The organism is Sinorhizobium sp. RAC02, from assembly GCF_001713395.1.
Lineage (GTDB): Bacteria > Pseudomonadota > Alphaproteobacteria > Rhizobiales > Rhizobiaceae > Shinella.
The window spans coordinates 1,190,576-1,413,836 of the sequence record NZ_CP016450.1 but is presented as its reverse complement, the minus strand read 5'-3'; the positions used below and the strand labels follow the sequence as shown (position 1 = coordinate 1,413,836).

Here is a 223,261-nt window from a genome sequence, read left to right as displayed (position 1 = left end):
TCTCGCCGTGGAGGCGTGCAGTCAGACGGTCAGCGACTGGTCCGGCGGCACGCGCATCGGCGAGACGCTGAAGGAGTTCAACCGGCTCTGGTCGCGCCGCGTGCTGGGGCAGGGCGCCGTCGTGCTGCTGATCACCGATGGGTTGGAGCGCGAGGATACGGACCTGCTCGAGACGGAGATGGACCGGCTGCACCGCTCCTGCCGGCGACTGGTCTGGCTCAATCCGCTGCTGCGTTTCGAGGGGTTTGAAGCGCGGGCGCGTGGGGTGAGGGCCATGCTGCCGCATGTCGACGAACTACGGCCCGTACACAATCTGGAGGCCATGGCGGATCTGGTGGCGGCGCTTTCCGGCGAAGCGCCGCGCGGTGCCGGTGATCCCAGGCGTTTTCTGCCGGCGGCGTGAGGAGGACGGAATGGATACAAGTGACGCACTCGACCCGTTGACCATCGCGGAACGCTGGATGGACGATGGCCGCACGGTGGCGCTTGCCACCGTCGTCGAGACCTGGGGCTCGGCGCCGCGTCCGGTCGGCAGCCATCTGGTCATCGACGGCGAGGGAAATTTTCACGGTTCCGTTTCGGGCGGTTGCGTCGAGGGGGCGGTGATCGGCGAAGCGATGGAGGTGATCGGCGACGGCGAACCACGCCTGCTGGAATTCGGCGTTGCCGACGAGACGGCCTGGCGTGTCGGCCTGTCCTGTGGTGGGCGCATCCGGGTCTATGTGGAGCGGGTCGGCTGATGGATCCCTACCTGCTGCGCAAGCTGAACACGGAGCGCGCCGCCCGCCGCGCCGTCATCCACCTCACGGATCTCGGCGATGGCCGCGACCGGGTGGTCTGCGAGGGCGATCCGGTCGCCGGACCGTTCGGCACGGCAATCGAGAGCGCATTCCGCTCCGGAAAATCCGCCATTGTGGCGGCAGAGGATCGCAATTTCTTCCTGAACGTCCACCTGCCGCCGACCCGTATCGTGGTCATCGGCGCGGTGCATATCAGCCAGGCGCTGGCGCAGATGGCCGGGATAGCGGGCTTCGACATCACGATCATCGATCCGCGCACGGCCTTTGCCACCGAAGAGCGCTTCGCCGGCATCGACCTTGTCGCGGACTGGCCGGAGGATGTGCTGGGCGCGCGGCCGCTTGATGCCTATACCGCGCTCGTGGCTGTTACCCACGATCCGAAGATCGACGATTTTCCGCTGTCGCAGGCGCTCTCCACCGGCTGTTTCTATATCGGCGCACTCGGCAGCCGGAAGACCCATGCCAAGCGTGTCGAACGCCTGACGGCACTCGGGCACAGCGACGCGGAGATCGCGACAATATCCGCGCCGATCGGCCTCGATATCGGTGCTGCGAGCCCCGCCGAAATCGCCGTCGCTATCCTGGCGGATATCGTGGAGCACCTGCGCCGCCGACCCTTGCGGGGACCCGCCTCGTGATTTTTGGCGAAATCCCGGTTGCCGAGGCGATCGGCGCACGATTGGCCCATGGCGTACGGGTCGAGGGCCTGTCGCTGCACAAGGGGCATGTGGTAACGGCGGACGATCAGGCAGCTCTTGCCGCGGCAGGCGTCGCCGCCGTAATCGCGGTGCGCCTGGAGGAGGGCGATATCGGTGAGGACGAGGCGGCCGCTTTGATCGCCGCGGCGATCGTGCCCGATCATCTCAGCTTTACCCCGCCCGCGACCGGCCGCATCAATCTCCATGCCAAGGCGAACGGTCTCTTCGTCGTCGACCGGGTGGTGATCGATCGCTTCAACCGGGTCGATCCGGCCATCACCATCGCCACCCTGCCGGATCATGCAAGCGTTGCTGCGGGCGACATGGTGGCGACGATCAAGATCATTCCCCTGGCCGTGCCGGACGCCCTTGCCCGCAGGGCGGCGGCTTTGCTGTCAGCGAGCCGGACGCTGGAGGTCAAGCCCTTCGTCGCGCACCGGGTCGGGTTGGTTGCGACGGAGCTGCCGACGCTCAAGACGTCCGTCATGGACAAGACGCGCCGTCTTCTTGAACAGCGCCTGCACCCTTCCGGCAGTCGGCTGACGGGGGAAAGGCGCGTGCCGCACCAGCCAGCGGCGCTTGCCGAGGCGGTCCGCCAAGCGGCCGGCGAGAACGAGCTTGTTGTCGTCTTCGGCGCCTCTGCCGTCACGGATGCGAACGATGTCATTCCAGCTGCCATCCGTGCCGCGGGCGGCGCAGTCGTGCATGTCGGCATGCCGGTCGATCCGGGCAACCTGCTGGTCCTGGGCCATGTCGGGACGGTGCCGGTGCTCGGCGCGCCCGGCTGTGCCCGCAGCCCGAAGGAGAACGGCTTCGACTGGGTTCTGGCCCGCATTTTCGCCGGTGAAAAGCCGGGATCCGAGGAGATTACAGGCATGGGCGTCGGTGGCCTTCTTGCGGAAATTCCAAGCCGTCCGCAACCGCGCGAGCTGCGTGCACCTGAGCGGGCGCTTTCCGTCACGGCGCTGGTTCTGGCTGCCGGGCGCGCCAGCCGCATGAACGGCGGCCACAAGCTGCTGGCCACCTTCGACGGCAAGGCGCTGGTACGACGCTCGGTGGAGGCTGCGCTGGCGGCAAAGCCGGCGCAGGTGCTCGTCGTGACCGGGCACCGGGCGGACGAGGTGGAGGCAGAGCTGGCCGGGCTCACCGTGGATGTCCTGCGCAACCCGGATCACGCGCAGGGCATGTCGACCTCGCTAAGGGCTGGCGTTTCCGCCGTGTCGCCGGGCTGTGAGGGCGTGGTGGTGATGCTGGCCGACATGCCGCATGTCACCGGGGCGGATGTGCGCCGGTTGCTCGACGCCTTCGCGGCCGCGGGTGGACACGCCATCGTGCGGGCCGTTTCCGGCGGCAAGCGCGGCAACCCCGTCGTGCTGCCGCGCACGACATTTTCCGCCATCCTTCAGCTTGAAGGCGATGTCGGGGCACGGCATATCGTGGAGAGCGCGGGGCTCGACGTGGTGGACGTGGAGATCGGTGAGGCGGCGCATGTCGACGTCGATACGCCGGAGGCTGTGGTGGCCGCGGGTGGCATTCTGAAAGGGTAGGGCATGGACCGGGATGCGATCGAAGAAATGTTTCAGGCGCTTGGGCCGGTGACGATCAAGCGCATGTTCGGCGGCAAGGGCATCTATCACCAGGGCCGGATTCTCGCGCTGGAAGTCTCCGACGAAATCTTGCTCAAGGCCGACGAGACCAGTGCGCCGGATTTCGAGGCGGCCGGTTGCCGGCAATGGTTCTATGAGGGCAAGCAGGGCAAGCCTGTGAAAATGCCCTACTGGTCCATCCCCGACGAGGCCTTCGACGATCCGGACGAGATGGCCCAATGGGTGCGCCGGGCCTATCAAGCAGCCCTTCGCGCGAAGTAGCGATACAGTCGGATAATTGCCGCAATTAAACTTGACTTGGTTTATCATGTTGTCCATTACCGGGCAGTTCGCGTGCGAAATCGCGCGGCCTGATGTCCGGTGAGGTTCCCATGAAAGATGATCGTTTCCACGCGTCGACGCTTCTGGCTGGCACGGCCATGGCGCTTGTGCTTCTGGCGACGGCTGTGCCGGTGAAGGCGCAGGAGGCACCGGCAACCCTGCTCCAGCAGATCAACGTGGAAGGCGACAGCAACGGCGACGGCGTTGTCGACGTGCCGGCCGCGGTCTCCAAGGCGGGCCGGGTGAAAATCCAGGAACAATTTGCCGGTGACGTCAAGCAGGTCTTGCGCTCGACACCGGGCACGTTCACGCGCGAACCGGCCGACCAGCCCGGCATCATGGTCAATATCCGTGGTTTGCAGGGCATGGGCCGCGTCAACAGCATGATCGATGGCGTACCGCAGACCTTCCGTAACCTGTCCGGTCACGCCGGCACGTTCGACAACATGCTGTATGTCGAGCAGAACATGCTGGTGGGTGTGGAGGTGTCGCGTGGCGCGGTGTCAGGCGCCGAGGGCATGGGCACGCTGGCAGGGGCCGCGAACTTTCGCACGCTCGACGTCGATGACGTGCTGTTGCCCGGCAAGGATGTCGGCGTGATGTCCACCGTGCGCGTCGGCACGAACGGCTTCGACTATTCGCGCCTGCTGACCGGGGCGGCCCGCACGGACATGGGCGAGGGCGAAATCAGCGTCGTCGGCGCGCTCAGCGACACGAAGAAAAGCCCCTACGAAAATGGCGACGGCATCGTCTATCCGAGCGCCGGCGACGAGCATCCGAAGTCGGGCCTCTTCAAGGTCAACATCCTGCCGGACTCCGATCACAAGCTGTCTCTCGGCGGCATCTGGTACGGCAGCGAGTTCCTGCCGGGTAGCTCCGGTTACAACTGGATAATCGAGAACCAGACCTATACGGCAAAATATTCCTACAAGCCGGGCAGCGACCTGATCGACCTCTCGGCCAACGCCTACCTCAACATCACCGATCTTGAGTTCGATGGTTCCAGCATCGATGGTGCGGCGTTCGATGGCCGCAAGGGCACCAACACGACGACCGGTTTCGATATCACCAACCGCATGCACTTCGATCTCGGCGACGAGACCGAACTGAAGCTCTCCTATGGCGCGGCCTATAGCCACGACGAGTACGAAGGCAACGCCAAGCGCGGCGCCAATGCCGATGGAACGCTGGTGAAGGCCGGCGCCTTCAGCGAGGCGACGCTGACACGCGGCATTTTCGACCTGACCGGTGGCCTGCGCTACGATTACTGGTCGGTAAAGGGCATCAGCGGCTACGATGCGCCGGGCTCCAACGGCTGCGATCCCGATGGCGATCCGTGCCCCGGGGACGCCGTCTCGCGGCATGGCGGCGACCTCAACCCGAAGATCACCCTGTCGGCACGGCCGTTCGATTGGCTGCAGCCCTATGTCACCTATGCCCACACCTCGCGCCCGCCGACGGCGGCCGAAATGTTCTATCCGGGCGGCCACAGCTTTGACGGCTCGCCGGACCCGGTCAACAACAACCCGAACCTGGTGCCGGAACAGAGCCGCGGTTGGGAACTGGGCGTCAATCTCAAGGGCGACGATCTGCTGACGGCCGGCGATACCGCCTGGCTCAAGGTCGGCTACTTCCACAACCGCATCAGCGACTACATCACCTACCGCACCGATACCAGCGGCACGCTGTGCCCCAACTGGGAGCCCGGTGACGGCAGCGTTGCGTGCTGGGTCAATCTCGACGGCACCACTGTCATGAAGGGTCTCGAAATCGAAGGCGGCTACGATGCCGGGCGCTACTATGCCGGCTTCTCGCTGACGATTGCCGATACGGACCAGCCGCAGGGCTCTTCATCTGGCACGACGAGCGACACCGGCCAGCTGCCGGACGATTTCGCCACCGTCGACGTCGGCATGCGCTTCCTCGACGAGGCGCTGACGGTTGGTGGGCGCGTGCGGTATGTCGGGGAAAGCAAGCAGGCGTTCCTCGGGAAACCCGATGCCTACAAGGTCGATGCCTACACGCTCTTCGACGTGCACGCCTCCTGGGAGATCAACGAGAACGCCAAGGTCTTCTTCAACGTCGAGAACGTGTTCGACAAGGCCTATATGAAGGCAAATTCAGGGCTTTCCGACAACCTCGCCGGCATCAACAACGGCCGGGGCCGGACCTTCATCCTCGGCGCCACCGCGCGGTTCTGAGACAAGCACCGCAGAGGTCTTAGCGCAGCGCGCTTAACGCACGCGGAGCGCCTTGACGGCGTCCGCGGCAAAGCGCGAGAGGGGGGTGGGCAGCGCATCGAGCGGGAACCAGCCGAATTCCGGCAGCTTTTCCGGCTCCATGACGCGAGCCTCTCCGGCAAAATCTTCCGTCACATAGATGAGCGACAGCCAGTGCTGGCGCTCGTCCTCGATGATCTGTTCGGAAATGCAGAGAAGGTCGATCGCGCCGACGGTCAGCCCCGATTCTTCCTGCGCCTCGCGGCGGGCGGAATCGATTGCGCGCTCCATATGGTCGACCTTGCCGCCGACAATGCTCCAGCAGCCGGCTTCCGGCGCATTGCGGCGCCGGTAGAGCAAAAGCTTGCCCTCACGCAAAATGGCCAGGCCGCAACCGAGGCCTGGCACATCGATGCCGGGAATAGGCATTTTTAGAAATCAGGCCTTGCCGGCGACCAGCATGAAGGCTGGGACTTCGTCGCCGAAGCCGAGCGGCGTCGGGCCGTCATCGTCGTCGCGGCGATAGCGGTTGCGGCGATCACGGCTGTCGTCATTGGCCGGACGCGGTGCGGCATGGTTTGCGGCCCGCGGATTGCGAGCGGGATTCTGCGGCCGCCCTTCCGCCTTGCGTTCAGCTTTCACGACTTCCACCTTTTCTTCGGTCTCAACGGTCTCGATGCGGGTTTCCGTAACGCGGGCTTCGCCCTTGTTGCGTCCACGGGAACGATCACGGTCGCGGTCACGACCACCGCGATCGCGCCCGTTGCGGGGCCGTTCGCGCTCCTCGCTCTCCACCGCCTGCGGCAGGTCCTCGAGGCCGCCGCTCAGCCAATCGATCTTCTTGTCGATCAGCTTTTCGATGGCATCGACGAACTTTCCGTCGCGCTTGGAGACGAGGGTGAAGGCGGCGCCCGAACGGCCGGCACGGCCGGTGCGGCCAATGCGGTGGACATAGTCCTCGGCGTGGATCGGGACGTCGAAATTGAAGACATGGCTGACGTCCGGGATATCGAGCCCGCGGGCAGCGACGTCGGATGCCACGAGAAGCGTGAGCTTGTTTTCCTTGAAATTGGCCAGCATGGTCGTGCGCGAGCGCTGGTCCATGTCGCCGTGCAGCGCGCCCACGGAGAAGCCGTGGCGGTCGAGCGAGCGGAAGAGATCCGCGACATCGACCTTGCGGTTGCAGAAGATGATGGCGTTCTTCAAGTCTTCCTGCGCGCGGATGAGGTCGCGCAGCGTGGCGCGCTTCTCATAATCCTTGCCGTGGGTGGCGACGAGGCGCTGCGTCACGGTCGTGGCCGTGGAGGAGCGGGCCGATACTTCGACGCGTTCCGGATTCTGCAGGAACTTGTCCGCGAGCTTCTGGATTTCCGGCGGCATGGTGGCCGAGAAGAACAGCGTCTGGCGGGTGAACGGGATGAGCTTGGCGATGCGCTCGATATCCGGGATGAAGCCCATGTCGAGCATGCGGTCGGCTTCGTCGATGACGAGGATTTCGACGCCCGTCATCAGGAGCTTGCCACGCTCGCAATGGTCGAGCAGGCGGCCGGGGGTGCAGATCAGGACGTCTGCGCCACGCTCCAGCTTGCGGTCCTGTTCGTCGAAGGAAACGCCGCCGATAAGCAGCGCGACGTTCAGCTTGTGATTCTTGCCGTATTTTTCGAAGTTCTCGGCAACCTGGGCGGCGAGTTCGCGGGTCGGCTCGAGAATCAGCGTGCGCGGCATGCGTGCCCGGGCACGGCCCTTTTCCAGGAGCGTCAGCATCGGCAGCACGAAGGACGCAGTCTTGCCGGTGCCCGTCTGGGCGATTCCGAGGATGTCGCGCCGCGAAAGTGCTGGCGGAATGGCGCCAGCCTGGATCGGTGTCGGGATCGTGTAGCCCGAATCTGTAACGGCGGACAGGACTTTCGGGCTCAGGCCAAGATCAGCAAAAGTGGTCAAAGGGAAAACAGTTTCCGTTCCGGTTCTTGCGAACGCAATGGGTTTCAGCGGGCATCGTGCCGCGAGGATGCAGCGCAGATATGCCGAAAGTGCCGGAAAGTCAAGGAATTCAGCGAATTTGGTAAATCCGCCAGCAATTTGAAGTTCATGGCGGACAAATTTGTCATACGAAGGCGTCCCGCCTTGCGTTACGTCAATCCATATAGGTCGTCAGCTTCATGCCGGCGGTGAGGAAACGCATGGGGTCGATCGCCTTGCCGCCGCGGCGGACTTCATAGTGCAGGTGCGGCCCCGTGGAACGGCCCGTGGTGCCGGAAAGCCCGACCGGGTCGGCGGCTTCCACATGGTCGCCAACCTTGACGAGCACGCGCGAGAGGTGGGCGTAGCGGGTCGTCAGGCCGTTTCCATGGTCGATTTCGACCATGTTGCCGTAGCCGCCGTTGCGGCCGGCGACGGTGACCTTGCCGGCGCCGGTGGACCTGATCTCCGTACCGGTGCTGGCGCGGAAGTCTATGCCGGCATGCAGCGCGAGACGGCCGAAAAACGGATCGGTACGGTTGCCAAAGCGGCTGGTGATGTTGCTGCCCGGCGAAGGGTTGCCGAAGGGCAGCATTTTCGCCGTGCGGCGCGCGCTGTCGAGGCGCTCCAGCGCGCTGTCGAGATCGTTGATCGAGTCCTCGAAGGGGTCGGTAAACGTCGCCGGTTCGACGAAGGGGCCGCCAATGCCCGACTCCGCGTCGACTTCCGCCGGGGGAGCCTCGGCAACGTCGAAGCCGGTACGGCGCAGGATGGTCTGGATGGCGTCCGCCGTCTCGGAGGCGCCGGCCGTGAGGGACTGGATGCGGCCCATCTGCTCGTGCTCGAGGTCTTTCAGCGAAAGCGTCACTCGGGAGAACAGCCGATCGGAACGGTCGGCAACCGATTCGCCGGTTGATGCATAGGCGAGTTGGGCCGTCTTCGGCGTCGCATCGCCAGACAGGCCCATGATGGCATGGATTGCACCGGCAGCATCGGCGCGGCGCCCGTCGGTCACCGGTTTTGTATCCGGAAGGGGAACGCTGTCGGTCGCCTGTACGCCGCTGCCTTCGGCACGGTTCAGCAGCGCATCGAGCTTGCCATGGCGCTCCGAGAGGGCGAGCTGCTGCTGCATGAGTTTTTCGACCTTCTCCTCCACGACCTGCTGGTCGAGAAGCTGGCGGCTGGTGACGCGGTCGACCTGGGCGCGCAGCGACGAGATGCGGTCTTCATAGTCGTGCTGCATGCGGGCCTGCCGCGCCATGGTAGCGCCGATCAGGTCGTCGCGCAGCACGAGATAGGAGGTGGCGGCGAGATAACCGACCGTGAACATGCCGGCAAAACAGAAGGTGACGGCCGCCATCCAGGGGCGGATCGTCATGTGACGGATTTTGTCGCCGCTCGCCAGGATAACGACATGCTGCTCAGCGCGTTTTCCGAAGACGCGGTTTTCTGGACGCTCCGCCACTCGTTTGCTCCCCGACCGATTCAGCTGGTCTCGTGCGGGAATTACACATTGTTAGGGTTAATAAAGGCTTTCCCGGCGGGTATTTAGGTCAAAATATTAGCTCTGACTGACGGAAACGAGCGAGCGGTAGAAGGACGGCGTGAGGCCTGCCTCGGCCCGCGCGACATCGTTGAACGGCGGCTTCAGCGGCCCACGAAAATTCGTGCGTACCAGATCCTTGAAGGTGGCGGATGGGTCCTTCTTCTCCCGGGCGCACAGGAAGCGGAACCACTTGGCGCCGACGGCGACATGACCCTTCTCGTCGTTGTAGATGATGTCGAGGATATCGGCACTGGCGTGGTCACCGGTCTCGCGCATCTTGGCCTGCAGCGGGGGCGTCACGTCCAGGCCGCGGGCTTCCAGGATGAGCGGCACGACGGCGAGGCGAGCCGTCAGGTCGTTGCGGGTGTCGTGTGCGGCCTGCCACAGGCCATCATGTGCCGGCAGGTCGCCATAGTCCGCGCCGAGCGCGCGCAGGCGATCGCGGATGAGGCGAAAATGTTTAGCCTCCTCGAAGGCAACCTGCATCCAGCCGTCGAAGAAGGAATGCGGTACGCGCTCTGTGGTGAAGCGGGCAACGATATCGAGCGCAAGGTCGACCGCGTTGAGTTCGATATGGGCAAGCGCATGGAGGAGGGCGATACGGCCCTTCTCGGTATGCAGCGAACGCTTTTTCATGTGCTTCGGCGGAATAAGCGGGGGCTTTTCCGGTCGGCCGGGACGGGTCGGCAGCGCCGGATCGCGCGGCGAGCGCATCGAAAGCGTGCGGGCAAACCAGCGCCGCGCCGTTTCCTGCGCCAGTTCCGTCTTCACGTCGAGATCGGCGGCGTTGATCGCCGCCGTGGCCCCGCCGCGAAGGCTTTCGATGTGCGGAATTTCAATCATTCCAGTGCCTTGTATTACTATGCTAAAGTTTCTTGGCGGCGTCGAGCACCGCGTCGACATGGCCGCCGACCTTTACCTTCGGCCAGATTTCCGCGATCTTGCCGGCGGAATCGACCAGCACCGTCGTGCGTTCGACGCCCATATAGGTGCGGCCATACATGCTCTTTTCCTTCCACACGCCATAGGCCTCCAGCGTCTGAAGGCTTTCGTCCGAAGCGAGCGCTACGCCGAGCTCGTGTTTCTTGACGAACTTGTCGTGCTTTTTCACCGGATCGGGCGAAAGGCCGATCAGCGCGACACCGGCGGCATCGAAATCCGCCTTCGCGGCGGTGAAATCCTTGGCTTCCACCGTGCAGGCTTGTGTATCGTCCTTGGGATAGAAGAAGAGAACGACGGGCTGGCCGCGGAACTGGGAAAGGGAAATGGTCTCCCCGCCGTCGCGCGGGAGGGTGAAATCCGGAGCGTTCGCGCCCGGGATCAATTCTGCCATGGGATTTCCTTTCTTTGGCCGGCTTTTTGAGTCAAGGACCCGGCATCCCGCATATATAGTGACAGGCAGAATCGTCCAGCGGCCAGCAGACGATGCGCACCGATTCCATGGAATAGGCTGCGCCAGGGGCAAAGGAAACCAGCGCGCGATGGGAGAAATCCGCGGCGAGAAAGTCGTGTTCCGCAAGCAGGACATCGTTCCACTGCACGAACTGCCGTCCGCGCAGGCGCATGAGCCTATCGTCCTGCACACCCGCCAGGCCAGCCGCACCGGGATCGCCTGCCGAATCATCGCGGCCACTGTTGCGCTCGCGCTGTTCCTCGGCGCCGCGCTGATCGGCCTGGTCGAGATGGGCATCTTCGATAGCACCTTGAACGCCCGGGCCGTCACCGCCCTCAACCAGGCGCTCGGCCCGCGCTACCGCGCCTCCGTCGACCATACGGTGCTGCGCCTTGCCGGCTTCGACGGCTTCGCGCTGAAGGCCGAGAACGCCCGCGTCATCGAGATCGAATCGGAACGGGAACTGGCGACGATCGAAGCGGTCGGCATCGTGCTCGATCCTCTGGCCCTCGCCACGGGGCGCATTGCCGTGTCGCGGCTCGATGTGGACGGCGCCATGTTCAATGCAGCACTCCTGCCCAAGAGCAAGCCGCTCGACCTCGCCGCGCTGCGCATCTCCGACGTGCCGGATTACCTCGAAACCACCTTCGAACGGCTGGATGGCATTCACCGGCTGATCGACGCCAACGGCATGCAGACCGTCAGGATCGCCGATCTCGGCGCGACGTTCCAGGGGCCGGGCGGCAAGCCGGTGACGCTTGCCATTGACAGCCTTCAGTTCACCCGCGACGGCGACAGCACCATGTCGATCGACGGCCATTTCTCCATGGATGGCGCCGAGGGCGAAATCGACCTGACCGCATCCGGCGCGCAGGATGTCGTCCAGACACTGGATGGCTCGATCCGCAATGTGGCGCTCGGAAAATTCCTGCTCGGCAACGACGTGAACGGCAATGTTCATGCCGGTGTCGATACGACGGCCGACATTTCCGTCAATGCCGTGCGCGAAACAACCGGTACGAAGCCGGTGCTCGGCCTCGATATCAGCCTAGCGGCAGGCACCGTCTACGGCGACGGCATTCCCGCGGAATTGCGCCCGTCGACCCTCAAGGCCGTCTACAATTTCGACAAGGGGTCGATCGAGCTTGCCTCGAAGGATGCCAGCGTCGGCCAGTCGCATTTCCCCTTCACCGGCGGCCTCATCGATCTCGACCGCGTCTCCGACCGGCCGGACAAGGGATTTGCCATCGACCTTGTCTTCAGCAACGCGATCAGCCGGCCGGTCGATTCCACCGAGGCCCCGATCCGCTTCGACGCGAAGGTCAACGGATACTACCTGCCGAAGACGAAAAACCTGCTGTTCGAGGAGATGACGGTCTCCAGCGAAAAGGGCAATGCGGCGGGATCACTGGCGATGCGCTTCGGCGACCGCGCACCGGAAGTCAGCTTCGTGATGATCGCGAGCGAACTCGACTCGGCCGCCGTCAAGCAGCTCTGGCCGTTCTGGATGGCCAAGATGGCGCGCAGCTGGGTGATCAAGAACATCTTTGGCGGCACCATCACCAACGGGCGGATCGAGTTCTACCTTGCCGAAGGGCGCGAACGCCTGCCCGGCGTGCCGATGCGTCTCGGCCCCGAAGAACTGAAGATCGACTTCGACATTGAGGGCGCCCGCATGAATGTCGCGGGCGAAATCCCGCCCTTGCGCGACACATCCGGAAAATTCCGCCTGCGCGGGCCGCGCACCGAAATCGAGATCACGGGCGGTGCTGCCTATTTCCCGTCCGGCCGCTCCGTCGCGCTGACCGGTGGCACATTCGTGCTGCCGGACAACTACACCAAACCGCTGATGGCCGACATGGACATCGACGTAGCCGGCAATGCCGATGCGATCGCGGAACTCGTGACCTACCGGCCGATCCGCGCTTTGCCGGCAACCGGCTTCAAGCCGGAGGATTTTTCGGGCCAGGTGAAGGCGAACGTCAAGGCGCATTTCGGCATCATCGCCGCGCACAAGCCGCCGCCGCCGCAATGGACGGCCGCATTGACTCTCGACGATGTCGACGTCGCCAAACCCGTCGCCGGCCGTGCCGTGACGGCGTTGCACGGGCTTCTCGCTATCGATCCGCAGAAGGCAGACCTCAAGGCCAAGGCCGATATCGACGGCGTGACCTTCGATCTCGAACTGATCGAACCTGTCAACAAGGCGGCCAACATCACACGCAGAACCATCCTCTCCGGCACGCTCGGCAACAAGGATCGCCGCAAACTGCTGCCGGGTTTCGAGGACGTGCTGGAAGGCCCGATCGACGTGCGCATGGAGCAGGATGGCGACGGGCCACGCGCGGTGGAGGTTGATGTCGGCGCGGCTGCGGTTTCCATTCCGTGGATCGGCTGGACCAAGGGGGCCGGCATCGGCGGCACGGTGAAGCTGACGGCGGAAACCACGGACGGCGTGACGCGGGTCTCCGATTTCCGCTTTGCCGGTGATGGTTTCAATGTCGCCGGCAATATGACGTTCCGTGGTTCAGCGCTGGATACGGCCAATTTCTCGACGGTCCGGCTGTCCGCCGACGACCGGTACCGCCTGAAGGTGACGCGTGGCAAATCCGGCTACACTGTCGTCGCGGATGGCGAGACGGCCGATGTGCGCGCCGTGCTGGGGCGGCTCAAGAACAGTGGGAACGGCAGTGCCGCCGGCGAAAAACAGGGCGTCAGCGTTACGGCCAACCTGTCGCGGGCCATCGGTTTCAACGGCGAGGCGCTTTCCAACGTCAATTTCCGCTACAGCAAGGCGGGCAACCGTATTTCCGCCGTGGATCTTTCAGCGGTGACCGCCGGCGGCGCACCGGTCGTCGTGCAACTGGCTAAAAACGGCGGCTCGGATGCCGTCCAGCTCACCAGTGGCGATGCTGGCGCGATCGCTCGTTTTGCCGATATCTACCGCCACATGCGTGGTGGCCTCTTGAACGTGCGCCTGCGCGCGACGCCCAATGACGGATGGCTCGGCTCTGTCGATATCCGGAATTTCGCCCTCGTCGGTGAAGAGCGCCTGCGCTCCCTCGTCTCGACGCCGGCCGGTGACGGCGGGCGCAGCCTCAACGAAGCGGTGCGGCGCGAGATCGACGTGAGCGCCGTGCAGTTTTCCCGCGGCTTTGCGCAGGTGCGCACTGGCGGCGGCTCTCTCAGCCTCGAAAACGGCGTGGTGCGCGGCGACATGGTGGGGGCGACCTTCCGCGGGACGGTCCGCGATGCCAGCGGCCGGACCGAGATGACCGGCACCTTCATGCCGGCCTACGGCCTCAACCGGCTGTTTGCCGAACTGCCGATCATCGGCATCCTTCTCGGCAACGGCAATGATCGCGGGCTGATCGGCATCACCTTCAAGCTGTCGGGTCCCTTCGACAAGCCGCACCTCACCATCAACCCGCTGTCGATCATCGCACCGGGCGTGTTCCGCAACATTTTCGAATTCCAATAAAAAGGCCGCCCGGAGGCGGCCTTGATCCATGGTCTGTTGCCCCGCTCAGGCCGGGCGGACGAGGATGTGTTTCTTCTTGCCGAGCGAGAGCTTGATGACGCCGTCGGCAGACACATCGGCCGTGCCGATGAGACGACGCTCGTCGGAAACGGCGACATCATTGATGCGCACCGCGCCACCCTGCACATGACGGCGGGCTTCGCCGTTGGAGGTGGCAAGGCCGGCCTTGACGACGAGGGAGAGCAGGCCGATGCCGGCTTCGAGTTCGCTTGCGGCGACATCGACCGACGGCAGGTTTTCGGCGATTGCGCCTTCCTCGAAGGTCTTGCGGGCGGTCTCTGCTGCCTGTTCGGCGTCGGCGCGTCCGTGCAGCATCGCCGTCACTTCGGTGGCGAGGATCTTCTTCACCTCGTTGATCTCCGCGCCGCCGAGCGCGGAAAGCCGGGCGATCTCATTCATCGGCAGCGTCGTGTAGAGTTTCAGGAAGCGCGAGACGTCCGCGTCTTCCGTGTTGCGCCAGTACTGCCAGAAGTCATAGGCCGACAGCATGTCCGGGTTGAGCCATACGGCGCCGGAGAGCGACTTGCCCATCTTGGCGCCCGACGCAGTCGTCAAAAGCGGCGAGGTCATCGCATAAAGCTGCGGTGTCCCCATGCGGTGGCCGAGGTCGATGCCGTTGATGATGTTGCCCCACTGGTCGGAGCCGCCCATCTGCAGGCGCACGTCGTGGCGCTTGTTGAGTTCGACGAAGTCGTAGGCCTGCAGGATCATGTAGTTGAATTCGAGGAAGGACAGCGACTGTTCGCGCTCGAGGCGCATCTTCACGCTGTCGAAGGCGAGCATGCGGTTGACCGAGAAGTGGCGGCCGACATCGCGCAGGAATTCGAGGTAGTTGATGCCGAGCAGCCAGTCGGCATTGTTGATCATCAAGGCGTCCTTGGGACCGTCGCCGTAGGTCAGGTAGTTGGAGAAGACCTTCTTGATGCTGGCAATGTTGCTGTCGATGGTTTCCGGCGTCATCAGCTGGCGCGCTTCGTCCTTGAAGGACGGGTCGCCGACCATGCCGGTGCCGCCGCCCATCAGCGAGACGGGACGGTGGCCGGTCTTCTGGAACCAGTGCAGCAGCATGATCTGGATGAGGCCGCCGGCATGCAGGCTCGGCGCCGTCGGGTCGAAGCCGATATAGGCCGTCACGGTTTCCTTGGCGAGAAGATCGTCGAGGCCGGTTTCATCGGAAATCTGGTGGATGAAGCCGCGCTCTTTGAGTGTGCGAAGGAAATCGGATTTGAATTCGGACATGGCCTGTCTCTCTTGCCGGGATGCTTTGGGCGGGATGTTTGCGGCCGGATGTAATTTTCCGGCGAACCGCCGGGCGTTTAACACTGTTTCACCGCATAATCACTTCAAAAGTGATTCTGGAGCGATGGGATGACGGCACTGCGGACAGCGATCGGTCTGATGAGCGGCACGAGCCTCGATGGCATCGACGTCGCATTGGTGCGCACGGACGGTGAAGCTGTGGTCGAGCGAGGTCCATCCATGGGGCGCTCCTACGATTCGGCCTTCCGGCGCCGCCTGCAAGGCGCGTTGGAAACCGCCAAGGCGATCGGCGAACGCGACGAGCGGCCGGGCGATCTCGCCGACATCGAACGGGAGTTGACGCAGCGCCATGCCGAGGCCGTCCGGGCTTTCCTTGCCGAAAATGACCTGACGCCATCCGATGTGGACGTCGTCGGTTTCCACGGCCAGACTGTCCTGCACCGTCCCGACGCGGCGCTGACGGTGCAACTTGGCGATGGCGGGCTTTTGGCGCGCGAGACGGGAATCGACGTCGTCTATGACATGCGGGCAAACGACATGGTGCATGGCGGGCAGGGGGCGCCGCTCATTCCCGTCTATCACGCCGCACTCGCCGCGAGCCTTTCGAGTTCGGCCGGCAAGGCCGTGGTCTTCGTCAATATCGGCGGGATTTCCAATCTCACCTTTATCGGCAGCGATGGCGCCATCGTCGCCTATGACAGCGGGCCGGGCAACACGTTGATCGACCAATGGGTCGAGGCCCATGCCGGCATTCCCTTCGACCAGGGCGGCATGATCGCCTCCGAAGGCCGCGTCGATCCGGACCTTGCCCATCGCTACCTGAGCCACGCCTTCTTCACCGCTCCCGTGCGCCGCTCGCTGGATCGCAATGATTTCCGCCCGCCGGAGGGCAGGGATGCGAGCCTCGAGGACGGCGCACGCACCCTGGCGCATGTCACGGCGGCGGCGATCCTGCGGTCGGCCCGCCACCTGCCGGAGCGGCCGAAACTCTACGTCGTCTGCGGCGGTGGCCGGTTGAACCGGATCATCATGGGTGACCTCGCGGCTCTTGCCGAAACGGAGAGGGCGGAGGTCGTCGCGGCAGAAGCCGTCGATCTCAACGGTGACAGTATGGAGGCCGAGGCCTGGGCCTATCTCGCCGTGCGGTCGCTGCGGGGGCTGCCGCTCACTTTCCCCGCAACGACGGGCGTCAAGATCCCTGTGACCGGCGGTGTCCTCCGGAAAACCAGCCTCCGCGATTAACGCTTTTTTCGCAGCCATTCTCTAGCATCAATCCGGATCGGCCCGGGGGCTTTTGCGCGGGCAGTCGGTCCTGTTTTGCGTAGGTGGCCAATGAGTGGCGCGGGCTTCCTGTTGACGGTGAACTTTCTCATCGCGCAGTGTTTCTGCATGTTTTTCCTGGTCGTCTCTACCCGGAGCCGCAATCGCGTTGCGGCCCGCTGGTTTGCAGGCGCCTTTGCCGTCGCCTCACTCGCCACCGTCTTCGAACTTCTCGTCGCCTATGTGCCGCCGCCGAAGCCCTGGGCGATCCTCGCCTTCGCCGCGATGCTCGGCGGCATGTTCATGCTGCGCGTCGGCATCGGCCATCTCTACGGCCTGAAAACCAACCATACGGTTCTGGCCGCCGTCTTCGGCGCCTTCGTGGTGCTCGATGTCGTGATCTACGACCTGCCGCGCGGCACGCTGGAACATGCGCTGCCCTACCAGACGCCTTTTGCGGTGGCGGTTGGCATGTGCGCCTGGGCGGCCTGGCGGGCGCGGGCGAAATCCTTCGTCGACCGGGCGCTCGTCGTGCTGCTGGCGGTGACCAGCGTGCATTTCATCGCCAAGGCCTTTGCCGCCGTATTGGCCGGTTCGGGCAGTACGGCAAAGGACTATCTCGCCAGCCAGTTCGCCCTTGTCTCGCAAAGCATGGGCGCAGTGCTGATCGTTGCGGTCGGCCTGATGCTGCTCTGCGTGCTCGTGCTGGAAATCGTCGCGGAGGAGAAGGTCAATGCGGAGATCGACGCGCTTTCGGGCGTCCTCAATCGCCGTGGCTTCGACAATCGGGTCGAAGCCCTGATGGCCGCGCACGGGCCGCATAGCATCGTGCTCTGCGACCTCGATCACTTCAAGTTGGTCAACGACACCCATGGCCACCAGGGTGGTGATGCCGCCATTCGCGCGTTTGGCGAAATGCTGCAGGCCGCCGCACCGCAAGGGGCGCTGGTTGCCCGTATCGGCGGCGAAGAGTTCGTGTTGTTTCTACCCCGCACCGGCAGGGATGCCGCCTTGCTCTTTGCCCATGCGCTGCGCGCGACGCGCGCCGTCTCGCCCATTCCGGGCCTGCCGCCCAGCGTGCGGGTCACGTCCAGCTTCGGCGTCGCTGAAATCGGCCAGACCGAGCCGCTGCGTTTTGCCATGCGCCGGGCCGACGATGCGCTCTATGCCGCCAAGAATGCCGGGCGTGACCGGGTGCATGAGGCGGAGCCGGCGGCGGTGGTGGTCGAGGCCTTCAAGCTGGTCAACTGAAAGCACGCAAAGAAAAAGCCCGATGGCGGGCCATCGGGCTTTATGCGTTCAAGTTCTCGGCCGGTGTTAGCGGATGCGCTTGGCGGCCGGTTCCGGCGTCAGTTCGCCAGCGAGGCGGCGGTCGAGATAGTCCTCGCATTCCGCCATCAGCGTTTCGGTCTGGCCGTTGAAGAAGTGGTTGGCGCCCGGCACCACGCGGTGGGTGATCAGGATGCCCTTCTGCGTCTTCAGCTTTTCCACCAGGCCGTTGACGTCCTTCTCCGGTGCCACCTTGTCGGCATCGCCGTTGATGATCAGGCCGGACGACGGGCAAGGGGCGAGGAAGGAGAAGTCGTAGATGTTCGGCTGCGGCGCAATCGACATGAAGCCTTCGATTTCCGGGCGGCGCATCAAGAGCTGCATGCCGATCCAGGCGCCGAAGGAATAACCGGCAACCCAGCAGCTCTTCGAATCGGGATGCAGGCTCTGCACCCAGTCCAGTGCGGAAGCCGCATCGGACAGTTCGCCGGCACCATGGTCGAATTCGCCCTGGCTACGGCCGATGCTGCGGAAGTTGAAGCGCAGCGTCGTGAAACCGCGCTTCTGGAACATGTAGAAGAGCTGGTAGACGATCTGGTTGTTCATCGTGCCGCCGAACTGCGGGTGCGGATGCAGCACGATGGCGATGGGGGCGTTCTTCTGCTTGGACGGCTGGTAACGGCCTTCGAGGCGACCGGCGGGTCCGTTGAAGATGATTTCGGGCATTCTTACTCCGGCAAGTTCGCGTTCCGGACCGGATTCTTGTCAACTGAAGTCTTGACGAAAGCAGTCAGCTTTTCTAGAACCTAGTTTAGAACAATTCGAAACTGTATAGGCGCATCGGGCGCCGTGAGCTTGGTGTCATAAGGCAAGCCAGACGGCAATTTCAAGAAAAATGCACGTCGCATGGAACTTGGCTACGCGGGCACGGAAAACGGATGACGAAGATCGAGCGCACATATCTGGACTGGAACGCCACGGCACCCCTGTTGCCGGCGGCGCGCGAGGCCTCTGTCGCGGCGCTCGACATGGTCGGCAACCCGTCGTCTGTTCATGGTGAAGGCCGGGCGCTGCGCATGCTGGTGGAAGCCGCGCGCCGCGACGTGGCCGCTCTCGTCAACGCAGCGCCTGCCCATGTGATCTTCACGAGCGGTGCGACGGAGGCCGCAAACCTCGTTCTGACGCCTCACTACCGCATGGGTCGTACGCCGCTTTCGATCGGCCATCTCTATGTGTCCGAGATTGAGCATCCTGCGATCCGCGAAGGCGGACGTTTTTCCCGCGAGGATGTCACAACCATTCCTGTCACCCGTGCCGGCATCGTCGATCTCGACGCATTGGGCGTGCTCCTCCAGGCCCACGACAAGGCCAGGGGCCTGCCGATGGTCGCCGTCATGCTCGCCAACAACGAGACGGGTATCGTGCAGCCGGTCAAGGCCGCGACGGAAATCGTGCGTCGTCACGGCGGCCTGCTGGTCGTCGATGCCGTTCAGGCGGTTGGCCGCATGCCGGTGGATGTAGAGGCGCTCGACGCGGATTTCCTGATCATCTCCTCGCACAAGCTGGGCGGCCCGAAGGGCGTTGGCGCGCTCGTCTCGCGTGGCGAGGTGTTGATGCCGGCGCCGCTGATCCGCGGTGGCGGGCAGGAGAAGGGGCATCGCTCCGGCACGGAGAACCCGGCAGCGCTCGCCGGCTTTGCCGCCGCCGCCCGTGCTGCCCTGACCGGTCTGGCAGAGCGCAATGCCCGGATCGCCGGTTTGCGGGATGCGTTGGAAGCCGGCATGCGAACGACAACGAACGATATCATCATCCACGGCGCGGATGGAGAGCGGGTCGCCAACACCTCCTTCTTCAGCCTGCCGGGCCTGAAATCGGAAACCGGGCAGATCGCCTTCGATCTCGAAGGTATCGCGCTGTCGGCGGGCTCGGCCTGCTCGTCCGGCAAGGTCGGACAGAGCCACGTGCTGACGGCGATGGGCTTCGATGCGGCCCCTGGCGGGCTTCGTGTCTCGCTCGGTCCGGGTTCGACCACGGCCGATGTGGAACGCTTTCTGGCAGCCTTTTCGCGTGTCGTCTCCAGGCGGCGCATGACGTGAAATGCGGCCTGAGCGGAATCTTGCGGAAACTCAAGTTTTCGCTTGCCAAAAGGTGGGAAAACCGCCCTTTGGCCCTTACATAACCGGCGGAACACCCGCCACACGTTGACAAACTGCCGGACCTTGGATCCGGCGAGATTGGAGAACGATATGCCTGCGGTGCAGGAAACGATCGATCAGGTCCGTCAGATTGACGTCGACCAGTACAAATACGGTTTCGAGACGACGATCGAAATGGAAAAGGCCCCGAAGGGCCTGTCCGAGGAGATCATCCGCTTCATTTCCGCCAAGAAGGACGAGCCGGAATGGATGCTCGAATGGCGCCTTGCTGCCTACCAGCGCTGGCTGACGCTCGAAGAGCCGACCTGGGCGCGCGTCGAATATCCGAAGATCGACTTCAATGACCTCTACTACTATGCCGCTCCGAAGAACCAGAGCGGCCCGAAGTCCATTGACGAAGTCGATCCCGAACTTCTGAAAATGTACGAGAAGCTCGGCATTCCGCTGCGCGAGCAGGAAATCCTGGCCGGCGTGCAGACCTCGAAGATCGCCGTCGACGCCGTGTTCGACTCGGTCTCGGTCGTCACGACCTTCAAGGAAGAGCTGAAGAAGGCCGGCGTGATCTTCATGTCGATCTCCGAAGCCATCCGCGAGCATCCCGATCTCGTGAAAAAGTATCTCGGCACCGTCGTCCCAACGACCGACAACTTTTATGCGACGCTGAACTCCGCCGTCTTCACGGACGGCTCGTTCGTCTTCGTGCCGAAGGGCGTTCGTTGCCCGATGGAACTGTCCACCTACTTCCGTATCAACGAGAAGAACACCGGCCAGTTCGAGCGCACGCTGATCATTTGCGAAGACGGCGCCTACGTCTCCTATCTCGAAGGCTGCACCGCGCCGCAGCGTGACGAAAACCAGCTGCATGCTGCCGTCGTCGAGCTGGTTGCGCTCGATGATGCCGAGATCAAGTACTCCACCGTCCAGAACTGGTATCCGGGCGACAAGGACGGCAAGGGCGGCATCTACAACTTCGTCACCAAGCGCGGCGATTGCCGGGGCAAGAACTCCAAGATTTCGTGGACGCAGGTCGAGACCGGCTCCGCGATCACCTGGAAGTATCCGTCCTGCATCCTGCGCGGCGACGGTTCGCGCGGCGAGTTCTACTCGATCGCGGTCTCGAACGGTCACCAGCAGATCGACAGTGGCACCAAGATGATCCATCTCGGCAAGAACACGTCGAGCCGCATCGTCTCGAAGGGCATTTCCGCCGGCTTCTCCAACAACACCTATCGCGGCCAGGTTTCGGCCCACCGCAAGGCGGAGAACGCCCGCAACTTCACGCAGTGCGACTCGCTCCTGATCGGCGACAAGTGCGGCGCGCATACCGTGCCCTACATCGAGGCGAAGAACGCGACGGCCCAGTTCGAGCACGAGGCGACCACCTCGAAGATCTCCGAGGACCAGCTGTTCTATTGCCTGCAGCGCGGCATCCCGACCGAGGCGGCGATCGCGCTAATCGTCAACGGCTTCGTCAAGGAAGTCATCCAGGAACTGCCGATGGAATTCGCCGTCGAGGCGCAGAAGCTGATCGGCATCTCGCTGGAAGGGAGCGTTGGCTGATGAGCCAGACTTCGGTCGTGAGCGCAGGCTTCGATGCAAAAGCCAATCCGGAGTTTATCCGGAAGGTGACTGCTGCAGCGGAAAGCTTCGCGACCGTTCGGGCGATGCCGGAAAAGTACGTCAGGAGATTCAAAATCCCCTTCTTCGGCAAGATGCCGAAGAAACTTGATTATTCGCTGGCGTCCCTTTCCGAAGTCGACATGATCTTTTCGCTGATGGGGCGGGAGGAGCTTAGGCTTTTCAAGACGTCGCCCATTTTGACCAATGGCCTCAACAATCCGATGACGGCGGCTGTCGCCTACTTGGGAGAGGTCATCAAGCGCAGTTCCACGCGCGGATTTGAATGGGCCGACCTTGGTGTCTGGTCGCGTGAATTCGTTCGAAAGAACTGCGGCGAGGCTGATGTGCCGCCGGCTCTGAATCTGATTTCCGACGACCGAAACAGCGTCATCGCCTTGATAGATTGCATCGATGCCAAGATCAGGGCGGGCTGGACGTCCATCGTTGCCGAAATCCACAAGGATCGGGATTTCGACGCTTTTCTCAACCGGTTCGCCGGCAGCCACCTTTTCGGTGCCGGTGCTTCCTTCGGAAAAGGACGGTAGGTGCATGAAACAGGGAATTTGTTGGCTGGCCCACGATAGGGACCATAGCTGACAAGAATACCCCGGCGGTTTTCCGCCGGGTGGCCGGACAAGCCGTTCGATGAAGTTTTCCCGTGATCCGTTATAATAGACGGGTACGGTTCTCATCGGGAGAGACGACATGGATCCGGTCAATCTGACGTATTATGCCGTGGTGTGCGGTGGACTAGCAGCGTATGCGCCAAATCTTCGGAATTTGGCGGTACGCACGGTGGTGGGGCTTGGCCTCGGCGGTTTCTCCGCCATGATGCTTCCGGTGGTTCACTTCTTCCTCGGCTTCTGAAACCAAGACGGGAGCGCTGGATGTGCTCCGAACGCAGGACCGAGAAACCATGCTTGAAATCAAGAATCTGCACGCTCGCATCGCCGAAGACGGCACCGAGATCATCCGCGGCCTGAACCTCACCGTGAAGGCCGGAGAAGTCGCCGCCATCATGGGCCCGAACGGCTCCGGCAAGTCGACGCTCTCCTACATCCTCGCCGGCCGCGAAGACTACGAAGTCACCGAAGGCGAAATCCTCTACAATGGCGAGAGCATTCTGGAACTCGATCCGGCCGAGCGTGCCTCCAAGGGCATCTTCCTGGCGTTCCAGTACCCCGTCGAAATCCCGGGTGTCGCCACGATGCAGTTCCTCAAGGTCGCGATGAACGAGCAGCGCAAGGCGCGCGGCGAAGCGGAACTGACGACGCCGGACTTCATGCGCCGCGTCAAGGAAGCCGCTGCCGAGCTGAAGATCGCGCCGGAAATGCTGCGCCGTCCGCTGAACGTCGGTTTCTCCGGCGGTGAGAAGAAGCGCGCCGAAATCCTGCAGATGTCACTGCTCGAGCCGAAGCTCTGCGTTCTCGACGAAACGGATTCCGGCCTCGATATCGATGCGCTCAAGATCGTCGCTGATGGCGTCAATGCGCTGCGTTCGCCGGATCGCGCCGTCGTCGTCATCACGCACTACCAGCGCCTGCTCGACTACATCGTGCCGGATACTGTCCACGTTCTCTACAAGGGCCAGGTCATCAAGTCCGGCGACAAGACGCTGGCGCATGAGCTGGAAGCAAATGGCTATGCCGACATCATCGATGCCGCTGCCTGAGGCATCGTGAAGGAGTAATCTCATGAACATGCAGACAGGCATGAAGCTCTCGGTCGCCGAGACCGCGCTCTGCGAAGCCTACGACCACGCGATCGGCGAACTGCCGGGCGATGGTGCCGTAATCGCGGCCCGCGACATTCTGATCAGCGACTTCAAGGACGCTGGTCTTCCGACGCGCCGCGTCGAGGCCTGGCACTATACGGACCTCAAGGCGCTGCTGCGCGCCGTGCCTGCGTTTGATCCGGCGGCGTCCGCCGCCAAGGTCGCGCCGCTGGTCGAAGGCTCGACGGTGCTTTCAGTCGTCAACGGCGTTGCGGATACCCGCGGTTCGGTGGATGGCGTGACGCTGCGCACCTTCGCGGAAGCGCTTGCTGACGGCACCGCCGCAGAAGGCCTCACCGCCCGCGACAGCGACGACACGATCGGCCGCATCAACGGTGCCTTCGTGCGCGACGGTTTCGTGCTGGATTTCCCTGATGGCACCGAGCTTGCAGCGCCGCTGGAAATCCAGACGACGCAGAACGCCGGCCAGACGCACACGCGTTTCCCGGCAACCTTTGGCGCAAACGTCAAGGCGACCGTGATCGAGCGCCATGTGGCGACCGGCGATAACGCCGCCTTCGTGACGACGGTCAGCGACATTTCGCTGGCGGACGGCGCCGAAATCACCTGGATCATCTTCCAGGGGCAGGGCGGTGCGGACACGCATCTCGGCCAGATCCGCATCACGCTCGGCACGGATGCAAAACTTCGCCTCTACGTGATCAATGCCGGCGGCAAGCTCGTGCGGCAGGAGATCCATGTCGTCGTTTCCGGCGAAGGGTCCGATCTCCAGCTGCGCGGCATCAACCTGCTCGGCGGCGAGACGCACAATGACGTGACCTTCACGGTCGGTCACAACGTGCCGCACACGACGTCGACGGAAGTCATCCGCAACGTGATCTTCGATCGCGCCCGCGGCGTCTTCCAGGGCCAGATCCGCGTCGCCCCCGATGCGCAGAAGACCGACGCGAAGATGTCGTGCAACACGCTCCTCTTGTCGGACGAGGCGGATTTCTCCGCCAAGCCGGAGCTGGAAATCTTTGCCGACGACGTACAGTGCGGCCACGGTGCGACCGTGATCGACATCGACCACGTCCAGCTCTTCTACCTGATGGCCCGCGGCATCCCGGAAAACAAGGCGCGCGCCATGCTGGTCAACGCCTTCGTCGCCGAGATCGTCGAGGAGCTGGAAGACGAGCCGCTGGTCGAGGCGCTGGAAGGCGTCATCGCCGCCTGGCTGGAAAAGCACGCGTAACAGGAGCAGTCCCCGCAAAAGTGTGCAGCGGTTTTGCGTCCGGGATTGCGTAAACAAGGAAGTCGAGATGGAACACGCACCCGCAAAGGCCTACGACGTCGAGGCGATCCGCAAGGATTTCCCGATCCTGTCGAAGACGGTCTATGGCAAGCCGCTGGTCTATCTCGACAATGGCGCTTCGGCGCAGAAGCCGCAGTCGGTGATCGACGCGATTTCACATGCCTATTCCAACGAATATGCAAACGTGCATCGTGGCCTGCACTTCCTGTCGAATGCTGCCACGGATGCCTATGAGGCGGCGCGCGAAAAGGTGCGCCGCTTCCTGAATGCCTCCTCTGTCGACGAGATCATCTTCACGAAATCCTCGACCGAGGCGATCAACACCGTTGCCTACGGCTACGGCATGCCGAAGATCGGCGAGGGCGACGAGATCGTACTGTCGATCATGGAGCACCACTCCAACATCGTGCCGTGGCATTTCATCCGCGAACGGCAGGGCGCCAAGCTGGTCTGGGCGCCGGTGGACGAGACGGGCGCGTTCCACATCGAAGAGTTCGAAAAGTGCCTGACGGAGCGCACCAGGCTCATCGCGATCACGCATATGTCGAATGCGCTGGGCACCATCGTTCCGGTCAAGGAAATCTGCCGTATCGCCCGCGAGCGCGGCATTCCGGTGCTGGTCGATGGCTCGCAGGGCGCCGTGCACATGCCGGTCGACGTGCGCGACATCGATTGCGACTGGTACGTGATGACCGGCCACAAACTTTACGGCCCATCGGGCATCGGCGTGCTCTATGGCAAGATGGATCGCCTCAAGGAGATGCGGCCCTTCCAGGGCGGCGGCGAGATGATCGTCGACGTCACCGAGGATATTGTCACCTACAACGAGCCGCCGCACCGCTTCGAGGCCGGCACGCCGCCGATCGTGCAGGCGATCGGGCTTGGCCATGCGCTCGACTATATGGAAAAGATCGGCCGCGCGGCGATTTCGGTCCATGAAGCGGATTTGCGTGACTATGCCCATGAGCGCCTGTCGGCGATCAATTCGCTGAAAATCTTCGGCACGGCGCCGGGCAAGGGCTCGATCTTCTCCTTCGAGCTGGAAGGCATCCATGCCCATGACGTCTCGATGGTCATCGACCGGGCAGGGGTCGCTGTGCGCGCCGGCACCCATTGTGCGCAGCCGCTCTTGAAACGCTTCGGCGTTACCTCCACATGCCGTGCATCGTTCGGCCTGTACAATACGCGCGCCGAGGTGGATGCTCTCGCCGACGCGCTTGATCATGCCCGCAAGTTTTTTGCCTGAGGAGGTGGACCCATGTCCCTCGACGCAACGGAAGACAAGATCGACGTCCGCGACGGCATCGTTCATTCGGCAATCCCGGCCGACGAACTGGCGCGTCTCAGCGACGACGTCATCTCCGCGCTCAAAACGGTCTACGACCCGGAAATCCCGGCCGACATTTTTGAACTCGGCCTGATCTACAAGATCGACATCGAAGACGACCGCATGGTCAAGATCGACATGACGCTGACCGCGCCCGGTTGCCCCGTGGCCGGCGAAATGCCGGGCTGGGTGGAAAATGCCGTCAGCGCGGTCGAAGGTGTGTCCGGCGTGGAGGTCAGGATGACCTTCGATCCGCCGTGGACGCCCGACCGCATGTCGGAAGAAGCGCAGGTTGCTGTTGGTTGGTACTAGCATGCTCCCGAAAAGTTGCAGGCTTTTCGGACAAGATCATGCGGCAGACAGTATTGATCGCTTAACCGTGCGGCACTAGATTCGGATTCGGAAACCGTCAGGCCTTGAACCTGACAGGTCGAAGGAGAAATGGCCCATGGCCTTTGCAGTTATGAAGCTCACCGATGCGGCGGCAGACCGCGTCAAGGCGATCGTCGACAATGCCGGCGCTGACGCCAAGGGCATTCGCGTCGGTATCAAGAAGGGCGGTTGCGCGGGCATGGAATATTCCATCGACCTCGTGACCGAACCGAACGCCAAGGACGACCTGATCGAGCGGAACAGCGCCCGTGTGTGGGTCGCACCGGAAGCCGTGCTCTATCTCCTCGGCACCGAGATGGATTTCGAGGTGACGACGCTGCGCTCCGGCTTCACCTTCCACAACCCGAACCAGACGTCCGCCTGCGGCTGCGGCGAATCGGTCGAACTGAAGCCGGCCGACCTCGCAGCGCTTGCCGCTGCCGGCCAACCGACGGTCCGCGCCTGAAATCAGCAGGTGCAAGCCCCCTTAATCCTTGCACCTTTCTTTCGCTGATGGTTTTGCCTAGTCTCGCGATCCCGGCCGGCATTTGCCAGCCGGCGTGATCGCCAGGGAGAGGGGCACCAGCGATGACCGGCTTTGCCGCGGCACTTTACCAGAACCTGCCGTTTCCCGCGCTCATTGTCGATGCTGAGGCGCATGTCGTCTCGCACAACGACGCGGCGGCGCGTGCCTTCGGCTGGAACCGGAATGGCCAGAAGCCCGCCGATGCCCCCATCATCGATGGGGCGGATGTCGCGGCCCTGCTGGCCCGTCATGCCGTAGCGGGGCGGGAAAATACGCACGCCTTCTCCTTCCGCCACGACAACGGCTCGCTCTTCGAGGCAACGGCCCATGTGATCGCCGTTTCCGACGAACCGGGTGGCGCGCGTTATGCGCTTCTTCTGCGCAGTCTGTTGAGTGGCGGCAGCCATGGCGAGCAGATCCTGCTCGGCCAGCGCATCGCCGCCGCGCTGGATACGATGAACGAGGGATTTGCGATCTTCGATCAGGAAGAGCGGCTGGTTATGTTCAACCGCTCCTATAAGGAGCGTTGCGGGCATGCCCGGGATGCCGTGCGCGTCGGTGCGACGCTGGAGAGCATCGCGCGCGCCAGCCTGCGCGTGGGCATGTTTCCCGGCGTTCAGGAAGGCACGCCGGAGGCAGAGGAGACGGTGCGCCAGCGCCTTGAAAGCCACAGGAACACCGATAGTGGCGGAAGCGTCTTCCAGTTCGGCAAGGACCGTTGGATCCGCGGCGAAAGCCATGTGGCTGAAACCGGCGATATCGTCGCGTTGCGCGTCGATGTTTCGGAGCTGAAACGCGCCGAGGCCGCCCTCGAGGAGAAGCGCCGCGACTATCTCTCGCTGCTGCAGATCCTGCCGGATATGATCCTGCGCTTCGACAGGAACCTCACCATCCGCTTTGCCAACGACAAATATGCCGCGCATGTCGGCTCGACCACCGACGAGCTTGTCGGTCGCTATCTGCCGGACGTTGCCTGCGCGCCGGAACAGACGGCCGACCTGATGAACATCGACAGCTATACGCGCGAGGCGCCCGTGCGCTCGCTCGAAGTCTGCACCGAGGGGCCGGATGGCAAAGAGGACTGGATGTTCTGGACGGCCGTCGCCATCTTCGATGAGAGCGGCGTCACCGAGGTCGTCAGCGTTGGGCGTGACATCACCGAGGCCAAGCACCAGCAGCATAAGGTGGAGGCGCAGACGAACGAACTGCGTCGCAAGAACGAGGCGCTCGACCAGTTCACCGCGACGGTTTCGCATGACCTGAAGGCGCCGCTACGCCATCTCTCGATGTTTGCCGAGATGATTTCCGAAGATCTGCACCGCGGCGAGTTTGCCGAACTGGCGCATTATTCGGACCATGTGCGCAAAAGTGCCGCGCGCATGCGCCGCATCATCGACAGCCTGCTCGAATTTTCCCAGATCGCCTACCGCATCACGTCGCCAAAGCCGGTCGCACTCGCCGATGTGGTTCGCGACGCGCTGGTGCTGCTTGAAACCCATGTGCAGGAAACCAGCGGGCGGGTCGATATCCGGTCGCTGCCGGAGGTCATGGGCGACCCGGAGCTTCTGAAGCGCCTGGCCCAGAACCTGATCGGCAATGCGCTGAAATACCACCACCCTGACAAGGCCCCCGTGGTGCGCGTCTATTCGCAACACAACGAAGCCGGTATTGCTTTCGTGGTCGAAGATGACGGCATTGGTATCGATCCGCAGCATGTCGAGCGGATTTTCGATGTTTTCCAGAGACTTCACCGGGACGAGTCGGTTTATCAGGGCACCGGCGTCGGCTTGGCGCTGGCGCGGCGGATCGTCGAGAGCCACAACGGCGTTATAGCGCTTGACACCACCTATGGTCCGGGCGCACGCTTCGTGGTGACGTTTCCGCAACCCGTAAAGTCAAGGGGGAACGAACGTGGCAGGCTCGGCTAGAAAGCTGATCGTCGTCGATGACGATCCCGTCGATGTACGCTTCGTCATGCGTGCCTTCAGCGATGCCGGCAGCCCGATCGAAATCACCCACGTTGCCGACGCGGAACAGGCGAGTGACCGGCTCGATATCGAAGCCTTCGACTATATCCTCCTCGACATCAACATGCCGGGAACGAGCGGCATGGACCTGCTCAAGCGGCTGCGCGCACGCACGCGCACGGCAGTCACGCCGGTGATCATGCTGTCCTCCTCGTCGAATTCCGTCGATGTGAACCGCGCCTATCAGAACGGCGCCAATGCCTATGCCGTCAAACCTTCGACGGTCAGCGGCTATCGCGATTTCGCCGAAGGTTTTACCCGTTTCTGGGTGGACGTCGCGGTCGCGCCCTGACTTCTCCCTGCCCGCAATGGAAAACCCCGGCCGATAGGATCGGCCGGGGTTCAAGTTTTTGCCCTTGGCGTAGCCGTTTTTATTCGGCTGCGTCCGCGTAGTCTTCCAGCGGCGGGCAGGAGCAGACGAGGTTGCGGTCGCCATAGACGTTGTCGACGCGGTTGACCGGCGACCAGTATTTGTCGACCCGGAAGGCGCCCGGCGGGTAGCAGGCCTGCTCCCGCGAATAGGGACGATCCCATTCGCCGACGAGGTCTTCCACTGTGTGCGGGGCGTTCTTCAGCGGGTTGTTGACCTTGTCCATCCGGCCTTCCTCGATGGCGCGGGCTTCCTCGCGGATCGCCAGCATCGCATCGCAGAAGCGGTCGATCTCGGCCTTGGTCTCCGATTCGGTCGGCTCGATCATCAGCGTGCCGGCGACCGGCCAGCTCATGGTCGGCGCGTGGAAGCCGCAGTCGATCAGGCGCTTGGCGACGTCGTCGACGGTCACGCCGGCGCTGTCGACGAGCGGACGCGTGTCGATGATGCATTCATGTGCCACGCGGCCCTTGGCGGACTTGTAGAGCACGTCATACGCGCCCTTCAGGCGGGCGGCGATGTAGTTGGCGTTGAGGATCGCCACCTTCGTCGCCTGTGTCAGGCCTTCGCCACCCATCATCAGGCAATAGCTCCAGGAGATCGGCAGGATGGAGGCCGAGCCGAAGGGAGCCGCCGAGACTGCACCGGCCTCGCCTGTCGTCGGGTTTGCCGGCAGGAAGGGTGCAAGATGCGCCTTGACGCCGATCGGTCCCATGCCGGGACCACCGCCGCCATGCGGGATGCAAAAGGTCTTGTGCAGGTTGAGGTGGCTGACGTCGCCGCCGATATCACCCGGACGGGCAAGCCCGACCATGGCGTTCATATTGGCACCGTCGATATAGACCTGGCCGCCATGCTTGTGCACGATCTCGCAGATTTCGCGCACGTTCTCTTCGAAGACGCCATGCGTGGACGGGTAGGTGATCATGCAGCAGGACAGGTTGTCCGCATGCTGTTCTGCCTTGGCACGGAAGTCGTCCATGTCGATGTCGCCGTTGTCGGACACCTTCACGACGACGACCTTCATGCCGACCATCTGTGCCGACGCCGGGTTGGTGCCGTGCGCGGAGGTCGGGATGAGGCAGACGTCGCGATGCGTATTGCCGTTGGCGAGATGATAGGCACGGATCGTCAGCAGACCGGCATATTCACCCTGCGCGCCGGAATTCGGCTGCATGGAGACGGCGTCGTAGCCGGTAATGTCGCAGAGTTTCTGCGACAGGTCCTCGATGAGGTGCCGGTAGCCCTGCGCCTGGTCGGCCGGCACGAAGGGGTGAATCTCCGCGAACTCCGGCCAGGTGATCGGCAGCATTTCCGCCGTGGCGTTGAGTTTCATCGTGCACGAGCCGAGCGGGATCATCGAGCGGTCGAGCGCGAGGTCGCGGTCGGAAAGCCGGCGGATGTAGCGTGTCATCTCGCTTTCCGCGCGGTTCATGTGGAAGATCGGATGCGTCAGGTATTCGCTGGTGCGCAGCAGGTCTTCCGGCAGGCGATAGCCCGGTTCAAATTCCGCAACCTCGAAATCACCACCGAAGGCCCGCCAGACGGCTTCCAGCGTGACGGGGCGCGAGCGCTCGTCGAGGCTGATGCCGATACGGTCGTCGCCGATCTTGCGAAGGTTTACTTCTTCCGCGACGGCCGTCTTCAGGATGATGCCCTGCAGCTTGCCGACATGCACGGTGATCGTGTCGAAGAACACTTCCGGCTCAACGGTGTAGCCAAGCTTTTCCAGGCCCATGGCGAGGCGCACGGTCTTCTGGTGCACGCTCTGCGAGATCGCCTTCAGGCCCTGCGGACCATGGAACACGGCATACATCGAAGCCATGACGGCGAGCAGGACCTGCGCGGTGCAGATGTTCGACGTCGCCTTTTCGCGGCGGATGTGCTGCTCGCGGGTCTGGAGCGACAGGCGGTAGGCGCGGTTGCCGCGGGCATCGATGGAGACGCCGACGAGGCGGCCGGGCATCGAGCGCTTGTAGGCGTCCTTGACGGCCATGTAGGCGGCATGCGGCCCACCATAACCGACCGGCACGCCAAAACGCTGGGTGCAGCCGATGGCGATATCCGCATCCATCTCGCCGGGCGACTTGAGGAGGGCGAGCGCCAGCGGATCGGCCGCCATGACGGCGATGGCGCCGGTCTGGTGCAGGCGGGCGATCAGGCCCGAAAAATCGCGCACATGACCATAGGTACCCGGATACTGGAAAATCGCGCCGAACACGTCGACGGGATCGAGATCGGTGAAGGGATCACCGACGATGATCTGCCAGCCGAGCGGCTCGGAACGGGTCTTCAGCAGTGCGATCGTCTGCGGGTGGCAGTTTTCGTCGACGAAGAAGGCATTCGCCTTAGACTTCGCCACGCGCTGCGCCATCGCCATGGCTTCGGCAGCCGCGGTCGCCTCGTCGAGCAGTGAGGCATTCGCGACGTCGAGACCGGTGAGGTCGCAGACCATGGTCTGGTAGTTGAGCAGCGCCTCGAGGCGGCCCTGGCTGATTTCCGGCTGGTAGGGCGTATAGGCCGTGTACCAGGCCGGGTTTTCCAGGATGTTGCGCTGGACGACCGGCGGCGTGATCGTGCCGTAGTAGCCCTGGCCGATCAGCGAGACGAGCTTCTTGTTGCGGTTGGCGGTCTCACGCATCTTGTCGAGCGCCTCGCGCTCGGTCATCGGCGCACCCCATTCGAGCGCCTTGGTCTGGCGGATCGATTTCGGAACGGTGTCGTCGATCAGCGCGTCGAGGCTCGGGTAACCGACTACCTTGAGCATCGCCTCCATTTCCTTCGGCGAAGGGCCGATATGGCGACGGTTGGCGAAGTCGTAGGGCTGGTAATCGGTAAAGGCAAAGTCCTTGGGGAGAGACATCAGCCGACAAGCTCCTTGTAGGCGGCTTCGTCCATCAGGCCATCGGCATCGGCCTTGTTGGCAAGCTTCAGCTTGAAGAACCAGCCGGCGCCCTGCGGGTCGCTGTTGACGAGGGAGGGATCGGCAACGATCGCTTCGTTCACCTCGACGATTTCGCCGTCGAGCGGGCAGTAGACGTCGGAGGCAGCCTTGACGGATTCGACGGTCGACGCATCGCCGCCCTTCGAGAAGGTGGCGCCAACCTCGGGCAGTTCGACGAAGACGAGGTCGCCGAGCTGCTCGGCCGCGTGCGCCGTGATGCCGACGGTCGCTACGTCGCCGTCGATCTGCAGCCACTCGTGTTCTTCGGTGAATTTCAGCATGTTTGTTCCTCTCTCGGAAAGTGATTGTTGTCCGGTTTGCCGCTCATCCGCCTGTCAGCCCTGTCTCCACGCAGGCCGGGAAGCGGACCGTGATTCAGCGCTTGAAGGTGTTCTTGACGAAGGGCAGGGTTGCCACGGAAATCGGCAGGAACTTGCCGCGCACACCGGCATAAAGCTGGGTGCCGGGCGTTGCTGCCGATTTGGTGACGTAGCCCATGGCGACAGGGCCATCGACATTCGGGCCGAAGCCGCCGGAAGTGACGGTTCCGACGACATCTTCGCCCTCGGCATCGGTCGCAAGCACCGCCCCGCCACGGATGGGCGCGCGGCCTTCGGCCTTCAGGCCGACGCGGCGGCGTTCGGCACCGTTCTCGAGCTGGTCGAGGATGATATCGGCACCGGGGAAACCGCCGGCGCGCTCGCCACCCTTGCGGCGCACCTTCTGGATCGCCCATTCGAGCGCGCCTTCGACGGGCGTCGTGCTGGTATCGATGTCGTTGCCGTAGAGGCAGAGGCCGGCTTCGAGGCGCAGCGAATCGCGCGCGCCCAGGCCAATCGGCAGCACGTCCGGATGGTCGAGCAGGCGGCGACAGACTGCTTCGGCAAGGTCCGCCGGAATGGAGATTTCGAAACCGTCTTCGCCGGTATAGCCGGAGCGCGAGACGATGCAGTCGGCGTCATGCAGGTCGCAGGCGCGCACATCCATGAAGCGCATGGAGGAGACGTCGGCCCAGAGTTCGGCAAGCACCGATTCCGCGTGTGGCCCCTGAAGGGCGACCAGCGCGCGGTCGTTGTGCAGTGTCAGTTCGCAGACGTCGCCGATCTTCGCCTGCATATGGGCGAAATCCGCGTCCTTGCAGGCGGCGTTGACGACGACATAAAAATGGTCGCCGCGATTGGCGATCATCAGGTCGTCGAGAATGCCGCCGTCGTCATTGGTGAACAGCGCATAGCGCTGGCGGCCTTCGCCAAGGCCAAGCACATCGACCGGCACCAGCGTCTCGAGCGCGCGCGCAGCGTCGGCATTGTCACCGGAGCGGGCGCGCACCGTCACCTGGCCCATGTGGGACACGTCGAACAGGCCGGCCGCGGCGCGGGTTTGAAGATGTTCCTTCATGACGCCGGCCGTATATTGCACCGGCATCTCATAGCCGGCGAACGGCACCATGCGGCCGCCGAGCGACAGGTTCAGCGCATGAAGCGGGGTTTTCTTGAGTTCAGACGATACGTCCAAAAGGCGCCCTCCAGTCTTTTGGCGCCCATCATCCGACCGGGCACCGGCTCACAATATCGGCGCTTGCGCGCCGTTCTCCTGAGCCCCCTCTGTCCCTTCGCCTGAGATTGTTATCCCTTCGGCGAGCGCTTCAAAAAAACGCTTCTCTCCAGAGTTCCGACGGCACCTTGCTGGTCCTTTTGCCTGAGAGTTTCCGGGGCGGTTGCTCCTTCGGCACCGGCCATGCCCTTTCGAGGCGGCCAGCTTCTCCCAGCGAGGTCGGCCTCAGATAACGACCTTGCCTGTGTTTTGGCAAGAGGCGGCGTCGCTGTGGAACAATTTTTTGTCGTGGAGGGAAAGAGACAAAAGAATGACCCCGAAACGGGGCCAAGAGTTTGGAGGACGGCTGGTTCTTGAGGGAGGATCAGACGGGTTCTTGCAGAGCGGGCGAACCGTTTTCGTCATAGACGCGTTGCGCCTCTGCGACGGTCACTTGCGGCGTGCCGCTCGTCGCGGTGATGAGGGCAAGAGCCAGCGCCGGCGGCTGAATGACATTGAGCATGGCGACGGTGCGCGCGTCGCCGCGGATCTTTGCATCTTCGCTCCAGACGTGGATACGCTCCTCGAAAAGCGTATTCGCGCGTGTCTGCGGTCTCATCCCCTGCGATGCATAGGCGGCTGTGGTTGGTGAGACTGTCACGATCTGGGTCATGGGCGTTCAACAAAGTTGGTTTGCGTCCGTGCAAGTTAACAGTTGCGCCTTTCCTGCGTGTAAAACGCGGTGGTTGCATTTTCATCGAATTTTAACAGTCTGTGCGAATTTCGGCCGGTCTTGCCTTTAACAAGCCAAATCCGTCATAAGAGGTAAGGAAATGCCGCCGGAATCGGTGGCCGAAGCAATCCCAGCAAAAGTGTGAAGCGGTTTTGCGTCCGGGATTGCGCTAGAACAGTCAGCATGCCGCCGATGGCGCGGGAGGACCGATGAAGCCGATTTTCGTGCAATTGCAATGCGCTCCGGGCAAGACCTATGAGGTGGCCGATGCGCTTTACGCTACGGAACTCATCTCGGAGCTTTATTCCACCAGCGGTGATTACGACCTGCTCCTGAAGATCTATGTCGACAGCGAGGAGGATATCGGCAAGTTCATCAACGATCACGTCGCCTCCATTCCCGGCATCATGCGATCGCTGACCACGCTGACGTTCCGCGCCTTCTAGCTGTTCCCCTTCGCCCGTTCTTGCGTTAAAGCACGCGCAACGAAAGAAGGCGAAGATGGCAGGCATTGAACACAGGCAGGTGGAGAACGACGAGGCGGGCATGCGCCTGGACCGGTGGTTCAAGACCCATTATCCGGGCCTCGGCTTCGGCCCGCTCCAGAAATTGCTGCGTTCCGGGCAGGTGCGCGTCGATGGTGGCCGCGTCAAGAGCGATACCCGCGTGCAGCCGGGGCAGATGATCCGCGTCCCCCCGATGGAGGTCGACGCCAAGGCTGCGAAGGCCGGGCCGATCGCCGGCCGCGATCTCAAACATTCCTCGGATCATGAACTTCTCTCCCGTATGCTGTTGCATGAGGACGACAAGGTCATCGTGCTGAACAAGCCCCCCGGCATCGCCGTGCAGGGCGGATCGGGCATCAACCGGCATATCGACCAGATGCTCGAAGCCTGGACCAGCCCGAAGGGCGAGAAGCCGCGCCTTGTGCACCGGCTCGACCGCGACACGTCCGGCGTGCTCGTCATCGCCCGCACGCGTGGCGCGGCGCAGAAGCTGACGGCCGCCTTCCGCGAGCGCGATACCAAGAAGACCTACTGGTCGCTGGTGATGGGCGTGCCGAAGAAGCGCGAGGACAAGATTTCGACCTGGCTCGTCAAGGAGCAGACGCCGGACGGCGACCGCATGCGCATTGCCAAACATGGCGAGGACGGCGCCGACCACGCAGTATCCTTTTACCGGATTATCGAGCAGGCGGCGCAGAACTTCGCCTGGCTGGAGATGGAACCCTATACCGGCCGCACGCACCAGCTTCGCGTGCACGCCGCCCATATCGGCCATCCGATTATCGGCGATCCGAAATATTTCGAGGCAGAGTTCAACTGGGCCTTCCCGGGCGGCGTGCAGAACAAGCTGCATCTCCACGCCCGCCGCATCGACGTCCCGCACCCCTCCGGCGGGCGGCTGCGCGTGACGGCGCCGATGCCGGCGCACATGGTGCAGACCTGGAACCTCTTCGGCTTCGACATGACCTCGGCGGACGAGGAAGACTGATGCGACTGGTACTCTTCGATTGCGACGGCACGCTGGTCGACAGCGTCGGGCTGATCCATGAGGTCATGGCCCGCACCTTCGTCGATTTCGGCCATGCCCGGCCGGACGTTTCCGAGACCAAGGCGATCATCGGCCTGACGCTCGACATCGCGATTGCCCGCATGCAGGGCAAGCCGCATGTCGACGACGAGGCGTTGGCTATGACCGCGCACTACAAGGCGACCTACATGGGCGTGCGCGGGGAGCCGGGCTTCCAGGAGCCGCTTTTCCCAGGCATCGCGGAGATGATGGCCAGGCTGGAGCGGGAGGACGACCTGATCCTCGGCGCGGTCACCGGCAAGTCCCGCCGCGGCCTCGATCTGATCCGCGCGACCCATGGCTTCGACAAGACCTTCTTCGTCTCGCGTACCGCGGACGATTGCCCGTCCAAGCCGCATCCGGCCATGGTGACGGAATGCTGCAGCGAAGCGGGCATCGACGCGGCCAGGACGGTTGTTATCGGCGATGCGATCTACGATATGCAGATGGCGAAGGCGGCCGGTGCTGCGGCGATCGGCGTTTCCTGGGGCTATGCCAGCGTGCCCGAACTGGTCGAGGCGGGGGCGGATCACATCCTGCGCACGCCCGCCGACCTTCTCGAATGGTTGGAGATTTCCGATGCGTGACATTCTGAGCGACCTTTCCGACGCGATGAGCGATCCCGATCCGGTGCGCCGCGCACAGATCCAGATGAAACGCCCGCTACCGAAGCGTTTCTACAAGGAGGTTTCGACCGACGCCTCCGAGGAGGGTTTCCGCATCCTGCTCGACGGCCGCCCGGTGCGCACGCCCGGCAAGAAGCTGCTGGCCGTGCCGACGCAGGCCATTGCCGATCGCCTGCGCGCCGAATGGGACGGGCAGGGCGAGGAGATCGACCCCGCAAAAATGCCGGTGACACGTCTCGTCAACACCGCCATCGATGGCGTCGCCGATAATTTTGACGCCGTGTTCGACGAGATCGTGCGTTTTTCCGGCACGGACCTTCTCTGCTACCGCGCGGATTCGCCGACCGGTCTGGTCGATCGCCAGCGCGATGGCTGGGACCCGGTTATCCGCTGGGCCGCGGACGCCAAGGGCGCACGTTTCATTCTCATCGAAGGCGTCATCCATCAGGAGCAGCCGGTGCCGGCAGTCGCGGCATTTTCCGCAGCACTTGCCGCGTATCGTCACCCGCTCGCGCTCGCCTGCCTGCACACGGTGACCACGCTCACCGGTTCGGCGCTGCTGGCGCTGGCGCTCGCCGAAGGCGAGATCGATGCCGACAAGGCCTGGGCGCTCGCCCATCTCGACGAAGACTGGCAGATCGAGCATTGGGGCACCGACGAGGAAGCCTTCCGTCGCCGCGAGCTTCGGCGCGAGGAAATGGACATTGCTGCGTCCGTGTTCGCCGAGATTTCGCGCTGATCAGCATTCGTTAAGACTTTCGCACCATTTTGACACGCCACCGACCATTGACATCGCATACCGGTATTCGTCTCATGCAGTTCCTTCTCCGCACGCTTCTCTCCGCCTGCCTCCTCGTTTCCGCACCGCTTGCCGCCGCCGCAGAAGGATTTCCCGTGCGGGATATCCGCAAGGTCGTGGTGAGCGGCGATGAAAGCGTCCCGTCAAGCGTGCTGAAACGGACCGGCGAACACCTGAAGCGCGCGGCCGGGGCCACCCGTCGCGCGATGCAGATTGACCGCGCTGCCCTGGATGTGCGGGTCTCAGCACTCAAGCAGACGGCTGATGGCCAGAGTTCGGCCAATGTCACGGTCACCCTGTCTGACCTGAAGGGCGGCACCTCGTCGCGCCAGGCCATGACGGTCAACAGCTATATGCCCGGCCGCAAGGGCCGCGAAACAGCACTTGGTGACGCAATCGCCAAGCGGGTGGCGCTCGCCTACCACCTGGCACCGGTTTCGGCCGGAAAGACCTCCATTGGCAAACGCCCCGGCAAGGGACGAAAGCATGCCGGTGGCCAGCGCAAGCCGGCGGCACGCCAGACCGTCCAGGACCATTCGCGCAGGGACACGCGCCCAGTTGTCATCCCGACCGAAGCGGCGCTGACGGTGCGCTCGCGCGCGCTGCCGGACGGCTCCAAGAAGAAGATCGCGCCCTGCGTCGTCACCCAGACGATCAGTTGCGAGTGAATTCTAAGACCTTCGATCTAGAAAACGCCCCTTCAAGCTCCCGATCCCGCATGCTAAGCCATTGGTGAAACGGGAGGAACCGAAGGCATGAAGGAAATTCTCCACGAGCTCGAAGTCCGGCGCGAGCGCGCCCGCATGGGCGGCGGCCAGGTGCGCATCGATGCACAGCACAAGCGCGGCAAGCTGACGGCGCGCGAACGCATCGATGTCTTTCTGGACGAGGGCTCGTTCGAGGAATTCGACATGTTCGTCGAGCATCGCTCGACGGATTTCGGCATGGAGAAATCGAAGATCGCCGGCGACGGTGTCGTCACCGGCTGGGGCACGGTCAACGGCCGCACCGTCTTCGTCTTCGCCAAGGATTTCACGGTCTTCGGCGGCTCGCTTTCCGAAACCCATGCCCAGAAGATCATGAAGGTCCAGGACATGGCGCTGAAGAACCGCGCGCCGATCATCGGCCTTTACGATGCGGGCGGCGCGCGCATCCAGGAGGGTGTCGCAGCGCTTGGTGGCTATGCCGAAGTCTTCCAGCGCAATGTGCTCGCCTCCGGTGTCATCCCACAGATTTCGGTCATCATGGGGCCATGTGCCGGCGGCGATGTCTATTCGCCGGCCATGACGGATTTCATCTTCATGGTGCGTGACACGTCCTACATGTTCGTGACCGGGCCGGACGTGGTGAAAACGGTGACGAACGAGACCGTCACTGCGGAAGAACTTGGCGGTGCCTCCGTGCACACGACGAAATCCTCGATCGCCGATGGCGCCTATGACAATGACGTCGATGCGCTGTTGCAGGTCCGGCGCCTCGTCGATTTCCTGCCGCAGTCGAACACATCTCCCGTGCCGGAGATCGAGTGCTTCCAGTCGGTCGAGGATGTCGATGAGTCGCTGGATACCCTGATCCCGGCCAATGCCAACAAGCCCTATGACATCAAGGAACTGATCCTCAAGACCGTTGACGAGGGTGATTTCTTCGAGATCCAGGAGAGTTTTGCCAAAAACATCGTCTGCGGCTTCGGCCGTATCGAAGGCTCGACGGTCGGCTTTGTCGCCAACCAGCCGATGGTGCTGGCCGGCGTGCTCGATTCGGACGCCAGCCGCAAGGCCGCGCGTTTCGTGCGCTTCTGCGACTGCTTCAGCATTCCCGTCGTGACCTTCGTCGATGTCCCGGGCTTCCTGCCGGGCACCGCGCAGGAATATGGCGGCCTCATCAAGCATGGCGCCAAGTTGCTCTTTGCCTTTGCCGAGGCGACCGTCCCCAAGGTGACGCTGATCACGCGAAAAGCCTATGGGGGCGCCTATGACGTGATGGCGTCAAAACACCTGCGTGGCGATATCAACTATGCCTGGCCGACGGCGCAGATTGCCGTGATGGGTGCCAGGGGGGCAGTCGAGATCATCTTCCGCAAGGATATCAACGATCCGGAGAAGATCGCGGGACACACGAAGATGTACGAGGATCGTTTCCTCTCGCCCTTCGTCGCGGCGGAGCGCGGTTACATCGATGAGGTGATCATGCCGCATTCGACCCGCAAGCGCATCGCGCGGGCGCTGCGCATGCTGCGCAACAAGGATCTGGAAAATCCGTGGAAGAAACACGATAACATTCCCCTGTGAGTGAACCGGCAGGGAGTTAGAGCATGTTCGACCGACTATCCGCTTACCGTCCGCAGGCGCTCGCAGCGCTTCGAATCATGACGGCGCTGCTGCTCATCGAGCACGGCACGCAGAAATTCTTCAATTTTCCGCCCGCAGAACAGCCCTTTGGCGATCTCATGAACCTGATCGGCCTGGCGGGCGTGCTGGAGATTGTCGGCGGCCTGCTGATTCTGGTGGGTCTTTTCACGCGGCCTGTGGCCTTCGTGCTCTGCGGCTTCACGGCGGTTGCCTATTTCATGGCGCATGCGCCGCAGAGCTTTTTCCCGATCAACAACCGCGGCGACGCCGCGGTGCTGTTCTGCTTCATCTTTCTCTACATTACCGCGGCAGGGCCGGGGGCTTTCGCCCTCGACAACCGTCGTTAAGAGAGGAACGCAATTTGGCTGCGCACGTTTGCTGGACTTGCTTTAAGCCGCAAACTTCAGGCCGAGGATACCGGTGACGATGAGCGCGATGCAGCCCATGCGGATCGCCGTTACCGGCTCGGCGAAGAGGAAGATGCCGAGCATCACCGTGCCGACGGTACCGATACCGGTCCAGATCGCATAGGCAGTGCCGATCGGCAGCGTCTTCACGGCAAGGCCGAGCAGCACGATCGAGATGACCATCGAGCCGGCAGTGAGCGCCGTAGGAAGTGGTTTGGTGAAGCCGTCGGTGTATTTGAGGCCGATCGCCCAGCCGATTTCAAAGATGCCGGCGAGAGCGAGAAGAATCCAGGGCATGATGCCTACTCCGTTTCAAAGGAGCGAGGCCGTCCCCGCGATCGTGACCGGACGAAGAATCCGGCGGTAGTCGTCTACCGGGCGAACTATTGCCGATCCGGACGGGAAGGGCAAGGGCAGGGGTGACATGTCAGCCATGCACCCCCGCCATATCTCTTCCTCAGCCGAGACGTTCGGCGTGCCATTTCAGGTGATCGTCCATGAAGGTCGAGATGAAATAGTAGGAGTGGTCATAGCGCTCGTGCATGCGCAGCGTCAGCCCGATATCCGTGCCCTTGATCGCCTCCTCGAAGAGCCAAGGTCGCAGGCCGTTGTCCAGGAAGCCGTCGGCCTTGCCCTGGTCGATCAGGAATTCCGGGAAACGCGCGCCGTCCGCAACAAGCGCGCACGCATCATATTGACGCCAGGCTGCCTTGTCGGCGCCCAGATATTTTTCGAAGGCGGGCATCGACCAGTCCGCGGTCGAGGGCTCGACGATCGGCGCGAAGGCCGAGCAGCTCTTGAAGCGTTCCGGGTTCTTCAGCGCGATCGTCATGGCGCCATGACCACCCATCGAGTGACCGAAAATGCCCTGGCGGCTCATGTCCATGCGGAAATGCTGGCTGGCGAAGTTGGGCAGCTCTTCCGTCACGTAGCTGTACATCTGGAAGTTTTCCGCCCAGGGCCGCTCGGTGGCGTCGAGATAAAAGCCGGCGCCCTTGCCCATCTGCCAGTTGGTGATTTCATCCGGCACGTCGTTGCCGCGCGGGCTGGTATCCGGGCAGACGATGATGAGGCCGAGTTCGGCGGCCATGCGGCGGTATTCACCCTTTTCCATCACATTGGCATGGCTGCAGGTGAGGCCGGACAGATACCAGAGCACCGGGCGCGGCTCCTTGATCGCCTGCGGCGGCACGAAGACGGCGAAGGTCATCTCGCCCTTGCAGGCCTCGGAATCGTGGGCGAAGACACCCTGCATGCCGCCGAAGGCGGTGTTCTGGGAAAGCACTTTCATTAAAAACTCCGAATGTGGTTCAGGTAGCGAGCGACACCGCCGCGTTGACGGCGGCGGCGACCAGCACCGTGTTGAAGAAGAAGGAAACCACGGCGTGCAGCAGGTTGACCTTGCGCATCGCCGTGGAGGTGATCGCGACGTCCGAGGTTTGCGCCGTCATGCCGATCACGAAGGCGAAATAGAGGAAATCATAGGCGCCGGGCGCGGCATCGCCCGGAAAATCGAGACTGCGGCCGGCGTCGGAACTGGTTTCGGTGCTGCCGGGCCGCCAGTAGAGATGGGCATAGTGCATGGCCGCCATGGTGTGGATGGTGAGCCAGCCGAGGGCAACGGACGCGAAGGCAAGAGTGAATTCCGCAAGTGACGCGGCCGGCCGGTTCAACACCACGAAGAGCGAGCCTGTCGAGATGGCGACGGCGGCGAAGGTCACGCCGAAGATGATGGCCACTGGCTCGTCGCTATCCGTCGCATAGTGCTCGAGATGGACGGCCGTGAGGTAGGGCACGCGCCAGGCGGTCAGCAGCAGATAGCAGAGGAAGAAGGCGACGGCAGCGATCTCAATGGCGAAATCCGGCTTCAGCCAGAGCGCAACCGCGAGGCCGAGCGCCGCCGCGCCGATGCCGGCATAGAAGGGGACGTGGCGGCCGAAAATCCTCTGCCCCGGATCTTTGCTCATGCAGCAGGCCCCGTGCGGGCATTTTTCGCGCGGCGGCAGAGGCGATCGAGCGTTTCGAGGAAGGCCGAGCGGTCGCGTGGCGAAAAGGCGGCGTTGTAGCCCTTGCTTTCGCCGGTCTCGCGCAGATGCGCACCAAGATCACGCATGGCGCTCGCCATGCCGATATTGGTCTTGTCGAAGAGCCGGCCGGTCGGGCCGGTCACGTGCGCGCCCTTCTCGACGCAGCGCACCGCAAGCGGCACGTCGGCCGTTATCACGATGTCATCGTCGCCGACATGCTCGGCGATCCAGTTGTCCGCGGCGTCGAAGGCGCCGGACACGATGATGTTCTTCACCATCGGGTCCCGCGACGGGCGCAGGCCGGAATTGGCGACGAAGGTCACTTCCATCTCGTGCCGTTCGGCAACCTTCAGGATTTCGGCCTTTACCGGGCAGGCATCGGCGTCGACATAGATCATGGTGCTGTTCTTTTGCATGGCTCAAGAATGGCCGGCAGGACGCTGCATGTCGATATGCGGAATATCGTCCTCGACATATTCCTCCGATGTCGGCGTGAAGCCAAGGGACCGGTAGAAGCGCTCCAGGTGGCTTTGCGCGGATAGCGCAATCGGCTCGCCGGGAAAATGCATTTCGCAGACGCGGATCGCTTCGCGCATGACGGCATCACCAAGGCGTTTGCCGCGATGGTTGGGTGCGACAAGCACCCGGCCGATGCGTGGCGGCGCGTCCACAGGCCGCCATAGTCGCGCATACGCGGCCGTCTCACCGCCGATCAACAGGCGAAGATGAAGCGCTTCCGGATCCTTGCCGTCCAGTTCCGGATAGACGCAGGCCTGCTCGACGATGAAGACGTCCACGCGCAGCTTCAGCAGCGCATAGAGTTCGACGGCGGAGAATGCATGCAGCCTCCGCACGTCGACGCTGTAGTGGTCCGTAGACGTCAATAGACCACCACGCCGCGGATCGATTCGCCCGAATGCATCAGCTCGAAGCCCTTGTTGATGTCCTCGAGCGGCATGGTGTGGGTGATCATCGGATCGATCTGGATCTTGCCCTCCATGTACCAGTCGACGATCTTCGGCACGTCCGTGCGGCCGCGCGCGCCACCGAAGGCCGTGCCCATCCAGTTGCGGCCGGTGACGAGCTGGAACGGACGGGTGGAGATTTCCTGGCCGGCACCGGCAACGCCGATGATGACCGACTTGCCCCAGCCGCGATGCGAGGCTTCCAGCGCCTGGCGCATCACCTTGGTGTTGCCCGTGCAGTCGAAGGTGTAGTCCGCGCCGCCGATCAGGTCGCCGTTGCGCTTCGTCATGTTGACGAGGTAGGGCACGATATCGTCGCCGACCTCCTTCGCGTTGACGAAGTGCGTCATGCCGAATTTCCTGCCCCATTCCTCGCGGTCGGGGTTGATGTCGACGCCGATGATCATGTCCGCACCGGCAAGCCTCAGGCCCTGCAGCACGTTGAGGCCGATGCCGCCGAGGCCGAAGACGATGGCCGTCGAGCCGATCTCGACCTTCGCCGTGTTGATGACGGCGCCGATGCCGGTGGTGACGCCGCAGCCGATGTAGCAGATCTTGTCGAAGGGGGCGTCGGGGTTGACCTTGGCGAGCGCGATTTCCGGCAGGACCGTGAAGTTCGAGAAGGTCGAGCAGCCCATATAGTGGTGGATCTTGTCCTTGCCGATCGAGAAGCGCGAGGTGCCGTCCGGCATCAGGCCCTGGCCCTGGGTGGCGCGGATCGAGGTGCAGAGGTTCGTCTTGCGTGACAGACAAGAATAACATTCGCGGCATTCCGGCGTGTAGAGCGGAATGACATGGTCGCCCCTCTTCACCGACGTCACGCCAGGGCCGACGTCAACGACGATGCCGGCGCCCTCATGGCCGAGGATGGCAGGAAACAGGCCTTCCGGATCGGCACCCGACAGCGTGAAGTCGTCGGTATGGCAGATGCCGGTCGCCTTGACTTCAACCAGCACTTCGCCGGCGCGCGGCCCCTCGAGCTGTACGGTCATGATCTCAAGCGGTTTTCCGGCCTGAACGGCAACGGCGGCGCGTACGTCCATCTTCTATCTCCCTATGCGGATTCTCTGTTCGGGCGGACCATTGCAGAGCCGGTCCGGCGCCTCAAGTGCGGTAATGGCAAAAATGTCAGTCGTGATCTGATTTGATCAATTTGGCGATCTCGGCTTCGAGCGCTGTGATCGCCTTGCCCGTCTGGTCGTGGAGCTGGTGGATTTCACGAAGCTGGCGCAGCAGCGGGTGCAGGTGCTCATCCCCGGTCGGGTCTGCCGGAGCCTCGCCGATGCCGGCGATCAGCCAGGAGGGGGAGACGGAGAGCACGCCGGCGAGCATGAACATCGCCTTGGTGTCGGGCTCGGCGTGGTCGCGTTCCCAGCCACTGACCGTTTCTTCCGGCAGGCCGAGGCGGGAGGCGAGATCTGCCAGAGACAGGCCCAGCGCATCGCGCGCCCGCCAGATGCGGCCACCGAGCGTATCGCCGTCGACGCGGCCGGAAGGAAAGGGGATCGTGTTGTTCTCGCCGGGAAAGGTCATCGCGGCCTCCATTGTCTTCGCCGAGAGTTTACAGGCAATCCACGATCGCCTTCTACCTCAAATGCGCCGCTTCGCGACGCCTGCGTGCCGGTCGTCCGGGGGCAGGATTTCCGGCATTGCAGGACGGCACAAAAGGGCTATGCAGGGGCGATCTAGGGAGTCGCATCATGAGCACCACGACGGACCAACAGGACGGAAGTATCATGCGGGGCGTCGTGCTGATGTCCGTCGCCATGCTGCTTCTGCCCGGCATGGACGCGATCGCCAAATATATGGCGACATTTGCCGACATGTCGCCCGGCCAGGTGACGTTCTATCGCTTCTTCTTCCAGGTCGTCTGCACGATCCCGCTGATCTTCACCGCCGCCGGTGCCGCAACCTTGCGGCCGAAGCAGCCGTGGCTGAACCTGCTGCGTGGCGCCATCCACGGTGCGGCAAGCCTGCTGTTCTTCGCGGCGGTCAAATACATGCCGCTCGCCGATGTGTTCGCGATCTACTTCGTCGAGCCCTTCATTCTGACGGCCATGTCCGCCACGTTCCTCGGCGACAGGGTCGGCTGGCGGCGCTGGCTTGCCATCATCGTCGGCTTCGGCGGTGCGCTCATCGTCATCCAGCCGAGCTTCGTGCTTTTCGGCTGGACGGCGCTGCTGCCGGTCGCCTGCGCCTTCCTCTATTCGATCTACCTCTTCATGAACCGCGCGATCGGTGATGCCGATTCGCCGCTGACCATGCAGACGATCGCCGGCTTCGGCGGCACGATCTTCATGGGCGCAGCACTTTTCGCGGGCCATTCGGCCGGCATTGGCGATTTTGCACCGTCGCTGCCGACATCGGTCTTTGCCCTCGTCCTGCTCGTCATCCTCGGCGCGCTGTCCGGCTATGCGCATATGCTGGTCGTGCGCGCCTTCCGCATGGCGCCGCTCTCGCTGCTGGCACCGTTCCAGTATTTCGAGATCATCTCGGCGACCGTGCTCGGCTATGCCATCTTCGGCGACTTTCCCACGCCGTCCAAATGGCTCGGCATAGCCATCATCGTCGCCTCCGGTCTCTTCATCATCTGGCGCGAACACAAGAACCGGAAGGCCTCGGCCGACATCGCGTTCGACTAAAGTGCTTGAGGCAACGGGCAAATTGCGGTTGCGACGCCGTTGTACGGGCAGGGTGTTTGTGGCTACAACTCCCGTCTGAGACTGCCGGGAGGAAAGCATGTTCAAGAAAATCCTGATTGCCAATCGCGGCGAGATCGCCTGCCGCGTCATCAAGACGGCACGCAGGATGGGCATTGCCACCGTCGCCGTCTATTCCGACGCCGACCGTGACGCCCTTCATGTCGAGATGGCGGACGAGGCCGTGCATATCGGCCCGGCGCCGGCGGCTGAAAGCTACCTCATCGCGGAAAGGATCATCGCCGCCTGCAAGGAGACCGGCGCCGAGGCCGTGCATCCCGGCTACGGCTTCCTCTCGGAGCGCGCCAGCTTCTGCGAGGCGCTGGAGGCCGATGGCATCATCTTCATCGGCCCGAAGCCGAAGGCGATCCGTGCCATGGGCGACAAGATCGAATCGAAGAAATTCGCCAATACGGCCAATGTCTCGACCGTTCCGGGTTTTCTGGGCGTGATCGAGGATGCGGTCCATGCCGAGCGCATCGCCGGCGAGATCGGCTATCCGGTGATGATCAAGGCCTCGGCCGGCGGCGGCGGCAAGGGCATGCGCATCGCCTGGAGTGAGGCCGAGGTGCGCGACGGCTTCGACCGCGCCCGCTCGGAGGCGAAAAGCTCGTTTGGCGACGACCGCGTCTTCATCGAAAAATACATCGTCGATCCCCGCCACATCGAAATCCAGGTGCTGGCCGACGCACATGGCACGGCGCTCTATCTTGGCGAGCGCGAATGCTCCATCCAGCGGCGAAACCAGAAGGTCGTCGAAGAGGCCCCTTCGCCCTTTCTCGACGAGGCGACGCGGCGCGCGATGGGCGAGCAGTCGGTCGCCCTGGCAAAAGCCGTCGACTACCAGAGCGCCGGCACGGTCGAGTTCATCGTCGATCGCGACCGCAATTTCTATTTCCTCGAAATGAACACGCGCCTGCAGGTCGAGCATCCCGTCACGGAACTCGTGACCGGCATCGATCTTGTCGAACAGATGATCCGTGTTGCCGCCGGTGAAAAACTGTCGCTGGCGCAGGCGGATATCAAGCTCAACGGCTGGGCCGTCGAAAGCCGGCTCTATGCCGAGGATCCCTACCGCAACTTCCTTCCCTCCATTGGCCGCCTTACCCGTTACCGTCCGCCCGCCGAAGGAAAGAGCGGCGAAACGGTGGTGCGCAACGATACCGGCGTCTACGAAGGTGCCGAAATCTCGATGTATTACGACCCGATGGTGGCAAAGCTCTGCACCTGGGCGCCGACCCGCCTTGAGGCCATCGACGCGATGAGCGATGCGCTCGACGGCTTCGTGGTGGACGGCATCGAGCACAATGTACCGTTTCTCGCCGCCCTGATGCGCCATCCGCGCTGGCGCGAAGGGCGGCTTTCCACCGGCTTCATCGCGGAGGAATATCCGGATGGCTTTGCGCCGATGGCGCCGGATGCCGAGCAGGCCGCCATTCTCGCCCGCATTGCGCTCTCGGCCCACCTCGTCGATGTCGAACGCCGCGCCCATCATCTCGATCGGCTGCGCCCGGGCGCCGTGCAGCGCAAGGACTGGGTGGTCAAGATCGGTGACGCCTATCACACGCTCGCCACGGACGATGCCGTCGAAAGCGACTGGCGGCCCGGTGAGGCGGTCTGGCGTGGCACGATCGACGGCCGCGGCGTGACCGCACAGCTGCGGCCTTTCCCGAACGGCATGCGCATCGACTGGCAGGGCCTTTCCGTGCGCAGCCGCGTCTTCACGCCGCGGCTTGCCGAGCTCGACGCGCTGATGCCGGTAAAGCTGCCGCCGGATACGTCGAAAATGCTGCTTTGCCCGATGCCGGGCCTCGTCGTTTCCATCGCCGTCACCGAGGGGCAGGAGGTGAAGGCGGGCGAAACGCTGGCCGTCGTCGAGGCGATGAAGATGGAAAACGTGTTGCGCGCCGACCGCGACCTGACGGTCGGCTCCATCCATGCCAAGCCGGGCGAAAGCCTCGCCGTCGATGCCGTGATCATGGAATTCGCCTGATTTGCGATTCTTAACGTTTGTTAGGAACTTGCCGTTAGCCTAGGGCCTGCCTGCCATGACGACAGGGAGGATGGGCATGTCGACCTCGCTTTCGGTGCTTCTGCTTCTGGCGATCAATCTTGGCCTGATCTGGCTCTTGATCGCCGCGCCGATCGGGCGCCGTACACTCCGGCTCACACGCGTCCTCAGCGCGTCCCCGAGCCGCATTGCGGCGCTCGTCAGTCCACTTGGCGCAGAGGCGGACTGGCATCCCTCGATTCTCTCCAGCAATCGGCTGGCCGACAATCGCGTCAGGCAGACCTTTTCCTATCCCGACCGCCGGGGTGAGCCGATCACCCGCACGCTCGCGGTCAGCGAGACAACCGATACCGCAGGCCTCGCCTGTGAGACCCGGGTCGTCGAAGACAGCGCACTCGACGCGTCCTTCTGGAAAAACTACGTCGAGCGGCGTTTTTTGCGCCCGGTTTCAGGGGGCACGGCGCTGACCGTCGAGCAGACCGACAAATATCGCGGTATCGCCTTTCTGCTCTTCCGCTACATCCAGCTCCGTCGCGAGATGAAGGCGCTCGACCAATGGCTGGCGACGGGAAATGGCGAGGTGCGGGGCGTTCTGGAGCATCCGCTGATGCAGGTGGGGCTCGCGGTGTTCTCCACCTTGCTGCTCTGGCCGTTCTTCGGGCTAAGCCTGCGCGGTCTGTTGTTGTCCTCCATGCTGACCGTCGTGATCGTGTTGCACGAATTCGGTCACATGGCCGCCTACCGTGCCTTTGGGCACCAACGCGTGCGCATGATCTTCCTGCCGCTGCTCGGTGGTATTGCCGTTGGCGGAAGACCCTACAATTCGCGGTTTGAGGTGGCGGTCTGCGCCCTCATGGGGGCGGGCATGTCGGCTTTTCTCGTCCCGCCGATCATCGCGCTGCACGATACCGCCAGCCATATGGTCGGTGGCGCGCTTATGGTGTTCCTGCTGATTCTCGGTGCTTTCAACCTGCTGAACCTGCTGCCGATGCATCGTTTCGACGGGGGACAGGTCATGCGCCAGGTCTTCTCGACCCGTACAAGCCTTCTCGTCGCAAGTTTCCTCGTGACGCTGGTCATTCTCTGGGTCGGCTGGCGAATCGGGTTGCAGACCCAGATGCTGATCGCCGGGCTTGCCGTCTTCACCGTGCTCAGCCTCATCGGTGCCGGCGGCGTCAAGCCGCGCCGAGCGCTCGATCCGCTGACGGCGCCGCAGCGGCTGCTCGCCGGCTTCGGCCTTTACGCCGCCATCGTGCTGCACGGCTATGCGATCATCTATGCCTGCGACCGGCTTTTCGGCTGACAGTCCGCTTCGGAAATGGTGGATCCGAATACCCGCTCGAACGAATCGCGGATCCGGACATCCACGTCGCTCATCATGACGGGCAGACCAAGATCGACCAGGCTTGTGACGCCATAGCCGCGAATGCCGCAGGGCACGATGCCAGAAAAATGCTCGAGATCGGGATCGACATTCAACGAGAAGCCGTGAAAGCTCACCCAGCGACGCAGGCGGATGCCGATCGCGGCGATCTTGTCTTCGGCCGGCGAGCCATCGGGCAGCGGCGGGCGCTCCGGCCGGCGCACCCAGACGCCGACACGGTCCTCGCGCCGTTCGCCGCGGACATTCATGGAATCGAGCGTGTCGATCACCACAGCTTCAAGCGCCGCCACGAAGGCGCGCACGTCCTGCCGGCGCCGTTTCAGGTCCAGCATGACGTAGACGACCCGCTGGCCAGGGCCATGATAGGTGTATTCGCCGCCGCGGCCTGTGGAAAACACCGGGAAGCGGTCCGGCGCGACGAGATCCGCCGCGTTCGAGCTGGTTCCGGCTGTGTAGAGCGGCGGGTGTTCGACGAGCCAGACGAGTTCGTCGGCCTCGCCGCTGGCGATTGCCGCGGCCTCGGTTTCCATGGTTTCCACCGCCACATCGTAGGGGATGAGATCGCGCGCGATGCGCCAGCGCACCGGCGGCGAGCCGGGAATCGCGAGAAGGGATGTGGAGATGTCCTGACGCTGCATGGAAGGGCCGTCCTTTTCGTTCCGTTCTGCCAGATATAGGGGCGATCTTGCAAGGATTTCAGGGGTTTCCGAGGCTTTGCGAAGGACCTGTTGAAATTGTTCCGCTTTCCGTCATTTTTCTTGTCACACGGCCTTGTGCGCCCCAAATGCTTTTGCTACATGCACCTCCGTCGGCGCAAGTCGACGCCTACCACGATGCGGTCGTGGCGGAATTGGTAGACGCGCAGCGTTGAGGTCGCTGTGGGGCAACCCGTGGAAGTTCGAGTCTTCTCGACCGCACCAAAAAAACCCGGCTTTCGAGCCGGGTTTTTTGTTTTCTATCAGATGCTTGCGTGTGAGATGATCCGCACAGATACGGCATGATCCGCAGGCGCGCTTCCCGCACTGCGACGATAACGGCGAGGCGTGTGCGTGGCCCTGCCGTGGTCCTCAAAGGCGTGAAACACCGGCTGACAGACCCCGTCGCAGATCACCGGCCAGAGCATGGCTTGGCACACTTCAGTCCCGGGCTTTGTTGTACTTCTTGACGATGCGTTCGCGTTTCAGCCGCGAGAGGCGATCGATCCAGAAAATGCCGCCCAGCTGGTCGATTTCGTGCTGGAGGCAGATGGAGAGCAGGCCGTCGGCTTCTTCCGTGTGGCTGTTGCCGGAGAGGTCCTGGTAGGTGAGGCGGATGCGGGCAGGGCGCTCCACGTCGTCCGTCACGCCGGGCATGGAAACGCTCCCCTCCGCGTGTCGCTGGACGTCCGGCGAGAACCATTCGATTTCGGGGTTCACATAGACGTGTTGCGAATCTGGCCCGGCGAGTTCGATCAGTGTCAGCCGTTCAAGAACGCCGACATGGGCGGCGGTGATGCCGATACCGGGGGCGGCGCGCATCGTGGCGGCGAGATCGTCGGCAAGCGTTGCCAATCGTGTGTCGAACGTCTCGACCTTTTTACAGGGCAAACGCAGGCGGGGATCGGGATAGCGGAGAATGGGGAGGATCGCCATGCGGGCTCCGGGCGTCAACGAGATCAGCCCTTCCTAGCCTGTTTGCGGCAGCGGGAAAATGCCGGCCCTCTCCTTGGCACCTCAAAACATGCGATTTTCATGAAATTGCAACAGCTTGCGAAATTTTAATATCCACGGACCTTTTGCCGCTTTCGGCGATGGACCGTTCGCGCGCTTTGCTTTAGCACGGTGAAAGTGAGGGCTGGGCGCGCCGAGCCTTGCCGAGGAAACCCTGCATCTCAATCCCTGTCGACTCTCCGCCGACATGCCGGGCGGGACGAACCCGATACAAGGAGCGGCCCGATGGAAAACACCGGCGACGAAGACCGTATCCATCAGGGGCAACAGGGCCACAGTACCTTCGACGGCGAGGATATCTACGCCGAGGACGGCTCGATCCGCTCGGATTTCCTCATGTATGTCGGTGCGGCGATTGCCGACCGCGACCTCCTGTTCCTGCGCCGCCATGTGGCACGGCTGCATGAATCGGAAATGGGCGACCTTCTGGAGGCGATCCAGCAAGACCAGCGTCGCCAGCTTGTCTCGCTGCTCGGCACCGATTTCGACCTCGCGGCGCTGACAGAGGTCGACGAGGCGATCCGCCTCGACATCGTCGAGCACATGCCGAACGAGCAGATCGCCGCGGCACTCGGCGAGATGGATTCGGACGACGCCGTCTACATTCTGGAAGACCTCGACCAGGAGGACCAGGAGGAAATCCTCTCCAAGCTGCCGTTCACCGAACGGATTCGCCTGCGCCGCTCGCTGGACTATCCGGAAAGCACGGCCGGCCGCCGCATGCAGACCGAATTCGTCGCCGTGCCGCCGTTCTGGACGGTCGGCCAGACGATCGACTACCTGCGCGAGGATGCCGACCTTCCGGAGAGCTTTTCACAGATCTTCGTCATCGACCCGACGTTCCGCCTGCTCGGCGCCATCGATCTCGACCGCATCCTGCGCACCGCGCGGGGCACGAAGATCGAAGCCGTCATGCGCGAGACCAACCATCCGATCCCGGCTGAGATGGACCAGGAAGAGGCGGCGCAGCTCTTCGAGCAGTACGACCTTCTGTCCGCCGCCGTCGTGGATGAGAATGGCCGCCTTGTCGGCGTGCTCACCATCGACGACGTGGTCGACGTCATCCAGGAAGAGGCCGAGGAAGACTTGATGCGCCTGGGCGGCGTGGGCGACGAAGAGCTGTCGGACACCATCATCGCGACGTCCCGCTCGCGCGTGCCGTGGTTGCTCGTCAACCTGCTGACGGCCTTCCTGTCTGCCTCGGTCATCTCGCTGTTCGAGGCGACCATCGAGGAGATTGTCGCGCTTGCCATTCTGATGCCGACGGTCGCCGGCATGGGCGGCAATGCCGGCTCGCAGACGATGACCGTGACGGTGCGTGCGCTGGCGACGCGCGACCTCGATATCCACAATGCCTGGCGCGTCGTGCGACGTGAGGCGGGCGTCGGCCTTCTGCATGGTATTGCCTTCGGCCTGATGATCGGTGCCGTCGCCGCCCTCTGGTTCCACGACATCAATATCGGTGGGGTCATCGCCACCGCCATGTTGATCAACATGTGCGCGGCGGCTCTGGCCGGCATCACGATCCCGATTCTGCTCGATCGGGCAGGGGCGGACCCTGCCGTCTCCTCCGGCGTCTTCGTGACGGCGGTCACCGATATCGTGGGGTTTTTCGCGTTTCTTGGCCTGGCGACCTGGTGGTTCGCGGTCCGCTAAGAAATCTGGCAAAAATGCGCGGCGGTTTTGCGCTTCCATTTGTGCCCGCAGAGAGGAAAAATTGACTTATACGTAAAAGTCAATAAAATGCCTGCTCAGACGAGATCGGAGCAGGCGTGGACAAGTTTTATACCATAACCGAGCTGACGCGCGAATTCGGGGTTTCCACCCGCACGCTGCGCTTCTACGAGGACGAAGGGTTGATCCACCCCGAGCGTCGCGGTCGTACGCGGCTTTTCCGCCCTGCCGACCGCCGCCTCATCCTGGAAATCCTGCGTGGACGCCGAATTGGCTTCACCATCGCTGAAATCCGCGACATTATCAAAGTCTACAAGGATCCGCCGGGTGAGGTGGGGCAGCTTGAAATGCTCATGACGAAAGTCAGCGAGAAGCGGGAAGAGCTGCGCCAGAAGCGGCGCGACATCGAGGAAACCTTGACCGAACTCGACAATGTCGAGGAGGCTTGCCTCACACGCCTGGCTGAAATCGGCGTCGGTACCTGATATCCTGCCTTGCCGTAATTTCAGACAGCGACAGCGTCCTTTTTTTGCTGGAAAGCCTCAGATCCAGCGTGCCGTTCCGTTGCAGTAACGTTCGAAATCGATGCCGAAACGGGAGAGCAGATGCAGCTCTTCACGCCGGACGGCAACCATGCTTGTCGCACCGATCGCGATCATGGCCGTCAGGATGCACCAGGGATTGAGGACCGCCAGGCCAATACCGGCGGTCGCCAGCGTATAGCCGAGATAGATGGGATTGCGCGTCAGGCGGTAGGGGCCTGAAGTCACCAGATGGGTGGAACAGCGGTTGGGCAGGATTGTCGTGTGACAGTCGAGCAGCGTGCGCATCGCCCAGACATCCAGCACGATCGCCGCGACGATCAGGGCGCCACCGGCCGCTCGCGCGATCCAGATGTTGGTTTGCGCAACGGCGAGCGGAAAATACGCCTGAAGCAGGAAAGCCGCCGCTATGGCCGCGCCGTAGATGAATGGCGGCCACGGAAAGGCGAGTGGCTTCATGCGATAGGCATTCATGATCCTACTCCTTCAGGTCGGTTTTCGTTTCCGCGTCCGCAGTGCATTGCGACGAGATTTTCGAGATCCGCTCGTCTGTCGTTATGTCGATCGTGCCGCGGTTCAGATCGGCAAACAGGTTTTCGCCGATCAGGCGATCCAGCGTGCAGCCGCAGAAACTCTGGCAGAAAGCGGCGCTGCTGCCATTCTCACAGGCGCGCATGCAGCTCTTCGTGTAACCCACGACCGGGTCCGGCGCAGGTGCTGGAAACACCAGGGAAAAGCCGTAGACCAGCGCGATCAGTAAGGGCTGATGGATAAGGTAGATGGCAAGACTGTGGCGACCGGCCTTTTCCAGCAGGCTTTTCCACCAGACTTTCGTCGTGTTTCCGTAGCCGGCAAGCCGCTCCGGCAGCGAACTCGCGACGAAAAGGCGGGCAAGCGCAATACCCAGCAGGGCGGGCGCCAGCCATGGCAGCAGCGGCACATAGTCGTTCGAGCGCGGGATGTTGACGGAAAGGCCGACCCACCACAGGGCCGGATGGTCAAAGAGCGGAGCGCGCAGATAGAGCGGCGCGGCGACGGCCGCTACGGCGACAAGCAGCGTGACGGCGACCGGCAGGCGCAGGAAGAGAAGACCGACCAGGCTCGTCGCCGCGATCGCGTGGAGAATGCCGAAGAAGATGAAGGTTTCCGGGAAGGCGAACCAGGTGGCGATGGTGATGGCCGCCGCCGCAAGGCCGATCTTCGCGAAGCGGATGAGAAAGGGCCGAAGGCGAAAACCCCGTTGATGGCCGAGCACCAGGCTGAAGCCAACGAGGAAGAGGAAGCTGCCGGCGATCACCCGCGCAAAAATGCGCCAGCCGCCGGTCGTTGCCGTTTCCGGTTCGATATAGCCGAAGAAGCCGAGGTCCCAGGTGAAATGGTAGATCGCCATGGCCATCAGCGCGATGCCCCGCAACTGGTCGATCAGCGGAATGCGCGGCAGGCGGCGCGTCGGTGCGCCGTCTCCTGCCACATTGCCGTCAATCACCGTGGTGGTCATGGTTCCGGGTCGTCGCATTGTTTGGTCCATAGGAAAGTGTCACGCCAAGCTTGCGCCGGGCGGATGGCCGAAAGGTGGCCGATGGGGGATTGATCAGTCGAGCCGTTCCAGCACGGCAAGGCGCGCCTCGGAGTAGAACTGCCGGCGAACGAGCACGATGATAATGCCGATGGTCGTCACGATGAACAGATAGGGGCTGACGAACCAGCCGAGGTAACCGATCGACAGGAAGATGGCGCGCAGCCCCATGTTGAAGTGTTTTGCCGCCAGAATGTTCATGCGGATGACCTTGTCGGCGGCGAGGTCCGCACCGGCCGGGTCCTTGTGGATGTCGCCGCTCATCGGGATCGCGCCGAGCAGAATGGTGCAATAGTTGAACAACCGATAGGACCAGCCGAATTTGAAGAAGGCATAGCCGAAGATGATGGCAAGCCCACCGACCTTCAGCTCGAACCCGGCGCGGCTGCCGCGGAAGACGTAGGGCAGGTCGTTGAAAATCGCAAAGACCTGCTCCGTGGCACCGAGCAGCGCAAAACAGCTGCCGAGTGCGAGAAGCGACGTGGACGCGAAGAAAGCGGTACCGTTCTGCAGGCCGGCCATGATCTGCGTATCGATCATGCGCAGGTCGCGGTGCATGGCATTGCGGATCCACACCGCCCGTTGCGAACTCATCGCCCGAGTGAGGCTGATGCGGTCGAAAAACTTCGCCCGGTCGGTGATCCAAGAATAGCCGACCCACAGGGCGACGAAAATGAAGAGGGCGGCAAAATCCGGGGTGCTCATGGATGAGCGTTTTGCCATGGATTTGGTAATTTGCAAGCGGACCTCAAAAACCACACTCGCCGCATTCAGACCTTTGGCGAAAAAGGGGCGGCCCGTTTCCTGTGCTCCTTGCCCGCAAACGTATGATTTTGCGACAGGTCATGCGCTGGGCGCGTATCTCCTATGACGACACCGCCTTGGTTTCGCCATTTTTCGCGATTGCGGTTTCATGAAATCTTCATTAAACAGGCGCCATGCAGCGCTGAACACGGCTGCTGCAATGACATCTTCAATCGGGGTAATCATGGAAAGCACTGCTCAAAAGTCCTGCTGGGGCGTAACTGCCCGTGCAGTTCTCGGTTTCGGCGCCGTCCTGGTCGTCGCCTATCTCTTCGGCGGCATCTGAAAATACCGGACAACAGCCCCTATATAGACAGCGTGCTCTCGCGAGCGCGCTGTTTTTGTTTTGGCCCCATGTCGCGTAAGTAAAACCCGATGTCGGGAGATCGCCTTATCCGCACTGCATGATAACGTAGCTTCAGGGATCAAGGCGCCTGCCAAGGCAAGGGAGAAGTCCGGGTTATGTTTCTTTCCGTATTCGATGTTTTCAAGATTGGTATCGGCCCGTCGAGCTCCCATACGATGGGGCCGATGTCGGCGGCGAACCGGTTTCTCGACCTGATTCTCTCGGCCGACTGGCCGCGCCCTTCCGGCGCGCAGGTCGCGACCATCCGCATGAGCCTGCACGGCTCGCTAGCCTATACCGGCGTCGGCCACGGCTCCGACCGCGCGGTGATCCTCGGCCTGATGGGCGAACGGCCCGATTCGGTTGATCCCGACCGGATGGACGCGATTGTCGGCGAGGTCGAGCGCACCGGCCGAATCACCCCGCCCGGCCATCCCGGCTACGCTTTCCAGCCGAAGACCGACCTGATCTTCGACAAGAAGAACCCGTTGCCCGGCCACGCCAACGGCATGACCTTCTCTGCCTATGACCGCGATGACCGTCTCCTCTTGAAGCGCATCTACTATTCCGTCGGCGGCGGCTTCGTCGTCACCGACACCGAACTCGACCAGATGCGCGCCAGCAAGGCGCGCGCCGGCGACAAGAAGGTGCCGTTCCCCTTTGCCTCGGCCAAGCAGATGCTCGAGATGGCCGGACGCTCCGGCCTCACCATCGCGCAGATGAAGCGTGCCAACGAAGAAGCCACCATGTCACGCGAGGAACTGGATGCTGGCCTGGACCGCATCTGGGGCGCGATGAAGAGCTGTATCGACCGTGGCCTCAAGAACGAGGGCATCATGCCGGGCGGCCTGAAGGTGCGCCGCCGTGCCCGCTCCATCCATGACAAGCTGCAGGAGGAGTGGCGTTCCAACAAAGCCAATCCGCTGCTCGCCAACGACTGGCTCTCCGTCTATGCCATGGCCGTCAACGAGGAGAATGCCGCCGGCGGCCGCGTCGTGACGTCGCCGACCAACGGTGCTGCCGGCGTCGTACCCGCCACGATCCGCTACTACCTGCATTTTCATGAGGATGCCGATCAGGACGGCATTCGCGACTATCTGCTGACAGCCGCCGCCGTCGGCGGCATCATCAAGCACAATGCCTCGATATCGGGCGCCGAAGTCGGCTGTCAGGGGGAGGTGGGCTCCGCCTCCGCCATGGCTGCCGCCGGCCTCGCCGCCGTCATGGGCGGCACACCGGAACAGGTGGAAAACGCCGCAGAAATCGCGCTGGAGCACCATCTCGGCATGACCTGCGATCCGATCGCCGGCCTCGTGCAGGTGCCCTGTATCGAGCGCAATGCGCTCGGCGCCGTGAAGGCGGTGACGGCCGCCTCACTCTCCCTCAAGGGCGACGGCATTCATTTCGTGCCGCTCGACGCCTGCATCGAGACGATGCGCCAGACCGGTGTCGACATGAACGAGAAGTACAAGGAAACCTCCACCGGCGGCCTCGCCGTCAACGTGGTGGAGTGCTGAGGTTTTTAGCGCATTCCTTGTGGAGTGCGACGCGGCGGCCCCTTGACCCGGCCGCCGCAAGGGCGTTCAAAAGGCCATGGCCCTACATCTCATCAAACTTTGTGTCGGCGCGGAATCCATCGATGACCTGCGTGAATGGGTGTCCGAGCGTTCGCTGATCGCGATCGCCGCGGGCATGGAGCCGCATTCCAGCCACGTCACCCGCATGATCCCGAAGCGAGACCAGGAGCTGCTCGACGGCGGCTCGCTCTACTGGGTGATCAAGGGCCAGGTGCAGGCCCGCCAGCGGCTGCTCAATCTGAAGAGTTTTACGGACGTCGACGGCATTTCGCGCTGCGAGCTGGTGCTGGGGCCTGAAGTCATCGAAACCGAATTCCAGCCACGCCGCGCCTTCCAGGGCTGGCGCTACCTGCCGGACGAGGACGCGCCGCGGGATCTCAGGAACATGGGTGACGGCACGGCGGACCTCCCTCTGGAGCTCCGGCGTGAACTCGCCGAACTGGGGCTTCTCTGAAAAATCCCTATGCCGATGACCTGAATCGCGTTTCAGGTCTCTTCTTTCTCCCGTTCGCTGCATGCCGGCCTCGTTCAACAACACGAGGCTTCCATGCGCAAATCGCTTTTCACCACAGCCGTGCTCCTCGCCGGCCTCGCCACTGCTGCTCAGGCTGACGCGATCGGTGTCCGCGACATCCGGATTGCCGATCCGGACAACGGGCGCGCACTCTCCGCCGTCGTCTGGTATCCGACGCCGGACGTTGGAAAAACCGAAACCGTCGGCGAAAACCCCGCCTTCATCGGCATGGAAGCGGTCCGCGACGCCGCCCCGGATGGCAAGACGCATCCGCTCGTCGTGCTTTCCCATGGTTATAGTGGAAGCTGGCGCAATCTGAGCTGGCTGGCCGGCGACCTTGTTGCGCGCGGCTATATCGTCGCCGCAACCGATCATCCGGGCACCACGACCTTCGACCGTAGTGCCGCACAGGCCGCAAAGCTCTGGGAACGCCCACGCGACCTGAGCCGGTTGATCGATGCCTTGTTTGCAGACCAGGACCTCGCCCCGCACCTGGACAAGAACAGGGTCGCCGCAATTGGCCATTCACTCGGCGGCTGGACGGTTGCAGCATTGGCCGGCGCGCGATTCGATGCAGACCGGTTTGCGGCCGACTGCAAGGTGAACACAAGCCCGCGGGCATGTGTCCTGTCCCATGAACTCGGGCTGGACGGAACGGGTGAGGCGCGAAAGAAGCTTGAAGGGGACCTCGGCGATCCGCGTCTTCGTGCCTTCGTTTCGCTGGATCTCGGTCTCGCGCGCGGTTTCACGCCGGAAAGCTTTGCGGCACTGCGTGTCCCGGCGCTGATAGTCGCTGCCGGAACGGATATCGGCGACATGCCGGCCGATCTGGAATCCGGTTATCTCGCAAAAGGCTTGCCGATGACCACGACCGAGTATGTCGTCGTGCCGGATGCCATGCATTTCAGTTTCCTGCAGATCTGCAAACCGGGCGCTGCGGAACGCATCGAGGCGGAAACACCGGGCGACGGCATCGTCTGCAAGGATGGTGGCTCGCGCAGCCGGGCCGCAATCCACCGGGAGATTGCCGACCGCATCATCACCTTCCTCGGTGTCGTCATGCCGTAGACGCGCGGCGATAGTCGCTGGGGCTGAGACCGGTTACCCGCAGGAACTCCCTGTTGAAGTTCGATTTGGTCTGGAAGCCGGATTCGAACATCACCGTCGTGACCGGCATATCGGTCTCCGCCAGCAGGCGTTTCGCCTCCTCGACACGGTAGTGGTTGACGAGCTGCGAGACGTTGCGCCCGCGCAGGCGATTGACGGCGCCCGATATCCGGCGCGACGGAATTCCCGCCCGTCGCGCGATACGGTTCAGGGTGAGGTCCGGATCGCGAAACAGCCCCTTGTCCTGCATCAGGCGCTCTATCGCGGTGACGATCCTGCCGTCTTCCTCGCTCGGGATATCCGCGACGTCCGGGCCGATCGCAATGGCGTCCTCGGCCATGTCGGTGGGCGTGCTCCTGCCGATCACGGCCACGGCGTAGGCAAGCACGGGCAGCAGAAGCAGGTTGCCGGTCGTCACGATCACCTCCGCATGCGTGCCGTGATAAACGCCGAAATCGATGGCGATGAAGAGGTCGACGACGGCGGAGAGAATGAGAATGACACCCGCGGCGAGGGTAGCCTTCTGCGCGCCCCCTGCATCGCTGAGCCGCGCCCGTTCAAAGCCATCCGGCCCGTCGCCCACCAGGCGCAGCAGAGCGACGCCATAACCGACATAGAGAACAGCCAGCACCAGATCGACGGGCGATTGCCATACCCGCCAGGCCGCCGACAGCAGGAAGACGAGCGCAACCGGCAGAAAATGCAGCCACCATTTGCCGCCGGTTTGCGTCCGCCCAGCCGTGAAGCAGAGCCAGGCCACGGGTGGTAGGGCTGATGCGAGGACGGGCTGGAGAAAGCGCACGAACGCCCAGTCGATAGCCCATCGCGCACCGACACCCGCGGCAACGATCACGCAGGCACCGACGAAGCCGATGGTTGGCCGCAGCGCTGGCTCGCGCAGCAGCACCAGCCTCAAGAGCAGCACAGTCAGCAGCAGTGCGATAACGAAGGGAAGAGGAATGGCCGGCATCTGTCATGCACAGCAAATGTCGCAGCACTTTGCAAGCTGGGCTGACTTGCAGCAGCCCAGCGGAATGCGCCTTAACGCAGGCGCATCCGCACGGGGTAGCGGCGCTCGCTGACGCCGACATGCAGGTGGATCCCGGCGGTCGGCTGGCCCGAGCGCCAGGCGCGGGCGCCGTGGGCGAGCAGCATGCCGACGAGATCCTTCGTCCTGTTGCGCGAACGGCCAAGCCCGATATCCGCAATCCGCATCGCCGCTTCGTGCAGCGGGTGCAGCGTGCCCTTCAGCGACTTGCGCTTTTCGTCGCGCGTCGTGGGAGGGAAGTCGAACAGGTTCTCGTTCATCGCCATAATTTGCCTCGTACGCATTACCCAATCGAGGATGGCAGAGCCGCTTTCACGGCAATCCGCCTGCCTTGCTGCGCAGTCACCCGGTACGCAATACCTGTCCGGGACCGTTGCGGGCGCAAGGCGGTAGTTCAGCGGGCGCGCCAATACACAGCGCGTTCCCTTGTCGTTACTGCTGGCTAGCCCAGCAGGCGAAACCCTTGCGCTTCAAAGCCTTGCAGGCAGCAGCCGCGCCGTTCTGGTTATCGAAGCCACCGAAGCGGGCGCGGTAGAGCTGGCCGCTGCCGCTGTTGACGGCGACGGTGAAGGGCTGCGCGCTGGAGAGTGCCTTGCCGCCCTGGTTCTTTGCCTTGGCGAGAAGATCCGATGCCTGGCCCTGGTCCGGCGTGGCGCCGATCTGGATAACCCAGCCCGAGGGCACGGAGGCGGATGCAACCGTAGAGGAGGTGGTCAGTTCATCGACGGAGTCGTTTGCGTCGCCCTGTTCGATCAGATCGGCCGGCGGAACGGCGGCATCGCGCTGGATTTTCAGCGTTGCGGCAAGCGCGCGCTTGCCGACGACGCTGGAGCTGTCTTCAGCCGTCGCAGCATAGGCCGTTTCGATACGGGCTTCGTTGTAGCGATAGGTCGGCACCGGGCCGTTTTCCGGCAGGTCGAGCGTGCCGGAGACCGAGGCGGTCGTCGCCTTGCTGGCGACCTCGGCGGTCAGGGTCCGCGTGTCGTCGGCTTCTGCCGTCAGCGTCGGCGCATCCTTGGTCTGGGCGATCAGGTCGCCACCGCCACGGCGCGAGGCCTTGGGCATATAGGCGGCAATAAGCTTGCGCATCTGCTGGTCACGGGCCGCACCCGAACGACCGCCCAGGACCACGCCGACCACGCTGCGGCCATCGGCAACCGCCGAAGTCACGAGGTTGTAGCCGGAGGCGCGAGTGTAGCCGGTCTTGATGCCGTCGACGCCGCGCACGCTGCCAAGCAGGCGGTTGTGGCCATTGATGGTCTGCTTGCCGAAGCGGAAGCTGCGCACCGAGAAATACGAATAATATTGCGGGAAGTGCTGGCGCAACGCGATGCCCAGGCGGGCCTGGTCGCGCGCCGTCGTTACCTGCGCGGTGTTGGGAAGGCCGTTGGCATTGCGGTAGACCGTGCGCGTCATGCCGAGTGCACGGGCTTTCTGCGTCATGATACGGGCGAAACGCTCTTCCGAGCCGCCAAGGAATTCGGCAAGGGCCGTCGAGGCATCGTTCGCCGAGCGCGTGATCAGGCCAAGCATCGCCTGTTCGACGGTGATCGAGTTGCCCGTGCCGACGCCGAGCTTGGTCGGCGGCTCGCTGGCCGCATTCTTGGAGAAGGGGACGCGTGTATTGAGGCGGATCTTGCCGGCCTCGAGCGCCTCAAAGGTCAGATACAGCGTCATCATCTTGGTGAGCGACGCCGGGTAGCGCAACTGGTCCGCATCCTCGCTGTAGAGCACCTTGCCGGTCTTGGCATCGATGACGATACCGGCATATTTCGGCGCTGCCTGAGCGGGTGTCGCCACGGCAACGGTGGCGACCATCCCGATCATCACCAGACTTTTCGCCGCAGTGGCAATTGCCTGACAAGAGCGGGGGAGGAAATCGAGGAATACGGAACGGGACACTACGTTACTCTTCATTCTCGGATTGCAGATGGGCTCCGGGCGTGGCCTCCCAGAACGACCGTTCCTGGCACAGTAGCGAGATAGCGTTACCAATCGGTTTATGATGAATCATAGGTTTCTGAGATCGGTCGTGTTTTATCGGCTCTGGCGAAGGGAGGTCGGGCGGCCGTTCTGGATCAGGGAGCGGCCGAGATAGTCGCGAACGCGCGCCTCCATGGCCTGCCACTGCGGCAAAAGTCTGCTCGAAAAGCGGTAAAGCACGGAAAGATCGCTGCCGATGTGGATATCGCGCTGGCAATCCGCACTGGTCGATTGTGATTCCTCGGCCGGCATCATGCAGCGCACGACATAGGCGGAGCCGTCGGACTGCGTGCCGGTGAAGAAAATCTCGTCGCCATAGCCGGACGTCTCTTTAAGGCGCTGCAGGGTGAGGCCCGCAGGGCCGGGCTCCGGCCGGCCGTCGAACAGGTGGCTGTAGATCGGACCGAGCCGACCGGACATGTCCCTGGACATCGTGCTCTGCGAAAGGTTGAGGAAAATCAGGCTTTCCGGGCGGCTGGCATCGTTGAAGCGGCCGCGCTGCGCATTGGAATAACCGTTCATTTCCGGCCAGGTCAGGTAGAGGTCGAGCCGCTCGGCGCGGCCGGTCTGGCGCTGCTCCTCGAAGCGGATCGTATTGGCCGGCAACCGGATCTGGTCCTGGCCGATGACAACGTCGATGGCCTCGCCGCTTTCCGTATGGCCGGCAAGCGCGATGCGCTCGCCCAGCATGCGCCCGCCAAGGCTGATTGCCACCGTGAGGCCGGCGAGCACGGCGACCCCGATCGTCAGGCGCGTGAGCAGGCGGCTGGAGAGCAGGGGGGCGTGGTCGTCATTGCCGGTCGCGGCCGCTGTCATCTCGCATCTCTCCGGTGGCTCGGGTCGGAACCGTCTTTGCCGGAGCGTCTGCGAACAGGGTTAATTTTTGGTTGAGATCAAGAGTGTCAGGTTCCCTAAAAGGGGAGCGGCCGGTTCCGGGGACAGCGGAACCGGCCGCAGGGCCGTGGTCGGGACGGGGATTGGGGGACTGACCGGGCCCTTTTGCTCGCCCGGCAATGTTGCCGGGCAGTCTCGTCATGCGGCGTCTGGTGGACGCCGGGACTTACTTGACGCTACCGACGGCGTCGGCACGACCGTCTTGCAGCTTTACCCACTTGCCGGCATTCACCGAGGACTGGCGCTTCAGGTAGCGGTATTCGGTCTCCGACCAGAGCAGCACCTTGTTGCGCATGTTGTCGAGCACGAAGTCGCCGCGATCAGTGCGAACGGTCAGCACGGCGTGGCCTTCGCCATTGGGCTGGAGCACGACGGTGATCAGGAGGTTGGAGGGCGAAATGCCGGCCTCGATCAGGCGCTTGCGCTTGATCAGCACGTAGTCTTCACAATCCGCAGCGCCGTCCGGATAGGTCCACTGTTCCTCGACGCCGTAAATCTCCATGTCCGTCATCGGCATGAATTCGGTATTGGCGGCGTAATTGACGTTGAGAATCGTCTTCCAGTTTTCCTGCGTCAGCTTGAGCGGGCCGGCGTCCTTGCCGGTCGGGCCGCACTCGTCGGAATATTGCTTGCAGAATTCATAGTGCCCGATGGGCTGGTTGGTCGCGCCTGCCAGCGGAATATTGGCCGGAAGTGCGACGGCGGCCTGCGCCGCAACCAGAGAAAAGAGGAATGCGAATGTCCCTGTCTTGATTGTTTTTGTCATTGCGTTGTCCCCGTTTGATGAGGTGACAATGACAGCTATGTTTTGAGCTTGCGCGAAAAGCCGAAGTATAACTTAGTTCAAATCAAGGGTGCATAAGAATAAAACAAGAATAAAATTTGATTTTGATTTGATCTGTATTTGAGTGGAATTTGAGTAAAATTTGAAGGAATCGTTCGGCTGGCGATGATTGAGGTTCTGCTTCAAGTAACTGAATCAAAATGAAAATCTTGCGGAACGAACTGACATTGCCTGAGAAATCGCGCCCTTAGGCCTGGTCGGAGGCGCCGGACAAGGTCCACTGCTGGAGTGTCAAAGATGGAAATACGTCAGCCTGGTTGCTCAAAAGAGCGGCTGAAGGATTTAGAGGCGGCAAATTTTTTTTGAGATTGTTTTCCAGCCGGCCTGTTGTCTCGCCTTGAAACAACAAAGGGGCCCGAAGGCCCCCAATAGAACGGATCCGACTTGCGGCCGTGCCAAAATGCTACAGGAACGCCGTCAAGGCTTCCCGGGACTGCACAGAGGAGAACTCGATGGCGACGCCCTCCTGGAAGTGTCGCACGACGCGGCCCTTCATATTGCCGAGCTGGACCGGTGTTCCAAGGGCCGGGCGGACATCGATATCGACCGCTGCGCCGGAGAGCGAAAGGTCGATGATGCGGCAGGGGTAGCGCCGCCCGTCGTCGAGCGTCAGATCCGTCGGCGCCTGGCGCGGGCTCAGTCGGTCGTGCCGGCGGTCCTCGGGCAGGCCGAGTTCGTGTTTGTTGGCAATCCAGGTCAGCTGCGCGGCGAGTTTTTCGCGCTTGCGGTCCGTGGCGTTGAGGAAGATTGCGAAGCCGTTGTCGTTGAGGACGGCGACGGTACCTTCGATGCGGCCGAGATGGTCGACATAGGCGATGATGCGCTCGCCGATACGTGGGCGCGCAACGCAGACGAAGTTTGCGTCACCCGGTGACATGTCGAGAACGGTGCAGTCGTATTCGTCGTGATTGGGCAACATCAGCCGGCCACCCAGGTTCACCGAGACGCGCTGGAAGCTGCGTTGCTCGGGCTGTGGTTTCCGGGCGGCGGGTGATGCCTGCTGGAATGAATACATGTGCGCGCGGGCCTGATGATCCTATCTGTTTCCAACTCTTAAGCTTTCGGGGTTAACAGAAGGTTTGCCGCTCCGCTAAAAGCAACTATAAATATATGCATTAACAACCATTTAGTGTCTTTTGATTTTGTTGTGACGTTATGCGTGTTTAAACGTCATCGACGCGCCGTCCACCTTCAAATATCCTCAGGTGCAACACGCGGCTCATCGTCTGGCCCAGCCCCGCCGGGCGGATGGCCATGATCGAGGTGGGCATGGGAACAGCCGGCCGGCTGCCGGCGAAACCCGGCATGCGGTTTGTGTCGATTACCGAAAGCGCGCCGAGTGTCGCGTAGCGGAAGGCGGCAAGCGGCGGCGACTGGCCGGGCAGGGGGGCGAGGGCGCCGATGATGCGATCCGCCGTCCTGCCTTTCGTCGCGACCGGCAGCAGCACGATTTCCGCCTCGGTGGTTTCCAGCGTGCCATCGACGAGCGCGACCTGCATGACTGCCGGTGCACAGTGCGCCATGACGTTTTCCGCTATCCGCGCCACCCGGTTGCGCTGATCGGGCGCAAAGAGCTGGTCGAAGGCCGCGCCCTTCAATTCTTGCGCGAACTGCGCACAGATGCGTGTGCCGGCAAGCCGGAAGTGCGGATCGGCAAGACGGCTGTGTTCAAGAATGAAGACGTCGGGCAGGATCGGCGCGATGTCGGCGGGCTCTATGGCGCGGCGCAGCGGAACCGCACGATCACCGCGCTGGCGTGTCCAATAGTCGTAAAGTGCCGTGACGGCTTTCGTCTGCATGCTCACTTCCAATCGATTCTGTTCCGTTCCGACACGAAAAACAGCGTGTGCGGTGGCTTTCAGAAGGAAGGAGCGAGTTTCGTGCCAGCCCGCCGTTAAGGTTAACGAATGGTTTCGATTGCGTCCCTGGCCGCGTTGAGGGAACATCCGGTCATCCCTCCACGAGGGAATGGTTATTGCACATCGACTTCCGCCCCGGGGATTGGGGGCACCGGCCGTTCAGCGAAAGCTGCACGGCCTTTCTTTTATCTGTATAAGCGCGATTCGTATTTTATGTGTTTGGTGGACTGCTCATGAGTAACGATGGCGTTGAGGTGCAGGGTGGCGGGGCGGATATCCGCAGGCGGGAGCCGGCCTTCAACCTGCCGGGCAGTCTCGTCGCGGTCCTGGCGGTGCTCATCGCCATCCATGTGGTGCGAACCTATCTGCTTTCGACCTCGACGGACGAGCTCGTCCTGCTGCATTTCGCCTTCATCCCCGGCCGCTACGCCATTCCCTTCGCCGAGCAGGACATGGGCTGGCTGTGGAGCCCGGTGACCTATTCGCTGCTGCATGGCAGCTGGGAACATCTGATTTTCAACGCCTTCTGGATGGTCGCCTTCGGTGCGCCCGTCGTGCGCCGCATCGGTCTCTTGCGGTTCTTCCTGTTCTGGTGCCTGTCGGCCGCCGCGGCCGTCGCTTTTCATACGACACTGCATTGGGGCGCGATGATTCTGGTGGTCGGCGCGTCCGGCGTCGTCTCCGGCCTGATGGGGGCCGCTGCCCGCTTCGTCTTTTCGCCGAGCGGCCGCATCAGCCGGCAATTCGCCCATCTCAACCGGCGCCTGACGATCGGCGAGGCGCTGTCCAACCGCTCCGTCCTGGTGTTTTCCGGCATCTGGTTCCTGACGAATTTCCTGATCGGCTTCGGCCAGGTGTTCGGTTCGGCCGAGGGCGGCGCGATTGCCTGGGAGGCGCATATCGGCGGCTTCCTTTTCGGCTTCCTGTTCTTTCCGCTGTTCGACGTCGGTACGGCGGAGACCCGCCGGGATTAACGATAGTCCATTAGCGGTCTTGCAATCGCCTCCTTCGTGGCGCACCATATAAGTGTTCCGGTTCGCACATGCACATCGGAACGGATGCGGCATACCGCGGGAGGAAGCGGATGTCGCTGGTACAGGCAGGGCATCCCTGCGCGGGTGTCCCGCCTTCTGCGTCATGATGCACTCGGGAGGTACGCATGTATGTAAAGACGATACTGGACGAAAAAGGCCGCAACGTCGTAACCGGCGGCCCGCAGCTCACAGTCAAGCAGGCTGCCGTCTATCTGCATGAAAATCACATCGGCGCCATTGTCATCGTTGATCGCAACGACCGCATTGCGGGCATTGTGACCGAGCGCGACATCGTTGCCGCGGTTGCACGCAACGGGGCAGACAGCCTGGACAAGCCCATTTCCTCCATCATGTGGGGCAACGTCTATCGTTGTGGCGAAGACCAAACCGTCGACGACCTTATGGAAATGATGAGCAAGCTGCGCGCCCGCCATATCCCGGTGGAAAAGGAAGGCCGGCTCGTCGGCATCATCTCGATCGGCGACGTGGTGAAATCCCACATTCGCGCCATCAAGCACGAAGCAGACGCCATCAAGGCCTATATCGCCAGCTGATTGCTCTCAAAACGGTTTCGGGCGGAACGATTGTCATCGCTCCGCCCTATCGTGCGTCTAGGTCTTGATAACGCGTCAGCGCATCAGGACGACTTCCTGCATGCGCTTGATTTCGAAAATCCGCGCCTTGGCTTCCAGGTATCCGCGATCGATCGCTTCGCCCGCGCGGTGGAACTCCGAAAGACCGATATCCGACAGTTTCGGATGCAGCGAGAGATCCGGCGGATCGCCGGCAAGGCGCGCGCGGGAAATGCGGTCCTGGATGATGTTGAAGGACTGTACCATCACACTCGTCAGCCCCATGCGCGCCGCGCTGTCTTCCTGCCGATGATCGTCGATCTTCTGCTGGCTGGCACTGTGCTTGATCACGGCCGAGCGTCCATAGAGGTCGTAGTTGAGGTTGACCGCGACGACCAGCGGCTCCTCATGGGCGCGGCAGACGGATACCGGCACGGGATTGACCAAAGCGCCATCCACCAGGGTCCGGTTGTTGCACTTGATCGGCTCGAAAATGCCGGGCAGGGCGTAGGACGCGCGGATGGCGGTGATCAGCGAACCGCTGTTGATCCAGACCTCGTGACCGCTGTTCACTTCGGTCGCCACGGCGACGAAGGGACGGTCAAGCTCCTCGATCGACAGGTTCTCCAGGTGCTCCTGCATGCGCTTGGTCAGCCGCATGCCGCCGAACAGACCGGAGCCGCGAATGGTGAAATCAAGCAGGCTCGCGATGCGCCGCATGGTGAGCGACCGGGCGAAGGTTTCCAGTTCGTCGAGCTTGCCCGCAAGGTAACAGCCGCCGACCAGGGCGCCGATCGAAGTGCCGGCAATCATGCCGACATCGATGCCTTCCTCGTCCAGTGCCCGCAGCACGCCTATATGAGCCCAGCCTCGAGCGGCGCCACCGCCAAGTGCCAGCGCGATCTTGGATTTGCGCGGCTGAGCCGGCGCGGGAATATGAGACATGTCGTTCATGGAAGGGCCGCCTGGATCTGAGGCATCCGCCGTTACGAGACTACGATTGAAACTCCAGTTCAGCATGCCAGGCCTCCATTCCAAAGAGGAATTCGCGCCGAGGCAATCGGTTCCTGAACCTCGGGCCTATCTGCTACACAATAGATGACAGGATAGAGGCAGACTGTGACCCGGGGAACTTTTGCTGGAAAAATCCCTGTGTGGCGTCTGCCGCGTGCGTTCATTTGAGGCTGGAGGAGGGCGCTGGCCCGCGGGATCGTCGCCCCTTTCGGGGAGGCGGTGGAAACCGGTCGTGACGCACTACAGCGATGGGGTTCCATGTTCCGATCCACATGGCGGGGATACAGGCCGCCATGCGTGGCATTAGGCGATCAGACCGGTTGCCAATTTGTGAATCCGTGCCGGAACTGAACGGAATTCGCGCAGATGCTTAATTTTTACCGTAGATTGCGGCCGGGTCGAATTGCGGCTCGCCGCCGGTGATCGTCACCACTGCGCCATCCGGCCCGTTCGAGACCGTGCGGTAGAAACACGAGCGGCGGCCGGTGTGGCAGGTCGCGTCATGGCCGGCAACCGACACCTTGAGCCACACGGCATCCTGGTCGCAATCCGTCCGCAGTTCCACGACCGTCTGGAGATTGCCGGAGGTCTCGCCCTTCTTCCACAGCGACTTGCGCGAGCGGCTCCAATAGTGAGCGATGCCCGTTTCGATGGTCAGCGCCAAAGACTCGGCATTCATATGGGCGACCATCAGCAGTTCGCCATCCTTCGCATCCGTTACCACGGCTGTCACAAGGCCGTTTTCGTCGAAACGCGGCGTGAAGGCCGGGCCCGTTTCAAGCTCGGCCTTGTCATTGGAAGGGGTTTGGAAGGTGATTGGCATGGCGGTCGGCTTTGTCTTTTGTTCTTGCGCAATTCGAGCAAAAGCACTGCTCACTCTTGCTCGAATTGCGGGCGTGCGGAGCCGGCTTTCGCCTATCTCCGGATCATGGTCATGAAGCGAACCTGTTCGGTCGGCTCCGTCTTGAAGGCACCGGTAAAGGTGGTGGTGAGCGTCGTCGAGCCCTGCTTCTGGATGCCGCGCATCGCCATGCACATATGCTCGGCTTCGATCATCACGGCGACGCCACGCGGGTTCAGCGTCTCGTCGATCGATTTCGCGATCTGCGCCGTCATCGTTTCCTGCGTCTGCAGGCGGCGACCGTAGATTTCCACCACGCGGGCAATCTTCGAGAGGCCCAGCACCCGGCCATTCGGCAGGTAGGCGACATGCGCCTTGCCGATGATCGGCACCATATGGTGTTCGCAATGCGAGAAGAACGGAATGTCCTTCACCAGCACCATGTCGTCGTAGCCGGCAACCTCTTCGAAGGTGCGGCCAAGAACGTCCTCGGCGGCGAGGTCATAACCGGAAAACAGCTCGCGGTAGGACTTGGCGACGCGGGACGGCGTGTCGAGCAGGCCTTCGCGTTCCGGATCATCGCCCGCCCAGCGAAGCAGGACGCGAACGGCGTCTTCAGCCTCTTTCTGCGAGGGGCGGTCCGACTGATCGTCGAGACGCGGAAAATTGGTGACGATGGCGTCCATGGACCCATAAACCTTTCTGCAGGTTACCTGACGTGTTTATCGGACTCGCCATTGGCCATTCGCCTAACCCTGCAGGCTTGGGTTCCGTCGGCGGGCTCCGGGGCTTTCTGGTCTCGGCTTATCAGTGCGCTAGACCGTCCGGCACGGTTTCCCAAACAACAGGTGAATGCTTGCTTTCTGCTTATCGCAATTCCGGACGGAAAACCGCTTCGCACGTTTCCCGGAATTGCTCGCGTCTTGCAAAACGCTCACCCCAATACGAGTTATCATATAGTATCGAACGATGGGTGCGAAAGAGGCACGAGGCGACACGGCATGCTTTTTTCCCGACGAGACCGGAATAATCTCCTCGGATCATTGAAGATTCCGCAAAAAACGCGGAAAACAGGGTCATGATGGACGATATCTATAACAGCCGTATCCTGGAATTTGCCGGCAACATCCCGAAGATCGGCACGCTTGCCGATGCGGATGCCGAAGCCGGCGCCCACTCCAAGCTCTGCGGATCGCGGGTCAAGGTCTACTTGAAGCTCGACGGCGACCAGGTCAGCGATTTCGCCCATGAGGTCAAGGCCTGCGCGCTCGGCCAGGCGTCCTCCTCGGTCATGGCGCGCCATGTCATCGGCGCGACGACCGCGGAAATTCGCCAGGCGCGGGAAGACATGCTGGCCATGCTGAAGGCCGACGGCGAGGGGCCGGCCGGCCGCTTCGAGGATATGCGCTTCCTCAAGCCCGTCAAGGATTACAAGGCCCGTCACGCCTCCACCATGCTGACCTTCGACGCCGTGGTCGATGCCATCGGTCAGATCGAGGTGAAGCGGCTTGAAAAGGCAGGGTGAGGGGCGATGTGCGACGCCCCGGACTGCCGGCATTCCGGCGAGCGCCTGGCGTATAGCGGCCGCAACTGGCGCGGGCCGTTCCGCAAGACGCCGGGCCGGTTGCTCGGCATGGGATTCATTCGTCTTTACCAGCTCACGCTCTCCGGCTTCATCGGCAATGCCTGCCGTCACCTGCCGACCTGTTCGGAATATGGCTACGAGGCTGTCGCCCGCCACGGGCTCTGGCAGGGCGGCTTCATGGCGCTGTTTCGTGTCGCCCGGTGCGGTCCCGGCGGCACCCATGGTTTCGATCCCGTGCCGGAGACGCTGGAAAAACGGTTCCGCTGGTGGGCGCCCTGGCGTCTCTGGCGTGTCGCGGCGGCGAAGGCCTGAAACCATGACCGTGCCGATGGGGTGCCGCCACGCCTGCTGCGATTTCGACGCCCTTCTGTGCGGTGCCCGCGACGCCGTTTTGTTGCAACGCCGGGCGCATCCATGACAACCTATGTCGCCCTCCTGCACAGTATCGTACTCGGACCGGGCCGCCGCCTTGTCATGGCTGATCTCAAGGCCATGGCGGAAGGTTTGGGTTACCGCAACGCCCGCACGCTCGTTGCCACCGGAAACCTGATCTTCGAAGGAGACGACGCTCCCCTTGCCGCCATAGAGGATCGGCTGGAGAGCGCCTTTCGCGATCGTTTCGGCAAACATGTCGATATTATCCTGCGCACGGCGGCGGGCTGGCAGCGCCTTGCGGCCCAAAATCCCTTTCCGGATGGCAAGGGCGCCGACGTCGGCATCCGCGTCATGCGAAAACCGCTCGGCGCCGACGTCCTGCCGGCACTCGAAACGATCGCCGACCCGGCGATCAGGCTGGCTTTCGTCGATGGGGACCTGTGGATCGATTTCAGCAAGAAACCGAGCGAAACCAGGTTGCTCTCGCATCTGACGACGAAGAAACTCGGTATCGGCACGCTGCGCAACTCCAACACCGTCAACGGTCTCGCGAAAATGCTCGACTGAACCGTTCAGAGCCATCGCGGCACCTTTTGCCGATAGGCCTGGTAGGGCTCGCCGGGATCGCGCACTAGCACTTTTTCCTCGATTCGAACCTGAAGCCAGACGGCAAGGGTTATGGCGGCCACAAGCGCGAACTGGATCAAATCCGGCCGCGCAAGCAGGAATCCCGCAAACATCGCCACCTGGCCAACGAAGACCGGATTGCGTGACCGCCTGAAAGGACCGGTGTCGACGATCGCGCCGGAATGGCCTTCCACCGAGCCGATACGCCAGGAGGCGCCCATATAGTGCTGGGCGTAAATGCCGAACAGGGCGCCGGCGAGCGCCAGCAACAACCCGCCAACACGCATGGGGAAGGGCAGCGCAACGATTTCATGCACCGGTTCGAAACCGGCTGCGAGCACGGCTGCCGGATAGAGAAATCCGCCGGCGAAAACCACGCGAAAGAGCAGCGCCGATAGGCCCTGACGGTTCCCCAGGCCGAACAGCCAGACGGGCTGGCCCGCAGCCTGCGCGGAACGCACGGTCAGATAGAGGAAGGCGGCGAGGTAGCCTCCCATGATGGCGGCGGACAGGAGGGAAAGGGACGGCATGCTAGAATCTCCGGCTTGGCATTTTTCGACGCTACTTCCTCTAGGGGCTAGAGGATCAAGGCCATGCCTCGGCTTCGTGCCATTCTACCGGATGCCTTTTGAGCGGGGAAAACGATTCCGGAATTTGGCGGTGGCGGTTGCCTCTGCGGGGTTCGCATGTTCAAAAAAGACAGACCGGAATTGTCCACGGCGGGTAAGCATACGGATATGGCGCCTCCGAAATGGACCTTCATGGAAGGAATTCAGGCGTGACGAGGACATTCGGCAAATCGTCGGCGGAGCTTGTTCAGCGCGAGAGAGACCGCCTTGCGGCACTTGAAAATCTCGACCTTCTCGACACACCGCGCGACGAGGGGTTCGACCGCATCGTCCGACTGATCCAGCAAGTTTTCACGGTCGATATCGGCCTCGTTTCGCTGATCGATGCGCACCGCCAATGGTACAAGGCCTGCTCTGGCCTCTCCAACGACGAGATGCCGCGCGAGGACACGTTCTGCCGCTACGTGCTCGAAGACGAGCAGCCGATGATCGTGCAGGATGCGACGAAGGATCCGCGCTTCCTCGCCCACCCCGCGGTGACGGGCGACGCGCATATCCGCTTCTATGCCGGCGTGCCGCTGAAGATGAAGGCGGGGCATACGATCGGCACCGTCTGCGCAATCGACCGCACACCCCGCTCCTTCGGTCGCAGGGATATCGACATCCTGCAGGAACTGGCGGGGGCGGCGATGGACCGCATCGAACTGATGCAGACGGCGTCGACCGACAGCCTGACCGAGGCGCTGACGCGCCGCGCCTTCAAGCGCGAGGCCGAGCAACTCATTGCGTCCGCGCTTCGCCACAAACACGACCTTGCCTGCGTGGTGCTGGATATCGACCACTTCAAGCGGGTGAACGATACCTATGGCCACGCCGCCGGCGACGAGGTGCTGAAGGCGGTGGCCGCCACCTGCCGGGCCAACCTGCGCGCCAGCGACCTCTTCGGCCGGCTCGGCGGCGAGGAGTTTGCCATTGTGCTGCCCCATGCCGGCGCGGAAGACGCGGCGCGGGCGGCCGAGAAGCTGCGGGCGGAGATCGCGGCGATACCCGTCACCGGCGATTTCGGCACGCTGACTGTCACGGCCAGCTTCGGCAGCGCGGCGCTGTCGATCGTCGGCCGCGACATCGAGACCCTTCTCGCCCAGGCCGATGCCGCCATGTACCGGGCGAAGGAGAGCGGGCGCAACCGCTGCGTCTCCTGGACCGCCATGGCCGCCGCCCAGGGCATGGGCGCCCGGCGGCGGGTGCTGAAGGCCGGCGCCATCATCTTCAACGATCGCCGCTCGACGATCGATTGTACCGTGAAAAGCCTCGGGGTGGACGGTGCGGGCATCACGGTCAGCAATTCCGCGGGCATTCCGCCCGAATTCAGGCTGTCCATCAAGGCGGAAGGCTTCGAGACGACCTGCACGGTGCTGTCGCGCGACCGGCAAAATCTCGAAGTGGCGTTCCGCTAGCCCTTGCCGACAAGGCGGCGCAGGTCCTGAAGCTCCGCATCGGCAAGCGGCCGGACGGCGCCTTTTTCCAGTTCGCCGAGTGCAAGGGTGCCGATCGCGACGCGCACGAGGCGCAGGCATTCGATGCCCTGTGCTTCCAGCATGCGGCGGATCTGCCGGTTGCGGCCTTCGTCGAGCTCTATTTCGAGCCAGGCATTTTTTTCGCCCTCGCGCAGCACCCGCACCGCCTTCGCGCGCAGGAATTCGCCGTCGTGCGCGACGCCCTGCGTCAGCGCATCGAGGAGCGGCTGGTTGGCGAGGCGATCCATCTGGACGTGATAGGTCTTGGCAACATGCGTCTCGGGGTCGAGCAGCGCGTTGGCGAATTCCGTGTCGTTGGTGAAGAGCAGCAGGCCCTCGCTCGCCTTGTCGAGGCGGCCGACGGGGGAGAGGTGGGCGTGCGCGTGGTCCTTCAGGCATTCGTAGACCGTGGGACGGCCTTCCGGGTCGTGCCGCGTGGTGACGAGGCCGCGCGGCTTGTTCAGCATCAGGTAGACGCGCTCTTCCGCGACGACGGGGGTTCCGTCGACGGCGATCGCGGCGGTGGAGAGGTCGATCCACGTTTCCGGATCGCTGACGACGCGGCCGGAAAGCGTAACGCGGCCGGCGGCGATCAGCGCCTCGGCCTGCGTGCGGGAGCAGAAGCCGAGTTTGGAGAGCGCGCGGGGCAGGGTGACGCGCTTGCCGCTATCGGCAACGACCGGCGTGCGGCCAGCCCGCGGCCTGGAGCCGGGCATCTGCCTCTGCGGTTTGCGGATATCCTTCGCCATAGCCCTAAAACCCTGCCATCGTCGTCCTGTCACCGTTCTATCGGTTGACCCGCCAGCCCTTGCCATTCTAAAGCCGGTTCCGTCCAGAGGATTATAGCCGAAGCGAGGCCGCCGTTGACACAGGACGACATCACAACCGAACTCGTGACGCTGCGCGACTACTGGCGCTACGCGATTTCCCGCTTCAATGCGGCGGAACTCAGCTACGGCCACGGCACGACGACGGCAAGCGACGATGCGGCCTTCCTGCTGCTTGACACGCTCGACCTGCCGATCGACGCGCTCGATCCCTTCCTCGACGCCCGTCTGCTGCCGGCCGAGCGCAAGCGCATCGCCGAGCGCATCGAGACGCGGGTGACGACGCGCAAGCCGTCCGCCTATATTACCGGCCGCTCCTATATCCAGGGCGTGCGCTTCCATGTCGACGAGCGGGTGATCGTGCCGCGCTCGCATATCGGCGAAATCCTGTTTGCCGAATATCTCGGCGAAAACGGCTCGTCCTTCCTGCCCGATCCGATGGCGGTGGAAAGTGCCGTCGACATCTGCACCGGCTCGGGCTGCCTGGCTGTGCTGGCGGCGAAATTCTTCCCGAACGCCACGGTCGACGCGGTGGACCTGTCCGCCGATGCGCTGGAGGTGGCGGCGCTCAACGTCGCCGAGCACGATGTCGCGGGGCAGGTGAACCTTCTCGAAGGCGATCTCTTCGCGCCGCTCGCCGGCCGCACCTACGACCTCATCATCACCAATCCGCCCTATGTCGACCACGAGGCGCTCGACGGCTATCCGCCGGAATTCCGCGCCGAGCCGGAAATGGCCCATGACGGCGGCGTCGACGGGCTCGATCTCGTGCGCCGCATCCTGCACGACGCGCCCGCCTTCCTCAATCCGGACGGCGGCATGATCTGCGAGATCGGCTCGGGCCGGGAAATCCTGGAAGAGGAATTCCCGCATCTCGATTTCGTTTGGCTGGAAACCGCCGAATCGCAGGACGCGGTGTTCTGGATTTCGGCGGAAGCGCTCGGCGTCTCCTGATCCGCTGGATCATTGCCGGTGAAATCCGGTTCACCGGCATTGCACTAGCGTCCTGTTTTTGCCGCGTGTCTCCGACGCCAAAGCGATGCCGCTTCGACTGAAAGTGTTTTAGCGCCGGCCGCCGTGACGGCTGCGCCGGTGGCGGGGAATGACGACGACGGGGAACGGCCAGACGTCTGCGTCATCGTCGCTGTCCTCATCCGCGTCCTGCGCGTCGTCGATGTCGCCGGAGGCGGCGAACGCCGCCTGGATGCACCGGTTGAATTCGTCCAGAGCCTGCCCCATCCGTCGAAAGCTGGCTTTGTCGGTGACGCAGGGCGGCAGCGTGAGGTCGATGACGTCGGGGCCGCTTGCATCCTCAGGGTGCCAGCCGATGCAGCGCCGGGCGCGCCGGCACTGCGGCAGGCGGCAGGTGTGGAAGAAACCGGCCTGGCTCGCCGCGGCCTAGTAGACCGGCAGGCTGCTGCGGTCGATCGCAGGCTGCGGCGTCTTCCTCGTATCCGGCATCATCGGCACTCCCCAAAATCGCGCGCAGCCGAAAACGGCCCGCAGGTTGCCCATCGGGTTGGTGTGGCGTTTTCGTTTCGCAATTCCAAACACCTTGCTGGAATTGCCCTGGTCCGGAGAACCGCGCGAAAGCGTTGCCTCTGGAAGGGGTAAGTGGGTGGCTTCGCTTTCGCGCGGCCCAGGCGTTCTTCGGAGGCGGTCTAATCCTCCTTCAGGCATGGCAAGGCTTCGCTGCGCAGTGTCTTCGCATCGCCTTGTCCGAAAACCGCTTGGCACAGGTTTCGGGGGCATGCGTGGCAATGCTTGCATGGCGGACCCAAGCCGACCCCGCGACCCGGGGAAGGGGGAAGCCTCGCCCGCCGGGGACGTCACGCCCCGGCGCTCCACGCCTCTTTCGCCCCTGCCGTACGTTTCGGCCGGACACGAAAGCGCCTCCTCCCGCCCGCATCGACACGTTACGCGATCCGTCCGGCGGCGGAAGGAGGTTCAGGATACGCGATGGCCGGAGAGCGGGGAAAATCAGCCGTGAAATGTGCGGGAAATCAGCGCCTTCGCCGGCATTGTTTGCCCGTGGCGGGGCCGTACACCTCCCCCTTGAGGGGGGAGGTCGCCGCGCAGCGGCGGGTGGGGGTGACCCATCCGCACCGGCGTTTGTCGTCGAAAGGCCGCGTCACCCCACCCCGGAGCTTCGCTCCGACCCTCCCCCTCAAGGGGAGGGTGGGTGCCACGCTGTCGCCGCTTGCCCTCGCGCCGCGCCGAAAAACAGGTCGGTGGTGTCGGCAAGGGTGCCGCTCAATCCTGCTGCTCAATCGTGCACTGGCCGCAAGTGGGGATAGGTGACGAAGGCCGTCAACGCGCCGGCATCGGAGCGGATCGTCACCGCTTCGCCCTTCGGCATATAGACGATGTCGCCAGGGCCGGCCTCCAGCGTGCCCGCCTCCGTCGAGACCGAGAGCCGGCCCTCCAGAATGATCATCGTGTCGTCCACCGCCATGGTCTCCGTCAGGCTCTGGCCCGGCCCGTAGCGCCCGTAACCGATGGACACCGGCCCGCCATGCCGCTCGTCCACAACATTGCCGACGAGAATATCGGCATCCTGCCCCGGCGACTTTCCAGCGCCGCATCCGCGACCGTGAATTTCTGGACCTTCATGGTGTTCTCCCATTGTGTGTCTGGGAGGGAGGTAGTGCTGGCGTGGCGGGGTGCCAAAAGGGGGGGATGGAGGGATGGCACACGCGGGAGCCGTTGCCAGGAAATTCAAAGAGCTCTCTTTATAGTTATAATTCTGGCATGTTTGCAGAGCGGATTGGGCCATTATCGGCAGCTTGGTTATCCATCATTGGAGCAATGCTGACCGTGTATGAGAAAGGCAGCCAGGCGCCACTCCAAGCCCGCCGAAGAGACATCATTTCAGAACGCAAACCGCCTTCACTATAGCGAGCGACGAAATTTAGAATTTTGTAGTTTCCTTTTGCAAAACCGGGCGGGTCCGAAACTTGAGATGAGCCCGTAAGTTTCCGCGATAAGACTGTGCCCAGCTGTTCGCGTGTTTTGAACAACTCGTTAAATTCGTCAAAATCTGATACTAGGGTACGTTGTGCTGTTTCATCTAGCTGCTGCCAGGCGCCAGCATAATCCCCACGATCTACGGCTGCTAAAAATGTAGCGGCGACTCCATCAAAATCGGTTTTCGAGCTGAGACTAAAACTCGGGAAATTAGACTTGAGCCAAGACAAAAAGACTCGATGTTGTAAATCGTCCGGCCCCGACGGTGATGCGATCGTAAAATGATCAGAACCAGGGACTCGCAGGGGCTCGCCGAAATACCGAGTGGCTGATAGGGGTGGCACAACCTGTGTATTTGGAAAAAAAACGCGAGCAACAATCGGTAGATCTTCGTACAACTCCCTACCGACAATGCTGAATGGCGCGGCGTGGAGGAGGCTCTTGAAGTCCTTATCCAGATCGTTGAGCCAGACATTTCGTTGGGAGGCCACCAAAGACTCTAACTGCATATGATAATTTCGGCGAATAAGCCTGAATAGGTTCGCATAATGCGACCCGGTGGACGGACATGCCAACATAAACAAGCCGCATTTTGTTTGTCGCCCTGCCAACTCCAGGCTCTGTTTCACAAGGTATCTTCGAACAAGATTTCCGCCCATGCTGTGACAGATAAATATAATTTGCTTTCTCGTATCAACCTCATCAATTTTAAACATCTCCCGCATATAATCAACCGCGTCGCCAAGCGTGTATCCTGGGCGATTTATTTGGCTCTGGTACTCAAAAATATATACGCCAACCTGTTGAAGAAGCGATTCATTCAAAATTAACTCTGGCCAAAACGCTGTTTCAGATCTGAAAGCATTCTCATCGGAGTTGATTCCGTGCACAAATATTATAGCGGTATCTGAGGCGCTATTCCTGATCCACCGACTTTTCATTTCACACCTCTAAATGCGCGCAAGAAAACCAGTGCGTTTTCACGTATGGTTGCTATACTACTCTGCATTGTTTTCATGTAACTGAAAATGGGGAAGATAATGCGTCGGCGAAATTTCTTGAGGGGTGCAATTCCACTGGGTTTTTTCGCGTTGGCGCCACGTGTCGCAAACGCTTATACGCAGTGTATTCCAGACAATTCGGGTATGGAAATTTGCGAGTCAGGTATAAATTTGAGCAGAATCGCTGAGGCGTCGTCTGCACAATATTTAAATCAGTGGTGTTGGGCGGCCAGCATACAAATGGCGTTCGCCCATTATGGATATAAAATATCTCAAGATCGGATAGTCTCAGAAACCTACGGTGTTATTGCAAACATACCGGCAATCACTGGCTATGCAATTTCCAAAAATCTACAGCGTGATTGGGAAGATGATTCAGGAGATTCTTTCTTTGTCGAGATTGAGGGTCTTTATGATTTTGACGCAGGAATAACGGGAATTACCGACATTGACATAATCAATGCCCTTGATGACGAGCGACCGTTAATAATGGGAACGCAGAGTCATGCGGTTTTATTAGTTTCGATTGCATATTACAAAATGCCAACCGGCCCAATGATAGGAAACATCGGCGTTGCAGATCCCTGGCCTGGCGTTGGGATACGCGGTCCTTACTCACCTTTGGATTTTAGACCTATGCACCTGGGAGGAAATTTGCGCTATCTCTGCCTACCGCGAATTTCTTGATCAGAAGACCTATAGAGCTGAGCTTTATTTCGTCCTGTAAAAGCGCCGTTATTGCAAAGATCGGCTTGCCAGTTAATCCCTTCCAATCTAACCAAAATCCCCGTATACCGCCCTCCGCAACGCGCCGGCGCATCCGGCCACTTCCCCTCGCATACCACCCGCATTCGTTGGCGGGACTGGATAGGAGATTTTTAGATGTCTGCACCTGTTTCCCTGACTTTTCCCGATGGCTCCGTCCGCGAATACCCCGCGGGCTCGACGGGGCGTGATGTCGCCGAGGCGATTTCCAAGTCCTTGGCCAAGAAGGCGATTGCGATTGCGCTCGATGGCGAGCTGCGCGATCTCTCCGAGACCGTTTCCAACGGGCGGATCGAGATCGTCACGCGCGAGGACGACCGTGCGCTGGAGCTGATCCGGCATGATGCCGCGCATGTGATGGCCGAGGCCGTGCAGGAGCTTTGGCCCGGCACGCAGGTGACCATCGGCCCGGTCATCGACAACGGCTTCTATTACGACTTTGCCAAGAACGAGCCCTTCACGCCGGACGATCTGCCGAAGATCGAAAAGCGCATGAAGGAGATCATCCAGCGCAACAAGCCATTTACCCGGGAAATCTGGTCGCGCGACAAGGCGAAGGAAGTCTTTGCCGCCAAGGGCGAGGCCTACAAGGTCGAGCTGGTCGATGCGATCCCGGCGGGGCAGGACCTCAAGATCTATTACCAGGGCGACTGGTTCGACCTGTGTCGCGGTCCGCACATGGCCGCGACCGGCCAGATCGGCACGGCCTTCAAGCTGATGAAGGTGGCGGGCGCCTATTGGCGTGGCGACAGCAACAATCCGATGCTGACGCGCATCTACGGCACCGCCTGGCGCACGCAGGAGGAGCTTGACAGCTACCTGCACATCCTCGCCGAGGCGGAGAAGCGCGACCACCGTCGTCTCGGCCGCGAAATGGACCTGTTCCATTTCCAGGAGGAGGGTCCGGGCGTCGTCTTCTGGCACGGCAAGGGCTGGCGCATGTTCCAGACGCTCGTCGCCTATATGCGCCGTCGTCTTTCCGGCACCTATGAAGAGGTGAACGCGCCGCAGGTGCTCGACAAGTCGCTGTGGGAAACGTCTGGCCACTGGGGCTGGTATCGCGACAACATGTTCAAGGTGACCGTTGCCGGCGACGAGACCGACGACGAGCGCGTCTTCGCGCTGAAGCCGATGAACTGCCCGGGCCATGTGCAGATCTTCAAGCATGGCTTGAAGTCTTATCGCGAACTGCCTGTTCGGCTTGCGGAATTCGGCAATGTGCATCGTTACGAGCCTTCCGGCGCGCTGCACGGGCTGATGCGCGTGCGCGGCTTCACGCAGGACGATGCGCATGTCTTCTGCACCGACGAGCAGATGGCGGCGGAATGCCTGCGCATCAACGACCTCATCCTCTCGGTCTACAAGGATTTCGGCTTCGACGAGGTCGTCGTGAAGCTTTCGACCCGTCCGGAAAAGCGCGTCGGTTCCGATGCGCTTTGGGACCGGGCGGAAAGCGTCATGATGGATGTGCTGAAGCAGATCGAGGCGCAGTCCGGTGGGCGCATCAAGACCGGCATCCTGCCGGGTGAGGGTGCGTTCTACGGGCCGAAGTTCGAATATACGCTGAAGGACGCCATCGGCCGCGAATGGCAGTGCGGCACCACGCAGGTCGACTTCAACCTGCCGGAACGCTTCGGCGCCTTCTATATCGACCAGAACTCCGACAAGAAGCAGCCGGTGATGATCCACCGCGCCATCTGCGGCTCGATGGAACGGTTCCTCGGCATCCTCATCGAGAACTTCGCCGGGCACATGCCGCTGTGGATCGCGCCGATGCAGGTGGTGGTGGCAACCATCACCTCGGAGGCGGACGACTATGGCCGCGAGGTCGCCGAGCTGCTGCGCGAGGCCGGCCTGGTCGTCGAGACCGACTTCCGCAACGAGAAGATCAACTACAAGGTCCGCGAGCATTCGGTGACCAAGGTTCCGGTCATCGTCGTCTGCGGCAAGCGGGAGGCGGAGGAACGCTCCGTCAACATCCGCCGACTTGGTTCGCAGAACCAGACGGCGATGTCGCTCGACGAGGCGATCGCTTCGCTGACGCTGGAAGCCACGGCCCCGGACCTCAAGCGAAAGCTCGGCAAGGCCTGACGGTCTCGCCGCCTGTCTGAAAACTGTAATGATCCCGTGCTATCCGTGCGGGATTATTTTTTTGGGGAACACCGTGCGGTTCAAGGAACTCTCCTACGCCAACGAAAACGATCCGCGCCTCAAACGATGGTTCATCCGCTCCATGGAAGGTCTCGCCGGGCGTAACCGCTATGCCCGGATCTACGACACGTGGCGCCACTCCATCGTCGGCACGAGCGCGCGCGTCTTCGGCGACATGCTGGAACTGATCAATGTGCGCCTCAGCGTGCAGGGCTCCTGGCCGCCGCCGGACCTGCCGGAAGGGCCGGTCGTCATCGTCGCCAACCATCCCTTCGGCATCGGCGACGGCATTGCGGTGCTGGCGCTCGCCGAACAGCTCGGCCGGCCGTTCAAGGTGATGATCCACAACGATCTGCTGAAGGTGCCGGAAATGCAGCCCTATGCGCTGCCGGTGTCCTTCGAGGAAACCAAGGAGGCCCTGGCGCTCAACATGCGCACACGGGCGGAGGCGGTGCGGCTGCTCAAGGAGGGCACGACGGTGATCGTGTTCCCGGCGGGTGGCGTGGCGACGGCAAAGAAGGTTTTCGGCCGCGCGGAAGACCTGCCGTGGAAGATGTTTCCGGCCAAGCTGATCCAGTCGGCGCAGGCGAATGTCATTCCGGTGTTTTTCGAGGGGCAGAACGGCCGGCTGTTCCATCTGGCGAGCAAGGTGTCGATGACCCTTCGCCTGTCGCTGTTGATCCGAGAGTTCCGCCGGCTGTCCGGCTCGACCATCGCGGCGCGCATCGGCGGCATCATTCCCTGGGCGGAGCTGGATGCGGGCGACCGCAAGAACATCATGGCGCGGCTCTACGAGGCCGTGTTCGCCATGGCGCCGGCGCCAAAACCGTTTCTGCGCCGGGCGGGGTGAGGTTTCGCGCAATCTTCCTGAAGCGCCGGTCGGTGGTCAATTCCGGACGAGACGGATGAGATCGGACTGGCGGGCGACGCCGGTCTTCAGGAACACCGATTTCAGATATTGCCGCGCGGTTCCGACGGAGATGCCGAGGATCGCCGATGCGTCCTTCAGCGCCGCGCCGCCGCAGATCAGTGCCGCCAATTGCGATTCCCGCTCCGACAGGCCGAATTGCGCGGAAAATTCCTGCGCGTGAATCCGGCCGGATTTTTCAGGATCCGTGATGAGCAGGACGGCGGATGCCGTCGTTCGGAGCATATCCCCGCCGAGCTCCCTGCCGGGGAGGATTTTTACGGTCAGTGAAAGCCCGCGGTCCTGCGGCACCGACAAACGGTGCGGTGCCCCGGCGTAAGGCGCCTGGGACGAACCCGAAACGTCGGGATTGACGACATTCCTGATCGCCGCCTGGAGCTGGAGGTCGTGCACGTGGCTCGTTGCCCGTACATAGCCGTTGACGCTGGAAAGAGCCGCGGACGTGGAAAAGAGCCCGTCGGCTTCGCGGTTGATGAAGATGATCCGCCCGTCGCGATCGAGGAGAACGACAGCCTCGTCGATAAGATTGAGAATGCCGTAGCTCTGGGCCTCGCGTTCCCGGCTCGTTTCCAGCCGAAGCCGAATCTCATTGGCCTCGACAACGTGCCGGGCCAGGAGATTGATCGTCGTCAGATCCTGGTTGGAAAAATCGAGCCCTCGCTCGGCGGAACGGCAGATGAAGAGAATCGACGAGCCTTCCTCACCCAACAACCGGGTCGATGCCCCGAGGCCGCCATCGATGGGCCGCAGCACTTCTTGGTAGCTACGACTCATCGTCATGACTTGCAAGGGGATGATATCGGTCACGCGAAACGCCCCGTGGGCGGGCATGCTTTTGTATAGCGAGGCGGCAAATTCGCGCCGCCAGATCGTGCTCAAATAATCGAATTTAGGCGATGCGAGCCGGCTGCAAGCTACCGGGTCGTCGGGACCAGTTCTATCCTGGCGTGCTAAAATGACGTGCTCGGCTCCAACGGCATCACGCAGGACGTCGAGACCGCTTCGCGTATCTACCTCGCTCGCCCAAGCATAGATCGACTGGATTTTCTCCAGGACCAGTTCCGGTTTCATGCGAAAGTACTCACAGATGGGAATAGTGGGGTGGATTCCGTAGCGTTAATATCCCCGGATGAACAGGATTCCGCAAGACTTGTTTCAGCGATGACCGCTGTCGTGCAATCCGAGGAGAATATATCATGCCGGGCTACAGCACTGTTGAGGGTAACGATTTCGCCAATGTAATCGTAGGTCAATCTTGGGTCGTGACCAATTGGCAGACAGGTGCAGGTTACTACGACGACAACTACTGGTTCGACACGATCTACGGGTATGGCGGCAACGACAAACTATATGGACTGGGGGGCAATGACAGGCTCTACGGCGGCGACGGCGTGGATGAACTCTACGGCGGAAAAGGCCATGACCAGCTCAACGGCGGCGCTGGCAACGACATCCTGAATGGCGACGAGGGCGATGACATACTCAGCGGCGGCGGCGGCTATGACCAGCTCTTCGGCGGGGCGGGCTGGGATACGTTCTGGGGCGTGGACGGCCATAGCAGCGTCATGTGGGGCGGTGCCGGCGCGGACAAGATGTTTGGCGGCAGCGGCAGCGAGGAGATGTACGGGGGCGACGACGCCGACACCATGCGCGGCAGCTTCGGCATTGACACGATGTCGGGGGACAACGGCCATGACGATATGCAAGGCGGCGGCGACAACGACACGATGTCCGGTGGCCTGGGCAACGACCTGATCGCCGGGGATGCCGGAGCGGACACGATTTTCGGCAACGAGGGTAGGGACAACCTGTCGGGCGGGAGCGGCAACGACACCATCTGGGGTGATGGCGCATACTTCATCGCCGAGTCCAACTACTATCACAATGACATTATCGACGGCGGTACAGGTAACGACATCATTTACGGTGGCATTGGCCTGGACACCATCAAGGGCGGTACGGGCAGGGACACTGTCTATGGTGGCACCGGGGACGACGTCATCGATAGCAGTGATGGCGACGGTGGATTGGTTCTCATTCTGGGTGCCGACGATTCTTTCTATGGCGAGGATGGTAACGACACGATCTATGGCAGAAACGGCAACGATTTCCTCTATGGCGGCAACGGCAACGACTACTTGAGCGGCGGCCAGGGAAGCGACCGGCTTTCGGGCGATGCCGGCTTTGACACGATTTATGCCGGAACCGGTAACGATACGATGGATGGCGGCTCCGAAAACGACAACCTCTATGGCGAGGAGGGCGCGGATAGCATCCGTGGTGGCACCGGAAACGACAATGTCAACGGAGGTGCTGGAAACGATGCCCTGTGGGGCGATGCGGGCAATGATGGCGTCTACGGCAAGGAAGGCGACGACCAGATCTGGGGTGGCGATGGTAATGACGACATGTGGGGCGATGCCGGAAACGACATCCTCAGAGGCGGCATAGGCGATGACGTCCTGCACGGCAACGACGGTGACGACATCCTCTTCGGTGACCAGGGAACCAATACGATCTACGGCGAGAACGGCAATGATCGCTTTATTGCAAGTGACGCGATCGACCACATGAATGGCGGCGCCGATGTGGATACGCTTTCCTTCTCGGCCTATCTCTCCGTGGCGGTCTCCGTTGATCTCGCCGCAGGCAAAGGCCTTGCAGGCCAGGCATTGGGGGACACCTATGTCGGCATCGAGAACGTCGTCGGCGGCTGGGGTGGAGACAGGCTTGTCGGTAGCGCCGTCGCCAACAAGCTTCTCGGCGAGAAGGGCAACGACACCATTTTTGGCGGTGGCGGGAACGATAGGCTCGAGGGCGGCGACGGCCACGATGGCATTCGTGGCGATGCAGGCAACGACACACTGTACGGCGGGGCGGGCAATGATGCCCTCAGGGGCGGTGTGGGGCAGGACATCGTCTTTGGCGGCAGCGGGGCCGATGTCTTTTTTTATGTCAGCCTGGATGAAAGTGGTATTACTGCTGCAACGCGTGACATCGTTAGAGATTTCAGCCGTGCGGAAGGCGACCGCATCAATCTTTCCGGGATCGATGCCTCGGAAACGGCAAATGGAAATCAGGCATTTACGTTCCGTGGCACAAACGCCTTCACCGGAGCGGCGGGCGAACTGCGTTACACAGCCAGCGGAGGTGATGTCTACGTCTCTGGAGATACCGACGGGGACAAGGCGGCTGACTTCTCGATCCTGTTCGACAACATCACAAGCCTCGCTGCCTCGGACTTCCTTCTGTAAACCAAGCGTGGCGGCGGTGGGCTGTTGCGCGGCAACGGCACCACGGCTGCGCGAGGCTGCAACCCGGCGCGGGATTTCTCCGTCGGGTCAGTCGACCACGTCTTGCGCGGCCGCCTTCTCATCGTTGGCGTTTTCGTCGAGCAGCACTTCGACATCCGTGTTGACACCGGCTTTTACCGTGAAGTCGCGCTGGTAGATGCGGTTCTTGTTTCGCGCCACCGCGATGTAGCTGCCTTCGGCCAGAACAACCGTCGGGAAGGCGCCGACGCTTTCGCTGACGGTGTCGCCCGAGGAGGTGAGGATCGACCAGGCCGTGTCGGCAATCGCCTCGCCACCGGGATCGGAGACGAGTTTCAGCGTGAGTTTTGCGGCGCGGTGCTGGATGGTCGCGCGCGTGAGTTTACCGGCCTCGACCTGGATGTCGGCGCGGATCACGGCATTGACCGAGCCATAGTCCGAAACGACATGGTAGGTGCCGGCGTTGAGGCGCACGACGGAATTCGGCTTCACCTCGGCGACCACGAGATTGCGCTCGCCGTCCTCGCGCACTTCGGCGGCGAAGATGGAAAAGCTCAGCTCTTTCGGCGGGATGCGCACGTCCGAGCCCGAGACAGCGTTCAGCATGATGCCGCCGGCATCAAGCACCATGACCTGCTTGTCGACATCTCCGGATTCGGGAACGAGCAGCTTCTTGGTGGCGCCCGCGCGGCCGAAGGCGACGTTGACGAAATATTCGCCGGGCACGAGCTGGAAGGCGGCCGTGCCGCCCTCGGAGGTGGCCAGCAGCGGCAATTTGCCATCGGCCGCCGGGATCGGCGAGAAGACGCGCCAGGTCAGGCCATGCTGCATCGGGCTGCCATCCTTGGTCAGCAGCGCCTCGCAGGTGATGTCGCGCAGGTTTTTCGGTGTCGCTTCGCCCGTTACGATCGGATTGAACGAGGTCAGCTTGCTGCCTTTCAGCGGCGTGGTGACCTGGGAGAAACTATCGACCGCATCCTGCGCACGAGCCGGAACAAACGACGAGACGAGGCTCGCCATGGCAAGGCTCACGGCAATGGCGGGATGGATCGGCATGCGCATGGGGATGGTTGACTTCCTGACTGTAAGGCTCCACTTGAAGACCCGGCTAATGGCATTTTCAAGGCCGCGCCCGCGGCACGTTATTGGAACTCCCTCCCGATGAAAACCGAAATCAAGCTGATCGATTATCTTTCGACCCGCCGGTCGATCCCTGCCTTCCAGATGGGCGAGCCCGGCCCCTCGAAAGCGGAGGTCGAGGAGATGCTGACGCTCGCCTCGCGCGTGCCGGACCACGGCAAGCTCGCCCCCTGGCGCTTCATCGTCTATCGCGGCGAGGAACGCCGGCGCATCAGCGAGGAGCTGGCAAAGATCGCCATCGGTGACAGACCGGACCTGTCCGACGAAATGGTCAAGGTGGAGAATACGCGGTTGACCCGCGCGCCCGTCGTGGTCGCCGTCGTCAGCCGTGCAGCACCGCATTTCAAGATCCCGGAATGGGAGCAGCTGATGTCGGCCGGCGCCGTCTGCCTCAATCTTGTGATGGCCGCCAACGCGCATGGCTTCGCCTCGAACTGGCTGACGGAATGGTATGCCTTCGACGCACGCGCCTATGCGATCCTCGGCGTGAACGAAGGCGAAAAGGTCGCCGGCTTCATCCATATCGGCACGCCGACCGTACCGCCGACCGAACGGCCGCGGCCGGAGCTTGCCGAGATCGTCACATGGGTTGGCGATGACGCCTGACGCGTTGTTCTACGAGACAGCGCAAAACGCGCACGGCCTGAAGCACGATCCCTTCAAGGCGATCGTCGCACCGCGGCCGATCGGCTGGATCGGTACGAAGGCGGCGAATGGGGGGCTGAACCTGTCGCCCTATTCGTTCTTCAATGCGATCAGCGACAGGCCGAAGCTGGTGATGTTTTCCTCCAGCGGCCACAAGGACAGCGTGACGAACATCGAGGAAACCGGCGTCTTCACCTGCTCGCTGGCGAGCCGGCATCTCGCCGAACAGATGAACCTGAGTTCGGCCACCGTGCCGCGGGAGGTCGATGAATTCGACCTCTCCGGCTTGACGCCGGTGACCGGTCGCCTGGTCGATGCGCCCTATGTCGGCGAGGCCTATGCGGCACTGGAATGCCGGGCGACGCAGATTCTGCGGCCGGTCGATATCGAAGGCCGGGAAACGGACAACTGGGTGGTGTTCGGCCAGGTCGTCGGCATCCATATCAGCCCGGAAATCCTGCGCGACGGCATGATCGACATGGCTGTCGCCCGTCCGCTCGGCCGGATGGGCTATATGGATTATACCGATGGTGGGGCGGATGTCTTTGCCATGACGCGGCCGAAGGTGGGGTGAGGGGATCGTTCTTTCGGCCCACGTTGCGGCGTTCGTTCGTCTTCAATCTGTCGTGAGGAGCAGTGCCCGGTGGTCGGAGACCTCGGGTGTCTCCACGACCGTGAAAGCCGCGACGGGTACGGCGTCATTCACCAGCATGTAATCCGCATAGCGGCCCGGCTTGGTGTAGAGCGACGTTCGCGTGTCGATGAAGCCGCGGGTGGTGACGAGATCGGTGAGGCCGAGGCGCGAGAGTGCATCGAAGGTGCGACTGTCCGGCAGCAGGTTGAAATCGCCGCAAAGCACGAGGCCATCGCCCGGGCGATGAAGGCGATTGACGAGGGCAATCAGCGCTTCCGCCTGCGCATCGCGGCTCGGCGTGTCGTCCTTGCCGTCCACGGTCCGCAGGCCATGGAACTGCACGACGGTAAGCGGACGATCCGCTGCGTAGTCGTAGAGCCGGAAGGCATGCGCATTGCGCGAGCGTGGGTGAGCGCCGAAGCCATGCGGAGAAAAGCTCTGGTGGATGAAATCGAGCGCCTGGCCGATCACCGCGACGTCCTGCCGGATGAAGGTGGCGAGGCCGAACTCTTGCCAGCAGGGACGGTCGCCGTCGATCAGTTCACCGCGCATCGCCGGTGCGAAGAAGCCGTCATGGCCGGGCAGGGCGGTTGCGATTTCCTTGTAGAGGTTTGAGTGTTGCTGGAGTTCCACCGCGCCATCGCGGTAGGTCAGCCAGTCGGACCGCGCGGCGACGGCACGCGGCACCTCCTGCAGGCAATAGACATCGGCATCGACGGCGGCGAGATAGGCGAGGAGCGGCGCATGCAGCATGCCGCCCCAGACGTTCAGCGACAGGATTTTCATGCGCGTCGCCCCCCGATGGCTCAGCCCGCCTGCGACAGGTCGCCCATGCGGTTCCAGGCGTCGAGACCGGCAATCTTGTAGGCTTCGGCGAGCGTCGGGTAGTTGAAGGTGTTCTCGACGAAATATTCGACGGTGCCCTTCAGGTTCAACACGGCCTGGCCGATATGGACGAGTTCGGTGGCGCCTTCGCCGACGATGTGCACGCCGAGCAGGCGGCGCGTCTTGAGCGAGAAAATCATCTTCAGCAGGCCGGAATTCAGCCCCATGATGTGGCCGCGCGAGGTCTCGCGGAACCGCGCCATGCCGCATTCATAGGGAATGCCGCGCTCCTTGACCTCTTCCTCCGTGAGGCCGCAGGTCGAGATTTCCGGCACGGCATAGATGCCGTAGGGGAAATATTTCGGCGGCTCCTTGGCGATGGCGCCGACGGCGACGCGGGCGGCGATGCGGCCCTGTTCCATCGAGGTGGAGGCGAGGCTCGGGAAGCCGACGACATCGCCGGCGGCAAAGATGTGCGGCACTTCGGTCTGGAAGGTTTCCGGATTGACGCTGAGGCGGCCACGCGAATCGGCGGCGAGGCCGGCCGCCGCAAGGTTCAGGCTGTCCGTCGCGCCGACGCGGCCGGCGGCATAGAGCACCATGTCGCAGGTGACGTGGCGGCCGTTGTCGAGTGTGATCTCGCACTTGCCGTTTGCCAGCTTTTCGACCTTGTCGGCCTTCTGGCCGAGGATCAGCTTCATGTTGCGGTCGCGCAGTTCGTAGATGAAGTCTTCGACGATTTCCTTGTCGATGAAATCGAGGATCGTCGATTTCGGGTCGATGACCGTTACCTGCGTGTCGAGCGCCGAGAAGATCGTGGCATATTCGATGCCGATGACGCCGGCGCCGATGACGGCCATGGAACGCGGCAGATCCTGGATGTCGAGCAACTCGTCGCTGTCGAGAACGCTGACGCCATCGAAGGGGATGTTCGACGGGCGGTAGGGCTTCGTGCCGACGGCGAGCATGATGCTGGCCCCCTTCACATGGATGATCTCGCCGTCGTCCTTGACGATTTCCATCGTATCGGGCGTCACGAACTTCGCCTTGCCGCGAATGTGCTGCACGCGGTTGCGGGCGAATTGATGCTCCAGTACGTCCACTTCGTGGTCGAGCGTGATGAGCAGGCGGCGGCGCAGGTCGTCGGCGCTGATTTCCTGCTTCACACGGTAGGAGCGGCCATAGAAGCCGCGTTCGCGCCAGCCGGACAGGTTCAGTGCGGTTTCGCGCAGCGTCTTGGAGGGAATGGTGCCGGTGTGCACCGAGACGCCACCAACGCGCTTGCCCTGTTCGATAACGAGAACCTTGCGCCCGAGCTTGGCTGCCTGAATGGCGCCACGGCGGCCTGCGGGGCCGCTGCCCACGACGACGAGATCATATTCCTGCATGTGAGATGGCCCTGGTCCTGTGCGGGAAGAATCATATTGCGTCGCAGCAATTGTCTTCGCCGTGCAAATTTCGTCAACCGTATGTGGCAGCAAAGCATTTCAATCGGATGAAAGAACGCTCATCCAAATTTGGGGTATCACATAAGTCTCAATCCCTTGAGACTGGCATGCCCGTCTTTTCCGATGATGATGTGGTCGTGCACCGTGATACCAAGCGGGCGGGCGGTTTCCACGATCGTCTTCGTCATGTCGATGTCGGCCCGCGACGGGGTCGGGTCACCGGAGGGGTGATTGTGAACGAGGATGATCGCCGTCGACGACAGTTCCAGCGCCCGGCGCACCACTTCTCGCGGATAGACCGGCGTGTGGTCGACCGTGCCCAGCCCCTGCACCTCGTCGGCGATGAGCGTGTTGCGCTTGTCGAGGAAGAGGATGCGGAACTGTTCGCGCGGCTCGTGCGCCATCACGGCGTGGCAATATTGGATGACCGAGGACCAGGAGGCGAGCACCGTCTTGTTGCGGATCTCGCTCTTCAGCGTGCGCTGTGCGACGGCGGCGATCAGCTTCAGATCCATCGCCACCGCTTCACCGATGCCCTTCACCTCCTGCAGGAGGGCGGGCGTCGCGCCGAAGACACCGGATAGCGTGCCGAAACGGTCGAGCAGGGCCTTTGCCACCGGCTTGGTGTCGCGGCGCGGGATCAGCCGGAAGAGCAGCAATTCGAGGATTTCATAATCGGCAAGGGCGCCATCGCCAAAGCCGCTGAAACGCGCCCGGAGCCGCTCGCGGTGACCGTGATAGTGCTTTTCCTCGATGGGAACCGCTTTGGCGGTTGATGTGCGGGCAGGCTGTTCGAAGAAATGGCCCCGTTCATCGGTGTCGTGGAACAGATCCTCTGCAGGCGCGGACGCGTCCCCCGCGCTGGCGGGCGATGTCGTATGCTTTCGTCCGCGCGGTCCTGTCATGGGCGGCCTAAGCGGGGAGGCCGGGGCGGTCGAGACCGCCGGGCGACAGGGTGAAGATTTCGCAGCCGTCGGCCGTCACGCCAACCGTGTGCTCGTACTGCGCCGAAAGCGAACGGTCGCGGGTCACCGCGGTCCAGCCGTCGGAGAGGACCTTCACATGCGGGCGGCCGAGGTTGATCATCGGCTCGATGGTGAAGATCATGCCCTCCCGCATCTCCGGGCCTTCATTGGCGCGCCCGTAATGCAGGATGTTCGGCGCATCGTGGAAGAGCCGGCCGACGCCGTGGCCGCAGAAATCGCGCACGACGGAGCAGCGCTCGGCTTCCGCATGGGCCTGGATCGCCTCGCCGATCGCGCCGGTGCGCGCACCCGGCCGGACGGCGGCGATGCCGCGCATCAGGCATTCGTGGGTGACTTCCAGCAGGCGCTCGGCGGCGCGCTTGATCTCGCCGACCGGATACATGCGACTCGAATCGCCGTGCCAGCCATCCAGGATATAGGTGACGTCGATGTTGACGACGTCACCTTCGCGCAGCGGCTTGTCGTTGGGAATGCCGTGGCAGACGACGTGGTTGATTGAGGTGCAGCTGGATTTCGTGTAGCCGCGGTAGTTCAGCGTGGCGGGAAGTGCGCCGTGATCCATGCCGAATTCGAAGACGAAGCGGTCGATGACATCGGTGGCGACACCCGGCTTTACCAGCGGATAGAGCTCATCGAGGCAGCGCGCCGTCAGCTGGCAGGCCTTGCGCATGCCGGCAAAGGCGTCCGCGTCGTAAAGGCGGATCACGCCCGTATTCTTCAGCGGCGCGGAGGTCGCGTCGATATAGGTCACCATGGTCGAACTTTCGCTAGTCTTTGTGACTGTTCATAAAGCAGCCGCACCGGGTTCGTCCATGGCGATCGATGCCACAGGCTGGATTTGCTGGGATGTAACCGCACATTTGACCGCATAGGCCTCGACACCGCGCGCCCGCGCCCGCCGGAAGCCGGTCGCATAGGTCGGGTCGAGATCGGCGCAGATCTGGAAGCGTTCGCAGTCCTCGCGCTGGATGAGATAGAGCATGACGGCGCGAAAGCCGGCCTCGGCCATGTCGCCGAGCTCTTCGAGGTGCTTGGCGCCGCGCTCCGTCACCGTGTCGGGAAATTCGGCGAGGTCGGGGGTGCGTCGGAAATGCACGTTCTTGACCTCGACATAGGCCGCCGGCCGATCGGGACCGGAAAGCAGGATGTCGATGCGCGAATTGCGGCCGTATTTCCGTTCCCGTTCCAGCACGGGATAGGTACCGAGATCGGCGACGAGACCGGCAAGGATCGCCTCCTCGGCAAGCCGGTTCGGCAGGCCGGTATTGACACCGACGACCGTGTCGTCCGCCTCCACCAGCTCCAGCCGGTGGCGGTGTTTTCGCGTCGGGCTGTCGCTTGTCGACATCCAGATGCGCGAGCCTGGTGCCGTCAGGCCGCGCATGGAGCCGGTGTTGGGGCATGAGCCGGTGATCGCCGAACCATCGTCGAGAATGGCGTCGAACAGGAAGCGCTTGTAGCGCTGCACGAGGGTGCCGGAGACGAGCGGCGGATCAAATTTCATGTCGTCTCAGGCACGCACGCGCACATAGGAGCCGGGCGCTTCCTCAAGGGAATTCATGCTGCCGCCGGTCTTGCGCGCCGGCACCATGCGGTCGTCCTCGGACTTGATCCAGTCGTGCCAGTGCGGCCACCAGGAGCCGGGCGTCTCGTCCGCCTTCTTCACCCAGTCCTCGAACTCACCCTTTACAGGGCCGCCGGTCCAGAACTGGTACTTCATCTTGTCCGGCGGATTGACGACGCCGGCAATGTGGCCGGATCCCGCCATGACATAGGTCACCTTGCCGCCGAAGAACTGGCTGCCGACGAAGACTGATTTTGCCGGCGCGATATGGTCTTCCTTGGTGGCGAGATTGTAGATCGGGATCTTGACGTCCTTCAACGACAGCGTCTTGCCGGCGAGCACCATTTCGCCCTTGGTGAGGGTATTCTTCAAATAACAATTTCTCAGGTAAAACGAATGGTTGGCGGCAGGCATTCGTGTGGAATCTGAATTCCAGTAGAGCAGGTCGAAGGGCATCGGATCCTGACCCTTCAGGTAGTTGTTGACGAAGTAGGGCCAGATCAGTTCCGAGGCGCGCAGCATGTTGAAGGCGGTCGCCATCTTGGAACCGTCGAGGTAGCCCGTCGCCTTCATGCCGCGTTCCATGAGGTCGATCTGTTCCTCGTCGGCAAAGACCTTCAGGTCGCCGGCATGGGTGAAATCGACCTGGGTGGTGAACAGCGTCGCCGAGCGGATGCGCTTGTCGCCTTCCTGCCCGTGCAGGGCAAGCGTGGCCGCCAGCAACGTGCCGCCGACGCAATAGCCGATCGCATTCACTTCCTCTTCGCCGGTCGCTTGCTTGATCGTGTCGAGCGCGAAGCCGACACCCTCGCGGGCATAGGCTTCCCAGCCCTTGGTCGCATGGCGTTCGTCCGGGTTCACCCAGGAAATGACGAAGACCGTGTGGCCCTGGTCGACGGCCCATTTGATGAAAGATTTCGCCGGGTTGAGGTCGAGAATGTAGAATTTGTTGATCCATGGCGGGCAGATGAGGAGAGGGCGCTTCAGCACCGTTTCCGTTGTCGCGTCGTACTGGATCACCTGGCAGACATCGCTTTGCGCCAGAACCTTGCCGGGCGTGAGCGCCATGTTTTCGCCGATGGCGAATTTGGAGGTATCCGTCTGTCGCAGTTTTAGATCACCGCGGCCGGCGGCGATGTCCTCGGCCAGCATCTTCATGCCGCGCACGAGGTTGGCGCCGTTCGAGGCGACCGTCTCGCGGTAGAGCTGCGGATTGGTCGTGACGAAGTTGCTGGGGGAAATCGCGCTCGCGATCTGCTTGACGTAGAAGCCGGCCTTGTGGCGCGTGTGCTCGTCCAGGCCCTCTGCATCCGCGACGAGCTTTTCGGCCCAGTCGGATGTCACGAAATAGGCCTGCCGCAGGAAATCGAAGAACGGGTTCTTGATCCAGTCCTCGTCGGCGAAACGCTTGTCCTTGCTGTGCGGGTCGGATGTTGGCTCGACCTCCTGGCCGCCGATGCGGTTGAGGGTGCGCGACCAGATGTTGAAATAACTGCCGAGCAAGAGGGTCTGGGCTTCCAGCGTGCGGCGCGGATCCGCCAGCCAATATTCCGAAACCTTGGAGAGCGTCTTGACCATGTCGACCATCGGCTCGGAGACGGTGTCGACCTTCTCGCCGCTTTCGCGGGGGGCGAGCCAGGCGGAGGCGGCCTTGCCGAGCTGCTCGACCGTGCGGGCGAGGTTGACCGTCAGCGCCTCGGGGTCCTTGACGATATAAGGCTCGATCGTGGCGGGGTCGAACGCCTGTAAACCGGGCTTGTTTCCGGCCGCATCGCGTTCATTCGCTTTGCGTTCATCGGCCATCGTTCCCTCCCGATTTTATTGTTACTTTTGTATTTTTACATTCTGAACGAAACAGATTACAAGGGCCTGACAGCCTCTAGCGGCATTATCCGGAACCGGTCGTTTCGACAGGAGCATACGTCCCCATGGCGTTCGAAATCAGGCGCGTGAGCGCCGCCCTTCTCATGGCCGCCATGCCGGTCGTTTTCGCCTCCTGCGCTTCGACGACCGAGACGGCTTCGACGGTCAATACCGGCGCCAATCGCTCTGCCGTTTACCCGGACATTACCGCCATCGTCAGCGCCGAAACGCAGCAGATGAGCGACGAGGAGGCGGCCAGCTACAGTGCACGTCTGTCGTCGCTTGCCGCGCGCCGTCGCTCGGGGTCGATTTCGGAGGCCGAATACCGTCGCCAGCTCGCAGAATTGCAAGCATTGCGGGACGGTCACGGCCAGGCGACGCTTTCGCAGATCGAAGGCAACAATTAACACTTGCCTTTCTTGCCGTTTGGCAGCAAAGCGGATGACGGCCAATTGGCCGTCGGCCGGGCGGAGCGCCTTCATTTTGAACGCTTTTGTCCGTATCCGATCACTTGATTCGCGCGGAGTTTTGCGTCGTCCGGCAGGGCCGCCGGAGGGGCTTCGCGCCCAACGGGGTTAAAGATGGAAGAGTTTCACAAGGTCCGGCGTCTGCCGCCGTATGTTTTCGAACAGGTCAACCGTTTGAAAGCAAGCGCGCGAGCGGGTGGTGCCGATATCATCGACCTTGGCATGGGCAACCCCGATCTGCCGACGCCCAAGGCGATCGTGGACAAGCTGTGCGAAGTGGTCCAGGACCCGCGCACGCACCGCTACTCCTCCTCCAAAGGCATTCCTGGCCTGCGCCGCGCCCAGGCCGCCTATTACGCCCGCCGCTTCGGCGTGAAGCTGAACCCGGAGACCCAGGTCGTCGCGACGCTGGGCTCGAAGGAAGGCTTTGCCAATATGGCGCAGGCGATCACCGCGCCTGGCGACGTGATCCTCTGCCCGAACCCGACCTATCCGATCCACGCCTTCGGCTTCCTGATGGCCGGCGGCGTGATCCGCTCGATGTCGGTCGAGCCGGACGAGAGCTTCTTCCCGCCGCTCGAGCGCGCCGTGCGTCATTCGATCCCCAAGCCGCTCGCGCTGATCATCAACTATCCGTCGAACCCGACGGCGCATGTCGCGACGCTCGATTTCTACAAGGATGTCATCGCGTTTGCGAAGAAGCACGACATCATCGTGTTGTCCGACCTTGCCTATTCGGAAATCTACTTCGACGACACGCCGCCGCCGTCCGTGCTGGAAGTGCCGGGCGCCATCGACATCACCGTCGAATTCACCTCCATGTCGAAGACCTTCTCCATGCCCGGCTGGCGCATGGGCTTTGCCGTCGGCAACGAGCGCCTGATCGCGGCGCTGACGCGCGTGAAGTCCTACCTCGACTACGGCGCCTTCACGCCGATCCAGGTGGCGGCGACCCATGCGCTGAATGGCGACGGCTCCGACATCGCCGAAGTGCGCAACATCTACAAGCGCCGCCGCGACGTGATGGTCGATACCTTCGGCAAGGCCGGATTCGAGGTTCCGCCGCCGGCGGCGACGATGTTCGCCTGGGCGAAAATTCCGGAAAAGTTCCGTCATCTCGGTTCGCTGGAGTTTTCCAAGCTGCTCGTCGAGAAGGCGGATGTCGCCGTCGCACCCGGCATCGGTTTCGGTGAGATGGGGGACGATTACGTCCGTCTCGCGCTGGTCGAGAACGAACACCGCATCCGCCAGGCGGCGCGCAACATCAAGAAGTTCCTCTCCACGGCGGACGAGACGATGCACAACGTCATCTCGCTGAACGCCCATCGTTGATACACCACCCTCCGCGTGATCCGCGGAGGGCTCCCTTCCCAAACATAGGACACGACCATGGCAGATGCCCTGAAGATCGGCATTGCGGGCTTGGGTACCGTCGGTGCCTCGCTCGCGAAGATTCTCGTCGAACGCAGGGACATGCTTACGACAACGTGCGGCCGGCCAATCGAGATTGTTGCCATTACCGCACGCGCCAAGGGCCGCGACCGCGGCGTCGACCTATCGTCGGCTGAATGGTTCGATGATGCGGTTGCGCTGGCGCGTGACGCCAAGATCGACGTCTTCGTCGAACTGATGGGCGGGGCGGGCGATCCGGCCTATTCCGCGGTCAAGGCGGCATTGTCGCGCGGCGTGCATGTCGTGACCGCCAACAAGGCGCTGCTGGCCGCCCACGGCGTCGAGCTTGCCGTCATTGCGGAAAAGCACGGCTGCATTCTGAATTACGAAGCGGCCGTCGCGGGCGGCATCCCGGTCATCAAGGCGCTGCGTGAATCGCTCACCGGCAACACGATTTCCCGCGTCTACGGCATCATGAACGGCACCTGCAACTACATCCTGACCAAGATGGAGAAGGAGGGCCTGTCCTTCGAGGCGTGCCTGAAGGAAGCGCAGCGCCTCGGTTATGCCGAAGCGGATCCCGCCTTCGACATCGAGGGCAACGACACGGCGCACAAGCTGTCGATCCTGACGACGCTCGCCTTCGGCACGAAGATCTCGGCCGACGACATCTATCTCGAAGGCATCACCAACATCTCGATCGATGATATCCGCGCCGCCGCCGATCTCGGCTACCGCATCAAGCTGCTCGGCGTGGCGCAGAGGACCGATACCGGCGTCGAACAGCGCGTGCACCCGACCATGGTGCCGCTCGATTCCGTCATCGCGCAGGTCGACGGCGTGACCAATGCGGTCGCGATCGAATCGGACATTCTCGGCGAGTTGCTGATGGTCGGCCCGGGTGCGGGCGGCAACGCCACGGCCTCGGCGGTGCTCGGCGACATTGCCGATATCGCCAAGAGCCGCCCCGGTGCGCAGACCGTGCCGGTTCTCGGCCGGCCGGCGGCGTCGCTGGCACCCTACAAGCGTGCGCAGATCCGCAAGCATCACGGTGGTTATTTCATCCGCCTGTCGGTCGAGGACCGCACCGGCGTCTTCGCCAGCATCGCCAAGCATATGGCGGAAAACGGTATCTCGCTCGAATCGATCGTGCAGCGCGCGCAGGCAAGCGCTGAAACGACCGATCCGAAGACGATCATCCTCGTCACCCACGCGACGATGGAGGATTCCGTCCGCAAGGCCGTCGCTTCGATCAAGAGTGAGGGCTATCTCGTCGGCGAGCCGCAGGTGATCCGCATCGAGCGCCCGAAGACGGCCTGATTGCCGTCTTTCCACCGCGAACAAATCCGTGCCCGCCTCCGCCCTTGCGCCGGAGCGCGGGCACTGGTCTTTTAGGGCCTGTCAGGAGCCGCCATGAGCATGTTGGAAAACGCAGATCCCGTCAGCCGGGCCTTTCTCGGCGTCGAGCGCTCGGCGACCGGCCAGCGCTGGGTGGCGCGGCTCGACCAGGCAGGAGAAAACCGCGCGCTGGCGATGAGCCAGAGCCATGGCCTGCCGGATCTGATTTCGCGCGTGCTGGCGGGCCGCGGCGTGCCGTTCGACGGTGCGCTCGAATTCCTCGATCCGACCTTGCGGCGCCTGATGCCGGAACCCTACAGCCTGATGGACTGCGAAGCGGCGGTGGAGCGGCTGGCGCGTGCCGTCGAGCGCGGGGAACGGGTCGCGATCTTCGGCGACTACGATGTCGACGGCGCCTCGTCCTCGGCACTTCTCTATCGTTTCCTCGCACATTTCGGCGTCCAGGCCGAAATCTACATTCCGGACCGGATTTTCGAGGGCTATGGCCCGAACCCCAACGCCATCGCCCAGCTCATCGAGCGCGGCGCCCAGCTCATCGTCACGGTCGATTGCGGCTCGACCAGTCACGAATCGCTTGCCGTGGCGCGCGAGCGCGGCATCGACGTCGTCGTCCTCGACCATCACCAGGTCGGCGAGGACCTGCCGCCGGCGCTAGCGCTGGTCAATCCGAACCGTGAGGACGATCTTTCGGGGCAGGGGCATCTTTCCGCCGCCGGCGTCGTCTTCCTCGTGCTGGTGGCCCTGCAGCGGCTCCTGCGGTCGCGCGGCGATACACGGGCCGCAGGTTTCGATCTGCTCTCCATGCTCGATCTCGTGGCGCTCTCCACGGTCTGCGACGTGGTTCCGCTCAAGGGTCTCAACCGTGCCTATGTGGTGAAGGGACTGGTCGCGGCGCGCCATCTCGGCAATGCCGGGCTGACGGCGCTTCTGAAGCAGGCGGGCATCGGCGGGCCGGTGACGCCCTATCATCTCGGCTTCCTCGTCGGCCCGCGCATCAATGCCGGCGGGCGCATCGGTGACGCGGCGCTCGGCAGCCGTCTCCTGGCGATCGACGAGCCGGGCGAGGCCGAGCGCATCGCCAAGCAGCTCGACGATCTCAATCGCGAGCGCCAGGTCATGGAGGCCGCGATGCTGGCCGAGGCCGAGGCCGAAGCGCAGGCGGAATACGGCACGGGCGAAAGCGCCGCGGTGATTCTCACTGCCCGTGAAGGCTGGCATCCGGGCGTCGTCGGCCTGCTCGCCTCGCGCCTCAAGGATCGTTTCCGCCGCCCCGCCTTTGCCATCGCCTTCGACCCCTCCGGCAAGGGCACCGGCTCCGGTCGCTCGATCAGCGGCTTCGACATGGGCCGCATGGTGCGCGCCGCCGTCGACGAAGGCATTTTGGTGAAAGGCGGTGGCCACGCGATGGCCGCCGGCCTGACGGTGGAACGGGCCAATCTCGGCCGGCTGCGCAGCTTCTTCGAAGAACGCGCAGAGCGAACCGTGCGCGACCTTGTGGCCGTGGAGACGCTGAAGATCGATGGCGCGCTCAGCGCCAGCGGCGCGACTCTTGCCCTTGCCGATCAGCTCGAACAGGCCGGCCCCTATGGCTCCGGCCACCCGCAGCCGATTTTCGCGCTGCCGACGCACCGTGTCCGCGATGTGCGACCGGTCGGCGTCAATCACCTGCGCATCGGCCTGGAAGGCCCGGACGGCGGCCGCATGGATGCCATGGCTTTCCGCGCTGCCGAAGCCGATCTCGGCGTCTTCCTGATGAAGGAGCGCGGCCAGGCGGTGCATCTTGCAGGAACGCTTTCCGCCGACAGCTGGCAGGGCAGCCGGCGCATGCAGTTCCGCGTGCTCGACGCTGCAAAGGCGTTCTGATCCGTCATGCAAGGGGAGGGAACCGTGGCACGCCCTAGGGGAGTCGAACCCCTCTTTTCAGAATGAAAATCTGACGTCCTAACCGATAGACGAAGGGCGCGTGCGGTGGGCGTCTTCTAGTCGGGCCAGTGGATTCGTGCAAGCCCTAAATGCAGGAATTTTCTATTTTTTCCACGGCGCGCGCAAACACGGAATCGCGCGCGGCGAGGGTGGTAATCATCAGTTTTGTGAGGGAACCGTGGCACGCCCTAGGGGAGTCGAACCCCTCTTTTCAGAATGAAAATCTGACGTCCTAACCGATAGACGAAGGGCGCGTGCGGTGGGCGTTTTCTAATCAGGACCGGCCGGATGCGCAAGACGAAAAATCGCGTTCGACGCAACTTTTTCACAGCCAAAAGAACGACTTCAAGCAGGTGAAAACAGCAATGGCAGGGGAGGGAACCGTGGCACGCCCTAGGGGAGTCGAACCCCTCTTTTCAGAATGAAAATCTGACGTCCTAACCGATAGACGAAGGGCGCGTGCGGTGGGCGTCTTATAGAAGGAGGTTTTGCCTTCCGCAAGCGGGAAAAAGCCGTTGTGACAAAAAAATGAAAAGCCGCCCGGAGGGCGGCTTTGAATGGGTGTAAACCCAGATATTGCAGGCGCTTAGGCCGCAAAATCTATTTGCGCCGACGGCAGCGCCAGTTCCAGTCGCGTTCCGTGCCGATGTCGATATGCACGGATTCGGTATGGCAATAGGTGCCGACGCCGCCACGGCCGGGCATGGTGCGCAGATATTCCGCGAGTTCCCATTTGCTGACGCCGGCGATCTGGATATCCGCCGCCTCGCACCGGGTGTGCAGCGACTGCTTGGCCCGGTTGCGCTTCAGGTCGCGCAGGCCGGAGGTGACGATGATCGGCTTGTCGTAATGCTTTTCAATCGTCTTCAGCACCTGCAGCAGTTCCGGCTTGAAACAGCCGGTCTGTACCTTTTCGGTCTGCAGCCACAGGCCATTCGGCGCGAGGCGCGCAAGACCGGCAAGCGAGGCTACTTCCTTGAACTGCGGTGCGTCATCCTCGACCTCTTCGGATTCCGAGTGATCCGTCGAGAACAGGGCATGGGCGGTGGTAACGCCCGGAAGCGTGCCAAGCGAGGCCTTCTGCGTGGCGTTCGCGCTGTCGCGGCTGATCACGCGGCGCGGCTGCACGGCAAAACGTTCGCCGTCGAACTGCTCCTTGGCTTCACGCTTGTTGGCAAACAGGGAGGCAAGCGTCACGGTCTTGCGCGGCTGGTCCTTGGTCTGCGTCTCCGTTTCCGGCAGGGTGGCGACAGCGGCATCGTCCGCCGGGGCTACAAGCGCGAGGTCTGCCGCATTGCCGCTCGCAGCTTCCGCGACGAGCGCCGTGCGCGCCGTCTTCGGGATCGGCACGGTTTCCGGCAGCACGACTTCGGCCTTTTCATCACCGAGGGTGGCGACCGGCTGCTGTGTCGTCGAATCGACCGTCGGCATGTCTTCTACCGGCAATCGCCCGGATTGATCGGCAGTCTGCGCCGCACCCGAATTGGCATAGAGGCTATTGACGGCGCCACTCGTGCCGGACGTTTGCGTCGCATAGGCGTTGCTTGTGGGGGTCGCCTGGTTGCCATTGGAATAGATGCTGACCTTGCCGGCGTTCAGCGACGTCGGCTGCATGACGAGGCCCGCCATGTCGCTGCCGGCTTCGCCCGTTGTCTGCTGCCCTGTCGTTCCGGCATCGGCCGTGACGGATGCATCCTGCGCCGCCCCGCCAGCCGCACCAGCGGTAACGACCGGCGTGGTGGTCTCTTCCGTGCTGCCTTCGGCGACGGAATCTTCGCTTTCCTGCGCGGCCTTGTTATCGGCGCGCATATCCGTGGAAGCCGCGGAAACGCAGCCCGAAAGCGTGGCAACCGAAACGGCCAGCAGCAATCCATACCGCAGCGCCTTCAGGCCTGACCACTTTCCCTGCAAATCTTGCAAAGGCTTTCCCCCGCATTCGACGTTCGTGCCCTCGGTCTTGCCGCCGATCGGGCTATGTCTTCAAACAGTCGCAACCGCAATCGAGAAAAGCCGGGTGGGCCAGGCTGCGGTTGCCGCGATGTTAGCGTTTCGGCCGGGTGTGTAAAGGCCGAACGTGTGAAGCCGTAAAAACGCAGAACAGAAGGTATCCGGCTCGCAATCGGCCAAAGCACCCCTCTCACTGGCGATCGACCGGAACGGCAAGAAAGTCCCGGTCAAATACGGCGAAACAATGGTCTCGTCATACAATAGGACGCAAGCTTTGCCCGGAGCTTGCGTCCCGTTCGGGCTTACCAGGCGCCGGTATTGCCCATCGAGGCCCAAGGCTCGGCGGGGGCCAGATTGTCGCCCTTCTGCAGGATTTCGATGGAAATGCCGTCCGGCGAGCGCACGAAGGCCATGTGGCCGTCGCGGGGCGGGCGGTTGATCGTGACGCCGTTGTCCATCAGCTTCTGGCAGATCGCATAGATATCGTCGACCTCGTAGGCGAGGTGGCCGAAATTGCGTCCGCCCGCATAGTCCTCGGTGTCCCAGTTGTAGGTGAGTTCGAGGCAGGGGGCGGCGTTTACCCGCGCCGCATCGGCATCCTCGGGCGCGGCCAGGAAGATCAGGGTGAACCGGCCCTTTTCATTCTCATAGCGGCGCACTTCCACGAGACCGAACAGGGTGCAGTAGAAATGCAGGGACTGATCGACGTCTTTCACGCGGACCATCGTATGGAGATAACGCATTGGAATATCCTTAGAATGTGGAATCGCCCGGAAGATTAGGGTTTTGTCAGCCTGAGGCAAGCCTCGTGGCCTACCAATGCGACCGGCAAAACTTTCAAAGGGGCTTGCGCATTCGCATCGGGACAATGTTATTCTGGTTATCAAGAATCAGTTAACCGTAAACTCATGTGACGCGTAAACGAGAGGCTGGCAGGTCATGGTGGACAGAGTGTCGTCAAAGGAAATCACGGGCCGTGATGACCAGAGCAATGACGCTGTCGATCTGATCGAGATCACCGGCGTCATCAAGTGGTTCGACGTCGCCAAGGGGTTTGGCTTCATCGTGCCGGACAACGGCATGCAGGACGTTCTGGTGCATGTCACCTGCCTGCGGCGCGATGGCTACCAGACGGTTCTGGAAGGCACGCGCGTCGTGGCGCTGATCCAGAAGCGTGACCGCGGCTACCAGGCCTTCCGCATTCTTTCCATGGACCAGTCGACGGCCGTGCATCCCTCGCAGATGCCGCCGGTCAAGACGCATGTGCAGGTCACGCCGTCGAGCGGGCTGGAGCGCGTGCTGGTGAAATGGTTCAACCGCACCAAGGGATTCGGCTTCCTGACGCGGGGCGAGGGCACCGAGGACATCTTCATCCATATGGAGACGCTGCGCCGATTCGGTCTGACCGAGCTGCGGCCGGGGCAGGTGGTTCTGGTGCGCTTCGGTGACGGTGACAAGGGCCTGATGGCTGCCGAAATTCACCCCGACAATCCGGCTCCCGGCAACATGGCACACTGATGGCAGGTCCTGCGCGCGCTTCCGGTTTGGCGCGCCTGATGGGCGCTCTGCTGGCACTATTTTTGTGTCTGGTCCCCGCGGCGTTCGCGGCCGAGACCTTCGACAAGCAGCCACTGGCGATCATAACCAAGGATGGCAAGAGCCATGCCTTTACGGTGGAACTCGCCGTGACGCCGCGCCAGCGGGAGCAGGGGCTGATGAACCGCCGCGACATGGCCGCGGATCACGGCATGCTCTTCGCCTTCGGCGAGACGCGTCAGGTCTTCATGTGGATGAAGAACACCTATCTGCCGCTCGACATGCTGTTCCTCGCCAAGGACGGCAAGGTGCGCGCCATCAAGGAAAATGCCGAGCCGCTCTCCGAATCGATCATCGATTCGCAGGGGCCGATCGATTACGTGCTGGAACTCAACGGCGGCACCGTGAAGCGCCTTGGAATCCGCGCCGGCAACCGCGTGCAGAGCGAACTCATCGAATCCCAGCGCAAGGTGAAGTAGGGCATTTGCGACGCCTTTCCGCTTGGAAGCAGTTTCTCTTTAACAACCGTGAGAAAGCTGGCTTTTGCTGTTGCGGCTCAGGGCAGATGCGTGTATCTCCCCATCGCCGGGACGGACGGAGTGTAGCGCAGTCTGGTAGCGCATCTGGTTTGGGACCAGAGGGTCGGGAGTTCGAATCTCTCCACTCCGACCATCGGCGGGCGTTTCGATGCCAAATGCTCTTCCGGTCATTCCCCCTTTACGGAATCTGGGTTATGCATTCTCGGACGCGCGCCGGCACAACGGTGCGCCTTTATGCGAGAATTCTGGAGCCGCTTCGATGACCGCGAAGATCTATCGTCCCGCCAAGACCGCCATGCAGTCCGGCAAGGCCAAGACCAACCTTTGGGTTCTGGAGTTCGATGCCGAAAAGCCGCGGACGATCGACCCGATCATGGGCTATACCAGCTCCGGCGACATGTACCAGCAGGTCAAGCTGACCTTCGAAACCAGCGAAGAGGCGGTCGCCTACGCCACGCGCAACGGCATCGAATACCGCGTGATCGAGCCCAAGGAAGCGACCCGCAAGCGCGTTGCCTATCCGGACAATTTCCGCTTCAGCCGCACGCAACCCTGGACCCACTGAGGTTTTTCTGGCCTTGCCAGTTCCGGCCCCTTAGCTCAGCTGGATAGAGCATCTGCCTTCTAAGCAGAATGTCGCAGGTTCGAGCCCTGCAGGGGTCGCCAATCTTTTCAAATGCTTAGGGTATGTTTTCGCCGGGAAGATAGGGTGGGCGGTGTTCAACCCTCAAAATCACCGCATCAGCCGCCCCTTAACGTTGTGCTTGAACCTGCGACATTCTGCTTAGAAGGCAGATATTCTTCGTCGGTGATGAGCCTCTCGCGCAGGATCTGGCATCACTGAATGATGCATGTCCCGGGCCAATCGCGGCAGGAGCGGCCAGCGCAGCCCGAGAGAGCCAGTCCCACGATGGCGAGACAGATAACAGCAACAATCGCTTGAACCCTCAACGCGTCGTCTCCCTACGTCCGATCACCCGTTCTCTGATCAACGGATACTGTGGCGTTCGGTTCATGGGTTCAACGTGTCGCTGAAACTTGCCCACAGACTTTCGATCTTTGTCGGGGGAATCAACGTCACCAAAGCCTGGGGAGAGTGACATTCCAGCTTTCTTACGGCCGCAACGACGATCACATAAGATAGATTATGGAACTAAATGATTTGCCAGCGACGCTGAAAGTGCTGGAAATCGGGTTTCTTCCTTGACCCTGCACCACTCGCGGCCTTAAGCGAAACGGCAGACGGAACCAACAGCGAAAGCCTGCACCTATGAGCGAGTTGCGCATTCTCTCCGACGCCCATATCCCGGAACTGCCGAACCGCTACAACGGCAAGGTTCGCGAGAACTACGACTTGGCCGACGGCAGCCGTATCATCATCGCGACGGATCGGCTGAGTGCCTTCGATGTCATCCTGACCGCGATTCCCTTCAAGGGCCAGGTGCTGACGCAGACGGCGCGCTACTGGTTCGAGGAAACCGCCGATATCTGCCCGAACCATGTGCTGTCCTATCCGGACCCGAACGTCGTCATCGGCACGCGGCTCGATATCCTGCCGGTCGAGATCGTCGTCCGCGGCTATCTTGCCGGCACGACCAGCACGTCGATCCTGACGAAATACCGCAAGGGTGAGCGCCAGATGTACGGCATCACGCTGCCGGATGGCCTCAAGGACAACGAAATACTGCCCGAGCCGATCATCACGCCCACCAGCAAGGCGTTCGACGGCGGTCATGACGAGCCGCTCTCCGGCGAGGAAATCCTTGCCCAGGGCCTGCTGACGGCCGAGCAATGGGAAACCGTATCGCGTTATGCCCTGTCGCTTTTTGCGCGCGGACAGGCTCGGGCGGCCGAACGCGGGCTGATTCTCGTTGACACCAAATACGAATTCGGCACGGACAAGGACGGCCGCATCTTGCTCGCCGACGAGATCCACACGCCGGATTCCAGCCGCTACTGGATCGCTGACAGCTATGAGGACAGCTTTGCCAAGGGCGGCCGCCCGGCGAGCTTCGACAAGGATTTCGTGCGCGCCTGGGTTACCGAGCGCTGCGATCCCTACAAGGATCCGATCCCGGAAATCCCGCGCGATCTCGTCGAGCAGACGTCGAAGGTCTACATCCAGGCCTTTGAACAGATTACCGGAAAGACGTTTGTGCCGGACCTTTCCGGCGATACGGTCCTGGACCGCATCCGCAAGAACCTGGCGCCTTACTTCGCCTGATCGCCTTACAGCGTCATCTCGAAACTGAGACCATCATACGCCGGCTCCACATGGGCCGGCGTTTCCTTTTGCACGGTGTCGTAGTCGAGCGGTACGTGCATATGCGTCAGGATCGCGCGCGCCGGCTTCAACCGGTCGATCCATTCCAGTGCCTGGCTGAGCGACAGATGGCTCGAATGGAAGCGATATTGCAGGGCGTCGATGATCAGCATGTCGAGGCCCGCGAGGCGTGGAACCGTCTCGTCCGGGAAGTCGCTGATATCGCTACAATAGGCCACATTGCCGATGCGGAAGCCCAGCGAATGGATCGAGCCGTGCACCTGGAGGAGGGGTTGGAAGGTAATGGATCCCCCTGCCCCTTTGATCGTCACCGGCGCGTCCATCGGCTCGATCAGGTTCTCCGTCACGATCGGCGGATACATGCTGCCGGGCGGCGTCTTCAGGCAGTAGCCGAACCCTTCGCGGATACGCTCCATGGTCGCCACATCGGCCCAGATCGGGATCTGCTTGTGATTGTGCAGCACGAAACCGCGGATATCGTCGATACCGTGAATATGGTCGGCGTGAGGATGGGAAAACAGCACCGCGTCGATGTTCTGGACGCCCGCGGCGATCATCTGAACGCGGAAATCCGGGCCGGTATCGATGACGACCGTCGTCGTGCCGTCCGGTCCGAACTGCTCGATGAGAAAGGCGGCGCGGGTGCGGCGGTTCTTCGGATTGGCCGGGTCGCAGGCACCCCAGTCGCCGGTAATGCGCGGCACGCCGGGTGATGAGCCGCAGCCGAGAATGGTGAAGCGCCGGACGGTGGCCACGCCTACACCCGCGGCATCTTCGAGAAGATGCGGAAGGCGTTTTCCGTGGTGATGCGGGCGATCTCCTCGACGCTGACGCCGACCGTCTCGGCAAGCACCGCAGCCGTGTGCGCCACATAGGCCGGCTCGTTGCGCTTGCCGCGGAACGGTTTTGGCGCAAGGTAGGGCGCGTCGGTCTCGACCAGCATGCGCTCCAGCGGCACGGTTTTCGCAATCTCGCGCAGCTCTTCCGACTTCGGGAAGGTCAGGATGCCGGAGAAGGAGACATAGCCGCCGAGTTCGACGCCGATACACGCAAGCTCCGGACCGGAGGAGAAGCAATGCAGCAGGAAGGGGAAGGCTCCCTTCCCCGTTTCCTCGGTCAGGATCGCCGCCATGTCCTCATCCGCCGAGCGGCTGTGAATGACCAGCGGCAGGCCGGTTTCGCGCGCGGCCGCGATGTGGTTGGTGAGGCCGATCCGCTGGGCGTCGCGCGGCGCATTGTCGTAAAAATAGTCGAGGCCCGCCTCGCCGATCGCCACGACGCGCGGATGGTTCGATAGCGCGACCAGTTCCGAGACCGTAACATCCAGCTCCTCATCCGCATTGTGCGGATGCGTGCCGACCGAACAGAAGACCGACGGGTATTTTTCGGCAATCGCCAGGATCGTCGGAAACTTCTTCACCCGCGTCGAAATGGTGATCATCTGCTTCACCCCGGCCGCGTGCGCCCGCGCGACGATATCGTCGCGCTCCGCTTCGAAGTCGGGAAAATCCAGATGGCAGTGGGTGTCGATCAGCATTGCCGCGTCACGCCTCGGGTGCGACGTAGCGCGGGAAGACCGGCGTCGGCGCTTCCAGCGGCGTGCCGCTGACGAGACGACCAGCCTCGCCAAGTGCTGCAAAATCACGCTTGTCGACGGGCGACGCGACGAGGTCGAGCAGCTTGCGGCCGGATTTCGGCATGAAGGGCTGAAGCAGGATCGCGATCTGGCGCACGACTTCCGCCGTCACGTAGAGCACGGTGCCCATGCGGACCGGATCGGTCTTCTTCAGCGCCCAGGGCGCCTCGCCGGCGAAGTAGCGGTCGGCCTCCGACACGACGGCGATGATCGCCGCCAGCGCCTTGTGGATCTGCTGCTTGCCCATCTCCTCGCGCGTCAGCGCATGCAGCGCATCGACGGATTCGAGCATCGCGCTGTCGGCATCGGAAAGCGCGCCGCACTCCGGCACCTTGCCGTCGCAATTCTTGACGATCATCGACAGCGAGCGGCTGGCGAGGTTGCCGATGCCGTTGGCGAGGTCGGAGTTGATGCGGGTCGCGATCCCCTCCTCGCTGTAGCTGCCGTCCTGGCCGAAGGAGACTTCGCGCAGGAAGAAGTAGCGGATCGGGTCGAGGCCGAAATGATTCACCAGGTTGACCGGATCGACGACGTTGCCGAGCGATTTCGACATCTTCTCGCCCTTGTTGAGCAGGAAGCCATGGGCGAAGACGCGCTCCGGCAGCGGCACGCCGGCCGACATCAGGAAGGCCGGCCAGTAGACGGCGTGGAAGCGGATGATGTCCTTGCCGATGATGTGGATGTTTGCTGGCCAGTACTTTGCCCGCGGGCCTTCCGGATCGGTGAGGTAACCGGTCGCGGTGACGTAGTTGGTGAGCGCATCGACCCAGACATACATGACATGTGCAGGATCGTCCGGGACAGGAATGCCCCAGTCGAAGGTGGTGCGCGAGACCGACAGGTCCTTGAGACCGGACTTGACGAAGGAGATCACCTCGTTGCGGCGCTCGGCCGGGCCGATGAAGTCCGGATTGTCCTCGTAGTGCTTCAGCAGCTTGTCCTGATAGTCGGACAGGCGGAAGAAATAGCTCTCCTCTTCCACCCATTCGACGGGCGTGCCCTGCGGTCCGTAGCGCACGCCGTCGTCGCGCTTCTCGGTCTCGTTTTCCTGGTAGTAGGCCTCGTCGCGCACGGAGTACCAGCCGGCATAGCCACCCTTGTAGATGTCGCCATTGGCGACCATGCGGCGCCAGATTTCGGCGCAGGCCTCGTAGTGCCGATCCTCGGTCGTGCGGATGAAATCATCGTTCGACGCATTAAGAAGAACGGCCATATCCTTGAATTCTTTCGAATTTCGATCAGCCAGTTCGCGCGGAGAAATGCCTTCCTTGCGCGCCGTCTGCTGCATCTTCTGGCCGTGTTCGTCCGTGCCCGTCAAGAAGAAGACGTCGCGCCCGTCGAGCCGCTGGTAGCGCGCCATGGCATCCGTCGCGATCAGCTCGTAGGCATGGCCGATATGCGGCTTGCCGTTCGGGTAGGAAATGGCGGTCGTGATGTAGAAGCGGGATGTGTCGGTCATGGGGCGTATCTGTCTTCGGTTGTGCAATGCCGCAAGGTATTAGACCATGCGGGCGTGGAGGGAAACAGCAAGTTTCCGTCTCTTCCTATTCGCGCCTTATCTCGGCGCCCGGAACACGATCATTCTACCCCTAGATGGCGTTTTTTGGCAGCGCACACGGTGGGCCGAAATCAGGAATGCTCAGGAGGACGCTGCCGATCTTTGATCTTCTTCTGAGGACAAGCTCATAGCCATCGCTACCCTCGTAGACGTCAAACCTTCGCTCGCCACCAAACATCAGGCCGGAGCGACCGTTGCTAAACGAACACTCTCCCGACGCGCAGCGCAGGTACAACTCGCTCGATAGGCATCGGGAACTACCTACGTGCACCTTGAGCGAGAGGCCAAACGTATGCTGCTCCCGCGTGAAAATCTGGCATTCCTCACCGATTGTGTACATGGCGGCGCCGGCAATCGGTTCACCGTTTTCCAGCACGATGGCGGCCTCGACAGGAAACGAAGCGCCGCTTCTGCTGTCAGCGGCAGCGGCCGTGGCAGAAAGCGCCAATGCAAATACTGCGCAGCAGAACCACGTTGCTGGCATGAACATCCCCCGGAATCATCGGAAAGGGTCGCAGCCGACTGAGCCGGAACTGTGGCGTGGGTGGGGATTGCGCGCTACTACAGCGAAGCTCGGATATCGTCGAGCACGCTGATGATCGTCTGCTTGCGGTCGAGGTTGTAGGCCTGTGCGATGGTGATGCGTTCGCCAAGCTGCGAGGACAACTGCGCGAGACGGTCGGCGCGGGCGATGTCGCCGGAAAGCGCGGCGGTGCGGGCGCTGTCGGTCACGAAATCCGTGACGTGCTGGCAGAAGAACGAAAAGACCGTGTCGCTGTCCTTGGCCGATAGTACGTCCGCGAGCTTGTGCACGTCGCGGCGCGGTGGCTCCGCCGTGGCTTCGACGATGGTGCGGAAGGCCTCGACGATGTCGAAGCCCCCGTAGTTCACCAGCTTCAGCGCTTCGGAGACGCTGCCATGGGCTGCCGAGAGAACGTCTGCCGCACGCGGCCCGGACGGTGCTGCGCCGAGGCTGTCGAGGGCGGCGGCAAGATCGGCTTCCGACAGCGGCGACAGCGCCAGCGGCAGGCAGCGCGAGCGAATGGTCGGCAGCAGTTTTCCCGGAGCATGGGTCAGGACGAGGAAGAGCGAGCGCTTCGGCGGCTCTTCGAGGATTTTCAGGATGGCGTTGGCAGCATTACGGTTGAGGTCGTCGGCGGGATCGATGATGACGATGCGCCAGTTGCCCGTACCGGACGTCTGGGCCAGGAATTTTCCGGCTTTGCGCACCTCGTCGACGGTGATCGCCGATTTCACCTTGCCGGTCTTCTCGTCGACCGGCCGGGTGAGGTGCAGCAGATTGTGCGAGGCGCCGGCCACGAGCTGGCGGGTAATCGGTGAACCGGGAGACGGGTCGGCCATCGTTTCCGGCGCGTCGGCTGGTTCCGGATGGTGCAGCACGTGGTTGGCGAAGCGGAAGGCGAGCGTTGCCTTGCCGATGCCTTCCGGCCCTTCGATCAGGATGGCGTGGTGGCCCTTGCCGGACCTGTAGGAGCGCGCCAGGAAATGTTCCGCTGCGGCATGGCCGAAAAGCCTTGTCTGCTCGGCAGGATGCACCGCACCGTCGAGGATGCCGGGACGATCGTCGCTCACGAGACATGCTCCGGGTCGTGCCGGTCGTGCGCGTTGATCGGCAGCAGCGGCTCTGTGATGGCGAGCACCTGGATAGCGATCGCCTCCTGCGTCTGTGTCGCGTCGACCACACGGCAGCGCAGCGGTTCGCGTTCGGCAATATCGAGAAAGGCCTCGCGGCGCTTCTCGTGCGTTTCCAGCTCTTCCTTCTCGAAGCGGTCCGGCTGCTCGTCGGGTCCGGCGCTGCGCTTGCGGGCGCGCTCCAGGCCGATGGCGGCCGGCAGGTCGAAGATGATGGTGCAGTCCGGCACGACGCCGTTGACGGCCACGCGCTCCAGCGCCGCGATGAATGGTTGCTCCAGGTTGCCGGTGATGCCCTGGTAGACGCGGGACGAATCCATGAAGCGATCACAGAGCACGACGGTGCCCGCGGACAGCGCCGGGCGGATGACCTGCTCGACATGATCGTTGCGCGCGGCGGCAAAGAGGATCGCTTCCATGCGGATGCCATAGGGTTCGGCCGCGCCAGACAGGAGAACGTGTCGGACGGCTTCCGCGCCCTTCGAGCCGCCTGGCTCGCGCGTCATCAGCACGGGCAAGCCGCGCGCGCGCAATGCCTCGGCCAGAAGCCGGATCTGCGTCGACTTTCCGGCGCCCTCGCCGCCTTCGAACGTGACAAACAAACCGGGTGCGGCCGACAAATCCTGTTTCCGTTACCAATGGCCGCAAGAGCGGCGTTACCCGGCGGGGCCGGGGCGAGTCGGACCACTACTAACCGATGTTTCCGGCCGGCGAAACGCTTTTCGCCGTCGCCCGCCCCGTCAAATCCAGAAGAAGAACAACTCGATCAGCGCATCCAGCGCCCGGGAGCGCAGAGCGCCGACGCCGACCGAACCCGCTGTCTCCACCGGTACTTCGCGCAACAATTGTTTGTCGTTCCAGATCTTCAGGGTGCCGATCGCCTGGCCCGGCTCGACCGGCGCCCGCACCGGCCATGTATAGACCACGCGTGCGACGAGCTTTTGCGAATTGTCCTTCGGCAGGAAGACGTCCACCTGCTCGCCGGCCACTAGCGGCACGCTGGATGCATCGCCGCCATAGACGCTGGCATCGGCGATCGCCTCACCCTCCTTGAAGAGCGTACGACGCTCGAAGGAGGAGAGCGCCCATTCGATGATGCGACGGGTTTCCTCGATGCGGACCTTGTCGTTTTCCATGCCGCCCATGGCGAGCACTAGGTGCTTGCCGTCGCGGTTGACCGCCGCGACGATGGAATAGCCGCCCTCCTCCGAAAAGCCGGTCACGAAGCCCGTCACGCCGATATTGAGGGTCAGAAGCGGATTGCGGTTGCGCTGCTTGATCTTGTTCCACTCGAATTCCGGCTCGAGATAGTAGCGCATGTAGTCCGGATAGGTCGTCTGCAGGTGCCGGGCGAGCTGCACCATTTCGCGCATCGTCACCTTGTTTGCCGGGTCCGGCAGGCCGGTGGCATTGGCGAAGCCGGATTTCTGCAGCCCCAGCGCTCTCGCCTCCTGCGTCATCCTTTCGGCGAAGGCGGTCTCCGAACCGGCGATGCCCTCGCCGAGGATGATGCAGGCGTCGTTGGCGAACTGAATGATGACGCCGCGGACCAGGTCTTCGACGCGCACGTTCGATTTCAGGGCGGCGAACATGGTGGAGGTGCGCGATGGTGCACCGCCCGTGCGCCAGGCATGTTCGGTGACGGGAAATTGCGTATCGAGCGTGATTTCGCCGCCGGCCAGCGCCTTGAAGACCGTCGCCATGGTCATCAGCTTGGCAAGCGAGGCGGCGGGAACGGTCTCGTCCTCGGCGCGGGCAAACAGCACCGTGCCGGTTTCCGCCTCGATGAGGTAGACCTGCTTCGCCTTGACGTCGAAGCCCGCCTGCGGCGCGGCAGACTGCGCGTGCGCAATGCTGGAAAAGGACAGAAGGACAATGAGGGCGGCGAAAAGACGGCGATGCATGGCGACTCCGAATGTCGTCACACTCCCACAGCCGACCGCATTGCGCAAACGGCTTTGGGAACGCGGGCGATCAGCCCGCGTTGTCGGCAAATGCGGAAAGCGGCGTCAACTGGCCGTCCATCGTCAGGATGGCATCGAAGGCGCCGGCAGCGTCGCGCACGCGCTCGTCCGCATAGGCCGCCGCATAGCTTGGCTCAGCGGAAAGCTGGGGCACGAAATTCGGTCGTTCGATTGGCAGCGGGCCGATCTCCGGCAGCATGACGAACTGTTCCATCACCTGGAAGGCCTCGGCTGTCGGGGCCGTCTTGGCGAGCGCCGTCATCGTGCTCTTGTCGGGCACGGTCAGCACGTTTTCTTCCGTGCCGACGCCAGGCAGCGAACGGTTGTCGGCGGAAGCCACCATGACGCCCGTCGCGATCTGGCCGCCCGGGTCGACCGCCGGCACGCGCGATCCCTTCGGAATGTAGGAGGCCATGAGGTACGGCATGTCGTGCCCGTCCAGGCGGGCCTTGCCGACATATTGCACGCGCACCTTGGCCGTGCCGGTGCGCTTCATGTCGAGCAGATCGGCCGTCTTCGACGAAACGTCGATCACCCGGCCCTCATGGTAAGGGCCGCGGTCGTTGACGCGCACGATAACGGAGGTCCCGTTTTCCATGTTGGTGACCCGCGCATAGCTCGGCAACGGGAACGTCGGGTGCGCGGCGGAGAGATGGTACTTGTCGTAGACTTCGCCATTCGCCGTCTTGCGGCCGTGGAAGGCTGAACCGTACCACGACGCGAGACCTGTCTTGTTGTAACCGGGCTCTTCCTTCGGCTGGTACCACTTGCCGCGAACCTGATAGGCCTTGCCAACCTGGTAGCGGCCGCCACCCTTTGGCACGGCCTGGCCTTCTTCCACGACGCGCGGACTTGCCTTCACGCCATATTCGGATTCAGAAAAGAATTCCTTGCTGCGCACCTTCTTCTTCGGCGCGGGCGTCGTCGTCGCGCAGGCAGCAAGGCTCGCGCAGACCAGAGGAATAGCCAGCAATCTCAAGCTCTTGCCGAACCGGATCGCATTTTTCTCGAAAGTTTTATGTCCCACGCCGCTATTGTCCCCGACGGTGTGCCAGCCAACCTGTCTTGCCCCTGCAAGCCGGCCGTCAATGCCACTCAGTAAATAACAGTACGTTAATCATGCCAATAAGATGGCAAAATTGCGAATGGATGCAAAGCTGGGAAAGAGCTTGTTTGATTTATGGTTTCCATATGGTTAAGCGCCCGCCGTTGCCGGGCGAGCGCTCATTGGAAATTGGGATAGCGATTGCGGCGTCAGGACGACGGCACTTGCAGCACGTCGAAGATCTGCTCGGGATCACGCACGCCATGCCGATACAGCGTGATGATCGATCGCGCGAGCGAACGGGCCCGGGCCTCGTCGAAGGCAGGGCTCCTGGTTGCCGTCAATCGTGTGAAAACGCCCTGCAGAACATCCAGATCCTGCGGTTCGAACATGCCGATATGCGTGGGGTCTCGAAGCACGTCCATTGCGACCTCCCCTTTTCACATCCAGCCGGCGATATTGCTTTCGGGTGTGTGGGAATTTTAGGCCCGGAATGCGTCAGCAACAAGTCGGGAAAAGTTGTAGCGCCGCTTCCGGTTAACCGGCTGAGTTATGGGTCTTTTCGGGACACTGAAACGGTGATGAGCCCTCGCTGTCAGGGATTGTCGGCGAACCATTTGGTGATCGCCGGCATGTTTTCCTCGAACCCGCCCGGCAGGAAAACGTTGAGCAGGCCGACGCGCTCGTCCGTGCGATTCTCGAAATCGTGCATGACGGTGGCCGGAATACGCACGAAACTGCCGGAAGGCGCATCGAACCATTTATCGCCGGCCAGGAAGCTGGCGACACCGGCAATCACATAGAACAGTTCGACATTGTCGACATGGAAGTGGGCGCCCGGACCCGTCGTATTCGGCTCAAGCCACCATTCGGAAACGCTGTAGGCGCTGCCGGTTTCGCCGTGATCCGCCTTGAAAACCGCCGTCATAGCGCCGAGTGGATAGGTTCGCCCCTCGCCCGGCCGCAGGAAAAGCACATCTGCGGCCGTCTTCTCATCGCTCATAACACGCCTCCGCCAGCATGACCCCGCCGGAGGCGCGTCGAACATCAGCCGGCGTGAACGCCGGTCGTGTCCGTCGTTCTCAGAACGGGATGTCGTCATCCATATCGCGCGAGAGCGGCGAACCGCCCGAACGGCTGCCGCCACCGGCGCCGCCGCTGCTTCCGCCACCCGAAGACGGGCGCGAACCGTAGTCGTCGTAGCTCGGTGCGCCGCCGCCGAAATCGCTGCCGCCGCGGCGCTCGCCGCCGCCTTCACCGCGACCGTCGAGCATGGTCAGCGTCGAGTTGAAGCCCTGCAGCACGATTTCCGTCGAATAGCGGTCGTTACCGGTCTGGTCCTGCCACTTGCGGGTCTGCAGCGCGCCTTCGATGTAGAGCTTGGCGCCCTTCTTCACATATTGTTCGACGACCTTGCACAGGCCTTCGTTGAAGACGACGACATTGTGCCATTCCGTCTTTTCTTTGCGTTCGCCGCTGTTGCGGTCGCGCCAGGTCTCAGAGGTCGCGATCCGCAGGTTGGCGATCGGCCGGCCGTCCTGCGTCCGACGGATTTCCGGGTCCGCACCGACATTCCCGACCAAGATCACCTTGTTGACGCTTCCAGCCATACCCATACTTCCCGTTGTCGCGTCGGGCTCTGGCGCCCGACATCATTTCACACCATGAATGCGGCATCTTATCGGCTGCCGTGCGCCAGCGCCGCCCCGCGTGACTATAATCCACAGATCAATTGCAAAAATTCGTTCTTTTTTTGTTCTAATAATTCCCTACACTCTTGTCAACCGAATCGGAAACGGGCACGGATTCCTTCGACCGCGCATGGACACGCCCCAACCAGTTCCTACATAGGGGCAACCCCTAAATCGAATGCGCAAGAACTTCTGACGCTGGATATCATGAGCGAACTCAAGACAATTTCCATTCGCGGCGCCCGCGAACACAATCTCAAGGGCATCGATCTCGACCTGCCCCGCAACAAGCTGATCGTCATGACCGGGCTGTCAGGCTCCGGCAAATCGTCGCTTGCCTTCGACACGATCTATGCCGAGGGCCAGCGCCGCTACGTCGAGAGCCTCTCGGCCTATGCCCGCCAGTTCCTCGAAATGATGCAGAAGCCGGATGTCGACCAGATCGACGGGCTGTCGCCGGCCATCTCCATCGAGCAGAAGACGACCTCGAAGAACCCGCGCTCAACCGTCGGCACGGTCACCGAGATCTACGACTATATGCGCCTGCTCTTTGCGCGCGTCGGCGTGCCCTATTCGCCGGCGACGGGCCTGCCGATCGAGAGCCAGACGGTCAGCCAGATGGTCGATCGCGTCATCGATTTCGGCGAAGGTACGCGCCTCTACATCCTCGCGCCCATCGTGCGCGGCCGCAAGGGCGAGTACAAGAAGGAACTCGCCGAGTTGATGAAGAAGGGCTTTCAGCGCGTCAAGGTCGACGGCCAGTTCTACGAGATCGCCGATGTGCCTGCGCTCGACAAGAAGTACAAACACGACATCGACGTGGTGGTCGACCGCGTCGTCGTGCGGTCGGATCTCGCCTCGCGCCTGGCGGACAGCCTTGAAACCTGCCTCAAGCTCGCCGAGGGCCTGGCGATCGCGGAGTTCGCCGACAAGCCGCTGCCGGTCGAGGAAACCTCCGCCGGTGGCTCGGCCAACAAGTCGCTGAACGAGACGCATGAGCGCGTGCTGTTTTCCGAAAAATTCGCCTGCCCGGTCTCCGGCTTCACGATCTCGGAAATCGAGCCGCGGCTCTTTTCGTTCAACAACCCCTTCGGCGCCTGCCCGACCTGTGACGGCCTCGGCAGCCAGCAGAAAATCGACCCGGAACTCATCGTTCCGGAAACCGAACGCACATTGCGTGATGGCGCCATCGCGCCCTGGGCTAAATCGTCCTCGCCTTACTACAATCAAACGCTGGAGGCCCTCGGCGCCGCTTATGGCTTCAAGCTTTCCAATCGCTGGTCGGAACTGACGGAAGCGGCGCAGGGCGCGATCCTGAACGGCACCAAGGAAAAGATCGAGTTCAACTACAAGGACGGCGCACGCTCCTACAAGACGGTGAAAACCTTCGAAGGTATCGTGCCGAACCTCGAGCGCCGCTGGAAGGAAACGGACTCCGCCTGGTCGCGTGAAGAGATCGAGCGCTACATGTCTGCCGCGCCCTGCCCGGCCTGCAACGGCTTTCGCCTGAAGCCCGAGGCGCTGGCGGTAAAAATCAACAAACTGCATATCGGCGAAGTGACGGCCATGTCGATCCGCGTCGCGCGCGACTGGTTCGATGTGCTGCCGGAGAACCTCAACACCAAGCAGAACGAAATCGCCGTCCGCATTCTCAAGGAAATCCGCGAGCGCCTGCGCTTCCTGAACGATGTCGGCCTCGAATATCTCTCGCTGTCACGCAATTCCGGAACGCTGTCGGGTGGCGAAAGCCAGCGCATCCGTCTCGCCTCGCAGATCGGCTCGGGCCTCACCGGCGTGCTTTACGTGCTCGACGAGCCCTCCATCGGCCTGCACCAGCGCGACAATGCCCGCCTGCTCGACACGCTGCGGCATCTGCGCGACATCGGCAACACGGTGATCGTGGTCGAGCATGACGAAGACGCCATCCTGACGGCGGACTATGTCGTCGACATCGGCCCCGCCGCCGGCATTCACGGCGGTGAAGTCATCGCGCAGGGCTCGCCACAGCAGGTGATCGCCAATCCGGCCTCGCTGACCGGCAAATATCTGTCCGGCGAGCTTGCCGTCGCCGTGCCCGCGGAACGTCGCAAGCCGAAAAAGAAAAAGGAAATCAAGGTCGTCGGCGCGAAAGCCAACAACCTCAAGAATGTCACGGCCGCCATCCCGCTCGGCGTCTTCACGGCGGTCACCGGCGTGTCCGGCGGCGGCAAGTCGACCTTCCTGATTGAGACGCTCTACAAGTCGGCGGCGCGGCGCATCATGGGCGCGCGCGAAATTCCGGCCGAGCACGAGCGCATCGACGGCTTCGAATATATCGACAAGGTCATCGACATCGACCAGTCGCCGATCGGCCGCACGCCGCGCTCGAACCCCGCCACCTATACCGGCGCCTTCACGCCGATCCGCGACTGGTTTTCCGGCCTGCCCGAGGCGAAGGCGCGCGGCTACCAGCCGGGCCGCTTCTCGTTCAACGTCAAGGGCGGACGCTGCGAGGCCTGCCAGGGCGACGGTGTCATCAAGATCGAGATGCACTTCCTGCCCGACGTCTATGTCACCTGCGACGTCTGCCACGGCAAGCGCTACAACCGCGAAACGCTCGACGTCACCTTCAAGGGCAAGTCGATCGCCGACGTGCTGGACATGACGGTGGAGGAAGGCGTCGAGTTCTTCGCCGCCGTGCCCGCCGTGCGCGACAAGCTGGTGACGCTGAACCAGGTCGGCCTCGGCTACATCAAGGTCGGTCAGCAGGCAAATACGCTGTCAGGTGGCGAGGCGCAGCGCGTCAAACTCGCCAAGGAGCTTTCCAAGCGCTCGACCGGCCGCACGCTCTATATCCTCGACGAGCCGACCACCGGCCTGCACTTCCATGATGTGGCAAAGCTGCTCGAAGTGCTGCACGAACTCGTCAACCAGGGCAACTCCGTCGTGGTCATTGAGCACAATCTCGAGGTCATCAAGACGGCTGACTGGGTCATCGACTTCGGCCCCGAAGGCGGTGACGGCGGTGGCGAGGTGATCGCGGAGGGCACGCCGGAGGACATCGTGAAGGTGGAACGCTCCTATACCGGCCATTTCCTGAAGGAACTGCTGGAGCGCCGCCCGATGAAACGGGTGGCGGCGGAGTAGGTTTTGATGATCCTGATCGGCCAGTACGACTCGTCCTATGTGCGCCGCGTGGCGATTGCCATGCGGCTCTATGGCCTGCCGTTCGAGCACCGGCCCTGGTCGGTGTTCAGCGAAGGCGAGAAGGTGCAGGCGCTCAATCCGCTGATGCGGGTGCCGACGCTGGTGCTGGATGACGGTGACGTCGTGGCCGACAGCAATTCGATCCTCGACTACGTGGATGGCCTTGTTCCGGCAGACACGCGCCTGCTGCCGCAGGCCGAGCCGGAACGGCGGCAGGCGCTGAAGGTCATGACCTTTGCCACCGGCCTTGCCGACAAGGGCGTCAGCCTGTTCTACGAACTGCATCTGCATCAAACGCCGTCGGACTACTTCGTCGGACGCTGCCGTTCGCAGATCGGTACGGTGCTGACCGCGCTCGATGCGGAGCGCGCCGTGCGGCCCGGACAGTTCTGGTTCGGCCGGATCACCCATGCGGACATCGCGGTCGCCTGCGCCTGGCGGCATGTCAGCGAGGCCCATCCGGGCCTTATCGACCCAGCGGCCTATCCGGCACTGGCCGCGCACTGCACCGGCATGGAGGCCCTCCCAGTGTTCCAGGAGATTTCGCAACCTTTCATCGCGCCGGCGTGAACCGCGCCGCCATCCTGTCTGTCGAGGAGAGCAAGACATGAGCACATCCGGCACCATTCGCACCGGCATCGGCGGCTGGACCTTCGATCCGTGGGAAGGCACCTTCTATCCGGAAAAGCTGACGAAGAAGCGGCAGCTCGAATTCGCCAGCCGCGAACTGACGGCAATCGAGGTCAACGGCACCTATTACGGCTCGCAGAAGCCGGAGACCTTCGCCAAATGGGCCTCCGAAGTGCCGGACGGTTTTATTTTTTCACTGAAGGCCAGCCGTTTCACGACCAACCGCAAGGTTCTGGCCGATGGCGGCGAGTCGGTCGAAAAATTCCTGACGCAGGGTTTGACCGAACTCGGCGATCACCTCGGGCCGATCCTCTGGCAGTTCCCGCCGACCAAGAAGTTCGAGCCGGAAGATTTCGAAGGCTTTCTGAAACTCCTGCCGGAAAAGCTGGATGGCCTGACGCTGAAACATGCGCTGGAAGTGCGCAACGACACGTTCCTCGTGCCGGAATTCGCGGCCCTTGCCCGCAAGCACAAGGCCGCGATCGTCTACGCACAGCATGAGGACTATCCCGAGATCGCCGACGTGACGGCGGATTTCGTCTATGCGCGCCTGCAGAAGGGGTCCGACGACATCGCGACCTGCTATCCGCCAAAGGCGCTGGACGAATGGGCGGCACGGCTGAAGGACTGGGCGGGCGGCGGCGAACCATCGGACCTGCCGAAGATCGATCCGGAGACCAAACCGGCCCAGAAAGCGCGCGACGTTTTTGCGTTCTTCATCACCTCCGGAAAGGTGAATGCGCCGAACGGTGCGCGCGAGTTGCAGAAACGCACCCAGCCACGGGCCTGACTATCCGGCCTTGTGCGGCGACGGCGACGCGCGCAAGCGGTCGAGCAGGCGCGGGCCGAGCACCGTCAGGATGAGCCCGCAGACGACGAGGACCGCGCCGGCGAGACGTTGAGGCCCAAAACTCTCGCCGAGCGCCAGGGCCGAAAAACTCATGCCGAACACCGGCACGAGCAGAGAGAATGGGGCGACGGTGGCCACGCCGTGTTTTCGGATCATCAGGCCCCAGACGCCGAAGCCGAAGATCGTGGCGATGTAGGCGATATAGGCCACTGCGCCGACGCCCTGCCAAGTGAGCGCCTGGAGGGCGGCGATGTCCCTGTCCAGCCCTTCCGTTGCCAGCGAGATGATCGCCAGCGGGATCGGGGGCACGAGGCTCACCCAGACCATCAGCGCCAGCATGTCGACATTGCCGGCCTTGCGCGTCAGCATATTCGAGAAGGCCCAGGCAAGGCCGGCAGCAATCACCAGGGCAAGGCCGAGATAGGTAAAGCTTCCGTCCACCGTCGTGGCGATCACGGCCATGCCGGCAAAGGCGATGAGGATGCCGGTGATCTGCGCCGGGCGTGGGCGTGTGCCGTAGAACACGGCAGCGAGCGCGACGGTGAAGAAGGCTTGTGATTGCAGGAGCAGCGAGGCAAGGCCGGCAGACACACCGACATCCATGCCGATGAACAGCAGGCTGAATTTCACCACGCCCAGCACGAGGCCGATGCCGAGGATGATCCGCCAGGACACTGCCGGACGTGGCAGGAAGAACACCAGCGGCACGGCGGCAAAGAGGAAACGCAGCGCGGAAAACAGGATCGGTGGGAAATTTTCGATGCCGACCTTGATGACGACGAAGTTGAAGCCCCAGACGATGGCGACGAGCACGAGCAGCGCGATATCGATCAAAGTCATGGGACGGTCTTCCGCTTCGGGGCTGTGGGGCAAGAGCGTTTCGGATCGCGCTCGCGCCTTTGCTGAATTTGCTTAACGGGGAACGCCCTTCGCTCAAAGTCATTAGATTTGATCGAAGCTATTCAGAGCGTTGATACGCGCGCCTGCGGCGTGCAGGCCACTTCACTTCACTTGACGTCAATGCAATGCCTAGATTTGGCTTAGGCCACTCAGAGCATTGACGAGATCCTCCGCCGTCAACCCCTCACCGGCTGTTCGCCCTGCCTCACCATGACGCCAGACGGCGCTGGCGGCGGCTTCGAAGGCGGGCATGCCCTGGGTCAGGTGGGCGCCGACGATGCCGGCGAGCACGTCGCCGGAGCCGGCGGTCGCCAGCCAGGGCGGCGCGTTGTCGTTGACGAGGGCGCGGCCATCCGGCGCGGCAATCACCGTGTCAGCCCCCTTGAGGATGATGGCGGCGTTGCTGCGGGCGGCGGCCTTCTGAGCGCGCTCGATCTTCGAAAGGCTTCTGTCGGCGGCAAGATCAGGGAAAAGCCGGGCGAACTCGCCGTCATGCGGCGTCAAGACCAGCCGTGTGTTGGAGGCGGCGAAGAGCTGGAAGAGCGAAACGGGATCGTCGCGGAACGCGGTGATGCCATCGGCGTCGAGAACGAGGTGACGACCGCTTTCGGCGAGACGGCGGACATAGCGCCTTGCCTTTTCCGTATCCCCGAAGCCTGGGCCAAGCACGAAGGTTTTCAGCCGCTCGTCCGCCAGCAAGGCCGCAAGGTCATCCTCGCTATCAAGGGGCCTCAGCATGACGCTCGTCACCTGGGCCGCATTGGTGGAAAGCGCGTCGCTTGGCGACAACAGCGTAACGAGGCCGGCGCCGGCGCGCAGGCCGGCCATGGCGGAGAGCCGTGCAGCCCCCGTGGCTGTCGCCCCGCCGGAGAAGACAGCGAGATGGCCGCGCACATATTTGTGGGTTGCGCCCGTCTCGGTGGGAAAGGCTACCCGCCAGAGGGCGGGCGTGTTCACCCGGCTGTGGCCGGCATGCCGGGCGATGACGCGGCCGGGAATGCCGATATCGAAGACCTCGACCTCGCCGGCCAGCGTCCGGCCGGGCAGCAGCACATGGCCGGGCTTGCGGCACATGAAGGTGACGGTCGCCACCGCCTCGAAGGCCTGCCCCCGCACCTGGCCGGTGCGGCCGTCGATGCCGGAGGGCAGGTCCACGGCGAGGACGGGCAGGACGTTTTTGCGCACGGCCTCGATGGTGCGGACGACCGCGTCGGGCAGATCGCGCGACAGGCCCGCGCCGAACAGCGCATCGATGACGACGTCGCCAGCTAAGGGTGTGTAATCGGCAAGGGGAAGGACCGCAGCGTTGAAACGGATATAGGCTTCCGCCGCATCGCCTTTCAGCGCCGCCGGATCACCGAAAGCGTAAACGGCGATTGCGGCTCCGGCTTCCTGCAAGGCGCGCGCAGCGACATAGCCATCGCCGCCATTGTTGCCTGTCCCACACAGCACGGCAAAGCGCAAGGCGCCCGGAAAGCGGCGAAGGGCGGCGGCGGCAACCGCCTGCCCTGCCCGCTCCATCAGGCCGTAGCTCGAAAGGCCCGACGCGGCGGCGTCGCGGTCGATGCGGCCCATGTCGTCGGGCGTGAGGATCAGCGTATCGATTTCTCTGTGCATGTCCCACCATGCCCGCAAAGCCATGGGACAGACAAGCGCAATGGCGGCGGCGAAGGAATTCGCCTTCTTTTTATGCATTTGCATAATCGGAATGCTCATGTTTGCAGCTTTTGGCGCCACCCTTCGGCACGGCAATCTGGTGCGGCGGTCGGGGGGCGCAGAAAGTGACAATTTTTAGGCAGATTCCGCTGGCCCTTTTTTCGGGAAAGCCCCATCATCCCCGGCGTGAGGACGAACGTTATGGTGAAAGAGACGGGTTTTCCCTGATCTGGAACAGATAACGCCTAGACTTGGCATGTTATGTGCATTTGAAGTGAGCAGCGGGCGAAATCCTGCGCAAACGGGAGAAGCGGAGAGACATTTTCTCATGAAAAAGATCGAAGCGATCATCAAGCCCTTCAAGCTCGATGAGGTGAAGGAGGCTCTTCAGGAAGTTGGCCTGCAGGGTATCACGGTCACCGAGGCGAAGGGATTTGGACGCCAGAAGGGGCACACGGAACTTTACCGTGGTGCCGAATACGTTGTCGACTTTCTGCCCAAGGTGAAGGTCGAGGTCGTGCTGGCGGACGAGAACGCGGAGGCCGTCATCGAGGCGATCCGCAACGCGGCCCAGACCGGCCGCATCGGCGATGGCAAGATCTTTGTCTCCAACGTCGAAGAAGTCATCCGCATCCGCACCGGTGAAACCGGCGTCGACGCCATCTAATCCGCCCGGCCGTTCGGCCGAGGCTTCCACCTCGTCATCTCACACAGGGACTGCAAAACATGACGACTGCCAATGATATCCTCAAGCAAATCAAGGAAGATGATGTAAAGTTCGTCGATCTGCGCTTCACCGACCCGCGCGGCAAGATGCACCACGTCACGATGGACGTCGGCATCGTCGATGAAGACATGTTCGCGGATGGCGTCATGTTCGACGGTTCCTCGATCGGCGGCTGGAAGGCGATCAACGAGTCCGACATGGTGCTTATGCCCGATCCGGCGACGGTCCACGTCGATCCGTTCTTCGCGCAGTCGACACTCGTCATCATGTGCGACATCCTCGACCCGGTCTCGGGCGAATCCTATAACCGCGACCCGCGCGGCACCGCCAAGAAGGCCGAAGCCTACCTCAAGGCATCCGGCATCGGCGACACGGTCTATGCCGGCCCGGAGCCGGAATTCTTCGTCTTCGACGACGTGAAGTACAAGGCCGACCCGTACAACACGGGCTTCAAGCTCGATTCGTCCGAACTGCCGTCCAACGACGACACCGACTACGAGACCGGCAACCTCGGCCATCGTCCGCGCGTCAAGGGTGGCTACTTCCCGGTTCCGCCGGTCGACTCGTGCCAGGACATGCGCTCGGAAATGCTGACCGTGCTGACCGAGATGGGCGTCACCGTCGAAAAGCAGCACCACGAAGTGGCGGCTGCCCAGCATGAACTCGGCGTCAAGTTTGACACACTCGTGCGCAGCGCCGACAAGGTGCAGATCTACAAGTACGTCGTGCACCAGGTCGCCAATGCCTATGGCAAGACGGCAACCTTCATGCCAAAGCCGATCTTCGGCGACAACGGCTCGGGCATGCACGTCCACCTGTCGATCTGGAAGGACTCGAAGCCGACCTTCGCCGGCGACGAATATGCCGGCCTGTCGGAAAGCTGCCTCTACTTCATCGGCGGCATCATCAAGCACGCAAAGTCGATCAACGCCTTCACCAACCCGACGACGAACTCCTACAAGCGTCTCGTCCCGGGTTATGAAGCACCGGTTCTGCTGGCCTATTCGGCCCGCAACCGTTCGGCATCGTGCCGCATTCCGTTCGGCACGGGTCCGAAGTCCAAGCGCGTCGAAATCCGCTTCCCCGACCCGCTCGGCAACCCCTACCTCGGCTTCGCGTCCATGCTGATGGCTGGCCTCGACGGCATCAAGAACAAGATCCATCCGGGCAAGGCCATGGACAAGGATCTCTACGACCTGCCGCCGAAGGAACTCAAGAAGATCCCGACCGTCTGCGGCTCGTTGCGCGAAGCCCTCGAAAGCCTCGACAAGGATCGCAAGTTCCTAACCGCCGGCGGCGTGTTCGATGACGACCAGATCGATTCCTACATCGAGCTGAAGATGGTGGAAGTCATGCGTTATGAAATGACCCCGCACCCGGTCGAGTTCGACATGTACTACTCCGCCTGATCGGCGCTCCCGTCTTCGGACGGGAGGACCTTCAGACGAAAAACCCGGCCAATGGCCGGGTTTTTTGTTGTCGTTTTTCAGGATGTTATTGCTGGAGCCGCTGCTTCAGGAGGTTCAGGTATTCCTCGTTAGAATCATCCGCAGCACCGTCGGAAGTATTGCCGGCGGCCGGCTTGCAGGCGGGCTTGTAGTCCATCGCCATGCCGGTCTTCACGCAGACCCCGACCTGCCAGCCCGGCGGCAGCGCCGTCAGGTCCACGGTCTTCCACTTCGGGTGGCCGGTTGCCCTGAGCTTGTCGAGGCCGGTGAGGATGAGGCTGGAGAAATCGGAGACGGTCTTGCAACTGTCGCGGTGATAGGCGTTGCGCTTGACGTCGTAGTCATAGGTCATCATCACGGCCTTGACGGCGATGAGATCGACCGGCTGGTCCTGGAAGGAATAGGTACCGGCCTCGATGCGCGAGGGCGTGTAGGTGGCGAGAAGCGGCGCCTCGGTGATCGGCACGAGGTGGAACTTCGTCTTGTCGATCGTGTCGCCGGAAAACAGCGCGGCAGGGGCGCCCGCGACGTAGAAGAAGGCGTCGATCTCGCCGGACAGCAGTTTCGGCAGCGCCTCGTCGGGGTTGATGTCCATGCGTGCGCCGGCCTTCACCTGAAGGATGTCCATGATGAGCGTCGCGGTCAGAAAGGTGCCCGAATCCTTCTTGCCGACGGCGATCTTCTTGCCGGCAAGGTCCTTCATGCTGTTGATGTCCTTGCGCGCCAGGACGTGGATTTCCTCGTTATAGAGCGGGAACATGATGCGCACGCCCTTCACGGCCTTCTGCACCTCCGGATCGTTGGCCTCGAAGGTCTTCAGGTATTCCAGCACGTCACTCTGTACGATACCGAACTGCGTGTTGCGCCGGTTGCGTACGCCGACGAAATTCTCCAGCGAGCCGGCGCTTTCGACGACGTTGAGCTTCAGCCCGCACTCGGCGCCCAGCGTGGCAAGGTCGCGGCCGATCTTGATATAGGTGCCCTGCGGACCGCCGGTCATGATGTTGCGGTCGAATTCCTGCGCCAAAACCCCGCTCGCGGACAGCGCAAGGCCAAGTGCGGCCATAAGAACAGATCGCTTCATCGAAATCTCCTTCCCAGAGGCGGCGGTCGAACCGCCGAAAAACTAGCAATCGCTATCGAGGTCACGCATCAGGTTGCGCAGCGCCAGAACCGGTACGCGCCGCAACGCGCCACTGAGCGCCTTGGTCACACATTCCCCGGAGACCAGCGTTTGTTCGAGTTGGGCGCGTTGCGCACTGCTCAACCGGTCGAGGCCAGGCGTGTTGTCGATCGCCAGCGCCACCAGCACCGCGCTGCGCGGGTTGCGCGCCTGCCCGGGCTTTTGATTGTCGATCACCACCGGCTTGTTGCCGCCGCCCTCCGGTTCGCCCCGCACGGTGGCGGCGCGCGCAGCACTCTCAAGCGCGCCGATGCGCGCCGTCAGCGATGCGTTGCGCGCCTTGAGTTCAGCAATCTCCTTGTCCTTGCGGGCAATCTCGTCGCGGAGCGCCGGCAGATCCGTCGTGCGGATCGTGTCCTGGGCGCGCTGCGCATCCTCGAGTTCGCGTCGCAATGCATCCTCTGCCGCCTGGCGGTCCTTCTCGGCGCTTTGCGAGCCGGTCTGCTGATTGCGGGCAGCGGTCAGGGCTTTTTCCAGCCGGGCGATTTCGTCCGCCCGCAGCGAGAGCTGCCGGTCGCGATCGCGAACCGCTTCCTCGGCCCGCTTCTTCAGCGCCTCGGCGTCGGCCACGAGCTGCTTGGCCAGTTCCAGCTCGTTCCTGAGCTCCGGCACGACGGTCTCGGTCAGTCGGGCGTTTTCAGCCAGTGCAACGGCGTCGCCGGTTCCGGCATTCTTGCGCAGGGCGTCGAGCTGGCGCTGCAGCGCGCCGTTCTCCTCGCTCAGGGCCTGTGCTTTCTGGGTGTTTTCCTCGACCTGCGCGACGCGGGCATCGAGCTCCTTGGCGAGGTCGGCGATGCGCTGGTCGCGTGCTTCGATTTCGTTGGTAGGAACGGCGCCATCCATCATGCGAAACGCGCCATAGCCGCCCGCCGCCCCCAGCGCCAGGCTGACCACGGAGGCAAACAGGATGCCGCCAATACCACCGCCGCTTGCCGGCCGCCCGCTACCGCTCCTGCCCCATTGATCGTTCATGCCATCCAACCCGCCTGAGACGTTGCCCTTCGAGGTACGCCGAAACGCATGGGCGCGCAAGCACCGCAAACCTCTGCATGAAGAACGTATGAAGAGGCGGAACTATTGATGTTTTTGCGCAATTACCCAAATATGCAGGGAAAGGTAGGTACGCCATGAAGATGCGTGACGCAAAATTTGCAATCGGCGACGTGGTCCGCCACAAGGTTTTTCCCTTCCGTGGCGTGATCTTCGATGTCGATCCGGAATTCTCCAACACGGAAGAGTGGTGGAACGCCATTCCGGCCGAAATCCGGCCCTCGAAGGATCAGCCCTTCTACCATCTCTTCGCGGAAAACGACGATTCGGAGTATGTCGCCTATGTCTCCGAGCAGAATCTCGTGGCCGACGACAGCGACAAGCCGATCCGTCATCCGCAAGTTCGCGCCCTGATGGATGGCGAAGAAGGGCATTATCGCTGGAAGGAACAGAGCGGCATCTTCCACTAGCCGTCCTCTCGTCCCCGCAGCAGCTTTGACAGGAATTCTCCTGCCACAAACAAAAGGCGCCCCGAACGGGGCGCCTTTCTCATGTTCCGTGCTCTGCCGCTTACTTCGGCAGCTGATCGTCCACGCCGGCGATGTAAAAATTCATGCCGAGCAGCGTGCCGTCGTCGGAGACGGCGCCGGCAGCAAGCCAGTCCGAACCGTCCTGCTTCTTGATCGGGCCGGTGAACGGGTGCAGTTCGCCCGAGCGGATCTTGGCTTCCGCCTCTTCCGCCAGCTTCTTCACGTCATCCGGCATGTTGGTGTAGGGCGCCATGGTGAGAATACCGTCCTTCAGGCCGTCCCAGACCGGTTCAGGCTTCCAGGTGCCGTCGAGAACGGCCTTGGTGCGCTTGATGTAGTAGGCGCCCCAGGTGTCGACGATCGCCGTCAGCTGCGTCTCCGGGCCTGCCTTGATCATGTCCGACGCCTGGCCGAAGGCCTTGATGCCGCGCTCGGCCGCGACCTGCATCGGCGCGGTGGTGTCGGTGTGCTGCGTCAGGATGTCGACGCCCTGGTCGATCAACGCCTTGGCCGCGTCGGCTTCCTTGCCGGGGTCGAACCAGGTGTTGGCCCAGATGACCTTGACCTTGAAGTCCGGGTTGATCGACTGGGCGCCGTGAACGAAGGAGTTGATGCCCATCACGACTTCCGGGATCGGGAACGAGGCGATATAGCCGGCAACGCCCTTTTGGGACATCTTCGCGGCAATCACGCCCTGAATGTAGCGGCCTTCATAGAAGCGCGCATTGTAGGTGCCGACATTGGCGGCCGACTTGAAGCCCGTCGCATGCTCGAACTTCACGTCCGGGAACTTTTCCGCAACCTTGATCGTGGCGTCCATGAAGCCGAACGAGGTGGTGAAGACCAGCGCGCAGCCGGAGCGGGCCATGCGCTCGATCGCGCGCTCGGCATCCGGGCCTTCCGGAACGTTTTCGAGGAACGGCGTTTCGATCTTGTCGCCGAACTCCGCCTGGAGCGCCTGGCGGCCGATATCGTGCGCCTGGGTCCAGCCGCCATCGGTCTTGGAGCCGACATAGATAAAGCAGATCTTTGTTGTATCCTGGGCGCTGGCTGCGGCGGCAAAGCCGAGAACGGCGGCCGACGTGGCGAGAGCGAGAATGATTTTCTTCATTTTATCCTCTGTAGGTTAGGAGTGGTTGTTTCTTCTTGTTCTTCTCACCGATCGGGCACAAACGGCTTGCCGAGAGAGGCAGGCGTGTTGATCAGCGTCATGCGCCGATTGTGTGATATCAGGATTAGTACGATAATCGTGGCGAGATAGGGAAGAGCCGACAGGAACTGCGACGGGATGCCGATGCCGAGCGCCTGAGCGTGCAGCTGGCTGATCGACACCGCGCCGAAGAGATAACCGCCCGCCAGCAGCCGCCAGGGCCGCCACGAGGCGAAGACGACGAGCGCCAGCGCGATCCAGCCGCGCCCGGCCGACATGTTTTCCACCCACTGCGGCGTATAGACGAGCGACAGCTGCGCACCGGCAAGACCGGCACAGGCGCCGCCGAACATCACGGCGAGATAGCGCGTGCGGATGACATGGATGCCGAGCGCATGGGCCGAGCCATGGCTGTCGCCGATGGCGCGCAGCTTCAGGCCGGCGCGGCTCTTGAACAGGAACCAGTTCACGCCGAAGACCAGCGCGATCGACAGGTAGAAGATCAGATCCTGCTTGAACAGCAGCGGTCCCAGGAACGGGATATCGGACAGCAGCGGAATGACGATCGGTTGCAGCTTGATGCCCGACATGCCGACATAGGGCTCGCCGATCTGGCCGGATACGCCCAGACCAAGAATGGTGAGCGCCAGACCCGTCGCCACCTGGTTGGCGACGAGCGTCAGCGTCAGGAAGCCGAACAGCAGCGAGAACAGCGCGCCGCAGGCAATGCCGGCAAGGATGCCGATATAGGGCGAGCCCGTCGCCTGCGTTGCGGCGAAGGCGAGCACAGCCCCCATCACCATCATGCCCTCGACGCCGAGATTGAGCACGCCCGACCGTTCGGCAACGAGCTCGCCGAGCGAGGCCAGCACTAGCGGCGTCGCCGCGGTGATGACGGTGAGCAGGATCGCTTCGATGATACCCATCAGTGCGCTCCTTCGCTGGATTGGCGGAAGCGGGAGAAGACCAGCCGGATCTTGTACTGGATCAGCGTGTCGCAGGAGAGCACGAAGAACAGCAGCAGGCCCTGGAAGACACGCGTGACCTTGTCGGAGACGCTCAGCGTCAGCTGCACCGCCTCGCCACCCACATAGGTCAGCGCCAGGAACAAACCGGCCGCAACGATGCCGAGCGGATTGAGGCGGCCAAGAAAGGCGACGATGATTGCGGTGAAGCCATAGCCGGGCGAGATGATCGGTTGCAGCTTGCCGATGGTGCCGCTGACCTCCGAAATGCCGGCAAGACCAGCGAAAGCGCCGGAGAGCAGCATCGAGAACCAGATCATGCGCTTGGACGAGAAGCCGGCAAAACGCCCTGCCCGCTCCGATTGGCCGAGCACGGTGATCTCGAAACCCTTCAGCGTGTAGCGCATCATGATCCACAGCCCGATGGCGGCGATGACGGCAAAGGCGAAGCCGAGATTGGCGCGGCCCGACGCGATCATTTCCGGCAGGATCGCTTCCGGCGCGAAATCCCGCGTTACCGGGAAATTATAGGCATCCGGGCTGCGCCAGGGTCCACGCACCAGCCAGTCGAGGAAGAGCTGGGCGATATAGACCAGCATCAGGCTCGTCAGGATCTCGTTGGTGTTCATATGCGCCTTGAGGAAGGCAGGAATGCCGGCATAGAGCGCGCCGCCGATCATGCCGAAGATCAGCATCAGGGGCAGGACGAGCGAAGAATGCCATTCATGGAAGACCACGGGCACGATGGCGCCCGCAATGGCGCCCGCGATGAACTGTCCCTCGGCGCCGATGTTCCAGTTGTTCGAACGGTAGCAGATCGAAAGGCCGGCGCCGATCAGGACCAGCGGCGCTGCCTTGATGGCGATCTCGTGCAGCGACCAGACGTCGAGCAGCGGTTCGATGAAGAAGCTGTAGAGCGCCGATGTCGGGCTTTTGCCAAGAAGCGCGAACATGATGCCGCCGGCAACGATGGTCAGCGCCAGCGCGATGAACGGCGACAGGATGGAGAACAGCGTCGAGGGATTGGCGCGCTTTTCAAGTTCAATGCGCATGGGTTACCTCGCCTTCCGTCTTGCCGTACATGCCACCCATGAGCAGGCCGATCTTTTCGCGTGTCAGTTCATGAGCCGGGTAAGCATCGGAAAGCCGCCCCTCGTTGACGACGGCGATTTCGGTGGCGACTTCAAAGATTTCGTCGAGGTCCTGGCTGATCACCAGCACCGCCGAACCGGATTTCGCGAGATCGACCAACGCCTGACGGATACGGCTTGCAGCACCGGCATCCACGCCCCAGGTCGGCTGGTTGACGATCAGCACCGCCGGTTGACGGTCGAGTTCGCGGCCGACAATGTATTTTTGCAGATTGCCGCCCGACAGCGAGCCGGCCGCCGGGTTCTCGCCGCTCTTGCGCACGTCCATCGTTTCGGAAATGCGCTTCGAGGCGATGCGCACGACGGCCTGGCGGATGATGCCGAGCAGGCCGGCGGCCAGAAAGGTTTTCCGGTCTGACTGGCTGCGCGCCAGAACGAGGTTGTCGGAGAGCGGCAGCGCCGGAACGGCCGCATGGCCATGGCGTTCCTCCGGCACAAAGCCCGCGCCCATCAGGCGCCGCGCCGTGATGCCGAGATTGCCGGCGGCCTTGCCGCGAATGAAGACGGCCGACGCATCCGCCGCCGGATACTCGCCGGAAAGCGTATCGAAAAGCTCACCCTGGCCGTTGCCGGCGACGCCGGCGATGGCCAGAACCTCGCCGCCCCGCACCTTGAGACAGACATTCTTCAGCGTAACGGCAAAGGGCGTGCGCGCCGGCACGCTGAGATGTCGGGCTTCGAGCAGGACCTCGCCCTTGGTGTTGGTGCCGGCCGCCGTCACGGAGGCGACATCGCTGCCGACCATCATGCGGGCCAGCGACGCCGGGGTTTCCTGGCGCGGATCACAGGCGCCGGTCACCTTGCCGTGGCGCAGCACCGTCGCGCGGTCGCAGATGCGCTGCACCTCTTCCAGCCGGTGACTGATATAAAGCACCGAGCGCCCCTCGGCCTTCAGCTTGGCGAGCGTCTCGAACAGCCGGTCGGCCTCCTGCGGCGTCAACACGGAGGTCGGCTCGTCGAGGATGATCAGTTCCGGGTTCTGCAACAGCGCCCGCACGATCTCGATGCGCTGGCGCTCGCCAACCGAGAGATCGGCGACATGGGCCTTCGGATCGAGGGGCAGGCCGTAGAGATGCGACAGGCGCGAGGCCTCTTCCGCCACCTTCGATAGTGAAATGCCGGGGCTCAGAGACAGCGCGATATTCTCCGCGACCGTCAGAGCCTCGAACAGCGAAAAATGCTGGAAAACCATGCCGATGCCGAGGCGGCGCGCAGCACCGGGGCTTGGTATGCGGACGGGTTCGCCCTTCCACAGGATGTCGCCGCTGGTCGGCGCCAACACGCCAAAAAGCATTTTGACGAGGGTGGATTTGCCCGCACCGTTTTCGCCCAAAAGGGCGTGGATTTCTCCGGGCTGAATCTCTAGGTCGATGCCGTTACACGCGGCAAACGAACCGAATAGCTTTGTCAGGCTGCGGGCAGCCAGCAATGCGCTGCCCCTGCCCCCGGATGCTCCAACGGCTGACACTCTGCCCCTCTTTCCTGCCATCTCAGCCCTTGCCGCCCGTTCGGGTCGTGTCAGGGAATGAGCAATGTCGTTCCACTCGTTTTTCTTGCTTCCAGATCCGTGTGCGCTCGGCCGGCCTCGGCCAACGGATAAGTCTGATGAATATTGATACGCACTTTGTTGCTTTGCACAATATCAAAGAGCGAGTTTGCACATGCATCGAGTGCGGCGCGCGTCGCAATGTAAGCGAAGAGTGTCGGCCGCGTCGCGTAGAGCGAGCCTTTCTGCGCAAGCAAGCCCATGTTGAAGGCATCGACCGGCCCGGAGGAATTGCCGAAGCTGACGAACAGGCCGCGCGGCTTCAGGCAATCCAGCGATTTCGGGAACGTATCCTTGCCGACGGAATCGTAGACGACGTCGACACCCGCGCCGTCCGTCAGTTCACGCACCCGTGCGGAAAAGTCTTCCGTGCCGTAGTTGATGACATGGTCGTAGCCATGCGCGAGCGCCAGATCGATCTTGGCCTGCGAACCGGCCGTCCCGATCACCGTTGCGCCGAGCGCCTTCGCCCATTGTCCGGCGATAAGGCCGACACCGCCTGCTGCGGCATGAAACAGGATCACGCTGCCGGGCTTCACCTGATAGGTCTGGAGCAGCAGATATTGCGCCGTCATGCCCTTCAGCATCATCGCCGCCGCCGTTTCGAGCGAAATGCCGTCCGGCACCTTCACCAGATGTTTCGTCGCGACGTTCCGCTCGGCCGCATAGGCGCCGTCCGCCGAGGCATAGGCCACGCGGTCGCCGATGGCAAAATCCGTGACACCCCCGCCGAGTGCCGTGATCGTGCCCGCACCTTCCTTGCCCGGAATGAACGGTGGTTCCGCCTTGTAGAGGCCGGTGCGAAAATAGACGTCGATGAAGTTGAGCCCGACCGCGGCCTGCCTGATCTGCACTTCGCCCGGACCTGGAGCATCGAGCGCGACCTCCTCGAGCTTCAGCACGTCGGGGCCGCCGAGACTGCGGATGACGATCGCCTTGGTCATGCTTATCTCCCGATTGTTCTGTTACCGGCCGAGGCTCGGAATCGCCTGCAGCACGGCGCCGATGACATAGAGGTAGAGACCCGTGCCCACGACACCCCAGACAACCCAGGCCGGCGTATCGAAATGCAGGAGAAGCGCATAGCCGCTGAGCAGCGACCACAGGAAGAAGACGGCGAGATTGATGGGCCGAAGCCGCTGGACCCGCACGGGATGCAGGAAGTTGATCGGCATGAAGGTGAGGAAGACGGAAACGAAGACGATGATCGATGCCGTCAGTTCGCTCGCCTGGATTACGAAGAGCGTGAACACCACCATGTTCCAGACGACCGGGAAGCCGGAGAAGAAATACTCATCCGTCTTCATGCCCATGTCGGCATAGTAGATCGCGCTCGACACCACGATTGCGCCCGCCGCCACGAAGGACCAGGGCTCGCCGATCATGCCGCTCTGGTAGAGCGCGAAGGCCGGCAGCAGCACATAGGTCACGTGGTCGATGACATTGTCCAGCGTATCGCCGGACCAGTTCGGCAGCACTTCCTTGACACGCACCTTGCGGGCGATCGGCCCGTCGATACCATCGACGAGCAACGCCAGGCCAAGCCACCAGAACATATCGACGAAACGATGCTCGGCGGCGGCGACGACACCCAGAAAGGCGAGGAACGAACCGGATGCCGTCAGGATATGGACGGAAAAGGCACGGATTTCCGCGTAGGGCACGCGCTTGTAGTTGAAAAACTTCATTGCCGTTCGCAGTCCATCCCTTGGGGCTTTTCTTCGGCCGCAACTCGCCGAGCACGCCCTCTTGCGCGGTCACTGCCGGTAATATGCATTGATTGCCCGTCATCGCCAGTGAAAAACCGGCGCTTTCCAGGCGAGTTTCTGCCCTGCGCCGATTCACCCCATGGAAATTGCCTCTTTGCCGGCCTACCTTTCCCGAAGTACAAGCACCGCAAATCTGTGGGTAACACTTTGATATTTCGGAGATCGGTCATGAGACAGTTCGATATCGCGATTGTCGGCGCCGGCCTGGCCGGCAGCCTGGCGGCTCTAGCGCTTTCCGATTCGGGCCGCAGCATCGCGCTGATCGCCCCGCCCACGCGCACCAAAGACGGCCGCACCACAGCCCTCATGGACCAGTCCATCGCCTTCCTGAAGACACTCGGTCTTTGGGATGACCTCGCGCGCCATGCCGCCGCGCTCGAAACCATGCAGATCCTTGACGGCACGTCGCGCCTCCTGCGTGCCCCGCCGGTCGCTTTCCGCGCCAGCGAGGTCGACCTGCCGGCTTTCGGCTACAACATTCCGAATGCGCCATTCCTCGACATTCTCGATGCGCGCATCGCCGCCGACGGCAATATCGTGCGCCTGGAGGACGGTGTCACCGCCGCCAACAGCTTCGAAACCGGTATCGAATTGGCTCTCGACAGCGGCGAACGCGTGACCGCCGCCCTCGTCGTTGGTGCGGATGGCAGGAAATCGCGCATCCGCGACGGCGCCGGAATCAGCGTGCGCACCTGGTCCTATCCGCAATCCGCCCTCGTGCTCAATTTTGCTCATGAGCGGCCGCACGGCAATGTCTCGACGGAATTCCACACGGAAAGCGGCCCCTTCACGCAGGTTCCCCTGCCCAGCCGCCGCTCCAGCCTGGTCTGGGTGCTGCCGCCGAAGGAGGCGAACCGCCTGTGCGAACTCTCCGTCGCCGATCTCAGCCGCGCCGTCGAGGAGCGCATGCAATCCATGCTCGGCAAGGTCACGGTGGAAGGCAGTGCCCAGAGTTTTCCGCTTTCCGGCATGACGGCCAATCATTTCGGCAAGGGCCGTTTCGTGCTGGTCGGCGAGGCCGCGCACGCCTTTCCGCCGATCGGCGCCCAGGGCCTCAATCTCAGCTTGCGCGACATCATGGCGCTGAAAGATCTCATCGGAATTGATGAGCCGGCAAACTATGGTGGCGTGGGTGATCGATTTGACCGCAAGCGGCAGGCCGATATCCGCTCCCGCACGGTCAGTGTCGACCTGCTGAACCGTTCCCTGCTTTCCGATTTCCTGCCCGTGCAGTTCCTGCGCTCGGCCGGCCTTCACCTGCTTTCCGCGCTCGGGCCGTTGCGCAGCATCGTCATGCGCGAGGGCATTGAGCCGCTCGGCTCGCTGAAGGCCTTTCGCGAAAACCTACGGGAACGGGTCGCCCGCAAGCAGGCCTGATTTGATGAGATAGAGTAGGATCGTCACCGTGGCGACGGACAGCACGGTGGTGATAAGAATGGTCGCCGACGCCCGCTCCTGCCACACGCCATATTGCTGGCCGATGACAAAGACGTTCGTGGCCGTCGGCAGCGCTGCCAGAAGCACGGCCGTGAACACCCAGACCGGATCGAAATTGCCGGCAAAGCCGAGCACCAGATACATTGTCACCGGCAGCAGCAGCAATTTCGCCGGCACGATATAGCCGATCTCCACCGGCACCCGCTTCAGCGGCCGCAGCGCCAGTGTTACGCCCATGGCAAAGAGCGCGCAGGGTGCTGCGGCCTGCGCCAGATAATCAATCAACCGCTGCAGCGGCGCCGGCGCCTCGAACCCGGCAAAGGCCGCGACGAACCCGGCCGCCGTCGCGATGATGAACGGGTGCGTGACGATCTTGCGCAACACTCCGACGGCAATCTGGAGTGCCGGCTGTTTCTCGCCGCCAGCAACGGCCATCAGCGCCGGTGCCACCATGAAATGCAGCATGTTCTCGAAGCAGAAGACCAGCGCCACCGGCACGGCCGCCGGCTCGCCGAAGGCGAGCAGCGCCAGCCCCGGCCCCATATAGCCGATATTGCCATAGGCGGCAGCAAGCCCCTGGATCGTCGCCTCGCCGATAGTGGCGCGGCGCAGCCAGAGACCGACGGCGAAGATCAGTCCAAAAACCAAATAGGTCGCGCTGATGTTGGCGATGATGAAATCGACGCGCGTCAGCTGCTCGATCGGCGTTTTTGCGACCAGTTTGAAGAACAGCGCCGGCAGCGCGATATAGATGATGAAAGTGTTGAGCCAGCCAAGCGCTTCGACCGGCTGCTTGGTGATCCGGGCGACCACATAGCCCAGCAGGATCATGCCGAAGAACGGCAGGACGAGTCCGACGATGTCCGCCATGGGCCGAGGCGCGCTCCCGCTTGCCGAGGATGATATCCCTGACTAGAACCCCGGTTCACCGGAAATGCTCTAGATATTTGTTTTAGCCGCATTATCCGAGGCCGAAGCGGTACCGCCTCGGCTGGAATGCTCTAGCCGATTTGCGAGAGAATGGGAAACGTTTGCTGGAACCAGATGGCGACCGTGCTGATATAGCCGAAGATGAAGGCAAGGCCCGTCAGGACGAGCAGCACGCCCATGACCTTTTCCACCGCGCCGAGATGCCGGCGAAAGCGCAGGAGGAAGCGCATGAAGGCGCCGGAAAACCCGGCCGCGATCCAGAACGGCACGGCGAGGCCCAGCGAATAGACGGCAAGCAGCATCGCCCCGTCGCTGACCGTTTCCCGCGCGGCCGCAACGCCGAGGATCGTCCCAAGGACGGGACCGATGCAGGGCGTCCAGCCAAAGGCGAAGGCAAGTCCCATGACATAGGCGCCCGATGCCGTCGCCGGCTTGCCGCCGCCCTGGAACCGCGCCTCGCGCGCAAAAAGCCCGATGCGCAGCAATCCCAGAAAATGCAGGCCCATCAGGATGATAATGACGCCGCCGATCTGCGCCAGGATGTCGAGATGCCGGCGCAGCACCATGCCGATCGTCGACGCCCCGGCGCCCAGCGCCACGAAAACCGTGGCAAAGCCCAGGGTAAAGAAGAACGCCGCCAGCAGCACCGCCCCGCGCGTATCCCGCCGGACCGCGACCGCGTCGTTGCCGCGAAACTGATCCACGGAAATGCCCGCCATATAACAGAGATAGGGCGGCACGAGCGGCAGCACGCAGGGCGACAGAAACGACAGCGCTCCGGCAAGCAGCGCACTTAGAAGAGAAATATCGGCAATCGACACTGGCTACTCCGCGACGGCGGGAAAGCGGTTCGGGCCCGAAAACGCCCCGCCCGCTCCTTCATTTGCGCTTCCTAGTATCGGCCGAAGCCCTCTCCTGCCAATCACCTTTTGGAGAACGCGGCAAAATGCAGCAAAAGCTGTTTTTCATCGCATTTTCCGGGTTGACCCGGCAAATCCTCCTGCCTATGTTCCGCGCACTTCCGCGGGGCGTCTTCGCACCGCCTGGGAGCGTGTAGCTCAGCCGGTAGAGCAACTGACTTTTAATCAGTAGGTCCAGGGTTCGAATCCCTGCGCGCTCACCACTCGAACCCTTGACCCCCAGGCTTTTGCAGTATTTTCGAGCCTGCCGCATGGGGTGAAAAAAGTCCCAAGTAATCCCGCGAAGACCAAGGCTTCGACCGGCTCGCATTTCGCAAGAGATGCGCTAGGTTGTGGCGTCGCCTTCCGCGGCCGAGAACAAAGGGCAAGAAGCGCCGAAGGCGTTCAATTACTCAGCGCACTGCCTGTCATAACGCTTCTGTAGGTGCGGGCCTCTTGCAGAACACATATGGAACAGATAGTGTATGTTCTATATTTGTTTCGCGATTCTGGGGTGGACGGCGATGTTGACACGTAAGCAACAGGAACTTCTCTTGTTCATCCATGAACGGATGAAGGAATCCGGCATACCGCCGTCGTTCGATGAAATGAAGGATGCTCTGGATCTCGCCTCGAAATCGGGTATTCACCGGCTCATCACGGCGCTTGAAGAGCGTGGCTTCATCCGGCGATTGCCAAACCGCGCCCGCGCCCTAGAAGTGATCAAACTTCCGGAGGCCTATTCGCCCAGCCTTCAGCCGCGGCGCGGTTTCTCCCCATCGGTCATCGAAGGAAGCCTTGGCAAGCAGCCGGTGCCGGCCGCTCCGCCCCAGCGGACGTCGAGCCAGGCAGACATGCCCTCCTCCGTTTCCGTGCCGGTCATGGGACGCATCGCCGCGGGTGTGCCCATCTCGGCGATCCAGAACAATACCCATGAAATCACCGTGCCGGCCGAAATGATCGGTGGCGGGGAGCATTATGCGCTGGAGGTCAAGGGCGATTCGATGATCGAGGCCGGCATCCTCGACGGTGACACCGTCATCATTCGCAATGCGAACACTGCCAATCCCGGTGAAATCGTCGTGGCGCTGGTCGATGACGAGGAAGCGACGCTGAAGCGCTTCCGCCGCAAGGGCGCATCCATCGCGCTTGAGGCCGCCAATCCGGCCTATGAAACCCGTATTTTCGGACCGGACCGCGTCAAGATTCAGGGCAAGCTCGTCGGGCTTATTCGCCGCTACCATTAAAGCGTGTCGCGTAAACGCGTGCGGCGGTTTAGCAATAACGCCTGCAAAACATCGAGAAACCAAGGCTTGGGGAGTGAACTTGAGAGATCACGACGCGCTGTCATCCGCTCGCTTCATAGGTACCACTACGCCAATCATAGGTGCGGTGTCGTGACCAGGGGCGATGAAGCGTTTCAACAGCCGGGGTGAAAAGGGCGTCGGAGAGGGCAGAGTTTGCGGGATCGGCCGCCGGCTGGATTTCCAGGGCGCCGGTTTGCCTCAGATGGCGAACCGTGATGAGGCGTGCACCTGAACGGCAAGCTTCCAAACGGATTGCGACGGGCACGATGACGAGGTCTGCACCGTCGCAGGCCGTACCGAGGAAGGCGAGGTCCTCCAGCGCCACGATGCGCCAACCGCTGGGGGAAATGGCGGCACAGAAGGCTTTTGTCTCGCAGATGAAGCTGTCGTGAGTGCGGGCTGTATCGAATGCTGCGGCCATGGCCGCCTTGGCCTTCTGTCGGTCGGCTTCGCGGCGGGGTCGTTTCTGCCTGGCCGTAGTGGCAGGGTCCTCCTTCTCGATGTTGACTGTCAGGCCGCTCGTCTTGCGTAGCTCGGGTTTCAGCAGTGTTTCGAGGCGAAGGGCGCGCCGCCATTGCGCATAGATGAAATCCGGTGGCCGTGCGCGGTTGGTCGCTGCTTTCTCGCCACGCAGAATGGCGACCAGGCGGCCATCTTCCGACACGAGAATCTCCGGCCTTGTGCCTCCAGCGGGCCAGCAGGCGACAAGGATTCCGACGACGACGAGAAGCGTGCCGGCATGGCGCAGTCGGGTGCGCAGGAGGCAGACGAGGCCGCTGCCGATGCCGATGAGCAAGAAGGCGGTTGCAGGGATGCGGCCGGTGACGATCTCGCCCTTCCAGCCGGCTACCCATGTCGACAGCGTGATCATCCACTCGATGCCTTTGCCCATGATCGCGAAGGGAATGGCATCGAGGCCAAAGGGCATCAAAAGCACGGCGATCAGACCGAAGGGCATGACGATGGTGCTGATCACCGGCATGGCCAGCAGGTTGCCGGCAAGCCCATAGGCTGGGATTCGGTGAAAATGGCCAATGGAGTAGACCAGCGTCGCAAAGCCGCCGATCAGCGAGGAGAGGATGAGCCCGCCGATGAAGCGGCCGGCAGCGCCGCCGAACAGCGCAAACGGCCCTCCCCGGCTTTCGCGCTGGATCGGACGCTCGCGCCACGCGGCGTAGCCGGCCACGAGGCCCAGCGTTGCGGCATAGGACATCTGAAAACCGGGATTCGTCACGGCAGAGGGCGTGACCAGCAGGATGAGGATGGCCGAGATCGCCACGTTGCGCAGGCTGATGGCCGCGCGCCCGAACAACACGGCGACGAGCATCACGCAGATCATGATCCAGGAGCGCACGGCCGAAATCGCGCCACCCGAAACGAGAATATAGAGCGTCACCATAACCAGGGCGCCGACGGCCGCGAACTTCTTCGCGGGGTAGCGCTCGGCAAAACCCGGTATCAGCGCCATCAGCATGCGCGCACCGACGAGGAAGGTTCCGGCGGCGAGCACCATGTTCAGCCCGGAAATGGCAAGGACATGGGCAAGGCCCGCCTGTCGCAGCGCTTCCACCGTGTCGTCGCCAATTGCTCGCTGCTCGGCAGTGACAAGGGCCGCGGCAATGGCCCCCGCATCGCCGCCGATGCGGCCCCGAATATGCTCGGTGAGGTTGTTTCTCCAGGCGGCGATCCGTTGCCGTATTCTGTCGTAGAGGCCGGGCGCGTTTGTCGTCACGGTGGTCGGCGCGCTGTAAAAGTAGCCAACGGCGCCGGTGCCGGCGAAATAGGCATCCAAGGTGAAGTCGTTGAGCCCGGCCAATGCGGGACCGGACGGCGGGCCAAGGCGTGCGCGTCCCCCAATGCCGCCGCCGATGGCGATCGGCTCATGCCGGCTTCGGGCAAGCAGTGTCACCACGTCGGGTGCGCGCTTCAGGGTGGGCTCGCGCGTCGTTTCGAGCGCAATGCGATAGCGGACTGCACCGCGGTCGTCGCTCTCGCGAGACAGGACGCGCCCCCTCACCTCCGTGGTCACCGGCGCATCCAGGATGACGGTGCCAAGGCGGGCGGTTTCTCCGGCCGCAAGCAGCATACCGAGCGGAACGAGGAATGCAGCCCCCGCCGCGAGCGCCACGAGGCTTTCACGATGCCGCAGCCGCAAGGCGGGCCAGAGCGCCGCACAGACAAGCAGGATCAACGCATAGGGCGACGGATCCAACGCTGCGGAAAACCAGAGCGCGGCGCCCGTGCCGAGGAAGACGGGAACGAAAAGGAGGAAATGGCCGTGTGCGCGTTCCTCGGCAAAGGCGGCTGCCACCGTTTGCCGTCCGGCAAGGCGTTCGCGCAGGCGGCCGATGGCACGCAGGAGAAGAACAAAAGCCGGCCGGCGCGGCTTGTCGAGCGGCGCGAGCTCTCGGGAATCGTCGGTGGGCACGCCGTGCCAGGCATCAGCCTCGGACGCCGTCCGTCGTTCCGCGATGTCGATCCTGCCCATGGCTCGGCCCCACCCGTTCCCACTGGCATTGTGCAATCGAATGGAGAAATCTTCAATCTGCAGTACATGCCGAAAGTGCTAAGTCAGGCATAAGGGATGCGCCCTCCGCATCGTGGAAAGCACTCTCAAAAGTTGCTTGCAACTTCATGGAAAGGGTAGATATTGCGTTGCCGGAAAACCTGTTTTCGCAATGCACAATTTGCCTTTCGTATTGCTTGGCAGCATCGGACAAATGGGTTAGCAAAACGAGCATGTTCATGGATACGGCACAGCTTCGTGCCACCATTGGAAACAACGGAGGATCGTTATGACAGGAACTAGCGCGGGTGTGTCAGTCGGTGGCAAGACGGTGGACTTGCCGACGCGATCCGGTACGATCGGCCCCGATGTGATCGACATCGGCACGCTGTACAAGAATACCGGCACCTTCACCTACGATCCCGGCTTCACCTCCACTGCCTCGTGCGAATCGAAGATCACCTATATCGATGGCGACGAAGGCGTTCTGCTGCATCGCGGGTATCCGATCGAGCAGCTGGCCGAACACGGCGATTTCCTCGAAGCCTGCTACCTGCTGTTGTACGGCGAATTGCCGACCAAGACGCAGAAGGATGATTTCGACTACCGCGTCACGCACCACACCATGGTGCACGAGCAGATGTCGCGCTTCTTTACCGGCTTCCGCCGCGACGCGCATCCGATGGCCGTCATGTGCGGCTGTGTCGGCGCGCTGTCGGCATTCTATCACGACTCGACGGACATCACTGATCCGCACCAGCGCATGGTTGCGTCGCTGCGCATGATCGCCAAGATGCCGACGATCGCCGCCATGGCCTACAAATACCATATTGGCCAGCCCTTCGTTTACCCGAAGAACGACCTCGACTATGCGTCGAACTTCCTGCGCATGTGTTTTGCCGTGCCGTGCGAAGACTATGTGGCGAACCCGGTTCTGGCGCGCGCCATGGACCGCATCTTCATCCTGCATGCCGATCACGAGCAGAATGCATCGACCTCCACCGTGCGCCTTGCCGGTTCCTCGGGCGCCAACCCGTTCGCCTGTATCGCGGCCGGCATTGCCTGCCTCTGGGGTCCTGCCCATGGCGGCGCCAACGAAGCGGCCCTCAACATGCTCGCCGAAATCGGTTCGGTCGATCGCATTCCGGAATATGTTGCCCGCGCCAAGGATAAGAACGACCCGTTCCGCCTGATGGGCTTTGGCCACCGCGTCTACAAGAACTACGATCCTCGCGCGCGCATCATGCAGAAGACGACGCACGAGGTTCTGAGCGAGCTCGGCATCAAGGACGACCCGATGCTGGAAGTCGCGATGGAACTCGAGCGCATTGCGCTGACGGATGAGTACTTCATCGAGAAGAAGCTCTATCCGAACATCGACTTCTACTCCGGCATCACGCTGAAGGCGCTGGGCTTCCCCACCACCATGTTCACCGTGCTCTTCGCACTCGCCCGCACGGTCGGCTGGATCGCCCAGTGGAACGAGATGATCGAGGACCCGGAACAGCGCATCGGCCGTCCGCGCCAGCTCTATGTCGGCGAACCGAAGCGCGACTACGTGCCGGTTTCCAAGCGCTGACAGCGCGCCGCCGAAAAGAAAAAGCCCGGTCAGTTTTGACCGGGCTTTTTTGTTGCGAGCAGATCGAGGATGACCGCCGCCCCGGTCTCGCCAGGCGGGCGGATGGTCCGCATGCGTTCATGCACGAGATCATAGCCTTCCAGCATGGCGCGGCGTTCAGCCGTATCGACGGAAAGCCGTTCAAACCAGCGTACGAGGCTGCCCGGGCGCACCTGTTCATTGAGATATTCCGGCACGACGGTGTAATCCGCAATGAGGTTAGGGATCGCTGCTGTCCAGATCTTGATCTTGCGAAGGAAGAGGTTGGCGAGCCAGTCGAAGCGGTAGGTGGAAACGACGGGCACGCGGGCCAGCGCCAGTTCGAGAATGACGGTGCCTGATGCCGCGATCGCCGCATCGGCCTCGGCGAAAGCCTGCCACTTTTCCGCAGTCGAGACGGTGATCTGCGGCTTCACCGGCCAGTCCGCCGTCAACTTGCGCACAAGCGCTTCCTGGCGCGGCACGGTCGGCAGCGCAAACCGGGTGGCGGGATTGCGGGTGGTCATCTCGCGCGCTGCCTGGCCGAAGACTGGCAGGAGGCGAGTGATCTCGGTGGCGCGGGAGCCAGGCAACAGCAGGCAGAGAGGTGCGTCGGAAGCGTCTAGCGTCCGCACCAGGCGTGCTGCGCGGATCCGCTGGACATCGGGATCGCTGGTCAGCCGGTGACCGACATAGGTCGTTGCCGGGCCGCCGAGGCGCTCCATGACAGCAGGCTCGAAAGGCAGAAGCGCCAGGACATGGTCGACATAGGCGCGCATGCGTGGCGCGCGCTCCTCCTTCCACGCCCAGACGCTCGGGCAGACGTAATTGACCACCGGCAGGTCCGGCAGCGCCTTGCGGACGCGACGCGCGACGCGGTGGGTGAAATCCGGGCTGTCGATGATGACAAGCACGTCCGGTTGCGCGGCGATGATGGCGTCCGCCGTCTGGCGAATGCGGCGCAGCAGCGATGGCAGGCGCTTCAGCACCTGCGATATGCCCATGATGGAGAGTTCGGAAAAATCGAACAGGGAGGTGAGCCCCTGCCGTTCCAGCGCCTCGCCGCCGACGCCGACAAGCGCGATCGAACCCAAATGGGCTTTGCGCAAGGCGGCGATCAGATCGCCGCCGAGCAGGTCGCCCGATACCTCGCCGGCAATCACGCCGACTTTCAGCGCAGCTTCCGTCATCGCTGGCTCTCCGTTCTTCCCGGCAGGATGCCGGTCACGAAAAGACCGTGTGCATCGGCTTCCGCGACAAGCGCCTCACGCTCCAGCACGAGCGACCGCCCCGCCTCGATGGCGACACCGGCCAGACCTGCCGCACGGGCGCGCCGCAACGTCTCGACACCGATCGACGGCAGGTCGGCCCGGAGATCCTGTTCGGGCTTGCAGAGCTTGACCAGCACGCCCTTGCGACGTGCGGAGATACGGCCCAGGGCGCGCAACTGCGCCACGCGCTCCAGCATCGCGTCCGTGCCCTCAGCTCCTTCCAGGGCGACTACGCGGCCGCCAAGTGCCACAGCACCCTGCCCCACATCCAGCAGACCGAGCGCCAGCGCAGCAGCTGCTGCTGCAGCAATATCGGCTTCGGCTGCTGCATCCGGTTTTACGGCGCCAAGAGGGCCTTCGCTCCCCAGGAGGTTCGGCACGATGTCATGCGCACCAACGACATGCACGCCTTCGCTTTCGATCAGGCGGATGACCATCTTGAGCACGGCATCGTCACCGCCCTTCAACAGCGTGCGAACAACCGATGGCAGCGCGAGCAGTGCCTTGAACGGTGCATGGATGTCGCGCCATTCGGGGCGGCGGCGGACGGAGCCGGACAGCACCGCGCGGCCGATGCCCTTGGCGCGGAATGCCGCGCCGATACCGGCATAGTTGCCGATCGAGATCACCTGGTGGTCGAAGTCGGACCAGTCCTCTCCGGACTCATCGGTGAGCGCGAGAATATAGGGATTTTCGCCACGGGCGCGCGCCGCGTCGGCGACATAGCGTGGCAGGAGCCCTCCGCCGGCGATGATCGCCAGCCGGTCGCGTTGCTCGGACCGGCCGTCCGCCATGCCACTCAGCCCTTGTTACCCCGGTTCGGGGAGGACAGCGCACGGTCGCTGTCGGCGGCGATGAAGTCAAGGATGTGCATGACCGGTTCGCTGTCCGCATACTCGTCGCGGATCGCCGCGGCATTGACACGGATGGAGCCTTCGCCCTCAAAAATCTGCTTGAAGGCGCGACGGACCTGATGGATCGTCGCCTTTTCCATGCCGCCACGGCTCATGCCGACGACGTTGAGGCCGCCCAGAATGCCGGGATTGCCGTTCAGCATGCCGTAAGGGATCACATCGTAGGACACCCCCGAAAGACCGCCGATGAACGCCTGGCGGCCGATGCGCGTGAACTGGTGCACGGCGGAACCACCGCCGAGAATGACCCGGTCTTCGATCGTGACATGGCCGGCAAGCATGACATTGTTCGACAGGATGATGTGATTGCCGAGTTGGCAATCATGCGCGACATGCGAATTGGCGAGGAACAGGTTGTTGTCACCCACCACCGTCTTGCCGCCGCCTTCGGTCGTACCGGTGTTCATCGTCACACCTTCGCGGATAACGCACATGGCGCCGACGGAAAGCGTGGTTTCCGCCCCGTCGTGATGCACGCTCTGCGGATCGCCGCCGATGACGGCATTGGCGAAAATGCGCGTGCCGCGGCCAATGACGGTCCGCCCGGTCACGACTGCATGCGTCAGAAGCTCCACACCTTCGCCGAGAACGACCTTGGGACCGACATGGCAGAAGGGCCCGACGACGACATTCTCACCGATGACAGCGCCGTCCTCTATGACGGAAAGCGGGTGGATCTTCGCGCTGGCAGCAATCATTTTCAGGCGTCTTCCTTTTTCACGATCATCGCGCCGATATCAGCTTCCGCGACGAGTTGCCCATCAACTTTTGCGTCGCAGTGAAACTTCCAGATATTGCCGCGCTGCTTCTGCTTCGTGACGTGGTACTCGACACGATCGCCGGGCACGACCGGCTTGCGGAAGCGGGCATTGTCGATCGTCATGAAGTAGACGAGGTTCGTGCCGACACGCGATTTGCGCGCGCAGATCGCGCCCGCCGTCTGCGCCATGCCTTCGATCAGGAGGACGCCGGGCATGATCGGATGATCCGGGAAATGCCCCATGAAATGCGGCTCGTTGACCGTGACGTTCTTGATGCCGATCGCCGATTCGTCGCCGTCGATCTCGATGATCTTGTCGACGAGGAGGAAGGGATAACGATGGGGAAGCAGCGTCAAGATTTCCCGCAGGTCAGCCACGCCGAGCGTTGCCTTGGTCTCTTCACTCATCATTGCCCCCCTTTTTCTGGACTCGGGTACTGGAACGCATGGCGATCTCCGCCATATCGCGCAGGAACTCGCGCATGGGCCGCGCCGGGACGCCGCCATATTTCTCACCGGCCGGAATATCGGCGACGACACCGCTCATGGCGGCAATCTGCACGCCATCGCCAATGGTAATATGACCATTGATGCCCGACGCACCGCCGATCATGACGCCATCACCGATGCGCGTGCTGCCGGCGATGCCGACCTTGCTGACGATGCCACAATGACGACCGATGCGCACATTATGGCCGACCTGGACCTGGTTATCGATCTTGGTCCCCTCGCCGATCACCGTATCGTCCATCGTGCCGCGGTCGATCGTCGTGTTCGCGCCGATTTCCACACTGTCCTGGATGATGACGCGGCCAATCTGGACGATCTTGATCATGCCTGGCTTGAGACCCGGCGCATAGCCGAACCCGTCCTGGCCGATGCGGGCGCCCGGATGGATGATGACATCGTTGCCGATTAGCGCGTATTGCACGGTTGCACCTGCAGCGATGGTGCAGTTACGGCCGATCCTGACACCGGCACCGATGATCGCCCCGGGGCCGATGCGCGTGCCCTCGCCGATTTCGGCGCCCTTGCCGATAACAGCCATGGGCTCAACGGAAACATCAGATTCGAGGTGCGCTTCGGGATCGACATAGGCACCGGCGGCAATACCGGCCGGAGCAGATGTCATCGCCTCCGGTCGCATGGCCGCAGGGTGCAACAGTTCACCGGCACGTGCGAACGCCGTGTGGGGACGCGCGGAAACGAGAATGGCGATGTGCGGCGGAATGAGGGAAACGAACGCGCGGTCACACAGGATCGCGCTTGCTTCGCTCGTCGCGAGCTCATTGCGGAATTTACGGGAGAGAATGTAACAGAGATCGCCGCTTTTCGCCCGGTTTACCGGCGAAACAGTCCGCACGATGCGGCCAGCATGCGCTCCATCCACGAGTTCCGCCCCAAGCACCACCGCCAGGTCGCCCAGACGCATACCGTCATGGGGCGGAAAAAACCAATTGTGTTCCATCACGCGATGACTCCAGAACGTCCGTTTTGCGCAGTTCTGGACTGCCCGTCTTAGAACTGGGTCGCAATGCCGAACTTGAAGCGCTGCGTCTCGTCGAAGTCTTCCTTCTTGACCGGGATCGCATAGTCGAAACGCAACGGACCGAACGGCGATGCCCAGATGATGGAGGCACCGACCGAGGCGCGCAGCGTCATGTCCGTGCCCTTGACCTTGTCGTCAAAGTCAATGGTGCCGCTTTTGAAGGTTTGGTTGACCTTGACATCGTTACCGTAGACCGTGCCGGCATCGGCAAAGAACGCACCGCGGAAGCCAGCGTCACGTGGCACGAACGGCAGCGGGAAGGATGCTTCGACAGAGGCCGTGAAATAGGTCGTACCACCGAGTGCATCACCCGTCGACGTTGCCCGCGGGCCGATCCCGCTGGATTCAAAGCCACGCAAGTCGCTTCCCGACAGGTTAAACTGGTCATAGACCTTGGTGTCACCAAAGCCCCACATATGGCCGCCGCTGATGGCGATGGAGCCGATGACGTCGGCATTGTCCAGCAGCGTATGGTAATAACGCGCCTTACCGGAAATCTTGTAGTATTCGGAATCGCCGCCGATTCCCGCAAATTCCTGCGTGACCTGGGCAAAGATACCATCTCGCGGCAGTGTACGATCGTCGATCGTATCAAACGTCATGCTATGCGCGATTGCCGAACGAACCCAAGGACCATTGTTGACCACATCCCAGTACGGGCTGGACAATTCTTCTCTGTCATCCGGATCATCGAAGTCCAGCGAGGTTTTGTAATCGAGCTTTGCATAGCTGTAGCGGAACGTGGTTGATAGGTCTTCCGTGATCGGAGCCGTTACACGCAGGTTAAAGCCGCGCGTATTCAGGTCATAGAAGTCTTCACTGTCGTCTTCGTTGCTGAAGAGGTCAAAACCGGCCGCAAGGCGGTAGCCAAGGAAATAAGGCTCCGTGAACGACAGATTGTAGTCGCGGGAATTCTCACCTGCACCGGCAGAAACGCGAATGTATTGGCCACGGCCAAGGAAGTTTTTCTCTTCGACCGAAGCCTCGAGCTTGATCCCGCCCTTGTCACCCGTTTCATAACCGACACCGATACCGAACGAGCCAGTTGACTGGTCCTGAACATCGACAACCACGACAACGCGATCAGGCTCACTGCCTGGCGCTGTAGAAATGTTGACGGTCGAGAAATAGCCAAGCGCTTCAAGACGACGTTTCGCGCGGGCGATGACGTCCTGATTGAAAGCGTCGCCTTCACCGATGTCAAACTCACGACGAATGACGTAGTCACGCGTACGGGTGTTGCCGCGGATTTCGATGCGCTCAACATAAGCGCGCTCTCCCTGATCGACCAAATAGTCGACAGCGATTGTGCCTGTGCCTGGGTCACGGTTACCGCGCGGCGTCACGCGGGCGAACGGGTAACCCTTCGCCGCAACCCGCTGGGAAATCTCGGACATCGTGTCCTGGACATCCTTGGCACGGTACGTTTTACCCGGACGGGATTCGATCAGGCCCTGCAGCTCTTGAGAATCAATGCCTTCGACGGTCGATTCAACATTCATCTGGCCGAAGTCATAACGCTGGCCTTCGTCAACCGTGAAGGTGATGACATATTCGTTCGTCGCCTCGTCAAGGACGGCCTCGGCCGAAACGATGCGGAAGTCGGCATAACCGTTGTTGAAATAGAACTGGCGCAGAGTTTCTTCGTCCGCGCGCAACTTGTCTTCGTTGTAGACATCCTTGCGGGTCAGGAACGACAGGAAGTTCGACTTCTTGGTGATGATGACGGACTGCAGACGGCTGTTGCTATAGGCCTGATTGCCGACGAAGTTGATCTGCGAGATCTTCGTGCGATCCCCTTCATCGACGACGAAGGCAAGATTCACACGGCCGTTGCCGAGCGGATAGGTCTCCGTGGTGACGGTTGCGTCGCTACGGCCGATACTTGCGTAAGCTTCGCGGATTATCTGGATGTCCGCTTCGACAGCGGTTTGGCTAAACGGACCAAGCGCCTGCGAGCGAAGCTGCGGCAGAAGCTTGTCGTCCTTGATCTTGCGGTTGCCGTTGACGACGACCTGGTTGATCAGCTGGTTCTCGTTGACGGTGACGACGAGCGTGCTGCCGGAAACGGTGATCTTCACATCAGAGAAGTAGCCGGTCGCAAACAGTCGACGCACGGACGCATCGATGTCCGTATTCGAAAAATTCTTGCCGGGGGTAATCGTGACGTTGGCTTTTACCGTATCAGCGCTGACACGTTCGGCGCCGCGCACCTGAATGCTGCGGATGACAGCCGCTTCAGCAGCAGTCGCGGAGACAAGCGTGGCAAAAGAGCCGCCCGTGACAACCATACTGGCCGACAATGCAACGGCCGACACGGCGTTCAAAAAGTTTGAACCAGCTTTCATCTTCACTACTTACCTTCGTTTCAACGTCCCGGCGGGCATACACCCGACTCCGGTCACGTTTGCCGTTTTAACCGCTTTTGCCATACAAGCAAGGTCACGCGTTAATTTCTGTTTACTTCAATTCAAACAGTGGCCCTAAGGTCACTAAATGCGTTTCATTACGGTAAACAGAGCCTTAGCAAGACTGCCCGTCGGACTGCGGCTCCCCTTTAATCTCCGCCGGACGTGCCGGCAAACTTTCAGCCAAGAAGCATGGATATGTCGTTCCAGGTCGCGAAGACCATCAGCATGAGCACCAGCGCCATGCCGATGCGAAATGCGATCTCCTGCGCCCCGGGCCCGACAGGCCTGCCCCGGATAGCCTCCACCGCATAGAACATCAGATGGCCGCCATCAAGTACCGGAACCGGCATAAGGTTCAAAAGTCCAATGGAAACAGAGAGGACGGCGGCCAGTTGCAGCAATGCGGCAACACCAAGCGTCGCCATCTGGCCGGAAGCCTGCGCAACACGGATCGGACCACCGAGCTGATCGGCCTTCATGCGACCCGTCACGAGATTCGACAGATAGTCGAACGTGCCCGTCACAATATGCCAGCTTTGCAGCACGCCCTGCCCCACGGCCTCGACCGGACCGTATTCGACGACGCGGAAATTGCCGGTCTCCTGGCTGGTCACGATGCCGATTTGGCCGAGCTCGATCTTGTTGCCGAACTGGTCTGTGATTTCGGCGCGCTTCGGTATAACCGGGAGATCAAGGTCTGCGCCATCGCGGCGGACAGTGACGGTAATCTTCAGTTCCGGACGGACACTGACGTAGCGGCGCACGTCATCGAACGTTGCCACTGGGTGTCCGTCGAGTGCCACGAGCAGGTCGCCCGGGAGCACGCCAGCCTCTTCGGCGGCGCTGCCGGGACGGACTTCTGCCACGATCGGGTCTGCGATCTGTCGGCCATAGATCGAGAACATCACGGCAAAAATGGCAATGGCGAGCACGAAATTGGCAATCGGCCCGGCCGCCACGGTTATCGCCCTTTTCCACAGGGCGGCTCCGAGGAACGTGCGCTTGCGTACGGATTCAGGCAGCGCCGCAATGGAATCATAATCCGGAATAGAGGCCGGATCGTCGTCGCCGAGGAACTTCACATAGCCGCCGAGCGGGATGGCGGAAAGCTTCCAGCGCGTACCATGCCGGTCGTTAAAGCCGAATATCTCCGGACCGAAGCCCACCGAGAAGGCCGTAATGCCGATTCCCGACCAGCGGCCGGCCAGGTAGTGCCCCATCTCGTGCACGAAGACGATGAGCGTCAACACGACCAGGAAGGGAATGATATAGCCCGTCACAAAGCCAACGGAGCCAGCCAGCATTTCCATGATCCCAATCCTTAAGTCTTCGTGATTACGGGCCGAAAAGAAACACGCCGGCTGGCGCGTTTGCGGCACCTGACACGAGCGCATCGCCTAGCGCAATGAGGAACGCGGCGAAGCAGGCAAAAACAAGGCCGTCGACCCGGTCCATCACGCCGCCATGTCCCGGAATGAGGCGGCTCGAATCCTTCACGCCGAATCGGCGCTTGATGAACGACTCGAAGAGGTCGCCGACCTGGCTGAACACCGAGAGCACGAGCGCGATCATCGGTATCCACAGCCCGTTCAGCGGGAAGAAGATCATATGGACCAACGTGCCGGCGATAACGGCCGAAATGGCCCCGCCGATGGCACCGGACCAGGTCTTGCCCGGCGAGATCGGTGGCGCGAGTTTCGGTCCGCCAATGGCGCGGCCGATGAAATAGGCAAGGATGTCCGTCGCCCAGACGACCGCGAAGATGAAGATCATCGCCGCAAAGCCATTCGCCGTGTCGCCACGAATCGCGGCAAGCGAGATGACCGTCAGGCCGGAGTAAACGATGCCGCCGACAAGCCATCCGCTGCCCTTGAGGGCCAAGGCATAGATGATGCCGATCAGGGTCGCGCCGATCAGCACGGGCAAGGCAAATTCATCGATACCGAAGACGACGAGCAATGCGATGATGCCGACCGAAAACCAGCCGAAGGCATTGGCGCGGAAATCCGTTTCCGGCATGCGGGTGATCGTCGACCACTCATAATAGACGAGAAGCCCGATGGCTGAAGCGAGTAGCCGGAAGGCAAAGCCGCCAAACCAGGTAGCGGCAAGCACGATGATGGCCAGCACGATGCCGGAAAGGATGCGCAAGCGCAGTTCACTCTGCATCAGGAGCCCACCGCAAGGGTCTTCGTCGCCTGCAAGCCGCCGAACCGGCGCTCACGCGCGGAATAGCGCGACAGGGCATCCAGGAAGGTCTCGCGCGAAAAATCCGGCCAGAAATCGGGAATGAACATCAGTTCGGCATAGGCGCCCTGCCAGAGCAGGAAGTTCGACAGCCGCTCCTCCCCGCTCGTGCGGATGATGAGGTCGGGGTCGGGAATGCCGGCAGTATCGAGCGATGCGCCGATGCGTTCCGGCGTGATCTCATTTGGATCGAGGCGCCCGGCGGCGACGTCTGCCGCGAGCGCCTGCATGGCGCGGGCGATCTCGTCACGCGAACCGTAGTTGAAGGCAATCACCAGCGTCGTTCCGGTATTCGCCCGGGTCGTGTCTTCCGCCTCCAGCAGGAGCGGCAGAATGTCGCTGGCGAGATTCGTCCGGTCGCCGATGATGCGGATGCGCACGTTCTGCCGGTGCAGCACCGCGAGGTCGCGCCGGATGAAGGTCTTCAGAAGCCCCATCAGGTCGGAGATCTCGCTCTGCGGCCGGCTCCAGTTTTCCGACGAGAAGGCGAAGAGCGTCAGGTAGGAAACACCACACTCAGTGGCCGTCCGCACGGCTTCGCGCACGGCCTCGACGCCCTTGCGATGACCCATCGCGCGCGGCAGGCCCCGCGCATTCGCCCAGCGCCCGTTGCCATCCATGATGATAGCGACGTGGGCAGGTACGGTGCTGGGCGAAAGCTGGTTCATGAGCAATCCGAAAAAGAGAAATGAATGCAGGTGGCGAACGCCCTAAACCTGCATGATTTCCCTTTCCTTCTCGGCAAGCAAGCGATCGACGTCGGAAATCGTCTCGTCCGTCATCTTCTGCACCTTTTCGGATTGGGCGCGGCTCAGGTCCTGGCCGATACTGCCGTCCTTTTCGGCTTTCTTAAGGTCGTCCATGCCGTCGCGACGCACATGGCGGATCGCGACCTTCGCCTTCTCGGCATAATCATGAGCGACCTTGACGAGCGACTTGCGGCGCTCTTCGTTGAGCTCCGGCAGCGGAATGCGCAGGTTCTGGCCATCGATGATCGGGTTGAGACCGAGATTCGATTCGCGAATGCCGCGCTCGACGGCGCCGACCATGCCCTTGTCCCAGACGGAGACCGACAGCATGCGCGGCTCCGGAACGGAGATATTGGCGACCTGGTTCAGCGGCACGCGCGAACCATAGGCTTCGACCTGCACCGGATCGAGCACGTTGGCCGAGGCGCGGCCGGTGCGCAGCGAGGCGATGTCGTTCTTGTAAGCGGAAATCGCGCCGTCCATGCGACGCTTCAGTTCCTTAAGGTCAATACCTTCACTCATCGGAATACTCCCGTTTTCATAAAGCGGCCGCACGCATCCAGCGTGCGCCGACTGAGAATCAGTTGTCGGTTACGATGGTACCGCGTCCGCCACCGGTCAATATTTCGGCAAAGCCGCTCTTTTCATGGATGGAGAAGACGATGATCGGAATGTGGTTTTCGCGCGCCAGTGCAACGGCGGCGACGTCCATAACGGCGAGGCCCTTTTCCAGCACTTCGCTGTGCGTCAGGCGGTCGAAGCGGGTGGCGTGCGGGTCCTTCTTGGGGTCGGCGGAGTAGATTCCATCGACCTGCGTGCCCTTGAAGATCGCCTCGGCGCCCATTTCGGCCGCACGCAGTGCTGCGGCCGAATCGGTCGTGAAGAAAGGGTTGCCGGTCCCGCCGGCAAAAATCACCACGCGGCCGAGCGACAGGTGGTAGAGCGTCGCGCGCTGCGAAAAGCTTTCACAGATTTCCGGCATGGCGATCGCCGAGAGGACAACGGTGTCGATGTCGAGCTTGCGCAGCGAGGTTGCGAGCGCCAGCGCATTGATGACGGTCGCCAGCATGCCCATGTGGTCGCCGGTGACCCGATCGCCACCCTTGGATGCGACAGCGACGCCGCGGAAGATGTTGCCGCCACCGACGACGACGCCGACCTCGACGCCGAGCGCGCGGGCTTCCGCGATGTCGGAGGCGATGCGATCAGCGACCGCGACATCGATGCCGAAGCCCTGCGATCCCATCAGCGCCTCACCGGAGGCTTTCAGCAGAACACGTTTGTAGATTGGCTTGGCCGTCATGGTCGCTCCTGAACTCGTGGGCCTGCTCTCCCGATCCGGCAGCCGGGCAGAACCGTGGGCGGTCCTGCAAAGGGCAGCCCTCGCCGCATAGAAATTTCGGGGCAGGCATTTCGGCAAGCCGGATACACGAAGGGCGCCGCGTTGTCACGCGGCGCCCTGTTCTTTTCCCAATCAGGACAGTCTTTTCCCAATCGGGCCATTCTTTTCCCAAACGGGAAAGTGGAAATCAGCCCTTGGCGACGGCTGCGACTTCGGCGGCGAAGTCCGTTACTTCCTTTTCGACGCCTTCGCCGAGCAGGAGACGAGCCATGCCGACGACTTCGATCGGCGCGCCGACGGTCTTTTCAGCTTCCTTGACGGCAGCGCCGACGGTCACTTCGGGGTTCATGACGAAGGCCTGCGACAGCAGGGCGACTTCTTCGAAGAACTTGCGCATGCGGCCTTCAACCATCTTCTCGATGATGTTGTCCGGCTTGCCGGAAGCACGCGACTGCTCGATGAAGACGTTGCGTTCGCGCTCGGCGACAGCGGCATCGACTTCTTCAGAACGGATGGCGAGCGGGTTGGTGGCAGCGATGTGCATGGCGACCTGGCGGCCGATGGTGTTGAGAGCTTCCTTGTCGCCGGTCGACTTCAGCGCGACGAGAACGCCGAGCTTGCCGAGGCCGTCAGCAACCGCATTGTGGATGTAGGTCGCGACGACACCGTCTTCGACCGACAGCAGCGTTGCGCGGCGCAGGTTCATGTTCTCGCCGATCGTTGCGATCGCGTCGGTGATGGTCTCATGAACCGACTTGCCGGTTGCCGGGTAGTTGGCAGCCGAGATCGCCTCGACGGAACCGTCGGTGCCAAGTGCCACGCCAGCGACGCCGCGAACGAGGTCCTGGAAGGCATCGTTACGGGCAACGAAGTCGGTTTCGGAGTTGATTTCGATGACGACGGCCTTGGTGCCGGCGCTGGCAATGCCGATGAGGCCTTCAGCCGCGGTGCGGCCGGACTTCTTGTCGGCCTTGGCGATGCCCTTGGCACGCAGCCAGTCGATCGCTGCTTCGATGTCGCCGTTGTTTTCGGTCAGCGCCCTCTTGCAGTCCATCATGCCTGCGCCGGACTTTTCGCGCAGTTCCTTCACCAGTGCAGCGGTGATTTCAGCCATTGTGAGCCTCTTGTCGGTTGTTGCGTGCCGCCGGAAAACCTCGGCGAACTCAAGGTTTTGGGAACGAATGTACCCGGAAATATGACAGGGTGATGAAGATCACCGCGACCTGTCGCCTCAGCTGCGGCCCTTCGGACCGTGGGCAGACAAGGTCTTCAAACAAGCCGAGGCCAGGGATCGTCTCTCTGGCCTCGGTTGAATCTTAAAAGCAGGAGCGAGTGCTTCGCTCCGGCCCTGGCCTTATGCTTCGGCTTCAGCTTCGAGCGCCGGCTCGACCGGAACTTCAGCGGAGGCGCCGAGATCGCGGCCCGATGCGCCCTGCTGGCGTGCGATGCCGTCGATGGCAGCGCGTGCGATCAGGTCGCAGTACAGAGCGATGGCGCGCGAGGCGTCGTCGTTGCCGGGGATCGGGAAATCGATCGGGTCCGGATCGCAGTTGGAGTCGATGATGGCGACGACCGGGATGCCGAGACGCTTGGCTTCCTGGATGGCGATCGATTCCTTGTTGGTATCGATGATGAACATCAGGTCCGGTGTGCCGCCCATGTCGCGGATACCGCCGAGAGCCTTTTCAAGCTTTTCGCGTTCGCGCTCGAGGGTCAGGCGCTCCTTCTTCGAATAGCCGGAGCCTTCCGAAGCGAGGATCTCGTCGAGCTTGCGCAGACGCTGGATCGAGTTGGAGATGGTCTTCCAGTTCGTCAGCATGCCGCCGAGCCAGCGGGCGTTGACGTAGTACTGGGCCGAACGCTTGGCAGCGTCGGCAATGATGTCGGACGCCTGGCGCTTCGTGCCGACGAACAGAACGCGACCGCCACCGGCAACCGTGTCGGACACGACCTGAAGGGCGCGCGACAGCAGCGGAACGGTCTGTGCCAGGTCGATGATGTGAACGTTGTTACGGTCGCCGAAGATGTACGGCTTCATCTTCGGGTTCCAGCGGTGGGTCTGGTGGCCGAAGTGAATACCAGCTTCCAGAAGCTGGCGCATAGAGAAATCGGGCAATGCCATGCCTTGTTATCCTTTTCCGGTTGAACCTCCGCAAGGCGAACAGCATCCCGTCAAGGAATGCCACCGGGCGGAACGGTCCGGATTTCTCCCGGACGATCCCATGCCTTACGTGTGGAATGGCTGCCCCTTACCCCCAGTTTCCCGGAAGATCAAGGGCAGCGAGCAAAAAAGACGGTCGAGAGGGTGCTTACTTGCACTCCTGCTGCTTGAACATCTCGAGCTTGGCAAGCTTGCCGGTCAGCACGAACTCGCCGTAATCCATGGTCAGGTCACGGGTGATGCCGTTCTCGTAAAGCTTGAAGGACATGCGGTAGACCGGCAGCGCATCGCCTTCGCTCGTGTCGTTATAATAGGCGATCGAGACCGGCCAGAAGGCCTGCTTCGAGAAGGTGCCCGCCTTGTCGGCATCCGGATCGCCGGCCTTGGGCGTGTCCTTCTTGCCGACGACCGTCGTGGTCATCAGCGTCTTGTCGCCGGCATCCGAGCCGTCGAAAAGGCGCGATTCGAAGAAGCGTTTGCCCTTCTTGGCGCTATCGATGACATCCAGCATGTGTTCGGTCGGGAAGCGGCTGGCGGCGAGTTCCACCTGCCGTGTGTCCGGCGCGGTCAGGTCGACGCTGACGCCATTCTTGTCCTCGCGGGCGGAGCCGCGCACTTCCTTGTCGAGCTTTTCGTCGGTGAACGACCGGGTGAGGAAGCGGAAGCTGCCGCTCTTCAGGTCCTCGTAGGTCGTCGTCTGCTGGTCGGTGAGCCGCGTTTCCTCGCCCGTATTCACCTGGGTGACGAAACGGAAGCTCACCGTATAGCCGTCGCAGGGGCTGCCGTTGAATTCATAGACCATGCGGCCATACATGCCGGCGATGCCCGAGCGCTCGGTCGCATCCTTGAGCTGGAGGTCGTAAACGGCACGGTGCGGCGCAAGCCCCGTCGCCGGTGTGGCAAAGGCGCTCGTGATGCCGCTGCCGGCGAAGCATGCCCCGGCCATGGCGACCGTGACAAAGGCTGAACGAAACATCCGTTTCCTCCTGTTGAAGTCGGTCGCGATGTTATAAGAACTCTTCCGGCAAAAGCGAGGCAATATGCGCGCAGCGCCCCATTCATTTCGATATCGCGACGGCAGGCCGCAGCGATATCCCAAACAGGCCAACAACGGAGACCGGAATGTCCGCTGAAATCGAGAAACGCGTCAAGGAACTGGGCTACGATATTCCCGTTGCGGCCGCCCCGGCAGCCAACTATGTGCCCTTCGTCATCAGCGGCAACGTGCTCCACATTTCCGGCCAGTTGCCGATGCTCGACGGCAAGCTCGCCGTGACCGGTCATGTCGGCAAGGATGTCGATGTCGCCGGCGCCCAGAAGGCGGCCGAACTCTGCGCGCTGGGTCTCCTTGCCCAGGCCAAGGCCGCGCTCGGCGACCTGTCGCGCATCAAGCGCATCATCAAGATCAATGGTTTCGTCGCCTCGACGCCGGACTTCGTCGAACAGCATCTGGTGCTGAACGGTGCGTCCAACTTCCTCGTCGGCGCGCTGGGCGACGCCGGCAAACACGCCCGCGCTGCCGTCGGCATGGCGGCGCTGCCGCTCAATGCCGCCGTCGAAATCGACGCCATCATGGAAATTGCCTGATGCAGAAATTCAGCTGGCTGACCGAGAGGCCGATTGCCCACCGCGGCTATCACGACCTCAACCGGACCGTCTGGGAAAACACACTGTCGGCCTTCGCGCGCGCCGCCGACGCCGGCTTCGCCATCGAATGCGACCTACAATATGCCGCCGATGCCATTCCCGTCGTCTTCCATGACGACGACCTAAAGCGCCTCTGCGGCATCGAGGGTGACGTTCGTGCCCGCACGGCCGGCGAACTCGGCCTGCTGCCGATCGGCGGCACGGCCGACCGCGTACCGACGCTGAGACAGCTTCTGCACCTCGTGAAGGGCCGGGTGCCGCTCGTTCTGGAACTGAAGGGTCGCAAGGGCGATGACGAGGGTTTCGCCATGGCGGTACTCGATGCCATCGAGGACTATGAGGGCCCGGTCGCACTGATGAGCTTCGACCAGTGGCTGCTGAAAGACCTGAAGGAAATCGGCACGACACGCCCCGTCGGGCTCACGGCGGAAGGCGCACGACCGGAGAATTTTGCGGTGCATGAAGCGGCCATGCAGCTCGGGCTCGATTTCATCTCCTATTATTATGGCCACCTGCCGAACGATTTCATCAGCCGGCAGCGCGATCTCGGCAAGCAGATCATCACCTGGACGGTGCGCGACGACGAAGCGCGCACGATCACGGCACTCAACGCGGACCAGATGACCTTCGAAGGGTTTGATCCGCGCGAGGCCTTGACGGCTTGAGCATGGTCGGGTCGGTGCGCATCCGCGTCGAAACGAGCTTCGCCGACATTCCGGCGAAAGACTGGGGGCGCCTTGCCGGCGCCTCCAGGGACGATGCGACGACGCCCTACAATCCCTTCGTCAGTCACGCTTTCCTGTCCTCGCTCGAAGAATCGGGCTGTGCCATTGCCGAAACCGGCTGGCTCGGCCAGCATCTTGTTCTGGAGGGTGACGACGGCGCTGTTCTTGGCGCCCTGCCCGTCTATCTCAAGAACCACAGCCAGGGCGAATATGTCTTCGACCACGGCTGGGCCGACGCCTTCGAGCGCGCCGGCGGGAGTTATTATCCCAAGCTGCAAGCCGCGATCCCCTTCACGCCGGCGACTGGCCCGCGCCTGCTGCACCGCGTCGACCAACCGGTCGTCGCAACGCAGGCGGCCCTTGCCGAAGGCTTGAAGGAACTGTGCAGGCGCCACGGTGCCTCATCCGCGCATGTGACCTTCGTGCCAGAGGAAGAGATGCCGGTCTTCGAGGCTTCCGGCTACCTGCACCGCACCGACCAGCAATTCCACTTCATCAATGCCGGCTATGGCTCGCACGACGATTTTCTTGAAACGCTTGCCTCGCGCAAGCGCAAGGCCCTGAAGAAGGAGCGTCGCGCGGCACTGGAACACGGTATTTCCATCGATTGGCTGACGGGCAAGGATCTGACTGAACAGATCTGGGACCAGTTCTTCACCTTCTATATGGATACCGGCAGCCGCAAATGGGGACGGCCCTATCTCAACCGAGAATTCTATCGCCTGATCGGCGAGCGCATGGCCGATGACATCCTGCTCATCATGGCCAAGCGCAATGGCCGCTACATTGCCGGCGCGATCAATTTCATCGGCGGCGACACACTCTACGGCCGGCACTGGGGCTGCATCGAGGATCACCCCTTCCTGCATTTCGAGGTCTGCTACCATCAGGCCATCGATTTCGCCATCGCCAAGGGGCTGGTGCGCGTCGAGGCTGGTGCGCAGGGTGAACACAAGCTGGCGCGCGGCTACCTGCCGGCCACCGTCCATTCGGCCCACTACATCACCCATGCGGGCCTCCGGCATGCCGTCGCGGATTATCTTGAGCGCGAACGCCGCGATGTCGAGGCGACGGGCGAATACCTTGCCGAACATGGCCCCTTCCGCCGCGGCGAACCAAACGACACGGACTGAGCATTATCGGGAGACGAGCATGAGCTACGATACGAACAACATCTTCGCAAAGATCCTGCGCGGCGAAATCCCCGCGCACCGCGTCTACGAGGACGACCACGCCATCGCCTTCATGGATGTGATGCCGCAGGCAAACGGCCATACGCTCGTCATCCCCAAGGCGCCGTCGCGCAACATCCTCGATGCCGACCCGGAAACGCTGTCGCACCTGATGCCGGTCGTGCAGAAGGTGGCGGTTGCGGTGAAGGAGGCATTCGAGGCCGATGGCGTCACGGTCATCCAGTTCAACGAACCGGCCGCCGGCCAGACCGTCTATCACCTGCACTTCCACGTCATCCCGCGCATCGAGGGCCTTCCTCTGAAGCCGCATTCGGGCACGATGGAAGATCAGGCTGTGCTGGCGGCAAATGCGGAAAAGCTGAGACAGGCGCTGGCGGAATGAGCACGCCTCTCCTCACCCGCCGCACGGTCCTGCTCGGGCTCGCAAGTGCGGCTCTTCTTGCAGCACTGCCTGCCTTCCCCGCCTTTGCCGCGGAGCGGCCGGAAGCGATCGTCGAAAAAATCTATGCCGGCTACGACAATGACGGCAACGGCCCGAAGGACGTGCCCTATGTTGCCGATGTTGCCGAGCAACTGTCCGGCGAGAACCATCCGGGCTTCGATTTCTTCATCGACGCACAGGACTTCGACAAGGTTTCCGCCGTCGTCACACTTGTTTCGGAAAACGATACAGGTGCCGTGGTGCGTGCCGAGATGACGAATTTCGGCGCTACGAAAACGGTCGAGATTCACTTCGTGAAAAACGGCGGAAACTGGAAGATCGGCAACGTGCGCTATCCCGTCCAAAACGGCTTCGACCTGCGCCAGAGCCTCGGCCTCGCGCCGCTCTGATCAGGCGCCGGTGATGGCAAGACCCGCGGCCAGGAAGGCAATGGCCGCGGCAATTCCCAGGATCTGCCGGAAGCGCCCGCCGAAAAAGAAGCAGACCGCGCCGAAAACCACCGCGCCGAGCCGCAACCAGAGCGGCGAGGTTTCGAGCGTTCCCGTCGGGAAGAAGATCAGCTTGGCGATGACGGCGGCTACGAGCGCGGTCGCCACTGCCCTCACCCAGTTCAGCACTTCCGATTTTTCATCGAGGCGGTTGCCGGCAAGAACGCCCGCCCAGCGCCACAGATCCGTCGCAAGCCAGCCGGCGATGGCGATGTAGATATAGGGCCAGAGGCCGTCGAAGCTCATCGGCTGGCCTCCCTCTGGCGCAACAGCCGTTCCCCCCACCAGGCGACCGTTCCGCCGATGACGCCGGCAAGCAGGATGTCGTATTCCGGCGCGATCACCGCAAAGACGTAACCGAGCGCAAGGCCGATGCCGAGCGCCCAGTAGATCACGCGATGGCGGGCGGAAATCCAGATCGAGGTGAGGAAATAGACCGGCGTCAGGAAGAACAGGCAGCCCGAAACGATGGGCGGGAATTCCGATACCGCGCCGTAGACCAGACCGACGAGAATAATGTTGGCGAGCGTCAGCGTGATGCCGAAGCCGGCGAAGAAGGCGACGCGGCCTTCCCGTGGCACGGTGCGCACATGCTCCATGGCGAAGACCCAGGCGGTGATCGCCACGAAATGCGAGATGATCAGCAAGAGCCAGGTGGGCGTGCGGCGGTCGCGAATCTCCGGGATCAGCGCCGCCACCATCGGCATCATGCGCACGGAGGACAGCGTCACGGCAATGAAGGCGGCCGCAATGTGGGCGCCAGACAGCATGGAGCCGACGAGGATCACCTTTGCCGGCAGCGCCCAGACCATGCCGGTCATGAACATCACCTGCTCGACCGGAATTTTCGCCTCCGCCGTGAAGGCCGCGAAGCCGACGAAGGACAGCATCAGGATGATCGCAGGCAGGCTGAAAATGCCGCGCATGCCAAGGAGGATCCAGTGCATCTGGGATTGAGGTTCTGGCGCGGTCTCGGCAGTCATCCACTCTCTCGGGCGGGTCTCGGGTCTTCAAAAAAAGAAAGCCGGGCAGTTACCTGCCCGGCCGGTATGACTTTGTAAAGTCGTTACTTCTTGCGCGGCACCTTCGGAACGGCGCTGGACTTGCGCGGCGGCTCGTCCTTCGGCTGTTCGGCCTTGGCTTCCGTCACCTTCTTCGATGACTTCGCCTTGGCCGGTGCCGCTTCAGCGGCGACGGTTTCCTTGGCCTTGCGGGGTTTCGCCTTCTTCGCGGCGGTTTCCTCGACTTCGGCCTTCGGCTTGATCGGCGCGGTTTCCGGCACGGCGTCGAGGATCAGGCCGGTCGAGCCATCTTCCTTCGTGCCGACGGAGACGCGGACGACGCCGCCCTTCTTGAGCTTGCCGAAGAGGATTTCGTCGGCGAGCTTCTTCTTGATGTTTTCCTGGATGACACGCGACAGCGGGCGGGCACCCATCTTTTCATCGTAGCCCTTCTCGGCCAGCCAGGCGATTGCTTCCTGTTGGAGGTCGAAGGTGACGTTGCGCTCGGCAAGCTGGGTTTCCAGCTGCATGACGAACTTCTGCACGACCTGATGGATGACCGGCGTCGGCAGCGAGCCGAACGGGATGATCGCATCGAGACGGTTGCGGAATTCCGGCGTGAACAGGCGGTTGATCGCCTCCAGGTCCTCGCCTTCGCGCTTCGACGAACCGAAGCCGATGGCGGCCTTGGCCATGTCGGATGCGCCCGCATTGGTCGTCATGATCAGGATGACGTTGCGGAAGTCGATCTTCTTGCCGTTATGGTCGGTCAGCGAGCCGTGATCCATGACCTGCAACAGGATGTTGTAGAGGTCCGGATGCGCCTTCTCGATTTCGTCGAGCAGCAGCACGCAATGCGGATGCTGGTCAACGCCGTCGGTCAAAAGACCGCCCTGGTCGAAGCCGACATAGCCGGGAGGTGCACCTAGCAGACGCGAAACCGTGTGCCGTTCCATGTATTCCGACATGTCGAAGCGCAGCAGTTCCACGCCGAGCGAGCTGGCAAGCTGCTTGGCGACTTCCGTCTTGCCGACGCCGGTGGGGCCGGAGAACAGGTAGCAGCCGATCGGCTTGTTCGGCTCGCGCAGGCCCGCACGGGACAGCTTGATGGCCGACGACAATGCCTCGATGGCCAGATCCTGGCCGTAGACGACCGAGCCCAGTTCCTTCTCAAGGTTGGCGAGCACCTGCTCGTCGTCCTTCGAGACGGTCTTTGCCGGAATGCGGGCCATCGTGGCGATCGTCGCTTCGATCTCCTTCTCGGTGATCAGCTTGCGGCGCTTGCCGGCGGGCAGCAGCATCTGGGCCGCACCGGTCTCGTCGATCACGTCGATCGCCTTGTCCGGCAGCTTGCGGTCGTTGATGTAGCGCGCCGACAGTTCGACGGCCGACTTGATCGCCTCGTTGGAATACCGAAGCTTGTGGTATTCCTCGAAGTAGGGCTTCAGGCCCTTCATGATCTCGATCGTGTCGTCGATGGTCGGCTCGTTGACGTCGATCTTCTGGAAGCGGCGGACGAGTGCCCGGTCCTTTTCGAAGAACTGACGATATTCCTTGTAGGTCGTCGAGCCGATGCAACGGATCGCGCCGGAGGACAGAGCGGGCTTCAGCAGGTTGGACGCGTCCATCGCGCCGCCGGAGGTGGCGCCGGCGCCGATGACGGTGTGGATCTCGTCGATGAAGAGAACCGCACCCGGATAGTCTTCCAGCTCCTTGACGACCTGCTTCAGGCGTTCCTCGAAGTCACCGCGATAGCGCGTGCCGGCGAGCAGCGTGCCCATGTCGAGCGAGAAGATCGTCGCGTCGGCCAGCGCTTCCGGTACCTTGCCTTCGACGATGCGCTTGGCGAGGCCTTCGGCGATGGCGGTCTTGCCCACGCCCGGGTCACCCACGTAGAGCGGGTTGTTCTTCGAGCGGCGGCAGAGGACCTGGATCGTGCGGTTCACCTCGCTGTGGCGGCCGATCAGCGGATCGATCTTCCCGTTCTTGGCCTTCTCGTTGAGGTTCACGCAATAAGCCGTCAGCGCGTCCTGTTTCTTGGCGGCCTCTTCCGGCTCGCCGCCGTTTCGCTGCTGCTTCGTCGGCTCGCTTTCGGACTCGTCGGCGCCGCGCACGGAGCGTTGCTCCGTGGAACCGGGACGCTTGCCGATGCCGTGCGAGATGAAGTTGACGGCGTCGTAACGCGTCATTTCCTGCTCCTGCAGGAAATAGGCGGCGTGGCTTTCGCGCTCGGCGAAGATCGCGACAAGCACGTTGGCCCCGGTCACTTCCTCGCGACCGGACGACTGGACATGGATTACCGCGCGCTGGATAACGCGCTGGAAGCCGGAGGTGGGCTTCGAATCCTCTTCGTAGCCCGTCACCAAGTTGGCGAGGTCATGGTCGACATAGTCGGTGACGGTCTTGCGCAGCACGTCGAGATTCACATTGCAGGCGCCCATCACGGCAGCCGCGTCGGCGTCGTCGATGAGGGCGAGCAGGAGGTGCTCGAGCGTCGCATATTCGTGATGACGCTCGTTCGCGTAGGTCAGTGCCTGGTGGAGCGCCTTTTCAAGGCTTGCAGAAAATGTTGGCACGTTCGTTCCTCATTTCTTTTCCATGACACATTGCAGCGGATGCTGGTGCTGGCGGGAGAAATCCATCACCTGTGTCACTTTGGTTTCGGCAACCTCGTAGGTGAACACGCCACATTCGCCTACACCATGATTGTGCACATGGAGCATGACCCGCGTGGCTGCTTCTCGGTCCTTCTGGAAGAAACGTTCCAGAATGTGGATTACAAACTCCATCGGAGTATAATCATCATTGAGAAGCAGGACGCGATACAGGCTCGGCTTCTTGGTCTTCGGCTTCGTGCGGGTAATGACGGAGGTGCTGCGACCGGGAGTGTCGCTGCCGCCTTCCCCATCCTGCATTCGAGCCCGTCTCACATCCATTTGTGTTCATTCCCTTGATTTCGGCCGCTTCCTTGGAGCGCACCGTTCAGCCGTGGCTGCCTTCTGGACCTGTTATCTAATGTCTCGACACACGATTGTAAGACCCCTGCTTCGCACTGCAATCATAATCGCGGGCCGTCTGAAGGAAATAGCGAAATTTGCTCCCGCTCCACCAGCCTCGCGCAATCCCCGCAACACGAAAAGGCCGGCTGCGGTTGCCCGCAGCCGGCCGATAAACGCTATACGCGTACGCAGTACTGAAAAGTCTTAAGCCGCGACAGCAGCCTTGGCAGCAGCAGTCGCCTTGGCGACCGGTGCTTCGTAGGACTTGTACGTGCCCTTGGCGAGGTCGGCGTACATTTCGCTGAGCTTGGTCGCTTCGGCGACGAAGCCTTCATAGGCGGACTTCACGAAAGCCGTCTGCAGTTCGACAGCGGCTTCGACGCTTTTGACGCCAGAGAGCTTCTCGATGTGGGCAATGTTGTTTTCGAAGGACTTCTTCGAATAGTCAGCCGTTTCGGTGGCGATCGCCTGAAAGCCCTGCGCAACGGTGGCGTAGCTCTTGACGAACGTGTCCACGGCTTCCTTGCTCTTCTTGTTGGCGTCATCGAAATTGAACATCGAAGTCTCCTTTGATCCCGGTGATGTGTCCAAAATCTATATGCAATGCACAAAAAAGTCAATGAAGATGCTGCAACGCAATATTCCGCAAGCAAAGCAAGACCTTGCGCAATAGGTATGATTATTGGCGCTGAAAACGGCAGGCTTGTCGCACAAATATAATAAAAGGCCCGGCGCCATGGGCTGCCGGGCCTCTATCTTTGGAAATACCGACAGATCAGAGATCGATGTCGAGGATCGCCATGGAGAAGTTGTAGGACAGTTCGCCATCCTCGTCATCGCGGAAGACGACGCCCAGGAATTCATCAGCGAGATAGACCTCGGCCGATTCATCCTTACGCGGACGGGCCTTGATGACGATCTCCTTGTTGATATTGCGCTTGAAGTAGGCCTCGAGCTTCCTGATTTCTTCCGGCGTCACGACATGTCTCCGTCAACGTTTGATTTGCCGCGCTTCTCGCACCTGCCCCCGGTCGTGTAAACCCTCGATGTCCGGCAGGCTGCGACTTTTCCCGGATTAGAGATCGTAGTCGAAGGCCGCCAGAAGCTGGTCCATGGCACGCGACGGCTCGTTGCAGCCCGCCTCGCCGATGACCCTGGCCGGCACGCCGGCGACCGTCGATTTGGGCGGCACGGGCTTCAGCACGACCGAGCCGGCGGCTATGCGCGAGCAATGGCCGATATGGATGTTGCCGAGGATTTTTGCACCCGCGCCGATCATCACGCCGTCGCCGATCTTCGGGTGGCGGTCACCGCCTTCCTTGCCGGTGCCGCCGAGCGTGACGTTGTGCAGGATCGAGACGTTGTCGCCGATCACCGCCGTCTCGCCGACGACGAAGCCGGTGGCGTGATCGAGGAAGATGCCCTTGCCGATGCGCGCCGCCGGGTTGATGTCGGTCTGGAAGACGCTGGACGAGCGGCTTTGCAGGTAGAGCGCGAGGTCGCGCCGGCCGTTGTTGTACAGCCAGTGCGCGACACGATGGGTCTGGATGGCGTGGAAACCCTTGAAATAGAGCACGGCATCCAGGAACCGCAGGCATGCGGGGTCACGGTCGTAGACGGCCTGGATATCGACGCGCAGGATGCTGCCCCATTCCGGCCAGTCTTCCAGCATCTCGGAAAAGATCTGGTGCAGCAGGTTCGCCTGCAGGTCCGGATGGTCGAGGCGCTCGCAGACGCGGTGGATCACGCTTTCTTCCAGCGAGCGGTGGTTCAGCACCGTCGAATAGAGGAAGGCCGCCAGCAGCGGCTCGGCCTGGGCAGCAACGCGCGCTTCTTCGCGCAGGCTGTCCCAGATCGGATCCATGGCCTTGAGATTCTCACCGGCCCTGAGTTCGTTCGTCGCGACCATCGCCGCACTCCTTATGGTCATTCCCGTCCATATATAATGCAAAGCACGGCCGAGCGAAATGGCCCGGCGGCCGTTGTCGTAAACGGCGTGTCAGCGACCGTCGATTAACGCATAGAAATCCAGCACGGCACGCTTGAACACCTTGTCGCCGACGGCGAGCATGTGGTCACGGCCGGGGATGTCGAGGGCACGGGCATTCGGCATGAGATCGGCGAGTGGCTGTGGCGCCCCGGCAATGTCGTCCTTCGTACCAACCCCGATCAGCGCCGGTACGTCGATGCGCCCCATATCCGCTTCGGTCAGCAGATCACGCGATGTCATGATGCAGGCGGCAAGCGCCTGCCGGTCGGATTTCGTCTGGTCGGCAAAGGCGCGGAACATGCGGCCGCGCTCGTGGCTCACCACATCGAGCGACGGCGCCAGCAGCGCATCGGCGATCGGGTCCCAGTCGCCGACGCCGGTCACCATGCCGATGCCGAGCCCGCCGAACACGACGGACCGCACGCGGTGCGGATGGGCAAGCGCCAGGAAGGCGGTGATGCGCGCGCCCATCGAGTAGCCGAAGACATGCGCCTCGGGGATTGCGAGGTGATCGAGCAGTGCCGCGGCATCGCCGGCCATCAGCGGCGGGGTATAGACCGCCGGGTCATGCGGCTTGGCGCTCTTGCCATGGCCGCGATTGTCGAAGGCGATGACGCGGTAGCCGGCATCGCCCAGCGTCTTCAGCCAGCCGGGAAACACCCAGTTGACGTTGGCGCTGGAGGCAAAGCCGTGGATCAGCAGCACCGGCTCGCCCGAGGGGTCGCCTTCATCGAAGAAGGCAAGTTCGAGACCGTCATGGGTGAAGCTGGAAAAGGCTGGAGCATCGAGGTTCATCGCGGACCTGCTTTCGTTTTCTTGTCCCTGGTCATAAAGCGGTTCGGCCCTGGAGAAAACGGCAGCCGCGCCGAAATCTCGCCAGGCGCGACGGTTTTGCATCTACACATTTCGCCGGAAGCCGACTATGGTCCGCGCCAGAAAAGACGGTATTTGACGGAGCATGACATGGCTGGCCACAGCATCCCCCATTTCCAGAACGACGGCGGCCATCGCGCAATCGAGATCGGCGTGAAGGAATTCATGTGTGTCGGCGCGTCCGTGCCCTATGACCACCCGCACGTCTTCCTCGACATGGGCGATGATAACGAGAAGGTCTGCCCGTACTGCTCGACGCTCTATCGCTACAATCCGACCTTCAAGGCCACCCAGACCGATCCGGTCGGCTGCACCTTCACCAACCAGGTCGCGGCGTAACGGCCGAAGGGCCGGTACGACCATGTCTTCCATCACATCGGCAACCATCGTCGGCGCCGGCATTGCCGGGCTGACGACGGCGCTGGCGCTTGCGCAAAAAGGCATCACCGCGCACATCCTCGAGCAGGCTCCTGCCCTGGAGGAAGTCGGCGCCGGCCTGCAACTCTCGCCAAACGCTTCCCGCATCCTCGACGACCTCGGCCTCATCGACGCGCTCAGCGCCCGCTGGAGCGAGCCCGATCATATCCTGCTGTCCTCGGGAAGTTCGCTTGCGCCGCTTGCGTCTGTGCCTGCCGGCCAGGCCGCACGCCGGCGCTGGGGCGCCCCCTATGGCGTGCTGCACCGCGCCGCGCTGCAGGCCGTTCTTCTCGATGCCGTTCGCCGGGAGCCACTCTGCACGGTCACGACGGGCCAGCGAATCGAGACTGCGGAGGAGGCGCGCGCCATCGCGCCGGCGGATATCCTCGTCGCCGCCGACGGTGTCTGGTCGCGCCTGCGGCAATCGGTACCCGGCGCCCTGCCCGCCCGCTATTCCGGCACCATCGCCTGGCGCTTTCTCGTGCCCTATGGCGTGGCCCCGCCGTTTCTCAACCCGCGCACCGTGACGGCTTTTCTCGGCCCCCAGGCACATCTCGTCGCCTACCCGCTTGCGGAAAGTCAGGCCTTCAACATTGTCGCCATCCACCAGCTGGCGGAAGCGCCGCCGGAGGGCTGGTCACGAAAGGGCGACGCTATGGCGCGCAAGCGCCTGCTCGACGCCTTTTCCGGCTGGCACGCCGACATCCGCCGCCTGTTGAACGACGCGCAGGATCCGCTGATGTGGCCACTCTTCGAGTGCCCCGACGGTGCCTGGACGGACGGACGCAAGACGGTGCTGATCGGCGACGCCGCGCACGCCATGACGCCATTCGCGGCGCAAGGGGCCGCGATGGCGATCGAGGATGCCGAACTGCTCGCGAATGTGCTGGCAGCTGGAACCGACACCACGCAGGCGCTGCGGCGTTTCGAAAGCACCCGCCGCGAGCGCGTCGCCCGCGTGCGCAGCCGCGGTGCCTTCAACCGCTTCGCCTACCACGCCCGCGGCCCGATCGCACTTGGCCGCAATCTCGTGCTGGCGCTGCGCGGACCGGAGAGCCTCGCCGCCGATCTCGACTGGCTCTACGATTACCGCACACCAGGTTGACGGTCAGACGGCCCGCGCGGCTGCAAGCCCGCGTTCGATATCGGCCCTGATGTCCTTCACGTCTTCGAGGCCGATCTGGAGGCGGAGAACCGGCCCCTCTTCCGGCCCCTTGGCGATGCGGCGATCGTTGAGGTTCACATGCACGGCAAGGCACTCGAAGCCGCCCCAGGAGTAGCCGAGGCCGAAAATGCCAAGCGCATCGAGGAACGCATGGGCCTTCGCCCTGTAGCGCTCCGGCGAACCGCCATTCAGCACGATCGAGAAGATACCGCTTGAGCCCTTGAAGTCGCGCTTCCAGAGGTCATGGCCCGGGAAACTCGGCAGGGCGGGATGCAGCACGCGCGAAACGTCGTCCACGCCTTCCAGCCAGCGGGCGAGCTCAAGGGCACTTTCCTGGTGCCGCTCCAGCCGCACGCCCATGGTGCGCAGGCCGCGCAGAACCTGATAGGCATCGTCCGGCGACGCGCAGGTGCCCAGCGCGATCTGCGTGTCGTGCAGCTGTTCCCAATGGGCGGCATTGGCCGAGACGGTGCCGAACAGCACGTCTGAATGGCCGGCCGGGTACTTCGTCGCGGCATGGATGGAAACGTCGACGCCGAAATCCAGCGGGCGGAAATAGAGCGGCGTCGCCCAGGTATTGTCCATGGTGACGATCGCGCCATGCTGGTGGGCAATGGCGGCGATAGCCGGGATATCCTGCATCTCGAAGGTATTGGAACCGGGGGCCTCGGTGTGGACCAGCCTGGTGTTCGGCTTGATCAGGGCCGCGATACCCGCACCAATCATCGGATCGTAATATTCCACCGTCACGCCAAGACGTTTCAGCATCGTATCGCAGAAGTGGCGGGTCGGGTGATAAACCGAATCGACGATGAGCGCGTGGTCGCCGGCCGAAAGATAGGCCAGGAACGGCACGGTGACGGCAGCCAGCCCCGAGGGCACGAGAATGGTGCCGGCAGACCCTTCCAGTTCATCGATGGCGTCGCACAGCGCATCCGTGGTGGGCGTGCCCCGTGTGCCGTATGTATATTTCTGCGCCCGGCTTTCCATCGTCGCGGCATTCGGGAAGAGCACGGTCGAGGCGTGTACAACCGGCGGATTGACGAAACCGTGATAGTCCGCCGGGTCGTTTCCGGCATGGGCAAGGCGGGTGTTCACGCCGGCGCCGGCGAGGATTTCGTCTCTGTTTTTCATGGGGCGGTCCGAGGATGCGAGAGGGAATTAAGCCGCCGACTTTTCGCCAGCGAGACCGTGAGGTCAACCCCGCATGAATGGGTCGTGGGATATCCAAAGCGCTTCAAATACTAAACACGCGGATTTTTTGAGCGATTTACTGCACAAATTCCCGATTTTCTGCCCAAAATCCCGTCAAGCGCCGACAAATTTAGGTTACTGACCGGAAAATGGCCCGGATCACTTGACCCTGCGAAATTTTGAGCATGAGATAAGCAACCTCGCGCCGGGAGGGTGGCGAGTTCCGCAACGTATCCATTAGGATCGCGTGACCTGCGGACAAAACAAAGACAACAGAAAAAGGTTGTAAAAAATGGCAAAAAAAATTGTGGCGGCGCTCGTTGGTGCAGCCGTTCTGGGGCTTGGCGCAACGGCAGCACAGGCCGACACGCTCTCTGACGTGAAGGCAAAGGGCTTCGTGCAGTGCGGCGTAAACGGTTCGAACCTCGCCGGCTTCGGCGCGCAGGATTCGGCCGGCAACTGGGCCGGTCTCGACGTTGACCTCTGCAAGGCCGTGGCCGCTGCCGTCTTCGGCGACGCCACCAAGGTAAAGTACACGCCGCTCTCGGCCAAGGACCGCTTCCCGGCCCTGCAGTCCGGCGAAATCGACATTCTCGCCCGTAACACCACCTGGAGCGTCAGCCGCGATTCGCAGCTCGGCTTCGATTTCCGCGCCGTGAACTATTATGACGGCCAGGGCTTCATGGTGAAGAAGGAACTCGGCGTGAAGTCGGCTCTGGAACTGTCCGGCGCGTCCGTCTGCGTCCAGTCCGGCACCACGACCGAACTGAACCTCGCCGACTACTTCCGCTCGAACAACATGGACTTCAAGCCGGTCGTTTTCGAAGCGCAGGATGAAGCCGACGCGGCCTACAATGCCGGCCGTTGCGACGCCTACACGACGGACGCCTCGGGCCTCTACTCCATCCGCCTGAAGATGGCCAACCCGGACGACCATATGGTTCTGCCGGAAATCATCTCCAAGGAGCCGCTCGGCCCGGCCGTTCGCCAGAACGACTCCAAGTGGTTCGATATCGTGACCTGGTCGCACTATGCGATGGTGGCTGCCGAAGAATTCGGCATCACGACGGCCAATGTCGAAGAGATGAAGAAGTCCGCCAACCCGGACATCAAGCGCTTCCTCGGCGAAGAAGCTGACTCGACCATCGGTGCCGACCTCGGCGTGCCGAAGGACTGGGCCGTGCAGATCATCAAGGCTGTCGGTAACTACGGCGAATCCTTCGAGCGCAATGTCGGCGAAGGCTCGCCGCTCAAGATCGCCCGCGGCCTGAACGGCCTGTGGACCAAGGGCGGCCTGCAGTACGCTCCGCCGGTTCGCTAAGCGACTGATCCGTACCAATCCGGGAGGGCAAATCGTTGCCCTCCCTTTTTAAACAAACGCCCGGAAAACAGGGCGAACGCAAACTCAGGGGAAATGTATGGCTCTTGCGGATGCCCGAACAGGGTCCGGCGAACCGCCGAAGGTATCTCTTCTTTACAATCCGGCGCTGAGAAGTACCGTCTATCAGGTCGTCACACTCGTCGTGATCGTCGCGGCGGTCTGGTATGCTTGGAACAACGTCGTCCAGAACCTGGCCCGCGCCAACATGACGGCGGGTTTCGGCTTCCTGAACAGCCGCGCCGGCTTCGACGTTGCGCAGAGCCTGATCGCCTATTCGAGCGACTCCACCTACTTCCGCGCGCTCCAGGTCGGCCTTCTCAACACGCTCGTGGTGGCCGCCGCCGGCATCGTCACGGCGACGATCGTCGGCCTGCTCGTCGGCATCGGGCGCCTGTCACACAACTGGCTGATCGCGCGGCTCTGCACGGTCTATGTGGAAATCTTCCGCAACATCCCGCCGCTGCTGGTCATTTTCTTCTGGTATCTCGGCGTTCTCGCGCTGCTGCCGTCGATCCGCACCATCTTCCAGCACGTCAAGGATAATCCGGGCGCAATCTTCTTCATCTCGAACCGCGGCATCTACATGCCGGCGCCAGTCTTCGGCGAAGGTTTCGGGGTCGTGCTTGCAGCGTTCGTCATCGGCGTGATCGCGGCGATCGCCTTCACGATCTGGGCGAATGCCCGCCAGCGTGCCACGGGTATTCGCCCGCCGGTCCTGTGGGTCAATCTCGGCCTCATCGTGCTGTTCCCGCTCATCGTCTTCGTGGTGATGGGAAGCCCGCTCAGCCTCGATTATGCCGTGCCCGGCTCCTTCAACATGAAAGGCGGCATGGTCATCGGGCCGGAATTCCTGGCGCTTTACCTCGCACTTTCGCTCTACACGGCCTCCTTCATCGCCGAGATCGTGCGCGCCGGTATCCGCGGCGTGTCCAAGGGCCAGTCGGAAGCCTCCTATGCGCTGGGTCTTCGCCCGCGCCAGGCGACCCGTCTCGTCGTGCTGCCGCAGGCGCTGCGGATCATCATTCCGCCGCTCACCTCGCAATATCTCAACCTCATCAAGAACTCTTCGCTCGCGGTGGCCGTTGGTTATGCCGACCTCGTCGCGGTCGGCGGAACCATCCTCAACCAGTCCGGCAAGTCGATCGAGATCATCTCGATCTGGATGCTGATCTATGTCTCGATCAGCCTCATCACCTCGCTGTTCATGAACTGGTTCAACGCCAAGATGGCATTGGTGGAGCGCTGAGATGGCTGAAAGCATTACCTACGTCCGCGAAGACTTCCTCGAGCCGGAGAAGGCACCGCTTTCCGACTCCTCCGTCATCGGCTGGATCCGCACAAATTTGTTCGCTTCGGTCAAGGACAGCATCCTGTCGCTCATCGCGCTGGCTGCACTGGTCTATTTCCTGCCGGGCCTCATCAACTGGCTGTTCGTGTCGGCCGTCTGGACGGGGGCAGACCGCACGGCCTGCCTCACCGTCGATCAGGGCGGTCAGCTTCCGGCAGGCTGGAGCGGCGCCTGCTGGGCCTATGTCGGCGATCGTTTCGTGCAGTTCATGTTCGGCTCCTATCCGCGCGACGAACTGTGGCGGCCCTTGCTGGTCGTTGCCATGTTCGTGGGACTGCTCATCCCCTTCCTGATGCCGAAGGTACAGCGCAAGGGGCTGAACGCCCTGCTGCTCCTGATCGTCCTGCCGGTCGTCGCCTTCTTCCTGCTGCTCGGCGGCGTGTTCGGCCTCCGTCACGTCGAGACGTCGCTGTGGGGCGGCCTGATGGTGACGCTCATCATCTCCTTCGTCGGCATCGCCATATCGCTGCCGGCCGGCATTCTGCTGGCGCTTGGTCGCCGGTCGCAGATGCCGGTCCTGAAGACAGCCTGCGTCATCTTCATCGAACTGATCCGCGGCGTGCCGCTGATCACCGTTCTTTTCATGGCGAGCGTGCTGCTGCCGCTGTTCCTCGAACCCGGCAACAATATCGACAAGTTCCTGCGCGCGCTGATCGGCGTATCGATCTTCGCGTCCGCCTATATGGCGGAGGTTATTCGCGGTGGTCTTCAAGCCATTCCGAAAGGACAATATGAAGCGGCCGACGCTCTTGGTCTAAACTACTTCCACAAAATGACCTTCGTCGTGCTTCCGCAGGCCATCAAACTCGTGATCCCGGGCATCGTGAACACCTTCATCGGCATGTTCAAGGATACCTCCCTCGTCACGATCATTTCGATGTACGACCTGCTCGGCATCGTGAAGGCAAGCTTTGGGGATTCGGCCTGGATCACACCGGTCACGCCGCTGACGGGCCTGATCTTCGCCGGCTTCACGTTCTGGATTTTCTGCTTCGGCATGTCGCGCTACTCGGCCTTCGTGGAACGCCGGCTCGACAAGGGCCACAAAAGATAACTGAGAGGAAACAACAATGGCCAACCAAGCCCAGGCGCAAAAGCTGGCGGTCTCCACGACGGACGTCGCCGTCGAGATCACCAACATGAACAAGTGGTACGGCGATTTCCACGTGCTGCGCGACATCAATCTCAAGGTGATGAAGGGCGAGCGCATCGTCATCGCCGGCCCGTCGGGTTCCGGCAAGTCGACGATGATCCGCTGCATCAACCGGCTGGAAGAACACCAGAAGGGCCAGATCGTCGTCGACGGCATCGAGCTCACCAACGACCTGAAGAAGATCGACGAAGTGCGCCGCGAAGTCGGCATGGTGTTCCAGCACTTCAACCTCTTCCCGCACCTGACGATCCTGGAAAACTGCACGCTCGCCCCGATCTGGGTGCGCAAGATGCCGAAGAAGGACGCCGAGGAAGTGGCGATGCACTACCTGAAGCGCGTCAAGATCCCGGAACAGGCGCACAAATATCCGGGCCAGCTTTCCGGTGGCCAGCAGCAGCGTGTGGCGATCGCCCGTTCGCTCTGCATGAAGCCGAAGATCATGCTGTTCGACGAGCCGACCTCGGCGCTCGACCCGGAAATGGTGAAGGAAGTGCTCGACACCATGGTGTCGCTGGCCGAAGAGGGCATGACCATGCTGTGCGTGACGCACGAAATGGGTTTTGCCCGCCAGGTCGCCAACCGCGTCATCTTCATGGACCAGGGCCAGATCGTCGAACAGAATTCGCCTGCCGAATTCTTCGACAATCCGCAGCATGAGCGCACGAAACTCTTCCTCAGCCAAATCCTGCACTAGGCAATCGGCATGGAGATCGAAAGGCGGGCCATCAGCCCGCCTTTTTCATTTGGGACGCAGTTCCGCCCTGAGCTTGAGCGGGCTCGCCCCGAAATGGTTGCGGAAGGCGCGGGAAAAGGCGGACAGGCTGTCGAAGCCGCTGCGCAGCGCCACGTCCTGGATCGACAGCGGCGTATCGCGCACCATCCGCTGCGCGGCCGTCAGGCGCAGGCGCAGATAATACTTTCCAGGTCCAGTGCCGAGACCGTTGGCAAACAGCGTCTCCAGCTTGCGCGTTGAAAACCCGAGCCGCCGGGCAAGGGCCGCGATCGTCAGCGGTCGGTCGATGGTGCGCTCCATCAGGCGGATCGCAGCCGCCAATTCCGGCTGGTGCTCCCCCAGCCGGCCAAGCGAGACGAGTGGCTGCGCGTCCGTTGCCGCATGGGTCTCGTCATAGACGAAGACACTCGCCACATCGAGCGCCACGGCCGAACCGAACTGCTCGCGCACCAGATGCAGCATCATGTCGAACGTTGGCGAAGCGCCACCGGACGTCCACAGCGGACCATCGGTAACGAAGCGGTCGGCCCGCACGTTAAGGGCCGGAAAGGCCGCCGCGAAATCCTCGAGCTCCTCCCAGTGCGCCGTCGCGTCGCGGCCATCGAGCAGACCGGAGCGTGCCAGAAGCCAGCAGCCCGATTCGATGCCGGCAACCACGCCGAACCGGCGCGCCACCTTCTTGAGCCGGGCAACGAACGTGCGGTCGGCATGGCGGTCCTGGTTGAAGCCGGCGATCAAAAGCAGTGCGTCGCCGCTGGTCACATCGGCAAAGTCGCCGTCCACCCGGATTTCGACGCCGCAGGTCAACAGGACCGGCTTGCCCTGTGGCGACAGGATCTTCCAGCGGAACACCGGCTCCGGCACGACACGATTTGCGGCGCGCATCGGGTCAAGAACCGAGGCAAGCGACATGATCGACGATTCGGGCAGGAGGACGATCGTGACGTCGAGTGGCCCCTGTCGCTCAGCTTTTTTGCTCATGAGCAAATTGTCAAAAAAGATGCGGATTATGTCAATCGGTAAAAGCGCGTTCGGGCATGATCGGCGTCACAGGAGATCCGGAGATGCAGCCGGATTGTGGTGAGAGCCCCTGTACCCCGAACACCCTGATCCGCATTTACCGGAACGGGTTGGCGAGCCGACAAGGCGGACCAACCCGTTTTTTTTGTTTCAGAAAAGATCACGTTCGACCCGCTGGTGGAACCAAATACCCTGCGCCGCGTTCTGTTGCAGAACAAGCAAGAAAGGTTGCGCCATGTTTAATCTCAAGACCGGTCTCGCCGCTGGGCTTCTCTCGCTCGCCGTTGGATTGACGTCCGTCATTCCGGCCCAGGCGGTGACATTCGCCCGCGTGCCGGTACCGGAAGCATCCTCGGTGGAGCAGGTGCAGTATCGCGTGGAACGCCGTCGCGATCGGTATGAGCGCCGTGCGGACCGTCGCTGGCATGGCCATCGCGGATACCGTGATTATCGCCCCGGCTATCGCCGCAATTCGGACGGCTGGTGGTACCCGCTTGCAGCCTTCGGTCTCGGTGCGGCAATCGGCGGCGCGGTCGCCAATCAGCCGCAGGCTGGCGGCAATTCGCATGTGAACTGGTGCTCCAACCGCTACCGGTCATACCGCGCCTACGACAACACATTCCAGCCGAACTACGGTTCACGCAAGGCTTGCATTTCGCCTTACTCATAAGGCGGCTGCCTGATTGCGCTGGGTTCTTGATGAACTGGCAAAAAAGCCCGCCTCGGCGGGCTTTTCCATGCATGGAAGAACTTCAACTGGTCAGGAATCCGGTGGAGCGCGGGAGGGAGCATGTCGACTATGTCAATCTTTCCAGTGTAGGTTGTCGCGAATCCTGTCCTACCCTGCCGAAATCAGAACCTGCCTCCCTTCCTGAACCCGCACATTGTCCAATTCCCCGTTATTCGGTCCGATGCCCAACATACCCGTCCTTGAAACTGACCGCCTCGTCCTGCGTGGCTTTCAATCTGATGATCTCGATGCACTAACGGCGATGTGGAGCATGCCGGAGGTCGTCCGGTACATTTCCGGCGTCCCCTTGTCGCGGGAGCAGTCGTGGGTCCGCCTCCTCCGCCATATCGGCATGTGGAGTGTCATGGGCTTCGGCTTCTGGGCGATCACGGAAAAGGCGTCCGGCCAGCTCATCGGCGAATCCGGCTTCCATGAAATGCGCCGGGAGATGGTCCCCAGCATCGAGGGCACGATGGAGGCAGGCTGGGGCCTGATCCCGGACTATCAGGGTCGCGGCTATGCCAGCGAAGTGCTGGAGACGATACTGCCTTGGGCAGAGGCGAACCACCACGGTGCCGCCATCACCTGCATCATCGATCCGGACAATGCGCCCTCCATACGCCTTGCCCAGCGGCATGGTTTCAAGGAGTTCGCCCGGTCGACCTATCAGGATTCGGACATCGTGGTCTTTCGAAGGGAGCCAGCATAGGAGCGCGTGTGCCTTCCGCCGCCATGTCTTTTGCATGCCGCCCTTACATCACGGATATGTGATATTATCATTTTGCTTTAATTATTTAAAATATCATATTGTTTTAAATTGTAATATCTAAATTCAATGCAGTTGGTTCCCCCTGAAAATGGGCAACCTCTTGAAAATCCCCGTGCTACTCTACCTTTCGTCGAAAAGGAGTGCGCGCCATGAAATTGCCTGCCGCCTTATTCCTTTGCATTTTCATTCCCGTGATGTCGTCCTCCTTCGCCCGGGCGGAAGAGCCTGTCGATACGGCGCAGGGCATCATCCAGAGCCAGATCGATGCCTTCCTGAACGATGACGCGAAGACCGCCTATTCCTTCGCCTCGCCTACCATCCGCGGTAAATTCCAGAGCGAAAGCGCCTTCTTCGACATGGTGAAGAAGGGCTATGCGCCGGTCTACCGACCGGGCAATTTCGCCTTCGGCCGCTCGAAGGTCGAGGGCGACATGGTGGTGCAGGAGGTGCTGATCTCCGGGCCGGACGGGAAGGACTGGACCGCGCTCTACCAGCTCATGAAGCAGCCGGACGGCAGCTACAAGATCAACGGCGTGCACATGGTGCGCGCCGCGCCGGGACCGGCAATCTAATACGCGCCATTCCAGGAAAAGCGTAACGCTGAACGTTCAGAGCGGGGCGAGATCGCCCCTCGCCCATTCTTCCTGCGTCTCCACCATGAAATCGGCGAAGCGGCCTTCCTCGATTGCCTTGCGGATGCCGGACATCAGGTCCTGATAGTAGGAGAGGTTACTCCAGGTCAGCAGCATGCCGCCGAGCGACTCGTTGGCGCGCACGAGGTGGTGCAGGTAGGCGCGCGAATAGTCGCGGGCGGCCGGGCAGCTCGATTCCTCGTCGAGTGGACGCATGTCTTCCGCATGGCGGGCATTGCGCAGGTTGATGCGGCCGCGGCGGGTGAAGGCAAGTCCGTGGCGGCCGGAGCGGGTCGGCATCACGCAGTCGAACATGTCGATGCCGCGGGCGACGGACTTCAGCATGTCGTCCGGCGTACCGACGCCCATCAGATAACGCGGCTTCTCGGTCGGCATGTGCGGAATGGTCGTGTCGATCATGTCGAGCATGACCTCCTGCGGCTCGCCGACGGCAAGGCCGCCGATGGCATAGCCCTTGAGGTTGAGCTCGGCGAGCGCCTGCGCAGAGCGGACACGCAGATGCGGGATATCGCCACCCTGCACGATGCCGAACATCGCCTTGCCGGGCTGGTCGCCGAAGGCCACCTTGCAGCGCTCGGCCCAGCGCAGCGACATTTCCATCGCACGCTCGATTTCCTTGGGCGACGCCGGCAGCGCCACGCATTCGTCGAGCTGCATCTGGATATCGCTGCCGAGCAGGCCCTGGATCTCGATCGAGCGCTCCGGCGACATGTGGTGCAGCGCGCCGTCGATATGGCTCTTGAAGGTCACGCCCTGTTCGTCGAGCTTGCGCAGGCCGGAAAGCGACATGACCTGGAAGCCGCCGGAATCCGTCAGGATCGGGTGCTTCCAGCGAATGAGTTCGTGCAGGCCGCCAAGGCGCGCGACACGCTCGGCGCCCGGCCGCAGCATCAGGTGATAGGTGTTGCCGAGGATGATGTCGGCGCCGAGGTCGCGCACCTGGTCGAGATACATCGCCTTGACGGTGCCCACCGTACCGACCGGCATGAAGGCCGGCGTGCGGATGGTGCCGCGCGGCATGGAGACCTCCCCGCGGCGCGCCTTGCCGTCGGTGGTGAGCAGTTTGAACTGGAATGTTTCGGTCATCGGTCGTTCCGGAAAAGCAGGCTGGAGTCGCCGTAAGAATAGAAGCGGTAGCCGGTGTCGATCGCATGGCTATAGGCGCCACGCATCGTATCCAGGCCGGAGAAGGCCGAGACGAGCATGAAGAGCGTCGATTTCGGTAGATGGAAATTGGTCATCAGCATATCGGCCGTGCGGAAACGGTAGCCGGGCGTGATGAAGATGCCTGTGGCACCCGACCACGGCTTGATGGTGCCATCCGCGTCGGCAGCACTTTCGAGCAGGCGCAGCGACGTCGTGCCGACGGAGAGGATGCGCCCGCCCCTCGCTCGCACAGCGTTGAGCGCGGCAGCGGTCTCTTCCGAGACATAGCCGATCTCCTCGTGCATGACGTGGTCGGTCGTGTCATCCGCCTTGACCGGCAGGAAGGTGCCGGCGCCGACATGCAGCGTCACGAAATGCCGTTCGACACCGAGCGCATCGAGTTTTTCGAAGAGCGCGTCGGTGAAGTGCAGGCCGGCGGTGGGCGCGGCGACGGCGCCCTCCTCGCGGGCATAGATCGTCTGGTAGTCGCGGCGGTCCGCCTCGTCGTCCTCGCGCTTGGACGCTATGTAGGGCGGGAGCGGGATATGGCCGACGATGGCGATGGCGCGGTCGAGGTCCGGGCCAGAGGCGTTGAAGTGGAGGGTGACGTCGCCGCCCTCGCCTTTTGCCTCGACGGTCGCGGCGAGATCGTCACCCGTGCCGAAGGTGATGCGGTCGCCGATCTTGATGCGCTTGCCGGGCTTGGCGAAAGCCTTCCAGCGGTCGCCGGCGACGCGCATGTGCAGCGTCGCGGAAACCTTCTGGCCGCCCGCGCCTTCGCGGTGGCGGATGCCCTCCAGCTGGGCGGGAATAACGCGTGTATCGTTGAAGACCAGGGCATCACCTGCCCGCAGGAGCGACGGCAGGTCGCCAACGGTCAGGTCCTCGTAAGGGGTGTCCGTCGCGGAGCGCACGACGAGGAGTTTTGCCGCTTCGCGCGGGCTGACCGGACGAAGTGCTATGTTGGCTTCCGGGAGATCAAAATCGAAGAGGTCGACGCGCATGAAAACCTCAGTAGAAGCGGATCATCAGCGCGCCGACGACGAGCAGCATGGCGCCGACGATGCGGCCGACGGAAACTTCTCGCACGGCCATGCCGAGGAAACCGATGCAATCCAGCAGAATACCGGCGAGGAGCTGGCCTGTGACGGCGAAAGCCATGACGGCGGCAGCACCGATACGCGGTGTCAGGAAGATAGCCGTGGTGACATAGACCGTGCCGAGTGCGCCCCCGGCGAAATAGAGCCAGGAAGCCGGGCCTCGCCAATCCGGTCCCCGGCCCTCAAACGAGGCGGTCGCCAGCACGACGACGGCGAGGATGATGGCGCCTGAAAGAAACGACACGCAAGCGGCAGCCACCGGCATGCCTAGCCCGCGGCCGAGCATGGCATTGATGGGAGCCTGGATTGCGATGCACGCGCCGGCCGCAACGCCGAGCAGCGCCCAGAGGAAAGCAGCCATATCGACTTGTCTCTTGAAAAGCGCACAAAGAAAAACCGCGCCCGCCGTGGCGAGCGCGGTCGAAATCGAACGTTTCTCTATCAGGCAGCCGCGTCGGCGGCAACCTTCATCGAAACGATGGTATCGGGATCACGCACCGGCTCGCCGCGCTTGATCTTGTCGATATTGTCCATGCCTTCGATGACCTGGCCCCAGACGGAGTACTGCTTGTTGAGCCAGGGGCTATCCGTGAAGCAGATGAAGAACTGCGAGTTGGCGGAGTTCGGCATTTGGCTGCGGGCCATCGAGCACGTGCCGCGCACGTGGCTCATGTTGGAGAATTCGGCCTTCAGGTCCGGCTTTTCCGAACCGCCCATGCCGGCGCGGGCCGGGTTGAAGTCCTTGCCGCCGGTCTTGCCGTACTGCACGTCGCCGGTCTGCGCCATGAAGTCTTCGATCACGCGGTGAAAGACGACGCCGTCATAGGCGCCTTCGCGTGTCAGTTCCTTGATACGCGCTACGTGGCCCGGTGCGAGATCCGGAAGCAGCTGGATGACAACCTTGCCCTTCGTCGTCTCCATGATGATGGTGTTTTCCGGATCCTTGATCTCGGCCATGGTCTTTCTCCTTCAAAAGTCTGTTGCGCAAAAGGTGTGGCACGGTTTTGCGGTTACAACCGGCAGCGAGCCAAAAAGTTGGCTTACTTGCCGACGGTGACCTTGACCATGCGGTCAGGGTCGGTGACGGAACCGTTGTTGGCGTCATCGCCGCGCTTGATCTTGTCGACGTTCTCCATGCCGGACACGACCTTGCCGACGACCGTGTACTGGCCGTTCAGGAAGTCGCCGGGCGCGAACATGATGAAGAACTGCGAGTTGGCGGAATTCGGGTCCTGCGACCGCGCCATGCCGACCGTGCCGCGCTGGAAGGGCACTTCGGAGAATTCGGCCGGAAGGTCCGGCTGGCTGGAGCCGCCCGTACCGGCCGCCTGCGCCTGGTAGCCGTCCGCCAGGTCGCCATACTGCACGTCGCCGGTCTGGGCCATGAAGCCTTCGATGACGCGGTGGAAGGCGACGTTGTCGTATTCGCCGGCAGCGGCGAGTGCCTTCATGCGCTCGACGTGCTTCGGCGCGGACTTGGAATCGAGTTCGATGACGACCGGGCCGTCCTTCAGCTGGATCGTGAGGAAATCGGCGGCCTGTGCAACGACCGCGCCTGTGGTCGTGGCGAGGAACAGGGCTCCGGCAAAAGCGAGACGAAGGATGTTCATGATAGCTCCCTTGAGGGGTTCAGGATGATTATGCTCAGCTCTTCTTGCGGGCATTCAAAGCCGCAAAGACGGGCGCCGGAACGAAGGCGCTGACATCGCCGCCCATGGCCGCGATCTGGCGGACCAATGTGGCGGTAATGGGCCGCGAGGCAACGCCGGCCGGTAGAAAGACGGTCTGCACGTCGGGCGCCATCTGGCGATTCATGCCGGCCATCTGCATTTCGTAGTCAAGATCCGTGCCGTCGCGAAGTCCGCGGATGAGCAGGCGGGCACTGTGGCTGCGCGCCGCATCGACAACCAAATTGGCGAACGAAACGACGCTGACATCTCCTGCCCGCTCCGGCAGCACTTCGGCGATGGATTGACGGATAAGGTCGGCGCGTTCCTCGAAGGAAAACATCGGGGTCTTGCCGGGATGGATGCCGATCGCGACGATGACCCTGGGCGCCACGTTCAGCGCCTGCACGAGAACATCGATATGGCCGTTGGTGATCGGATCGAAAGAGCCAGGATAGAAGGCAACTGTCATCGGCAGGGTCCCGTTTGCCGCCTTTTGTCATGGACGGCTCCAAATCGCAAGGCTCCGCACGGCTCTACCGGCAACTGTCCCCGGTCGCGAAGATGAACTCTAGGTGAACAGGCCGTTCAAGTCCGTTTCAGTCGCACCATGTCTAATTAACAAGCATGGAGGTCGGGAACAAAGGTCGCAGTCGCGCATTGTACCGTCCGAACACAACGAACCAAGTATTGCGTTTCCTCTGGCTGGAAGGAACACGAAAATGGCACTGGCACTTCTTTGCATGACGATGTTCATCGCGCTCAGCGCTGCGACGATCCATGCCCTGCGGCAAGAGGATCGCCCCATCACGCCGAAGGCCGCCGGCCGCGGCAAGTGGCTGCGCTGAGTGGAGACGCATGATGGCCGCACTTACCATTCTTTTCACAGTCTTTATCAGCACCGTCTTCACCTTCGACTTCGCGCGCACGATTCTCGAACTGAAACGTGACCGCGCCGCCCTGAAGGTGGTGAAGCTGAAAACAGAAGCAGGCGGCTTCGGCGTTTAAAGCGCCCCCTTGTCGCCGTTAGAGCGGGTGGCCTTTCCTCCAGGCTGCCCGCATATACAAAAAGCCGGACGGTCGTTCCCTGCCCGTCCGGCTTTTTCATGTCTACAGTGGCGTGAAGCGCTTACTCCTCGGCGGGCGGCGCTGCATCTCCTGCTTCGATCTCGCCCTCGACGCCGATCTCCTCAACATCGTCCTCGCCTTCCGGCTCGCTGATGCGCTCGACCGACACAACCTTCTCGTCCTTCGCGGTCGAGAAGATCGTCACGCCCTTCGTGGCGCGGCTGGCGATACGGATGCCATCGACCGGCACGCGGATCAGCTGGCCGCCGTCCGAGACGAGCATGAGCTGGTCCTTGTCCTCGACCGGGAAGGCCGCGACGACTTCGCCGATCTCGTTGGTCTTCGAGGTATCGGTGGCGCGGATACCCTTGCCGCCACGACCCGATGTACGGAAGTCGTAGGAAGACGACCGCTTGCCAAAGCCCTTCTGCGAAACCGTCAGCACGAATTGTTCGCGTGCCTTCAGTTCCTGATACCGCTCTTCGGACAAGTCGCCGATTTCACCGACGTCTTCCCCGACCAGCGCGATATCCTCCTCGTCAACACCGCTGGCACGGCGTTCGGCGGCGGAGCGCTTCAGGTAGGCGGCGCGTTCCCATGGCTCGGCATTGACATGGCTGACGATCGTCATCGAGATGATGCGGTCGCCGGCACCAAGCGAGATGCCGCGCACGCCGACCGAGTTGCGCCCGGCAAAGACACGCACGTCGTCGACCGGGAAGCGAATGCACTGGCCGAGCGCCGTGGTCATCAAGACGTCGTCCTGCTCGGTGCAGGTTTCGACGTTGAGGATTTCGTCGCCCTCTTCCTCGAGCTTCATCGCGATCTTGCCGTTGCGGTTGACCTGGACGAAATCCGACAACTTGTTGCGGCGAACCGTGCCGCGGGTCGTCGAGAACATGACGTCGAGGTTTTCCCACGTCGTTTCGTCCTCGGGCAACGGCATGATCGTCGTGATGCGTTCGCCGGGCTCGATCGGCAGCATGTTGATAAGCGCCTTGCCCTTCGACTGCGGCGTACCGATCGGCAGGCGCCAGACCTTCTCCTTGTAGACGATGCCACGCGAGGAGAAGAACAGGACCGGCGTATGCGTGTTGGCAACGAAGAGGCGGGTTGCGAAATCTTCGTCTTTCATGGCCATGCCGGAGCGGCCCTTGCCGCCGCGGCGCTGCGCGCGGTAGGTCGCGAGCGGCACGCGCTTGACGTAGCCGGCGTGCGACACGGTCACCACCATGTCCTCGCGGGCGATCAGGTCCTCGTCGTCCATGTCCGGACCGCCCTCGACGATCACGGAGCGGCGCGGCGTGCCGAATTCGTCGCGCACGGAAATGAGCTCGTCCTTGACGATGTTCATCATGCGCAGGCGCGAGGAGAGGATGTCGAGGTAGTCCTTGATCTCCTCGCCGATCTTGTTGAGTTCCTCGTCGATCTCATCGCGACCGAGCGCCGTAAGGCGGGCCAGGCGCAGTTCGAGGATGGCACGGGCCTGTTCCTCGGAGAGATTGTAGGTGAGGTCCTCGTTGATGCGGTGGCGCGGATCGTCGATGAGCTTGATCAGCACGTCGACGTCCTTCGCCGGCCAGCGGCGCTCCATCAACTGCTCGCGCGCCGTCTGCGGATCGGGCGCGCGGCGGATAAGGCTGATCACTTCGTCGATATTGGCGACGGCGATGGCGAGACCCACCAAGACGTGGGCGCGGTCACGCGCCTTGCGCAGCAGGTACTTGGTGCGGCGGCTGACGACTTCCTCGCGGAAGGACACGAAGGCGCGCAACATGTCGAGCAGCGTCATCTGCTCCGGCTTGCCGCCGTTCAGCGCCACCATGTTGCAGCCGAAAGAAGTCTGCAGCGGCGTGTAGCGGTAGAGCTGGTTCAGGATGACATCCGCATTGGCATCGCGCTTCAGCTCGATGACGACGCGGTAGCCCTGGCGGTCGGATTCGTCGCGAAGATCCGAGATGCCCTCGATGCGCTTGTCGCGCACAAGTTCGGCCATCTTCTCGATCATCGTCGCCTTGTTCACCTGGAAGGGAACTTCCGTGACGATGATCTGCTCGCGGTCGCCACGCATCGGCTCGATATGGGCGCGGCCGCGCATCACGACGGAGCCGCGGCCGGTCTCGTAGGCCTGGCGGATGCCGGCGCGGCCGAGGATCAGCGCCCCGGTCGGGAAGTCCGGGCCCGGAATGTGCTGCATCAGGTCAAGCAGCTCGATTGCCGGATTGTCGATCAGCGCGATACAGCCGTTGATGACTTCGATCAGGTTGTGCGGCGGGATGTTCGTCGCCATGCCGACGGCGATGCCGCCTGCCCCGTTGACCAGCAGGTTCGGGAATTTCGCCGGAACGACGACCGGCTCGCTCATCGTGCCGTCGTAGTTGTCGCGGAAGTTGACGGTTTCCTTGTCGAGGTCGTCGAGCAGCGAATGCGCTGCCTTTTCCAGGCGGCATTCCGTGTAACGCTGGGCTGCCGGCGGGTCGCCGTCGATGGAACCGAAGTTACCCTGGCCGTCGATCAGCGGCAGGCGGAGCGACCAGTCCTGCGCCATGCGGGCCAACGCGTCATAGATCGCGCTGTCGCCGTGCGGATGGTATTTACCCATCACGTCACCGGTCACACGGGCCGACTTTACATATTTCTTGTTCCAGTCGACGCCCATCTCGCTCATCGAGTAGAGGATGCGCCGGTGCACCGGCTTCAGGCCGTCGCGCACATCGGGCAGCGCGCGGGACACGATCACGCTCATGGCGTAATCGAGATACGACCGCTGCATTTCCTCGATGATGGAAATAGGCTCAATGCCGGGTGGGTTTTTGCCGCCGGGTGTCGATTGCTCTGTCAATTTTGATCACGATCGTTGTTCAGAATCAGTCTTGATTTATAGCCTACCGGCGTCTGTCACGCCAATTTTGCAAAGGGTTTTAAACAGGCTTTTGCAAGTAAAATCCGCCAATTTGCGCATTTTCGTGACATTGTCGGTGCAAGTCTGCGACTGCCCTTCCCTTGCACACCACCCTCGCCTAACAATGCGGACATAAAGCCGTCAAAAGCGGCCGCACAATGGCGAGGGGAACGCCGCAATGCTCAACATCGACCTTCTGGTCAATGCGATCACGACCCTGCTCGTGACCATCGACCCGCCCGGCCTCGCACCGATTTTCCTCGGGCTGACCGTCGGCATGACACGCGCGCAACGCAAGCAGGTGGCGCTGCGCGGTTGCATCATCGCCTTCTGCATCCTTGCCGTTTTTGCCCTGACGGGCGCCGGCGTGCTCTCGCTTCTCGGCATCTCGATTGGCGCCTTCCGCATCGCCGGCGGCCTGCTGCTGTTCTGGATCGCCTTCGAGATGATCTTCGAACGCCGCAACGAACGGAAGGAAAAGACCAGCGAAGTGGCGATCACCCGCGATCACATCCACAACATCGCCGTTTTCCCCCTCGCCCTGCCGCTGATTGCCGGCCCCGGCGCCATCTCCGCGACGATCCTCACCTCCGGCTCCTTCCCGTCGGCGCTGGAACGCAGCGCCCTCATCGGCGTCATCGCGCTCTGCATCGCCATCCTCTTCCTCTCGCTGGTCATCGCCGAACGCATCGACCGCTTCCTCGGCAACACCGGCCGCGCCATCCTCACCCGCCTCCTCGGCGTCATCCTGGCAGCCTTGGCGGTGCAGTTCGTGGTGGACGGGGTGAAGTCGGTCTTTGTGCTCTAGGGGCAGCAATCGCCCCTGAAGCCCTTTCGCTCGATCAGGCGAACTGCGTGGCCATGTCCGGTGAGAACCGGCCCCGTTCGCTCATATAGATTTCAGGCTCACACGCTGCTCCAGCTTGGCGGCGTCTTCTTTCCGCTCGCTGTAGCGATCGGTCAGATAAGCAGAAGCATCCCGGATAAGCAGCGTGAATTTGACCAACTCCTCGCAGACATCGACCACGCGATCGTAGTAGGAGGAAGGCTTCATTCGCCCCTCGGCGTCGAACTCCTGAAAGGCCTTGGCGACGGAGGACTGGTTCGGGATCGTAATCATGCGCATCCAGCGGCCGAGGATGCGCAGTTGATTGATGGCATTGAACGACTGCGATCCGCCAGACACCTGCATGACGGCAAGGGTCTTGCCTTGCGTCGGACGGATCGAACCGATCGACAAGGGAAGCCAATCGATCTGCGCCTTCATGATGGCCGTCATGGCCCCATGCCGTTCCGGGCTCACCCAGACCTGGCCTTCCGACCACTGCGAAAGGTCGCGCAGTTCCTGCACCTTCTGATGGCCGGCCGGCTCCGCGTCCGGCAATGGCAAGCCTTCAGGATTGAACACGCGCACTTCGCAGCCGAAATGTTCCAGCAGCCGCGCTGCCTCCTGTGCAAGCAGTCGGCTGTAGGAAACTGCACGCAACGATCCATAGAGGATCAGAATACGTGGTTTGTGGGTGGAAAATGCCGGACGCAGAGAATTGATCTCCGGCTGGCGCATGTGCGCCAGTTCTGCCGAAGGAAAGTCAGACAAGACGCTTGCCCTCCGCATCGAGGACCTGCTCGCCGTCCTCCTTGGTAAACGGCCCCTTGTGCGCGTCTGGCAGGATATCCAGGACGACCTCTGAAGGCCGTGCAAGACGCGTCCCCAGGGGCGTGACGACGAATGGCCGGTTGATCAGGATCGGGTCCTTCAGCATCGCATCCAGAAGCTGGTCGTCCGTCAGGTTGGCGTTGTCGAGGCCGAGTTCCGTATAGGGTGTGCCCTTTTCCCGGATCGCCTCGCGAATGGTCAATCCGGCAGCGGCAATCATCTTCACCAGTTGCAAGCGGGTCGGTGGGCTCTTCAGGTACTCGACGACTTCTGGCTCGATGCCGGCATTGCGGATCATGGCCAACGCGTTGCGGGACGTGCCGCAGTCGGGGTTGTGGTAGATGGTGACGTTCATGGTGCTGTCTCCACGGTTGGGGCCGGCCGAAGCAGCCAGTTGACGACAAGGAAAGCGCACAGCGCGCCGATGAATTCCGCCGTGATGAATCCCGGAAGGTCGGCAGGCCGTATTCCGGCGAAGGTGTTGCTGAGCGAGCGTGCGAGAGCAACCGCCGGATTGGCGAAGGACGTCGAGGACGTAAACCAATATGCAGCCGTGATGTAGAGGCCAACCAGCCACGGTACGGACTTTCGCTCAAAGCGGCCAGCGAGAACGATGGTCGCGACGAGCCCAAAGGTAGCGATCCCTTCAGCGAGCCATTGACCGCCTCCGGTACGGGCTTTCATCGACCATTCGAGTATCGACTGATCGAACATCAGGTGAGCGGCAACGGTGCCGCAGATACCGCCAATAATCTGAACGAAGACGTATGCGGCGAGATCACGTCTGGGCAATGAACGCGACAGGGCGAATACCACCGATACGGCGGGATTGAAGTGTGCGCCTGATATCGGGCCGAGAACCGTGATCAGCACCACCAGCATCGCACCCGTCGCCAACGTGTTGCCAAGGAGCGCCAGCGCGGCATCCTGCGCCAGGAACGATGCCATGATGCCGGAACCGACAACCGTGGCAACAAGCAAGGCCGTGCCGGCCCCTTCGGCGGCCATACGCCGGGAAAGATCGAACTCCCGCATCAGTTCGAGTTCCAAGGCACCGGTATCCCCCCTTCCATTCATTGCAGGTTCTCGTTGTCTGAAGGTACGCACCATGCCATGGCGGCGGCAGGCGCGCATATTTCAGGATGCCCGCCGCAGCAATCCTCCATCAGAAAACGAACGAGGCCGCCGAGAGTGTCGTAACTGGCCGAGTAGATGATCGAGCGGGATTCCCGCTGCTGGTTGATGAGACCTGCGCGTTCCAACTCCTTGAGATGAAACGAGACATTCGAAGGCGAGACCGCAACCTTCTCGGCGATCGTCCCGGCCGACATCCCGTGAGGTCCGGCCACGACGAGCATGCGAATGATCTGGAGACGGGTCTCCTGCGAGAGCGCGCCGAACGATATCAGGGCTTGCTGCTGGTCCATAATTCAATATTCCTTGAAATATTGAATTATCAATACCGCAAATGAGTTCGATCGACAACCGCAAAATACGGACGGATGACCCCAACCTCGGTGACCTCGCCTCGCCCCTCTGAGGGGCGAGGCGAGGTCACCGCCGGTAAGACGGATATTCGATAAAACTCGGATGTCCTTGCCAGGTCAAAACGGGTCAGTTCCCTGCTCGACCGTGTTCAAATGCAGAGCAGCAGGAGTGAGCGCTGGCAAGAGGAGACTGCAAGGGGAATGCGGCTGCGTATGGCTCGCGAAAGCCACCGCTGGCGACGATGGATGTATCGCCTGCGACAGGAATGCAGTTGCAGCATTATCCCAGACCGCACCAAGACAGGCACGCTTTGTCAAAGAAATTGCTGAATATTATTAAAATGTTATGGCGGAAGAGGTGTCTTCAATACCAGTTCACCAAATGGTACTTCTAGACATATCAGAGCACATCATAGTTTTTATGAAAATCAATTAGTTGTGTCGCAATCCTACCTGGCGAACCTCCTTCCACCGCGTACCAAGCTGCAGCGAGGCCGCCATGACGTAATGCCCTTCACCGATGTTCCGGCGTTCTACAGGAAGGTCATCGCACGCCCCTCGCCCTCTATGCAGGCTCTAGGCTTCACAATTCTAACCGCCGCGCGTTCCGGAGAGACCACGGGTGCAAAGTGGTCAGAAATCGAAGAAGAAGGACGCTTGTGGCGTGTCCCTACCCTGCGGATGAAGGGAAAGCGCGAACACGTCGTTCCCCTCGGCAATCAGGCCTGGGCCATTGTCGATCACATGCGCGGCAGGTCAGACGAATACGTTTTCCCGGGCGCCCGTGCGGAAACTCTTTCGGCCATGGCGCTTGCAATGGCACTACGCCGCGCTGGCGGTGGCGACTTTAGAACGCATGGCTTTAGGTCGAGCTTTCGTGATTGGTGCGGCGATGCCACGTCATTTCAATAGGCTGATGTAGAGACCTGCTTGGCGCATACCGTCGGCAACGCAATGGAACGAGCGTATCGACGTGGCAATGCACTGGAGAAGCGTCGCGAGATCATGGCCGCGTGGGCGGCGTACTTGGCGCAACCTTAGCGCCATCGCTGCGAGGCCGGTAACGCCAAGCGCCCCCATCCCCATGAGCTTCCACCGTCTTACCTCGTCGTTTGGCGGCTGTGTCCATATAAGAATATTCGCACGTTAAATATTGACCGCAGAGGCTGCGGGCCTATTTGCATCGGTTCCTGTCTGAGCGAAGGAGCCCCCAATGGTCGATATCATTCTTACCGACGGCGACGATATCTACACCGGCACTGCGAATGATGACTTCATCTATGGCCGCGGCGGAAGCGATACAATCGACGGCGGGGCTGGTAGCGACCGGATTTACGATGGCAATGGTAATCCTGGCCAACCTGACACCGATAGCAACAGCGACATACTCAGGGGCGGGGCGGGCGACGATTTCCTTTCGGGCGCGGGCGGTAGCGACCGCCTCGAAGGAGGAGATGGTGACGATCAGATAGCTGGAGATTGGCAAAACACACCTAACCCCGGCAACGATACTTTACTCGGCGGAGCAGGATCTGACAGCTTGGTAGGATGGGCTGGAAATGACATATTGATCGGCGGCACCGGGGCGGACCGCATGAGTGGCGGAACCGGAAACGACAGGTACTATGTCGACAATATCCTCGATAGCGTTTTTGAAGGAAAGCTCGGCGGTGAAGATAGCAATGGTATTGACGAAGTCTACTCGTCTATCTCGTTTGCGCTTAGTGCAGACGCCTTTCATGGTGATTTCGAAAATCTACGGTTGGTCGGCTCAGGAAATATCAATGCAACCGGAAACGCCTTGAGCAACAGGCTGGTCGGGAATTCTGGCAACAACATTCTCGACGGCAGGGCTGGGACAGATAGGATGTCGGGTGGAACCGGCAACGATATCTACGTCCTCGACAATGCCCGCGACGTCGTAGCGGAGGCCGCGGGAGGCGGCGCCGACCTGGTTCAATCATCCATCAGTTGGACCATGACCGCCAATGTCGAGAAGGTAACTCTGATCGGCTCAGCAAACATCAGCTCCGCCGGAAATACCCTCAACAACACCGTGCTCGGGAATTCAGGCAACAACTCCTTGAGCGGTGGAGCGGGCAACGACGCAATCAGTGCCGGCAACGGTAACGATAGGCTTTATGGCGGCAGCGGTAACGACGCAATGAGAGGTGGCGGCGGCTCGGATGCCTTCGTGTTCAACACGGCCCTCAGCAGTTCCACGAACAAAGACACCATTGTCGATTTCAACGTGGCGGCCGACACGATCTGGCTGGACAACTCCATCTTCACGGCTGTCGGCGCGAACGGTGGGCTTTCATCTGCGGCTTTCCGGATCGGAACAGCGGCAGTTGATGCGAGCGACCGTGTGATCTACAACTCGTCGACGGGTGCGCTGATCTACGACAGCAACGGTTCTGCCTCCGGCGGAACCGTGCAGTTTGCCAAGCTTGCAGCCGGGCTTGCGCTGACCAATGCTGATTTCTTCATTGTCTAGGAGCGCGGCCCTTCCAAGAAGCCCGCGGCTTGCGCCGCGGGGCCTGTTTCAAGCGGGCGAGCTTCCTGAGATGGAATAGAGAGTCCATTGCGCGGACGCCGGCACACCTGATCCCGTTCCCATAAGCTTCCACCGCCTCACCTCGTTGGTGACCTGCGTCATTTCTGGCTCGGCGGCACCTGGACATAAATTTGCGTTAGCTTTGTTGCACCGAAACAAATTCGGCAAAATTTTGACCGATGGGTGCCTCTTGGAAAGACATCTCTAGCTTTCCGACACCAAGGAAAATCTGTTTCGAATATATTTACCGCCTCGCCCGTAGAAGAATCGTCGATCTGTTTCGTGAATTCATTGCCAAACCGACAGCAAGACTAGTACGGAGACAGATGAATGGCATTGTTGCAGTTAACGACGGATAACAACTCCCCCATACTGCTAGATTCCGAGAAAATACTGTTCATCAAACCACATGCTGTGGGGTCGCACATCACCCTCACGGTCAGCGCCGAGAATAAGGAAGGCAAGCCGACCCTCCGAACAGCAACCGTTCAAGAGGACGTCCCGTATATCGGCAAGCTCATGAGAGCCACCGTATCTAAGCGGTAGCAATCACCCAACGCGACGTGTTTACGTCTGTGGTGGCCACTCCTCAGACCGTCGAGCTACCGAAGATGGAATAGAGTTGCTGCTCTGACGGAGGCAGCAGCTTCGCGCTGAACCAGTCATTGCATTAGAGTTGTGGGCTATAGGTCGGACCATGTAAGTATGACGCATGACAGCAGCGATCATGACGTTAATCGATCTCGAAAATAAGCACTTTGCGGCTCTTGGGGGCTGGCTAAGAAGTGAGCGCGATCTCGTGCAATGGGGAGGGCCTGATCTGACCTATCCGATCACCGACCATCAGCTTGAGCAGATGCTGATCGAGGGAAAAACAACACCACCCAAACGTTTATGCTGGATGGCTGCTGATGCCACTCAAGCTCTTGTAGGTCATGTCCAACTAGCCCTTGATTGGAGAAATGGTGTCGCCCGGATCGCACGTGTCATGATCGCACCGAATAGTCGAGGACAAGGCCTCGCGGTTCCCATGCTTAAAGCAGTCTTGGAAAAAGCCTTCTCCTACCCGGAAATCGAAAGGGCGGAACTGAACGTTTATAGCTGGAACGACCCCGCTATTCGGACCTACACCAAGATTGGGTTTTCCCATGAGGGGGTAAGGCGATCGTCTGTCAAAGTGGGCAACGAGCGGTGGGATACCGCAATTATGGGATTGTTGCGGCCAGAATGGAAATCAACCTGACCGGTTCTTGAACAAGCGGCGCCTCGCCGTGGATGGCGTCATCAGCTTCCAGCGACAGCGGCTCTTCGCAGATCAATGCTGAAGATTGCACCAAAAATCATTTTGCAAACCTTTTATCAAACGCTCGCTGGTCACGCCGAAAACCCTTGCTGGCGACGAGCAAGCCGCGTGTGTAATCCTGCGTCACCTTGCCGGCGGCGAGGTCGGCGGACGCGAGTTGCTCCACAGCGCGACCGTTCTGCATGACCATCAGCCGGTCGCACAAATGAGTGATGACGGCGAGATCGTGACTGACCATCACGTAAGTGAGTTGCCGCGCGGCGCGCAACTGCTCGAGCAGATTCAGCACTTCGGCTTGAACGGATGCATCGAGCGCCGATGTCGGCTCGTCGAGCAAAAGGATGGACGGCTCGAGAATCAATGCGCGCGCAATCGCCACGCGCTGCCGCTGGCCACCGGACAGTTGGTGCGAATAGCGGAAGCGGAAGCTTGGCCCGAGCCCGACCTCGTCGAGCGCGTGCACGATACGGCCTTCGGTATCGTCGAAGCCATGGATGGCAAGGGGCTCAAGGAGCAGTCGATCTACCGTCTGGCGCGGATGGAGTGAACCATAGGGGTCCTGGAACACCATCTGGACCTTGCGGTAGAAGGCTTTGTCGCGCCGTTTTCCGAGTATCGTACCGTCGACTGCAATCGCCCCTGTAGAAACCGGAGCAACGCCAGCCACGGCGCGCAGCAGCGTCGACTTGCCGGAGCCGGATTCGCCGACAAGACCGAAGGACTCGCTAGGCGCCACCGAAAGGCTGACATCTTCGAGCGCCACGAAATCGTCGAAGGCGACGCCTAGGCCTTCTATGGCGAGAGCCGGTGTCATGTCATCCACTCCGGCTTCCGGTCGAGCACCGGCAACGGGTGCCGCTCAGCGCCGATCTCGGGCATGCAGTTGAGCAGGCCGCGGGTATAGGGATGCTGTGCGTCGGCAAGCCGCGCAGCCGGCAGTTCCTCCATGATGCGACCGGCATACATAACGATGACCCGGTCGCAGAACGAGGAGACGAGGCGCAGGTCGTGCGAGATGAAGATCAGCCCCATGCCGCGCTCGGCGACAAGACGATTGAGGATGCCGAGAACGTCGAGTTGCACGGTCACGTCGAGCGCCGAGGTCGGTTCGTCGGCAATCAAAAGTTCCGGGCCGGCAATCAGCATCATGGCGATCATCGCGCGCTGGCCCATGCCGCCGGAAACCTCGTGCGGATAGAGGCCGAAGACGCGTTCGGGATCGCGGATCTGCACGGCAGCCAGCATGTCGAGCGCGCGCCTCTTCGCCTCTGCTTTGCCAACCGGCTCGTGCGTGCGCAGCGTCTCGACGATCTGCCGGCCGATGGTCATGACCGGGTTCAGCGAATATTTCGGATCCTGCAGGATCATCGCGATGCGTTTGCCCCGCAGCGCGCGTCGCTCTGCCTTCGAGGCCTTGAGGAGATCAGTGCCGTTGAAATCAAGCTTGCTGGCCGAGATTACGCCGTGCTCTGCGGTCAGCCCCATGATCGCGCGGCCGGTCTGGGACTTGCCGGAACCGCTCTCACCGACAATGCCGAGGCGCTCGCGGCCAAGTGTGAAGGAGACGCCGCGCACGGCTTCGATGACGCCGGTGCGCGTTGGGAAGGACACGCGAAGGTCCTCGACATCAAGCAGCGCCCTCATTGGCCGCTCCCACGCGGATCGAGCGCATCTCGAAGGCCGTCACCCAGCAGGTTGAAGCCGAGACTGACGATGAGGATCGCGAAGCCCGGAGCCGCGGCTACCCACCATTGATCGAGGATGAAGCGCCGGCCGGAAGCGATCATCGCGCCCCACTCGGGCAGCGGCGGCTGCGCGCCGAGGCCGAGAAAGCCAAGGCCGGCTGCCGTCAAGATGATTCCCGCCATGTCGAGCGTCACACGCACGATGAGGGAGGAGATGCAGAGCGGCATGATATGGCGCAGCACGATGCGCCAGGGCGAGGCTCCCATCAGTTGCACTGCCAGGATATAGTCGGAATTGCGTACCGTCAGCGTCTCGGCGCGCGCGATGCGCGCATAGGGCGGCCAGGAGGTGATGGCGATGGCGATGATGGCGTTGCCGATGCCTGGCCCGAGAGCTGCGACAAAGGCAAGCGCCAGCACGAGTTTAGGGAAGGCGAGGAAGATATCGGTGATGCGCATCAGTACCGCATCCACCCAGCCACCCGCATAACCGGCGACCGTGCCGACGAGAAGGCCGATGGGTGCGGCAATGACCGCAACCAGCAGCACGACCTGCAAGGTCAGCCGTGAGCCGTAGATGAGGCGCGACAGGATATCGCGGCCTTGATCATCCGTGCCAAGCCAATGCCCCGGCCCTGGCGACAGCAGGCGCGCCTTGGCAAGATCGCCGATATAAGGCGAATGGGGTGCCAGCAACGGGGCAAAAGCGGCGAGGACGACGAGGCCGAGAATGATGACAAGGCCGATGACGGCGAGACGGTTGGCGGTAAACCGCCGCCAGGCGACATAGGCACGGCCGAGCCGGGCCTGCATGCGCGATTGCGGCCTGTCGGTCAGGAGCCATTCGCGACGGGTCATGGTGACTTCCCTCATCGTGTCCTCGTTCGGGGATCGAGCATGCGGTAGAGCACGTCGGAGAGAAGATTGATGGCGATGAAGACGGAACCGATGACGATGGTGCCGCCTAGCACCGCGTTCATGTCGGCGTTTTGCAGGGAATTGGTGATGTAGAGACCAAGCCCCGGCCAGGCGAAGACGGTCTCCGTCAGCACCGAGCCTTCGAGCAGGCCGGCATAGGAGAGCGCGATCACAGTGATGAGCGGCACGGAGGCATTGCGCAATGCATGACCCCAAATGATGCGGGCCTCTGACAGGCCTTTGGCGCGCGCTGCGACGATGTATTCCTGGCCAAGCTCGTTCAGCATGAAGGAGCGTGTCATGCGGCTGATGTAGGCCATGGAGAAATAGCCGAGCAGCGAGGCGGGCAGGATGATGTGCGAGACGATGTCGCGGAATGCTGCCCAGTCGCGATTGATAATTGCATCCAACAGGAAGAAGCCAGTAACCGGCGTGAACGTGTACTCGAATACGACATCGATGCGGCCGGGGCCAGAGACCCACCCGAGGCGTGCATAGAAGACGAGCAGGGCGAGCAGGCCGAGCCAGAAGATCGGCACCGAATAGCCGACGAGGCCGACGATGCGCACCACCTGGTCGCTAATGCTGCCGCGCCTGACGGCCGCGAGCACGCCGAGCGGAATACCGAGGAGCGCGCCGATGATCGTCCCGACGGTGGCCAGCTCCATGGTCGCGGGGAAGACGCGGCGAATGTCGGTCATTACAGGGTTTGTCGTCAGCACCGATGTGCCGAAATCACCGCTGAGCACGCCTTTCATATAGAGCCAGAACTGCTGGTAATAGGGCAGGTTCAACCCCATTTCCAGCCGCACGCGCTCCACCACATGGGCAGGCGCCCGATCGCCGACGATCGCCAGAACCGGATCGATCGGCACGACGCGGCCGATGAAGAAGGTGACGGCGAGCAGGCCGAGATAGGTGGTGGCGACGACGACGAGGAATCCCACCACCGATTTCAACCGCCCATAGGCGCGCCATCTGGCGCGCCCTGCCTGCTTGCGCGTTTCCATCATGCTCAAGGAAGACTATTCCTTGGACACGGGTGCGAGCGGGTTGGAATCGAAGCTCGGGCCGAGCGTGTAGCCCTTGACGTTGCCACGAACGCCCGCGACCTCGATCTGCTGGAAGATCATGACGAAGGGGCTCGTTTCCAGTGCCTGCTGCTGCAGCTTTTCATACATCGCCGCACGCTTGGCGTTGTCACGCTCCAGAAGGGCGGCCTTGGACTCGGCGGTCAGTTCCGGAATATCCCAGGCATTGCGCCAGGCGAGCGTCTTGACGGAGGCATCGTCTCCATTGTCGGGATTGGAGGTGAAGGCCTCGCCGTTCGAGTTCGGATCCCAGTAGTCCATGCCCCACTGGCCAATATAGAGATCGTGGTTGCGGGCGCGGTACTTGGTCAGCGTCTGCTTGCCGTCGCCGGGAATGATCTCGATCTTCACGCCGGCCTGGCCGGCGGTTTGCTGGAAGGATTCGGCGATGCCCGTTACCGGCTGCGTGTTGCGCACGTCGAAGGTCACGGAGAAGCCATCCTTCAGGCCAACCTTCTCCAACAGTTCCTTGGCCTTCGCCACGTCGAACTTGTAAGGACTTGCCTCCAGCGCACCGAGCACGCCCTTGGCCTGATAGGTCTGGCGGATCTCGCCGATGCCCTTGATCAGGGTCGCGCCGATCGCGTCGTAGTCGACGAGATACTTGAAGGCCTCACGCACCTCGGGCTTGGCGAGGTTCTCGTTCTTCTGGTTGAGGCTGATGTAATAGACTGTGCCCTTCGGCGCGCTTGTCGTCGTCAAATCCGCATTCTTCGAAACGGCGTCGAGATCGCCCGGCTCCAGGTTGCGGGCGACATCGACGTCGCCGGCTTCCAGCATCAGGCGCTGCGTCGCGCTTTCCTTGACGTGGCGGTAGATGACGCGGGTCAGCGCGGGCTTTTCGCCATAGTAGTTGTCGTTGCGTTCCAGAACGAGGATTTCGTTGGCGCGCCAGTCGCGAATCTTGAACGGGCCGGAGCCGGCATAGTTGGTCTTCAGCCAGCCATAGCCGAAATCGGTGTCGTATTTGTACTCGTCACTCGGCGTCTTGGCTTCGGCGTGCTCCATCACCAGCTTCTTGTCGAGCACGGCGCCGACGGTGGCGGTGAGGCAGTTCAGCACGAAGCTCGGCGCATAGGCCTTATCGACGGTGAAGACGAAAGTGCTTTCGTCAACGGCCTTGGCCTTTTCAGCGACATTGTCGCCAGTCAGGCCGAACTGGGTGAGGATGAAGGCGGGGCTCTTGTCGAGCTTGACGACGCGCTCGAAGGACCAGGCGACATCCTCGGCGGTTACCGGGTTGCCGGAAGCGAACTTGATGCCCGGTTTCAGCTTGAACGTATAGGTGAGGCCGTCGTCAGACACGGTCCAGCTGTCGGCGACGCCGCCCTTGACTTTGGTCGTGTCGGCAATGTCGAGGCGAACCAGCATGTCATAGGCATTGCCGATGAACTCGGCCGGCGACAGCTCGAAGGATTCGGCTGGGTCGAGCGTGATCGTATCGTCGATTGCCCAAGCCTGCACCAGCGTATCGGCCGGCGTTTCCGCAAAGGCCGGCGCCATGCCACCCGAAACGAACAGCAGCGAGAAAGCTGCACCGGCAAGCAGTGGGCGAATGTGGTTCGTAAGCTTTTCCCTGTTCATTCCCGTTCCCCATGTCACATGGTTGTTCTTCGGCATCCGATGGCCGGACGTCATTTTAATAAGTAAATCATACTATTGTCCGGAGTGACAATCCCCTAGATCGCGATTGATTGTCAGGCAAAAGTGCCCACCCGGGTAGCATCTCTGACGGGACACATCCTTTAGCTAAGGAGCACAAGCAACCGAAACCCACGAAGGGAAGCGGCGACGCCGATCGTATTTCGGGAACCGCCAGCAAACCCGACCTGAAAGAAGGGCAGATAGCGGTGAATTCAGAAGCGCCGAGGCATCCGAACAAGGGCGCCTATGGGTCTTGATGAACGGCCGATCTGAACTCGTACGGGAGATCGAAATGATAAACCGAACCGCCAGCATCGTTGCCGCGGCAGGCTTCGCTTGCCTTACCCTTGCCGGCTGCGTCGGTTCCAGCGCCGGATACGGCCACGGCTACAGCGGCGGGGTTATTTACGGTCAGTACGACGGCTATGATCGGTATGATCGGCCTGACTACCGAGATCGCGTCCACCGGGATCGCAGAGACCGCCGCGACCACAACTACGTGAGGCCTCGTGACAGAGCCGCCGATCGCGGCCATCGCCAAGATAAGAACGATCGGCGCGTACGTGATCGCGTAGGCTGGTCCGACGGAAAGTCGGATGACATCCTTATAATTCGGCGTCCATAAGCTTTTCGCGCACGCATTTGGCGAAAATCCGCCTCCGGGTGACAAACCGGGCCGGTTCTCAGCGGATATCTAGTTTCTAAAGTTTAGGCGAACAGTCGTAGAACGATCAGTGACCGGTTTACGAACCGGGGCGATGCACTACGCCTTTTGATGAGGACGGCTCCAGCGATATCGCCCGCCACGGTCTTGCCGCTGTGTGCACCAGCGAGGCAACTTGCTTGACCGGCCCTAAGGCTACCGTCTGCCCGCTGAGACGGGTTCTATTACGGCAATGTGTAATGGGGTCGGGCGCGTCTCCATATGCGGTTATCGCCTTGCCATTCGTCTACTTATGCGCGAAGGTCCGACCCGGTGCTGCGACAACCGGCGAGGGTACAAAATGACTGAAGATGAAATCGTAAGTTATGCCCAGAATTTATACGCCGCTTACTGCCTATTGATCATCATAGAAAACGATGGCTTCGCCCATGATCCCGAGAAGCACAATCTGTGCTCCGCCATAGTAAGCAATTCGGGTGGAGTGAAAGAGTACCTTAGCTACTCGAACGTGAGCGGTCTGTCGAAGAGTGTCAGAATCTTTGTTCAGGGCTCCCTTATCCCAAGCACGCCGGTAGTTAATCCGCTCATAAAGCGAGGAGGCATGCAGGATCTGCACACTGAGGTGCGTCTCATCAATTATCTATATTCCATCGGCGAACTCGAAAGGACGGGAACAGTCCACTTTTTCTCAACAAGAACAGTTTGCAAAACATGCGCCGAAGCGATTGGATTCGCTCAAAAATCCTGCGCCATGCATGTAGCCTTTATGCCGTGCGAGCTTAAGGCAGAAGACGGCTTGGATACGATTGAGAAGGTGCACATGTTTCTGGCAAAAAAGGGGACACTGGGAATGGTGCGCGACAAAACCAGCGAAACCGGCTCGTTCGCCATCGGAATGTAGCTGCTCGCCTTGCAGGGCTATCCTCCCGGCTTGACCGTTAGCGATCGCGCACTCTTCAGTGCCGCCACTGCGAACTCCTACCCAACAAGGAAAGCAAGGATGCATAGCCTGTAGGCCCCGCTGTACTTGGGGCATACCCTACCGGACGCTGAGGCTCCGATTCTTGTCCGAGGGCCGCGCCCGGATCTTCCGGGGGGGGGGGGCGAGTACTCGGCTTTTCGGCAGAGCAGGGTCGATGTGCGGCCTCGCGTCCGAATCTCGCCACTCGGTGGCGCAACTTTCGGACGACACCGTGTTTGATGCGGAGAATGCCGAACTTTCGGACACGACGCAATCCGGGATCGAAAGCCGAACCTGACATGCTCGGTTCAGGTTGTCGGCAACGCTTTGGCACACGACGGTTACAGCGCGGCGCAAAGTTCGCTCATTCATATAATTTTCTTCTGCGAAGCGGGAGATAGTGAGACCTTTCCGCACTTTTACCCAGGACCAGGCATACAAAAACTGACGTTCGACCTGTTTGGGGAGATCGTTGATCCAATCCCAGACCTCTTCCATGAGTGCCAGTTCGCCGACCGACGCGGTCTCGAGGTATCGGCGCCTACTGCTCCCGTATGCCTCGACCTGCCGGCGGACAACGTCCGGCATAGCCGATCCGTAGGCCTTAGGTCCCCTCACCGCGGGAAGTTTTCAAGGATGCGATGCTCCACGGCCTTCTCCGTCCAATCGTGGAAGTTCATTCGATTTCTCCAAGGCGAATATTTACTCTGACGGCATGAACCGGAGAGTCAGCAGAGGGATCTGGGTCTGGAAAGAGGTCTTTATTGACTAAAGACTGCTGAAGATATCTAATAGTTGCCTCCTCCTCTAGCTGGATGAGGTGACAGCGGGCCCATTCCAACATTCGTTTGAAATCGGGGGCTGTATCGAAGGCCGATTGGCTCAAAGCGAGCACGTTCCTAACGTCATCGATTTCGAGCTTTACTTGGCTGACGCGACGGATGAAGGCTTTTCTCTCGTCATCCCGCGTATTCCTACCCTTCGCCAGATCCCTTCGGTGTTCCATGTGCAACCGTTGACGCTGCTCTTCTTTGACTTCGTTGTCATAAGCCTTCTGCGAGGCCAGGATTAGCTGGCAATTGGTGATTATCTCAAAGATAGAGGTCTCTATCTTCGTGTGTGGCTCATCCTTCCATTCGCTTCGAATGCCTTTCGGTCGCACACCCCAGATACTGAGGGCCAACCGACCATCAAATTTCAGTTCGTTACGCTTTCTTCCGTCTCGGATCTCCATCACGCGCCGGCGAGGGCTACTAAGCACGAAAGGAACTTCGGTTATAAGCATCGACAAAAAAGACCTGATCCGATGACATTGACGTGCGGATCCCGACCTTGCTGAGTTCCTTTAAGAGACCACTCATGAATGAAATAGCGCGGCTTCTAATCGATTCATCGACCCAGACACTCTGGCGGTTGGCCATTGGCGAACTGAACACTTTTTTGCGATAGCGCGAAAGGACGGACGTTCGTCTTTTGCGCCTGTGATCGGCCATTGTTTTTTAACGTTTGAACTCGTGGGGTCACCTTGCCGTGGCCCGTCGCCTGACTTCGCGGCCGATTTGTCCGCGCCTGACACCCGTTCCGCAGGAGGTTTGCATTGGATCTGTATGGAACTCATGGCAAAAACCAAGTAACTTCCGCGGTGAACTTCTGCGTCTAGCACGAGCTCCTCAAGCTCTGGCGCGTACATTCTTCGAAATGGTGGTTTCGTCGCGGGCTTGCCGGAACTAAGTTGATCCCAGTATCGCTTTCCAGGAACTGGGATTTGATTGAACTTGCAGATTGCCACCAGCCCGCGCGTCAATTATGCCCAGCTCTTCCGCCACTTCGGAAATATGTTTAGACCAAACTAGGTTGTAGAGATCCTTTCTTGTGATTGTTTTCACATCGCTCATGGTCTTAGCTCTGAATCGGTCGAGCAGATATTATCTGCCTCCGGCGGATACGGGTTAGCCAGTCGAATCAAGTTCCGAAGCCGACCCACTAGGTTTGTGCAAGGCACGACAAGTGGGACCGCGCCATGTCAAGAAAAGAATGCGTTTAAAAACAGACACATAAGTATGGCACTGGCGGAAGAGGTGGGATTCGAACCCACGGTACGGTCTCCCGCACGCCGGTTTTCAAGACCGGTTCCTTAAACCACTCGGACACTCTTCCACTCTGAGAAGGCACTCTTTTCCCGGTTCTGGAAAAGCGTGAAACCGTGTGTTGCAGCGGTTATGATCCCTCAAGCGATGCGGCTTTTTAGCAGTTTTGCCCGCCTCGTCAATGCAGGAGGCCTACCGGCAGACGCTCCTTTTCGGGAGAGCCCTTGTTTTGAACACAATGCCCACCTATATCACCGTCATCGGGATTGCTGATGAGCGCTGGAAAATATCTGCCGCTCGCAATTGCCGCCATCACCTGCTGCCCTTGACCACGGATGTACTGGCACTGGTGAATAGGTGATGATGAGGAAGGTCGGTGCGGTTTCGCCCCGGCCTTTTTTGTTGCCGGAACAATCGGACAGCATGCGGGTTTCTGGTTGGCCACCACAGGAGGCCGGCATGGAACAGACATCCACCGCAAAACTTGCCGCAGAATATGTTCGCCTCGGCGGCGGGCGGCTGGCGAAGATCGACGACAATCAACTCAGCACACGGCAATGGAAACACGAGACGCGTGCGGCTGAAACGTTCTGGAACAAGCATATCGCGCGCCTCGACGAAAAGCGCCGTGACGAGGTCATCACGCATCTGCCGACGATCAATCAAGTGTGATGTCGCGCGCCCTGCCCCGGACATGTTGTTGAAAAGCCTCAATCGGTGGACGCCGTCGCCATCCGGCCCTGCAATTTGTTATCAAAAGATTACCTGCCCACACTCTGCCACGATCTTCGCCATGAGATGCTCCGCGACCCGGAACAATTTTGCCGGATTCGCCATTATCGTGCCTGTTAGAAGGAGTGCACAGATGAACAAGAAGCTCGGAACAGTCCTCGCGCTGACCCTTGCGCAGGCTATCGCGACGACAGCCGGCGCGGCAGACATGGTTACTCGCGAAGAAGCGCCGACCTATGTCGACCGTGGCGACCAGGGCGGCGTAAAGATCGGGATGCTGACCTGCGACGTCGGCGGCGGAGTCGGCTATGTGCTGGGTTCGGCAAAGACCGTCGATTGCGTCTTCTCCTCCAGCCGCGGCACACATGATTCCTACAGCGGCGTCATTCGCAAGCTCGGCGTCGATCTCGGCTTCACCACGCAGGGCCGCATCGTCTGGGCGGTCTTCGCGCCGACGGCAGGCTACCATCAGGGGTCGCTCGGCGGCCTCTATCAGGGTGCGACAGCCGAAGCGACCCTCGGCTTTGGTGTCGGCACCAACTTGCTGGTTGGCGGCACGTCGGGTTCGATCCACCTGCAGACGATCAGCATCAGCGGTCAGATCGGCCTCAACCTGGCGGCAACCGGCACTTCGGTGACGCTGACGCCGCAGGGCTGATACGGACGAAAGCGGGCGGCCTTGGCCGCCCGTTTCTCATGAGGGCTGCCGCACGGTGATCCGCTAAAGTGCACCGCGATCCATCAGATTCGCCCCTTGTGCTTTAGGTCCTTGATTCTTCGCATATCTTTATCGCAAAACCGCTGCACACTTTGCGCGATATGCTTTAGAATGCTGACGAGGAGACCATCATGACCCGTCTTGTGCCCGTTCTTCTATCCATGCTCCTGCTTGCCGCCTGCACGACCGGTGCCCCGCATTCGGTCGAGCCCATTCCCGGCAGCATCACCTATGGTGGGCAGCCTCGCAGCAAATTGACGAAAGCACCGGTTGGCAGCACGTTCGACCATACGTTCTTCGACAATCGTGGCCGCCGTGTCGTGGAAACCTATCAAATACAGCCGGATCGCTCGCTTCTTCTTCTCCGCCGTCACGCTCGAATCGAGTATCTGTGGGATTAGAAACGAATGGAGACGATCATGTTGGAAAGCACCGATATTGAACTGGAAGACGAACGCCTGAAGCAGCTCGACATTCTGGCTGACGAGCGCGCCATGACGCCGCCAGTGCTGCTGTCCCACTATACGTCCGGTTCCTTCGGCTTTCACGAAGCGGTGCACACGGCCTCCATCGTGCTCGATCTCGTCGATGACCAGCTTCTCCACCACCCCGCAATCGCCGGCAACAGCGAATGGTTCCGGCTCGCGGCACGGGCGAGCGAGGCGCTTTTCAATCTCTACCAGTCGATGGGGGCTGCCCAGCTCGCCACCCGCCCGGTAGACGAGGGCAAACGCCCGGAAGAACTGGACGCCAGCAACGACGGCTGATGCATTTACCGCCTTGCGCACAGAAATTGGCGACGCTACCCTATCCTCTTGAATTATAGAGAACTTCCTGCGAACTGCGGGCATTCTCTCAAAGGAATCGGGATAGTGCTTTGCCCCATGCGACACCGCTGATCGCAACCTTGGTTGCCGGTATCTGCCTCGCTTTCGCGGCGGGGCTGGTTGCGCATCGTTTTCGCCTGCCACCGATAGCCGGCTACCTATTGGCCGGCGTCATCATCGGCCCGTTCACACCCGGCTTTGTCGCAGACCAGAATCTCGCGAACGAACTGGCGGAGATCGGCGTCATCCTGCTGATGTTCGGTGTCGGCCTGCATTTCTCCCTGAAGGATCTGCTGTCGGTGCGGGCGATCGCCATTCCGGGTGCGATCGGCCAGATCGCGGTGGCGACCGTGTTCGGCCTGCTGCTTGCGCTGGCGATGGGCTGGTCGGCGGGCAGCGGCTTCGTGTTCGGCCTGTCGCTTTCCGTCGCCAGTACCGTGGTGTTGCTGCGCGCGCTGCAGGAACGCCGCATGGTGGAGACAGAAAAAGGCCGTATCGCGGTTGGCTGGCTGATCGTCGAGGACCTGGTGATGGTGCTGACGCTTGTGTTGCTGCCGCCTTTGGCCGGCGTGCTAGGCGGCACGGCACAGACTGCCAATGTCGATCCTGACTTGACGCGGGCGCTCGGTATCGGCGCGGTGTGGACGGCGGTCGGTGTCACCGCGCTCAAGGTTTCCGCATTCATCGCGCTGATGCTCATCGTCGGGCGCAAGGTCATTCCGATGATCCTGCACTATGTGGCGCATACCGGCTCGCGGGAGCTTTTCCGCCTGTCGGTCCTCGCCATTGCGCTGGGTGTCGCCTATGGCTCGGCAAAACTCTTTGGTGTCTCCTTCGCGCTGGGCGCGTTCTTTGCCGGCATGGTGCTGGCCGAATCGCAGCTCAGCCAGCAGGCGGCACGCGAAACGCTGCCATTGCGCGATGCCTTCGCGGTTCTCTTCTTCGTCTCCGTCGGCATGCTGTTCAATCCGGTCAACCTGATCGAACGGCCGCTGGCGATCCTTGCGACGATCGTGACGATCGTCTTCATCAAGTCGGCAGCCGCCTACCTGATCGTCAAGGCATTCGGCTATCCGCGCACCATCGCGCTCACTATCGCCGCCAGCCTGGCGCAGATCGGCGAATTCTCCTTCATCCTTGTCGTTCTGGGTGTCGGCCTCGACCTGCTGCCGCCCGTCGCGCAGGATCTTATCGTTGCGGGCGCGCTGTTTTCGATCCTCGTCAATCCCCTGCTCTTCATGGCGGTCGATCATTATGGCGCGAAGCTCGACACAGCCCCAGCCGCGGCGGAACCGGCAGGAGACGAGGACGCGGCAACGCAGCCGGAGGAGCCTGCACAGGATGTGCCGGAACCGACCATGCTCACAGACCATGCGGTGGTGGTGGGCTACGGCCGCGTCGGCAGGCGCGTCGTCGAGCAGTTGCGTGCGGCCGGCATTCCTTTGATCGTCATAGAGGAGCGGGCCGGCGTGGCCGAAGAGTTGCGCGACGGCGGCATAGAGGCTATCGGCGAACCGGCCGGCAGCCGCGGTGTGCTGGCGCAAGCCAACATTGCCGGCGCGCGGTGGTTTGTGACCGCGCTTCCGGATGTGTTTGCCGCCGGCACGCTGATTGAGCAGGCGCGCGCCGCCAATGGCGCGATCAGCATCGTGGCGCGGGCGAACTCACAGGCCGAGGCCGATCATCTCCGGCAATTCGGCGCCAATCACATTGTCATTGCAAAGGAAGAGCTTGCTGCAGCGATGACCGATCGGCTGCTTGCCGGCGATGCGCAAAAGGGGCACCGCCCGAAGGATGCTACGCAGGGCGAACTGGACCTCGCCGGGCCGTCGCCGACCTGACTATTCTTCGCCGCGCAGGGCCTCGACGACCCGCTCGCGTCCAACCCGGATGACGTTTTCCATCGCGCGCCTTGCGCCATCTTCGTCGCGTTTGTCGATTTCCTCGACGATGCGGATATGGCTGGTCGACACGTCGCTGATCTTGCCGCGATCAGAGGCGGGCGAACTCAGCTTGAAGACACCGACAAGCCCGGCCTCGATGAGGCTGCCCAACGTGCGCAGGAAGGGATTGCGCGAGGCCTCGAGCACGGACAGGTGAAATTTCAGGTCGGCCATGGCCAGCGTTTCCGCCGTATGCTCCGGGTCGCCCATGGCGACGGCAAGGCGCATCATCTGGCTGATATCGGCCTCGGAAGCATGTCGCGCCGCCAGGGCCGCCGCATGCGGCTCGAAGGCCAGCCGCACCTCGGAAAGATGCAGCAGAAAATCTTCGTTGACGCCGACGGCGAAGTACCAGGTGAGGATGTCGCTGTCGAAGAGGTTCCATTGCATGCTCGGCGTCACGCGGGTGCCGATGCGTGCGCGCGGCACCACAAGGCCCTTGGCCGCGAGCGTCTTCATCGCCTCACGCAAAACGGTGCGGGAAACCTTGAAGCGGGCGGCAAGCTCGGCATCACCCGGCAGCGTCGCCCCGACGGGGTAGTCTCCCGCGATGATGGCCCTGCCCAGTTCGTTGACAACCTGGGCGTGGCTGGTACGCGTGTTCATCCCGCTGATGACGGTTTCAAGCAAACCTTTGCGCAAGAATGTCCCCTCCTCCGCCCCGGCCCCACCCCTCTGGTCCGGAACAATCGTGCAGGTATAAAGCGCCCCGCCGATTCCGCAAAGCCCGATCGTGTCACCCGACCTTCACATACAAAAAACCCGGCTCTTGGCCGGGTTCTTTATGTCTTGGTCAGCCGTAGGCTTACTGGCTCTTGGCCGCCTTCTGGGCGTCTTCGAGCTTCTTGCGGGCCTCTTCAGCCTTCTTCTGCATTTCTTCCTGCAGCAGGCGCTGGCGCTCTTCGAGCTTCGACTGTTCGATCGGCTCGCCGTCGAAGACGCCGGTGAAGCCTTCGAGCGAAATCTTGATCGGGTTCGGCGCGCGCTGGAAGTTGATCGAGGTCAGCACGAGTTCGCCGCCCTTCTTGAGGCTGGCGATCATCTGGTCGGTCAACAGCACTTCGGCGACGCACTTGTCGGGCATGCAGATGGCGTAGTCGAGCTTCTGGCCCTTGCCGCCGTCAATCTGCATCTGGATGCCCGGCGGGATGAGACGTGCGCTCGGCACCGAGACCTGCATGATCTTGCGGTTGGTCTTGCCGGTGACGGTGATCAGGCCGACGGCAGTGATCAGCTGGCCGCTGTTGGCCGCCAGCAGGTTCTGCACGATGCAGACGTCATTGTCTTCCTGCTTGGTGCAGACCTTGAACCAGCCCTTCGGCGGAGCGGCCTGCTGCTGGGCGAGCGATGCGGAGGGCGCAGCCGCCAGGGCAACGCTAGCAGCAAAGGCGGAAAGCACGGTCCGCTTGATGAGGTGCGATGTGAAGATCATACGAATTCGGTCTCCTGAAAATCCGGTGCCGGAGCGACGACGCCCCTCCTTGAGCCCCTCTCGGGCGTGTGGTCAGCCGTGCGCTCTCCTGTCGGCGAATTGAGGCATTTGCATGACCCGCTTCGGCGAACCCTGTTACAATGGGCAGAGCCGGATATCCAGCTTTTCTTGCGAAAATCCCGCACACATTCGATTTCCCTCACTTGCCACACTGCTGTCCCCGTTCCAGCGGTTATAATAACAAAGAATCATCCGGACCTCACGAGGAGATCCCCTTGCGCCCCTTTCTGATGGCCTTTGCGGCCTGCCTTATCGGCCTGCCCGCCAGCCTTGGCCATGCCGCCCCCCTCCACGGGATTGCCATGCATGGCGACCCGGCCCTGCCGGCGGACTACAAGTACTTCAGCTACGTCAATCCGGACGTGAAGAAGGGTGGCCGCATTTCCTATGGTGTCGTCGGCACCTTCGACAGCCTCAATCCCTTCATCCTGAAAAGCATGCGCACGACGGCGCGCGGCATGTGGGATCCGGAGTTCGGCAATCTCGTCTACGAATCGCTGATGGTGCGCTCGCGCGACGAAGCCTTCTCGATGTATGGCCTGCTCGCAGAAAGCGTGGAGTGGGACGACGACCGCAGCTTCATCGAATTCCATCTCAACCCGAAGGCGCGCTGGGCCGATGGAAAGCCGGTAACGCCGGAAGACGTGATCTTCACCTTCGAGCTGATGCGCGACAAGGGCCGTGCGCCGTTCAGCATCCGCCTGAATGCCGTCGAAAAGCTTGAAAAGACCGGCGAAAACAGCGTCCGCTTCACCTTCAACGGGAAGGGCGACCGCGAGGCGCCGCTCCTCATCGCCTTCTCGCCGATCCTGCCGAAACACGCGATCGACGTGGAGACCTTCGACCGGTCATCGCTCGCCTTGCCGCTCGGCTCCGGCCCCTACAAGGTCAAAGCAGTCAAGCCTGGCGAACGCATCGTCTACGAGCGCGACCCGAACTACTGGGGCAAGGACATCCCCTCGAAGGTCGGGTTCGACAATTACGACGAGATATCCGTCGAATATTTCCTGCAGGACAATTCGCTGTTCGAGGCCTTCAAGAAGGGCGTGATCGACGTCTACCAGGAAGGCAATCCAACAAAATGGGCGCGCGGCTACGATTTTCCTGCGGTCCACTCCGGCACGGTCATCAAGGATGCCGTGACGTCGAAACTGCCACCGGTAATGTTCGGCTTCGTCTTCAACACACGCAGGCCAGTCTTCCAGAACGCGGAATTGCGCAAGGCGCTCTCGCTCGTCTTCGATTTCGAATGGGTCAACCGCACGCTGTTTGAAAACGCCTACACGCGCACGGAAAGTTTCTGGCAGAACTCCGCATTGTCCTCGCTCAATGTGCCGATCGACGCGCGCGAGCGTGACATCATCGGCGACGCGGTGAGCAAAATCGATCCCTCCGTGCTCGCCGGCACGCATCGTTTTCCGGTGACCGACGGCTCGGGCCGCGACCGCAAGGTGCTGCGGGAGGCGATGGGGCATTTCCAGAAGGCAGGCTATTCGATCAAGGACGGCCGCATGGTCGATGTCTCCGGCAAGCCGCTCGCCTTTGAAATCATGACGCAGAACGCCGACCAGGAAAAACTCGCCCTCGCCTACCAGCGCTTCCTTGCGGCCCTCGGTGTGCGGGTAAGCCTCAGAACCGTCGACGATTCGCAATATCAGAGCCGCAGCCAGACCTTCGACTACGACGTCATCATGAAGGCCTTCCTGTCGTCGTTGTCGCCAGGTCTCGAACAGGTGCGGCGCTGGGGAACGCAGGCGCGCGATCTCGAAGGCAGTGAGAATTTCGCCGGCGTCGCCGATCCCGATATCGACCGTGTCATGGCGGCCATTCTCTCCGCCCGCTCGGCGGAGGATTTCCAGTCCGCCGTTCGCCTCCAGGATCGCATGCTGCTTTCCGGCAATTACATCGTCCCGCTCTATCATCTGGGCCAGCAATGGATGGCGCGCAACAAACATATCGGCCGACCGGAGATGACGCCGCTCTGGGGCTTCCAGTTGCCCGTATGGTGGGACGAGCGGGCACAATAAAGGGGACATCCCCAGAATTAAGGGTACTTTGAGGTAACCTGTTGAAAGCCGCGGCAGACCAGCCTATCTCGGCGTTCAAGTGCCGCGTCGAAATGCGGCGGCCGGACCGTTCCGGCGTCTCGAAAGGAAATCCGGATGGAAGCCATTACGATCGATGTCGTTTCGGATGTCGTCTGCCCCTGGTGTTACCTCGGCAAGAAACGGCTTGAGAAAGCGATCGACAACGTCAAGGGCGACTTTGCCGTGGCCGTGACGTTCCGCCCCTACCAGCTCAATCCGGACATGCCCGCCGAAGGCGTTGACCACAAGAAGCACCTTGCTGAAAAGCTCGGTGGCGCCGACGCTGTCGAGCGGGCGCACAAGATGCTGACGGGTCTCGGCCATGAGGACGGCATCGATTTCGATTTTCCGGCTGTGAAAGTCAGCCCGAATACGCTGGATGCCCACCGTCTGCTGCGCTGGGCGATGATCGAGAGCCCGGAAATTCAGGGCCGCGTGGCAATGGCCCTGTTCAAGGCCTATTTCGAAGAGGGGCGCAATGTCGGCGACCGTGAGGTGCTGCTCGATATCGCGGAAAACAGCGGCATGGACCGCGCCGTCGTGAGTGCCCTGTTCTCCGCCGGTGCGGATGTCGATTCGGTGAAGGAAGAGATCGGCATGGCCCGCGACATGGGCGTCACCGGCGTGCCCTGCTTCATCATCGACAACAAGTATGCAGTGATGGGCGCGCAGTCGGTGGACGTGCTGACCAACGCTTTCCGCGAGATCGTGGCCGTGAAGGCAAAGGAACGCGCCGCCGACACGTAGGCCCGTTTCGTCAACTTGGAGTTTGCATGCGCCCCATCGTCGAGATCGTTGCCGAAAATCCCTCTGCCGAGATCCACGACACCATCGATACCGCCCTCACCGCTTTCAACGCTGAAATGCGCGGTTTCGCACCGGAAACGCCGGATTTTGCTATCGTGCTGCGCGATCCTCAGAGCAACGCGGTCATCGGCGGTCTCTACGGCACGGACGACTACGGCTGGACCTACATCAAATTCCTGCTCGTACCGCAATCCTGTCGCGGCATCGGGCTTGGAGCCGAACTGCTCACGGAAGCGGAGACGATTGCACGCAAGCGTGGTTCCATCGGCGTGTGGCTCGGTACATTCGCCTTCCAGGCACGCGCCTTTTACGAGAAGCAGGGCTACGTGGCGTTCGGCGAACTCGAAGGAGATGGCGGCGCAATCCCCCTCTATTTCATGAAGAAACGCTTGCGCTGAGACGGGCAGTCTTCCTTCAGGCTCCCTGTTTCGCCAACCCTGCAAGCTGCGTCATCACCTGGGCCGCGCCCGTCAGGCGCCTTTCCGGCGTCGGGTAGTCGCGGGACAGGAACAGGCTCTGGTCGGGCCTGATCTTCGCCAGCGTGCCCTGCTTGGAAATGTAGCCGACAAGGGCCGCCGGGTTCGGGAATTGCTTGTTGCGGAACTGCACGACGACACCTTTCGGGCCGGCATCAAGCTTTTCGACATTCGCCACGCGGCAGAGCGACTTGATGTAGACGATCTTCAGGAGATGCTGCACCTCGAGCGGCAACGGGCCGAAGCGGTCGATCAGTTCGGCACCGAAAGCATCGATATCGCCAAGCTCGGTAATCTCGCCGAGGCGGCGGTAGAGGCCAAGCCGCAGGTGCAGGTCCGGCACGTAATCATCAGGAATCATCACCGGCGTGCCGACGGAAATTTGCGGCGACCAGCCGCTATCGGCGACTTCTTCATCGCCCTTGATCTCGGCGACCGCCTCTTCGAGCATCTGCTGGTAGAGCTCGAAGCCGACCTCCTTGATATGGCCGGACTGCTCTTCGCCCAGCAGGTTGCCGGCGCCGCGGATATCGAGATCGTGGCTCGCGAGCTGGAAACCGGCGCCGAGCGTATCGAGCGACTGCAGGACCTTGAGGCGGCGTTCCGCCATGCCCGTAAGCGTGCGGTTGACCGGCAGCGTCAGCAGCGCGAAGGCGCGCACCTTCGACCGGCCGACGCGGCCGCGCAGCTGGTAGAGCTGGGCGAGGCCGAACATGTCGGCGCGGTGGATGATCATCGTGTTCGCGGTCGGCACGTCGAGACCGGATTCGACGATGGTCGTCGAGAGCAGCACGTCGTAACGGCCCTCGTAGAAGGCGTTCATGATGTCTTCGAGCTCGGTTGCCGGCATCTGGCCGTGTGCGACAGCCACTTTCAGTTCCGGCACATCCTGGCGCAGGAAATCATGGATTTCCGAGAGATCGCTAAGACGCGGGCAGACATAAAAGCTCTGGCCACCGCGATAATGCTCGCGCATCAAGGTCTCTCGAATGACCAACGGGTCGAACGGCGAGATAAAGGTGCGCACCGCCATGCGGTCGACCGGCGGCGTGGTGATCAGCGACAGTTCGCGAACGCCCGTCATGGCGAGCTGCAGCGTGCGCGGGATGGGCGTCGCAGAAAGCGTCAGCACATGCACATCGCTCTTCAGATCCTTCAGCCGCTCCTTGTGCTTCACGCCGAAATGCTGCTCCTCGTCGATGATCAAAAGGCCGAGATTGGCAAACTTGATCGAGCTACCAAGCAGCGCATGGGTGCCGACGACGATATCCGTCTTGCCCTCGGACAGTTCCTTCTTCGTCAGCGCCAGTTCCTTCGAGCCGACGAGGCGGGAGGCCTGCTGCAAGCGGATCGGAAGCCCGCGGAAACGGTCGGTGAACGTCTTGAAATGCTGGCGCGAGAGCAGCGTGGTCGGCACGACGACGGCGACCTGAACGCCGTTCATCGCAGCGATGAAGGCGGCACGTAGCGCTACCTCCGTCTTGCCGAAACCGACGTCGCCACAGACGAGGCGGTCCATCGGCCGGCCGGCGCCGAGATCCTCGCGCACGGCATCGATGGCATTCGCCTGGTCGTCGGTCTCGTCATAGGGGAAGCGAGCGGCGAACTCGTCGTAAATGCCTTCCGGCGACACGAGCACCGGCGCATGGCGCACCAGGCGCGCGGCGGCGATCTGGATGAGGCCGTTCGCCATGTCGAGCAGGCGCTTCTTGAGCTTGGCCTTGCGCGCCTGCCAGGCGACACCGCCGAGCTTGTCGAGCATCGCATCGCTGCCCTCGCCGCCGTAGCGCGAGAGCAGGTCGATGTTCTCCACCGGCAGGAAGAGTTTTGCGTCGTCTGCGTAGACGAGTTCGAGGCAGGCATGCGGTGCGCCTGCCGCCTCGATGGTCCGCAGGCCGACGAAGCGGCCGATGCCGTGTTCGGCATGCACGACGATCGAGCCTTCGTCCAGCCCGGCGACCTCGGTGATGAAATCCGCACCGCGTTTGCGCCGCTTCGAGCGCCGCACCATGCGGTCGCCCAGAATATCCTGCTCGCCGATGACGACGATGTCACCGGTCTCAAAACCGCTTTCCAGGCTGAGAACGGCAGACCCCGCCTCACCCGGTTTCAGCTTGCGCAGGTCGGCAAATTTTTCGACGGGCACGACATTGGCGAGGCCGTGTTCGGACAACACCTGCAACAGACGGTCGAGCGACCCTTCCGACCAGCCCGTGACGAGAACCTTGGCACCCGACGCGCGCTTGTCCGCTATATGCGTCACGGCCTGGCCGAACACGTTGACGCGGGCGCCCTCGGCATCCTCGCTGCCGCTCGGCCGTGCCCAGCGCACGCCCGGTCGCGCCTCGATCGCCTCGACATGCCGCGCTTCGCCGTCATGCTCGTTGAACGGCGTCAGGCGGATGGCGTTGCGTTGATCCAGTTCCTGCGCGAAGCGCTCGGCATCAAGGTAGATCTGGCCGGGCGGAACGGGCTTGTAGGGCGTGGACTGCGCCACCTGCCCCTTACCGGGCGTCGCGGATGCCACGCGGGCATCGTAATAGTCACGCACCAGGCGCGAGCGTTCGACCGCCGATTCCCGCACCGTATGGTCGGTGACGATGCGAAAGCCTTCGAGATAGTCGAAGGTCGTCTCCAGCTCGTCGTAGAACAGCGGCAGCCAGTGCTCCATGCCGGCATAGCGCCGGCCCTCGGAGACGGCGAGGTAGAGCGCATCGTCGCGTGTCGCAGCGCCGAAGGACGCGAGATACTGCGTGCGGAAACGGGAGATCGTCTCCGGCGTCAGCGTTACTTCGCTCATCGGATTGAGGTCGAGCGAACGCGCCTGGCCCGTCGTGCGCTGGCTGGCCGGGTCGAAGGAACGGATCGATTCCAGCGTGTCACCGAAGAAATCGAGACGCACCGGTTCACCGCTGCTGGGCACGAAGACATCGAGAATGCCGCCGCGCACGGCATATTCGCCGACCTCGCGCACGGTTGCGACACGATCGAAGCCGTTGCGCTCCAGTCTCGCGGCCACATCGTCCATACGGATCTGGTTGCCGGGCCGGGCCGAGAAGGCGAGGCTTTCGATGATCGCGCGCGGCGCGGTCTTCTGCAGCATGGCGTTGACGGTAACCAGCACGATCGCCGCATGCGGCTTCTTCTGGTGGGCGATCAACGCCGAGAGCGCGGAAAGCCGACGTGCGGACACTTCGGCGCTCGGCGACACACGGTCATAGGGCAAACAGTCCCAACCGGGCAGCGTCAGCACCGGAATGTCGGGCGCGACGAAGCCGAGCATCTGTTCAAGATCGGAAATGCGCTGGCCGTCCGACAGAACGAAGGCGATCGGTCCGGTCTTGCGCGCAAGGTCGGCAAGGATCAGCGGCTCGACGCCTGACGGCACGGCACCGATGGTCAGCGGATGGCCAGCAGCCGCAATGCGTTCAGGGGAAAAACCGGGGATCATGCGCGGTCGTCTTTGAAGAGCGGAGAGAAATCGGGGCGATAGGCGGCGATGCGGGGGAAGAGGCCGTCGCGAAATTCCTCAGGCACCGGCATCTCGCCGGTCACCCATTTCACGAGGTCGTTGTCCTCCTCCTCCATGATGCGCTCCAGCTCGTCCAGTTCGATTTCGCTGAGGTTTTCGATCTCCGCATCGGCGAAAGCGCCGAGCACCAGGTCCATCTCGCGGATACCGCGGTGCCAGCAGCGAAAGAGGATGCGCTTGCGGCGTGGGGCGATCTCGGCGCTGGAGCGTGTCGTTCCCGTCATGATCGTCTTCACTTTCTACCGCTTGGATCGTCTGGCGCTTCTATAGACCGGCAAAAGCCACTTGTCAGCCTTGCCAAAGCGTCCTTCTCCGGCGATTTTGCCGGTCATGCGTCCCGCCCTTCTCGATCCGCTCTTTGCACCGCTTTCTTCCCTTCCGGGCATCGGCCCGAAGCTGGGAGACCTGTTCGCGCGCCTGCTCAACCAGGAGAGCATCGACGACTGCCGCGTCATCGATCTCGTTTTCCATTTTCCCCACAGCATCGTCGATCGCCGCAACCAGCCGGGCATTGCCAATGCGCAGCAGGGCGTCATCGTGACGATCACCGGCCGCGTCGATCGCCACCAGCCGCCGCCGCCCGGCAAATCGAACCAGCCCTACCGTGTCTTCCTGCACGACGAGACGGGCGAGTTGGCGCTCACCTTCTTCCGCGCCAAGGGCAACTGGCTGGAAAAGGCATTGCCGATCGACGAAACGGTGGTCGTCAGCGGCAAGGTCGACTGGTTCAACGGCCGGCCCTCGATGGTGCATCCGGATTACATGGTCCGGCTTGGCGAAGCGGACAACCTGCCGCTGGTCGAGCCGGTGCATGGCCTGACCGCCGGCCTGACCTCCCGCGTGCTGCGCAAGGCGGTGGAGGCGGCGATCGCCCGCGTGCCGCACCTGCCGGAATGGATCGAACAGACGCTGTTGCAGCGGGAGGGTTTCCCCTCCGCCTACGATGCGATCCATCGCCTGCACGATCCGCGCGACGAGACGGACCTCGATCCGCAGGCCCCTGCCCGCCGCCGGCTTGCCTATGACGAGTTTCTGGCAGGTCAGATATCGCTCGCCCTCGTGCGTCAGCGCCTGCGCAAGGTCGCCGGTCGGCCGGTCGTCGCGACGGGTGCGCTCAGCCGACCGGTCATCGACGCCCTGCCCTTTTCGCTGACCAACAGCCAGCAGGTGGCAATCGCCGAGGTGCTCAAGGATATCGCAGGCGAGCAGCGTATGTTGCGGTTGCTGCAGGGCGATGTCGGCGCGGGCAAGACGGCGGTGGCGCTGATGGCGATGCTGGCGGCCGTCGAATCCGGCGGGCAGGCCGTGCTGATGGCACCGACCGAAATTCTTGCCCGGCAGCATTTCGCCACGCTGTCCCGCATGGCAGCACCGGCCGGCGTTACTATCGACGTCCTGACCGGACGGACGAAGGGCCGCGAACGCGATGCCATCCTCGAGCGCATCGCCTCCGGTGAAACGCAGATCGTCATCGGCACGCATGCGCTGTTCCAGGACAATGTCGTCTATAACGACCTCGTGCTCGCCGTGGTCGATGAGCAGCATCGCTTCGGCGTGCACCAGCGCCTGCGACTGACCGCGAAGGGCATCTCGCCGCACATGCTGGTAATGACGGCAACGCCCATCCCGCGCACACTCGTGCTTGCGGCCTTCGGCGACATGGATGTGTCCAAGCTCACGGAAAAGCCGGCCGGCCGCAAACCGATCCAGACCGTCGTGGTGGCACAGGAGCGCGTCGGCGAGATCGTCGACCGGCTACGCGCTGCCCTTGCCGAGGGCAAGAAGGCCTATTGGATCTGCCCGCTCGTCGAAGAATCGGAAGAGAGCGACCTGATGTCCGTCGAGGAGCGGCACGCAACGCTCGCCAGCATCTTCGGCCCCGCTGCCGGCCTCGTGCACGGGCGGATGAGCGGACCGGAGAAGGACGCGGCCATGCTTGCCTTCAAGAGCGGCGAGACGCGGCTTCTGGTGGCGACGACCGTCGTGGAGGTCGGTGTGGACGTGCCGGATGCCACCATCATGGTGATCGAACATGCCGAGCGTTTCGGGCTCGCACAGTTGCACCAGTTGCGTGGCCGCGTCGGGCGCGGCGACGAGGCGTCGAGCTGCATCCTGCTCTACAAGGGACCGCTCAGCGAGAATGGGCGGGCGCGTCTTTCCATCCTGCGCGACACGGAAGACGGCTTCCGCATCGCCGAAGAGGACCTGAAGCTGCGCGGCGAAGGCGAGTTGCTGGGGACCCGGCAATCCGGCACACCGGGCTTTCTGGTGGCGAGCCTCGAAGCGCACGGCGATCTGCTGGAGATTGCGCGCAAGGACGCCGCCTACGTGCTGGAACGCGATGCCGACCTGACGAGCGAGCGTGGCGAGGCGATCCGCACGCTGCTCTATCTCCACCGCCGCGATGAGGCGATCCGCTTCCTGCGCGCCGGATGACCACAAAATCGTGATTTCGCCGATATAGCTTGTGAAGGCATACTTGTTTTGCACGAGCGAAGAAGGAGAAATGCCATGAAGACAGTTCTCATAGTCGCAGCAACGCGTGGCCTCTCGGCATCCGCAGCCTTTGCGGACTGTGCCGGCCACAGCAAGATCAATGCGGCCGCAGACGTCGACAAGACGATTACGACGGCGAGCGTCGTCACCACGGAAAAACAATCCCGTCTACCCGCAGAAGTGGATCCGATCCTTCTGGAAGACCAAAAAGACGTGACGGCTTCAAAGTAAGCCGTTCGAGCCATCCCTGTCGGGGCGGCTCGCCTCTCGTCAGCTCTTTTTCCTGGCTTTCGCCTTTGCCTTGCGCTGCTCTTCGCTCTCCAGCAACTGCAATGTCTTTTCCGGCGGCGTCACGAGCCCGACGGAAATGATGAGCTTGGCGGCATCCTCCGCACTCATGTCGAGCAGCACCAGTTTCTCCCGCGGTACATAGACGAGGAAACCTGCCGTGGGGAACGGCGTCGGCGGCAGGAAGCAGGCGACCATATCCTTGCCCATCGCCTTGAATTTCGTCGCGATCTCGCCGCGCGCATCGGTCGCGACGAAAACGATCGCCCAAAGGCCTGGCCCCGGATATTCGATCATCGCCGCCTTGTTAAAGGACGTGCCCTTGTCCTTCAGCACCGTCTCGAAGATCTGCTTGAGGCTTTTGTGTACCGTGCGCACCAGCGGCGTGCGGTTGAACAGCGAATCACCGAACTCAACGATGGTACGGCCGATGAGGTTCTTGCCGAGAAAGCCAACCAGCGTGATCAGCACGAGCGCCGTCAGCAGGCCGAAACCGGGAATGGCGAACTGGACATAGCTTTCCGGGTTATATTGCGCCGGAATATAGGGTTTTACCCAGCTGTCGGCCCAGCGGATGAAGGTCCAGGTCAACCATATGGTGATGGCGATCGGCGCGCAGATGACGAGGCCGGTCAGAAAATTGTTGCGCAGCCGCATGGCAGGCGACTGTCTCGGAAGGAGGTCGGTCATCGGGTATCCAGCGTGAGGCGAGCGTGGGAGGCCACTCAGCCGTAGAAACCCGGATGATAGGAAACGGTTCCCCCGCCGTAAACCGGTGAAAACGCCACACGCATGAAATACTCCGGCGGCACCCCGTCCAGCGTCAATTTCGGATCACGCTCGAAACCGAAACGACCGTAATAGGCTGGATCGCCAAGCAGCACGCAACCGGCCGCGCCCAAAGCCTTCAGGCGGTCCAGCCCTTCCCGCACCAGCCTGCTGCCGATGCCCGAGCCTTGCCGCCCGGGATCAACCGAAATCGGGCCCAGGCCATACCAGTCAGAGCTGCCATCGGAGACCGTAACCGGCGAGAAGGCGACGTGGCCGACGATCACCCCATCGACCTCCGCGACAAGCGACAACGTCAGGACACCGGCTGCCCGCAGGCGGTCGATGATGACATGTTCCGTTCCGTCGGCATGCGCCGCCGTCCGGAACGCCGTTTCCGTCAGCGTGCGGATGGCGTCGATATCGGTTGGCTGTTCAGGCCGGACGATCATTCGACCGTGACGGACTTGGCAAGGTTGCGCGGCTGGTCGACGTCCGTGCCCATGAACACCGCTGTATGATAGGCGAGCAGCTGGATCGGCAGCGAATAGATCATCGGCGCGATGATTTCGTCGACATTCGGCAGAACGATCGTCGCCATGGTCTCGAGCTTCGAGGCGGCAGCCCCCTTCTCGTCGGTGATGAAGATGATCCGGCCGCCACGAGCCGCCACTTCCTGCATGTTCGACACGGTCTTCTCGAAGAAACGGTCATGCGGCGCGATGACGATGACGGGCATGTTCTCGTCGATCAGCGCGATCGGCCCGTGCTTCAGCTCGCCGGCAGCGTAGCCTTCCGCGTGAATGTAGGAGATTTCCTTGAGCTTCAGCGCACCTTCCATCGCCAGCGGATAGCTGGTGCCGCGGCCGAGATAGAGCACGTCCTTGAACTTGGTGAGTTCGCGGGCAAGCTGTTCGATCGATGGCTGGATGGTGTTCAGCACGCTTGCCATGATGCGGGGCATCTCGGCGAGGTAGCGAACGAGGTCCTTTTCCTCTGCCTCGGTGAGCGTGCCACGCGCCCGGCCCGCACCGACCGCCAGCGCGGCCAGAACGGTCAACTGGCAGGTGAAGGCCTTTGTCGAGGCGACGCCGATTTCCGGACCGGCGAGAATTGGGAAGACCGCATCCGATTCGCGGGCGATCGTCGATTCCTTCGTGTTGACCACGGCGCCGATCTTCAGGCCGTGTTCCTTGCAGTAGCGCAGCGAAGCCAGCGTGTCGGCGGTCTCGCCGGACTGGGAAATGAAGAGCGCTGCCGAGGCGGAATTCAACGGGATTTCGCGGTAGCGGAATTCGGACGCCACATCGATTTCGACCGGCAGGCGGGCGTAGCGCTCGAACCAGTATTTTCCGACGAGGCCGGCGAGATAGGCCGTGCCGCAAGCGGAAATGGCAAGGCTCGGCACCTTGGCAAAATCGATATCCGTTGCAACGGGGCGAACCGTGTGGGTCAGGAAATCGACGTAGTGGCCCAGCGCGTGAGAAATCGCCTCCGGCTGTTCATGGATTTCCTTTTCCATGAAGTGGCGGTGGTTGCCCTTGTCGACCAGGTAGGCGGCGGCGGAAGAGATCTGCCGCGGACGCTCGACACGGTTGCCGTCGATGTTGAAGATGTGCACGCCCTCGCGGCCCATCACCGCCCAGTCACCGTCGATGAGATAGCTGATATCGTTGGTGAATGGCGCAAGCGCGATCGCGTCGGAACCAAGGAACATCTCGCCCTTGCCGTAGCCGACGGCGAGCGGAGGGCCGTTGCGGGCAGCCATGATGGTCGACGGATCATCCTCGAAGATGACCGCGAGCGCATAGGCGCCCGTGACTCGGCGCAGCATGGCATGCATCGCCTCGCGGCGGCCAAGGCCCTGCCGGAGATATTTTGCGACGAGCTGCGCGACGACCTCGGTGTCTGTCTGCGTCGCGAAGGTCGCACCTTCGGCCGTCAGCTCATCTTTCAGCTCGGAAAAATTCTCGATGATGCCGTTATGGACGACGGCGACGCCGTCGACGAAATGCGGATGCGCGTTACCTTCCGTCGGAGCGCCGTGCGTTGCCCAGCGGGTGTGGGCAATGCCGATGACGCCGGCCAGCGGTTCTTCCCCGAGCCGCTTTTCCAGATTGACGAGCTTGCCCTCGGCGCGCCGGCGCGCGAGCTTTCCGTCAACGATGGTGGCGACGCCCGCGGAATCATACCCCCGGTATTCAAGGCGTTTCAGGGCATCGACGAGCCGAGCCGCGACAGGCTGGTTTCCAACGATCCCGACAATTCCGCACATAAGCCGCTCCGTTCTTTCGAATGGTTTTGATTTCGTTCTTTTCGTAGAGATTTTTTACCGCGGCGCAACACGCCCATGCTCACTTTCAATTGCAAGCATTAATGTGAAACACGTGTTGTAACGGGGCAGATGCGGTGGCTATTCGGCCGCCTTCTTCTTGGCATCCTTGAGCGCCTGATTACGCGCGCGGATGATGGTAGCCCGCCCGGGCTTGTTTTCCTGCCGAGCACGGCCGAAGGCGACCGCGTCGTCCGGCACATCTTCGGTGACGACACTGCCCGACGCGACATAGGCGCCGTTGCCGATCGACACCGGTGCGACGAGCGACGAATTCGATCCGATAAAGGCGTTGGCGCCGATGTGGGTTATGTGCTTGTTGATGCCGTCGTAATTGCAGGTGATGGTTCCCGCGCCGATATTCGTCTTGGCCCCAATGACCGCGTCACCGATATAGGTCAGGTGGTTGACCTTGGCGCCCGCACCGATCTCCGCCTTCTTCACCTCGCAGAAATTGCCGACCTTCGCACGCTCGCCGAGATTGGCACCGGGTCGCAGCCGCGCATAGGGGCCGATTTCCGCATCCGCCGCGACATGGGCGCCCTCGATATGCGAGAAGGAATGGACGACGGTGCCGCTCTCGATGGTCACGCCCGGGCCAAAGACGACATTCGGCTCGATCGTCACATCCCGCCCGATCACCGTGTCATAGGACAGGAAGACGGTTTCCGGGGCGGTCATCGAAACGCCTTCGATCATCATTTCATGCCGGCGACGCTGCTGCCAGAGCCGTTCGATGACGGCAAGTTCGGCGCGCGTGTTGCAGCCGGTCAGTTCCTCCTCCGGCGCCTCGACGGCGATGGCACGGCCGCCTGCGGCCCGCACGATCTCAACGATATCGGTGAGATAGTACTCGCCCTTGACGTTGTTGTTGCCGATCCGGTCAATCAGGTCGAGCACCTTGCGGCCATCGATCGCCATCAGGCCACCATTGCAATAGGTGATGGCGCGTTCGGCTTCACTTGCATCCTTGTGCTCGCGGATCGCCAGCAATTCGCCGTTCTCGACGAGCAATCGGCCGTAGCCGGTCGGGTCCGCGGTTTCGAAGCCGATGACGACCACGTCCGCGCCGGCCGCAAGGCCATCGCGCGCCGCAATCAATGGTGTTTCGGTGATGAGCGGGGTATCCCCGAAGACGACGAGAACGTCGTCATAGCCCTTGGCGATGGCCGCTCGCGCCGCAAGCACCGCATGCGCCGTGCCGAGGCGTTCCGTTTGTATATGGACGGAGCTTGTGACCGCAGCGTTCTTCGCCGCCGCTTCGACCTTTTCCGCGTCGCGGCCCAATACCAACGCGATATCGGAAATGCCGGCCTTGGCGAGTGCATCAACGACGTGGGCGATCATCGGCCGGTTACCGACCGGGTGCAGGACCTTCGACTGCGACGACTTCATACGCGTGCTTTCGCCCGCTGCCAGAATGACGGCCAGGCAATTGCGCTTCGTGCGGTCTGCAGTCATGGGAATCCCTCGTTCATCCGAAATCGATGGCGTTCCTTAGCAAAAAGCCACGCGAAGAGACAAAGGGATTTCGCAACGGCTCATTTGGTGTTGCTGCGCAGCCGGCTTTCCGTCAGCAATCCGCTCTCGTCGAGGATCGGATAGGCGACCGACACCAGATGGGCGTTCACCCGCTTCAGGTCGCGCAGGATGTCGAGATGCAGCGAACTGGTCTGCAGACTGTCCAGCCGGCCGTCGCGCAACCGTTCGAGGTGGCGTTCGGAGGATTGTTTCTCCATGCGGCGCACATCGACCTTCACCTCCACCAACTGACGCGCCAGGCCGGAATCCCGTGTGACAAAAATCGTCTGGGCGATGCGCAGGTTCTCGATCGTCAGGTTGAAAAGGTTGGCAAGTTCCTTGTAGCCGTCATCGGAAAATTTCAGGCCGTTGACGATTTTCTTGCGCACCTGCTCCTGAAGGCCCTTTTCGATGATGTCGCCGACATGCTCGAGGTTGATCGCATAATCGATGATGACGATCGAGCGGGCCGCCGATTCGCCGCCCACGCCCTGCCTGCCAAGCCGCGAGAGATAGATCTTCACCTCTTGCTGCAGGGCATCGACCTGACGCTCCAGCTCGGCGACATCTTTCAGCGGCGCGAGATTGTTGTCGTTGAAGGCCCGCATGGTGCTGATCAGCATGGATTCGATTATATCGCCGACTCGCAGCACT

219 protein-coding genes, 8 tRNA genes, 1 pseudogene and 1 riboswitch (2 of these 229 cut by a window edge) are annotated in these 223,261 nt (G+C 62.1%); of the genes and pseudogenes, 101 read left to right on the top strand and 127 right to left on the bottom strand.

Annotated features, from left to right (window positions below; genetic code table 11):
- The 6 genes from BSY16_RS06730 to BSY16_RS06705 all read left to right on the top strand — a co-directional run.
- Positions 1-403 carry the 3' portion of a vWA domain-containing protein gene (locus BSY16_RS06730; protein WP_069058953.1) on the top strand. Its footprint begins 839 nt before the window's first position, so 403 of the gene's 1,242 nt are visible here — the last part of the coding sequence; its start codon lies off the left edge, out of view; its stop codon occupies positions 401-403.
- 10 nt (positions 404-413) lie between these two features.
- Complete coding sequence (locus tag BSY16_RS06725) at positions 414-740, top strand: XdhC family protein (RefSeq protein ID WP_069058952.1); 327 nt, start codon at positions 414-416, stop codon at positions 738-740.
- Positions 740-1,438, top strand: coding sequence for an XdhC family protein (locus BSY16_RS06720; protein ID WP_069058951.1), 699 nt, complete (start codon positions 740-742; stop codon positions 1,436-1,438). The genes BSY16_RS06725 and BSY16_RS06720 overlap by 1 nt, the downstream gene beginning before the upstream one ends.
- Positions 1,435-3,045, top strand: a complete 1,611-nt coding sequence (locus BSY16_RS06715) for an NTP transferase domain-containing protein (RefSeq protein WP_069058950.1) — start codon at positions 1,435-1,437, stop codon at positions 3,043-3,045. The genes BSY16_RS06720 and BSY16_RS06715 overlap by 4 nt, the downstream gene beginning before the upstream one ends.
- 3 nt (positions 3,046-3,048) lie before the next feature.
- On the top strand, positions 3,049-3,366 hold the full coding sequence (locus BSY16_RS06710; protein WP_069058949.1) for a TfoX/Sxy family protein: 318 nt from the start codon (positions 3,049-3,051) through the stop codon (positions 3,364-3,366).
- A gap of 110 nt (positions 3,367-3,476) precedes the next feature.
- A complete protein-coding gene (locus tag BSY16_RS06705; protein WP_150129891.1) occupies positions 3,477-5,627 on the top strand; it encodes a TonB-dependent receptor domain-containing protein in 2,151 nt (716 codons plus the stop codon).
- Between the two features lie 33 nt (positions 5,628-5,660).
- Here the strand turns inward: BSY16_RS06705 and BSY16_RS06700 are convergent, their stop codons facing one another.
- The 5 genes from BSY16_RS06700 to BSY16_RS06680 all read right to left on the bottom strand — a co-directional run bounded on the left by BSY16_RS06700 (position 5,661) and on the right by BSY16_RS06680 (position 10,483).
- Positions 5,661-6,074: an NUDIX domain-containing protein gene (locus BSY16_RS06700; RefSeq protein WP_069058947.1), complete on the bottom strand. Its 414-nt coding sequence runs from the start codon at positions 6,072-6,074 to the stop codon at positions 5,661-5,663.
- Between the two features lie 9 nt (positions 6,075-6,083).
- Entirely contained in the window at positions 6,084-7,586 is a 1,503-nt protein-coding gene (locus tag BSY16_RS06695) for a DEAD/DEAH box helicase (RefSeq protein WP_069058946.1), read from the bottom strand.
- A 193-nt stretch (positions 7,587-7,779) separates the two neighbouring features.
- Positions 7,780-9,069, bottom strand: a complete 1,290-nt coding sequence (locus BSY16_RS06690) for a M23 family metallopeptidase (protein ID WP_069058945.1) — start codon at positions 9,067-9,069, stop codon at positions 7,780-7,782.
- Between the two features lie 96 nt (positions 9,070-9,165).
- A complete protein-coding gene (locus BSY16_RS06685; protein ID WP_069058944.1) occupies positions 9,166-9,993 on the bottom strand; it encodes a ferritin-like domain-containing protein in 828 nt (275 codons plus the stop codon).
- Positions 9,994-10,015: 22 nt separating this feature from the next.
- Positions 10,016-10,483 (bottom strand): peroxiredoxin, encoded by a 468-nt coding sequence (locus BSY16_RS06680; protein WP_069058943.1) that lies wholly within the window; start codon positions 10,481-10,483, stop codon positions 10,016-10,018.
- Positions 10,484-10,631: 148 nt separating this feature from the next.
- Between BSY16_RS06680 and BSY16_RS06675 the strand changes: the two genes are divergently transcribed.
- Complete coding sequence (locus tag BSY16_RS06675; RefSeq protein WP_069058942.1) at positions 10,632-14,024, top strand: YhdP family protein; 3,393 nt, start codon at positions 10,632-10,634, stop codon at positions 14,022-14,024.
- Positions 14,025-14,069: 45 nt separating this feature from the next.
- Here BSY16_RS06675 and tyrS read toward each other — a convergent pair whose 3' ends face one another.
- Entirely contained in the window at positions 14,070-15,323 is a 1,254-nt protein-coding gene (gene tyrS / locus BSY16_RS06670) for a tyrosine--tRNA ligase (RefSeq protein WP_069058941.1), read from the bottom strand.
- A gap of 129 nt (positions 15,324-15,452) precedes the next feature.
- Between tyrS and BSY16_RS06665 the strand changes: the two genes are divergently transcribed.
- On the top strand, positions 15,453-16,586 hold the full coding sequence (locus BSY16_RS06665) for an anhydro-N-acetylmuramic acid kinase (protein WP_069058940.1): 1,134 nt from the start codon (positions 15,453-15,455) through the stop codon (positions 16,584-16,586).
- Between the two features lie 90 nt (positions 16,587-16,676).
- Positions 16,677-17,855, top strand: a complete 1,179-nt coding sequence (locus BSY16_RS06660) for a GGDEF domain-containing protein (RefSeq protein ID WP_069058939.1) — start codon at positions 16,677-16,679, stop codon at positions 17,853-17,855.
- A gap of 66 nt (positions 17,856-17,921) precedes the next feature.
- Here BSY16_RS06660 and BSY16_RS06655 read toward each other — a convergent pair whose 3' ends face one another.
- On the bottom strand, positions 17,922-18,599 hold the full coding sequence (locus tag BSY16_RS06655) for an alpha/beta hydrolase (protein ID WP_069058938.1): 678 nt from the start codon (positions 18,597-18,599) through the stop codon (positions 17,922-17,924).
- 212 nt (positions 18,600-18,811) lie between these two features.
- Here BSY16_RS06655 and BSY16_RS06650 point away from each other — a divergent pair, with 212 nt between their 5' ends.
- The 11 genes from BSY16_RS06650 to BSY16_RS06605 all read left to right on the top strand — a co-directional run bounded on the left by BSY16_RS06650 (position 18,812) and on the right by BSY16_RS06605 (position 29,222).
- Positions 18,812-19,969 (top strand): cysteine desulfurase family protein, encoded by a 1,158-nt coding sequence (locus BSY16_RS06650; protein WP_069058937.1) that lies wholly within the window; start codon positions 18,812-18,814, stop codon positions 19,967-19,969.
- A gap of 150 nt (positions 19,970-20,119) precedes the next feature.
- Positions 20,120-21,589, top strand: coding sequence for a Fe-S cluster assembly protein SufB (sufB, locus tag BSY16_RS06645; protein WP_069058936.1), 1,470 nt, complete (start codon positions 20,120-20,122; stop codon positions 21,587-21,589).
- Positions 21,589-22,194, top strand: a complete 606-nt coding sequence (locus tag BSY16_RS32300) for a hypothetical protein (RefSeq protein WP_069058935.1) — start codon at positions 21,589-21,591, stop codon at positions 22,192-22,194. The genes sufB and BSY16_RS32300 overlap by 1 nt, the downstream gene beginning before the upstream one ends.
- Positions 22,195-22,354: 160 nt before the next feature.
- Positions 22,355-22,516 carry a hypothetical protein gene (locus tag BSY16_RS32295; protein ID WP_171902390.1) on the top strand — a complete coding sequence of 54 codons (162 nt, stop codon included), beginning with the start codon at positions 22,355-22,357 and terminating at the stop codon, positions 22,514-22,516.
- A 49-nt stretch (positions 22,517-22,565) separates the two neighbouring features.
- The gene (sufC, locus tag BSY16_RS06635) at positions 22,566-23,321 is read left to right on the top strand and encodes a Fe-S cluster assembly ATPase SufC (protein WP_069058934.1); all 756 of its coding nucleotides are present in this window, start codon (positions 22,566-22,568) and stop codon (positions 23,319-23,321) included.
- A gap of 22 nt (positions 23,322-23,343) precedes the next feature.
- A complete protein-coding gene (sufD, locus tag BSY16_RS06630) occupies positions 23,344-24,618 on the top strand; it encodes a Fe-S cluster assembly protein SufD (RefSeq protein WP_069058933.1) in 1,275 nt (424 codons plus the stop codon).
- A 67-nt stretch (positions 24,619-24,685) separates the two neighbouring features.
- A complete protein-coding gene (locus BSY16_RS06625; protein WP_069058932.1) occupies positions 24,686-25,924 on the top strand; it encodes a cysteine desulfurase in 1,239 nt (412 codons plus the stop codon).
- A gap of 12 nt (positions 25,925-25,936) precedes the next feature.
- Positions 25,937-26,317 (top strand): SUF system Fe-S cluster assembly protein, encoded by a 381-nt coding sequence (locus BSY16_RS06620; protein WP_069058931.1) that lies wholly within the window; start codon positions 25,937-25,939, stop codon positions 26,315-26,317.
- Between the two features lie 136 nt (positions 26,318-26,453).
- Positions 26,454-26,843, top strand: coding sequence for a Fe-S cluster assembly scaffold SufA (gene sufA, locus BSY16_RS06615; RefSeq protein ID WP_069058930.1), 390 nt, complete (start codon positions 26,454-26,456; stop codon positions 26,841-26,843).
- A 122-nt stretch (positions 26,844-26,965) separates the two neighbouring features.
- A complete protein-coding gene (locus BSY16_RS06610; RefSeq protein WP_069058929.1) occupies positions 26,966-28,831 on the top strand; it encodes a PAS domain S-box protein in 1,866 nt (621 codons plus the stop codon).
- Entirely contained in the window at positions 28,815-29,222 is a 408-nt protein-coding gene (locus tag BSY16_RS06605) for a response regulator (RefSeq protein ID WP_069058928.1), read from the top strand. The genes BSY16_RS06610 and BSY16_RS06605 overlap by 17 nt, the downstream gene beginning before the upstream one ends.
- Positions 29,223-29,301: 79 nt before the next feature.
- On the opposite strand, the gene gcvP is transcribed toward BSY16_RS06605, so the two are convergent.
- From gcvP to BSY16_RS06585, 4 genes are all read right to left on the bottom strand, one after another.
- Entirely contained in the window at positions 29,302-32,163 is a 2,862-nt protein-coding gene (gene gcvP / locus BSY16_RS06600; RefSeq protein WP_069058927.1) for an aminomethyl-transferring glycine dehydrogenase, read from the bottom strand.
- A complete protein-coding gene (gene gcvH / locus BSY16_RS06595) occupies positions 32,163-32,525 on the bottom strand; it encodes a glycine cleavage system protein GcvH (RefSeq protein ID WP_069058926.1) in 363 nt (120 codons plus the stop codon). Before gcvH ends, gcvP begins: the two co-directional genes overlap by 1 nt.
- A gap of 94 nt (positions 32,526-32,619) precedes the next feature.
- Positions 32,620-33,759 (bottom strand): glycine cleavage system aminomethyltransferase GcvT, encoded by a 1,140-nt coding sequence (gene gcvT / locus BSY16_RS06590; protein WP_069058925.1) that lies wholly within the window; start codon positions 33,757-33,759, stop codon positions 32,620-32,622.
- A 161-nt stretch (positions 33,760-33,920) separates the two neighbouring features.
- Positions 33,921-34,021: riboswitch (glycine riboswitch) on the bottom strand.
- A 141-nt stretch (positions 34,022-34,162) separates the two neighbouring features.
- Positions 34,163-34,450 carry a hypothetical protein gene (locus tag BSY16_RS06585; protein WP_069058924.1) on the bottom strand — a complete coding sequence of 96 codons (288 nt, stop codon included), beginning with the start codon at positions 34,448-34,450 and terminating at the stop codon, positions 34,163-34,165.
- 269 nt (positions 34,451-34,719) lie between these two features.
- Between BSY16_RS06585 and BSY16_RS06580 the strand changes: the two genes are divergently transcribed.
- The 7 genes from BSY16_RS06580 (at position 34,720) to BSY16_RS06550 (ending at position 40,202) form a co-directional block, all read left to right on the top strand.
- Positions 34,720-34,956 (top strand): Lrp/AsnC ligand binding domain-containing protein, encoded by a 237-nt coding sequence (locus tag BSY16_RS06580; protein ID WP_069058923.1) that lies wholly within the window; start codon positions 34,720-34,722, stop codon positions 34,954-34,956.
- A gap of 55 nt (positions 34,957-35,011) precedes the next feature.
- Positions 35,012-36,004: an RluA family pseudouridine synthase gene (locus tag BSY16_RS06575; protein WP_069058922.1), complete on the top strand. Its 993-nt coding sequence runs from the start codon at positions 35,012-35,014 to the stop codon at positions 36,002-36,004.
- Positions 36,004-36,669, top strand: coding sequence for an HAD-IA family hydrolase (locus BSY16_RS06570; protein ID WP_069058921.1), 666 nt, complete (start codon positions 36,004-36,006; stop codon positions 36,667-36,669). The genes BSY16_RS06575 and BSY16_RS06570 overlap by 1 nt, the downstream gene beginning before the upstream one ends.
- On the top strand, positions 36,662-37,447 hold the full coding sequence (locus BSY16_RS06565) for an ATP12 family chaperone protein (protein WP_069058920.1): 786 nt from the start codon (positions 36,662-36,664) through the stop codon (positions 37,445-37,447). Before BSY16_RS06570 ends, BSY16_RS06565 begins: the two co-directional genes overlap by 8 nt.
- 74 nt (positions 37,448-37,521) lie before the next feature.
- Entirely contained in the window at positions 37,522-38,175 is a 654-nt protein-coding gene (locus BSY16_RS06560; protein WP_069058919.1) for a hypothetical protein, read from the top strand.
- Between the two features lie 87 nt (positions 38,176-38,262).
- Entirely contained in the window at positions 38,263-39,795 is a 1,533-nt protein-coding gene (locus BSY16_RS06555; protein ID WP_069058918.1) for an acyl-CoA carboxylase subunit beta, read from the top strand.
- 23 nt (positions 39,796-39,818) lie between these two features.
- A complete protein-coding gene (locus BSY16_RS06550) occupies positions 39,819-40,202 on the top strand; it encodes a DoxX family protein (RefSeq protein ID WP_069058917.1) in 384 nt (127 codons plus the stop codon).
- A gap of 42 nt (positions 40,203-40,244) precedes the next feature.
- Here BSY16_RS06550 and BSY16_RS06545 read toward each other — a convergent pair whose 3' ends face one another.
- The 7 genes from BSY16_RS06545 to BSY16_RS06515 all read right to left on the bottom strand — a co-directional run bounded on the left by BSY16_RS06545 (position 40,245) and on the right by BSY16_RS06515 (position 44,787).
- Positions 40,245-40,559 (bottom strand): DMT family transporter, encoded by a 315-nt coding sequence (locus BSY16_RS06545; RefSeq protein WP_069058916.1) that lies wholly within the window; start codon positions 40,557-40,559, stop codon positions 40,245-40,247.
- A gap of 160 nt (positions 40,560-40,719) precedes the next feature.
- Positions 40,720-41,553, bottom strand: coding sequence for an S-formylglutathione hydrolase (fghA, locus tag BSY16_RS06540; RefSeq protein ID WP_069058915.1), 834 nt, complete (start codon positions 41,551-41,553; stop codon positions 40,720-40,722).
- Between the two features lie 19 nt (positions 41,554-41,572).
- Positions 41,573-42,229 carry a DUF1345 domain-containing protein gene (locus BSY16_RS06535; RefSeq protein WP_069058914.1) on the bottom strand — a complete coding sequence of 219 codons (657 nt, stop codon included), beginning with the start codon at positions 42,227-42,229 and terminating at the stop codon, positions 41,573-41,575.
- Positions 42,226-42,687, bottom strand: coding sequence for a YaiI/YqxD family protein (locus BSY16_RS06530; RefSeq protein ID WP_069058913.1), 462 nt, complete (start codon positions 42,685-42,687; stop codon positions 42,226-42,228). Before BSY16_RS06530 ends, BSY16_RS06535 begins: the two co-directional genes overlap by 4 nt.
- 21 nt (positions 42,688-42,708) lie before the next feature.
- Positions 42,709-43,173: a GNAT family N-acetyltransferase gene (locus BSY16_RS06525; protein WP_069058912.1), complete on the bottom strand. Its 465-nt coding sequence runs from the start codon at positions 43,171-43,173 to the stop codon at positions 42,709-42,711.
- Positions 43,170-44,297 (bottom strand): S-(hydroxymethyl)glutathione dehydrogenase/class III alcohol dehydrogenase, encoded by a 1,128-nt coding sequence (locus BSY16_RS06520; RefSeq protein ID WP_069058911.1) that lies wholly within the window; start codon positions 44,295-44,297, stop codon positions 43,170-43,172. The genes BSY16_RS06525 and BSY16_RS06520 overlap by 4 nt, the downstream gene beginning before the upstream one ends.
- An 85-nt stretch (positions 44,298-44,382) precedes the next feature.
- Entirely contained in the window at positions 44,383-44,787 is a 405-nt protein-coding gene (locus tag BSY16_RS06515) for a helix-turn-helix domain-containing protein (protein WP_069061414.1), read from the bottom strand.
- 167 nt (positions 44,788-44,954) lie between these two features.
- Between BSY16_RS06515 and BSY16_RS06510 the strand changes: the two genes are divergently transcribed.
- From BSY16_RS06510 to BSY16_RS06500, 3 genes are all read left to right on the top strand, one after another.
- Positions 44,955-45,896, top strand: a complete 942-nt coding sequence (locus BSY16_RS06510) for a DMT family transporter (RefSeq protein ID WP_069058910.1) — start codon at positions 44,955-44,957, stop codon at positions 45,894-45,896.
- A gap of 97 nt (positions 45,897-45,993) precedes the next feature.
- Complete coding sequence (locus BSY16_RS06505) at positions 45,994-47,946, top strand: acetyl-CoA carboxylase biotin carboxylase subunit (protein WP_069058909.1); 1,953 nt, start codon at positions 45,994-45,996, stop codon at positions 47,944-47,946.
- Between the two features lie 76 nt (positions 47,947-48,022).
- Positions 48,023-49,267, top strand: a complete 1,245-nt coding sequence (locus BSY16_RS06500) for a hypothetical protein (protein ID WP_069058908.1) — start codon at positions 48,023-48,025, stop codon at positions 49,265-49,267.
- Here the strand turns inward: BSY16_RS06500 and lipB are convergent.
- Positions 49,240-49,986, bottom strand: a complete 747-nt coding sequence (lipB, locus tag BSY16_RS06495) for a lipoyl(octanoyl) transferase LipB (protein ID WP_069058907.1) — start codon at positions 49,984-49,986, stop codon at positions 49,240-49,242. The genes BSY16_RS06500 and lipB overlap by 28 nt on opposite strands.
- 197 nt (positions 49,987-50,183) lie before the next feature.
- Between lipB and BSY16_RS06490 the strand changes: the two genes are divergently transcribed.
- Positions 50,184-50,268, top strand: a tRNA-Leu gene (locus tag BSY16_RS06490).
- A 216-nt stretch (positions 50,269-50,484) separates the two neighbouring features.
- Here the strand turns inward: BSY16_RS06490 and BSY16_RS06485 are convergent.
- The gene (locus BSY16_RS06485) at positions 50,485-50,979 is read right to left on the bottom strand and encodes a peptide deformylase (protein WP_069058906.1); all 495 of its coding nucleotides are present in this window, start codon (positions 50,977-50,979) and stop codon (positions 50,485-50,487) included.
- A 303-nt stretch (positions 50,980-51,282) separates the two neighbouring features.
- Here BSY16_RS06485 and mgtE point away from each other — a divergent pair, with 303 nt between their 5' ends.
- Together mgtE and BSY16_RS06475 are read left to right on the top strand one after the other, a co-directional pair.
- Positions 51,283-52,713 (top strand): magnesium transporter, encoded by a 1,431-nt coding sequence (gene mgtE / locus BSY16_RS06480; protein ID WP_069058905.1) that lies wholly within the window; start codon positions 51,283-51,285, stop codon positions 52,711-52,713.
- Positions 52,714-52,829: 116 nt separating this feature from the next.
- A complete protein-coding gene (locus tag BSY16_RS06475; protein WP_069058904.1) occupies positions 52,830-53,216 on the top strand; it encodes a MerR family transcriptional regulator in 387 nt (128 codons plus the stop codon).
- Positions 53,217-53,273: 57 nt separating this feature from the next.
- On the opposite strand, the gene BSY16_RS06470 is transcribed toward BSY16_RS06475, so the two are convergent.
- From BSY16_RS06470 to BSY16_RS06460, 3 genes are all read right to left on the bottom strand, one after another.
- On the bottom strand, positions 53,274-53,747 hold the full coding sequence (locus tag BSY16_RS06470) for a methyltransferase family protein (protein WP_069058903.1): 474 nt from the start codon (positions 53,745-53,747) through the stop codon (positions 53,274-53,276).
- 4 nt (positions 53,748-53,751) lie between these two features.
- Positions 53,752-54,771, bottom strand: coding sequence for an acetyltransferase domain-containing protein (locus tag BSY16_RS06465; RefSeq protein WP_069058902.1), 1,020 nt, complete (start codon positions 54,769-54,771; stop codon positions 53,752-53,754).
- A gap of 93 nt (positions 54,772-54,864) precedes the next feature.
- The gene (locus BSY16_RS06460) at positions 54,865-55,554 is read right to left on the bottom strand and encodes a DUF599 domain-containing protein (protein WP_069058901.1); all 690 of its coding nucleotides are present in this window, start codon (positions 55,552-55,554) and stop codon (positions 54,865-54,867) included.
- 561 nt (positions 55,555-56,115) lie between these two features.
- Between BSY16_RS06460 and BSY16_RS06455 the strand changes: the two genes are divergently transcribed.
- From BSY16_RS06455 to BSY16_RS06445, 3 genes are all read left to right on the top strand, one after another.
- Positions 56,116-57,516: an L-serine ammonia-lyase gene (locus BSY16_RS06455; RefSeq protein ID WP_069058900.1), complete on the top strand. Its 1,401-nt coding sequence runs from the start codon at positions 56,116-56,118 to the stop codon at positions 57,514-57,516.
- Positions 57,517-57,592: 76 nt separating this feature from the next.
- Positions 57,593-58,030 (top strand): DUF1489 family protein, encoded by a 438-nt coding sequence (locus BSY16_RS06450; RefSeq protein WP_069058899.1) that lies wholly within the window; start codon positions 57,593-57,595, stop codon positions 58,028-58,030.
- 93 nt (positions 58,031-58,123) lie between these two features.
- Positions 58,124-59,158: an alpha/beta hydrolase family protein gene (locus BSY16_RS06445; RefSeq protein WP_069058898.1), complete on the top strand. Its 1,035-nt coding sequence runs from the start codon at positions 58,124-58,126 to the stop codon at positions 59,156-59,158.
- Here the strand turns inward: BSY16_RS06445 and BSY16_RS06440 are convergent.
- From BSY16_RS06440 to BSY16_RS06410, 7 genes are all read right to left on the bottom strand, one after another.
- Positions 59,148-60,167: a helix-turn-helix domain-containing protein gene (locus tag BSY16_RS06440; RefSeq protein ID WP_069058897.1), complete on the bottom strand. Its 1,020-nt coding sequence runs from the start codon at positions 60,165-60,167 to the stop codon at positions 59,148-59,150. The genes BSY16_RS06445 and BSY16_RS06440 overlap by 11 nt on opposite strands.
- A 71-nt stretch (positions 60,168-60,238) precedes the next feature.
- Entirely contained in the window at positions 60,239-60,511 is a 273-nt protein-coding gene (locus BSY16_RS06435; RefSeq protein WP_069058896.1) for a hypothetical protein, read from the bottom strand.
- A 166-nt stretch (positions 60,512-60,677) separates the two neighbouring features.
- Positions 60,678-62,162, bottom strand: coding sequence for a D-alanyl-D-alanine carboxypeptidase (locus BSY16_RS06430; RefSeq protein ID WP_069058895.1), 1,485 nt, complete (start codon positions 62,160-62,162; stop codon positions 60,678-60,680).
- A 120-nt stretch (positions 62,163-62,282) separates the two neighbouring features.
- Positions 62,283-63,044 (bottom strand): hypothetical protein, encoded by a 762-nt coding sequence (locus BSY16_RS06425; RefSeq protein ID WP_069058894.1) that lies wholly within the window; start codon positions 63,042-63,044, stop codon positions 62,283-62,285.
- Positions 63,045-63,288: 244 nt separating this feature from the next.
- Positions 63,289-63,888: a transglutaminase-like cysteine peptidase gene (locus tag BSY16_RS06420; protein WP_069058893.1), complete on the bottom strand. Its 600-nt coding sequence runs from the start codon at positions 63,886-63,888 to the stop codon at positions 63,289-63,291.
- A 481-nt stretch (positions 63,889-64,369) separates the two neighbouring features.
- Positions 64,370-64,981, bottom strand: a complete 612-nt coding sequence (locus BSY16_RS06415) for a PilZ domain-containing protein (protein WP_069058892.1) — start codon at positions 64,979-64,981, stop codon at positions 64,370-64,372.
- Between the two features lie 148 nt (positions 64,982-65,129).
- Positions 65,130-65,765 carry a PAS domain-containing protein gene (locus tag BSY16_RS06410; RefSeq protein WP_069058891.1) on the bottom strand — a complete coding sequence of 212 codons (636 nt, stop codon included), beginning with the start codon at positions 65,763-65,765 and terminating at the stop codon, positions 65,130-65,132.
- Between the two features lie 293 nt (positions 65,766-66,058).
- On the opposite strand from BSY16_RS06410, the gene BSY16_RS06405 reads away from it, so the two are divergent.
- Both BSY16_RS06405 and BSY16_RS06400 read left to right on the top strand, forming a co-directional pair.
- The gene (locus BSY16_RS06405) at positions 66,059-66,799 is read left to right on the top strand and encodes a rhomboid family intramembrane serine protease (protein WP_069058890.1); all 741 of its coding nucleotides are present in this window, start codon (positions 66,059-66,061) and stop codon (positions 66,797-66,799) included.
- A 185-nt stretch (positions 66,800-66,984) separates the two neighbouring features.
- Positions 66,985-67,413, top strand: coding sequence for a CBS domain-containing protein (locus BSY16_RS06400; RefSeq protein ID WP_069058889.1), 429 nt, complete (start codon positions 66,985-66,987; stop codon positions 67,411-67,413).
- A 75-nt stretch (positions 67,414-67,488) separates the two neighbouring features.
- On the opposite strand, the gene BSY16_RS06395 is transcribed toward BSY16_RS06400, so the two are convergent.
- From BSY16_RS06395 to folE, 3 genes are all read right to left on the bottom strand, one after another.
- Entirely contained in the window at positions 67,489-68,451 is a 963-nt protein-coding gene (locus tag BSY16_RS06395; RefSeq protein WP_069058888.1) for a patatin-like phospholipase family protein, read from the bottom strand.
- Positions 68,452-68,815: 364 nt separating this feature from the next.
- Positions 68,816-69,268: a phosphoribosyl-AMP cyclohydrolase gene (gene hisI / locus BSY16_RS06390; RefSeq protein ID WP_069058887.1), complete on the bottom strand. Its 453-nt coding sequence runs from the start codon at positions 69,266-69,268 to the stop codon at positions 68,816-68,818.
- 92 nt (positions 69,269-69,360) lie between these two features.
- Positions 69,361-69,972 (bottom strand): GTP cyclohydrolase I FolE, encoded by a 612-nt coding sequence (gene folE, locus BSY16_RS06385; protein ID WP_069058886.1) that lies wholly within the window; start codon positions 69,970-69,972, stop codon positions 69,361-69,363.
- Between the two features lie 392 nt (positions 69,973-70,364).
- Between folE and BSY16_RS06380 the strand changes: the two genes are divergently transcribed.
- From BSY16_RS06380 to BSY16_RS06370, 3 genes are all read left to right on the top strand, one after another.
- Positions 70,365-70,811: an iron-sulfur cluster assembly scaffold protein gene (locus BSY16_RS06380; RefSeq protein WP_069058885.1), complete on the top strand. Its 447-nt coding sequence runs from the start codon at positions 70,365-70,367 to the stop codon at positions 70,809-70,811.
- A gap of 6 nt (positions 70,812-70,817) precedes the next feature.
- Positions 70,818-71,183: a membrane protein insertion efficiency factor YidD gene (yidD, locus tag BSY16_RS06375; protein ID WP_069058884.1), complete on the top strand. Its 366-nt coding sequence runs from the start codon at positions 70,818-70,820 to the stop codon at positions 71,181-71,183.
- A gap of 102 nt (positions 71,184-71,285) precedes the next feature.
- The gene (locus tag BSY16_RS06370; RefSeq protein WP_069058883.1) at positions 71,286-71,813 is read left to right on the top strand and encodes a DUF1697 domain-containing protein; all 528 of its coding nucleotides are present in this window, start codon (positions 71,286-71,288) and stop codon (positions 71,811-71,813) included.
- A gap of 5 nt (positions 71,814-71,818) precedes the next feature.
- On the opposite strand, the gene BSY16_RS06365 is transcribed toward BSY16_RS06370, so the two are convergent.
- A complete protein-coding gene (locus BSY16_RS06365) occupies positions 71,819-72,403 on the bottom strand; it encodes a methyltransferase family protein (protein WP_069058882.1) in 585 nt (194 codons plus the stop codon).
- Positions 72,404-72,624: 221 nt separating this feature from the next.
- Here BSY16_RS06365 and BSY16_RS06360 point away from each other — a divergent pair, with 221 nt between their 5' ends.
- Positions 72,625-73,899: a sensor domain-containing diguanylate cyclase gene (locus tag BSY16_RS06360; RefSeq protein ID WP_069058881.1), complete on the top strand. Its 1,275-nt coding sequence runs from the start codon at positions 72,625-72,627 to the stop codon at positions 73,897-73,899.
- Here BSY16_RS06360 and BSY16_RS06355 read toward each other — a convergent pair.
- Positions 73,896-74,675: a pseudouridine synthase gene (locus BSY16_RS06355; RefSeq protein ID WP_069061413.1), complete on the bottom strand. Its 780-nt coding sequence runs from the start codon at positions 74,673-74,675 to the stop codon at positions 73,896-73,898. The genes BSY16_RS06360 and BSY16_RS06355 overlap by 4 nt on opposite strands.
- Before the next feature lie 147 nt (positions 74,676-74,822).
- On the opposite strand from BSY16_RS06355, the gene prmB reads away from it, so the two are divergent.
- Positions 74,823-75,740 (top strand): 50S ribosomal protein L3 N(5)-glutamine methyltransferase, encoded by a 918-nt coding sequence (gene prmB, locus BSY16_RS06350; protein WP_083242842.1) that lies wholly within the window; start codon positions 74,823-74,825, stop codon positions 75,738-75,740.
- A 108-nt stretch (positions 75,741-75,848) separates the two neighbouring features.
- On the opposite strand, the gene BSY16_RS32290 is transcribed toward prmB, so the two are convergent.
- The 3 genes and pseudogenes from BSY16_RS32290 to BSY16_RS31355 form a co-directional block, all read right to left on the bottom strand.
- Positions 75,849-76,025: a hypothetical protein gene (locus tag BSY16_RS32290; RefSeq protein WP_171902389.1), complete on the bottom strand. Its 177-nt coding sequence runs from the start codon at positions 76,023-76,025 to the stop codon at positions 75,849-75,851.
- A gap of 1,027 nt (positions 76,026-77,052) precedes the next feature.
- Positions 77,053-77,399: pseudogene (locus BSY16_RS06345) on the bottom strand (EutQ-related cupin domain-containing protein).
- A gap of 125 nt (positions 77,400-77,524) precedes the next feature.
- Entirely contained in the window at positions 77,525-78,694 is a 1,170-nt protein-coding gene (locus BSY16_RS31355; RefSeq protein WP_083242840.1) for an alpha/beta fold hydrolase, read from the bottom strand.
- Positions 78,695-78,925: 231 nt separating this feature from the next.
- Here BSY16_RS31355 and BSY16_RS31895 point away from each other — a divergent pair, with 231 nt between their 5' ends.
- The 3 genes from BSY16_RS31895 to BSY16_RS06335 all read left to right on the top strand — a co-directional run bounded on the left by BSY16_RS31895 (position 78,926) and on the right by BSY16_RS06335 (position 82,520).
- Positions 78,926-79,441 carry a C39 family peptidase gene (locus BSY16_RS31895; protein WP_150129889.1) on the top strand — a complete coding sequence of 172 codons (516 nt, stop codon included), beginning with the start codon at positions 78,926-78,928 and terminating at the stop codon, positions 79,439-79,441.
- A 195-nt stretch (positions 79,442-79,636) separates the two neighbouring features.
- Positions 79,637-81,610, top strand: a complete 1,974-nt coding sequence (gene thrS / locus BSY16_RS06340; RefSeq protein WP_069058880.1) for a threonine--tRNA ligase — start codon at positions 79,637-79,639, stop codon at positions 81,608-81,610.
- 73 nt (positions 81,611-81,683) lie between these two features.
- Positions 81,684-82,520: a lysophospholipid acyltransferase family protein gene (locus BSY16_RS06335; protein ID WP_069061411.1), complete on the top strand. Its 837-nt coding sequence runs from the start codon at positions 81,684-81,686 to the stop codon at positions 82,518-82,520.
- A 36-nt stretch (positions 82,521-82,556) separates the two neighbouring features.
- Here BSY16_RS06335 and BSY16_RS06330 read toward each other — a convergent pair whose 3' ends face one another.
- Positions 82,557-83,405, bottom strand: coding sequence for a helix-turn-helix transcriptional regulator (locus BSY16_RS06330; RefSeq protein WP_150129888.1), 849 nt, complete (start codon positions 83,403-83,405; stop codon positions 82,557-82,559).
- A 389-nt stretch (positions 83,406-83,794) separates the two neighbouring features.
- Between BSY16_RS06330 and BSY16_RS06325 the strand changes: the two genes are divergently transcribed.
- Positions 83,795-85,852: a calcium-binding protein gene (locus BSY16_RS06325; protein WP_069058878.1), complete on the top strand. Its 2,058-nt coding sequence runs from the start codon at positions 83,795-83,797 to the stop codon at positions 85,850-85,852.
- A gap of 87 nt (positions 85,853-85,939) precedes the next feature.
- Here the strand turns inward: BSY16_RS06325 and BSY16_RS06320 are convergent, their stop codons facing one another.
- Positions 85,940-86,932, bottom strand: coding sequence for an RgsD C-terminal domain-containing protein (locus BSY16_RS06320; RefSeq protein ID WP_493104837.1), 993 nt, complete (start codon positions 86,930-86,932; stop codon positions 85,940-85,942).
- Positions 86,933-87,031: 99 nt separating this feature from the next.
- Here BSY16_RS06320 and BSY16_RS06315 point away from each other — a divergent pair, with 99 nt between their 5' ends.
- Entirely contained in the window at positions 87,032-87,616 is a 585-nt protein-coding gene (locus BSY16_RS06315; RefSeq protein ID WP_069058877.1) for a nitroreductase family protein, read from the top strand.
- 4 nt (positions 87,617-87,620) lie between these two features.
- On the top strand, positions 87,621-88,229 hold the full coding sequence (locus BSY16_RS06310; RefSeq protein WP_069061409.1) for a flavin reductase family protein: 609 nt from the start codon (positions 87,621-87,623) through the stop codon (positions 88,227-88,229).
- A gap of 42 nt (positions 88,230-88,271) precedes the next feature.
- Here the strand turns inward: BSY16_RS06310 and BSY16_RS06305 are convergent, their stop codons facing one another.
- From BSY16_RS06305 to BSY16_RS06280, 6 genes are all read right to left on the bottom strand, one after another.
- Positions 88,272-89,075 carry an endonuclease/exonuclease/phosphatase family protein gene (locus tag BSY16_RS06305; protein WP_069058876.1) on the bottom strand — a complete coding sequence of 268 codons (804 nt, stop codon included), beginning with the start codon at positions 89,073-89,075 and terminating at the stop codon, positions 88,272-88,274.
- Positions 89,076-89,095: 20 nt separating this feature from the next.
- The gene (gene sthA / locus BSY16_RS06300) at positions 89,096-90,502 is read right to left on the bottom strand and encodes a Si-specific NAD(P)(+) transhydrogenase (RefSeq protein ID WP_069058875.1); all 1,407 of its coding nucleotides are present in this window, start codon (positions 90,500-90,502) and stop codon (positions 89,096-89,098) included.
- A gap of 137 nt (positions 90,503-90,639) precedes the next feature.
- On the bottom strand, positions 90,640-91,467 hold the full coding sequence (radC, locus tag BSY16_RS06295) for a RadC family protein (RefSeq protein WP_083242839.1): 828 nt from the start codon (positions 91,465-91,467) through the stop codon (positions 90,640-90,642).
- 7 nt (positions 91,468-91,474) lie between these two features.
- On the bottom strand, positions 91,475-92,302 hold the full coding sequence (gene map, locus BSY16_RS06290; RefSeq protein ID WP_069058874.1) for a type I methionyl aminopeptidase: 828 nt from the start codon (positions 92,300-92,302) through the stop codon (positions 91,475-91,477).
- Between the two features lie 30 nt (positions 92,303-92,332).
- On the bottom strand, positions 92,333-93,052 hold the full coding sequence (sfsA, locus tag BSY16_RS06285) for a DNA/RNA nuclease SfsA (RefSeq protein ID WP_069058873.1): 720 nt from the start codon (positions 93,050-93,052) through the stop codon (positions 92,333-92,335).
- A gap of 6 nt (positions 93,053-93,058) precedes the next feature.
- Positions 93,059-94,915, bottom strand: a complete 1,857-nt coding sequence (locus tag BSY16_RS06280) for a PHA/PHB synthase family protein (RefSeq protein WP_083242838.1) — start codon at positions 94,913-94,915, stop codon at positions 93,059-93,061.
- 125 nt (positions 94,916-95,040) lie between these two features.
- On the opposite strand from BSY16_RS06280, the gene BSY16_RS06275 reads away from it, so the two are divergent.
- The 4 genes from BSY16_RS06275 (at position 95,041) to recJ (ending at position 100,056) form a co-directional block, all read left to right on the top strand.
- Positions 95,041-95,382: an SHOCT domain-containing protein gene (locus BSY16_RS06275; RefSeq protein ID WP_069058872.1), complete on the top strand. Its 342-nt coding sequence runs from the start codon at positions 95,041-95,043 to the stop codon at positions 95,380-95,382.
- 174 nt (positions 95,383-95,556) lie between these two features.
- A complete protein-coding gene (locus BSY16_RS06270) occupies positions 95,557-96,774 on the top strand; it encodes an LL-diaminopimelate aminotransferase (protein ID WP_069058871.1) in 1,218 nt (405 codons plus the stop codon).
- 57 nt (positions 96,775-96,831) lie between these two features.
- Positions 96,832-98,154 (top strand): homoserine dehydrogenase, encoded by a 1,323-nt coding sequence (locus tag BSY16_RS06265; protein ID WP_069058870.1) that lies wholly within the window; start codon positions 96,832-96,834, stop codon positions 98,152-98,154.
- 99 nt (positions 98,155-98,253) lie between these two features.
- Positions 98,254-100,056: a single-stranded-DNA-specific exonuclease RecJ gene (gene recJ / locus BSY16_RS06260; RefSeq protein ID WP_069061406.1), complete on the top strand. Its 1,803-nt coding sequence runs from the start codon at positions 98,254-98,256 to the stop codon at positions 100,054-100,056.
- A 25-nt stretch (positions 100,057-100,081) separates the two neighbouring features.
- Here recJ and BSY16_RS06255 read toward each other — a convergent pair.
- From BSY16_RS06255 to gloA, 5 genes are all read right to left on the bottom strand, one after another.
- Positions 100,082-100,156: transfer RNA gene (locus tag BSY16_RS06255), tRNA-Glu, on the bottom strand.
- A 139-nt stretch (positions 100,157-100,295) separates the two neighbouring features.
- Positions 100,296-100,370: transfer RNA gene (locus BSY16_RS06250), tRNA-Glu, on the bottom strand.
- A 130-nt stretch (positions 100,371-100,500) separates the two neighbouring features.
- A tRNA-Glu gene (locus tag BSY16_RS06245) sits at positions 100,501-100,575 on the bottom strand.
- Positions 100,576-100,716: 141 nt separating this feature from the next.
- Complete coding sequence (locus tag BSY16_RS06240; RefSeq protein WP_069058869.1) at positions 100,717-102,036, bottom strand: YcbK family protein; 1,320 nt, start codon at positions 102,034-102,036, stop codon at positions 100,717-100,719.
- 329 nt (positions 102,037-102,365) lie between these two features.
- Positions 102,366-102,806 carry a lactoylglutathione lyase gene (gloA, locus tag BSY16_RS06235; RefSeq protein WP_069058868.1) on the bottom strand — a complete coding sequence of 147 codons (441 nt, stop codon included), beginning with the start codon at positions 102,804-102,806 and terminating at the stop codon, positions 102,366-102,368.
- Positions 102,807-103,002: 196 nt separating this feature from the next.
- On the opposite strand from gloA, the gene BSY16_RS06230 reads away from it, so the two are divergent.
- The 6 genes from BSY16_RS06230 to BSY16_RS06205 all read left to right on the top strand — a co-directional run bounded on the left by BSY16_RS06230 (position 103,003) and on the right by BSY16_RS06205 (position 106,362).
- On the top strand, positions 103,003-103,581 hold the full coding sequence (locus BSY16_RS06230; RefSeq protein WP_069058867.1) for a cold-shock protein: 579 nt from the start codon (positions 103,003-103,005) through the stop codon (positions 103,579-103,581).
- A complete protein-coding gene (locus BSY16_RS06225; RefSeq protein ID WP_069058866.1) occupies positions 103,581-104,078 on the top strand; it encodes a DUF192 domain-containing protein in 498 nt (165 codons plus the stop codon). Before BSY16_RS06230 ends, BSY16_RS06225 begins: the two co-directional genes overlap by 1 nt.
- A 116-nt stretch (positions 104,079-104,194) precedes the next feature.
- Positions 104,195-104,271, top strand: a tRNA-Pro gene (locus tag BSY16_RS06220).
- Between the two features lie 126 nt (positions 104,272-104,397).
- On the top strand, positions 104,398-104,703 hold the full coding sequence (locus tag BSY16_RS06215; RefSeq protein ID WP_069058865.1) for an ETC complex I subunit: 306 nt from the start codon (positions 104,398-104,400) through the stop codon (positions 104,701-104,703).
- Positions 104,704-104,727: 24 nt separating this feature from the next.
- Positions 104,728-104,804, top strand: a tRNA-Arg gene (locus tag BSY16_RS06210).
- A 613-nt stretch (positions 104,805-105,417) separates the two neighbouring features.
- Positions 105,418-106,362, top strand: coding sequence for a phosphoribosylaminoimidazolesuccinocarboxamide synthase (locus BSY16_RS06205; RefSeq protein WP_171902443.1), 945 nt, complete (start codon positions 105,418-105,420; stop codon positions 106,360-106,362).
- 5 nt (positions 106,363-106,367) lie between these two features.
- Here BSY16_RS06205 and BSY16_RS06200 read toward each other — a convergent pair whose 3' ends face one another.
- From BSY16_RS06200 to BSY16_RS06150, 11 genes are all read right to left on the bottom strand, one after another.
- Complete coding sequence (locus BSY16_RS06200) at positions 106,368-107,177, bottom strand: MBL fold metallo-hydrolase (RefSeq protein ID WP_069058863.1); 810 nt, start codon at positions 107,175-107,177, stop codon at positions 106,368-106,370.
- 2 nt (positions 107,178-107,179) lie between these two features.
- The gene (locus BSY16_RS06195; RefSeq protein ID WP_069058862.1) at positions 107,180-107,959 is read right to left on the bottom strand and encodes a TatD family hydrolase; all 780 of its coding nucleotides are present in this window, start codon (positions 107,957-107,959) and stop codon (positions 107,180-107,182) included.
- A 7-nt stretch (positions 107,960-107,966) separates the two neighbouring features.
- On the bottom strand, positions 107,967-109,517 hold the full coding sequence (metG, locus tag BSY16_RS06190) for a methionine--tRNA ligase (RefSeq protein ID WP_069058861.1): 1,551 nt from the start codon (positions 109,515-109,517) through the stop codon (positions 107,967-107,969).
- A gap of 130 nt (positions 109,518-109,647) precedes the next feature.
- A complete protein-coding gene (locus tag BSY16_RS06185) occupies positions 109,648-110,100 on the bottom strand; it encodes a hypothetical protein (protein ID WP_150129886.1) in 453 nt (150 codons plus the stop codon).
- Positions 110,101-110,177: 77 nt separating this feature from the next.
- Positions 110,178-111,209: a DNA polymerase III subunit delta' gene (locus BSY16_RS06180; RefSeq protein WP_069058859.1), complete on the bottom strand. Its 1,032-nt coding sequence runs from the start codon at positions 111,207-111,209 to the stop codon at positions 110,178-110,180.
- Positions 111,206-111,889, bottom strand: a complete 684-nt coding sequence (tmk, locus tag BSY16_RS06175; protein ID WP_069058858.1) for a dTMP kinase — start codon at positions 111,887-111,889, stop codon at positions 111,206-111,208. The genes BSY16_RS06180 and tmk overlap by 4 nt, the downstream gene beginning before the upstream one ends.
- A 120-nt stretch (positions 111,890-112,009) precedes the next feature.
- Positions 112,010-113,173 (bottom strand): D-alanyl-D-alanine carboxypeptidase family protein, encoded by a 1,164-nt coding sequence (locus BSY16_RS06170; protein ID WP_069058857.1) that lies wholly within the window; start codon positions 113,171-113,173, stop codon positions 112,010-112,012.
- Between the two features lie 70 nt (positions 113,174-113,243).
- Positions 113,244-114,260: a septal ring lytic transglycosylase RlpA family protein gene (locus BSY16_RS06165; RefSeq protein ID WP_502696000.1), complete on the bottom strand. Its 1,017-nt coding sequence runs from the start codon at positions 114,258-114,260 to the stop codon at positions 113,244-113,246.
- 227 nt (positions 114,261-114,487) lie between these two features.
- Entirely contained in the window at positions 114,488-114,703 is a 216-nt protein-coding gene (locus BSY16_RS06160) for a hypothetical protein (RefSeq protein ID WP_069058856.1), read from the bottom strand.
- 170 nt (positions 114,704-114,873) lie between these two features.
- Positions 114,874-115,281, bottom strand: a complete 408-nt coding sequence (locus tag BSY16_RS06155; RefSeq protein ID WP_069058855.1) for a cupin domain-containing protein — start codon at positions 115,279-115,281, stop codon at positions 114,874-114,876.
- A gap of 79 nt (positions 115,282-115,360) precedes the next feature.
- Positions 115,361-115,888, bottom strand: coding sequence for a single-stranded DNA-binding protein (locus BSY16_RS06150; RefSeq protein ID WP_069058854.1), 528 nt, complete (start codon positions 115,886-115,888; stop codon positions 115,361-115,363).
- Between the two features lie 288 nt (positions 115,889-116,176).
- On the opposite strand from BSY16_RS06150, the gene uvrA reads away from it, so the two are divergent.
- Genes uvrA through BSY16_RS06135 form a run of 3 tightly spaced genes read left to right on the top strand, consistent with a single transcriptional unit; the run spans position 116,177 to position 120,575 of the window.
- Positions 116,177-119,095, top strand: coding sequence for an excinuclease ABC subunit UvrA (gene uvrA / locus BSY16_RS06145; protein WP_069058853.1), 2,919 nt, complete (start codon positions 116,177-116,179; stop codon positions 119,093-119,095).
- 6 nt (positions 119,096-119,101) lie between these two features.
- Positions 119,102-119,725 carry a glutathione S-transferase family protein gene (locus BSY16_RS06140; protein ID WP_069058852.1) on the top strand — a complete coding sequence of 208 codons (624 nt, stop codon included), beginning with the start codon at positions 119,102-119,104 and terminating at the stop codon, positions 119,723-119,725.
- A 37-nt stretch (positions 119,726-119,762) separates the two neighbouring features.
- A complete protein-coding gene (locus BSY16_RS06135; protein WP_069058851.1) occupies positions 119,763-120,575 on the top strand; it encodes a DUF72 domain-containing protein in 813 nt (270 codons plus the stop codon).
- Here BSY16_RS06135 and BSY16_RS06130 read toward each other — a convergent pair whose 3' ends face one another.
- Positions 120,576-121,475: an EamA family transporter gene (locus tag BSY16_RS06130; protein ID WP_069058850.1), complete on the bottom strand. Its 900-nt coding sequence runs from the start codon at positions 121,473-121,475 to the stop codon at positions 120,576-120,578.
- Between the two features lie 189 nt (positions 121,476-121,664).
- On the bottom strand, positions 121,665-123,152 hold the full coding sequence (locus BSY16_RS06125) for a bifunctional ADP-dependent NAD(P)H-hydrate dehydratase/NAD(P)H-hydrate epimerase (RefSeq protein WP_069061404.1): 1,488 nt from the start codon (positions 123,150-123,152) through the stop codon (positions 121,665-121,667).
- Positions 123,153-123,519: 367 nt separating this feature from the next.
- Between BSY16_RS06125 and BSY16_RS06120 the strand changes: the two genes are divergently transcribed.
- Positions 123,520-123,858 carry a P-II family nitrogen regulator gene (locus tag BSY16_RS06120; protein WP_003515720.1) on the top strand — a complete coding sequence of 113 codons (339 nt, stop codon included), beginning with the start codon at positions 123,520-123,522 and terminating at the stop codon, positions 123,856-123,858.
- Positions 123,859-123,917: 59 nt separating this feature from the next.
- Positions 123,918-125,327 (top strand): type I glutamate--ammonia ligase, encoded by a 1,410-nt coding sequence (glnA, locus tag BSY16_RS06115; RefSeq protein WP_069058849.1) that lies wholly within the window; start codon positions 123,918-123,920, stop codon positions 125,325-125,327.
- Positions 125,328-125,412: 85 nt separating this feature from the next.
- On the opposite strand, the gene BSY16_RS06110 is transcribed toward glnA, so the two are convergent.
- Together BSY16_RS06110 and BSY16_RS06105 are read right to left on the bottom strand one after the other, a co-directional pair.
- Complete coding sequence (locus BSY16_RS06110; RefSeq protein ID WP_083242837.1) at positions 125,413-126,450, bottom strand: TAXI family TRAP transporter solute-binding subunit; 1,038 nt, start codon at positions 126,448-126,450, stop codon at positions 125,413-125,415.
- A 42-nt stretch (positions 126,451-126,492) separates the two neighbouring features.
- Positions 126,493-127,581 carry a coiled-coil domain-containing protein gene (locus BSY16_RS06105; RefSeq protein WP_150129885.1) on the bottom strand — a complete coding sequence of 363 codons (1,089 nt, stop codon included), beginning with the start codon at positions 127,579-127,581 and terminating at the stop codon, positions 126,493-126,495.
- A gap of 95 nt (positions 127,582-127,676) precedes the next feature.
- On the opposite strand from BSY16_RS06105, the gene hspQ reads away from it, so the two are divergent.
- Positions 127,677-128,009, top strand: a complete 333-nt coding sequence (gene hspQ, locus BSY16_RS06100; RefSeq protein ID WP_069058846.1) for a heat shock protein HspQ — start codon at positions 127,677-127,679, stop codon at positions 128,007-128,009.
- A 100-nt stretch (positions 128,010-128,109) separates the two neighbouring features.
- Here the strand turns inward: hspQ and BSY16_RS06095 are convergent, their stop codons facing one another.
- From BSY16_RS06095 to pcsA, 6 genes are read right to left on the bottom strand one after another with little or no spacing between them, the layout of a single operon-like run.
- Complete coding sequence (locus BSY16_RS06095) at positions 128,110-129,180, bottom strand: BMP family ABC transporter substrate-binding protein (RefSeq protein WP_069058845.1); 1,071 nt, start codon at positions 129,178-129,180, stop codon at positions 128,110-128,112.
- A gap of 44 nt (positions 129,181-129,224) precedes the next feature.
- A complete protein-coding gene (locus BSY16_RS06090; protein ID WP_069058844.1) occupies positions 129,225-130,145 on the bottom strand; it encodes an ABC transporter permease in 921 nt (306 codons plus the stop codon).
- Positions 130,145-131,236: an ABC transporter permease gene (locus BSY16_RS06085; RefSeq protein WP_069058843.1), complete on the bottom strand. Its 1,092-nt coding sequence runs from the start codon at positions 131,234-131,236 to the stop codon at positions 130,145-130,147. Before BSY16_RS06085 ends, BSY16_RS06090 begins: the two co-directional genes overlap by 1 nt.
- Positions 131,226-132,824 carry an ABC transporter ATP-binding protein gene (locus BSY16_RS06080; protein ID WP_069058842.1) on the bottom strand — a complete coding sequence of 533 codons (1,599 nt, stop codon included), beginning with the start codon at positions 132,822-132,824 and terminating at the stop codon, positions 131,226-131,228. The genes BSY16_RS06085 and BSY16_RS06080 overlap by 11 nt, the downstream gene beginning before the upstream one ends.
- Positions 132,825-132,853: 29 nt before the next feature.
- Positions 132,854-133,825 carry a quinone oxidoreductase family protein gene (locus BSY16_RS06075; RefSeq protein ID WP_069058841.1) on the bottom strand — a complete coding sequence of 324 codons (972 nt, stop codon included), beginning with the start codon at positions 133,823-133,825 and terminating at the stop codon, positions 132,854-132,856.
- Positions 133,826-133,846: 21 nt separating this feature from the next.
- Positions 133,847-134,569 (bottom strand): phosphatidylcholine synthase, encoded by a 723-nt coding sequence (pcsA, locus tag BSY16_RS06070; protein ID WP_069058840.1) that lies wholly within the window; start codon positions 134,567-134,569, stop codon positions 133,847-133,849.
- A 249-nt stretch (positions 134,570-134,818) separates the two neighbouring features.
- Between pcsA and BSY16_RS06065 the strand changes: the two genes are divergently transcribed.
- Complete coding sequence (locus tag BSY16_RS06065) at positions 134,819-136,027, top strand: UbiH/UbiF family hydroxylase (protein WP_069058839.1); 1,209 nt, start codon at positions 134,819-134,821, stop codon at positions 136,025-136,027.
- On the opposite strand, the gene BSY16_RS06060 is transcribed toward BSY16_RS06065, so the two are convergent.
- Both BSY16_RS06060 and BSY16_RS06055 read right to left on the bottom strand, forming a co-directional pair.
- Positions 135,995-136,957: an AEC family transporter gene (locus tag BSY16_RS06060; RefSeq protein WP_069058838.1), complete on the bottom strand. Its 963-nt coding sequence runs from the start codon at positions 136,955-136,957 to the stop codon at positions 135,995-135,997. The genes BSY16_RS06065 and BSY16_RS06060 overlap by 33 nt on opposite strands.
- 131 nt (positions 136,958-137,088) lie before the next feature.
- Positions 137,089-137,838, bottom strand: a complete 750-nt coding sequence (locus tag BSY16_RS06055; protein WP_069058837.1) for a cytochrome c biogenesis CcdA family protein — start codon at positions 137,836-137,838, stop codon at positions 137,089-137,091.
- Positions 137,839-138,064: 226 nt separating this feature from the next.
- On the opposite strand from BSY16_RS06055, the gene BSY16_RS06050 reads away from it, so the two are divergent.
- Positions 138,065-138,140 (top strand) — tRNA-Lys (locus BSY16_RS06050).
- A gap of 300 nt (positions 138,141-138,440) precedes the next feature.
- Positions 138,441-139,163, top strand: coding sequence for a transcriptional repressor LexA (lexA, locus tag BSY16_RS06045; RefSeq protein WP_069061403.1), 723 nt, complete (start codon positions 138,441-138,443; stop codon positions 139,161-139,163).
- Between the two features lie 100 nt (positions 139,164-139,263).
- Here the strand turns inward: lexA and BSY16_RS06040 are convergent, their stop codons facing one another.
- Positions 139,264-141,711, bottom strand: a complete 2,448-nt coding sequence (locus BSY16_RS06040) for a ComEC/Rec2 family competence protein (RefSeq protein ID WP_083242836.1) — start codon at positions 141,709-141,711, stop codon at positions 139,264-139,266.
- 307 nt (positions 141,712-142,018) lie between these two features.
- Here BSY16_RS06040 and gltA point away from each other — a divergent pair, with 307 nt between their 5' ends.
- Positions 142,019-143,308: a citrate synthase gene (gltA, locus tag BSY16_RS06035; protein WP_069058836.1), complete on the top strand. Its 1,290-nt coding sequence runs from the start codon at positions 142,019-142,021 to the stop codon at positions 143,306-143,308.
- A gap of 29 nt (positions 143,309-143,337) precedes the next feature.
- Here gltA and lpxB read toward each other — a convergent pair whose 3' ends face one another.
- The 14 genes from lpxB to BSY16_RS05965 form a co-directional block, all read right to left on the bottom strand.
- Positions 143,338-144,516, bottom strand: coding sequence for a lipid-A-disaccharide synthase (gene lpxB / locus BSY16_RS06030; RefSeq protein ID WP_069058835.1), 1,179 nt, complete (start codon positions 144,514-144,516; stop codon positions 143,338-143,340).
- Complete coding sequence (locus BSY16_RS06025) at positions 144,513-145,391, bottom strand: LpxI family protein (RefSeq protein WP_069058834.1); 879 nt, start codon at positions 145,389-145,391, stop codon at positions 144,513-144,515. Before BSY16_RS06025 ends, lpxB begins: the two co-directional genes overlap by 4 nt.
- Positions 145,392-145,396: 5 nt before the next feature.
- Positions 145,397-146,215 (bottom strand): acyl-ACP--UDP-N-acetylglucosamine O-acyltransferase, encoded by an 819-nt coding sequence (gene lpxA, locus BSY16_RS06020; protein ID WP_171902442.1) that lies wholly within the window; start codon positions 146,213-146,215, stop codon positions 145,397-145,399.
- Positions 146,212-146,679 carry a 3-hydroxyacyl-ACP dehydratase FabZ gene (gene fabZ, locus BSY16_RS06015; RefSeq protein ID WP_069061401.1) on the bottom strand — a complete coding sequence of 156 codons (468 nt, stop codon included), beginning with the start codon at positions 146,677-146,679 and terminating at the stop codon, positions 146,212-146,214. Before fabZ ends, lpxA begins: the two co-directional genes overlap by 4 nt.
- A complete protein-coding gene (gene lpxD / locus BSY16_RS06010) occupies positions 146,672-147,739 on the bottom strand; it encodes a UDP-3-O-(3-hydroxymyristoyl)glucosamine N-acyltransferase (RefSeq protein ID WP_069058832.1) in 1,068 nt (355 codons plus the stop codon). Before lpxD ends, fabZ begins: the two co-directional genes overlap by 8 nt.
- Positions 147,740-147,789: 50 nt before the next feature.
- The gene (bamA, locus tag BSY16_RS06005; RefSeq protein ID WP_069058831.1) at positions 147,790-150,168 is read right to left on the bottom strand and encodes an outer membrane protein assembly factor BamA; all 2,379 of its coding nucleotides are present in this window, start codon (positions 150,166-150,168) and stop codon (positions 147,790-147,792) included.
- A 239-nt stretch (positions 150,169-150,407) separates the two neighbouring features.
- On the bottom strand, positions 150,408-151,541 hold the full coding sequence (rseP, locus tag BSY16_RS06000; protein ID WP_069058830.1) for an RIP metalloprotease RseP: 1,134 nt from the start codon (positions 151,539-151,541) through the stop codon (positions 150,408-150,410).
- Between the two features lie 25 nt (positions 151,542-151,566).
- Positions 151,567-152,400 carry a phosphatidate cytidylyltransferase gene (locus tag BSY16_RS05995; RefSeq protein ID WP_069058829.1) on the bottom strand — a complete coding sequence of 278 codons (834 nt, stop codon included), beginning with the start codon at positions 152,398-152,400 and terminating at the stop codon, positions 151,567-151,569.
- Positions 152,400-153,146 (bottom strand): isoprenyl transferase, encoded by a 747-nt coding sequence (locus BSY16_RS05990; protein ID WP_069058828.1) that lies wholly within the window; start codon positions 153,144-153,146, stop codon positions 152,400-152,402. Before BSY16_RS05990 ends, BSY16_RS05995 begins: the two co-directional genes overlap by 1 nt.
- A gap of 42 nt (positions 153,147-153,188) precedes the next feature.
- Positions 153,189-153,749, bottom strand: a complete 561-nt coding sequence (frr, locus tag BSY16_RS05985; RefSeq protein WP_069058827.1) for a ribosome recycling factor — start codon at positions 153,747-153,749, stop codon at positions 153,189-153,191.
- Positions 153,750-153,807: 58 nt separating this feature from the next.
- Positions 153,808-154,530: a UMP kinase gene (pyrH, locus tag BSY16_RS05980; protein ID WP_069058826.1), complete on the bottom strand. Its 723-nt coding sequence runs from the start codon at positions 154,528-154,530 to the stop codon at positions 153,808-153,810.
- Positions 154,531-154,756: 226 nt separating this feature from the next.
- On the bottom strand, positions 154,757-155,683 hold the full coding sequence (tsf, locus tag BSY16_RS05975; protein WP_069058825.1) for a translation elongation factor Ts: 927 nt from the start codon (positions 155,681-155,683) through the stop codon (positions 154,757-154,759).
- A 240-nt stretch (positions 155,684-155,923) separates the two neighbouring features.
- Positions 155,924-156,691, bottom strand: coding sequence for a 30S ribosomal protein S2 (rpsB, locus tag BSY16_RS05970; protein ID WP_069058823.1), 768 nt, complete (start codon positions 156,689-156,691; stop codon positions 155,924-155,926).
- Positions 156,692-156,878: 187 nt separating this feature from the next.
- Positions 156,879-157,706 (bottom strand): cell envelope integrity EipB family protein, encoded by an 828-nt coding sequence (locus BSY16_RS05965; protein ID WP_069058821.1) that lies wholly within the window; start codon positions 157,704-157,706, stop codon positions 156,879-156,881.
- Between the two features lie 146 nt (positions 157,707-157,852).
- On the opposite strand from BSY16_RS05965, the gene BSY16_RS05960 reads away from it, so the two are divergent.
- Genes BSY16_RS05960 through BSY16_RS05940 form a run of 5 tightly spaced genes read left to right on the top strand, consistent with a single transcriptional unit; the run spans position 157,853 to position 161,126 of the window.
- Positions 157,853-158,317 (top strand): RidA family protein, encoded by a 465-nt coding sequence (locus BSY16_RS05960; RefSeq protein WP_069058819.1) that lies wholly within the window; start codon positions 157,853-157,855, stop codon positions 158,315-158,317.
- Positions 158,317-159,042 carry a glycerophosphodiester phosphodiesterase gene (locus BSY16_RS05955; RefSeq protein WP_069058817.1) on the top strand — a complete coding sequence of 242 codons (726 nt, stop codon included), beginning with the start codon at positions 158,317-158,319 and terminating at the stop codon, positions 159,040-159,042. Before BSY16_RS05960 ends, BSY16_RS05955 begins: the two co-directional genes overlap by 1 nt.
- A 2-nt stretch (positions 159,043-159,044) precedes the next feature.
- The gene (locus BSY16_RS05950) at positions 159,045-160,235 is read left to right on the top strand and encodes a GNAT family N-acetyltransferase (protein WP_069058815.1); all 1,191 of its coding nucleotides are present in this window, start codon (positions 159,045-159,047) and stop codon (positions 160,233-160,235) included.
- 19 nt (positions 160,236-160,254) lie between these two features.
- A complete protein-coding gene (locus BSY16_RS05945) occupies positions 160,255-160,677 on the top strand; it encodes an HIT family protein (protein WP_069058814.1) in 423 nt (140 codons plus the stop codon).
- Positions 160,674-161,126: a DUF3828 domain-containing protein gene (locus tag BSY16_RS05940; RefSeq protein WP_069058811.1), complete on the top strand. Its 453-nt coding sequence runs from the start codon at positions 160,674-160,676 to the stop codon at positions 161,124-161,126. The genes BSY16_RS05945 and BSY16_RS05940 overlap by 4 nt, the downstream gene beginning before the upstream one ends.
- Here the strand turns inward: BSY16_RS05940 and BSY16_RS05935 are convergent, their stop codons facing one another.
- The 8 genes from BSY16_RS05935 to BSY16_RS05900 all read right to left on the bottom strand — a co-directional run bounded on the left by BSY16_RS05935 (position 161,127) and on the right by BSY16_RS05900 (position 168,010).
- A complete protein-coding gene (locus BSY16_RS05935) occupies positions 161,127-161,471 on the bottom strand; it encodes an AzlD domain-containing protein (RefSeq protein ID WP_069058809.1) in 345 nt (114 codons plus the stop codon).
- A complete protein-coding gene (locus tag BSY16_RS05930) occupies positions 161,468-162,208 on the bottom strand; it encodes an AzlC family ABC transporter permease (RefSeq protein WP_069058807.1) in 741 nt (246 codons plus the stop codon). Before BSY16_RS05930 ends, BSY16_RS05935 begins: the two co-directional genes overlap by 4 nt.
- An 83-nt stretch (positions 162,209-162,291) precedes the next feature.
- Positions 162,292-164,802, bottom strand: coding sequence for an ATP-dependent Clp protease ATP-binding subunit ClpA (clpA, locus tag BSY16_RS05925; RefSeq protein WP_069058805.1), 2,511 nt, complete (start codon positions 164,800-164,802; stop codon positions 162,292-162,294).
- 9 nt (positions 164,803-164,811) lie between these two features.
- A complete protein-coding gene (gene clpS, locus BSY16_RS05920) occupies positions 164,812-165,162 on the bottom strand; it encodes an ATP-dependent Clp protease adapter ClpS (RefSeq protein WP_069058804.1) in 351 nt (116 codons plus the stop codon).
- A gap of 267 nt (positions 165,163-165,429) precedes the next feature.
- Entirely contained in the window at positions 165,430-165,783 is a 354-nt protein-coding gene (locus tag BSY16_RS05915) for a phasin family protein (RefSeq protein ID WP_069058802.1), read from the bottom strand.
- Between the two features lie 217 nt (positions 165,784-166,000).
- Positions 166,001-166,204 carry a DUF3126 family protein gene (locus tag BSY16_RS05910; RefSeq protein WP_069058801.1) on the bottom strand — a complete coding sequence of 68 codons (204 nt, stop codon included), beginning with the start codon at positions 166,202-166,204 and terminating at the stop codon, positions 166,001-166,003.
- A gap of 96 nt (positions 166,205-166,300) precedes the next feature.
- Positions 166,301-167,134 (bottom strand): serine O-acetyltransferase, encoded by an 834-nt coding sequence (gene cysE, locus BSY16_RS05905; RefSeq protein ID WP_069058800.1) that lies wholly within the window; start codon positions 167,132-167,134, stop codon positions 166,301-166,303.
- A 90-nt stretch (positions 167,135-167,224) separates the two neighbouring features.
- Positions 167,225-168,010: an alpha/beta fold hydrolase gene (locus BSY16_RS05900; protein WP_069061400.1), complete on the bottom strand. Its 786-nt coding sequence runs from the start codon at positions 168,008-168,010 to the stop codon at positions 167,225-167,227.
- 168 nt (positions 168,011-168,178) lie between these two features.
- Between BSY16_RS05900 and BSY16_RS05895 the strand changes: the two genes are divergently transcribed.
- Together BSY16_RS05895 and BSY16_RS05890 are read left to right on the top strand one after the other, a co-directional pair.
- Positions 168,179-168,427, top strand: coding sequence for a zinc-finger domain-containing protein (locus BSY16_RS05895; RefSeq protein ID WP_069058799.1), 249 nt, complete (start codon positions 168,179-168,181; stop codon positions 168,425-168,427).
- Between the two features lie 22 nt (positions 168,428-168,449).
- The gene (locus BSY16_RS05890) at positions 168,450-169,610 is read left to right on the top strand and encodes an FAD-dependent monooxygenase (protein ID WP_069058798.1); all 1,161 of its coding nucleotides are present in this window, start codon (positions 168,450-168,452) and stop codon (positions 169,608-169,610) included.
- Positions 169,611-169,613: 3 nt separating this feature from the next.
- Here BSY16_RS05890 and BSY16_RS05885 read toward each other — a convergent pair whose 3' ends face one another.
- On the bottom strand, positions 169,614-170,804 hold the full coding sequence (locus BSY16_RS05885) for a cystathionine beta-lyase (protein ID WP_069058797.1): 1,191 nt from the start codon (positions 170,802-170,804) through the stop codon (positions 169,614-169,616).
- Between the two features lie 352 nt (positions 170,805-171,156).
- Here BSY16_RS05885 and BSY16_RS05880 point away from each other — a divergent pair, with 352 nt between their 5' ends.
- The 4 genes from BSY16_RS05880 (at position 171,157) to BSY16_RS05865 (ending at position 175,440) form a co-directional block, all read left to right on the top strand.
- Positions 171,157-172,185, top strand: coding sequence for an amino acid ABC transporter substrate-binding protein (locus BSY16_RS05880; protein WP_069058796.1), 1,029 nt, complete (start codon positions 171,157-171,159; stop codon positions 172,183-172,185).
- Positions 172,186-172,282: 97 nt separating this feature from the next.
- Positions 172,283-173,491, top strand: coding sequence for an amino acid ABC transporter permease (locus tag BSY16_RS05875; RefSeq protein ID WP_069058795.1), 1,209 nt, complete (start codon positions 172,283-172,285; stop codon positions 173,489-173,491).
- A 1-nt stretch (position 173,492) separates the two neighbouring features.
- On the top strand, positions 173,493-174,647 hold the full coding sequence (locus BSY16_RS05870) for an amino acid ABC transporter permease (RefSeq protein WP_069058794.1): 1,155 nt from the start codon (positions 173,493-173,495) through the stop codon (positions 174,645-174,647).
- Between the two features lie 16 nt (positions 174,648-174,663).
- Positions 174,664-175,440: an amino acid ABC transporter ATP-binding protein gene (locus tag BSY16_RS05865; RefSeq protein WP_069058793.1), complete on the top strand. Its 777-nt coding sequence runs from the start codon at positions 174,664-174,666 to the stop codon at positions 175,438-175,440.
- A gap of 45 nt (positions 175,441-175,485) precedes the next feature.
- On the opposite strand, the gene BSY16_RS05860 is transcribed toward BSY16_RS05865, so the two are convergent.
- Positions 175,486-176,460 carry a GlxA family transcriptional regulator gene (locus tag BSY16_RS05860; protein ID WP_069058792.1) on the bottom strand — a complete coding sequence of 325 codons (975 nt, stop codon included), beginning with the start codon at positions 176,458-176,460 and terminating at the stop codon, positions 175,486-175,488.
- 274 nt (positions 176,461-176,734) lie between these two features.
- Here BSY16_RS05860 and BSY16_RS05855 point away from each other — a divergent pair, with 274 nt between their 5' ends.
- From BSY16_RS05855 to BSY16_RS05845, 3 genes are all read left to right on the top strand, one after another.
- Positions 176,735-177,169 carry a BA14K family protein gene (locus BSY16_RS05855; RefSeq protein WP_069058791.1) on the top strand — a complete coding sequence of 145 codons (435 nt, stop codon included), beginning with the start codon at positions 176,735-176,737 and terminating at the stop codon, positions 177,167-177,169.
- 241 nt (positions 177,170-177,410) lie between these two features.
- Entirely contained in the window at positions 177,411-177,938 is a 528-nt protein-coding gene (locus tag BSY16_RS05850; RefSeq protein WP_069058790.1) for a GNAT family N-acetyltransferase, read from the top strand.
- A gap of 209 nt (positions 177,939-178,147) precedes the next feature.
- Positions 178,148-178,570, top strand: coding sequence for a DUF4864 domain-containing protein (locus tag BSY16_RS05845; RefSeq protein WP_069058789.1), 423 nt, complete (start codon positions 178,148-178,150; stop codon positions 178,568-178,570).
- 36 nt (positions 178,571-178,606) lie between these two features.
- Here the strand turns inward: BSY16_RS05845 and tgt are convergent, their stop codons facing one another.
- From tgt to coaD, 6 genes are all read right to left on the bottom strand, one after another.
- Positions 178,607-179,737, bottom strand: coding sequence for a tRNA guanosine(34) transglycosylase Tgt (tgt, locus tag BSY16_RS05840; protein WP_069058788.1), 1,131 nt, complete (start codon positions 179,735-179,737; stop codon positions 178,607-178,609).
- Positions 179,734-180,801 (bottom strand): tRNA preQ1(34) S-adenosylmethionine ribosyltransferase-isomerase QueA, encoded by a 1,068-nt coding sequence (queA, locus tag BSY16_RS05835; RefSeq protein ID WP_069058787.1) that lies wholly within the window; start codon positions 180,799-180,801, stop codon positions 179,734-179,736. The genes tgt and queA overlap by 4 nt, the downstream gene beginning before the upstream one ends.
- 7 nt (positions 180,802-180,808) lie before the next feature.
- On the bottom strand, positions 180,809-181,258 hold the full coding sequence (locus BSY16_RS05830; RefSeq protein WP_069058786.1) for a DMT family transporter: 450 nt from the start codon (positions 181,256-181,258) through the stop codon (positions 180,809-180,811).
- A gap of 80 nt (positions 181,259-181,338) precedes the next feature.
- A complete protein-coding gene (locus BSY16_RS05825) occupies positions 181,339-181,854 on the bottom strand; it encodes a peptidylprolyl isomerase (RefSeq protein WP_069058785.1) in 516 nt (171 codons plus the stop codon).
- An 83-nt stretch (positions 181,855-181,937) separates the two neighbouring features.
- Positions 181,938-182,507: a peptidylprolyl isomerase gene (locus tag BSY16_RS05820; protein ID WP_069058784.1), complete on the bottom strand. Its 570-nt coding sequence runs from the start codon at positions 182,505-182,507 to the stop codon at positions 181,938-181,940.
- Between the two features lie 34 nt (positions 182,508-182,541).
- Positions 182,542-183,036 (bottom strand): pantetheine-phosphate adenylyltransferase, encoded by a 495-nt coding sequence (gene coaD, locus BSY16_RS05815; RefSeq protein ID WP_069058783.1) that lies wholly within the window; start codon positions 183,034-183,036, stop codon positions 182,542-182,544.
- A 250-nt stretch (positions 183,037-183,286) separates the two neighbouring features.
- On the opposite strand from coaD, the gene BSY16_RS32690 reads away from it, so the two are divergent.
- Together BSY16_RS32690 and BSY16_RS32285 are read left to right on the top strand one after the other, a co-directional pair.
- Positions 183,287-183,412: a hypothetical protein gene (locus tag BSY16_RS32690; RefSeq protein ID WP_286157186.1), complete on the top strand. Its 126-nt coding sequence runs from the start codon at positions 183,287-183,289 to the stop codon at positions 183,410-183,412.
- A 13-nt stretch (positions 183,413-183,425) separates the two neighbouring features.
- Positions 183,426-183,572, top strand: coding sequence for a hypothetical protein (locus BSY16_RS32285; RefSeq protein ID WP_171902387.1), 147 nt, complete (start codon positions 183,426-183,428; stop codon positions 183,570-183,572).
- A gap of 121 nt (positions 183,573-183,693) precedes the next feature.
- Here BSY16_RS32285 and gyrA read toward each other — a convergent pair whose 3' ends face one another.
- A complete protein-coding gene (gene gyrA, locus BSY16_RS05810; RefSeq protein ID WP_069058782.1) occupies positions 183,694-186,474 on the bottom strand; it encodes a DNA gyrase subunit A in 2,781 nt (926 codons plus the stop codon).
- Positions 186,475-186,712: 238 nt separating this feature from the next.
- On the opposite strand from gyrA, the gene BSY16_RS05805 reads away from it, so the two are divergent.
- Entirely contained in the window at positions 186,713-187,342 is a 630-nt protein-coding gene (locus BSY16_RS05805; protein WP_069058781.1) for a MarC family protein, read from the top strand.
- Positions 187,343-187,423: 81 nt separating this feature from the next.
- Here BSY16_RS05805 and arsH read toward each other — a convergent pair whose 3' ends face one another.
- The 4 genes from arsH to BSY16_RS05785 are packed head-to-tail and all read right to left on the bottom strand — an operon-like array spanning position 187,424 to position 189,618.
- Positions 187,424-188,149 carry an arsenical resistance protein ArsH gene (gene arsH, locus BSY16_RS05800; RefSeq protein WP_069058780.1) on the bottom strand — a complete coding sequence of 242 codons (726 nt, stop codon included), beginning with the start codon at positions 188,147-188,149 and terminating at the stop codon, positions 187,424-187,426.
- On the bottom strand, positions 188,124-188,546 hold the full coding sequence (gene arsC, locus BSY16_RS05795; RefSeq protein ID WP_069058779.1) for an arsenate reductase (glutaredoxin): 423 nt from the start codon (positions 188,544-188,546) through the stop codon (positions 188,124-188,126). The genes arsH and arsC overlap by 26 nt, the downstream gene beginning before the upstream one ends.
- A complete protein-coding gene (locus tag BSY16_RS05790) occupies positions 188,543-189,226 on the bottom strand; it encodes an aquaporin (RefSeq protein ID WP_069061399.1) in 684 nt (227 codons plus the stop codon). The genes arsC and BSY16_RS05790 overlap by 4 nt, the downstream gene beginning before the upstream one ends.
- 38 nt (positions 189,227-189,264) lie before the next feature.
- Positions 189,265-189,618, bottom strand: coding sequence for an ArsR/SmtB family transcription factor (locus BSY16_RS05785; RefSeq protein ID WP_069058778.1), 354 nt, complete (start codon positions 189,616-189,618; stop codon positions 189,265-189,267).
- A gap of 567 nt (positions 189,619-190,185) precedes the next feature.
- On the opposite strand from BSY16_RS05785, the gene BSY16_RS33065 reads away from it, so the two are divergent.
- The gene (locus BSY16_RS33065) at positions 190,186-190,590 is read left to right on the top strand and encodes a tyrosine-type recombinase/integrase (RefSeq protein WP_150129883.1); all 405 of its coding nucleotides are present in this window, start codon (positions 190,186-190,188) and stop codon (positions 190,588-190,590) included.
- Here BSY16_RS33065 and BSY16_RS33060 read toward each other — a convergent pair.
- Complete coding sequence (locus BSY16_RS33060) at positions 190,579-190,809, bottom strand: DUF1515 family protein (RefSeq protein ID WP_353652376.1); 231 nt, start codon at positions 190,807-190,809, stop codon at positions 190,579-190,581. The genes BSY16_RS33065 and BSY16_RS33060 overlap by 12 nt on opposite strands.
- 82 nt (positions 190,810-190,891) lie before the next feature.
- Here BSY16_RS33060 and BSY16_RS05770 point away from each other — a divergent pair, with 82 nt between their 5' ends.
- From BSY16_RS05770 to BSY16_RS05760, 3 genes are all read left to right on the top strand, one after another.
- The gene (locus BSY16_RS05770; RefSeq protein WP_171902386.1) at positions 190,892-192,175 is read left to right on the top strand and encodes a calcium-binding protein; all 1,284 of its coding nucleotides are present in this window, start codon (positions 190,892-190,894) and stop codon (positions 192,173-192,175) included.
- 390 nt (positions 192,176-192,565) lie between these two features.
- Positions 192,566-192,781 carry a hypothetical protein gene (locus BSY16_RS05765; RefSeq protein ID WP_069058774.1) on the top strand — a complete coding sequence of 72 codons (216 nt, stop codon included), beginning with the start codon at positions 192,566-192,568 and terminating at the stop codon, positions 192,779-192,781.
- A 166-nt stretch (positions 192,782-192,947) separates the two neighbouring features.
- The gene (locus BSY16_RS05760) at positions 192,948-193,478 is read left to right on the top strand and encodes a GNAT family N-acetyltransferase (RefSeq protein ID WP_286157185.1); all 531 of its coding nucleotides are present in this window, start codon (positions 192,948-192,950) and stop codon (positions 193,476-193,478) included.
- A 97-nt stretch (positions 193,479-193,575) separates the two neighbouring features.
- On the opposite strand, the gene BSY16_RS05755 is transcribed toward BSY16_RS05760, so the two are convergent.
- From BSY16_RS05755 to BSY16_RS05735, 5 genes are read right to left on the bottom strand one after another with little or no spacing between them, the layout of a single operon-like run.
- Entirely contained in the window at positions 193,576-194,352 is a 777-nt protein-coding gene (locus BSY16_RS05755) for an ABC transporter ATP-binding protein (RefSeq protein ID WP_069058773.1), read from the bottom strand.
- Positions 194,349-195,182 carry an ABC transporter ATP-binding protein gene (locus BSY16_RS05750; RefSeq protein ID WP_069058772.1) on the bottom strand — a complete coding sequence of 278 codons (834 nt, stop codon included), beginning with the start codon at positions 195,180-195,182 and terminating at the stop codon, positions 194,349-194,351. Before BSY16_RS05750 ends, BSY16_RS05755 begins: the two co-directional genes overlap by 4 nt.
- Entirely contained in the window at positions 195,179-196,081 is a 903-nt protein-coding gene (gene nikC / locus BSY16_RS05745) for a nickel transporter permease (protein ID WP_502695999.1), read from the bottom strand. The genes BSY16_RS05750 and nikC overlap by 4 nt, the downstream gene beginning before the upstream one ends.
- Positions 196,082-196,092: 11 nt before the next feature.
- Positions 196,093-197,154 carry an ABC transporter permease gene (locus BSY16_RS05740; protein WP_150130028.1) on the bottom strand — a complete coding sequence of 354 codons (1,062 nt, stop codon included), beginning with the start codon at positions 197,152-197,154 and terminating at the stop codon, positions 196,093-196,095.
- A gap of 12 nt (positions 197,155-197,166) precedes the next feature.
- The gene (locus tag BSY16_RS05735) at positions 197,167-198,816 is read right to left on the bottom strand and encodes an ABC transporter substrate-binding protein (RefSeq protein ID WP_069058769.1); all 1,650 of its coding nucleotides are present in this window, start codon (positions 198,814-198,816) and stop codon (positions 197,167-197,169) included.
- 1,064 nt (positions 198,817-199,880) lie between these two features.
- On the opposite strand from BSY16_RS05735, the gene BSY16_RS05725 reads away from it, so the two are divergent.
- Positions 199,881-200,441 (top strand): hypothetical protein, encoded by a 561-nt coding sequence (locus BSY16_RS05725; protein WP_069058767.1) that lies wholly within the window; start codon positions 199,881-199,883, stop codon positions 200,439-200,441.
- Positions 200,442-201,177: 736 nt separating this feature from the next.
- Here the strand turns inward: BSY16_RS05725 and BSY16_RS05720 are convergent.
- A complete protein-coding gene (locus BSY16_RS05720) occupies positions 201,178-201,786 on the bottom strand; it encodes a hypothetical protein (protein ID WP_150129882.1) in 609 nt (202 codons plus the stop codon).
- Between the two features lie 782 nt (positions 201,787-202,568).
- Positions 202,569-202,658 (bottom strand) — tRNA-Ser (locus BSY16_RS05715).
- A gap of 389 nt (positions 202,659-203,047) precedes the next feature.
- Here BSY16_RS05715 and BSY16_RS05710 point away from each other — a divergent pair.
- The 5 genes from BSY16_RS05710 to BSY16_RS05690 all read left to right on the top strand — a co-directional run bounded on the left by BSY16_RS05710 (position 203,048) and on the right by BSY16_RS05690 (position 206,706).
- Complete coding sequence (locus BSY16_RS05710; protein WP_069058765.1) at positions 203,048-203,260, top strand: hypothetical protein; 213 nt, start codon at positions 203,048-203,050, stop codon at positions 203,258-203,260.
- 193 nt (positions 203,261-203,453) lie between these two features.
- Positions 203,454-203,978, top strand: coding sequence for a DUF992 domain-containing protein (locus BSY16_RS05705; RefSeq protein WP_069058764.1), 525 nt, complete (start codon positions 203,454-203,456; stop codon positions 203,976-203,978).
- 191 nt (positions 203,979-204,169) lie between these two features.
- Positions 204,170-204,439 carry a hypothetical protein gene (locus BSY16_RS05700; RefSeq protein WP_069058763.1) on the top strand — a complete coding sequence of 90 codons (270 nt, stop codon included), beginning with the start codon at positions 204,170-204,172 and terminating at the stop codon, positions 204,437-204,439.
- A gap of 18 nt (positions 204,440-204,457) precedes the next feature.
- Positions 204,458-204,805, top strand: coding sequence for a hypothetical protein (locus BSY16_RS05695; RefSeq protein ID WP_069058762.1), 348 nt, complete (start codon positions 204,458-204,460; stop codon positions 204,803-204,805).
- A 110-nt stretch (positions 204,806-204,915) separates the two neighbouring features.
- The gene (locus tag BSY16_RS05690) at positions 204,916-206,706 is read left to right on the top strand and encodes a cation:proton antiporter domain-containing protein (protein WP_069058761.1); all 1,791 of its coding nucleotides are present in this window, start codon (positions 204,916-204,918) and stop codon (positions 206,704-206,706) included.
- Here BSY16_RS05690 and BSY16_RS05685 read toward each other — a convergent pair whose 3' ends face one another.
- On the bottom strand, positions 206,707-207,414 hold the full coding sequence (locus tag BSY16_RS05685) for a FadR/GntR family transcriptional regulator (protein WP_083242969.1): 708 nt from the start codon (positions 207,412-207,414) through the stop codon (positions 206,707-206,709).
- A 199-nt stretch (positions 207,415-207,613) separates the two neighbouring features.
- Entirely contained in the window at positions 207,614-208,240 is a 627-nt protein-coding gene (locus BSY16_RS05680) for an invasion associated locus B family protein (protein WP_069058759.1), read from the bottom strand.
- 290 nt (positions 208,241-208,530) lie between these two features.
- On the opposite strand from BSY16_RS05680, the gene BSY16_RS05675 reads away from it, so the two are divergent.
- The 3 genes from BSY16_RS05675 to BSY16_RS05665 all read left to right on the top strand — a co-directional run bounded on the left by BSY16_RS05675 (position 208,531) and on the right by BSY16_RS05665 (position 211,592).
- The gene (locus tag BSY16_RS05675; protein ID WP_069058758.1) at positions 208,531-210,327 is read left to right on the top strand and encodes an extracellular solute-binding protein; all 1,797 of its coding nucleotides are present in this window, start codon (positions 208,531-208,533) and stop codon (positions 210,325-210,327) included.
- A gap of 135 nt (positions 210,328-210,462) precedes the next feature.
- Entirely contained in the window at positions 210,463-211,134 is a 672-nt protein-coding gene (locus tag BSY16_RS05670; protein ID WP_069058757.1) for a DsbA family oxidoreductase, read from the top strand.
- 26 nt (positions 211,135-211,160) lie between these two features.
- On the top strand, positions 211,161-211,592 hold the full coding sequence (locus BSY16_RS05665; RefSeq protein ID WP_069058756.1) for a GNAT family N-acetyltransferase: 432 nt from the start codon (positions 211,161-211,163) through the stop codon (positions 211,590-211,592).
- A 16-nt stretch (positions 211,593-211,608) separates the two neighbouring features.
- Here BSY16_RS05665 and mfd read toward each other — a convergent pair whose 3' ends face one another.
- On the bottom strand, positions 211,609-215,121 hold the full coding sequence (mfd, locus tag BSY16_RS05660) for a transcription-repair coupling factor (RefSeq protein WP_069058755.1): 3,513 nt from the start codon (positions 215,119-215,121) through the stop codon (positions 211,609-211,611).
- On the bottom strand, positions 215,118-215,426 hold the full coding sequence (locus BSY16_RS05655; RefSeq protein WP_069058754.1) for an FAD assembly factor SdhE: 309 nt from the start codon (positions 215,424-215,426) through the stop codon (positions 215,118-215,120). The genes mfd and BSY16_RS05655 overlap by 4 nt, the downstream gene beginning before the upstream one ends.
- A 106-nt stretch (positions 215,427-215,532) precedes the next feature.
- Here BSY16_RS05655 and recG point away from each other — a divergent pair, with 106 nt between their 5' ends.
- Together recG and BSY16_RS05645 are read left to right on the top strand one after the other, a co-directional pair.
- A complete protein-coding gene (gene recG, locus BSY16_RS05650) occupies positions 215,533-217,638 on the top strand; it encodes an ATP-dependent DNA helicase RecG (RefSeq protein ID WP_069058753.1) in 2,106 nt (701 codons plus the stop codon).
- 75 nt (positions 217,639-217,713) lie between these two features.
- Positions 217,714-217,929: a hypothetical protein gene (locus BSY16_RS05645; protein ID WP_069058752.1), complete on the top strand. Its 216-nt coding sequence runs from the start codon at positions 217,714-217,716 to the stop codon at positions 217,927-217,929.
- Positions 217,930-217,968: 39 nt separating this feature from the next.
- Here the strand turns inward: BSY16_RS05645 and BSY16_RS05640 are convergent, their stop codons facing one another.
- The 5 genes from BSY16_RS05640 to BSY16_RS05620 all read right to left on the bottom strand — a co-directional run.
- On the bottom strand, positions 217,969-218,676 hold the full coding sequence (locus tag BSY16_RS05640) for a DUF502 domain-containing protein (protein WP_069058751.1): 708 nt from the start codon (positions 218,674-218,676) through the stop codon (positions 217,969-217,971).
- 35 nt (positions 218,677-218,711) lie between these two features.
- Entirely contained in the window at positions 218,712-219,206 is a 495-nt protein-coding gene (locus BSY16_RS05635) for a GNAT family N-acetyltransferase (RefSeq protein WP_069058750.1), read from the bottom strand.
- Positions 219,203-221,029 (bottom strand): glutamine--fructose-6-phosphate transaminase (isomerizing), encoded by a 1,827-nt coding sequence (gene glmS, locus BSY16_RS05630; RefSeq protein WP_069058749.1) that lies wholly within the window; start codon positions 221,027-221,029, stop codon positions 219,203-219,205. Before glmS ends, BSY16_RS05635 begins: the two co-directional genes overlap by 4 nt.
- A 138-nt stretch (positions 221,030-221,167) precedes the next feature.
- Positions 221,168-222,547 carry a bifunctional UDP-N-acetylglucosamine diphosphorylase/glucosamine-1-phosphate N-acetyltransferase GlmU gene (glmU, locus tag BSY16_RS05625; RefSeq protein ID WP_069058748.1) on the bottom strand — a complete coding sequence of 460 codons (1,380 nt, stop codon included), beginning with the start codon at positions 222,545-222,547 and terminating at the stop codon, positions 221,168-221,170.
- A gap of 80 nt (positions 222,548-222,627) precedes the next feature.
- Positions 222,628-223,261, bottom strand: the 3' portion of a protein-coding gene (locus BSY16_RS05620; protein ID WP_069058747.1) for a Na/Pi cotransporter family protein. It continues 1,016 nt past the right edge of the window; 634 of the gene's 1,650 nt are visible here — the last part of the coding sequence; the start codon falls outside the window, past its right edge; the stop codon is at positions 222,628-222,630.

Excerpts from the sequence above, each read along its gene's own strand:
- BSY16_RS06435 (WP_069058896.1), bottom strand. The coding sequence starts at position 60,511 with ATGGCGATGAACGAGAACCTGTTCGACTTCCCTCCCACGACGCGCGAC.
- BSY16_RS33065 (WP_150129883.1), top strand. The coding sequence starts at position 190,186 with ATGCCCTTCACCGATGTTCCGGCGTTCTACAGGAAGGTCATCGCACGC.
- BSY16_RS06080 (WP_069058842.1), bottom strand. The coding sequence starts at position 132,824 with ATGGCAGGAAAGAGGGGCAGAGTGTCAGCCGTTGGAGCATCCGGGGGC.
- BSY16_RS06065 (WP_069058839.1), top strand. The coding sequence starts at position 134,819 with ATGAGACAGTTCGATATCGCGATTGTCGGCGCCGGCCTGGCCGGCAGC.
- BSY16_RS06650 (WP_069058937.1), top strand. The coding sequence starts at position 18,812 with ATGACGAAGATCGAGCGCACATATCTGGACTGGAACGCCACGGCACCC.
- BSY16_RS06700 (WP_069058947.1), bottom strand. The coding sequence starts at position 6,074 with ATGCCTATTCCCGGCATCGATGTGCCAGGCCTCGGTTGCGGCCTGGCC.
- BSY16_RS05640 (WP_069058751.1), bottom strand. The coding sequence starts at position 218,676 with ATGACCGACCTCCTTCCGAGACAGTCGCCTGCCATGCGGCTGCGCAAC.
- BSY16_RS06060 (WP_069058838.1), bottom strand. The coding sequence starts at position 136,957 with ATGGCGGACATCGTCGGACTCGTCCTGCCGTTCTTCGGCATGATCCTG.
- uvrA (WP_069058853.1), top strand. The coding sequence starts at position 116,177 with ATGAGCGAACTCAAGACAATTTCCATTCGCGGCGCCCGCGAACACAAT.
- recJ (WP_069061406.1), top strand. The coding sequence starts at position 98,254 with ATGTTGGAAAACGCAGATCCCGTCAGCCGGGCCTTTCTCGGCGTCGAG.
- BSY16_RS05750 (WP_069058772.1), bottom strand. The coding sequence starts at position 195,182 with ATGAGGGCGCTGCTTGATGTCGAGGACCTTCGCGTGTCCTTCCCAACG.
- BSY16_RS06140 (WP_069058852.1), top strand. The coding sequence starts at position 119,102 with ATGATCCTGATCGGCCAGTACGACTCGTCCTATGTGCGCCGCGTGGCG.
- BSY16_RS06025 (WP_069058834.1), bottom strand. The coding sequence starts at position 145,391 with ATGGCGGACGGCCGGTCCGAGCAACGCGACCGGCTGGCGATCATCGCC.
- BSY16_RS32690 (WP_286157186.1), top strand. The coding sequence starts at position 183,287 with ATGGCACTGGCACTTCTTTGCATGACGATGTTCATCGCGCTCAGCGCT.
- BSY16_RS06470 (WP_069058903.1), bottom strand. The coding sequence starts at position 53,747 with ATGAATGCCTATCGCATGAAGCCACTCGCCTTTCCGTGGCCGCCATTC.
- BSY16_RS06325 (WP_069058878.1), top strand. The coding sequence starts at position 83,795 with ATGCCGGGCTACAGCACTGTTGAGGGTAACGATTTCGCCAATGTAATC.
- BSY16_RS06365 (WP_069058882.1), bottom strand. The coding sequence starts at position 72,403 with ATGCCGTCCCTTTCCCTCCTGTCCGCCGCCATCATGGGAGGCTACCTC.
- pyrH (WP_069058826.1), bottom strand. The coding sequence starts at position 154,530 with ATGACGGCCAAGCCAATCTACAAACGTGTTCTGCTGAAAGCCTCCGGT.
- BSY16_RS06500 (WP_069058908.1), top strand. The coding sequence starts at position 48,023 with ATGTCGACCTCGCTTTCGGTGCTTCTGCTTCTGGCGATCAATCTTGGC.
- BSY16_RS05890 (WP_069058798.1), top strand. The coding sequence starts at position 168,450 with ATGTCTTCCATCACATCGGCAACCATCGTCGGCGCCGGCATTGCCGGG.
- arsH (WP_069058780.1), bottom strand. The coding sequence starts at position 188,149 with ATGCGGAGGGCAAGCGTCTTGTCTGACTTTCCTTCGGCAGAACTGGCG.
- BSY16_RS32295 (WP_171902390.1), top strand. The coding sequence starts at position 22,355 with ATGGATCCGGTCAATCTGACGTATTATGCCGTGGTGTGCGGTGGACTA.
- BSY16_RS05850 (WP_069058790.1), top strand. The coding sequence starts at position 177,411 with ATGCCCAACATACCCGTCCTTGAAACTGACCGCCTCGTCCTGCGTGGC.
- BSY16_RS06675 (WP_069058942.1), top strand. The coding sequence starts at position 10,632 with ATGGGAGAAATCCGCGGCGAGAAAGTCGTGTTCCGCAAGCAGGACATC.
- glmS (WP_069058749.1), bottom strand. The coding sequence starts at position 221,029 with ATGTGCGGAATTGTCGGGATCGTTGGAAACCAGCCTGTCGCGGCTCGG.
- BSY16_RS06575 (WP_069058922.1), top strand. The coding sequence starts at position 35,012 with ATGGCAGGCATTGAACACAGGCAGGTGGAGAACGACGAGGCGGGCATG.
- frr (WP_069058827.1), bottom strand. The coding sequence starts at position 153,749 with ATGAGTGAAGGTATTGACCTTAAGGAACTGAAGCGTCGCATGGACGGC.
- BSY16_RS05845 (WP_069058789.1), top strand. The coding sequence starts at position 178,148 with ATGAAATTGCCTGCCGCCTTATTCCTTTGCATTTTCATTCCCGTGATG.
- BSY16_RS06565 (WP_069058920.1), top strand. The coding sequence starts at position 36,662 with ATGCGTGACATTCTGAGCGACCTTTCCGACGCGATGAGCGATCCCGAT.
- BSY16_RS05855 (WP_069058791.1), top strand. The coding sequence starts at position 176,735 with ATGTTTAATCTCAAGACCGGTCTCGCCGCTGGGCTTCTCTCGCTCGCC.
- BSY16_RS06505 (WP_069058909.1), top strand. The coding sequence starts at position 45,994 with ATGTTCAAGAAAATCCTGATTGCCAATCGCGGCGAGATCGCCTGCCGC.
- BSY16_RS05960 (WP_069058819.1), top strand. The coding sequence starts at position 157,853 with ATGTCCGCTGAAATCGAGAAACGCGTCAAGGAACTGGGCTACGATATT.
- BSY16_RS05680 (WP_069058759.1), bottom strand. The coding sequence starts at position 208,240 with ATGATCTTCACATCGCACCTCATCAAGCGGACCGTGCTTTCCGCCTTT.
- BSY16_RS06360 (WP_069058881.1), top strand. The coding sequence starts at position 72,625 with ATGGACCTTCATGGAAGGAATTCAGGCGTGACGAGGACATTCGGCAAA.
- BSY16_RS05720 (WP_150129882.1), bottom strand. The coding sequence starts at position 201,786 with ATGCTTATAACCGAAGTTCCTTTCGTGCTTAGTAGCCCTCGCCGGCGC.
- metG (WP_069058861.1), bottom strand. The coding sequence starts at position 109,517 with ATGACCGACACATCCCGCTTCTACATCACGACCGCCATTTCCTACCCG.
- gltA (WP_069058836.1), top strand. The coding sequence starts at position 142,019 with ATGACAGGAACTAGCGCGGGTGTGTCAGTCGGTGGCAAGACGGTGGAC.
- BSY16_RS06225 (WP_069058866.1), top strand. The coding sequence starts at position 103,581 with ATGGCAGGTCCTGCGCGCGCTTCCGGTTTGGCGCGCCTGATGGGCGCT.
- gloA (WP_069058868.1), bottom strand. The coding sequence starts at position 102,806 with ATGCGTTATCTCCATACGATGGTCCGCGTGAAAGACGTCGATCAGTCC.
- BSY16_RS06720 (WP_069058951.1), top strand. The coding sequence starts at position 740 with ATGGATCCCTACCTGCTGCGCAAGCTGAACACGGAGCGCGCCGCCCGC.
- BSY16_RS06415 (WP_069058892.1), bottom strand. The coding sequence starts at position 64,981 with ATGTATTCATTCCAGCAGGCATCACCCGCCGCCCGGAAACCACAGCCC.
- arsC (WP_069058779.1), bottom strand. The coding sequence starts at position 188,546 with ATGAACGTCACCATCTACCACAACCCCGACTGCGGCACGTCCCGCAAC.
- sufC (WP_069058934.1), top strand. The coding sequence starts at position 22,566 with ATGCTTGAAATCAAGAATCTGCACGCTCGCATCGCCGAAGACGGCACC.
- BSY16_RS32285 (WP_171902387.1), top strand. The coding sequence starts at position 183,426 with ATGGCCGCACTTACCATTCTTTTCACAGTCTTTATCAGCACCGTCTTC.
- BSY16_RS06455 (WP_069058900.1), top strand. The coding sequence starts at position 56,116 with ATGTTTCTTTCCGTATTCGATGTTTTCAAGATTGGTATCGGCCCGTCG.
- fghA (WP_069058915.1), bottom strand. The coding sequence starts at position 41,553 with ATGAAAGTGCTTTCCCAGAACACCGCCTTCGGCGGCATGCAGGGTGTC.
- BSY16_RS05900 (WP_069061400.1), bottom strand. The coding sequence starts at position 168,010 with ATGAACCTCGATGCTCCAGCCTTTTCCAGCTTCACCCATGACGGTCTC.
- BSY16_RS05635 (WP_069058750.1), bottom strand. The coding sequence starts at position 219,206 with ATGATCGTCCGGCCTGAACAGCCAACCGATATCGACGCCATCCGCACG.
- BSY16_RS05820 (WP_069058784.1), bottom strand. The coding sequence starts at position 182,507 with ATGAACATCCTTCGTCTCGCTTTTGCCGGAGCCCTGTTCCTCGCCACG.
- BSY16_RS05790 (WP_069061399.1), bottom strand. The coding sequence starts at position 189,226 with ATGCGGGAGTTCGATCTTTCCCGGCGTATGGCCGCCGAAGGGGCCGGC.
- BSY16_RS05760 (WP_286157185.1), top strand. The coding sequence starts at position 192,948 with ATGACAGCAGCGATCATGACGTTAATCGATCTCGAAAATAAGCACTTT.
- BSY16_RS05700 (WP_069058763.1), top strand. The coding sequence starts at position 204,170 with ATGACCCGTCTTGTGCCCGTTCTTCTATCCATGCTCCTGCTTGCCGCC.
- BSY16_RS06120 (WP_003515720.1), top strand. The coding sequence starts at position 123,520 with ATGAAAAAGATCGAAGCGATCATCAAGCCCTTCAAGCTCGATGAGGTG.
- BSY16_RS05785 (WP_069058778.1), bottom strand. The coding sequence starts at position 189,618 with ATGGACCAGCAGCAAGCCCTGATATCGTTCGGCGCGCTCTCGCAGGAG.
- BSY16_RS05825 (WP_069058785.1), bottom strand. The coding sequence starts at position 181,854 with ATGGCCGAGATCAAGGATCCGGAAAACACCATCATCATGGAGACGACG.
- BSY16_RS06400 (WP_069058889.1), top strand. The coding sequence starts at position 66,985 with ATGTATGTAAAGACGATACTGGACGAAAAAGGCCGCAACGTCGTAACC.
- BSY16_RS06090 (WP_069058844.1), bottom strand. The coding sequence starts at position 130,145 with ATGGGTATCATCGAAGCGATCCTGCTCACCGTCATCACCGCGGCGACG.
- BSY16_RS06530 (WP_069058913.1), bottom strand. The coding sequence starts at position 42,687 with ATGATCTATGTCGACGCCGATGCCTGCCCGGTAAAGGCCGAAATCCTG.
- BSY16_RS05705 (WP_069058764.1), top strand. The coding sequence starts at position 203,454 with ATGAACAAGAAGCTCGGAACAGTCCTCGCGCTGACCCTTGCGCAGGCT.
- BSY16_RS06465 (WP_069058902.1), bottom strand. The coding sequence starts at position 54,771 with ATGACCACCACGGTGATTGACGGCAATGTGGCAGGAGACGGCGCACCG.
- BSY16_RS06135 (WP_069058851.1), top strand. The coding sequence starts at position 119,763 with ATGAGCACATCCGGCACCATTCGCACCGGCATCGGCGGCTGGACCTTC.
- BSY16_RS06215 (WP_069058865.1), top strand. The coding sequence starts at position 104,398 with ATGACCGCGAAGATCTATCGTCCCGCCAAGACCGCCATGCAGTCCGGC.
- recG (WP_069058753.1), top strand. The coding sequence starts at position 215,533 with ATGCGTCCCGCCCTTCTCGATCCGCTCTTTGCACCGCTTTCTTCCCTT.
- BSY16_RS06660 (WP_069058939.1), top strand. The coding sequence starts at position 16,677 with ATGAGTGGCGCGGGCTTCCTGTTGACGGTGAACTTTCTCATCGCGCAG.
- BSY16_RS06485 (WP_069058906.1), bottom strand. The coding sequence starts at position 50,979 with ATGGCGATCCTCCCCATTCTCCGCTATCCCGATCCCCGCCTGCGTTTG.
- BSY16_RS06430 (WP_069058895.1), bottom strand. The coding sequence starts at position 62,162 with ATGAAGAGTAACGTAGTGTCCCGTTCCGTATTCCTCGATTTCCTCCCC.
- BSY16_RS05670 (WP_069058757.1), top strand. The coding sequence starts at position 210,463 with ATGGAAGCCATTACGATCGATGTCGTTTCGGATGTCGTCTGCCCCTGG.
- BSY16_RS05875 (WP_069058795.1), top strand. The coding sequence starts at position 172,283 with ATGGCTCTTGCGGATGCCCGAACAGGGTCCGGCGAACCGCCGAAGGTA.
- BSY16_RS05830 (WP_069058786.1), bottom strand. The coding sequence starts at position 181,258 with ATGGCTGCTTTCCTCTGGGCGCTGCTCGGCGTTGCGGCCGGCGCGTGC.
- lipB (WP_069058907.1), bottom strand. The coding sequence starts at position 49,986 with ATGCAGCGTCAGGACATCTCCACATCCCTTCTCGCGATTCCCGGCTCG.
- BSY16_RS05885 (WP_069058797.1), bottom strand. The coding sequence starts at position 170,804 with ATGAAAAACAGAGACGAAATCCTCGCCGGCGCCGGCGTGAACACCCGC.
- glmU (WP_069058748.1), bottom strand. The coding sequence starts at position 222,547 with ATGACTGCAGACCGCACGAAGCGCAATTGCCTGGCCGTCATTCTGGCA.
- BSY16_RS06395 (WP_069058888.1), bottom strand. The coding sequence starts at position 68,451 with ATGCTGAACTGGAGTTTCAATCGTAGTCTCGTAACGGCGGATGCCTCA.
- BSY16_RS06610 (WP_069058929.1), top strand. The coding sequence starts at position 26,966 with ATGACCGGCTTTGCCGCGGCACTTTACCAGAACCTGCCGTTTCCCGCG.
- sufA (WP_069058930.1), top strand. The coding sequence starts at position 26,454 with ATGGCCTTTGCAGTTATGAAGCTCACCGATGCGGCGGCAGACCGCGTC.
- BSY16_RS06110 (WP_083242837.1), bottom strand. The coding sequence starts at position 126,450 with ATGAAGCGATCTGTTCTTATGGCCGCACTTGGCCTTGCGCTGTCCGCG.
- BSY16_RS05645 (WP_069058752.1), top strand. The coding sequence starts at position 217,714 with ATGAAGACAGTTCTCATAGTCGCAGCAACGCGTGGCCTCTCGGCATCC.
- coaD (WP_069058783.1), bottom strand. The coding sequence starts at position 183,036 with ATGACAGTTGCCTTCTATCCTGGCTCTTTCGATCCGATCACCAACGGC.
- hspQ (WP_069058846.1), top strand. The coding sequence starts at position 127,677 with ATGAAGATGCGTGACGCAAAATTTGCAATCGGCGACGTGGTCCGCCAC.
- BSY16_RS05755 (WP_069058773.1), bottom strand. The coding sequence starts at position 194,352 with ATGACACCGGCTCTCGCCATAGAAGGCCTAGGCGTCGCCTTCGACGAT.
- BSY16_RS06265 (WP_069058870.1), top strand. The coding sequence starts at position 96,832 with ATGGCAGATGCCCTGAAGATCGGCATTGCGGGCTTGGGTACCGTCGGT.
- sufB (WP_069058936.1), top strand. The coding sequence starts at position 20,120 with ATGCCTGCGGTGCAGGAAACGATCGATCAGGTCCGTCAGATTGACGTC.
- BSY16_RS05735 (WP_069058769.1), bottom strand. The coding sequence starts at position 198,816 with ATGAACAGGGAAAAGCTTACGAACCACATTCGCCCACTGCTTGCCGGT.
- BSY16_RS05725 (WP_069058767.1), top strand. The coding sequence starts at position 199,881 with ATGACTGAAGATGAAATCGTAAGTTATGCCCAGAATTTATACGCCGCT.
- yidD (WP_069058884.1), top strand. The coding sequence starts at position 70,818 with ATGTGCGACGCCCCGGACTGCCGGCATTCCGGCGAGCGCCTGGCGTAT.
- BSY16_RS05945 (WP_069058814.1), top strand. The coding sequence starts at position 160,255 with ATGAGCTACGATACGAACAACATCTTCGCAAAGATCCTGCGCGGCGAA.
- BSY16_RS06510 (WP_069058910.1), top strand. The coding sequence starts at position 44,955 with ATGAGCACCACGACGGACCAACAGGACGGAAGTATCATGCGGGGCGTC.
- sufD (WP_069058933.1), top strand. The coding sequence starts at position 23,344 with ATGAACATGCAGACAGGCATGAAGCTCTCGGTCGCCGAGACCGCGCTC.
- BSY16_RS06420 (WP_069058893.1), bottom strand. The coding sequence starts at position 63,888 with ATGACAAAAACAATCAAGACAGGGACATTCGCATTCCTCTTTTCTCTG.
- BSY16_RS05955 (WP_069058817.1), top strand. The coding sequence starts at position 158,317 with ATGCAGAAATTCAGCTGGCTGACCGAGAGGCCGATTGCCCACCGCGGC.
- bamA (WP_069058831.1), bottom strand. The coding sequence starts at position 150,168 with ATGAAAGCTGGTTCAAACTTTTTGAACGCCGTGTCGGCCGTTGCATTG.
- clpS (WP_069058804.1), bottom strand. The coding sequence starts at position 165,162 with ATGGATGTGAGACGGGCTCGAATGCAGGATGGGGAAGGCGGCAGCGAC.
- lexA (WP_069061403.1), top strand. The coding sequence starts at position 138,441 with ATGTTGACACGTAAGCAACAGGAACTTCTCTTGTTCATCCATGAACGG.
- BSY16_RS06625 (WP_069058932.1), top strand. The coding sequence starts at position 24,686 with ATGGAACACGCACCCGCAAAGGCCTACGACGTCGAGGCGATCCGCAAG.
- tyrS (WP_069058941.1), bottom strand. The coding sequence starts at position 15,323 with ATGTCCGAATTCAAATCCGATTTCCTTCGCACACTCAAAGAGCGCGGC.
- BSY16_RS05685 (WP_083242969.1), bottom strand. The coding sequence starts at position 207,414 with ATGAACACGCGTACCAGCCACGCCCAGGTTGTCAACGAACTGGGCAGG.
- BSY16_RS06560 (WP_069058919.1), top strand. The coding sequence starts at position 37,522 with ATGCAGTTCCTTCTCCGCACGCTTCTCTCCGCCTGCCTCCTCGTTTCC.
- BSY16_RS06580 (WP_069058923.1), top strand. The coding sequence starts at position 34,720 with ATGAAGCCGATTTTCGTGCAATTGCAATGCGCTCCGGGCAAGACCTAT.
- BSY16_RS06680 (WP_069058943.1), bottom strand. The coding sequence starts at position 10,483 with ATGGCAGAATTGATCCCGGGCGCGAACGCTCCGGATTTCACCCTCCCG.
- BSY16_RS06075 (WP_069058841.1), bottom strand. The coding sequence starts at position 133,825 with ATGACCAAGGCGATCGTCATCCGCAGTCTCGGCGGCCCCGACGTGCTG.
- radC (WP_083242839.1), bottom strand. The coding sequence starts at position 91,467 with ATGACAGGACCGCGCGGACGAAAGCATACGACATCGCCCGCCAGCGCG.
- BSY16_RS06085 (WP_069058843.1), bottom strand. The coding sequence starts at position 131,236 with ATGCGCATTGAACTTGAAAAGCGCGCCAATCCCTCGACGCTGTTCTCC.
- rseP (WP_069058830.1), bottom strand. The coding sequence starts at position 151,541 with ATGGAAATGCTGGCTGGCTCCGTTGGCTTTGTGACGGGCTATATCATT.
- sthA (WP_069058875.1), bottom strand. The coding sequence starts at position 90,502 with ATGCAGGAATATGATCTCGTCGTCGTGGGCAGCGGCCCCGCAGGCCGC.
- BSY16_RS05695 (WP_069058762.1), top strand. The coding sequence starts at position 204,458 with ATGTTGGAAAGCACCGATATTGAACTGGAAGACGAACGCCTGAAGCAG.
- BSY16_RS06450 (WP_069058899.1), top strand. The coding sequence starts at position 57,593 with ATGGCCCTACATCTCATCAAACTTTGTGTCGGCGCGGAATCCATCGAT.
- BSY16_RS05665 (WP_069058756.1), top strand. The coding sequence starts at position 211,161 with ATGCGCCCCATCGTCGAGATCGTTGCCGAAAATCCCTCTGCCGAGATC.
- BSY16_RS06570 (WP_069058921.1), top strand. The coding sequence starts at position 36,004 with ATGCGACTGGTACTCTTCGATTGCGACGGCACGCTGGTCGACAGCGTC.
- thrS (WP_069058880.1), top strand. The coding sequence starts at position 79,637 with ATGTCTGCACCTGTTTCCCTGACTTTTCCCGATGGCTCCGTCCGCGAA.
- BSY16_RS05710 (WP_069058765.1), top strand. The coding sequence starts at position 203,048 with ATGGAACAGACATCCACCGCAAAACTTGCCGCAGAATATGTTCGCCTC.
- BSY16_RS06125 (WP_069061404.1), bottom strand. The coding sequence starts at position 123,152 with ATGCACAGAGAAATCGATACGCTGATCCTCACGCCCGACGACATGGGC.
- BSY16_RS06685 (WP_069058944.1), bottom strand. The coding sequence starts at position 9,993 with ATGATTGAAATTCCGCACATCGAAAGCCTTCGCGGCGGGGCCACGGCG.
- folE (WP_069058886.1), bottom strand. The coding sequence starts at position 69,972 with ATGGACGCCATCGTCACCAATTTTCCGCGTCTCGACGATCAGTCGGAC.
- lpxD (WP_069058832.1), bottom strand. The coding sequence starts at position 147,739 with ATGGAACACAATTGGTTTTTTCCGCCCCATGACGGTATGCGTCTGGGC.
- BSY16_RS32300 (WP_069058935.1), top strand. The coding sequence starts at position 21,589 with ATGAGCCAGACTTCGGTCGTGAGCGCAGGCTTCGATGCAAAAGCCAAT.
- lpxB (WP_069058835.1), bottom strand. The coding sequence starts at position 144,516 with ATGACGGAAGCTGCGCTGAAAGTCGGCGTGATTGCCGGCGAGGTATCG.
- BSY16_RS06315 (WP_069058877.1), top strand. The coding sequence starts at position 87,032 with ATGAAAACCGAAATCAAGCTGATCGATTATCTTTCGACCCGCCGGTCG.
- BSY16_RS05935 (WP_069058809.1), bottom strand. The coding sequence starts at position 161,471 with ATGAGCTTCGACGGCCTCTGGCCCTATATCTACATCGCCATCGCCGGC.
- BSY16_RS05675 (WP_069058758.1), top strand. The coding sequence starts at position 208,531 with ATGGCCTTTGCGGCCTGCCTTATCGGCCTGCCCGCCAGCCTTGGCCAT.
- BSY16_RS05930 (WP_069058807.1), bottom strand. The coding sequence starts at position 162,208 with ATGACTGCCGAGACCGCGCCAGAACCTCAATCCCAGATGCACTGGATC.
- sfsA (WP_069058873.1), bottom strand. The coding sequence starts at position 93,052 with ATGAAATTTGATCCGCCGCTCGTCTCCGGCACCCTCGTGCAGCGCTAC.
- BSY16_RS06585 (WP_069058924.1), bottom strand. The coding sequence starts at position 34,450 with ATGACCCAGATCGTGACAGTCTCACCAACCACAGCCGCCTATGCATCG.
- BSY16_RS06655 (WP_069058938.1), bottom strand. The coding sequence starts at position 18,599 with ATGCCCGAAATCATCTTCAACGGACCCGCCGGTCGCCTCGAAGGCCGT.
- BSY16_RS05870 (WP_069058794.1), top strand. The coding sequence starts at position 173,493 with ATGGCTGAAAGCATTACCTACGTCCGCGAAGACTTCCTCGAGCCGGAG.
- tsf (WP_069058825.1), bottom strand. The coding sequence starts at position 155,683 with ATGGCTGAAATCACCGCTGCACTGGTGAAGGAACTGCGCGAAAAGTCC.
- BSY16_RS06550 (WP_069058917.1), top strand. The coding sequence starts at position 39,819 with ATGTTCGACCGACTATCCGCTTACCGTCCGCAGGCGCTCGCAGCGCTT.
- BSY16_RS05770 (WP_171902386.1), top strand. The coding sequence starts at position 190,892 with ATGGTCGATATCATTCTTACCGACGGCGACGATATCTACACCGGCACT.
- mgtE (WP_069058905.1), top strand. The coding sequence starts at position 51,283 with ATGGAAAACACCGGCGACGAAGACCGTATCCATCAGGGGCAACAGGGC.
- fabZ (WP_069061401.1), bottom strand. The coding sequence starts at position 146,679 with ATGAGTGAAGAGACCAAGGCAACGCTCGGCGTGGCTGACCTGCGGGAA.
- BSY16_RS05740 (WP_150130028.1), bottom strand. The coding sequence starts at position 197,154 with ATGATGGAAACGCGCAAGCAGGCAGGGCGCGCCAGATGGCGCGCCTAT.
- BSY16_RS06620 (WP_069058931.1), top strand. The coding sequence starts at position 25,937 with ATGTCCCTCGACGCAACGGAAGACAAGATCGACGTCCGCGACGGCATC.
- BSY16_RS05860 (WP_069058792.1), bottom strand. The coding sequence starts at position 176,460 with ATGAGCAAAAAAGCTGAGCGACAGGGGCCACTCGACGTCACGATCGTC.
- BSY16_RS06320 (WP_493104837.1), bottom strand. The coding sequence starts at position 86,932 with ATGCGCATGCCGATCCATCCCGCCATTGCCGTGAGCCTTGCCATGGCG.
- BSY16_RS06150 (WP_069058854.1), bottom strand. The coding sequence starts at position 115,888 with ATGGCTGGAAGCGTCAACAAGGTGATCTTGGTCGGGAATGTCGGTGCG.
- tgt (WP_069058788.1), bottom strand. The coding sequence starts at position 179,737 with ATGACCGAAACATTCCAGTTCAAACTGCTCACCACCGACGGCAAGGCG.
- BSY16_RS05950 (WP_069058815.1), top strand. The coding sequence starts at position 159,045 with ATGGTCGGGTCGGTGCGCATCCGCGTCGAAACGAGCTTCGCCGACATT.
- BSY16_RS05880 (WP_069058796.1), top strand. The coding sequence starts at position 171,157 with ATGGCAAAAAAAATTGTGGCGGCGCTCGTTGGTGCAGCCGTTCTGGGG.
- queA (WP_069058787.1), bottom strand. The coding sequence starts at position 180,801 with ATGCGCGTCGACCTCTTCGATTTTGATCTCCCGGAAGCCAACATAGCA.
- cysE (WP_069058800.1), bottom strand. The coding sequence starts at position 167,134 with ATGGTCGCGACGAACGAACTCAGGGCCGGTGAGAATCTCAAGGCCATG.
- BSY16_RS05995 (WP_069058829.1), bottom strand. The coding sequence starts at position 152,400 with ATGCAGAGTGAACTGCGCTTGCGCATCCTTTCCGGCATCGTGCTGGCC.
- BSY16_RS06380 (WP_069058885.1), top strand. The coding sequence starts at position 70,365 with ATGATGGACGATATCTATAACAGCCGTATCCTGGAATTTGCCGGCAAC.
- BSY16_RS05655 (WP_069058754.1), bottom strand. The coding sequence starts at position 215,426 with ATGACGGGAACGACACGCTCCAGCGCCGAGATCGCCCCACGCCGCAAG.
- BSY16_RS06305 (WP_069058876.1), bottom strand. The coding sequence starts at position 89,075 with ATGAAAATCCTGTCGCTGAACGTCTGGGGCGGCATGCTGCATGCGCCG.
- BSY16_RS06130 (WP_069058850.1), bottom strand. The coding sequence starts at position 121,475 with ATGACTTTGATCGATATCGCGCTGCTCGTGCTCGTCGCCATCGTCTGG.
- BSY16_RS05805 (WP_069058781.1), top strand. The coding sequence starts at position 186,713 with ATGCTCAACATCGACCTTCTGGTCAATGCGATCACGACCCTGCTCGTG.
- BSY16_RS05865 (WP_069058793.1), top strand. The coding sequence starts at position 174,664 with ATGGCCAACCAAGCCCAGGCGCAAAAGCTGGCGGTCTCCACGACGGAC.
- BSY16_RS05895 (WP_069058799.1), top strand. The coding sequence starts at position 168,179 with ATGGCTGGCCACAGCATCCCCCATTTCCAGAACGACGGCGGCCATCGC.
- BSY16_RS05990 (WP_069058828.1), bottom strand. The coding sequence starts at position 153,146 with ATGAACCAGCTTTCGCCCAGCACCGTACCTGCCCACGTCGCTATCATC.
- nikC (WP_502695999.1), bottom strand. The coding sequence starts at position 196,081 with ATGACCCGTCGCGAATGGCTCCTGACCGACAGGCCGCAATCGCGCATG.
- BSY16_RS06710 (WP_069058949.1), top strand. The coding sequence starts at position 3,049 with ATGGACCGGGATGCGATCGAAGAAATGTTTCAGGCGCTTGGGCCGGTG.
- BSY16_RS06425 (WP_069058894.1), bottom strand. The coding sequence starts at position 63,044 with ATGACAGCGGCCGCGACCGGCAATGACGACCACGCCCCCCTGCTCTCC.
- BSY16_RS06185 (WP_150129886.1), bottom strand. The coding sequence starts at position 110,100 with ATGCCAGCAACGTGGTTCTGCTGCGCAGTATTTGCATTGGCGCTTTCT.
- BSY16_RS05965 (WP_069058821.1), bottom strand. The coding sequence starts at position 157,706 with ATGTTTCGTTCAGCCTTTGTCACGGTCGCCATGGCCGGGGCATGCTTC.
- BSY16_RS31355 (WP_083242840.1), bottom strand. The coding sequence starts at position 78,694 with ATGAAAAGTCGGTGGATCAGGAATAGCGCCTCAGATACCGCTATAATA.
- BSY16_RS06405 (WP_069058890.1), top strand. The coding sequence starts at position 66,059 with ATGAGTAACGATGGCGTTGAGGTGCAGGGTGGCGGGGCGGATATCCGC.
- BSY16_RS06725 (WP_069058952.1), top strand. The coding sequence starts at position 414 with ATGGATACAAGTGACGCACTCGACCCGTTGACCATCGCGGAACGCTGG.
- rpsB (WP_069058823.1), bottom strand. The coding sequence starts at position 156,691 with ATGGCATTGCCCGATTTCTCTATGCGCCAGCTTCTGGAAGCTGGTATT.
- BSY16_RS05915 (WP_069058802.1), bottom strand. The coding sequence starts at position 165,783 with ATGTTCAATTTCGATGACGCCAACAAGAAGAGCAAGGAAGCCGTGGAC.
- gcvH (WP_069058926.1), bottom strand. The coding sequence starts at position 32,525 with ATGCTGAAATTCACCGAAGAACACGAGTGGCTGCAGATCGACGGCGAC.
- BSY16_RS06445 (WP_069058898.1), top strand. The coding sequence starts at position 58,124 with ATGCGCAAATCGCTTTTCACCACAGCCGTGCTCCTCGCCGGCCTCGCC.
- BSY16_RS06545 (WP_069058916.1), bottom strand. The coding sequence starts at position 40,559 with ATGCCCTGGATTCTTCTCGCTCTCGCCGGCATCTTTGAAATCGGCTGG.
- BSY16_RS06515 (WP_069061414.1), bottom strand. The coding sequence starts at position 44,787 with ATGACCTTTCCCGGCGAGAACAACACGATCCCCTTTCCTTCCGGCCGC.
- BSY16_RS06555 (WP_069058918.1), top strand. The coding sequence starts at position 38,263 with ATGAAGGAAATTCTCCACGAGCTCGAAGTCCGGCGCGAGCGCGCCCGC.
- BSY16_RS06230 (WP_069058867.1), top strand. The coding sequence starts at position 103,003 with ATGGTGGACAGAGTGTCGTCAAAGGAAATCACGGGCCGTGATGACCAG.
- BSY16_RS06155 (WP_069058855.1), bottom strand. The coding sequence starts at position 115,281 with ATGAGCGATGAGAAGACGGCCGCAGATGTGCTTTTCCTGCGGCCGGGC.
- BSY16_RS06370 (WP_069058883.1), top strand. The coding sequence starts at position 71,286 with ATGACAACCTATGTCGCCCTCCTGCACAGTATCGTACTCGGACCGGGC.
- BSY16_RS06040 (WP_083242836.1), bottom strand. The coding sequence starts at position 141,711 with ATGGGCAGGATCGACATCGCGGAACGACGGACGGCGTCCGAGGCTGAT.
- BSY16_RS06160 (WP_069058856.1), bottom strand. The coding sequence starts at position 114,703 with ATGGACGTGCTTCGAGACCCCACGCATATCGGCATGTTCGAACCGCAG.
- BSY16_RS06665 (WP_069058940.1), top strand. The coding sequence starts at position 15,453 with ATGACGGCACTGCGGACAGCGATCGGTCTGATGAGCGGCACGAGCCTC.
- glnA (WP_069058849.1), top strand. The coding sequence starts at position 123,918 with ATGACGACTGCCAATGATATCCTCAAGCAAATCAAGGAAGATGATGTA.
- map (WP_069058874.1), bottom strand. The coding sequence starts at position 92,302 with ATGGTGACCTATATCGACGCGACCTCCGCGCCGCTGAAGAATACGGGC.
- BSY16_RS06095 (WP_069058845.1), bottom strand. The coding sequence starts at position 129,180 with ATGAAGAAAATCATTCTCGCTCTCGCCACGTCGGCCGCCGTTCTCGGC.
- BSY16_RS05940 (WP_069058811.1), top strand. The coding sequence starts at position 160,674 with ATGAGCACGCCTCTCCTCACCCGCCGCACGGTCCTGCTCGGGCTCGCA.
- BSY16_RS06355 (WP_069061413.1), bottom strand. The coding sequence starts at position 74,675 with ATGCCCGGCTCCAGGCCGCGGGCTGGCCGCACGCCGGTCGTTGCCGAT.
- BSY16_RS06535 (WP_069058914.1), bottom strand. The coding sequence starts at position 42,229 with ATGAGCAAAGATCCGGGGCAGAGGATTTTCGGCCGCCACGTCCCCTTC.
- BSY16_RS06195 (WP_069058862.1), bottom strand. The coding sequence starts at position 107,959 with ATGCTGATCGACACCCACTGCCATCTGGATTTTCCCGACTTCGAAGCG.
- BSY16_RS06410 (WP_069058891.1), bottom strand. The coding sequence starts at position 65,765 with ATGCAGACGAAAGCCGTCACGGCACTTTACGACTATTGGACACGCCAG.
- BSY16_RS32290 (WP_171902389.1), bottom strand. The coding sequence starts at position 76,025 with ATGGGGCAGGCTCTGGACGAATTCAACCGGTGCATCCAGGCGGCGTTC.
- BSY16_RS06170 (WP_069058857.1), bottom strand. The coding sequence starts at position 113,173 with ATGCATCGCCGTCTTTTCGCCGCCCTCATTGTCCTTCTGTCCTTTTCC.
- BSY16_RS06280 (WP_083242838.1), bottom strand. The coding sequence starts at position 94,915 with ATGGCCGATGAACGCAAAGCGAATGAACGCGATGCGGCCGGAAACAAG.
- BSY16_RS06460 (WP_069058901.1), bottom strand. The coding sequence starts at position 55,554 with ATGAGCACCCCGGATTTTGCCGCCCTCTTCATTTTCGTCGCCCTGTGG.
- BSY16_RS06270 (WP_069058871.1), top strand. The coding sequence starts at position 95,557 with ATGGAAGAGTTTCACAAGGTCCGGCGTCTGCCGCCGTATGTTTTCGAA.
- gcvP (WP_069058927.1), bottom strand. The coding sequence starts at position 32,163 with ATGTCTCTCCCCAAGGACTTTGCCTTTACCGATTACCAGCCCTACGAC.
- BSY16_RS05765 (WP_069058774.1), top strand. The coding sequence starts at position 192,566 with ATGGCATTGTTGCAGTTAACGACGGATAACAACTCCCCCATACTGCTA.
- hisI (WP_069058887.1), bottom strand. The coding sequence starts at position 69,268 with ATGCCAATCACCTTCCAAACCCCTTCCAATGACAAGGCCGAGCTTGAA.
- pcsA (WP_069058840.1), bottom strand. The coding sequence starts at position 134,569 with ATGAAGTTTTTCAACTACAAGCGCGTGCCCTACGCGGAAATCCGTGCC.
- BSY16_RS06520 (WP_069058911.1), bottom strand. The coding sequence starts at position 44,297 with ATGGACGTACGCGCCGCCGTTGCCGTTCAGGCCGGAAAACCGCTTGAG.
- BSY16_RS06705 (WP_150129891.1), top strand. The coding sequence starts at position 3,477 with ATGAAAGATGATCGTTTCCACGCGTCGACGCTTCTGGCTGGCACGGCC.
- mfd (WP_069058755.1), bottom strand. The coding sequence starts at position 215,121 with ATGATCCCCGGTTTTTCCCCTGAACGCATTGCGGCTGCTGGCCATCCG.
- BSY16_RS06440 (WP_069058897.1), bottom strand. The coding sequence starts at position 60,167 with ATGCCGGCCATTCCTCTTCCCTTCGTTATCGCACTGCTGCTGACTGTG.
- BSY16_RS06275 (WP_069058872.1), top strand. The coding sequence starts at position 95,041 with ATGGCGTTCGAAATCAGGCGCGTGAGCGCCGCCCTTCTCATGGCCGCC.